Source organism: Streptomyces sp. NPDC021012 (assembly GCF_044333355.1).
In the GTDB taxonomy this organism is placed as follows: Bacteria; Actinomycetota; Actinomycetes; order Streptomycetales; family Streptomycetaceae; genus Streptomyces.
The window spans coordinates 1-229,364 of record NZ_JBIRQU010000009.1; the positions used below are offsets into that span (position 1 = coordinate 1).

General features: G+C 72.5%; 201 protein-coding genes, 1 tRNA gene and 1 pseudogene (1 of these 203 running past the window's edge). 126 read left to right on the plus strand and 77 right to left on the minus strand.

Annotated features, from left to right (window positions below; genetic code table 11):
• Positions 1-226: 226 nt before the first annotated feature.
• The 4 genes from ACH4TP_RS27130 to ACH4TP_RS27145 all read right to left on the minus strand — a co-directional run bounded on the left by ACH4TP_RS27130 (position 227) and on the right by ACH4TP_RS27145 (position 5,672).
• A complete protein-coding gene (locus ACH4TP_RS27130; protein ID WP_398439377.1) occupies positions 227-2,626 on the minus strand; it encodes a DUF3488 and DUF4129 domain-containing transglutaminase family protein in 2,400 nt (799 codons plus the stop codon).
• Positions 2,623-3,981 (minus strand): DUF58 domain-containing protein, encoded by a 1,359-nt coding sequence (locus tag ACH4TP_RS27135; protein WP_398439378.1) that lies wholly within the window; start codon positions 3,979-3,981, stop codon positions 2,623-2,625. The genes ACH4TP_RS27130 and ACH4TP_RS27135 overlap by 4 nt, the downstream gene beginning before the upstream one ends.
• The gene (locus ACH4TP_RS27140; RefSeq protein ID WP_389224062.1) at positions 3,981-5,009 is read right to left on the minus strand and encodes an AAA family ATPase; all 1,029 of its coding nucleotides are present in this window, start codon (positions 5,007-5,009) and stop codon (positions 3,981-3,983) included. Before ACH4TP_RS27140 ends, ACH4TP_RS27135 begins: the two co-directional genes overlap by 1 nt.
• A gap of 123 nt (positions 5,010-5,132) precedes the next feature.
• Entirely contained in the window at positions 5,133-5,672 is a 540-nt protein-coding gene (locus ACH4TP_RS27145) for a beta-class carbonic anhydrase (protein ID WP_398177652.1), read from the minus strand.
• 279 nt (positions 5,673-5,951) lie between these two features.
• Here ACH4TP_RS27145 and rsmH point away from each other — a divergent pair, with 279 nt between their 5' ends.
• From rsmH to ACH4TP_RS27225, 16 genes are all read left to right on the plus strand, one after another.
• Positions 5,952-6,908: a 16S rRNA (cytosine(1402)-N(4))-methyltransferase RsmH gene (gene rsmH, locus ACH4TP_RS27150; RefSeq protein ID WP_389224056.1), complete on the plus strand. Its 957-nt coding sequence runs from the start codon at positions 5,952-5,954 to the stop codon at positions 6,906-6,908.
• On the plus strand, positions 6,905-7,417 hold the full coding sequence (locus tag ACH4TP_RS27155) for a septum formation initiator family protein (RefSeq protein WP_389224053.1): 513 nt from the start codon (positions 6,905-6,907) through the stop codon (positions 7,415-7,417). The genes rsmH and ACH4TP_RS27155 overlap by 4 nt, the downstream gene beginning before the upstream one ends.
• 7 nt (positions 7,418-7,424) lie before the next feature.
• Entirely contained in the window at positions 7,425-9,419 is a 1,995-nt protein-coding gene (locus tag ACH4TP_RS27160) for a penicillin-binding transpeptidase domain-containing protein (protein ID WP_398439379.1), read from the plus strand.
• 16 nt (positions 9,420-9,435) lie between these two features.
• Positions 9,436-11,109, plus strand: coding sequence for a UDP-N-acetylmuramoyl-L-alanyl-D-glutamate--2,6-diaminopimelate ligase (locus tag ACH4TP_RS27165; protein WP_398439380.1), 1,674 nt, complete (start codon positions 9,436-9,438; stop codon positions 11,107-11,109).
• A gap of 4 nt (positions 11,110-11,113) precedes the next feature.
• The gene (gene murF / locus ACH4TP_RS27170) at positions 11,114-12,538 is read left to right on the plus strand and encodes a UDP-N-acetylmuramoyl-tripeptide--D-alanyl-D-alanine ligase (protein WP_398439381.1); all 1,425 of its coding nucleotides are present in this window, start codon (positions 11,114-11,116) and stop codon (positions 12,536-12,538) included.
• Positions 12,535-13,605 (plus strand): phospho-N-acetylmuramoyl-pentapeptide-transferase, encoded by a 1,071-nt coding sequence (gene mraY, locus ACH4TP_RS27175; RefSeq protein WP_389224042.1) that lies wholly within the window; start codon positions 12,535-12,537, stop codon positions 13,603-13,605. Before murF ends, mraY begins: the two co-directional genes overlap by 4 nt.
• Positions 13,587-15,026 carry a UDP-N-acetylmuramoyl-L-alanine--D-glutamate ligase gene (gene murD / locus ACH4TP_RS27180; protein WP_398439382.1) on the plus strand — a complete coding sequence of 480 codons (1,440 nt, stop codon included), beginning with the start codon at positions 13,587-13,589 and terminating at the stop codon, positions 15,024-15,026. Before mraY ends, murD begins: the two co-directional genes overlap by 19 nt.
• 55 nt (positions 15,027-15,081) lie before the next feature.
• Complete coding sequence (ftsW, locus tag ACH4TP_RS27185; RefSeq protein WP_389224036.1) at positions 15,082-16,422, plus strand: putative lipid II flippase FtsW; 1,341 nt, start codon at positions 15,082-15,084, stop codon at positions 16,420-16,422.
• 6 nt (positions 16,423-16,428) lie between these two features.
• Positions 16,429-17,514: an undecaprenyldiphospho-muramoylpentapeptide beta-N-acetylglucosaminyltransferase gene (gene murG / locus ACH4TP_RS27190; protein ID WP_041128780.1), complete on the plus strand. Its 1,086-nt coding sequence runs from the start codon at positions 16,429-16,431 to the stop codon at positions 17,512-17,514.
• A gap of 26 nt (positions 17,515-17,540) precedes the next feature.
• Positions 17,541-18,338, plus strand: coding sequence for a cell division protein FtsQ/DivIB (locus ACH4TP_RS27195; RefSeq protein ID WP_398439383.1), 798 nt, complete (start codon positions 17,541-17,543; stop codon positions 18,336-18,338).
• Positions 18,339-18,622: 284 nt separating this feature from the next.
• Complete coding sequence (gene ftsZ, locus ACH4TP_RS27200) at positions 18,623-19,837, plus strand: cell division protein FtsZ (RefSeq protein ID WP_389224030.1); 1,215 nt, start codon at positions 18,623-18,625, stop codon at positions 19,835-19,837.
• Complete coding sequence (gene pgeF / locus ACH4TP_RS27205) at positions 19,834-20,571, plus strand: peptidoglycan editing factor PgeF (RefSeq protein WP_389224028.1); 738 nt, start codon at positions 19,834-19,836, stop codon at positions 20,569-20,571. Before ftsZ ends, pgeF begins: the two co-directional genes overlap by 4 nt.
• Entirely contained in the window at positions 20,571-21,290 is a 720-nt protein-coding gene (locus ACH4TP_RS27210; protein WP_389224025.1) for a YggS family pyridoxal phosphate-dependent enzyme, read from the plus strand. Before pgeF ends, ACH4TP_RS27210 begins: the two co-directional genes overlap by 1 nt.
• 122 nt (positions 21,291-21,412) lie before the next feature.
• Positions 21,413-22,033: a cell division protein SepF gene (locus ACH4TP_RS27215; protein WP_030693462.1), complete on the plus strand. Its 621-nt coding sequence runs from the start codon at positions 21,413-21,415 to the stop codon at positions 22,031-22,033.
• 80 nt (positions 22,034-22,113) lie between these two features.
• Complete coding sequence (locus tag ACH4TP_RS27220) at positions 22,114-22,404, plus strand: YggT family protein (RefSeq protein ID WP_388853793.1); 291 nt, start codon at positions 22,114-22,116, stop codon at positions 22,402-22,404.
• A 67-nt stretch (positions 22,405-22,471) separates the two neighbouring features.
• The gene (locus tag ACH4TP_RS27225; RefSeq protein ID WP_388853790.1) at positions 22,472-23,581 is read left to right on the plus strand and encodes a DivIVA domain-containing protein; all 1,110 of its coding nucleotides are present in this window, start codon (positions 22,472-22,474) and stop codon (positions 23,579-23,581) included.
• 153 nt (positions 23,582-23,734) lie between these two features.
• Here the strand turns inward: ACH4TP_RS27225 and ileS are convergent, their stop codons facing one another.
• Positions 23,735-26,869 carry an isoleucine--tRNA ligase gene (gene ileS, locus ACH4TP_RS27230; protein ID WP_389224022.1) on the minus strand — a complete coding sequence of 1,045 codons (3,135 nt, stop codon included), beginning with the start codon at positions 26,867-26,869 and terminating at the stop codon, positions 23,735-23,737.
• Positions 26,870-27,413: 544 nt separating this feature from the next.
• Between ileS and ACH4TP_RS27235 the strand changes: the two genes are divergently transcribed.
• From ACH4TP_RS27235 to ACH4TP_RS27260, 6 genes are all read left to right on the plus strand, one after another.
• Complete coding sequence (locus ACH4TP_RS27235; RefSeq protein WP_398439384.1) at positions 27,414-28,322, plus strand: TraR/DksA C4-type zinc finger protein; 909 nt, start codon at positions 27,414-27,416, stop codon at positions 28,320-28,322.
• Between the two features lie 80 nt (positions 28,323-28,402).
• Positions 28,403-28,987 carry a signal peptidase II gene (gene lspA / locus ACH4TP_RS27240; RefSeq protein ID WP_398177627.1) on the plus strand — a complete coding sequence of 195 codons (585 nt, stop codon included), beginning with the start codon at positions 28,403-28,405 and terminating at the stop codon, positions 28,985-28,987.
• Between the two features lie 17 nt (positions 28,988-29,004).
• Entirely contained in the window at positions 29,005-29,946 is a 942-nt protein-coding gene (locus ACH4TP_RS27245) for an RluA family pseudouridine synthase (protein ID WP_389224013.1), read from the plus strand.
• The gene (locus ACH4TP_RS27250) at positions 29,943-30,410 is read left to right on the plus strand and encodes a GNAT family N-acetyltransferase (protein ID WP_398439385.1); all 468 of its coding nucleotides are present in this window, start codon (positions 29,943-29,945) and stop codon (positions 30,408-30,410) included. The genes ACH4TP_RS27245 and ACH4TP_RS27250 overlap by 4 nt, the downstream gene beginning before the upstream one ends.
• Positions 30,411-30,502: 92 nt before the next feature.
• Positions 30,503-32,089 carry a Na+/H+ antiporter gene (locus ACH4TP_RS27255; protein WP_398177622.1) on the plus strand — a complete coding sequence of 529 codons (1,587 nt, stop codon included), beginning with the start codon at positions 30,503-30,505 and terminating at the stop codon, positions 32,087-32,089.
• A 52-nt stretch (positions 32,090-32,141) separates the two neighbouring features.
• Positions 32,142-32,711, plus strand: coding sequence for a dienelactone hydrolase family protein (locus ACH4TP_RS27260; RefSeq protein ID WP_389224004.1), 570 nt, complete (start codon positions 32,142-32,144; stop codon positions 32,709-32,711).
• Between the two features lie 78 nt (positions 32,712-32,789).
• Here the strand turns inward: ACH4TP_RS27260 and ACH4TP_RS27265 are convergent, their stop codons facing one another.
• The 5 genes from ACH4TP_RS27265 to ACH4TP_RS27285 all read right to left on the minus strand — a co-directional run bounded on the left by ACH4TP_RS27265 (position 32,790) and on the right by ACH4TP_RS27285 (position 38,818).
• The gene (locus tag ACH4TP_RS27265; protein WP_389224001.1) at positions 32,790-33,749 is read right to left on the minus strand and encodes a zinc metalloprotease; all 960 of its coding nucleotides are present in this window, start codon (positions 33,747-33,749) and stop codon (positions 32,790-32,792) included.
• Between the two features lie 327 nt (positions 33,750-34,076).
• On the minus strand, positions 34,077-35,726 hold the full coding sequence (locus tag ACH4TP_RS27270; protein WP_398439386.1) for an alkaline phosphatase D family protein: 1,650 nt from the start codon (positions 35,724-35,726) through the stop codon (positions 34,077-34,079).
• Positions 35,727-35,869: 143 nt separating this feature from the next.
• Positions 35,870-36,685, minus strand: coding sequence for a DsbA family protein (locus ACH4TP_RS27275; protein ID WP_389223996.1), 816 nt, complete (start codon positions 36,683-36,685; stop codon positions 35,870-35,872).
• A gap of 51 nt (positions 36,686-36,736) precedes the next feature.
• On the minus strand, positions 36,737-37,423 hold the full coding sequence (locus ACH4TP_RS27280) for a hypothetical protein (protein WP_398439388.1): 687 nt from the start codon (positions 37,421-37,423) through the stop codon (positions 36,737-36,739).
• 60 nt (positions 37,424-37,483) lie between these two features.
• Positions 37,484-38,818 (minus strand): DUF2252 domain-containing protein, encoded by a 1,335-nt coding sequence (locus tag ACH4TP_RS27285; RefSeq protein WP_398439389.1) that lies wholly within the window; start codon positions 38,816-38,818, stop codon positions 37,484-37,486.
• Positions 38,819-39,007: 189 nt separating this feature from the next.
• On the opposite strand from ACH4TP_RS27285, the gene dnaE reads away from it, so the two are divergent.
• On the plus strand, positions 39,008-42,547 hold the full coding sequence (gene dnaE / locus ACH4TP_RS27290) for a DNA polymerase III subunit alpha (RefSeq protein ID WP_398177609.1): 3,540 nt from the start codon (positions 39,008-39,010) through the stop codon (positions 42,545-42,547).
• Between the two features lie 66 nt (positions 42,548-42,613).
• Here dnaE and ACH4TP_RS27295 read toward each other — a convergent pair whose 3' ends face one another.
• Entirely contained in the window at positions 42,614-42,787 is a 174-nt protein-coding gene (locus tag ACH4TP_RS27295) for a hypothetical protein (protein ID WP_389223984.1), read from the minus strand.
• A gap of 216 nt (positions 42,788-43,003) precedes the next feature.
• Here ACH4TP_RS27295 and ACH4TP_RS27300 point away from each other — a divergent pair, with 216 nt between their 5' ends.
• From ACH4TP_RS27300 to ACH4TP_RS27315, 4 genes are read left to right on the plus strand one after another with little or no spacing between them, the layout of a single operon-like run.
• A complete protein-coding gene (locus ACH4TP_RS27300; protein ID WP_389223981.1) occupies positions 43,004-44,335 on the plus strand; it encodes an NYN domain-containing protein in 1,332 nt (443 codons plus the stop codon).
• Between the two features lie 20 nt (positions 44,336-44,355).
• Entirely contained in the window at positions 44,356-45,327 is a 972-nt protein-coding gene (locus ACH4TP_RS27305) for an ABC transporter ATP-binding protein (protein WP_398439489.1), read from the plus strand.
• A 40-nt stretch (positions 45,328-45,367) separates the two neighbouring features.
• Positions 45,368-46,195, plus strand: coding sequence for an ABC transporter permease (locus tag ACH4TP_RS27310; protein WP_398177603.1), 828 nt, complete (start codon positions 45,368-45,370; stop codon positions 46,193-46,195).
• Between the two features lie 34 nt (positions 46,196-46,229).
• Positions 46,230-46,868, plus strand: coding sequence for a DUF2567 domain-containing protein (locus tag ACH4TP_RS27315; protein ID WP_389223976.1), 639 nt, complete (start codon positions 46,230-46,232; stop codon positions 46,866-46,868).
• 105 nt (positions 46,869-46,973) lie between these two features.
• Here ACH4TP_RS27315 and ybaK read toward each other — a convergent pair whose 3' ends face one another.
• The 4 genes from ybaK to ACH4TP_RS27335 form a co-directional block, all read right to left on the minus strand.
• Positions 46,974-47,471: a Cys-tRNA(Pro) deacylase gene (ybaK, locus tag ACH4TP_RS27320; RefSeq protein ID WP_383671253.1), complete on the minus strand. Its 498-nt coding sequence runs from the start codon at positions 47,469-47,471 to the stop codon at positions 46,974-46,976.
• A 47-nt stretch (positions 47,472-47,518) separates the two neighbouring features.
• On the minus strand, positions 47,519-48,256 hold the full coding sequence (locus tag ACH4TP_RS27325) for an LON peptidase substrate-binding domain-containing protein (protein ID WP_389223973.1): 738 nt from the start codon (positions 48,254-48,256) through the stop codon (positions 47,519-47,521).
• A gap of 11 nt (positions 48,257-48,267) precedes the next feature.
• Positions 48,268-49,308, minus strand: a complete 1,041-nt coding sequence (locus ACH4TP_RS27330; protein ID WP_398439390.1) for a hypothetical protein — start codon at positions 49,306-49,308, stop codon at positions 48,268-48,270.
• Positions 49,309-49,396: 88 nt separating this feature from the next.
• The gene (locus ACH4TP_RS27335; protein ID WP_389223967.1) at positions 49,397-51,004 is read right to left on the minus strand and encodes an oxidoreductase; all 1,608 of its coding nucleotides are present in this window, start codon (positions 51,002-51,004) and stop codon (positions 49,397-49,399) included.
• A gap of 215 nt (positions 51,005-51,219) precedes the next feature.
• On the opposite strand from ACH4TP_RS27335, the gene hisD reads away from it, so the two are divergent.
• From hisD to ACH4TP_RS27385, 10 genes are all read left to right on the plus strand, one after another.
• The gene (gene hisD / locus ACH4TP_RS27340; RefSeq protein ID WP_398177595.1) at positions 51,220-52,563 is read left to right on the plus strand and encodes a histidinol dehydrogenase; all 1,344 of its coding nucleotides are present in this window, start codon (positions 51,220-51,222) and stop codon (positions 52,561-52,563) included.
• Positions 52,560-53,666, plus strand: coding sequence for a histidinol-phosphate transaminase (locus tag ACH4TP_RS27345; protein WP_389223961.1), 1,107 nt, complete (start codon positions 52,560-52,562; stop codon positions 53,664-53,666). The genes hisD and ACH4TP_RS27345 overlap by 4 nt, the downstream gene beginning before the upstream one ends.
• Complete coding sequence (hisB, locus tag ACH4TP_RS27350) at positions 53,663-54,256, plus strand: imidazoleglycerol-phosphate dehydratase HisB (RefSeq protein WP_030492957.1); 594 nt, start codon at positions 53,663-53,665, stop codon at positions 54,254-54,256. Before ACH4TP_RS27345 ends, hisB begins: the two co-directional genes overlap by 4 nt.
• 2 nt (positions 54,257-54,258) lie before the next feature.
• The gene (locus tag ACH4TP_RS27355) at positions 54,259-54,423 is read left to right on the plus strand and encodes a hypothetical protein (RefSeq protein WP_389223958.1); all 165 of its coding nucleotides are present in this window, start codon (positions 54,259-54,261) and stop codon (positions 54,421-54,423) included.
• On the plus strand, positions 54,420-55,067 hold the full coding sequence (gene hisH / locus ACH4TP_RS27360; protein ID WP_389223956.1) for an imidazole glycerol phosphate synthase subunit HisH: 648 nt from the start codon (positions 54,420-54,422) through the stop codon (positions 55,065-55,067). The genes ACH4TP_RS27355 and hisH overlap by 4 nt, the downstream gene beginning before the upstream one ends.
• Positions 55,064-55,789 (plus strand): bifunctional 1-(5-phosphoribosyl)-5-((5-phosphoribosylamino)methylideneamino)imidazole-4-carboxamide isomerase/phosphoribosylanthranilate isomerase PriA, encoded by a 726-nt coding sequence (gene priA / locus ACH4TP_RS27365; RefSeq protein WP_398177588.1) that lies wholly within the window; start codon positions 55,064-55,066, stop codon positions 55,787-55,789. Before hisH ends, priA begins: the two co-directional genes overlap by 4 nt.
• Positions 55,786-56,184, plus strand: coding sequence for a RidA family protein (locus tag ACH4TP_RS27370; protein ID WP_398439391.1), 399 nt, complete (start codon positions 55,786-55,788; stop codon positions 56,182-56,184). The genes priA and ACH4TP_RS27370 overlap by 4 nt, the downstream gene beginning before the upstream one ends.
• Complete coding sequence (gene hisF / locus ACH4TP_RS27375) at positions 56,181-56,936, plus strand: imidazole glycerol phosphate synthase subunit HisF (RefSeq protein ID WP_398439392.1); 756 nt, start codon at positions 56,181-56,183, stop codon at positions 56,934-56,936. The genes ACH4TP_RS27370 and hisF overlap by 4 nt, the downstream gene beginning before the upstream one ends.
• Before the next feature lie 118 nt (positions 56,937-57,054).
• Positions 57,055-57,642: an ArsR/SmtB family transcription factor gene (locus ACH4TP_RS27380; RefSeq protein ID WP_398177581.1), complete on the plus strand. Its 588-nt coding sequence runs from the start codon at positions 57,055-57,057 to the stop codon at positions 57,640-57,642.
• A complete protein-coding gene (locus ACH4TP_RS27385) occupies positions 57,639-58,874 on the plus strand; it encodes an MFS transporter (RefSeq protein ID WP_398439393.1) in 1,236 nt (411 codons plus the stop codon). The genes ACH4TP_RS27380 and ACH4TP_RS27385 overlap by 4 nt, the downstream gene beginning before the upstream one ends.
• Position 58,875: 1 nt before the next feature.
• Here the strand turns inward: ACH4TP_RS27385 and ACH4TP_RS27390 are convergent, their stop codons facing one another.
• A complete protein-coding gene (locus tag ACH4TP_RS27390; RefSeq protein WP_389223938.1) occupies positions 58,876-59,511 on the minus strand; it encodes a TIGR03085 family metal-binding protein in 636 nt (211 codons plus the stop codon).
• Positions 59,512-59,595: 84 nt separating this feature from the next.
• Here ACH4TP_RS27390 and hisI point away from each other — a divergent pair, with 84 nt between their 5' ends.
• The 11 genes from hisI to lgt all read left to right on the plus strand — a co-directional run bounded on the left by hisI (position 59,596) and on the right by lgt (position 69,171).
• A complete protein-coding gene (gene hisI, locus ACH4TP_RS27395) occupies positions 59,596-59,964 on the plus strand; it encodes a phosphoribosyl-AMP cyclohydrolase (protein ID WP_389223935.1) in 369 nt (122 codons plus the stop codon).
• An 11-nt stretch (positions 59,965-59,975) separates the two neighbouring features.
• On the plus strand, positions 59,976-61,466 hold the full coding sequence (locus ACH4TP_RS27400; protein ID WP_398177571.1) for an anthranilate synthase component I: 1,491 nt from the start codon (positions 59,976-59,978) through the stop codon (positions 61,464-61,466).
• Positions 61,467-61,480: 14 nt separating this feature from the next.
• The gene (locus tag ACH4TP_RS27405; protein WP_389223928.1) at positions 61,481-62,131 is read left to right on the plus strand and encodes a TIGR02234 family membrane protein; all 651 of its coding nucleotides are present in this window, start codon (positions 61,481-61,483) and stop codon (positions 62,129-62,131) included.
• Between the two features lie 134 nt (positions 62,132-62,265).
• Positions 62,266-62,520 (plus strand): HGxxPAAW family protein, encoded by a 255-nt coding sequence (locus ACH4TP_RS27410; RefSeq protein ID WP_389223925.1) that lies wholly within the window; start codon positions 62,266-62,268, stop codon positions 62,518-62,520.
• 590 nt (positions 62,521-63,110) lie between these two features.
• A complete protein-coding gene (locus ACH4TP_RS27415) occupies positions 63,111-63,527 on the plus strand; it encodes a DUF2752 domain-containing protein (RefSeq protein ID WP_398177567.1) in 417 nt (138 codons plus the stop codon).
• A gap of 127 nt (positions 63,528-63,654) precedes the next feature.
• On the plus strand, positions 63,655-64,464 hold the full coding sequence (trpC, locus tag ACH4TP_RS27420) for an indole-3-glycerol phosphate synthase TrpC (protein ID WP_389223919.1): 810 nt from the start codon (positions 63,655-63,657) through the stop codon (positions 64,462-64,464).
• Positions 64,465-64,471: 7 nt separating this feature from the next.
• Positions 64,472-64,744, plus strand: a complete 273-nt coding sequence (gene trpM, locus ACH4TP_RS27425) for a tryptophan biosynthesis modulator TrpM (protein WP_398439394.1) — start codon at positions 64,472-64,474, stop codon at positions 64,742-64,744.
• Positions 64,745-65,125: 381 nt separating this feature from the next.
• On the plus strand, positions 65,126-66,409 hold the full coding sequence (gene trpB, locus ACH4TP_RS27430; protein ID WP_389223916.1) for a tryptophan synthase subunit beta: 1,284 nt from the start codon (positions 65,126-65,128) through the stop codon (positions 66,407-66,409).
• Positions 66,406-67,227, plus strand: a complete 822-nt coding sequence (gene trpA / locus ACH4TP_RS27435; RefSeq protein ID WP_398439395.1) for a tryptophan synthase subunit alpha — start codon at positions 66,406-66,408, stop codon at positions 67,225-67,227. Before trpB ends, trpA begins: the two co-directional genes overlap by 4 nt.
• Positions 67,228-67,291: 64 nt before the next feature.
• Entirely contained in the window at positions 67,292-68,116 is an 825-nt protein-coding gene (locus tag ACH4TP_RS27440; protein ID WP_389223911.1) for a DsbA family protein, read from the plus strand.
• Between the two features lie 77 nt (positions 68,117-68,193).
• Positions 68,194-69,171, plus strand: a complete 978-nt coding sequence (lgt, locus tag ACH4TP_RS27445) for a prolipoprotein diacylglyceryl transferase (protein WP_398177557.1) — start codon at positions 68,194-68,196, stop codon at positions 69,169-69,171.
• Between the two features lie 62 nt (positions 69,172-69,233).
• On the opposite strand, the gene ACH4TP_RS27450 is transcribed toward lgt, so the two are convergent.
• Genes ACH4TP_RS27450 through ACH4TP_RS27480 form a run of 7 tightly spaced genes read right to left on the minus strand, consistent with a single transcriptional unit; the run spans position 69,234 to position 77,335 of the window.
• Positions 69,234-70,094, minus strand: coding sequence for an HpcH/HpaI aldolase/citrate lyase family protein (locus ACH4TP_RS27450; RefSeq protein ID WP_389223905.1), 861 nt, complete (start codon positions 70,092-70,094; stop codon positions 69,234-69,236).
• Positions 70,091-71,293, minus strand: a complete 1,203-nt coding sequence (locus ACH4TP_RS27455) for a CaiB/BaiF CoA transferase family protein (RefSeq protein WP_389223902.1) — start codon at positions 71,291-71,293, stop codon at positions 70,091-70,093. Before ACH4TP_RS27455 ends, ACH4TP_RS27450 begins: the two co-directional genes overlap by 4 nt.
• On the minus strand, positions 71,290-72,210 hold the full coding sequence (gene rbsK / locus ACH4TP_RS27460) for a ribokinase (protein WP_398177553.1): 921 nt from the start codon (positions 72,208-72,210) through the stop codon (positions 71,290-71,292). Before rbsK ends, ACH4TP_RS27455 begins: the two co-directional genes overlap by 4 nt.
• Positions 72,207-73,811, minus strand: a complete 1,605-nt coding sequence (locus ACH4TP_RS27465) for an ADP-ribosylglycohydrolase family protein (protein ID WP_398439396.1) — start codon at positions 73,809-73,811, stop codon at positions 72,207-72,209. Before ACH4TP_RS27465 ends, rbsK begins: the two co-directional genes overlap by 4 nt.
• Positions 73,808-74,959 (minus strand): ADP-ribosylglycohydrolase family protein, encoded by a 1,152-nt coding sequence (locus ACH4TP_RS27470; RefSeq protein WP_398439397.1) that lies wholly within the window; start codon positions 74,957-74,959, stop codon positions 73,808-73,810. Before ACH4TP_RS27470 ends, ACH4TP_RS27465 begins: the two co-directional genes overlap by 4 nt.
• On the minus strand, positions 74,940-76,343 hold the full coding sequence (locus ACH4TP_RS27475) for an ADP-ribosylglycohydrolase family protein (protein WP_398439398.1): 1,404 nt from the start codon (positions 76,341-76,343) through the stop codon (positions 74,940-74,942). The genes ACH4TP_RS27470 and ACH4TP_RS27475 overlap by 20 nt, the downstream gene beginning before the upstream one ends.
• A complete protein-coding gene (locus tag ACH4TP_RS27480) occupies positions 76,340-77,335 on the minus strand; it encodes an ADP-ribosylglycohydrolase family protein (protein WP_398439399.1) in 996 nt (331 codons plus the stop codon). Before ACH4TP_RS27480 ends, ACH4TP_RS27475 begins: the two co-directional genes overlap by 4 nt.
• 253 nt (positions 77,336-77,588) lie before the next feature.
• Between ACH4TP_RS27480 and ACH4TP_RS27485 the strand changes: the two genes are divergently transcribed.
• The 3 genes from ACH4TP_RS27485 to ACH4TP_RS27495 all read left to right on the plus strand — a co-directional run bounded on the left by ACH4TP_RS27485 (position 77,589) and on the right by ACH4TP_RS27495 (position 84,844).
• Positions 77,589-78,317, plus strand: a complete 729-nt coding sequence (locus tag ACH4TP_RS27485) for a VIT1/CCC1 transporter family protein (RefSeq protein WP_389223886.1) — start codon at positions 77,589-77,591, stop codon at positions 78,315-78,317.
• A 511-nt stretch (positions 78,318-78,828) separates the two neighbouring features.
• Positions 78,829-83,391 carry a glutamate synthase large subunit gene (gene gltB, locus ACH4TP_RS27490; RefSeq protein WP_398439400.1) on the plus strand — a complete coding sequence of 1,521 codons (4,563 nt, stop codon included), beginning with the start codon at positions 78,829-78,831 and terminating at the stop codon, positions 83,389-83,391.
• Complete coding sequence (locus ACH4TP_RS27495; RefSeq protein ID WP_389223880.1) at positions 83,384-84,844, plus strand: glutamate synthase subunit beta; 1,461 nt, start codon at positions 83,384-83,386, stop codon at positions 84,842-84,844. The genes gltB and ACH4TP_RS27495 overlap by 8 nt, the downstream gene beginning before the upstream one ends.
• A gap of 107 nt (positions 84,845-84,951) precedes the next feature.
• Here ACH4TP_RS27495 and ACH4TP_RS27500 read toward each other — a convergent pair whose 3' ends face one another.
• The 4 genes from ACH4TP_RS27500 to ACH4TP_RS27515 all read right to left on the minus strand — a co-directional run bounded on the left by ACH4TP_RS27500 (position 84,952) and on the right by ACH4TP_RS27515 (position 92,075).
• Positions 84,952-85,410: a hypothetical protein gene (locus ACH4TP_RS27500; RefSeq protein WP_389223877.1), complete on the minus strand. Its 459-nt coding sequence runs from the start codon at positions 85,408-85,410 to the stop codon at positions 84,952-84,954.
• The gene (locus tag ACH4TP_RS27505; RefSeq protein WP_389223874.1) at positions 85,407-85,736 is read right to left on the minus strand and encodes a hypothetical protein; all 330 of its coding nucleotides are present in this window, start codon (positions 85,734-85,736) and stop codon (positions 85,407-85,409) included. The genes ACH4TP_RS27500 and ACH4TP_RS27505 overlap by 4 nt, the downstream gene beginning before the upstream one ends.
• Positions 85,733-90,877, minus strand: a complete 5,145-nt coding sequence (locus tag ACH4TP_RS27510; protein ID WP_398439401.1) for a caspase family protein — start codon at positions 90,875-90,877, stop codon at positions 85,733-85,735. The genes ACH4TP_RS27505 and ACH4TP_RS27510 overlap by 4 nt, the downstream gene beginning before the upstream one ends.
• Positions 90,878-90,947: 70 nt before the next feature.
• Positions 90,948-92,075 (minus strand): LLM class flavin-dependent oxidoreductase, encoded by a 1,128-nt coding sequence (locus ACH4TP_RS27515; RefSeq protein ID WP_398177533.1) that lies wholly within the window; start codon positions 92,073-92,075, stop codon positions 90,948-90,950.
• Between the two features lie 94 nt (positions 92,076-92,169).
• Between ACH4TP_RS27515 and ACH4TP_RS27520 the strand changes: the two genes are divergently transcribed.
• Together ACH4TP_RS27520 and ACH4TP_RS27525 are read left to right on the plus strand one after the other, a co-directional pair.
• On the plus strand, positions 92,170-92,820 hold the full coding sequence (locus tag ACH4TP_RS27520; RefSeq protein WP_398439402.1) for a PadR family transcriptional regulator: 651 nt from the start codon (positions 92,170-92,172) through the stop codon (positions 92,818-92,820).
• Positions 92,821-93,540: a vWA domain-containing protein gene (locus tag ACH4TP_RS27525; protein ID WP_398439403.1), complete on the plus strand. Its 720-nt coding sequence runs from the start codon at positions 92,821-92,823 to the stop codon at positions 93,538-93,540.
• Here the strand turns inward: ACH4TP_RS27525 and ACH4TP_RS27530 are convergent.
• Positions 93,535-94,431, minus strand: coding sequence for an aldo/keto reductase (locus ACH4TP_RS27530; protein ID WP_398177527.1), 897 nt, complete (start codon positions 94,429-94,431; stop codon positions 93,535-93,537). The two genes, ACH4TP_RS27525 and ACH4TP_RS27530, sit on opposite strands and share 6 nt — an antisense overlap.
• Before the next feature lie 69 nt (positions 94,432-94,500).
• Here ACH4TP_RS27530 and ACH4TP_RS27535 point away from each other — a divergent pair, with 69 nt between their 5' ends.
• From ACH4TP_RS27535 to ACH4TP_RS27550, 4 genes are all read left to right on the plus strand, one after another.
• Positions 94,501-94,854, plus strand: coding sequence for a MerR family transcriptional regulator (locus ACH4TP_RS27535; protein WP_398177524.1), 354 nt, complete (start codon positions 94,501-94,503; stop codon positions 94,852-94,854).
• Between the two features lie 54 nt (positions 94,855-94,908).
• Positions 94,909-95,289 (plus strand): VOC family protein, encoded by a 381-nt coding sequence (locus ACH4TP_RS27540; RefSeq protein WP_389223854.1) that lies wholly within the window; start codon positions 94,909-94,911, stop codon positions 95,287-95,289.
• A gap of 211 nt (positions 95,290-95,500) precedes the next feature.
• Entirely contained in the window at positions 95,501-96,166 is a 666-nt protein-coding gene (locus ACH4TP_RS27545) for a TetR/AcrR family transcriptional regulator (RefSeq protein WP_398439404.1), read from the plus strand.
• Between the two features lie 217 nt (positions 96,167-96,383).
• Complete coding sequence (locus ACH4TP_RS27550; RefSeq protein WP_398439405.1) at positions 96,384-98,123, plus strand: DEAD/DEAH box helicase; 1,740 nt, start codon at positions 96,384-96,386, stop codon at positions 98,121-98,123.
• On the opposite strand, the gene ACH4TP_RS27555 is transcribed toward ACH4TP_RS27550, so the two are convergent.
• Both ACH4TP_RS27555 and ACH4TP_RS27560 read right to left on the minus strand, forming a co-directional pair.
• The gene (locus ACH4TP_RS27555; protein WP_398439406.1) at positions 98,048-98,950 is read right to left on the minus strand and encodes a tyrosine-protein phosphatase; all 903 of its coding nucleotides are present in this window, start codon (positions 98,948-98,950) and stop codon (positions 98,048-98,050) included. The two genes, ACH4TP_RS27550 and ACH4TP_RS27555, sit on opposite strands and share 76 nt — an antisense overlap.
• A gap of 194 nt (positions 98,951-99,144) precedes the next feature.
• Positions 99,145-99,660 carry a MarR family winged helix-turn-helix transcriptional regulator gene (locus ACH4TP_RS27560; RefSeq protein WP_398177512.1) on the minus strand — a complete coding sequence of 172 codons (516 nt, stop codon included), beginning with the start codon at positions 99,658-99,660 and terminating at the stop codon, positions 99,145-99,147.
• A gap of 115 nt (positions 99,661-99,775) precedes the next feature.
• On the opposite strand from ACH4TP_RS27560, the gene ACH4TP_RS27565 reads away from it, so the two are divergent.
• Both ACH4TP_RS27565 and ACH4TP_RS27570 read left to right on the plus strand, forming a co-directional pair.
• Positions 99,776-101,146 carry an MFS transporter gene (locus ACH4TP_RS27565; RefSeq protein ID WP_398177509.1) on the plus strand — a complete coding sequence of 457 codons (1,371 nt, stop codon included), beginning with the start codon at positions 99,776-99,778 and terminating at the stop codon, positions 101,144-101,146.
• Positions 101,147-101,270: 124 nt separating this feature from the next.
• Positions 101,271-101,699, plus strand: coding sequence for a ribonuclease domain-containing protein (locus ACH4TP_RS27570; protein WP_398177506.1), 429 nt, complete (start codon positions 101,271-101,273; stop codon positions 101,697-101,699).
• An 11-nt stretch (positions 101,700-101,710) separates the two neighbouring features.
• Here the strand turns inward: ACH4TP_RS27570 and ACH4TP_RS27575 are convergent, their stop codons facing one another.
• Positions 101,711-103,180, minus strand: a complete 1,470-nt coding sequence (locus tag ACH4TP_RS27575; protein WP_398439407.1) for an ankyrin repeat domain-containing protein — start codon at positions 103,178-103,180, stop codon at positions 101,711-101,713.
• Between the two features lie 45 nt (positions 103,181-103,225).
• Positions 103,226-104,110 (minus strand): hypothetical protein, encoded by an 885-nt coding sequence (locus tag ACH4TP_RS27580; protein ID WP_398439408.1) that lies wholly within the window; start codon positions 104,108-104,110, stop codon positions 103,226-103,228.
• A gap of 201 nt (positions 104,111-104,311) precedes the next feature.
• On the opposite strand from ACH4TP_RS27580, the gene ACH4TP_RS27585 reads away from it, so the two are divergent.
• Complete coding sequence (locus ACH4TP_RS27585) at positions 104,312-105,082, plus strand: S1 family peptidase (RefSeq protein WP_389224252.1); 771 nt, start codon at positions 104,312-104,314, stop codon at positions 105,080-105,082.
• Between the two features lie 49 nt (positions 105,083-105,131).
• On the opposite strand, the gene ACH4TP_RS27590 is transcribed toward ACH4TP_RS27585, so the two are convergent.
• Positions 105,132-106,877 (minus strand): beta-galactosidase family protein, encoded by a 1,746-nt coding sequence (locus ACH4TP_RS27590; RefSeq protein ID WP_398439490.1) that lies wholly within the window; start codon positions 106,875-106,877, stop codon positions 105,132-105,134.
• A gap of 96 nt (positions 106,878-106,973) precedes the next feature.
• On the opposite strand from ACH4TP_RS27590, the gene ACH4TP_RS27595 reads away from it, so the two are divergent.
• The 4 genes from ACH4TP_RS27595 to pepN all read left to right on the plus strand — a co-directional run bounded on the left by ACH4TP_RS27595 (position 106,974) and on the right by pepN (position 111,748).
• A complete protein-coding gene (locus ACH4TP_RS27595; RefSeq protein ID WP_389223825.1) occupies positions 106,974-107,861 on the plus strand; it encodes an AraC family transcriptional regulator in 888 nt (295 codons plus the stop codon).
• An 11-nt stretch (positions 107,862-107,872) separates the two neighbouring features.
• Positions 107,873-108,196: a chorismate mutase gene (locus ACH4TP_RS27600; protein ID WP_389223822.1), complete on the plus strand. Its 324-nt coding sequence runs from the start codon at positions 107,873-107,875 to the stop codon at positions 108,194-108,196.
• A complete protein-coding gene (locus ACH4TP_RS27605; protein ID WP_389223819.1) occupies positions 108,196-109,182 on the plus strand; it encodes an asparaginase in 987 nt (328 codons plus the stop codon). The genes ACH4TP_RS27600 and ACH4TP_RS27605 overlap by 1 nt, the downstream gene beginning before the upstream one ends.
• 82 nt (positions 109,183-109,264) lie before the next feature.
• Complete coding sequence (gene pepN, locus ACH4TP_RS27610; protein WP_398439409.1) at positions 109,265-111,748, plus strand: aminopeptidase N; 2,484 nt, start codon at positions 109,265-109,267, stop codon at positions 111,746-111,748.
• A gap of 16 nt (positions 111,749-111,764) precedes the next feature.
• Here pepN and ACH4TP_RS27615 read toward each other — a convergent pair whose 3' ends face one another.
• A complete protein-coding gene (locus ACH4TP_RS27615) occupies positions 111,765-112,655 on the minus strand; it encodes a LysR family transcriptional regulator (protein WP_389223813.1) in 891 nt (296 codons plus the stop codon).
• Between the two features lie 105 nt (positions 112,656-112,760).
• On the opposite strand from ACH4TP_RS27615, the gene ACH4TP_RS27620 reads away from it, so the two are divergent.
• The 4 genes from ACH4TP_RS27620 to ACH4TP_RS27635 all read left to right on the plus strand — a co-directional run bounded on the left by ACH4TP_RS27620 (position 112,761) and on the right by ACH4TP_RS27635 (position 118,044).
• Complete coding sequence (locus ACH4TP_RS27620; RefSeq protein WP_389223810.1) at positions 112,761-113,144, plus strand: hypothetical protein; 384 nt, start codon at positions 112,761-112,763, stop codon at positions 113,142-113,144.
• Positions 113,137-114,753, plus strand: coding sequence for a multicopper oxidase family protein (locus ACH4TP_RS27625; protein ID WP_398439410.1), 1,617 nt, complete (start codon positions 113,137-113,139; stop codon positions 114,751-114,753). The genes ACH4TP_RS27620 and ACH4TP_RS27625 overlap by 8 nt, the downstream gene beginning before the upstream one ends.
• Positions 114,754-115,264: 511 nt before the next feature.
• A complete protein-coding gene (locus tag ACH4TP_RS27630) occupies positions 115,265-116,632 on the plus strand; it encodes a pyridoxal phosphate-dependent decarboxylase family protein (protein ID WP_398439411.1) in 1,368 nt (455 codons plus the stop codon).
• Entirely contained in the window at positions 116,629-118,044 is a 1,416-nt protein-coding gene (locus ACH4TP_RS27635) for a lysine N(6)-hydroxylase/L-ornithine N(5)-oxygenase family protein (protein ID WP_398439412.1), read from the plus strand. The genes ACH4TP_RS27630 and ACH4TP_RS27635 overlap by 4 nt, the downstream gene beginning before the upstream one ends.
• Positions 118,045-118,047: 3 nt before the next feature.
• On the opposite strand, the gene ACH4TP_RS27640 is transcribed toward ACH4TP_RS27635, so the two are convergent.
• The gene (locus ACH4TP_RS27640) at positions 118,048-119,844 is read right to left on the minus strand and encodes a bifunctional metallophosphatase/5'-nucleotidase (protein WP_389223798.1); all 1,797 of its coding nucleotides are present in this window, start codon (positions 119,842-119,844) and stop codon (positions 118,048-118,050) included.
• A gap of 114 nt (positions 119,845-119,958) precedes the next feature.
• On the opposite strand from ACH4TP_RS27640, the gene ACH4TP_RS27645 reads away from it, so the two are divergent.
• Positions 119,959-120,642: an SIMPL domain-containing protein gene (locus ACH4TP_RS27645; protein ID WP_389223795.1), complete on the plus strand. Its 684-nt coding sequence runs from the start codon at positions 119,959-119,961 to the stop codon at positions 120,640-120,642.
• Positions 120,643-120,788: 146 nt separating this feature from the next.
• Positions 120,789-122,216, plus strand: coding sequence for a pyruvate kinase (pyk, locus tag ACH4TP_RS27650; protein ID WP_398177479.1), 1,428 nt, complete (start codon positions 120,789-120,791; stop codon positions 122,214-122,216).
• Between the two features lie 36 nt (positions 122,217-122,252).
• On the opposite strand, the gene ACH4TP_RS27655 is transcribed toward pyk, so the two are convergent.
• Positions 122,253-122,325 (minus strand) — tRNA-Leu (locus tag ACH4TP_RS27655).
• Positions 122,326-122,440: 115 nt separating this feature from the next.
• Between ACH4TP_RS27655 and ACH4TP_RS27660 the strand changes: the two genes are divergently transcribed.
• Entirely contained in the window at positions 122,441-123,097 is a 657-nt protein-coding gene (locus ACH4TP_RS27660) for an ANTAR domain-containing response regulator (protein ID WP_389223789.1), read from the plus strand.
• Between the two features lie 73 nt (positions 123,098-123,170).
• On the opposite strand, the gene ACH4TP_RS27665 is transcribed toward ACH4TP_RS27660, so the two are convergent.
• The 9 genes from ACH4TP_RS27665 to ACH4TP_RS27705 all read right to left on the minus strand — a co-directional run bounded on the left by ACH4TP_RS27665 (position 123,171) and on the right by ACH4TP_RS27705 (position 134,051).
• Positions 123,171-123,887, minus strand: coding sequence for an ABC transporter ATP-binding protein (locus ACH4TP_RS27665; RefSeq protein WP_389223786.1), 717 nt, complete (start codon positions 123,885-123,887; stop codon positions 123,171-123,173).
• Positions 123,884-124,936 carry an ABC transporter ATP-binding protein gene (locus tag ACH4TP_RS27670; RefSeq protein WP_398439491.1) on the minus strand — a complete coding sequence of 351 codons (1,053 nt, stop codon included), beginning with the start codon at positions 124,934-124,936 and terminating at the stop codon, positions 123,884-123,886. The genes ACH4TP_RS27665 and ACH4TP_RS27670 overlap by 4 nt, the downstream gene beginning before the upstream one ends.
• A 5-nt stretch (positions 124,937-124,941) precedes the next feature.
• Positions 124,942-126,675, minus strand: a complete 1,734-nt coding sequence (locus ACH4TP_RS27675; protein WP_389224246.1) for a branched-chain amino acid ABC transporter permease — start codon at positions 126,673-126,675, stop codon at positions 124,942-124,944.
• A gap of 5 nt (positions 126,676-126,680) precedes the next feature.
• On the minus strand, positions 126,681-127,613 hold the full coding sequence (locus ACH4TP_RS27680) for a branched-chain amino acid ABC transporter permease (protein ID WP_389223783.1): 933 nt from the start codon (positions 127,611-127,613) through the stop codon (positions 126,681-126,683).
• Positions 127,614-127,741: 128 nt separating this feature from the next.
• Positions 127,742-128,980: a branched-chain amino acid ABC transporter substrate-binding protein gene (locus ACH4TP_RS27685; protein WP_389223780.1), complete on the minus strand. Its 1,239-nt coding sequence runs from the start codon at positions 128,978-128,980 to the stop codon at positions 127,742-127,744.
• 458 nt (positions 128,981-129,438) lie between these two features.
• The gene (locus ACH4TP_RS27690; RefSeq protein WP_398439414.1) at positions 129,439-129,873 is read right to left on the minus strand and encodes a hypothetical protein; all 435 of its coding nucleotides are present in this window, start codon (positions 129,871-129,873) and stop codon (positions 129,439-129,441) included.
• Positions 129,873-130,757, minus strand: coding sequence for a trypsin-like serine protease (locus tag ACH4TP_RS27695; protein ID WP_398439415.1), 885 nt, complete (start codon positions 130,755-130,757; stop codon positions 129,873-129,875). Before ACH4TP_RS27695 ends, ACH4TP_RS27690 begins: the two co-directional genes overlap by 1 nt.
• Positions 130,758-131,205: 448 nt before the next feature.
• On the minus strand, positions 131,206-131,706 hold the full coding sequence (locus ACH4TP_RS27700) for a PaaI family thioesterase (RefSeq protein WP_389223771.1): 501 nt from the start codon (positions 131,704-131,706) through the stop codon (positions 131,206-131,208).
• A gap of 62 nt (positions 131,707-131,768) precedes the next feature.
• On the minus strand, positions 131,769-134,051 hold the full coding sequence (locus tag ACH4TP_RS27705) for an FdhF/YdeP family oxidoreductase (protein WP_398439416.1): 2,283 nt from the start codon (positions 134,049-134,051) through the stop codon (positions 131,769-131,771).
• Positions 134,052-134,195: 144 nt separating this feature from the next.
• Here ACH4TP_RS27705 and polA point away from each other — a divergent pair, with 144 nt between their 5' ends.
• Together polA and ACH4TP_RS27715 are read left to right on the plus strand one after the other, a co-directional pair.
• Complete coding sequence (gene polA, locus ACH4TP_RS27710) at positions 134,196-136,907, plus strand: DNA polymerase I (RefSeq protein ID WP_389223765.1); 2,712 nt, start codon at positions 134,196-134,198, stop codon at positions 136,905-136,907.
• Between the two features lie 828 nt (positions 136,908-137,735).
• A pseudogene (locus ACH4TP_RS27715) lies at positions 137,736-138,065 on the plus strand (serine hydrolase); the annotation flags it as partial.
• Positions 138,066-138,312: 247 nt separating this feature from the next.
• Here ACH4TP_RS27715 and ACH4TP_RS27720 read toward each other — a convergent pair.
• A complete protein-coding gene (locus ACH4TP_RS27720; RefSeq protein ID WP_398439417.1) occupies positions 138,313-139,209 on the minus strand; it encodes a DUF4184 family protein in 897 nt (298 codons plus the stop codon).
• Between the two features lie 241 nt (positions 139,210-139,450).
• Here ACH4TP_RS27720 and ACH4TP_RS27725 point away from each other — a divergent pair, with 241 nt between their 5' ends.
• From ACH4TP_RS27725 to ACH4TP_RS27735, 3 genes are all read left to right on the plus strand, one after another.
• Complete coding sequence (locus tag ACH4TP_RS27725) at positions 139,451-141,271, plus strand: lytic transglycosylase domain-containing protein (protein WP_398439418.1); 1,821 nt, start codon at positions 139,451-139,453, stop codon at positions 141,269-141,271.
• A gap of 157 nt (positions 141,272-141,428) precedes the next feature.
• Complete coding sequence (locus ACH4TP_RS27730) at positions 141,429-141,569, plus strand: SPW_0924 family protein (protein ID WP_389223756.1); 141 nt, start codon at positions 141,429-141,431, stop codon at positions 141,567-141,569.
• Between the two features lie 9 nt (positions 141,570-141,578).
• Positions 141,579-142,574, plus strand: coding sequence for a DUF3068 domain-containing protein (locus ACH4TP_RS27735; protein WP_398177455.1), 996 nt, complete (start codon positions 141,579-141,581; stop codon positions 142,572-142,574).
• Here ACH4TP_RS27735 and hrpB read toward each other — a convergent pair.
• A complete protein-coding gene (gene hrpB, locus ACH4TP_RS27740; RefSeq protein ID WP_398439419.1) occupies positions 142,558-145,104 on the minus strand; it encodes an ATP-dependent helicase HrpB in 2,547 nt (848 codons plus the stop codon). The genes ACH4TP_RS27735 and hrpB overlap by 17 nt on opposite strands.
• A 90-nt stretch (positions 145,105-145,194) precedes the next feature.
• On the minus strand, positions 145,195-146,034 hold the full coding sequence (locus tag ACH4TP_RS27745; protein ID WP_398439420.1) for a class I SAM-dependent methyltransferase: 840 nt from the start codon (positions 146,032-146,034) through the stop codon (positions 145,195-145,197).
• 346 nt (positions 146,035-146,380) lie between these two features.
• Here ACH4TP_RS27745 and rpsA point away from each other — a divergent pair, with 346 nt between their 5' ends.
• The 4 genes from rpsA (at position 146,381) to ACH4TP_RS27765 (ending at position 150,095) form a co-directional block, all read left to right on the plus strand.
• Complete coding sequence (rpsA, locus tag ACH4TP_RS27750; RefSeq protein WP_388853528.1) at positions 146,381-147,886, plus strand: 30S ribosomal protein S1; 1,506 nt, start codon at positions 146,381-146,383, stop codon at positions 147,884-147,886.
• A 196-nt stretch (positions 147,887-148,082) separates the two neighbouring features.
• The gene (locus ACH4TP_RS27755; protein WP_389223744.1) at positions 148,083-149,021 is read left to right on the plus strand and encodes a PAC2 family protein; all 939 of its coding nucleotides are present in this window, start codon (positions 148,083-148,085) and stop codon (positions 149,019-149,021) included.
• 31 nt (positions 149,022-149,052) lie between these two features.
• Entirely contained in the window at positions 149,053-149,667 is a 615-nt protein-coding gene (gene coaE / locus ACH4TP_RS27760) for a dephospho-CoA kinase (RefSeq protein WP_398177445.1), read from the plus strand.
• 59 nt (positions 149,668-149,726) lie between these two features.
• A complete protein-coding gene (locus ACH4TP_RS27765; protein WP_389223738.1) occupies positions 149,727-150,095 on the plus strand; it encodes a tetratricopeptide repeat protein in 369 nt (122 codons plus the stop codon).
• 33 nt (positions 150,096-150,128) lie between these two features.
• Here the strand turns inward: ACH4TP_RS27765 and ACH4TP_RS27770 are convergent, their stop codons facing one another.
• Both ACH4TP_RS27770 and ACH4TP_RS27775 read right to left on the minus strand, forming a co-directional pair.
• Positions 150,129-150,398 (minus strand): DUF6343 family protein, encoded by a 270-nt coding sequence (locus ACH4TP_RS27770; protein ID WP_398177441.1) that lies wholly within the window; start codon positions 150,396-150,398, stop codon positions 150,129-150,131.
• 84 nt (positions 150,399-150,482) lie between these two features.
• Complete coding sequence (locus ACH4TP_RS27775) at positions 150,483-150,818, minus strand: hypothetical protein (protein WP_389223732.1); 336 nt, start codon at positions 150,816-150,818, stop codon at positions 150,483-150,485.
• A gap of 173 nt (positions 150,819-150,991) precedes the next feature.
• On the opposite strand from ACH4TP_RS27775, the gene ACH4TP_RS27780 reads away from it, so the two are divergent.
• The 3 genes from ACH4TP_RS27780 to ACH4TP_RS27790 all read left to right on the plus strand — a co-directional run bounded on the left by ACH4TP_RS27780 (position 150,992) and on the right by ACH4TP_RS27790 (position 156,034).
• Positions 150,992-153,835: an SNF2-related protein gene (locus ACH4TP_RS27780; RefSeq protein ID WP_398439421.1), complete on the plus strand. Its 2,844-nt coding sequence runs from the start codon at positions 150,992-150,994 to the stop codon at positions 153,833-153,835.
• Positions 153,832-155,103 (plus strand): SWIM zinc finger family protein, encoded by a 1,272-nt coding sequence (locus ACH4TP_RS27785; protein WP_398439422.1) that lies wholly within the window; start codon positions 153,832-153,834, stop codon positions 155,101-155,103. Before ACH4TP_RS27780 ends, ACH4TP_RS27785 begins: the two co-directional genes overlap by 4 nt.
• Before the next feature lie 127 nt (positions 155,104-155,230).
• Positions 155,231-156,034 (plus strand): chaplin, encoded by an 804-nt coding sequence (locus ACH4TP_RS27790; RefSeq protein ID WP_398439423.1) that lies wholly within the window; start codon positions 155,231-155,233, stop codon positions 156,032-156,034.
• Positions 156,035-156,081: 47 nt separating this feature from the next.
• Here the strand turns inward: ACH4TP_RS27790 and ACH4TP_RS27795 are convergent, their stop codons facing one another.
• From ACH4TP_RS27795 to ACH4TP_RS27805, 3 genes are all read right to left on the minus strand, one after another.
• Positions 156,082-156,768 (minus strand): DUF2293 domain-containing protein, encoded by a 687-nt coding sequence (locus ACH4TP_RS27795; protein WP_398439424.1) that lies wholly within the window; start codon positions 156,766-156,768, stop codon positions 156,082-156,084.
• Positions 156,769-156,781: 13 nt separating this feature from the next.
• Complete coding sequence (locus ACH4TP_RS27800; RefSeq protein WP_389223717.1) at positions 156,782-157,240, minus strand: hypothetical protein; 459 nt, start codon at positions 157,238-157,240, stop codon at positions 156,782-156,784.
• An 81-nt stretch (positions 157,241-157,321) separates the two neighbouring features.
• On the minus strand, positions 157,322-158,533 hold the full coding sequence (locus tag ACH4TP_RS27805) for a pyridoxal phosphate-dependent aminotransferase (protein ID WP_398439426.1): 1,212 nt from the start codon (positions 158,531-158,533) through the stop codon (positions 157,322-157,324).
• A gap of 90 nt (positions 158,534-158,623) precedes the next feature.
• Here ACH4TP_RS27805 and ACH4TP_RS27810 point away from each other — a divergent pair, with 90 nt between their 5' ends.
• Positions 158,624-159,253 carry a winged helix-turn-helix transcriptional regulator gene (locus ACH4TP_RS27810; RefSeq protein WP_398439427.1) on the plus strand — a complete coding sequence of 210 codons (630 nt, stop codon included), beginning with the start codon at positions 158,624-158,626 and terminating at the stop codon, positions 159,251-159,253.
• 113 nt (positions 159,254-159,366) lie between these two features.
• Here the strand turns inward: ACH4TP_RS27810 and ACH4TP_RS27815 are convergent, their stop codons facing one another.
• The 3 genes from ACH4TP_RS27815 to ACH4TP_RS27825 are packed head-to-tail and all read right to left on the minus strand — an operon-like array spanning position 159,367 to position 160,963.
• Entirely contained in the window at positions 159,367-159,714 is a 348-nt protein-coding gene (locus ACH4TP_RS27815; protein ID WP_398177423.1) for a MerR family transcriptional regulator, read from the minus strand.
• 26 nt (positions 159,715-159,740) lie between these two features.
• Positions 159,741-160,493, minus strand: coding sequence for an SDR family NAD(P)-dependent oxidoreductase (locus ACH4TP_RS27820; RefSeq protein WP_398439428.1), 753 nt, complete (start codon positions 160,491-160,493; stop codon positions 159,741-159,743).
• Between the two features lie 53 nt (positions 160,494-160,546).
• Positions 160,547-160,963 carry a glyoxalase gene (locus ACH4TP_RS27825; RefSeq protein ID WP_398439429.1) on the minus strand — a complete coding sequence of 139 codons (417 nt, stop codon included), beginning with the start codon at positions 160,961-160,963 and terminating at the stop codon, positions 160,547-160,549.
• Between the two features lie 114 nt (positions 160,964-161,077).
• Between ACH4TP_RS27825 and ACH4TP_RS27830 the strand changes: the two genes are divergently transcribed.
• Positions 161,078-161,713 (plus strand): uridine kinase, encoded by a 636-nt coding sequence (locus tag ACH4TP_RS27830; protein WP_398439430.1) that lies wholly within the window; start codon positions 161,078-161,080, stop codon positions 161,711-161,713.
• A 210-nt stretch (positions 161,714-161,923) separates the two neighbouring features.
• On the opposite strand, the gene ACH4TP_RS27835 is transcribed toward ACH4TP_RS27830, so the two are convergent.
• Both ACH4TP_RS27835 and ACH4TP_RS27840 read right to left on the minus strand, forming a co-directional pair.
• Positions 161,924-162,832: a carbohydrate kinase family protein gene (locus ACH4TP_RS27835; protein WP_398439431.1), complete on the minus strand. Its 909-nt coding sequence runs from the start codon at positions 162,830-162,832 to the stop codon at positions 161,924-161,926.
• Entirely contained in the window at positions 162,829-163,818 is a 990-nt protein-coding gene (locus tag ACH4TP_RS27840) for a pseudouridine-5'-phosphate glycosidase (protein WP_398177410.1), read from the minus strand. Before ACH4TP_RS27840 ends, ACH4TP_RS27835 begins: the two co-directional genes overlap by 4 nt.
• Before the next feature lie 275 nt (positions 163,819-164,093).
• Between ACH4TP_RS27840 and ACH4TP_RS27845 the strand changes: the two genes are divergently transcribed.
• Positions 164,094-164,450: a cupin domain-containing protein gene (locus ACH4TP_RS27845; protein ID WP_389223689.1), complete on the plus strand. Its 357-nt coding sequence runs from the start codon at positions 164,094-164,096 to the stop codon at positions 164,448-164,450.
• 59 nt (positions 164,451-164,509) lie between these two features.
• On the opposite strand, the gene ACH4TP_RS27850 is transcribed toward ACH4TP_RS27845, so the two are convergent.
• Both ACH4TP_RS27850 and ACH4TP_RS27855 read right to left on the minus strand, forming a co-directional pair.
• Positions 164,510-165,814: an MFS transporter gene (locus ACH4TP_RS27850; protein WP_389223686.1), complete on the minus strand. Its 1,305-nt coding sequence runs from the start codon at positions 165,812-165,814 to the stop codon at positions 164,510-164,512.
• Between the two features lie 67 nt (positions 165,815-165,881).
• The gene (locus ACH4TP_RS27855; protein WP_398177405.1) at positions 165,882-166,454 is read right to left on the minus strand and encodes a methylated-DNA--[protein]-cysteine S-methyltransferase; all 573 of its coding nucleotides are present in this window, start codon (positions 166,452-166,454) and stop codon (positions 165,882-165,884) included.
• A gap of 219 nt (positions 166,455-166,673) precedes the next feature.
• Here ACH4TP_RS27855 and ACH4TP_RS27860 point away from each other — a divergent pair, with 219 nt between their 5' ends.
• The 5 genes from ACH4TP_RS27860 (at position 166,674) to ACH4TP_RS27880 (ending at position 173,744) form a co-directional block, all read left to right on the plus strand.
• Positions 166,674-167,585: an MHYT domain-containing protein gene (locus tag ACH4TP_RS27860; protein WP_398177402.1), complete on the plus strand. Its 912-nt coding sequence runs from the start codon at positions 166,674-166,676 to the stop codon at positions 167,583-167,585.
• A gap of 71 nt (positions 167,586-167,656) precedes the next feature.
• Complete coding sequence (gene uvrB, locus ACH4TP_RS27865) at positions 167,657-169,795, plus strand: excinuclease ABC subunit UvrB (RefSeq protein ID WP_389223678.1); 2,139 nt, start codon at positions 167,657-167,659, stop codon at positions 169,793-169,795.
• A 153-nt stretch (positions 169,796-169,948) separates the two neighbouring features.
• Positions 169,949-170,527, plus strand: coding sequence for a TerD family protein (locus ACH4TP_RS27870; protein ID WP_030692674.1), 579 nt, complete (start codon positions 169,949-169,951; stop codon positions 170,525-170,527).
• Positions 170,528-170,625: 98 nt separating this feature from the next.
• Positions 170,626-172,515, plus strand: coding sequence for a TerD family protein (locus ACH4TP_RS27875; protein ID WP_398439432.1), 1,890 nt, complete (start codon positions 170,626-170,628; stop codon positions 172,513-172,515).
• Positions 172,516-172,745: 230 nt separating this feature from the next.
• Complete coding sequence (locus tag ACH4TP_RS27880; protein ID WP_398177394.1) at positions 172,746-173,744, plus strand: TerC/Alx family metal homeostasis membrane protein; 999 nt, start codon at positions 172,746-172,748, stop codon at positions 173,742-173,744.
• A gap of 85 nt (positions 173,745-173,829) precedes the next feature.
• Here the strand turns inward: ACH4TP_RS27880 and ACH4TP_RS27885 are convergent, their stop codons facing one another.
• The 3 genes from ACH4TP_RS27885 to ACH4TP_RS27895 form a co-directional block, all read right to left on the minus strand.
• On the minus strand, positions 173,830-175,116 hold the full coding sequence (locus ACH4TP_RS27885) for an MFS transporter (RefSeq protein WP_389223669.1): 1,287 nt from the start codon (positions 175,114-175,116) through the stop codon (positions 173,830-173,832).
• A gap of 129 nt (positions 175,117-175,245) precedes the next feature.
• On the minus strand, positions 175,246-175,902 hold the full coding sequence (locus tag ACH4TP_RS27890; RefSeq protein ID WP_398177391.1) for an MBL fold metallo-hydrolase: 657 nt from the start codon (positions 175,900-175,902) through the stop codon (positions 175,246-175,248).
• Positions 175,903-175,937: 35 nt separating this feature from the next.
• Entirely contained in the window at positions 175,938-176,627 is a 690-nt protein-coding gene (locus tag ACH4TP_RS27895) for a maleylpyruvate isomerase family mycothiol-dependent enzyme (protein WP_389223665.1), read from the minus strand.
• Between the two features lie 166 nt (positions 176,628-176,793).
• On the opposite strand from ACH4TP_RS27895, the gene uvrA reads away from it, so the two are divergent.
• Together uvrA and ACH4TP_RS27905 are read left to right on the plus strand one after the other, a co-directional pair.
• Entirely contained in the window at positions 176,794-179,808 is a 3,015-nt protein-coding gene (gene uvrA / locus ACH4TP_RS27900) for an excinuclease ABC subunit UvrA (protein WP_398439433.1), read from the plus strand.
• Positions 179,809-179,990: 182 nt separating this feature from the next.
• Positions 179,991-180,428 (plus strand): Rieske (2Fe-2S) protein, encoded by a 438-nt coding sequence (locus ACH4TP_RS27905; protein WP_389223659.1) that lies wholly within the window; start codon positions 179,991-179,993, stop codon positions 180,426-180,428.
• Positions 180,429-180,432: 4 nt separating this feature from the next.
• Here the strand turns inward: ACH4TP_RS27905 and ACH4TP_RS27910 are convergent, their stop codons facing one another.
• A complete protein-coding gene (locus ACH4TP_RS27910) occupies positions 180,433-181,362 on the minus strand; it encodes a hypothetical protein (RefSeq protein ID WP_398439434.1) in 930 nt (309 codons plus the stop codon).
• Positions 181,363-181,591: 229 nt separating this feature from the next.
• Here ACH4TP_RS27910 and ACH4TP_RS27915 point away from each other — a divergent pair, with 229 nt between their 5' ends.
• Together ACH4TP_RS27915 and ACH4TP_RS27920 are read left to right on the plus strand one after the other, a co-directional pair.
• Positions 181,592-182,203 (plus strand): papain-like cysteine protease family protein, encoded by a 612-nt coding sequence (locus ACH4TP_RS27915; RefSeq protein WP_398439435.1) that lies wholly within the window; start codon positions 181,592-181,594, stop codon positions 182,201-182,203.
• On the plus strand, positions 182,200-182,964 hold the full coding sequence (locus ACH4TP_RS27920) for a hypothetical protein (RefSeq protein ID WP_398439436.1): 765 nt from the start codon (positions 182,200-182,202) through the stop codon (positions 182,962-182,964). Before ACH4TP_RS27915 ends, ACH4TP_RS27920 begins: the two co-directional genes overlap by 4 nt.
• Positions 182,965-183,593: 629 nt before the next feature.
• Here ACH4TP_RS27920 and ACH4TP_RS27925 read toward each other — a convergent pair.
• Positions 183,594-184,406, minus strand: coding sequence for an SDR family NAD(P)-dependent oxidoreductase (locus tag ACH4TP_RS27925; protein WP_398439437.1), 813 nt, complete (start codon positions 184,404-184,406; stop codon positions 183,594-183,596).
• Here ACH4TP_RS27925 and uvrC point away from each other — a divergent pair.
• The 13 genes from uvrC to ACH4TP_RS27990 all read left to right on the plus strand — a co-directional run bounded on the left by uvrC (position 184,405) and on the right by ACH4TP_RS27990 (position 200,533).
• Positions 184,405-186,387: an excinuclease ABC subunit UvrC gene (gene uvrC / locus ACH4TP_RS27930; RefSeq protein WP_389223645.1), complete on the plus strand. Its 1,983-nt coding sequence runs from the start codon at positions 184,405-184,407 to the stop codon at positions 186,385-186,387. The two genes, ACH4TP_RS27925 and uvrC, sit on opposite strands and share 2 nt — an antisense overlap.
• Entirely contained in the window at positions 186,384-187,346 is a 963-nt protein-coding gene (gene rapZ, locus ACH4TP_RS27935) for an RNase adapter RapZ (protein WP_389223642.1), read from the plus strand. The genes uvrC and rapZ overlap by 4 nt, the downstream gene beginning before the upstream one ends.
• Positions 187,343-188,377: a uridine diphosphate-N-acetylglucosamine-binding protein YvcK gene (gene yvcK / locus ACH4TP_RS27940; protein WP_389223639.1), complete on the plus strand. Its 1,035-nt coding sequence runs from the start codon at positions 187,343-187,345 to the stop codon at positions 188,375-188,377. Before rapZ ends, yvcK begins: the two co-directional genes overlap by 4 nt.
• Complete coding sequence (gene whiA / locus ACH4TP_RS27945; protein ID WP_030205188.1) at positions 188,368-189,357, plus strand: DNA-binding protein WhiA; 990 nt, start codon at positions 188,368-188,370, stop codon at positions 189,355-189,357. The genes yvcK and whiA overlap by 10 nt, the downstream gene beginning before the upstream one ends.
• 293 nt (positions 189,358-189,650) lie before the next feature.
• Positions 189,651-192,602 carry a M14 family zinc carboxypeptidase gene (locus tag ACH4TP_RS27950; protein ID WP_398439438.1) on the plus strand — a complete coding sequence of 984 codons (2,952 nt, stop codon included), beginning with the start codon at positions 189,651-189,653 and terminating at the stop codon, positions 192,600-192,602.
• Between the two features lie 220 nt (positions 192,603-192,822).
• Positions 192,823-193,833 carry a type I glyceraldehyde-3-phosphate dehydrogenase gene (gene gap / locus ACH4TP_RS27955; protein WP_389223633.1) on the plus strand — a complete coding sequence of 337 codons (1,011 nt, stop codon included), beginning with the start codon at positions 192,823-192,825 and terminating at the stop codon, positions 193,831-193,833.
• Between the two features lie 112 nt (positions 193,834-193,945).
• Positions 193,946-195,157 (plus strand): phosphoglycerate kinase, encoded by a 1,212-nt coding sequence (locus ACH4TP_RS27960; RefSeq protein WP_389223630.1) that lies wholly within the window; start codon positions 193,946-193,948, stop codon positions 195,155-195,157.
• 7 nt (positions 195,158-195,164) lie between these two features.
• Positions 195,165-195,941, plus strand: a complete 777-nt coding sequence (tpiA, locus tag ACH4TP_RS27965; RefSeq protein ID WP_389223627.1) for a triose-phosphate isomerase — start codon at positions 195,165-195,167, stop codon at positions 195,939-195,941.
• Positions 195,942-196,038: 97 nt separating this feature from the next.
• Positions 196,039-196,269, plus strand: coding sequence for a preprotein translocase subunit SecG (gene secG / locus ACH4TP_RS27970; RefSeq protein ID WP_030692491.1), 231 nt, complete (start codon positions 196,039-196,041; stop codon positions 196,267-196,269).
• 77 nt (positions 196,270-196,346) lie between these two features.
• The gene (locus tag ACH4TP_RS27975) at positions 196,347-196,682 is read left to right on the plus strand and encodes an RNA polymerase-binding protein RbpA (RefSeq protein WP_078908267.1); all 336 of its coding nucleotides are present in this window, start codon (positions 196,347-196,349) and stop codon (positions 196,680-196,682) included.
• A 161-nt stretch (positions 196,683-196,843) separates the two neighbouring features.
• Positions 196,844-198,505 (plus strand): glucose-6-phosphate isomerase, encoded by a 1,662-nt coding sequence (gene pgi / locus ACH4TP_RS27980; protein WP_398439439.1) that lies wholly within the window; start codon positions 196,844-196,846, stop codon positions 198,503-198,505.
• Positions 198,506-198,509: 4 nt separating this feature from the next.
• Complete coding sequence (locus ACH4TP_RS27985) at positions 198,510-199,010, plus strand: PH domain-containing protein (RefSeq protein WP_398177363.1); 501 nt, start codon at positions 198,510-198,512, stop codon at positions 199,008-199,010.
• Positions 199,007-200,533, plus strand: coding sequence for a PH domain-containing protein (locus ACH4TP_RS27990; RefSeq protein WP_398439440.1), 1,527 nt, complete (start codon positions 199,007-199,009; stop codon positions 200,531-200,533). The genes ACH4TP_RS27985 and ACH4TP_RS27990 overlap by 4 nt, the downstream gene beginning before the upstream one ends.
• A gap of 22 nt (positions 200,534-200,555) precedes the next feature.
• On the opposite strand, the gene pgl is transcribed toward ACH4TP_RS27990, so the two are convergent.
• Genes pgl through tkt form a run of 5 tightly spaced genes read right to left on the minus strand, consistent with a single transcriptional unit; the run spans position 200,556 to position 207,182 of the window.
• The gene (pgl, locus tag ACH4TP_RS27995; RefSeq protein ID WP_398177357.1) at positions 200,556-201,338 is read right to left on the minus strand and encodes a 6-phosphogluconolactonase; all 783 of its coding nucleotides are present in this window, start codon (positions 201,336-201,338) and stop codon (positions 200,556-200,558) included.
• Positions 201,335-202,405, minus strand: coding sequence for a glucose-6-phosphate dehydrogenase assembly protein OpcA (gene opcA / locus ACH4TP_RS28000; RefSeq protein ID WP_389223610.1), 1,071 nt, complete (start codon positions 202,403-202,405; stop codon positions 201,335-201,337). The genes pgl and opcA overlap by 4 nt, the downstream gene beginning before the upstream one ends.
• A complete protein-coding gene (zwf, locus tag ACH4TP_RS28005) occupies positions 202,402-203,934 on the minus strand; it encodes a glucose-6-phosphate dehydrogenase (protein WP_389223607.1) in 1,533 nt (510 codons plus the stop codon). The genes opcA and zwf overlap by 4 nt, the downstream gene beginning before the upstream one ends.
• Before the next feature lie 5 nt (positions 203,935-203,939).
• Complete coding sequence (tal, locus tag ACH4TP_RS28010; protein ID WP_389223604.1) at positions 203,940-205,058, minus strand: transaldolase; 1,119 nt, start codon at positions 205,056-205,058, stop codon at positions 203,940-203,942.
• A gap of 36 nt (positions 205,059-205,094) precedes the next feature.
• Complete coding sequence (gene tkt / locus ACH4TP_RS28015) at positions 205,095-207,182, minus strand: transketolase (RefSeq protein WP_398439441.1); 2,088 nt, start codon at positions 207,180-207,182, stop codon at positions 205,095-205,097.
• A gap of 348 nt (positions 207,183-207,530) precedes the next feature.
• On the opposite strand from tkt, the gene ACH4TP_RS28020 reads away from it, so the two are divergent.
• The 3 genes from ACH4TP_RS28020 to ACH4TP_RS28030 all read left to right on the plus strand — a co-directional run bounded on the left by ACH4TP_RS28020 (position 207,531) and on the right by ACH4TP_RS28030 (position 210,121).
• On the plus strand, positions 207,531-208,478 hold the full coding sequence (locus ACH4TP_RS28020) for a heme o synthase (RefSeq protein ID WP_389223598.1): 948 nt from the start codon (positions 207,531-207,533) through the stop codon (positions 208,476-208,478).
• A 135-nt stretch (positions 208,479-208,613) separates the two neighbouring features.
• Complete coding sequence (locus tag ACH4TP_RS28025; protein WP_389223595.1) at positions 208,614-208,934, plus strand: hypothetical protein; 321 nt, start codon at positions 208,614-208,616, stop codon at positions 208,932-208,934.
• An 80-nt stretch (positions 208,935-209,014) separates the two neighbouring features.
• On the plus strand, positions 209,015-210,121 hold the full coding sequence (locus tag ACH4TP_RS28030; protein WP_398439442.1) for an amidohydrolase: 1,107 nt from the start codon (positions 209,015-209,017) through the stop codon (positions 210,119-210,121).
• Between the two features lie 83 nt (positions 210,122-210,204).
• Here ACH4TP_RS28030 and ACH4TP_RS28035 read toward each other — a convergent pair whose 3' ends face one another.
• The 3 genes from ACH4TP_RS28035 to ACH4TP_RS28045 all read right to left on the minus strand — a co-directional run bounded on the left by ACH4TP_RS28035 (position 210,205) and on the right by ACH4TP_RS28045 (position 212,949).
• Positions 210,205-211,173 carry a heme A synthase gene (locus ACH4TP_RS28035; protein ID WP_398178830.1) on the minus strand — a complete coding sequence of 323 codons (969 nt, stop codon included), beginning with the start codon at positions 211,171-211,173 and terminating at the stop codon, positions 210,205-210,207.
• A 64-nt stretch (positions 211,174-211,237) separates the two neighbouring features.
• A complete protein-coding gene (locus ACH4TP_RS28040) occupies positions 211,238-212,002 on the minus strand; it encodes an ABC transporter permease (RefSeq protein WP_398439443.1) in 765 nt (254 codons plus the stop codon).
• On the minus strand, positions 211,999-212,949 hold the full coding sequence (locus ACH4TP_RS28045) for an ABC transporter ATP-binding protein (RefSeq protein ID WP_398439444.1): 951 nt from the start codon (positions 212,947-212,949) through the stop codon (positions 211,999-212,001). The genes ACH4TP_RS28040 and ACH4TP_RS28045 overlap by 4 nt, the downstream gene beginning before the upstream one ends.
• Before the next feature lie 115 nt (positions 212,950-213,064).
• Between ACH4TP_RS28045 and ACH4TP_RS28050 the strand changes: the two genes are divergently transcribed.
• From ACH4TP_RS28050 to ACH4TP_RS28090, 9 genes are all read left to right on the plus strand, one after another.
• Positions 213,065-213,874 (plus strand): DUF72 domain-containing protein, encoded by an 810-nt coding sequence (locus ACH4TP_RS28050; protein WP_398439445.1) that lies wholly within the window; start codon positions 213,065-213,067, stop codon positions 213,872-213,874.
• 103 nt (positions 213,875-213,977) lie between these two features.
• The gene (locus tag ACH4TP_RS28055) at positions 213,978-214,703 is read left to right on the plus strand and encodes a helix-turn-helix transcriptional regulator (protein ID WP_389223580.1); all 726 of its coding nucleotides are present in this window, start codon (positions 213,978-213,980) and stop codon (positions 214,701-214,703) included.
• Entirely contained in the window at positions 214,700-216,115 is a 1,416-nt protein-coding gene (gene sufB, locus ACH4TP_RS28060) for a Fe-S cluster assembly protein SufB (protein ID WP_041128639.1), read from the plus strand. The genes ACH4TP_RS28055 and sufB overlap by 4 nt, the downstream gene beginning before the upstream one ends.
• Before the next feature lie 66 nt (positions 216,116-216,181).
• Positions 216,182-217,363, plus strand: coding sequence for a Fe-S cluster assembly protein SufD (gene sufD / locus ACH4TP_RS28065; RefSeq protein WP_389223577.1), 1,182 nt, complete (start codon positions 216,182-216,184; stop codon positions 217,361-217,363).
• Positions 217,363-217,680: a bifunctional 3-phenylpropionate/cinnamic acid dioxygenase ferredoxin subunit gene (locus ACH4TP_RS28070; RefSeq protein ID WP_030322524.1), complete on the plus strand. Its 318-nt coding sequence runs from the start codon at positions 217,363-217,365 to the stop codon at positions 217,678-217,680. The genes sufD and ACH4TP_RS28070 overlap by 1 nt, the downstream gene beginning before the upstream one ends.
• Before the next feature lie 7 nt (positions 217,681-217,687).
• Positions 217,688-218,452 (plus strand): Fe-S cluster assembly ATPase SufC, encoded by a 765-nt coding sequence (gene sufC / locus ACH4TP_RS28075; protein WP_041128637.1) that lies wholly within the window; start codon positions 217,688-217,690, stop codon positions 218,450-218,452.
• Positions 218,449-219,717, plus strand: a complete 1,269-nt coding sequence (locus tag ACH4TP_RS28080; RefSeq protein ID WP_389223574.1) for a cysteine desulfurase — start codon at positions 218,449-218,451, stop codon at positions 219,715-219,717. The genes sufC and ACH4TP_RS28080 overlap by 4 nt, the downstream gene beginning before the upstream one ends.
• A gap of 11 nt (positions 219,718-219,728) precedes the next feature.
• Positions 219,729-220,190 (plus strand): Fe-S cluster assembly sulfur transfer protein SufU, encoded by a 462-nt coding sequence (gene sufU, locus ACH4TP_RS28085; protein WP_389223571.1) that lies wholly within the window; start codon positions 219,729-219,731, stop codon positions 220,188-220,190.
• On the plus strand, positions 220,187-220,525 hold the full coding sequence (locus ACH4TP_RS28090) for a metal-sulfur cluster assembly factor (protein WP_398439446.1): 339 nt from the start codon (positions 220,187-220,189) through the stop codon (positions 220,523-220,525). The genes sufU and ACH4TP_RS28090 overlap by 4 nt, the downstream gene beginning before the upstream one ends.
• 55 nt (positions 220,526-220,580) lie before the next feature.
• Here the strand turns inward: ACH4TP_RS28090 and ACH4TP_RS28095 are convergent, their stop codons facing one another.
• Positions 220,581-221,714, minus strand: a complete 1,134-nt coding sequence (locus ACH4TP_RS28095; RefSeq protein ID WP_398439447.1) for a hypothetical protein — start codon at positions 221,712-221,714, stop codon at positions 220,581-220,583.
• 125 nt (positions 221,715-221,839) lie between these two features.
• On the opposite strand from ACH4TP_RS28095, the gene ACH4TP_RS28100 reads away from it, so the two are divergent.
• The 3 genes from ACH4TP_RS28100 to dapD are packed head-to-tail and all read left to right on the plus strand — an operon-like array spanning position 221,840 to position 223,790.
• The gene (locus ACH4TP_RS28100) at positions 221,840-222,160 is read left to right on the plus strand and encodes a DMT family transporter (protein WP_389223565.1); all 321 of its coding nucleotides are present in this window, start codon (positions 221,840-221,842) and stop codon (positions 222,158-222,160) included.
• Positions 222,160-222,762, plus strand: a complete 603-nt coding sequence (locus tag ACH4TP_RS28105; protein ID WP_389223562.1) for a TetR/AcrR family transcriptional regulator — start codon at positions 222,160-222,162, stop codon at positions 222,760-222,762. Before ACH4TP_RS28100 ends, ACH4TP_RS28105 begins: the two co-directional genes overlap by 1 nt.
• Positions 222,763-222,806: 44 nt before the next feature.
• Positions 222,807-223,790, plus strand: a complete 984-nt coding sequence (gene dapD, locus ACH4TP_RS28110) for a 2,3,4,5-tetrahydropyridine-2,6-dicarboxylate N-succinyltransferase (RefSeq protein ID WP_389223559.1) — start codon at positions 222,807-222,809, stop codon at positions 223,788-223,790.
• On the opposite strand, the gene dapA is transcribed toward dapD, so the two are convergent.
• Entirely contained in the window at positions 223,791-224,663 is an 873-nt protein-coding gene (gene dapA / locus ACH4TP_RS28115) for a 4-hydroxy-tetrahydrodipicolinate synthase (protein WP_398439448.1), read from the minus strand.
• Between the two features lie 134 nt (positions 224,664-224,797).
• On the opposite strand from dapA, the gene ACH4TP_RS28120 reads away from it, so the two are divergent.
• A complete protein-coding gene (locus ACH4TP_RS28120; RefSeq protein WP_398177319.1) occupies positions 224,798-225,535 on the plus strand; it encodes an SDR family NAD(P)-dependent oxidoreductase in 738 nt (245 codons plus the stop codon).
• Here the strand turns inward: ACH4TP_RS28120 and ACH4TP_RS28125 are convergent.
• Positions 225,532-225,975: a GNAT family N-acetyltransferase gene (locus tag ACH4TP_RS28125; protein ID WP_398177315.1), complete on the minus strand. Its 444-nt coding sequence runs from the start codon at positions 225,973-225,975 to the stop codon at positions 225,532-225,534. The genes ACH4TP_RS28120 and ACH4TP_RS28125 overlap by 4 nt on opposite strands.
• A gap of 94 nt (positions 225,976-226,069) precedes the next feature.
• Between ACH4TP_RS28125 and ACH4TP_RS28130 the strand changes: the two genes are divergently transcribed.
• The gene (locus ACH4TP_RS28130) at positions 226,070-226,780 is read left to right on the plus strand and encodes an antibiotic biosynthesis monooxygenase (RefSeq protein WP_398439449.1); all 711 of its coding nucleotides are present in this window, start codon (positions 226,070-226,072) and stop codon (positions 226,778-226,780) included.
• Positions 226,781-226,793: 13 nt separating this feature from the next.
• On the opposite strand, the gene ACH4TP_RS28135 is transcribed toward ACH4TP_RS28130, so the two are convergent.
• The gene (locus ACH4TP_RS28135; protein WP_398439450.1) at positions 226,794-228,632 is read right to left on the minus strand and encodes an endonuclease/exonuclease/phosphatase family protein; all 1,839 of its coding nucleotides are present in this window, start codon (positions 228,630-228,632) and stop codon (positions 226,794-226,796) included.
• A gap of 207 nt (positions 228,633-228,839) precedes the next feature.
• On the opposite strand from ACH4TP_RS28135, the gene ACH4TP_RS28140 reads away from it, so the two are divergent.
• Positions 228,840-229,364, plus strand: the 5' portion of a protein-coding gene (locus ACH4TP_RS28140) for a hypothetical protein (RefSeq protein WP_398439451.1). The gene runs 936 nt beyond the window's last position; 525 of the gene's 1,461 nt are visible here — the first part of the coding sequence; it begins with the start codon at positions 228,840-228,842; its stop codon lies beyond the right edge, outside the window.

Here is a 229,364-nt window from a genome sequence, read left to right on the forward strand (position 1 = left end):
GCTCGGAAGCCTCTGGCGCCGGCAGGGCGCGGGTCCGTTGTGCCCACCCGTTCCGCCCCGGCGGAACGATTGCCCACAACGGGGGCCGTTGAGGGTGGGCACCGCCCCAGCGGAACGATTGCCCACAACGGCGGCGCAGCCCGCACCGCCCCAGCGGGACGATTGCCCACAACGGGGGCGGCGGCGGGGGCACCGCCCTAGCGGGATCAGCGCCCACAACGGGGGGTCAGTTTGCCTCGTGGGAGGAGCGGCGGAAGAGGGTTGTGGTGCGGGTGGTGGCGGTGTGGCGGAGGGTGGACCAGCGGGTGGTGGTGGAGGACCAGCGGGCGGAGGCGGCCCAGCGGAGGCGGGCCGCCGAGCGGGGGGCGAGGAGGGCGCGGAGGCGGGCGCGGGGAGCGGCGGCCGCGTGGAAGCCCGCACGGACCCGCGCGGCCTCGGAGGCCAGGTCCGCGACGGGCCGCGGCCGGGGCGCGTACAGCACCTCCTCCACCGCCCGCGCCACCCGGTGCACCGCGTCGGCGGACTCGCCGCGCAGCTCGCCGAGGCGGACGATCCGCGCCGCGGACTTCCTCGGGGTGAGGGAGTCGTCCGGCTCGACCCCGTAGTCCCAGGCCGTGTCGTTGATCTCCTGCCAGACCGAGAGCGCGGCGCCGTCCGGGCCGAGCCGCCGGGCCCGTACCCGCCTGCGCCAGAGCAGGGGGAGGAAGGGGAGGGAGAGGAGCAGTACGGCCGCCAGGGACAGCAGGAGGACCGTCCGGAGGTCCGGGCCCGAGTCGTCCGAGGACGCGCCCGCCGTCGCCGCGTCCGGCCCGCAGTCGCCGAGCTTCTTCATCTGCGGGGTGCAGCTCTCCGGGGCGGTCGGCGCGGCGGACGGCTGCGCCGAGGCGCTCGGCTGCGGCTGCGCGGGCCCGGTGGCCGTGCCCGAGGGCGTGGTCTCCCGGGTGTACGAGGGGGTGGAGCCCCGCGAGGGGGTCGGCTCGAACCGCGTCCACCCGGCGCCTTCGAAGTACAGCTCGGGCCAGGCGTGCGCGTCCCGGATGCCGACGGAGACCGATCCGTCGGTCTGCGTGGTGCCTGGCATGAAGCCCACGGCCACCCGCGCCGGGATGCCGAGCGAGCGGGCCATCGCCGCCATGGAGAAGGAGAAGTGGACGCAGAAGCCCTCCTTGTCCTTCAGGAAGCGGGAGATCGCCTGCACCCCGGTGCCGGACTCCACGTCGACGTCGTAGCGGAAGCCGCCGTCCCGGGCGAACCAGTCCTGGAGCTTCACCGCCTTCTCGTAGTCGTTCCGCGCGCCCTTGGTGACGGTCAGGGCCGTCGCCCGCACGTCGGCCGGCAGCGACGCGGGCACCTTGGTGTACTCGCGGCGCAGCTTCTCCGGGGCGGGCTGGGCGCCGGCCAGCTGCTCGGCCGTCGGCTGCACGTCCAGGCTGGCGACCTGGTAGCGGGCGCCCCGGGTGGTCTGCTTGTCGTCGCCGACGAGCATCCGGCCGGCCGGCTCGTACCGCCAGCGTCCGCCGATGTCGACCCGGCCGGCCGGGTACGGCATGGGCAGCCACTTCTGCTCGTACGCGTCGGAGGCGACGAAGTTGCTGGTCACCTCGGTGGTCCGGACGCTCTGGGAGAGGCCGTCCGGCCAGGGCAGCCGCGGGGGGACGTCCTCGATCGGGCGGACCGAGGACTTCCACGAGGTGCCGTCGAACTGGTCGAGCGCGACGAGCCGCAGGTACATGCCGCTGGTGTCCCGGGCGTTGGTCCGGTAGCGCAGGACCTCCCGGTCCTCCGGCTGGCGCAGGTTGTTCTGGAGGGAGACCAGCGGGTTCACCGCGGAGATCGTGCCGCCCTTGCCGGCGCCCCCGCCGCCCTCTCCGCCGCCGCCGAAGACCCCGCCGGAGAAGCCGGGCAGCGCGAACGGCACGACCAGCGCGACGCCCATGGCGACGGCGCCGATCCGGCGGCCGGTGCGGGCCGGGGCGAAGGCGGTGCCGCCGCCCGCGGCGACGGCGGAGCCGGGTCGGCCGGAGCGCTGGGCGCCGCCGAAGACCCGCCCCCACTGGGAGAGCCGGTCGCGGCCCTCGGCGAGGAGCAGCAGCAGGTAGCCGGAGGCCGCGAGGAGGAACCAGAGCCAGCCGGCGCCGCCGCCGGAGAGGCCGGCGGCCACGGAGTACAGGGCGAGCAGCGGCAGGCCGGCCGGGGCCGCCTTGCGGAAGGTGACCGCGAGGCCGTCCACCAGGAGTCCGATCGCGACGACGCCGCCGACCAGCATGAGCCGGATGCCCTCGGTGTCGGGCGCGGGGATCGCGTACCGGCCGACGTCCTCGGCGCCCGCCCGGAACAGCTCGGCGGCGTGGACGAAGACCGACGGACCCGGCACGAGCCAGAGGAGGGCCTGCTCGCGGGCGAAGAGCACGGTCAGCGCGAGCAGCGCGGTGACGGTCTGGGCGAGCAGCGTCAGCGGCCGGGCCAGCGGCACCCGGCGGGCCAGCATGCCCACCCCGCTGACCAGGGCGAGGACGAAGGCCGCCGAGAAGATCCAGGTCGCCGGCTTCACCAGGGGGAGCAGCGCCCCGGCCGCCATCAGGGTGGCGCCCCAGGAAGCGAGCGTCAGCCGTGTGCGGCCGCTCATGACCATCCTCCGTAGGTGTCGGCGGCGGCGGTCTCCGGACGGAGCCCGGCCGCCTGCTGCCACAGGTCGGCGAGGGAGGCGCCGGGCGGTACGGCCAGGGCCGTCCAGCCCGCCTCCCGCAGCTGCCGCACCCGGTCCTCGACCGCTCCGGCGACCGCGCCGCCGGTGAGCCAGGTGCCGGAGTCCAGGACGAAGGCGACGGCCGCGCCGGACCGCCCGCGCATCCGGGCGGCGAGGGCCGCCTGCTCCTCGTCGAGGTCGCCGAGGAAGGCGATGAGGAGTCCGTCGCCGCCGCCGCGCAGCACGTCGGAGGCGCGGGAGAGCCCGCCCCCCTCGGAGTGGTCGACGACCGCGAGGGTGTCCATCATCAGACCGGCCGCCTCGGCCGAGTCCTGGGCCGAGCCGGCGAAGCCCTCGGCGCCCTCGCCGGGGATCGCGCTGCCGGTGTCGGTGAGCAGCCGGACCGCGTAGCCGCGCTCCAGCATGTGGACGAGGGCGGAGGCGGTGCCGGAGACCGCCCATTCGAAGGCGGAGTCGGGGCCCGCGCCCTGGAAGGCGATCCGGCGGGTGTCGAGGAGGACGGTGCAGCGGGCCCGCTGGGGCAGTTCCTCGCGGCGGACCATCAGCTCGCCGTAGCGGGCGGTGGAGCGCCAGTGGACCCGGCGCAGGTCGTCGCCGTGCCGGTAGGTGCGGGGGATGACGTCGTCGTCGTCGCCGGCCAGCGCGAGGGAGCGGGACTGCCCGTCCCCGTACCCCGAGGCCTCGCCGAAGAGCTTGACCGGCGGGAGGGCCTCGGTGCGGGGCACGACGGTGAGGGTGTCGTACGCGCTGAAGGAGCGGGTCAGCTCGCACATCCCGAAGGGGTCGTTGAGCCGGAGCTGGAGCGGGCCCAGCGGGAAGCGGCCGCGCAGGTCGGAGCGGACCCGGTAGGACACCTCGCGCCGCCCGCCGGCCTCGACCCGGTCGAGGACGAAGCGGGGGCGGGGTCCCAGCATGTACGGCACGTGGTCCTGGAGCATCAGGAGGCCGGTGGGGAGCTTGGAGACGTTCTCCATCCGCAGCTGGACCCGGGCCTCGGTGCCGGTCTCCACCCGCTGGGGGGTGAGGCGGCGGGAGGCGGCGACCCGGTAGCGGGTCCGGTGCAGCACGAGGACGCAGATCAGCGGGAGGGCGGCGAGCAGCAGCCCGACGCGCAGCAGGTCGGCCTGGCCGAGGACGTACGCGCAGGCGGCGGCGGCCACCCCCGCGGCGAGGAAGGAGCGGCCGCGGGTGGTCAGACCGCCGAGGGCGGCCCGCAGCCCGCCCCGGTCGTCCTCGTCGCCCCGCTGTCCGTCCGGAACGGCGGCGCCATCCATCACAGCCGCCGGGCGCCGGGCTGCTGGCCGTAGAGCGGTCCGGCGGACGGTCCGGCGGACGGTCCCGAGGCCGGGACGGGGGTGCGCTGGAGGATCTCCTGGACGACCTGCTCGGCGGTGCGCCGGTTCAGCTGGGCCTGTGCCGTCGGCAGCAGCCGGTGGGCGAGGACGGGTGCGGCGAGGGCCTGGAGGTCGTCCGGCAGGACGTACTCGCGGCCGCTGAGCGCCGCGGAGGCCTTGGCGGCCCGCACGAGGTGGAGCGTGGCCCGGGGGGAGGCGCCGAGCCGCAGGTCGGGGTGGGTGCGGGTGGCGGCGACGAGGTCGACCGCGTACCGGCGCACCGCGTCGGCGACGTGGACCGTGCGCACGGCGTCGATCAGCTTGAGGACGTCGTGGGCGTGCGCGACCGGCTGGAGGTCGTCGAGCGGGGAGACCGAGCCGTGCACGTCGAGCATCTGGAGCTCGGCCTCGGCGCTGGGGTAGCCCATGGAGACGCGGGCCATGAAGCGGTCGCGCTGGGCCTCGGGCAGCGGGTAGGTGCCCTCCATCTCGACCGGGTTCTGGGTGGCGACGACCATGAACGGGCTGGGCAGCTCGTACGTCTGGCCGTCGACCGTGACCTGGCGCTCCTCCATGGACTCCAGGAGCGCGGACTGGGTCTTCGGCGAGGCGCGGTTGATCTCGTCGCCGATCACGATCTGGGCGAAGATCGCGCCCGGCTTGAACTCGAAGTCCCGGCGCTGCTGGTCGAAGATCGACACGCCGGTGACGTCCGAGGGCAGCAGGTCGGGGGTGAACTGGATCCGGCGCACCGAGCAGTCGATGGACCGGGCCAGCGTCTTGGCCAGCATGGTCTTGCCGACGCCGGGGACGTCCTCGATGAGGAGGTGCCCCTCGGCGAGCAGCACGGTCAGCGAAAGCCGTACGACCTCGGGCTTGCCCTCGATCACGCTCTCCACCGACCTGCGGACCCGCTCCGCAGTGGTGGTCAGATCAGCGAGGCTCGCTCGATCGTCATAGGTCGTCACCCCGGCCCTCCTCGGCCTTTCGGAACTGTCGTCCGAGCATTGTTGTTGCCGTGGCCGGGCCTGTCACTTGCAAGCGGACAAGTGAAGGGGAAATGCCAGAGTTTGACGGTTTAAGTTGCCGCTTCAGGCAGGGTCGATCTCGCGCAGCAGGCCCGTCGTCACGTCGAAGACGAAGCCCCGCACGTCGTCGGCGTGCAGCAGGAAGGGGGAGGTCCGGACCCGCTGCATCGACTGCCGGACGTCCTGGTCGACGTCGCGGAAGGCCTCGACCGCCCAGGCCGGGCGCTGGCCGACCTCGTCCTCCAGCTCGTGCCGGAAGTCCTCGGTGAGGGATTCGAGACCGCAGTTCGTGTGGTGCACCAGCATCACGCTGCGGGTGCCCAGGGCGCGCTGGCTGATGGTGAGCGACCGGATCACGTCGTCGGTGACCACGCCGCCGGCGTTGCGGATGGTGTGGCAGTCGCCCAGTTCGAGGCCGAGGGCCGCGTGCAGGTCGAGACGGGCGTCCATGCAGGCGACGACGGCGACGCGCAGCACGGGCCGCGCGTCCATTCCGGGGTCGGTGAAGTCGGCGGCGTAACGTGCGTTGGCCTCGACGAGACGGTCGGTGACCGTCGGGCCGGTGCGTATGGCGTCGGCGGAGGGGTGCGCGGAGGTCGACATGGTTCCGACGGTAATGGCCACCCCCCTTTCCGGCCCGCTGTGAGATGGGGACAAAGAACGTCATTGAGTCTTGTTGTGAGCTAATCCACAGGTGGCGCTCCCCGGGCCGCGCGGCGCGCCAGTCGGTTGATTGACCGGCGCGTCCCGTGGACTAAAGTGACGCGGAGTTCACGGAGACAACGAGCGGTATCCGCGGTTTCTCCCCCCGTGTGTGCGGCGGTACCTACGGCTCGGCCTCTCCCGCGGTACGTGCCTCCGCGCCGGCTCTGAGAGGGCGCATTGAGCAACGACCGACACGTCCCGGTGATGCTCCAGCGGTGCCTGGACATGTTGGCCCCCGCCCTGGAGCACCCCGGAGCGGTCGTCGTCGACTGCACCCTGGGCCTCGGCGGCCACAGCGAGGCCCTGCTCGAACGGTTCCCCGAGGTGCGGCTCGTCGCCCTCGACCGCGACAAGGAGGCCCTGCGGCTCTCCGGCGAGCGGCTCGCCCCGTACGGGGACCGGGCCACCCTCGTCCACGCCGTGTACGACGAGCTGCCCGAGGTCCTCGACCGGCTCGGCATCCCCGAGGTGGACGGCGTCCTCTTCGACCTGGGCGTCTCCTCCATGCAGCTGGACGAGGCCGACCGCGGCTTCGCCTACGCCCAGGACGCCCCGCTCGACATGCGCATGGACCAGACGACCGGCATCAGCGCGGCCGAGGTCCTCAACACCTACCCGGCGGGCGAGCTGGTCCGGATCCTGCGCGCCTACGGCGAGGAGAAGCAGGCCAAGCGGATCGTCTCCGCGATCGTGCGCGAGCGCGAGAAGGAGCCGTTCACCAACAGCGCCCGGCTCGTCGAGCTCATCCGCGACTCCCTGCCCCAGGCCGCCAAGCGCACCGGCGGCAACCCGGCCAAGCGGACCTTCCAGGCCCTGCGCATCGAGGTCAACCGCGAGCTCGAAGCCGTCGAGAACGCGATCCCGGCGGCCGTGAAGGCCCTCGCCGTCGGCGGACGGGTCGTCGTCCTCTCGTACCAGTCCCTGGAGGACCGGATCGTCAAGGCCGTCTTCGCGGCCGGCGCGGCGACCACCGCCCCGCCCGGGCTGCCGGTCGTCCCCGAGAAGTACCAGCCCCGGCTGAAGCTGCTCACCCGGGGCGCGGAGCTGCCCACCGAGGAGGAGGTCGCCGAGAACCGGCGCGCCGCCCCCGCCCGGCTCCGAGGCGTCGAGCGCATCCGGAAAGACGTCCCGTGAGCGCGGCGAAGGGGCCCCTCAAAGGGCGGGCCGCGCGGCTCGGACGGCTCATGCCGTCGGGGCCCAGCTCGGCCGCCCGCACCCCCTTCGTCCTGCTCGTCGTCGTCCTGCTCGGCGGCGGGCTGATCAGCCTGCTCCTGCTGAACTCGGCCCTCAACCAGGGCTCCTTCCAGCTGAACGAGCTCAAGAACAAGACCACCGAGCTCACCGACGAGGAGCAGGCGCTCCAGCGGGACGTCGACGACTACGCGGCCCCCGACGCCCTGGAGCGCCGGGCCCGCCAGCTCGGCATGGTCCCGGGCGGCAGCCCCGCCTTCCTCGGCCCCGACGGCAAGGTCCTGGGCGAACCCTCGGTCGCGGTCGCCCCCAAGCCGACCCCGAAGCCCAGGCCGAAGCCCCCGAAGCCGTCGGCGAGCGCCGCCACGTCCACGAACACCGGCACTGCTCCCACCGGTACCGGGCAGGCGCCGTCGGCGCCCGCGACCACTCCGACTACCTCCGGCAGGTGACCGAGCAGTGCCCTCCCAGGAGCCCCCGCGCCGTCGCGTCCCCGGTCCCGCCGGGCCCGCACGTCCCCGGCCCGCCTCCGCCGGAGCCCGCACGCCCGGAGCCCGCCCGTCCCGCCCCGCGCCGCGCCCGGCGGCTAAGCGGACCGCGCCGAGGCCCCCGGCCCGGCAGCCCCGCACGATCCGGCTCGGCAAGCCGCGGCCCCGGCTGCGCCTGATCGCCCTCGGGCTGACGCTCGTCATGCTGGTCTTCGTGGTCCGGCTGCTCCAGGTCCAGGCCGTCGACGCCGGCGCGTACGCCGCGAAGGCCGACAAGTACCGCTTCCAGGAGTACACGCTCTCCGCCGAGCGGGGCGAGATCACCGACCGCAACGGCATCGCGCTCGCCGACAGCGTCGACGCGTACGACATCACCGCCGACCCCAAGCTCTTCACCCCCGAGGAGGCGAAGGTCCCCGACGCCCCCGAGCAGGCGGCCGCCCTCCTCGCCCCGATCCTCGGCAAGGAGCCCGCCGAGCTCGCGAAGAAGCTCCGTACCCCCAAGTCCCGCTACACCCTGCTCGCCCGCAAGCGGACCCCGCAGGTCTGGAACCAGATCAAGGACCTCAAGAAGGTCTACGGGCAGAAGGCCCAGGCCGTCGGCGGCAACGGGGTCAACCTGCTCGGCGGCATCCTCAGCGAGCCCAGCACCAAGCGCGTGTACCCGAACGGCGGGCTGGCCGCCGGGATACTGGGGTACGTCAACGCCGAGGGCCGCGGCGCCGGCGGCCTGGAGGCCATGCTCGACGCGGAGCTCGCCGGCAAGGACGGCAAGATCCGCTTCACCCAGTCCGGCGGCCGCCAGGTGCCGACCGCGGGCTCCCAGGGCACCCCCGCCGTCCCCGGCTCCGACATCGAGCTGACCATCGACCGGGACATCCAGTGGGCCGCCCAGCAGGCCATCACCGAGCAGGTGCGGAAGTCGAAGGCCGACCGGGGCTACGTCGTCGTGCAGAACACGAGGACCGGCGAGGTCCTGGCCATGGCCAACGCCCCCGGCTTCGACCCCAACGACCTCTCGGCCGCCAACGCGGCCGCCATGGGCAACGCCGCCCTCCAGGACGCCTACGAGCCCGGCTCCACCGCCAAGGTCATGTCCATGGCCGCCGTCCTGGAGGAGGGCAAGGCGGCCCCCGACACCCACGTCACCGTCCCCAACCGGCTCCACCGCGGCGACCGGCTCTTCAAGGACGACGTCGACCACATCACCTGGTACCTGACGCTCAACGGCGTCCTCGCCAAGTCCAGCAACATCGGCACCATCCTCGCCACCGGCCAGCTCGGCAAGGACCAGGCCGAGGTCAACCGGGTCCTCCACTTCTACCTGCGCAAGTTCGGCATCGGCAGCCCCACCGGCCTGAACTTCCCCGGCGAGACCCCCGGCATCCTCGCCAAGCCCCAGGACTGGTCCACCTCGCAGCAGTACACGATCCCCTTCGGGCAGGGCCTCTCCGTCAGCGCCATGCAGGCCGCCTCCGTGTACTCGACCATCGCCAACGGAGGCGTACGGATCGAACCCACCCTCGTGCGCGGCACCAAGGGCCCCGACGGGCGCTTCACGGCGGCCCCCGCGCCCAAGGAGTCCCGGGTCGTCAGCGAGAAGACCGCCAAGGCCCTCTCCCGGATGCTGGAGTCCGTCGTCAAGGACCGGGAGGGCACCGGCACCAAGGCCGCCATCCCCGGCTACCGCGTCGCGGGCAAGACCGGCACCGCCAACCGCGTCGACCCCGAGCTCGGCTACTACAAGGGGTACACCGCCTCCTTCGCCGGCTTCGCCCCCGCCGACGACCCGGAGATCACCGTCTACTGCGCCATCCAGAACCCCACCAAGGGCAGCTACTTCGGCGGCCAGATCTGCGGGCCCATCTACAAGAAGGTCATGGAGTTCGCCCTCAAGACCCTCCACGTCGCCCCCACGGGCACCGCCCCCGCCCGACTGCCGGTCGACTTCGAACCCACCCCGTGACACTCCGGGAGCACCAGTGACAACGATCACCCCACATTCCGGGAACCGGAAATCGAACTCCGGCGAGGCCCCGGGCTCTTTTGGCCCCGCACAGGGTGCGCCCGGTACGCTCACCGCCGTGCCACACGCTGATCAGTACCGAAACGCCCCACCCCGGCCGGAGCAGGCCCGCCCGACACCCCTGGGCGACCTGGCCGCACAGCTCGGGGCCGACGTCTCCGAGACCGCCGAGATCTCGGGCATCACGCACGACTCGCGGGCCGTGCGCCCCGGGGACCTGTACGCGGCCCTGCCCGGCGCCCGCCTCCACGGCGCCGACTTCGTCGCCCAGGCCGCCGGACTCGGCGCCGCCGCGATCCTCACCGACCCGACGGGCGCCGAGCGCGCCGCCGCGACCGGTCTCCCGGTCCTCGTCGTGGAGGACCCGCGCGGCCGGATGGGCGAACTCGCCGCCCGGATCTACGGGCGCCCCGGCGAGGACCTCCTGCAGATCGGCATCACCGGCACCTCCGGCAAGACCACCACCGCCTACCTCGTAGAGGGGGGCCTGCGCGGCTCCGGGCGGAAGACCGGCCTCGTCGGCACGGTCGAGATGCGGATCGGCGACGAGCGCATCAAGTCCGAGCGCACCACCCCCGAGGCCACCGACCTCCAGGCGCTCTTCGCCGTCATGCGCGAGCGGGGCGTCGAGGCCGTCGCGATGGAGGTCTCCAGCCACGCCCTCGTGCTCGGCCGGGTCGACGGCTGCGTCTTCGACGTCGCCGTCTTCAACAACCTCAGCCCGGAGCACATGGAGTTCCACTCCGACATGGAGGACTACTTCCGGGCCAAGGCCGCGCTCTTCACGCCCGAGCGCAGCCGCCTGGGCGTGGTCAACGCCGACGACGCGTACGGCCGCAGGCTCGCGAAGGAGGCGACCGTCCCGGTCGTCACCTTCTCCGCCGAGGGCCGCGCGGACGCCGACTGGCGCGCCGAGGACCTCGTCCTCGGCTCCCACGACTCGACGTTCACCGCCGTCGGCCCCGAGGGCGAGCGGATCTCCGCCACCGCCCCGCTGCCCGGCCCGTTCAACGTCGCCAACACCCTCGCCGCGATCGCCACCCTCGCCGCCGCAGGCCTGGACCCGAAGGCCGCCGCCGAGGGCGTCGCGGCCGTCCCCGGCGTCCCGGGCCGCCTGGAGCGGGTCGAGGCGGGTCAGCCGTACCTCGCGGTCGTCGACTACGCGCACAAGACGGACGCCGTCGAATCGGTCCTGCGCTCCCTGCGCGAGGTCACCGAGGGCCGGCTGCACGTGGTCATCGGCTGCGGCGGCGACCGGGACACCACCAAGCGCGGCCCGATGGGCGCCGCCGCCGCCCGGCTCGCCGACACCGCCGTCCTGACCTCCGACAACCCCCGCTCCGAGGACCCCCTCGCGATCCTCACCGCCATGCTCGCGGGCGCCGCCGAGGTGCCCGCGGGGGAGCGCGGCGCCGTCCTGGTCGAACCCGACCGGGCCGCCGCCATCGCCGCCGCCGTCGCCCGCGCGCGGCCCGGCGACACCGTCCTGGTCGCCGGCAAGGGCCACGAGCAGGGCCAGGAGATCGCCGGGGTCGTACGCCCCTTCGACGACCGCCAGGTCCTGCGCGAGGCGATTCTCAGCCAGCAGAGCCAGCAGGACGCACACCGTCACGAGAACAGTCAGGGATGAAGCAGTGATCGCCCTCTCCCTCGCCGAGATCGCCGAAATCGTCGGCGGGCAGGCGCACGACATACCGGATCCGGCCGCCCGGATCACCGGGCCCGTCGTCATCGACTCCCGCGAGGTGCGGGCCGGCAGCCTCTTCGCGGCCTTCGCCGGTGAGCACGTCGACGGCCACGACTACGCGGAGCGCGCCGTCGAGGCGGGAGCGGTGGCCGTGCTCGCCGCCCGCCCCGTCGGCGTCCCCGCCATCGTCGTCGACGACGTCCAGACCGCGCTGGGGGCCCTCGCCCGCGCGGTCGTGGAACGGCTCGGCACCGATGTCGTCGCCCTCACCGGCTCGGCCGGCAAGACCTCCACCAAGGACCTGATCGCCCAGGTCCTCGACCGGCACGCGCCCACCGTGTGGACGCCCGGCTCGCTCAACAACGAGATCGGCCTGCCGCTCACCGCGCTCCGCGCGAGCGACGAGACCCGGCACCTGGTCCTGGAGATGGGCGCCCGCGGCATCGGGCACATCCGCTACCTCGCCGGCCTCACCCCGCCCCGCATCGGCCTCGTCCTCAACGTGGGCACCGCCCACATCGGCGAGTTCGGCGGCCGGGAGCAGATCGCCGAGGCGAAGGGCGAGCTCGTCGAGTCCCTGCCGCCCGCCGAGGAGGGCGGGATCGCGGTCCTCAACGCCGACGATCCGCTCGTCCGCGCCATGGCGAGCCGCACCAAGGCCCGCGTGACCCTGTTCGGAGAAGCGGACGAAGCGGCCGTACGGGCCGAGAACGTCCGCCTCACAGAGACCGGACAGCCTTCTTTCAGGCTTCACACACCCACCGGGTGCAGTGACGTGACCTTGCGCCTGTACGGTGAGCACCACGTGTCGAACGCGCTCGCAGCGGCCGCCGTCGCGCACGAGCTGGGCATGCCAGTCGAAGAGATCGCCACCGCGCTCTCCGAGGCGGGCTCCCTGTCGCGCTGGCGCATGGAGGTCACCGAGCGTCCGGACGGCGTGACGATCGTCAACGACGCCTACAACGCGAACCCCGAGTCCATGCGAGCCGCCCTGCGCGCGCTCGCGGCCATGGGCAGGGCCGCACAGGCCCGAGGGGCTCGTACGTGGGCGGTGCTCGGCAAGATGGCCGAGCTCGGTGACGCATCGCTCGTCGAGCACGACGCGGTCGGACGGCTCGCCGTCCGGCTCAACGTCAGCAAGCTCGTCGCGGTCGGGGACAGGGAAGCGTCCTGGCTGCAACTGGGCGCATATAACGAGGGTTCGTGGGGTGAGGAGTCGGTGCACGTGTCCGACGCGCAGGCGGCTGTCGACCTGTTGCGCAGGGAGCTGCGTCCGGGGGACGTCGTCCTTGTGAAGGCTTCCAGGTCGGTCGGTCTCGAACAGGTCGCGCTGGCGCTCCTCGACACCGAGGGCGAGGTCACCGGCCGATGAGGCAGATCCTCTTCGCGGGGGCCATCGGGCTCTTCCTGACCCTGATCGGCACGCCGCTGCTGATCAAGCTCCTTGCCCGCAAGGGGTACGGGCAGTTCATCCGTGACGACGGCCCGCGCGGTCACGCCGGGAAGAAGGGCACGCCCACCATGGGCGGCATCTCCTTCATCCTGGCCACGCTCATCGCGTACGCGCTGGCCAAGGTCATCACCGGTGAGGACCCGACGTACTCGGGCGTCCTGGTGCTGTTCCTCATGGCCGGCATGGGCCTGGTCGGCTTCCTCGACGACTACATCAAGATCGTCAAGCAGCGTTCGCTCGGCCTGCGCGCCAAGGCGAAGATGGCCGGACAGCTGATCGTGGGCATCGCCTTCGCGGTGCTCGCGCTCCAGTTCTCCGACTCGCGCGGACTCACCCCGGCCTCCGAGAAGCTCTCCTTCATCACGGACTTCGGCTGGACCATCGGCCCGGTGCTCTTCGTGGTCTGGGCGCTCTTCATGATCCTGGCCATGTCCAACGGCGTGAACCTGACGGACGGCCTGGACGGCCTGGCCACCGGCGCCTCCGTGATGGTCTTCGGCGCGTACACCTTCATCGGGCTCTGGCAGTTCCAGGAGTCCTGCGCCAACGCGGTGACGCTGACCAACCCCAACGCCTGCTTCGAGGTCCGTGATCCGCTCGACCTCGCGGTCGTGGCCTCCGCGCTGATGGGCGCCTGCTTCGGCTTCCTCTGGTGGAACACCTCACCTGCCAAGATCTTCATGGGTGACACCGGCTCGCTCGCCCTCGGCGGCGCCCTCGCCGGTCTCGCCATCTGCTCCCGTACGGAGCTCCTCATCGCGCTGCTCGGCGGCCTGTTCGTGCTGATCACCATGTCCGTGGTCATCCAGGTCGGCTCGTTCAAGCTCACCGGCAAGCGCGTCTTCCGGATGGCCCCCCTCCAGCACCACTTCGAACTCAAGGGGTGGTCCGAGGTCCTGGTCGTCGTCCGGTTCTGGATCATCCAGGGCATGTGCGTGATCGTGGGCCTGGGCCTCTTCTACGCGGGATGGGCAGCGGACAAGTGACAGAACAGCTCGACTGGAACGGCAAGAAGGTCACCGTCGCGGGGCTCGGGGTCTCCGGGATCCCGGCCGCCCGCGTCCTGCACGCCCGCGGCGCGCTCGTGACGGTCGTCAACGACGGCGACGACGAGCGCTCCCGGGCCCAGGCCGCCGAGCTGGAGGCGGAGGGCATCACCGTCCGCCTCGGCGACGGGGCGACCCTGCCGGCCGGCACCGAGCTGATCGTCACCGCCCCCGGCTGGCGGCCCGACAAGCCCCTCTTCGCGGCCGCCGCCGAGGCGGGCGTGGAGGTCTGGGGAGACGTCGAGCTGGCCTGGCGGCTCCGGGGCCCCGACGCGGCCCCCTGGCTCGCGGTCACCGGCACCAACGGCAAGACCACGACCGTGCGGATGCTCGCCTCCATCCTGGAGGCGGCCGGCCTGCGGACCGCCGCCGTCGGGAACATCGGCGTCTCGCTCCTCGACGCCGTCCTCGGCGAGCAGGAGTACGACGTGCTCGCCGTCGAGCTCTCCAGCTACCAGCTGCACTGGGCGCCCTCCGTCCGCGCCCACTCGGCCGCCGTGCTCAACCTGGCGCCCGACCACCTCGACTGGCACGGCACCATGGAGGCGTACGCCGCCGACAAGGGCCGCGTCTACGAGGGCAACAAGATCGCCTGCGTCTACAACGTCGCCGACCAGGTGACGGAGGACCTGGTGCGCGAGGCCGACGTCGAGGAGGGCTGCCGCGCCATCGGCTTCACCCTCGGCACCCCCGGCCCCTCCCAGCTCGGCGTCGTCGAGGGCATCCTCGTCGACCGGGCCTTCGTCGAGAACCGGCAGAAGAACGCCCAGGAGCTCGCCGAGGTCGCCGACGTCCAGCCGCCGGCCCCGCACAACATCGCCAACGCCCTCGCCGCCGCCGCCCTCGCGCGCGCCTTCGGCGTCGAGGCGAAGGCCGTACGGGACGGCCTCAAGGCCTTCCGGCCCGACCCGCACCGCATCGAACTGGTCGAGGAGGTCCAGGGAGTCACGTACGTCGACGACTCCAAGGCCACCAACACCCACGCCGCGGAAGCCTCGTTGGCCGCCTACGACCCGATCGTCTGGATCGCCGGCGGCCTCGCCAAGGGCGCGACCTTCGACGAGCTCGTCCAGAAGTCGGCCAAGCGCCTGCGCGGAGCCGTCCTGATCGGCGCCGACCGCGCCCTGATCCGCGAAGCCCTGGCGCGACACGCCCCGGAGGTCCCGGTGGTGGACCTCGACCGGACCGACACTGGGGCGATGTCCGAGGCGGTCCGCGAAGCGGCCCGGCTCGCCGCCCCGGGGGACACGGTCCTGCTCGCCCCGGCCTGCGCCTCGATGGACATGTTCACGAACTACAACAAGCGGGGCGAGGCCTTCGCGGACGCCGTCCGCGCCCTCGCCGCCACCGGGGACGCCTGACCCGACCAGCAGGAGGGTCCGGCCGGACCGGGCACGACTGGAGGGGACAGCGACCATGCCGAGCAAGATCGCCGGGACACGCCGGCCCTCCGCCGCACGCGGCGGGGGGCGGGCCCCCGCGACCCCGCGGCGGGCGCGCGGCGGAGGCGTACGGGGGCTGTACAGACGGGCGCAGAAGGCCTGGGACAGGCCTCTCACGGCCTACTACGTGATCATCGGCGCCGCACTGCTCATCACCGCGCTCGGCCTCGTGATGGTCTACTCCGCCTCGATGATCACGGCACTCCGCTACGAGCTGGTGCCCTCCTACTTCTTCCGCAAGCAGTTCTTCGCCGCGCTCCTCGGCACCGGACTGCTCCTGGCCGCCTCACGGATGCCCGTGAAGCTGCACCGGGCCCTCGCCTACCCGATCCTGGTCGGCGCGGTCTTCCTGATGGTGCTCGTCCAGGTCCCCGGGATAGGGCGCAACGTCGGCGGCAACCAGAACTGGATCTCGCTGGGCGGCCCGTTCATGCTCCAGCCCAGCGAGTTCGGCAAGCTCGCGCTGATCCTGTGGGGAGCCGATCTGCTCGCCCGCAAACAGGACATGAAGCTGCTCACCCAGTGGAAGCACATGCTGGTGCCGCTGGTCCCCGGCACCTTCATGCTGCTCGGGCTCATCATGCTCGGCGGCGACATGGGCACCGCGATCATCCTCACCGCGATCCTCTTCGGCCTCCTGTGGACCGCCGGAGCGCCCACCCGGCTCTTCGTCGGGGTGCTCGCGGTGGCCGGCGCGATCGGGACGCTGCTCATCAAGACGAGCCCGCACCGGATGGACCGCTTCCAGTGCATCATGGCGTCCGACCCCGGCGGCGAGGGAGCCCCCTGTCTGCAGGCCGCGCACGGAATCTATGCTCTGGCCTCGGGCGGATGGTTCGGTTCCGGACTCGGTGCGAGCGTCGAGAAATGGGGCCAACTCCCTGAGGCCCACACCGACTTCATCTTCGCGGTCACCGGTGAGGAACTGGGTCTCGCGGGGACGCTGTCGGTACTCGCCCTGTTCGCGGCTCTAGGCTATGCGGGTATCCGCGTGGCCGGAGGCACGGAGGACCCCTTCGTGAGGTTCGCCGCGGGAGGTGTGACCACCTGGATCACGGCCCAGGCCGTGGTCAACATCGGTGCGGTGCTCGGCCTGCTGCCGATCGCCGGTGTCCCGCTCCCGCTGTTCTCCTACGGAGGGTCGGCCCTGCTGCCGACCATGTTCGCCGTCGGGCTCCTCATCGCCTTCGCGCGACAGGAACCCGCCGCGAAAGCGGCCCTGGCCATGCGCCGCCCCGGCTGGGGCAAGCGGGCCGGGAAGAGATGGAAGTCGATGCGACGGCGCGTCAAGAAGCGCCCGTCCGGAGAGCGGTGAATTTCGGTGCATGTCGTACTCGCCGGCGGGGGGACCGCCGGCCACATCGAGCCCGCGCTCGCCCTCGCGGACGCCCTGCGCAGGCAGGACCCGAGTGTGGGGATCACGGCGCTCGGCACGGAGAAGGGCCTGGAGACCCGGCTCGTGCCCGAGCGGGGCTACGAGTTGGCGCTCATCCCCGCCGTACCGCTGCCCCGCAAGCCCACCCCCGAGCTGATCACCGTCCCCGGGCGGCTGCGCGGCACGATCAAGGCGGCCGAGCAGGTCCTGGAGCGCACCAAGGCGGACTGCGTGGTCGGCTTCGGCGGCTACGTGGCCCTGCCCGGCTATCTGGCGGCCAAGCGCCTCGGGGTGCCCATCGTGGTCCACGAGGCCAACGCCCGGCCCGGCCTGGCCAACAAGATCGGTTCGCGGTACGCGGCCGGGGTCGCCGTCGCCACCCCGGACTCCAAGCTCCGCAACGCCCGTTACATCGGCATCCCGCTGCGGCACACCATCGCGACCCTCGACCGGGCGCGGGTGCGGCCCGAGGCGCGCGCCGCCTTCGGCCTCGACCCGAACCTGCCGACGCTGCTCGTCTCCGGCGGCTCCCAGGGCGCCCGGCGGCTCAACGAGGTGATCCAGCAGATCGCCCCGGTGCTCCAGCGCTCCGGCATCCAGATCCTGCATGCGGTCGGCCCGAAGAACGAGATGCCGCGCGTCGACAACATGCCCGGGATGCCGCCGTACGTGCCGGTACCGTACGTGGACCGGATGGATCTCGCGTACGCCGCGGCCGACATGATGCTCTGCCGCGCGGGCGCGATGACCGTCGCCGAGCTCTCCGCCGTCGGGCTGCCCGCCGCGTACGTACCGCTGCCCATCGGCAACGGCGAACAGCGGCTCAACGCCCAGCCGGTGGTCAAGGCCGGCGGTGGACTCCTCGTCGACGACGCGGAGCTGACGCCGCAGTGGGTGCAGGGCAACGTCCTGCCCGTTCTGGCCGATCCGCACCGGTTGTACGAGATGTCCCGCGCCGCCGCCGAGTTCGGCCGCCGGGACGCCGACGACCTGCTCGTCGGCATGGTGTACGAGGCGATCGCCGCCCGCTGACGGGCGGCCGAGGCAGGAGGCACCGGGTGGCAGCCGGACCGACGACCGCGGAGAAGAGCGGGACGAGGAAGTCGAAGGGGCCGTCGGAGCGGAAGTCCGGCACGGGCAACCGGAATCGTCGATTCCGCTTGCCCGCCCCCCGGGTGCTCCTCGTGGTGCTCGCTCTCGTCGCGGTCGTGGTCGGCGGGGTCTGGGCGCTCTACGGATCGACCTGGTTCCGTGTAGAACGTGTGAAGACTTCCGGCACCGGGGTGCTGATCCCGGCCGAGGTCGAGGCGGTCGCCGCGGTCCCGATGGGCGCCCCGCTCGTCACCGTCGACACCGACGCGATCGAGGCCCGGCTCCGGCAGCGGCTGCCGCGGATCGAGTCGATCGACGTCGTGCGGTCATGGCCGCACGGAATCGGGCTGAAAGTGACGGAACGGCAGCCCGTTCTCCTGGTTGAAAAGGGCGGAAAGTTCACCGAAGTGGACTCGACGGGCATGCGGTTCGCCACGGTCGACACCGCCCCCCGCGGCGTACCCCGGCTCGTCCTCGACAGCGCCTCCTCGCCGAGTCTCCGCCGTTTCGGCGCGGACCGGTTGCTCCAGGAGGCGGTCCGCGTCCGGGGTGAACTCCCGGCGGAAATCGCCCGGGACACTCGTGTCGTGCGCATCACCTCGTACGACTCCGTCACTCTGGAGCTGACCAGGGGGCGAACGGTCTTCTGGGGCAGTGGTGAGCACGGGCCCGTCAAGGCGCGGGTGCTGACCGCCCTCATGAAGGCCACTCCCAAAGCGGGGCACTTCGACGTAAGTGCCCCCACAGCGCCCGCCTCGTCCTGAAGTTGACGGGCATCTCCGCTGGCCAGCACCCTGGTTGGCCAGCGCTACGGGTGATCACATAGGGTGAAAAGAAAAACGGGAGGTTCGGCGTGTTCGTTGAACGTGCGCCACTTGTCGACTTAGTGTCCTGTTCGGAAGAGTCCAACGAACAGCGACACTGGTAACCCTAAACTTCAACGTTAGGGTTCGGGTCGGCTATTCGGACCGTCCCAATCGGCATCCGTCGGAGCGGCGCGACCAACCGCGCAGCGACGACACGTAACTCGAGGCGAGAGGCCTTCGACGTGGCAGCACCGCAGAACTACCTCGCAGTCATCAAGGTCATCGGTGTCGGCGGCGGTGGTGTCAATGCCATCAACCGAATGATCGAGGTCGGCCTCAAGGGCGTCGAGTTCATCGCGATCAACACCGACGCGCAGGCGCTGTTGATGAGCGACGCCGACGTCAAGCTCGACGTCGGTCGTGAACTGACCCGCGGCCTCGGGGCCGGGGCCAACCCGGCCGTCGGTCGCAAGGCGGCAGAGGACCACCGTGAGGAGATCGAGGAGGTCCTCAAGGGGGCCGACATGGTCTTCGTCACCGCAGGCGAAGGCGGCGGCACCGGCACCGGCGGCGCGCCCGTCGTCGCCAACATCGCGCGCTCGCTCGGCGCCCTGACGATCGGCGTGGTCACCCGCCCGTTCACCTTCGAGGGCCGCCGTCGCGCCAACCAGGCGGAGGACGGCATCGCCGAGCTCCGCGAAGAGGTCGACACCCTCATCGTCATCCCGAACGACCGACTGCTGTCGATCTCGGACCGCCAGGTCTCCGTGCTCGACGCCTTCAAGTCGGCCGACCAGGTCCTCCTGAGCGGTGTCCAGGGCATCACCGACCTCATCACCACCCCGGGTCTGATCAACCTCGACTTCGCCGACGTCAAGTCGGTCATGTCCGAGGCCGGTTCGGCACTCATGGGCATCGGCTCCGCCCGCGGCGACGACCGCGCGGTGGCGGCGGCCGAGATGGCGATCTCCTCGCCGCTCCTGGAGGCCTCCATCGACGGCGCCCGCGGCGTGCTGCTCTCCATCTCCGGCGGCAGCGACCTCGGTCTCTTCGAGATCAACGAGGCCGCGCAGCTGGTCAGCGAGGCGGCCCACCCCGAGGCCAACATCATCTTCGGCGCCGTCATCGACGACGCCCTCGGCGACGAGGTCCGGGTCACCGTCATCGCGGCCGGCTTCGACGGCGGCCAGCCGCCGGCCCGCCGGGACAACATCATCGGCTCGGTCTCGGCCAAGCGCGAGGAGCCGGCCCCGGCGCCCCGCATCACCGAGACCCCCCGCCCGCTGGGCGGCCTCGGCACGCTCGCCCCGCGCGAGGAGCCGGCCCCGGTCCCGGTCGAGCCCGCCCCGGTCGTCAACGAGACCCCGCTGACGCCGGCCCCGCCGGTCGTCCCGCCGGCCCGTCCGTACGCGGACAGCCAGGCCGAGGAGCTGGACGTCCCGGACTTCCTGAAGTGATAGGGCAGCGCTTCGACGCGAACGGCGCCCACTTCGCCTTCACCGACCGGTGGGGCGGGGTGAGCGCCGTTCCGTACGAGGAGCTCAACCTCGGCGGGGCGGTCGGGGACGACCCGGAGGCCGTCCTCGCCAACCGGGGGACCGCCGCCCGCTCGCTCGGGCTCGACCCGGCGCGGGTGGTCTGGATGAACCAGGTCCACGGCGCCGACGTCGCCGAGGTCGACGGACCGTGGGGGGACGGGGAGATCCCGTCCGTCGACGCGATCGTCACCGCCCGGCCCGGACTCGGCCTCGCCGTCCTCACCGCGGACTGCGTCCCGGTTCTGCTGGCCGACCCCGTCGCCGGAGTCGTCTCGGCCGCCCACGCGGGACGGCCCGGGATGGTCGCCGGAGTCGTCCCCGCCGCCGTCGCGGCGATGGTGGGGCTCGGCGCCGACCCCGCCCGGATCGTCGCCCGCACCGGACCCGCCGTCTGCGGCCGGTGCTACGAAGTGCCGGAGGCGATGCGCGCCGAGGTCGCCGCCGTCGAACCGGCCGCGTACGCCGAGACCTCCTGGGGCACCCCCGCCGTCGACGTCGCCGCCGGAGTGCGCGCGCAGCTGGAGCGGCTCGGGGTCCGGGACGTCGCGGACGCCGGGGTCTGCACCCTGGAATCGCGCGACCACTACTCGTACCGCCGCGACCGCACCACCGGGCGACTCGCGGGATATGTCTGGTTGGCAGGAAAGAGCTGATGACGGACCGCAAGTCGGAACTCGCCGCGAACCTGGCCCGGGTGGAGGAGCGCATCGCCGCCGCGTGCGCCGCCGCCGGGCGCGCGCGGGAGGAGGTGACCCTGATCGTGGTCACCAAGACCTACCCCGCGAGCGACGTCAGACTCCTGCACGAGCTCGGCGTCCGGCACGTCGCCGAGAACCGGGACCAGGACGCCGCCCCCAAGGCGGCCGCCTGTGCCGATCTCGACCTGACCTGGCACTTCGTGGGCCAGTTGCAGACCAACAAGGTCAGATCCGTGGTGGGTTATGCCGATGTGGTGCAGTCCGTCGACCGTTTGAAGCTCGTTTCCTCCCTCTCCGCGGCCGCGGAGAAGGAGGGCCGCGAGATCGGCTGCCTCCTCCAGGTCGCGCTCGACGCCGGGTCCGGCGAGCGGGGCGACCGCGGCGGCATCGCGCCGGACGGGATCGAGGAGTTGGCCGCGGCCGTGGACGCCGCGCCCGGACTGCGGCTCGACGGACTGATGACCGTCGCCCCGCTCGCCGGGGAGTACGCCGGCCGGCAACGCGCGGCCTTCGACCGGCTGATGGATTTGTCGACTGTCCTGCGCGCGACCCGTCCGGCTGCGAACATGGTGTCAGCAGGGATGAGCGCGGACCTCGAGGAGGCCGTCGCTGCCGGGGCGACACACGTACGCGTCGGTACGGCGGTACTCGGCGTCCGCCCGAAGCTCGGGTAACGTCGCGAAGCAAGTCGGACCACAGCAGAAAATATGGTCATTCCGCAGAACGGCGGGATGGCCCGTGGATCGCCGGCACTTGGTGACAAGGCCGATCCACCACAGAGCGGAGGACTCAGAGAATGGCCGGCGCGATGCGCAAGATGGCGGTCTACCTCGGCCTCGTGGAGGACGATGGGTACGACGGCCGGGGCTTCGACCCCGACGACGACTTCGAACCCGAGCTGGAGCCGGAGCCCGAGCGCGACCGGCGCCACACCCCCCCGCGCCAGGTGGAGCGCGAGGAGCCGGTGCGAGTGGTGCAGCCTCCGGCCCCCCGGGAGCCGATTGCCCATTCTGTCCCGGTGCTCGCCGAAAGCGGACGTCCGGCCCGAATTGCCCCCGTGGCATCCATCACACCCGAACGCCCGAGCCTGGAGAAGAACGCACCGGTGATCATGCCCAAGGTCGTGTCCGAGCGGGAGCCGTACCGCATCACCACGCTGCACCCGCGGACCTACAACGAGGCCCGTACCATCGGGGAACACTTCCGTGAGGGCACCCCCGTGATCATGAACCTCACGGAGATGGACGACACGGACGCGAAGCGACTTGTCGACTTTGCCGCCGGACTCGTCTTCGGGCTCCATGGCAGCATTGAGCGCGTGACGCAGAAGGTGTTCCTGTTGTCGCCTGCTAACGTCGATGTCACGGCGGAGGACAAGGCCCGGATCGCAGAGGGCGGATTCTTCAACCAGAGCTGAGAACACGAGAACCGGACGGACCGGTCGCGAAGCGGCCGGACAAGCGAGAGCACGGAAGCCAGGGGAGAGGGAAACGCGGGATGGGCGTCGCACTACAGGTGGTCTACATCGTGCTGATGTGCTTCCTCGTCCTCCTGATCGTCCGGCTTGTCATGGACTACGTCTTCCAGTTCGCCCGTTCATGGCAACCCGGTAAGGCGATGGTGGTCGTCCTTGAGGCCACCTACACTGTCACCGATCCACCGCTCAAGCTTCTGCGGCGACTGATCCCGCCGTTGCGTCTCGGGGGCGTGGCACTCGACCTGTCCTTCTTCGTTCTGATGATCATCGTCTACATCCTGATCTCCATCGTGAGCCGCTTCGCGGGGTGATGGTGGAGGAACAAGTGGACGATACGGTCTTGCCGACTGCCGACGACTACGTAGAGGTGAAGAAGAGATGCCGCTGACCCCCGAGGACGTGCGGAACAAGCAGTTCACGACCGTCCGCCTTCGAGAAGGCTATGACGAGGACGAGGTCGATGCCTTCCTCGACGAGGTCGAAGCCGAACTGACCCGCCTGCTCCGCGAGAACGAGGACCTGCGCGCCAAGCTGGCCGCCGCGACGCGTGCCGCCGCGCAGAACCAGCAGCAGGGCATGCGCAAGCCCCCGGAGCCGCAGGATCGTCCCGTCGGTCCCGGCGCGCCGGTGCCCGCCGCCATATCCGGACCGCCGGCCCAGCAGCAGCAGCCGCAGATGGGTCCGCCGCAGCTGCCGTCCGGTGCCCCCGCGCTTCCCCCCGGCCCCATGCAGGGCGGCCCCATGGGCCCCGGCCCGATGCAGGGCGGCCCCATGCAGGGCGGTCCGATGGGTCCCGGTCCGATGCAGGGCGGCCCCATGGGTCACCCGCAGCAGCAGATGCAGCAGCAGATGCCGCCGCAGATGCAGCAGCCGCAGCCGCAGCAGGGCCCCGGTGGCGACAGTGCCGCGCGTGTCCTCTCGCTCGCCCAGCAGACCGCCGACCAGGCGATCGCCGAGGCGCGCTCCGAGGCCAACAAGATCGTCGGCGAGGCGCGCTCGCGCGCCGAGGGCCTGGAGCGGGACGCCCGCGCCAAGGCGGACGCTCTTGAGCGGGACGCGCAGGAGAAGCACCGCGTCGCGATGGGCTCCCTGGAGTCCGCCCGCGCCACGCTGGAGCGCAAGGTCGAGGACCTGCGCGGCTTCGAGCGCGAGTACCGCACGCGTCTGAAGTCCTACCTGGAGTCCCAGCTGCGTCAGCTGGAGACCCAGGCGGACGACTCGCTGGCTCCGCCGCGCACCCCGGCCACGGCCTCCCTGCCGCCGGCCCCGTCGATGGCCTCGGCGGGCGCGAGCGCGCCGTCCTACGGCGGCAACGGCGCGATGGGCGGTGCCCCGTCCATGGGCGGTGCCCCGTCCTACGGCGGCCAGCAGCAGATGTCCCCGGCGATGACCCAGCCGATGGCTCCGGTCCGTCCGCAGGCACCCCAGCCGATGCAGCAGGCGCCGGCGCCGATGCGGGGCTTCCTGATCGACGAGGACGACAACTGACGCGGCGGGTTCACGCGTGCTGAGCGCGTAGCCGTCGGCAGTCTTGAAGGGCCGGTTCCCCCAGGGGAACCGGCCCTTCGGCGTACCCCGCCCGGCGGGTGCGGGGTACGCCGAAGGGCCCGGCACCGAGCGGTGCCGGGCCCTTCGGGGGTGTCAGGCCTTGCGGAGGCGGAAGGCGAGGGCCAGGCCCTCGTCCTCGAAGGCGGGACCGTAGGTGTCGTCGGCCTCGCCGGAGGCGTAGTCCGTCGCGAGCACCTCGTCCGCGATCAGCTCGGCGTGGGCCGTGAGGGCCTCGGCCGTCTCCGGGGAGGCGGAGGTCCAGCGCAGCGCGATGCGGTCCGCGACGTCGAGGCCGCTGTTCTTGCGGGCCTCCTGGATGAGGCGGATCGCGTCACGGGCGAGGCCCGCGCGGCGGAGCTCGGGGGTGATCTCCAGGTCGAGGGCGACCGTCGCGCCGGAGTCGGAGGCGACGGACCAGCCCTCGCGGGGGGTCTCCGTGATGATGATCTCCTCGGGGGTGACGGTGATCTCCTCGCCGTTCACCACGAGGGCCGCCTCGCCGGAGCGCAGCGCCAGCGAGAGGGCCGCCGCGTCGGCCGCCGCGACCGCCTTCGCCACGTCCTGGACGCCCTTGCCGAAGCGCTTGCCGAGCGCGCGGAAGTTCGCCTTGGCCGTCGTGTCGACGAGCGAACCGCCGACCTCCGAAAGGGAGGCCAGGGAGGAGACGTTCAGCTCCTCCGTGATCTGGGCCTGGAGCTCCGGCGACAGGGCCGAGAAGCCCGTCGCCGCGACCAGCGCGCGGGACAGCGGCTGGCGGGTCTTCACGCCCGACTCCGCCCGCGTCGCCCGGCCCAGCTCGACCAGGCGGCGGACCAGGAGCATCTGCTCCGAGAGCGTGCCGTCGATCAGGGCGGCGTCCGCCTCGGGCCAGGTCGCCAGGTGGACCGACTCCGGGGCGTCCGGCGTGACCGGCACCACCAGGTCCTGCCAGACCCGCTCGGTGATGAACGGGGTCAGCGGGGCCATCAGGCGGGTGACCGTCTCGATGACGTCGTGGAGCGTGCGGAGCGCGGAGGCGTCGCCCTGCCAGAAGCGGCGGCGCGAGCGGCGCACGTACCAGTTGGAGAGGTCGTCGACGAAGGCCGAGATGAGCTTGCCGGTGCGCTGGGTGTCGTACGACTCCATCGCCTCGGTCGTCTCGGCGACCAGCGTGTTCAGCTCGGAGAGCAGCCAGCGGTCGAGGACCGTGCGCTCGGCCGGCGCCGGGTCCGCCGCGCTCGGCGCCCAGCCGGACGTCCGGGCGTACAGCGCCTGGAAGGCGACCGTGTTCCAGTACGTGAGGAGGGTCTTGCGCACGACCTCCTGGATCGTGCCGTGGCCGACGCGGCGCGCCGCCCACGGGGAGCCGCCGGCCGCCATGAACCAGCGGACGGCGTCGGCGCCGTGCTGGTCCATCAGCGGGATCGGCTGGAGGATGTTGCCCAGGTGCTTGGACATCTTCCGGCCGTCCTCGGCGAGGATGTGGCCGAGGCAGACCACGTTCTCGTAGGACGACTTGTCGAAGACCAGGGTGCCGACCGCCATCAGCGTGTAGAACCAGCCGCGGGTCTGGTCGATGGCCTCGGAGATGAACTGCGCCGGGTAGCGGGACTCGAAGAGTTCCTTGTTCTTGTACGGGTAGCCGTACTGCGCGAACGGCATGGAGCCCGAGTCGTACCAGGCGTCGATGACCTCCGGCACGCGGGTGGCGGTCTTCGAGCAGGTGGGGCACGGGAAGGTGACCGCGTCGATGAACGGGCGGTGCGGGTCGAGCTCCGACTGGTCGGTGCCCGTCAGCTCGGTGAGCTCCGCGCGCGAGCCCACGCAGGTCAGGTGGTCGTCCTCGCAGCGCCAGATCGGCAGCGGGGTGCCCCAGTAGCGGTTGCGGGAGAGCGCCCAGTCGACGTTGTTCGTCAGCCAGTCGCCGAAGCGGCCGTGCTTGACCGACTCCGGGAACCAGTTCGTCCGCTCGTTCTCCGCCAGCATCCGGTCCTTGACCGCGGTCGTGCGGATGTACCAGGACGGCTGCGCGTAGTACAGCAGCGCCGTGTGGCAGCGCCAGCAGTGCGGGTAGCTGTGCTCGTACGCGATGTGCTTGAAGAGCAGGCCGCGCGCGTCCAGGTCGGCGGTGAGGGCCTCGTCGGCCTTCTTGAAGAAGACGCCGCCGACCAGCGGCACGTCCTCCTCGAAGGTGCCGTCGGGGCGGACCGGGTTGACGACCGGCAGGCCGTACGCCTTGCAGACCTTGAGGTCGTCCTCACCGAAGGCGGGGGACTGGTGGACCAGACCCGTGCCGTCCTCGGTCGTCACGTACTCGGCGTTGACGACGTAGTGCGCCTCGGCCGGGAACTCGACGAGCTCGAAGGGGCGCTGGTAGGTCCAGCGCTCCATCTCCGCGCCCGTGAAGGACTCGCCCGTGGTGACCCAGCCCTCGCCGAGGGCCTTCTCGACCAGCGGCTGGGCGACGACGACGCGCTCGTCGCCGTCGGTGGCGACCACGTAGGTCACCTCGGGGTGCGCGGCGACCGCCGTGTTGGACACCAGGGTCCACGGGGTCGTCGTCCAGACGAGGAGCGCCGCCTTGCCGGCGAGCGGGCCGGAGGTGAGCGGGAAGCGCACGTACACGGAGGGGTCGACGACCGTCTCGTAGCCCTGCGCCAGCTCGTGGTCGGAGAGGCCGGTGCCGCAGCGGGGGCACCAGGGGGCGACGCGGTGGTCCTGGACCAGCAGGTCCTTCTCGAAGATCTGCTTGAGCGACCACCAGACCGACTCGATGTACGAGGGGTCCATGGTCCGGTACGCGTCGTCGAGGTCGACCCAGTAGCCCATGCGGGTCGTGAGCTCGGCGAAGGCGTCGGTGTGCCGGGTCACGGACTCGCGGCACTTCTCGTTGAACTCGGCGATGCCGTACGCCTCGATGTCCTTCTTGCCGGAGAAGCCGAGCTCCTTCTCGACGGCGAGCTCGACCGGCAGGCCGTGGCAGTCCCAGCCGGCCTTGCGGGCCACGTGGTAGCCGCGCATGGTCCGGAAGCGGGGGAACACGTCCTTGAAGACGCGGGCCTCGATGTGGTGGGCACCGGGCATGCCGTTGGCGGTGGGCGGGCCCTCGTAGAACACCCACTCGGGGCGTCCCTCGGACTGCTCCAGGGTCTTGGCGAAGACCTTGTTGTCGCGCCAGAAGTCGAGCACGGCGTGCTCGAGGGCGGACAGGTCTACCTGGGCGGGTACCTGGCGGTACTGCGAAGACATCGATCTTCCTCCGGCGGATGTGCCACGTTTCCGTCCGGAGGGACGAGAGCACTGCTCCCGCGGTACCACCCTCCTTGGCCCCGGGCGCGGACGCCCTGAGCCCCCTCATTGGGGTCGCGACGCCGGGTCTAGTCACCGCGCTGTCGCGCGGCTTTCTTCCGACGGCTCCGGGGTGATGCTTCACATCGGGCTCGCCCCCGGGCTCTCACCGTCCCCGGGTCGCTCATGGCTGCTTGCGACGCTACTCGTCCCCATCCAAGCCTTTCGCTGGAGCCAGTGTACGGGGCCCGGGGAGAGGCGGCAGACCGGTTTTCCCGTGACCCGAATGGCCATACGGGCCGTGCCGGACTTCGCGTGCGCCCATGTGGGGGAGGGGCGGGACGGATAACCGGGCGGGGAGCTGGGCACAACGGAGGCAGGCCCGCCCCGCGGGGAGCGGGGGCGGGTGGGAACGGCGGCGTGCCCCGTTGCCGCGGGCCTTGGGCCGATTTATCGTCCCAGCACGATTCGCGAGCAAGATCACAAAATGTGAAGGGGCCGCGACATGGTGGCGAAGAAGACCGCCGCGAAGAAGACCTCGGTCGCCGGTTCCGCCGGCGCGGCCGGGGTCGCCGAGGACGTGTCCGTCAAGGACGTGGCCGGCAAGAAGTCGACGGTCGACGGGAAGCGGGTCGCGAAGAAGACGCAGGCCCGCAAGACGGTCGCGAAGAAGGCACCCGCCAGGAAACCCGCGGCCCGCAAGACGACCTCCGAGGCCACGGCCCCGAAGAAGGCCGCGGCGACGGACCCCGCCGACGAGGCCCCGGCTTCGAAGAAGGCCGCTGCGGCAGACCCCGTCGGCGAGGCCCCGGCCTCGAAGAAGGCCGCTGCGGTGGATTCCGCCGACGAGGTCTCGGCCCCGAAGACGCCGGCCAGGAAGGCCGGGGCGAAGAAGGCGGTCGCGCGGAAGGCGACCGCCGCGAAGAAGCAGACAGGAGCCAGGACGGTGGCAGCGAAGAAGACCACGGGTGGCGTCACGACCGTCGGGGACGGGGCGGCGGTGCCCCCGGCGCGGGCCGGTGAGCTCGCGGTGCGTCCCGGCGAGGACCCGTGGACGCCGGCGGAGGTCGCCGAGGCCCGCGACGTCCTCCAGTCGGAGGTGCTGCGGCTGCGCAGCGAGCTCGTCCATTCCCAGGAGGAGCTGACCGGCCTGATGCGGGACTCCGGCGACGGCGCCGGGGACGACCAGGCCGACACCGGCACCAAGAACATCACGCGCGAGCACGAGCTGGCCCTCGCGGCGAACGCCCGGGAGATGCTGGAGCAGACCGAGCACGCCCTGGAGCGGCTCGACGCGGGCACGTACGGCCTCTGCGAGGTGTGCGGGAAGCCGATCGGCAAGGCGCGGATGCAGGCCTTCCCGCGGGCCACGCTCTGCGTCGAGGACAAACAGCGGCAGGAGCGGCGCGGCTGACGATCTCGGCTGCCGGTCTCGTACGCCTGTGCCGTACCCTCGGGGCACGGTCAGGCATCGAGGTCGAGGGACTCACTCACGTGGCAGAGGCGGAGCGCATCATCGGTACGCCGGATTCAGCAGGGGCCGACGAGACGGCCGCTCCCGAGGGCACGGCCGCTCCCGAGGAGCGGCCCAGGGGCAGGCGCAGGATCGTCGCCCTCTTCGTCGTGGCCGTCCTCGCCTACCTGCTCGACCTCGGCAGCAAGATGCTGGTGGTCGCCAAGCTGGAGGGCCACGAGCCGATCGAGCTGGTCGGCGACCTGCTGCGGCTCGACGCCATCCGGAACCCGGGCGCCGCCTTCGGCATGGGCGAGGCCTTCACGATCATCTTCACCTGCATCGCGGCCACCGTGATCGTCGTGATCATCCGGCTGGCGCGGAAGCTCTACAGCCTGCCCTGGGCGATCGCGCTGGGCCTGCTGCTCGGCGGGGCGCTCGGCAACCTCACGGACCGGATCTTCCGCTCGCCGGGGGTCTTCGAGGGCGCGGTCGTGGACTTCATCGCCCCCGCGCACTTCGCCGTCTTCAACCTCGCCGACTCGGCGATCGTCTGCGGCGGCATCCTGATCGTCATCCTGTCGTTCCGGGGTCTGGACCCGGACGGCACCGTCCACAAGGACTGACAAGGCATACTCGACGGGTGAGCACGAGTCCCGAGATCCGCACGCTGCCCGTTCCCGATGGCCTGGAGGGCGAGCGCGTCGACGCCGCCATCGCCCGTATGTTCGGGTTCTCCCGTACGAAGGCGGCCGAGCTGGCCGCCGCAGGGAAGGTCCAGGTCGACGGCTCCGTCGTCGGCAAGTCCGAGCGGGTCAGCGGCGGCGCGTGGCTCGAGGTCGAGATGCCGGGCGCGGCCGCGCCCGTGCAGGTCGTGGCCGAGCCCGTCGAGGGCATGGAGATCATCCACGACGACGACGACATCGTCGTGATCATGAAGCCGGTCGGCGTCGCCGCGCACCCCAGCCCCGGCTGGACCGGCACCACGGTCATCGGCGGCCTCGCCGCCGCCGGGTACCGGATCTCCACCTCCGGCGCCGCCGAGCGCCAGGGCATCGTGCACCGCCTCGACGTCGGCACCTCCGGTCTGATGGTGGTCGCCAAGTCGGAGTACGCGTACACCTCGCTCAAGCGCCAGTTCAAGGAGCGCGTGGTCGACAAGCGCTACAACGCGCTGGTCCAGGGCCACCCGGACCCGATGAGCGGCACCATCGACGCGCCGATCGGCCGGCACCCGAACCACGACTACAAGTGGGCGGTCACCGCCGACGGCAAGCCCTCGGTCACGCACTACGACCTCATCGAGGCGTACCGCTCGGCCTCGCTGCTCGACATCAAGCTGGAGACGGGCCGCACCCACCAGATCCGGGTGCACATGTCCGCCCACCGCCACCCCTGCGTCGGCGACCTCACCTACGGCGCCGACCCGACGCTCGCCAAGCGCCTCGGCCTGACCCGGCAGTGGCTGCACGCCGTCCGCCTCGGCTTCGAGCACCCGGCCGACGGGTCCTGGGTCGAGTTCTCCAGCACCTACCCGGCGGACCTGCAGAAGGCCCTCGACCGGATCGCCTCGGAGAGCCGGTGAGCGACGCCTACACCGTCCGCGAGGCGGTCGGCGAAGGGGACAGGGAGGCCTGCTTCGCGGTGCGCCGCGAGGTCTTCGTCGAGGAGCAGGGCGTCCCGCGGGAGCTGGAGTACGACACGTACGACGCCACCGCGGTGCACGTCCTCGCGGTGCGCGCGGACGGACTGTCGCTGGGCACCGGACGCCTGCTGTACGGGGCGGACGCGGTCGGCAAGACCGGCGGCGACGCCTCGGTGGGCTCCCTCGGCCGACTCGCCGTCGCCAAGGCCGCGCGCGGCCTCGGGGTCGGCGCGGCGCTCGTGCGGGCCGTCGAGGACGCGGCGCGGGAGCGCGGTCTGAGCGCCGTCGACCTGCATGCGCAGACCCACGCGCTGGGCTTCTACGAGCGGCTCGGCTACGAGGTGTACGGCCCGGAGTTCCCGGACGCGGGCATCCCGCACCGGGCCATGAGGCGCGCGCTGTAGAACGTCCGGCGGGAGAGGTCGCCCCGCGCGCCGTCAAACGTTCAGCAGGGGGCGATTGCCTTCAAAACGGACGTACGTGACAGGGTGGGGCCGTGGATCAATTGGCCCTGCTCTTCCTGCTGCTCCTCGGCGCCCTGCTCACCGTGCCGCTCGGCGAACGGCTCGGGCTGCCCGCGCCCGTCCTGATGACCCTCGTCGGGATCGTGCTGGCCTTCCTGCCGTTCGTGCCGAACGTCGACGTCCCGCCGGAGTTCATCCTCCCGCTGGTCCTGCCGCCGCTCCTGTACGCCTCCGTGCAGCGGACCTCCTGGCGGCAGTTCGCGGCCAACAGACGGCCCATCTTCCTGCTCGCCGTCGCCCTGGTCTTCGTCACCACGGCCGCCGTCGGCGCGGTCGCGCACTCGCTGGTGCCCGGCCTTCCGCTGGCGGCCGCGCTGGCGCTCGGCGCGCTCGTGGCGCCGCCGGACCCGGTGGCCGCCACCGCCGTGGCCGGTTCGCTGGGGCTGCCCCGCCGGCTCGTGTCGATCCTGGAGGGCGAGGGCCTCTTCAACGACGTCACCGCGATCGTGCTCTACCACGTGGCGATCGCCGCCACCGTCAGCGGCTCCTTCTCCTGGCCCGAGGCGCTGGGCGAGTTCGTGCTGTCCGCCGTGGTCGCCGTCGTCATCGGCCTGGCGCTCGGCTGGCTCTCCAACAAGCTCATCGGATTCCTCGGCGACGTCACCCTGCAGACCGGCCTCACCCTCCTCGTCCCCTTCGTGAGCTACGTGATCGCCGAGGAGCTGCACGGCTCCGGCGTCCTCGCCGTCCTGGTCACCGCCCTCTTCCTGGCCGAGCACGCGGCCGACGCCGACGACGTCATGGGCCGGCTCGCCGGACAGACCTTCTGGCAGATCGTCGACACCCTCGTCACCGGCATCGCCTTCGGCCTCATCGGCCTGGAGCTCGTCCACGTCTTCGGGGTCGCGGAGGGGCGCGGCTGGGAGATGCTCGGCTGGGGCGCCGCCGTGGTCGGCGTGGTCGTCGGCGTCCGGCTCCTGTGGCTGCTTCCCGCCACCTGGCTGGCGAAGCGGCTGCACACGCTGCGGGACGTCGACGAGGAGATCCCGATGAGCTGGCGGGAGACCGTCGTCATGTGGTGGGCGGGGATGCGCGGGGTGGCCTCGGTGGCGCTCGCCCTCGCCATCCCGTTCACCACCGACGACGGCTCGCCCTTCCCCGGCCGCGACGAGATCGTCTTCATCGCCTTCTGCGTGATCATCGCCACTCTCGTCCTCCAGGGCCTCACCCTGCCCTGGCTGGTCAAGCGGCTCGGGGTGCGGGCCGACACGGAGACCGAACGCGCCCTGGAGCGGGAGCTCGCGATCCGCGCGGCGAAGGCGGCCAAGCGCAGGCTCAAGGAGATCGAGGAGGTCGAGGAGCTGCCCGAGGAGGTCCAGGAGCGGCTGCTGCGCGGGGCGTACGACATCGGGGCGAGGATCAGCCCCGACATGGTGGACGACGAGCGGCGGGCCGCGTTCCTGGAGCGGAGCAAGCGGTTCAAGGCGGTGCAGCGGATCCAGCGGGAGCTGATGTCGGCCGCCCGGCACGAGGTCCTCTCGGCCCGCAGCGAGCCGGGCGCCGACCCCGAGGTGGTGGACCGGGTGCTGCGCCACCTGGACGTGCGCAGCATGCGCTGACGCCTCCGGGGCCTGCCCGGTGCCGTCGGCGCCGGGTGGCAGGATGGGACGCATGGACATCATGCTCTTCCACTCGGCCTACGGGCTGACCCCTTCCGTCGAGGCGGCCGCCGAGCGGCTCCGGGCCGCCGGGCACCAGGTCTGGACCCCGGACCTCTACGACGGCCGGACGGTCGGGACCGTCGAGGAGGGCGTGGCGCTCCGGGACGAGATCGGCAAGGACGAGCTGCTGAAGCGGGCGGTCCTGGCCGCCGCGCCGTACTCCGAGCGGGGCCTGGTCTACATGGGCCTCTCGCTCGGGGCCTCGATCGCGCAGACCCTGGCGCTCGGTGACGAGAGGGCGCGCGGGCTGCTGCTGTTCCACGGCACCTCGGACCTCGCGGAGTCCGCCTCGGTGGACGAGCTGCCGGTCCAGCTGCACGTGGCCGAGCCGGACCCCTTCGAGACGGACGACTGGCTGTCCTCCTGGTACCTCCAGATGCGCAAGGCCGGGGCGGACGTGGAGATCTACCGCTACCGGGGCGCGGGGCACATCTACACGGACCCGGAGCTGCCGGACTACGACGCGGAGGCGGCGGAGCGGACCTGGGCGGTCGCGCTGTCCTTCATCGACAGCCTGTAGGGCGCAGGAGAGTGCGGAAAAGGGGTGTGGCCCCGGGGAACTCCCCGGGGCCACACCCCTTTTCGCGCGGACGGTCCGTCAGGCGCGGTACGCGACCCAGGCGTCGTTCATGCGGGCCACCTGGCCGGCGGTGAACTGGTACATGCAGGAGTCGTACGTGTAGTCCATGAAGTTGTGGATCGGGTCCACACCGGGCTTGGAGGTGCAGGTGTCACGGCCGGTCGGGCACTCGAAGGCGGCGCTCTTCTCGGCCGGGGTGTCGGAGACGTAGTCGCCGTTGCCGGTGCAGCCGCCCTGGAAGGTGTGGTACAGGCCCATCCAGTGGCCGACCTCGTGGGTGGCGGTGTCGCCCTCGTTGTAGTTGGCGGCGGAGCCGCCCGGGAGCGAGGCGTCGAGGATGACGACGCCGTCCATGTTCGGGGCGGACTTGTACGAGGACGGGAAGGTCGCCCAGCCGAGGAGGCCGCCGCCGAGGTTGGCGGTGTAGATGTTCAGGGCGTTCGCGCCGCCCTTGCGCAGGGCGGTCTTCATGTCCTTCTCGGCCTGGGTGCCGTCGGTGATGTTGTACCAGGTGGCGTTGTCCGTGTAGTCGGTGCCGGCCAGGGAGAACTGGAAGCCCGAGTTGACGTTGCCGGTGCCCTGGCCCGAGTAGGCGGCGTTGAGGACGGCCATCTGGTTGTTGATGGCGGTGGCGCTGAGCTTGCCCGTCGTGCCGCTGTGGATCACGTGGAAGTAGACGGGGATCGTGGCGCCGGCGGCGAGGGAGGAGGCGCTGAGGCGGCCGGAGTTCCGGGCGGCGGCGACCTTCTTCTTCAGGTCGTCGTCCATGGCCTTGGCCTGGGCGGCGCTGACGGCGTTGGGCTCGGCCTCGGTGGAGTTGCCCTTCGCCTTGCGGGCGCCGGACAGGGCGGTGGCGCCGTCCGCGCACTTCTCGGCCGAGGCCAGCGTGGTGGTCGACGGGGTGGCCGCCGGGGCGGACAGCGGGGCCAGGGCCAGGGTTCCGGCCATCACGGCGGTGCCGAGCACACGACGGGACATGCGCGGCGATATACGGACAAGAGCACGCACGGGTGACTCCTCGCGGGGGGTGGTTGCGAGGAACTTCCTCGCCACGCCGGGGAGGTTACGCGTCCATGTCAGGGGTCGCCGAGGAGCGATCAAGCCCAATCATTCGTGGGGCAATTCGGGTCATCGGGAAGAAAAACTTCCGTCGCTCCCAGGGTTTGAGACGGGGACGTAACGAACGAAGTGACAGAGGCGGGTGGTGTGTCCGGATTCGATCTCCGGAACCCACCACCCGCCGTAGCCATGTGATCCCCCGTTAACAAAAGGGATCATGGCTGAAAATCGCCGTTAAGGCATCGCTCAGAGCACCGGCTGGTACACCCGCTCGACACGCTGCGTTCCGCTCAGCGTCCGGTACGAGCGCGCCCAGGACGCCGTCGCGGCCGGGTCCGTCTTGTCGGAGACCGTGTAGTAGTCCATCTGCGAGCGCGCGGCCGTCACGTCGAGCACGCCGTAGCCGTGGTGGTCCATGTCCACCCACTTCACATGGCGGTTGGCGGTCTTCACGGCGCCCGCGGCCACCACCGAGAGCGTCCCCGGGGCCACGTGCAGCAGGTCGTCGAGGTTGTCCGAGGTCACCGAGGTGACCACGAACTCGGTCGCCGCCGAGGCCGAGAGCGGGTACGTCGCGGCCTTCACCGGCACGTCGTTGGCCCAGGCCATGTGGATGTCGCCGGTCAGGAAGACCGTGTTCCGGATCGCCCGCTCGGTCAGGTGCGCCAGCAGCTCCTTGCGGTCGTCGGTGTAGCCGTCCCACTGGTCGACGTTGACCGCGATCCCCTCCTTCGGCAGGCCGAGGAGCCCGGCGAGCGGCTCCAGGAGGTACGCCGGCAGGGAGCCGAAGGCGACCGGCGAGATCATCACCGAGGTGCCGACCAGCTGCCAGGTCGCGTCCGAACCGGCCAGACCGGCCTTCAGCCAGTCCAGCTGTGCGCGGCCGGTGATGGACCGCTCCGGGTCGTCCACCGTGCCGCTGCCCGTCTTCGCCGGCGCGGAGCGGAACGAGCGCAGGTCCAGCAGGTGCAGATCGGCCAGCTTGCCGAAGCGCAGGCGCCGGAAGACCGTGCCCTCCGTGGAGGTGCGGACCGGCATCCACTCGAAGTACGCCTGCTTCGCGGCGGCCACCCGGGCCGCCCAGTCGCCCTCGGCGCCGGGGGTGTGGTTCTCGGCCCCGCCCGACCAGGCGTCGTTGGCGAACTCGTGGTCGTCCCAGATGGCGACGATCGGGTGCGCCGCGTGCATCGCCTGGAGGTCGGCGTCCGTCTTGTACTTCCCGTGCCGGGTGCGGTAGTCGGCCAGCGTGAGGATCTCGTGGCGCGGCTCGTGCTGCCGGACGACGTACTTCGCCTCGGGGTAGGCGCCGGTGGCGTACTCGTAGATGTAGTCGCCGAGGTGGAGGACCGCGTCCAGGTCGGAGCGGGCCGCGAGGTGGCGGTAGGCGGAGAAGTAGCCGGACTCCCAGTTCGAGCAGGAGACCACGCCGAAGCGGACGCCGGGCCCGGCGGAGTCGGCGGCCGGCGCGGTGCGGGTGCGGGCGGTCGGGGAGACGGCGCCGTCCGCGGTGAAGCGGAACCAGTAGGCGGTGGCCGGGCGCAGGCCCCGGACGTCGGCCTTCACCGTGTGGTCGGAGGCGGCGCTCGCCGTGGTCGTGCCGGAGGCGACGACCCGGGCGAAGGAGCGGTCCTCGGCGAGCTCCCAGCCGACCTGGACGTCGGGGCCGAGACCGGATCCCGGCACGGCCTCGGGGGTGGGGGTGACGCGCGTCCAGAGCAGGACGCCGTCGGGCAGCGGGTCGCCCGAGGCGACGCCGTGGAGGAAGGCGGGCGCCCCGGAGTCCGCGAGCGCCGGGGAGGCCGCGCCCAGCAGGGCGGGCGTGGCGACGGCGGTGACGGCGGCGGCCTTGACGACGGCGCGCCGCGTGGGGGCGGAGGATATGAAGCGACTGGTCACGGGCAGTCAGATTACTGACGAGTACGCCCGAGGGGCAGCCCCCAGCCGGAAGTTCGCCCACTCGTCGCCCCCCGGACGCCTGAGCCGGGTACGCCTCGGCCCCGGACCGAACCGGTCCGGGGCCGAGGCGGAGCGAGGGGGCGTCAGGCCTTGAGGGCCGCGTCGATCGCCGTGTTGAACTCGGCCACCGTCATCGGCGGGTTGGTCGTGCCCGGCGTCGTGACCGCCTTGCCGTTCATCTTCAGCGTCGGGGTGCCCTGCACCCCGCTGGCGTCGAAGGCCTTCGACATCTTCATCGCCCACGCGTCGAAGGTGCCGTCCTCGACGTTCTTCTTGAACGCGGCGTTGCCCTTGAGGGCCGGGACCGTGTCCGCCACCTCCAGGAGGTAGGAGTCCTTGGCGAACTTGTCCTGCTTCTCGTCCGGGTGGAACTTCGCGGAGTAGAGGGCGTACTTGTACTTCAGGAAGGCCTCCGGGCTCACGTCCAGCGCGGCGCCGAGCGCCGAGAGGGCGTTCTTCGAGCCCTCGCCCGGGATGCCGTTGTCGATGAAGGTGGCGCCCACGTACCTGATCTTGTACTTGCCGGCCTCGACGTCCTTCTCGACCGTGGAGCCCACGGTCTGCTCGAAGGTCGCGCAGACCGGGCAGCGCGAGTCCTCGTACAGCTCCAGCGTCTTCTTCGCGGAGTCCTTGCCGATGACGACGGTCGTGCCGTCCGTGCCCGTGGTGTTCTTCGGGGCCGTCACGTTCTTCGCGTCGGCCACCGACTCCCAGTGGGAGGGCTTGTTCGACTGGACGACCGCGTAGCCGATGCCGCCGGCGGCCGCCAGGACGGCCACGGCCGAGACGCCGACGATCACCTGCCGGCGCGCCCGGTCCTTCTTCGCCTGGCGCTCGCGCTCCTCGCGCAGTCGCTCGCGGGCGGCGGCCTTGTTGGCGTGGCTGTTGCGTGCACTCATGATTCTGATCTCCGTGAAAGGGGGAAGGGCAGGGGGACGCGCGGGACCCGCTCAGACGAGAGCGAGCACCTGACGCGGCGGCCCCCGCCGCCCGACGGAGTGCACGAGGAGCCGGGTACGGGAGGACCGGGGCCGGTCGGCGGGCCGACCGGCCCGCAGCGGCGCCGGACCGGCGGCCCGGAAGAAGGCCGCCACGAGCAGCAGCGGCCGGAACGCGAAGCCCTCCACCGCACGGAGCAGCCGGGCCAGGGCCCGCTCCCCGCCGCGCAGCCAGCACGCGGCCGAGAGCCCCACGCCCACATGGGCCAGGAGCAGCAGCCAGGGCAGCGCCGGGTCGGGGGAGTCGAGCAGCGCGGCCGCGCTCCCGCCCTCCGGGCTCACCACCCCAGGCAGCGGCGTGCCCACGGCGCCGCCGCAGAACACGTCCACGCCCACCGAGCGCAGCGAACCGGCGACCGGGCCGCCGGCGGGGCCGTAACAGACCGCCTGACCGCTGGTGAAGAGCGTGTCGGCGGCCAGCTCCAGGGGGACGAGGACCCCGGCGATCGGGCCGAGACCGCGCTCGCGGCCGGCCAGCGCGTACGCCACGGCGAAGACGCCGACCGCGACCGGGACGACCGTCCCCAGCGGCAGCGGCACGCGGGAGAGCAGCACGTGGGACGCCACGGACAGCGTCACGACCAGTGCCGTGAAGAACGCCGCCCGCAGCGCCCTCAGCTGCGTCCCTGCCATGTCCATCGTCGTGGAGTGTCCCACGACCGCCCGTAAGGGGTCCTTAAGGACAAGCTGTGCGTTCCCCTACAGGCCCGGGATCCGGCCGTTGCGGAAGAGGTCCACGAAGATCTGGTGGTCCGCCCGCGCCCGCGCCCCGTAGGAGTGCGCGAAGTCGACCAGGAGCGCGGCGAAGCCCTCCTCGTCGGCGGCTATCGCCGCGTCGATGGCCCGCTCCGTCGAGAACGGCACCAGCGAGTGGCCGCTGGAGTCGTCCGCCGCCGCGTGCATCGTGGCCGTCGCCCGGCCCAGGTCCGCGACGGTGGTCGCGATCTCCTGCGGGTCGTCGATGTCCGACCAGTCCAGGTCCACCGCGTACGGCGACACCTCGGCGACCAGCTGGCCCGCCCCGTCCAGCTCCGTCCAGCCCAGCCACGGGTCGGCGTGCGCCTGGAGCGCCCGCTGCGAGATCACGGTGCGGTGGCCCTCGTGCTGGAAGTACCCCCGTACCGCCGGGTCCGTGACGTGCCGCGAGACCGCCGGGGTCTGCGCCTGCTTCATGTAGATCACGACGTCGTTCTCCAGGGCGTCGCTGTTGCCCTCCAGGAGGATGTTGTACGAGGGGAGGCCGGCCGAGCCGATGCCGATCCCGCGCCGCCCGACGACGTCCTTCACCCGGTACGAGTCGGGGCGGGCCAGGGAGGACTCCGGCAGGGTCTCCAGGTAGCCGTCGAAGGCCGCCAGGACCTTGTACCGGGTGGCCGCGTCCAGCTCGATCGTGCCCGCGCCCGCCGAGAAGCGGCGCTCGAAGTCGCGGATCTCGGTCATCGAGTCGAGCAGCTCGAAGCGGGTCAGCGCCCGGGCCTCGCGCAGCGCGCCGAGGAGCGCCCCGTCGGCGGTCTCCAGGGTGAAGGAGGGGACCTCCGACGAATAGCTGCCCTTGGCGCCGGTGGCGAGGGCGTGGATCCGCTCCCGGTACGCGCCCGCGTAGATCCGGACGAGCTCGGTGATCTGCTCGTCGCTGAGCGCCTTGGCGTAGCCGATCAGGGCGAGCGAGGCGGAGAGCCGCTTGAGGTCCCAGGTGAAGGGGCCGACGTACGCCTCGTCGAAGTCGTTGACGTTGAAGACGAGCCGCCCGTTGGCGTCCATGTACGTGCCGAAGTTCTCGGCGTGGAGGTCGCCGTGGATCCAGACCCGGCCGGTCTGCTCGTCCAGGTACGGGCCCGCGTGCACCTCCTGCTCCAGGTCCGCGTAGAAGAGGCAGGCCGTGCCCCGGTAGAAGGCGAAGGCGGAGCCGGCCATCTTCCGGAACTTGACGCGGAAGGCCGCCGGGTCGGCGGCGAGGAGCTCGCCGAAGGCGGTGTCGAAGACGGCGAGGATGTGCTCACCGCGCTCGGCGGCGGTGGGCTGGGGGACCGACATCGAGGGTGCCTCCTGGTGCGGGGTGGTGCAAGAATGTCCACGACAATACGGACAGGTGTTCCGTGTCTCTCAACGCGCGACCCTAGCTCCGAGTGCCCGCCGACTGTCAGCCCGGAGACGTAGACTTCCACGCTGTCCCCCCAGACTGTCCGCAGCCTGTCGCCCAGCGTTTTCCGGAGGCCTCCCGCCGTGACCAAGCCGCCCTTCACGCACCTCCACGTCCACACCCAGTACTCGCTGCTGGACGGTGCCGCGCGGCTGAAGGACATGTTCAACGCGTGCAACGAGATGGGCATGACGCACATCGCCATGTCCGACCACGGCAACCTGCACGGGGCCTATGACTTCTTCCACAGCGCGAAGAAGGCCGGCGTGACGCCGATCATCGGCATCGAGGCGTACGTGGCGCCCGAGTCCCGGCGCAACAAGCGGAAGATCCAGTGGGGCCAGCCGCACCAGAAGCGGGACGACGTCTCCGGTTCCGGCGGTTACACCCACAAGACGATCTGGGCGGCGAACGCCACCGGCCTCCACAACCTCTTCAAGCTCTCCTCCGACGCCTACGCCGAGGGCTGGCTGCAGAAGTGGCCCCGGATGGACAAGGAGACCATCTCCCAGTGGTCCGAGGGCCTGATCGCCTCCACCGGCTGCCCCTCCGGCGAGCTGCAGACCCGCCTCCGCCTCGGCCAGTTCGACGAGGCCCTCAAGGCCGCCTCCGAGTACCAGGACATCTTCGGCAAGGACCGGTACTTCCTGGAGCTGATGGACCACGGCATCGAGATCGAGCACCGGGTCCGCGACGGGCTCCTGGAGATCGGCAAGAAGCTCGGCATCCCGCCGCTGGTCACCAACGACTCGCACTACACCTACGCGCACGAGGCCACCGCCCACGACGCCCTGCTGTGCATCCAGACCGGCAAGAACCTCTCGGACCCGGACCGCTTCAAGTTCGACGGCACCGGCTACTACCTGAAGTCCACGGACGAGATGTACGCCGTCGACTCCTCGGACGCCTGGCAGGAGGGCTGCCGCAACACCCTCCTCGTCGCGGAGCAGATCGACACCACCGGCATGTTCGAGGCCAAGAACCTCATGCCGAAGTTCGACATCCCCGAGGGCTACACCGAGGTCTCCTGGTTCCGCGAGGAGACCATGCGGGGCATGCACCGCCGTTTCCCGAACGGCATCCCCGAGGACCGTCTCAAGCAGGTCGAGTACGAGATGGACACCATCATCTCGATGGGCTTCCCCGGCTACTTCCTCGTCGTCGCCGACTTCATCATGTGGGCGAAGAAGCAGGGCATCGCCGTCGGTCCCGGCCGAGGCTCCGCGGCCGGCTCGATCGTCGCGTACGCCATGGGCATCACCGACCTCGACCCCATCCCGCACGGCCTGATCTTCGAGCGCTTCCTCAACCCCGAGCGCATCTCGATGCCCGATGTCGACATCGACTTCGACGAGCGCCGGCGCGTCGAGGTGATCCGGTACGTGACCGAGAAGTACGGCGCCGACAAGGTCGCCATGATCGGCACGTACGGAAAGATCAAGGCGAAGAACGCCATCAAGGACTCCGCGCGCGTCCTCGGCTACCCGTACGCCATGGGCGACCGGCTCACCAAGGCCATGCCCGCCGACGTCCTCGGCAAGGGCATCGACCTCGACGGCATCACCAACCCGAGCCACCCGCGCTACAGCGAGGCCGGCGAGATCCGGGCGATGTACGAGAACGAGCCGGACGTGAAGAAGGTCATCGACACCGCCAAGGGCGTCGAGGGCCTGGTCCGGCAGATGGGCGTGCACGCCGCCGGCGTGATCATGTCCAGCGAGCCGATCGTCGACCACGCCCCGATCTGGGTGCGGCACACGGACGGCGTGACCATCACGCAGTGGGACTACCCGCAGTGCGAGTCGCTCGGCCTGCTGAAGATGGACTTCCTCGGCCTGCGCAACCTCACCATCATGGACGACGCCGTCAAGATGGTGAAGGCGAACAAGGGCATCGACCTGGACCTCCTCGCCCTGCCGCTGGACGACCCCAAGACCTTCGAACTGCTCCAGCGCGGTGACACCCTCGGCGTCTTCCAGTTCGACGGCGGGCCCATGCGCTCGCTGCTGCGGCTGATGAAGCCCGACAACTTCGAAGACATCTCCGCCGTGTCCGCCCTGTACCGGCCGGGCCCGATGGGCATGAACTCGCACACGAACTACGCCCTGCGCAAGAACGGCCAGCAGGAGATCACCCCGATCCACCCCGAGCTGGAGAAGCCGCTCGAAGAGGTGCTCGCGGTCACCTACGGCCTCATCGTGTACCAGGAGCAGGTGCAGAAGGCCGCCCAGATCATCGCCGGCTACTCGCTCGGCGAGGCCGACATCCTCCGCCGCGTCATGGGCAAGAAGAAGCCCGAGGAGCTGGCGAAGAACTTCACCATCTTCCAGGCCGGAGCCAAGAAGAACGGCTACAGCGACGAGGCCATCCAGGCCCTCTGGGACGTCCTGGTCCCCTTCGCCGGCTACGCCTTCAACAAGGCGCACTCCGCCGCGTACGGCCTGGTCTCCTACTGGACCGCCTACCTCAAGGCCAACCACCCCGCCGAGTACATGGCGGGACTGCTCACCTCGGTCAAGGACGACAAGGACAAGTCCGCCGTCTACCTCAACGAGTGCCGCCGCATGGGCATCAAGGTGCTCCCGCCGAACGTCAACGAGTCCGAGGCGAACTTCGCCGCGCAGGGCGACGACGTGATCCTCTTCGGCCTCACCGCCGTCCGGAACGTCGGCGCCAACGTCGTCGAGTCGATCATCAAGACGCGCAAGGCCAAGGGGAAGTACTCCTCCTTCCCCGACTTCCTGGACAAGGTCGAGGCCGTCGTCTGCAACAAGCGGACGGTCGAATCGCTGATCAAGGCCGGCGCCTTCGACGAGATGGGCCACACCCGCAAGGGCCTGGTCGCCCACCACGAACCCATGATCGACAACGTGGTGGCGGTCAAGCGCAAGGAGGCCGAGGGGCAGTTCGACCTGTTCGGCGGGATGGGTGACGAGGCGAACGACGAGCCCGGCTTCGGCCTCGACGTCGAGTTCTCCGACGTCGAGTGGGAGAAGTCGTACCTGCTCGCCCAGGAGCGCGAGATGCTCGGCCTGTACGTCTCCGACCACCCGCTCTTCGGCATCGAGCACGTCCTGTCCGACAAGACGGACGCGGCGATCTCCCAGCTGACCGGCGGTGAGCACGCCGACGGCGCGGTCGTCACCATCGGCGGCATCATCTCCGGCCTCCAGCGCAAGATGACCAAGCAGGGCAACGCCTGGGCCATCGCCACCGTCGAGGACCTGGCCGGCTCCATCGAGTGCATGTTCTTCCCGGCCACGTACCAGCTGGTCTCCACCCAGCTCGTCGAGGACACGGTCGTCTTCGTCAAGGGACGCCTCGACAAGCGCGAGGACGTGCCCCGCCTCGTCGCCATGGAGCTGATGGTCCCCGACCTGTCGAACGCCGGGACCAACGCGCCGGTGGTCCTCACCATCCCGACCGTGAAGGTGACCCCGCCGATGGTCAGCAGGCTCGGCGAGATCCTCAAGCACCACAAGGGCAACACCGAGGTGCGGATCAAGCTCCAGGGCCCCCGCACCACCACCGTGCTCCGGCTCGACCGGCACCGGGTGACGGCCGACCCGGCGCTCTTCGGCGACCTGAAGGTGCTGCTCGGCCCGTCCTGCCTGGCCGGCTGACCCCGTCCCGTCCACGCGCAAGGGGCGCGCCCGTTCCCACGGGCGCGCCCCTTTGCCGTCCGAGCGTCAGTTGTGGCCGAAGCGCTTCTGACGGCCCTTGCGGGCCATGTCACCGGGCGTGACCTGGCTCGCGCGCGACTCGGCCTGCGATTCCATCGCCGACTGCTGCGCCTGCTGCTGACCGCGTTCGGCCTGCGACTGCTGCTTCTGACTGCGGTTCTGGTTGCGGTTCTTGGCCATGGGGATGCCTCCTCAAAGGGACCTAGGGGCCAGGGCCGCTGTCAGACTCACACACGGTACGAACCGCCGCATGTTGGATCATTACGGAGCGTAGGCGGCGCGTGGAGGTGATACTCGCCACGCCGATGATCCAGTTCCGGACGTCAACCACCTGGCGGTCGGGCAGACTCGAAGGAACCCGAAGCACCCTTTCGATCCCGAGGCTCCCGAAAGAGGGTGGAACACGTGGACCGCTGCGTCGTCCTGGTGGACGCCGGCTACCTGCTGGGCGCCGCCGCCAGTCTCCTCGCCGGGGAACCGGCCCGCTCCAGGATCACCGTCGACCACGCCGGTCTCATCCAGCAGCTGCGGCAGCGCGCCGAGGCCGAGACCGCGCTGCCCCTCCTGCGGATCTACTGGTTCGACGGCGCGCCGGACCGGGTGCCCCAGCCCGAGCACCGCAGACTCCGCGTGATGCCCCGGGTCACCGTCCGGCTCGGCGCCCTGACCAGGAGCGACGGGCGCTGGGCGCAGAAGGGCGTCGACGCGGCCATGCACACCGAGCTGACCGAGCTCGCCAGGAACAGGGCCTGCTCCGACATCGTGCTCGTCACGGGCGACGGCGACCTGCTGCCCGGCCTCATGTCGGCCAAGGAGCACGGCGTCGCCGTCCACCTCTGGGCCGTCCAGGCCGCCGACGGCGACTACAACCAGTCCGAGGACCTCGTCGCCGAGGCCGACGAGCGGCGGGTCCTCGACCGGGCCTGGATCACCCGCGCGGTCCGCGCCAGGGACCTCACCGGCATCTGCGCGCCGCCGCCCGCCCCGCGCCCGGAGATCGCCGCCATCCTCTCCGCGCCGCTGCCGGAGGCGGCGCTCGCCGCCTCCGCCTCCGCCTCCGCCGAACGGGCCGCCGCCGCGGCCCCCGCCGAAGCGAACGGCGAGGGCGGCCACGACCGCCTGCACGCCAACGGTCACCTCCACGCCAACGGCCACGTCCGCGAGGACGAGCACGTCCACGGCGCCGGCGTCCCCTCCCCGGCGACGGGCAAGGGCGTCCCCACCCCCAAGGACCTCGCGGGACTGCGCGGCCCCGGCGCCCAGGCCGCCCCGGTGCCGCAGGGCGCGAGCGCGCTCCGCTGGTCCTCCGACCGGGGCTGGATCGAGCGCCCGGCCCCCTCCTTCGGCGAGCCCGCCGAGACCGCCAGCCTGCCCACCCTCGCCACGCTCACCAGCGCGGAGCAGCGCTGGGCCGACCGCGAGGAGGACATCACCACCGTCGGCGGCGACCCCTTCGAGGTCGGACAGGTGTTCGCCCGCCGGTGGATGGAACGGCTCCCCGAGCAGAGCCACGTCCAGAAGCTCTCCACCCTCTACCCGCGGATCCCGCACCGCATCGACGGCGAACTCCTCCGCTACGCCGCCCGTTTCGGACTGCTCGCCCACAAGGACGACCAGATCGACGAGCACGACCGGTACGCGATCCGGGCCGGTTTCTGGCGCGAGATCGACGTCCGGGCCGCCGCCGAACACGCCCCCGCGCCCGGAGCGGGCCCGGCGACCCCTTAGGCTCTTACCCCGTGAGTACGGTGTGCGTGGTGCGGGATCTGGTCAAGACGTACCCCGCCACGCGCGGCAGGCGCGGCGCGCCCGCGACCCCGGAGGTGCGGGCCACCGACGGGATCAGCCTCGACGTGCGCGGCGGCGAGATCTTCGGCCTGCTCGGACCCAACGGCGCCGGCAAGTCCACCCTCGTCCGCCAGCTCACCGGGCTCATGCGCCCCGACTCCGGCACCGTCGAGCTCCTCGGCCACGACCTCGTGCGCCACCCCGAGCGGGCGTCCCGGCTCCTCGCCTACCTCGGCCAGGAGTCCACCGCCCTCGACGAGCTGACCGTCTCCCTCGCCGCCGAGACCACCGGACGGCTCCGCGGCCTCTCCGCCCACGACGCCCGCGCCGAGCGCGACGCCGTCCTGGACGAGCTCGGGCTCGGCGAGATCGTCGGCCGCCCCCTCAAGAAGCTCTCCGGCGGACAGCGGCGGCTCGCCTGCTTCGCCGCCGCGCTCGTCGGCCGCCGGCCCGTCCTCGTCCTCGACGAACCCACCACCGGCATGGACCCGGTCGCCCGGCGCGCCGTCTGGGCCGCCGTCGACCGGCGCCGCGCCGAGCACGGTGCCACCGTGCTGCTCGTCACCCACAACGTCATCGAGGCCGAGACCGTCCTCGACCGGGTCGCCGTCATCGACCGCGGCCGGGTCATCGCCTGCGACACCCCCGCCGGACTCAAGGAGCGGGTCGCCGGCGAGGTCCGTGTCGAGCTGGTGTGGCGCGAGGCGCCCCCGCTCCACCTGCCCGAGGTCGCCGCCCTGCGCGGCCTCGCCCAGGAGACCGGACGCCGCTGGCACCTCCGGCTCGCCCCCGACGCCGCCCGCGAGGCCGTCGCCGCCGTCACCGGCGGGGCCGCGTTCGCCGCGCTCGACGACTTCACCCTGGCCACGCCCAGCCTGGAGGACGTGTACCTCGCCCTGGGCGGCGCGACCGAGGGACTGGTGAAGGCGTGACCCCGGACCGACCGCACGTGACCTTCAGGAGCCGTACGCAGTGAGCACCCTGCCCGCCGAGGTCCTGCCGACCGGCGCGCTCCCCGCCACCGGCCGGGACGAGGACGGGGCCGCCGCGCCCCTCGCCCCGCGCGCCCGGCTCCTGCCGGCCCTGGCCGCCGTCTACCGGGCGCAGCTCTCCCGGGCCCGCGTCGCCCGCATCCCGCTGCTGTTCGTCGCCACCTTCCAGTCGATCGGGATCATGGTCCTGATGCGCGGGGTCGTCGACGGCGGCTCCGAGGCGCGCGCGGTCGTGGCCGGCTCCACCGTCCTCGTCGTCGCCTTCGTCGCGCTCAACCTGCTCGCCCAGTACTTCGGGCAGCTGCGGGCCGGCGGCGGCCTCGACCACTACGCCACCCTGCCCGTGCCGCCCGCCTCCGTCGTCCTCGGCGCGGCCGGGGCGTACGCCTCCTTCACCGTGCCCGGGACCGTCGTCACCGCCGTCGCCGGCTCCCTGCTCTTCGGGCTGCCCCTCGGCCAGCTGTGGATCCTCGCCGCCGTCGTCCCGCTCGCCGGGGCGGCGCTCGCCGGACTCGGCGCGGCCCTCGGGCTGCTCGCGCCCCGCCAGGAGCTGGCCACCCTCCTCGGCCAGCTCGGCATGTCGGCGGCCCTGCTCCTCGGGGTCCTCCCGGCCGAGCGGCTGCCCGGACCGATCGGCTGGGCGCGGGACCTGCTGCCGTCGACGTACGGCGTGGAGGCCCTGGCCCGCACCTTCGAGCCGCACCCCGACTGGGCGGCCGTCGCCGCCGACCTCGCCGTCTGCGGGGTGGTCGGCCTCGTCTCGCTCACCGTCGCCACCTGGGCCTACCGGCGGGCCGCCGTCCGCTGAGGCGGGCCACAGGGACACCTGGCACGATGGCGGGGTGACCGCACCTCTGACTCCGCCTCACCAGCCGCCGCACGATCCCGACCGGCCCCCGCCGCCCCCGCCGCCGCTCGGTCCGGCCGGGGACCCGATCACGGGCGCCGAGGTCGTGCAGGGCGTGCTGGTGACCCTCGCCTCCGCGGTCGCGGGGGCGCTGCTCGGGGTGCTGTGGCTGAACCTGGCCCCGCGGGTCCTGCTCATCTCGGACGGCAAGGGCGTCTACCTCCGGAACTCGGAGGGGGAGCAGGCGATCGGCGCCGACGGAACGTTCGTGCTCCTCGCGCTGGCCTTCGGCGCGGTCGCCGCGCTCGTCGTCTTCCTGCTGCGCCGCAAGGGCGGCGTCCCGCTCGTCCTCGGCCTGGCGCTCGGCGGCGGCCTGGGCTCGCTGCTCGCCTGGTGGATCGGGACGAGCTTCGGCCCCACCGGCGACGTGGTCGCCCACGCGAAGGCGGTCGGCCCGAACGTCCCCTTCGAGGCGCCGCTCGAACTGAACCTCGGGGCCGCCGCGATGCTGGCCTGGCCGCTCGCCGCGATGATCGTGCACCTCGCGCTGACGGCCGTCTTCGGGCCCCGCGACCCGGAACCGGAGCCCTGGGATCAGCCCAAGGCGTACACGCAGGGCCCGGGCACGCACTGAGCCCTCGCTCGTACGGAGCCCCCGTGCTTACGGCGTAAGCACCCTGCGGGGCGCGACTGAGCCCCCGCTCGTACGGAGCCCCCCCCCGTGAGGCCGCGCCCGACGTCAGGCGCGGCCGATCGGGGCCACGACCGCCGAGGTGAGGGCGGCCAGATCGGCGGGGGAGAGCTCCACCTCCAGGCCGCGGCGGCCCGCGGAGACGCACACGGTCGCGTGGTCCGAGGCCGAGGAGTCGAGGACCGTACGGAGCCGCTTGCGCTGGCCCAGCGGGGAGATGCCGCCCCGCACGTACCCCGTCGTGCGCTCCGCCGCCGCCGGGTCGGCCATCGCGGCGCGCTTCCCGCCGACCGCCGAGGCCAGCGCCTTCAGGTCCAGCTGGCCCGCCACCGGGACCACCGCGACCGTCAGCTCGCCGTCGACGTCCGCGACCAGCGTCTTGAACACCCGGTCCGGGGAGACGCCGAGCGCCTCCGCCGCCTCCTCCCCGTACGAGGGGGAGGCCGGGTCGTGCTCGTACGCGTGCAGGGTGAAGGGGGTGCCGGCCTCCGTCAGGGCCACCGTCGCCGGGGTGCCCCCGCTGTTCTTCTTCTGCTTCTTCGCCACGCGCTCTTCCTCGACTCGGTCGGCTCGGTCGGCCCGGCGGGGCCGGATCAGTTCGGGTAGGTCGGGGCCTGCGTCAGGTCCACCACCGGCAGCGAGGGCAGATGCCGCAGCACCGCGGTCTCCGCCCGCAGCAGCGTCAGCTCCTCCCGCAGCCGGGTCGCCGTGTCCGGCGCCTGGAGCAGCCGCTGCTTCGACGGGACGTCGAGCACCGCCGCCGCCGCGACCAGGTACGACACCACGGAGGGCTCGTCGGGCAGCTCACTCGCCGTCAGCGAGCGCTCCCGGGCCCCCGCGAGACGCTTCTGGTAGTTCCGGAAGGCCCGCAGCACGCCCTCGGCGAGCGCGGACGCCTCCTCGCCCTGCTCCTCGGGGATCTCCTCGACCTCGGCCGTCAGGAACGGCCCGCTCGCGTCCACCGACAGCAGCTTGACCCGGGTCGTACCGGTGGTCATCACCTCGAAGCTGCCGTCGGCGCGCTCCCGGATCGACGCCGCGTCGGCGATGCAGCCGACCCGGTGGAAGGACTGGATGGGATCGGAGCCGAAGCCCGCGGCCGGGCCCTTCTCCGGCAGCGCCGTCTGGTCCGGCAGGCCGGGAGCCGTCGGCGCGACCTCGCGGCCGTCACGGATGGCGACGACGGCGAAGCGGCGCGGCTCCGCGTCGTCGATCGTGAGCAGTTCGCGCATCATGGCGCGATAACGCTCCTCGAAGACGTTCAGCGGCAGCACGAGGCCGGGGAACAGCACCGCGTTGAGCGGGAAGAGAGGCAGGCGAGCGGTGGTCACAGCCGCCAAGCCTAATGGCCGCCGGGCCCGCCCCGTCCGGTCCTTCCGGTACCCGTGCCGTGGAGGGGGGTCCGGCGGGCCAGTTCGCCCCGCGCCCGGTCCCGCGCGGCCAGGAACAGGAGGAGGGGGTCCTCCCGTACGGAACCCCGCGCGGCACCCCAGGGGAAGGAGGTCGCGTACGGGCCGATCCGCCCGAACTCCTCCCAGGCCTCCGGCCAGCGCGCCCGCTCCACCAGCACGTACGCCAGCAGGTTGCGGACCTCGGCGGGCCACGGGTCGCCCGCCGGGAACTCCGCGGACAGGGCGAGGGCGCGGAGCACCGCCCGGTCGACCCGGGCGGCCGGCACGGCCCCGTCGGGACCCGGCGCCACCCGGAGCCCGTCGTAGGCCGCGCGGATGGGCAGCGCCCCGACGAGCGAGCCCGGGGTGGCGTCGTCCGCGGCCTGCTCGGCGAAGTCGAAGGCGGCCCGGTGCGAGCCGTACCACTGCGCGGAGAGGTACTTCAGGGCGGCGACGTGGCAGCCGTAGTGGTGCGGGGAGCGGCGCACGGCCTGCTCCCACAGCGACTCGAAGACCGCGTGCCCGGCGTGCGCCCCGCGCGCGTGGTCGAGCGCCAGCCGCCACGGCACCGGATCGTGCGGGGCCTGCCCGGCGATCTCCCGCACCAGCGGAGCGAGCTCGCGCAGCCGCTCGGCCCGCGCCGGGGACTCCCAGGCCCTGCGGACGGCGAGCTGCGCCGTGACGAGGAGGGCGTCGGGATCGCCGGGCGCGGCGGCGAGCCACCGGGTGAGCCAGTCGCCCCTGCTGTACGCGAAGGTGGCGAGCCGGGTGACGTAACGGTCGCGGTCCTCCCACTCCCCGGCGTCCCGGGTGGTCGCGAGCAGCTTCGCCGCGGGCTCCGGGTCGCCGAGGGCCGCGGCGACCAGGGCGGGGGAGAGCCGCTCGTCCGGGGCGTCGAGCAGCACGGCGTCGTCCGGCACGACCGCCGCGGCGAGCCGCGGGGCGTGCCGGGCCGAGCGGGCGGTGCCGACCAGGGCGCGGAGAAAGCACATGATGTCTGCATTCTCCCCCGGCCGTGCCCGCCGCGGCAGCGACATCACCAGGTCGCGACAGCACCCTCACCCCGTGGTGACAGCGTCCTCACCCCCTCCTCAGCAGGCGGGTCGCGCCCGCCGCCACCGTCGTCGCGAGGATCCAGCCGAGGCAGACGAGCGCCGCCGCCGCCCACTGCCAGAGGCCCTCCAGGCGCCAGGCGCCGTCCTGGCCGAGGTTGATCACGGGCACCAGCAGGTCGAGCGCGTACAGCGTGGCGTTCCACTCGGGCGCCTCGTCCGCCTTCAGCGGTATCGGGCGGTAGTGGGCGAAGGCCACCGTGCCCGCCGCCCACAGCACGGCCATCCACAGCGCCGCCCGGCCCGGCCGGTAGCCGTACGCCACGGTCCAGTCCTGGAGGTACCCCCACAGCTTGCCCGCGATCGGCAGGGTCTCCCGTCTGCGCCGCTGCTTGGCGAGCAGCACCTCGCGGGCGTCGGCGTCCTCCCCGCTGTTGCGCAGGACCGCCGCGAGCCGCTCGTACGGCTCGGGGGCGTACTCCGGGGTCGCCGCCGCCACCCACTCCAGGCGCCGGGCCAGCGGGAAGTGCCCGTACGGCACGAGGTTCTCGTAGACGAAGCCGCCCATCGCGAGCCCGCCGGGCCCCGGCCAGCTCGTCGACAGGTCGATCAGGGTGACGACCTTGGCGCCGTTGAGCACCACCCGTCCCTCCTCCGGCCGCTCGCCGTTGAACCGCAGCTCCGGGGTGACGATCCGGCGCAGCGAGACCTCCTCCCGCCGGGCGCCGTTCAGCAGGAAGCGGGCGAAGTGCAGGTCCACCGCGTCACCGAACCGGCCGTCGTCGAGCCGCACCCCGCCGTGGCACTCCACCGGTTTGCGCCGGGTGCCCTGGGCGGGCGTCACCCCGTACGGCGGAGTGGCCGTGGTGCTCCCCGTCCGGCCGGAGGCCTCCTCGTACACCCAGGCCGCGTTCAGATAGAGCGAGCGCTCCACCGTCAGCTGCGGGGCGTTCAGCGCGCGGCGGCCCTGCGCCCCGCGCAGCACGCTGCCCCGCAGGCTGAGCGAGACGCCCACCTTCGCCCCGCGCAGGCTCAGCTCCCCGTGGGTCTCGATCAGCTCGGCCTGGAGGTCCTGGGCGACCACCATCCCGTCCGCCGTGATCGCCCGCCCGCGCCGGTCCGGCCACACCTGGACCTGGTTGATCAGCAGGTCCGTGCCGATCTGGGCGTCCGTCAGCCGGATGCCCCGCCGCACCCGGCAGCGCGGCAGGTGCAGATCGCCCTCCGTGTGCAGCCGGGCCGCCTCCAGGCGCGGCAGCGCGCACTCGACCATCCGCAGGGTGCCGAACCGGGCCTCGGGCAGCACCACCTCGCCGTCGAACCGGCAGCCGTGCAGCTCCACGTACGGCCCTATCGTCCCGCCCGCCAGGTTCAGCACGCCGGTGATCCTGACCCCGCGCAGCTTCAGCGCGGCCACCCGCCCGGACCGGGCCGGCGGCCCGGCGAGCAGCAGCAGCGCCACCACGTCGGCGCGGACGCTCCGCTCCTCCCCCCACTCCCGTCCCCCGAAGGGGTCGTCCCGCTCCGCGATCCCCTCCGTCAGATCGCAGGTCCTGCCGATCCGGAACGCCCGCCACACGGCCCGCTCCGGGCCCGTGAGACCTTCCGGCATTCCGTCCTCGTGCGGCTCGGTCACTGCCGCCCCCTCGCTCTCCCCGATGCGCTCCCACGATTCCGCCGACCGGGACTCGTGGATTCGTACAGTCGTTCTTCCCTCGCTGTGACGGGCTGAACGCTAACGGTCAGGAGTGGCGAGGAGACGCCACCGTGGCGCGTATCAGCCAGTGAGGAGCATGTATCAGCTGCTGATACGGGCGACCGGCGTTGTAGGCCGTCTGCGAGAATTGACCCGTGATCTCTCGAATCGATCTGCGCGGCGAGACCCTCCCCGAGGGTTCCGCCCTGCGCGACCTGCTGCCCCGTGCCGAGTTCGACGTGGAAGCCGCCCTGGAGAAGGTGCGGCCCATCTGCGAGGACGTCCGGCATCATGGCGCGGCCGCGGTGATCGACTACGGGGAGAAATTCGACGGCGTCCGCGTCCCGGGCCTGCGCGTCCCGGCCGAGGCGATCTCCCGCGCCCTCGACGAGCTCGACCCGGCCGTCCGCGCCGCCCTCGAAGAGTCCATCCGGCGCGCCCGGCTCGTCCACCGTGAGCAGCGCCGCACCACCCACACCACCCAGGTCGTGCCCGGCGGCACGGTCACCGAGAAGTGGATCCCCGTCGAGCGCGTCGGCCTGTACGTGCCGGGCGGCCGCTCCGTCTACCCGTCCTCCGTCGTGATGAACGTCGTCCCCGCCCAGGAGGCCGGAGTCGAGGGGGTGGCCGTCTCCTCCCCGCCGCAGAAGGAGTTCGGCGGCCTTCCGCACCCGACGATCCTCGCCGCCTGCGCCCTCCTCGGCGTCGACGAGGTGTACGCCGCCGGCGGCGCCCAGGCCATCGCCATGTTCGCCTACGGCACGGAGGGCACCGCCGACGAGCCCGGCTGCGCCCCCGTCAACCTGGTCACCGGCCCCGGCAACATCTACGTGGCCGCCGCCAAGCGCCTCCTCAAGGGCCGCATCGGCATCGACGCCGAGGCCGGCCCGACGGAGATCGCGGTCCTCGCGGACTCCACCGCCGACCCGGTGCACGTCGCCGCCGACCTCATCAGCCAGGCCGAGCACGACCCGATGGCCGCCTCCGTCCTCGTCACAGACTCGGACGAGCTGGCCGCCGCCACCGAGGCCGAGCTGAAGACCCAGGTCGCCGCCTCCAAGCACGTCGACGACCGGATCGTCCCGGCCCTGGCCGGCCGCCAGTCCGCGATCGTCCTGGTCCGCGACCTCGCCGACGGCCTCAAGGTCGTCGACGCGTACGGCGCCGAGCACCTGGAGATCCAGACCGCCGACGCCGCCGCCGTCGCCGACCGCGTCCGCAACGCGGGCGCGATCTTCGTCGGCCCCTGGGCGCCGGTCTCGCTCGGCGACTACTGCGCCGGCTCCAACCACGTCCTGCCCACCGGCGGCTGCGCCTGCCACTCCTCGGGCCTCTCCGTGCAGTCCTTCCTGCGCGGCGTGCACATCGTGGACTACACGCGCGACGCCCTCGCCGACGTCGCCCACCACGTGGTGACCCTCGCCGAGGCCGAGGACCTCCCGGCCCACGGCGCCGCGATCAAGGCCAGGTTCGGATGGAAGGTGCCGGAGACCAAGTGACCGGAATCGACGACCTGCCCGTCCGGGACGAGCTGCGCGGCAAGTCCCCCTACGGCGCGCCCCAGCTCGACGTCCCCGTCCAGCTGAACACCAACGAGAACCCCTACCCGCTGCCCGAGCCCCTGGTGGCCCGGATCGCGGAGCGGGTCGCCGAGGCCGCCCGAGGCCTCAACCGCTACCCCGACCGGGACGCGATCGAGCTCCGCACCGAGCTCGCCGCCTACCTCACCCGCACCGGCGGACACCGCGTCGGCGTCGAGAACGTGTGGGCGGCCAACGGCTCCAACGAGGTCCTCCAGCAGCTGCTGCAGACCTTCGGCGGCCCCGGCCGCACCGCGATCGGCTTCGAGCCCTCGTACTCGATGCACGCCCTGATCGCCCGCGGCACCGGCACCGGCTGGATCTCGGGCCCGCGCAACGAGGACTTCACGATCGACGTCGAGGCGGCCGTCCAGGCCATCGCCGAGAACGCGCCGGACGTCGTCTTCATCACCTCGCCCAACAACCCCACCGGCACCGCCGTGAGCGCGGGCACCGTCCTCGCCCTCTACGAGGCGGCGCAGGCGGCCAAGCCCTCCATGGTCGTCGTGGACGAGGCGTACGTGGAGTTCAGCCACCGCGACTCGCTGCTGCCCCTCATCGAGGGCCGCCCGAACCTGGTGGTCTCCCGGACCATGTCCAAGGCCTTCGGCGCCGCCGGGCTCCGCCTCGGCTACCTCGCCGCCCACCCGGCCGTCGTCGACGCCGTGCAGCTGGTCCGCCTGCCGTACCACCTCTCGGCCGTCACCCAGGCCACCGCGCTCGCCGCCCTGGAGCACACCGACACCCTCCTCGGGTACGTCGAGCAGCTCAAGGCCGAGCGCGACCGCCTCGTCACCGAGCTGCGCGCCCTCGGCTACGAGGTCACCGACTCCGACGCCAACTTCGTGCAGTTCGGGAAGTTCCCCGACGCGCACGCGGCCTGGCAGAAGATCCTCGACCGGGGCGTCCTGGTCCGGGACAACGGCGTACCGGGATGGCTGCGGGTCACCGCGGGCACCCCCGAAGAGAACGACGCGTTCCTCGACGCGGTCCGTGAACTGATGAAGGAGCAGGAACGATGAGCCGCGTAGGCCGCGTTGAGCGCACCACCAAGGAGACCTCGGTCGTCGTCGAGATCGACCTCGACGGCACCGGCAAGGTCGACGTGTCGACCGGGGTCGGCTTCTACGACCACATGCTCGACCAGCTCGGTCGGCACGGGCTCTTCGACCTGACCGTCAAGACCGACGGCGACCTGCACATCGACTCGCACCACACCATCGAGGACACCGCCCTCGCCCTCGGCGCCGCCTTCAAGCAGGCCCTCGGCGACAAGGTCGGCATCTACCGCTTCGGCAACTGCACCGTCCCGCTGGACGAGTCCCTCGCCCAGGTCACCGTCGACCTCTCCGGCCGCCCGTACCTCGTGCACACCGAGCCCGAGAACATGGCGCCGATGATCGGCTCGTACGACACGACGATGACCCGGCACATCCTGGAGTCCTTCGTCGCCCAGGCCCAGATCGCGCTGCACGTCCACGTGCCCTACGGCCGCAACGCGCACCACATCGTGGAGTGCCAGTTCAAGGCCCTCGCCCGCGCGCTGCGCTACGCCTCCGAGCGCGACCCGCGCGCCGCCGGCATCCTCCCCTCCACGAAGGGCGCGCTGTAACCGTGACCGGCCTCTCCAGCATCCTCATCCTCGTCGGGCTCTTCCTGCTCGGCGGCATCTACTCCTTCGTCAAGCAGCAGATGCCCAAGAGCCTCATCGTGCTGCTCTCCATCGGCGCCGCGATGTGTCTCTCCGCCGGCGTGCTGCGTCTGGACGTGTGGTCATGAGCACGATCTCCCCGAAGAAGGTCGTCGTCTTCGACTACGGCTTCGGCAACGTGCGCTCCGCCGAGCGCGCCCTCGCCCGCGTCGGCGCCGAGGTCGAGATCACCCGCGACTACGACAAGGCCATGAACGCCGACGGGCTCCTCGTCCCCGGCGTCGGCGCCTTCTCCGCCTGCATGAAGGGCCTCAGGGAGGCCCGCGGCGACTGGATCATCGGCCGCCGGCTCTCCGGCGGACGCCCGGTCATGGGCATCTGCGTCGGCATGCAGATCCTCTTCTCCCAGGGCATCGAGCACGGCGTGGAGACCGAGGGCCTCGACGAGTGGCCCGGCACGGTCGAGCCGCTGAAGGCCCCCGTCGTCCCCCACATGGGCTGGAACACGGTCGACGCGCCCGCCGACACCCAGCTCTTCGCGGGGCTCGACGCCGACGCCCGGTACTACTTCGTGCACTCCTACGCGGTGCGCGAGTGGAGCCTGGAGATCGGCAACCCCAACATCCGCGCCCCCAAGGTCAGCTGGGCCACCCACGGCGAGCCCTTCGTCGCCGCCGTCGAGAACGGCGCCCTGTGGGCCACCCAGTTCCACCCCGAGAAGTCCGGCGACGCCGGCGCCCAGCTCCTCACCAACTGGATCGGAACCCTGTGAGCACTCTCGAACTCCTCCCCGCCGTCGACGTCCGCGACGGCCAGGCCGTCCGGCTCGTCCACGGCGAGTCCGGCAGCGAGACCTCCTACGGCTCCCCGCTGGAGGCCGCCCTCGCCTGGCAGCGCGCCGGCGCCGAGTGGCTCCACCTCGTCGACCTGGACGCCGCCTTCGGCACCGGCGACAACCGCGACCTGGTCCGCGAGGTCACCGAGGCCATGGACATCAAGGTCGAGCTCTCCGGCGGCATCCGCGACGACGCCACGCTCGCCGCCGCCCTCGCCACCGGCTGCACCCGCGTCAACCTCGGCACAGCCGCCCTGGAGACCCCCGAGTGGGTCGCCAAGGTCATCGCCGAGCACGGCGACAAGATCGCCGTCGGCCTCGACGTGCGCGGCACGACCCTGCGCGGCCGCGGCTGGACCCGCGACGGCGGAGACCTGTACGAGACGCTGGCCCGCCTCGACTCCGAGGGCTGCTCCCGGTACGTCGTCACCGACATCGCCAAGGACGGCACCCTCCAGGGCCCCAACCTGGAGCTCCTGAGGAACGTCTGCGCGGCCACCGACAAGCCCGTCGTCGCCTCCGGCGGCGTGTCCTCCCTGGACGACCTGCGGGCCCTGTCCGGCCTGGTCCCGCTGGGCGTCGAGGGCGCGATCGTCGGCAAGGCGCTGTACGCCAAGGCCTTCACCCTCGAAGAGGCGCTCGCGGCGGTGGCGTCGTGACCGCCGAGGTCCGCAAGGTCGTCACCGGTGCTCCCTGGGAGGAGCAGTTCGGCTACTCCCGCGCGGTCGAGCTGCCCAACGGGACCGTCCTGGTCTCCGGCTGCACCTCCGTGATCGGCGGAGCGGTCGCCGACGGCGGCCCGTACGAGCAGGCCATCAACTCCTTCAACGTGGCCTTCGACGCCCTGAAGCAGCTGGACCTCGGCCCCGAGGACGTCGTCCGCACCCGGATGTACATCACCCACGCCCGGGACGTGGACGAGGTCGGCCGCGCCCACAAGGAGCTGTTCGACGCCGTCCGCCCCGCCGCCTCCATGATCATCGTCTCCGGCTTCGTCGACCCGCGTCTCGTGGTCGAGGTCGAGGTCGAGGCATTCCGGAGTGATGCCGCATGAGCCTCGCCGTACGCGTGATCCCCTGCCTGGACGTGGACAACGGCCGGGTCGTCAAGGGCGTCAACTTCCAGAACCTGCGGGACGCGGGCGACCCCGTCGAGATGGCCAAGCTGTACGACGCCGAGGGCGCCGACGAGCTGACCTTCCTCGACATCACCGCCTCCTCCGGCAACCGGGAGACCACCTACGACGTGGTGCGCCGCACCGCCGAGCAGGTCTTCATCCCCCTCACGGTCGGCGGCGGCGTCCGCTCGGCCGAGGACGTCGACAAGCTGCTGCGGGCGGGCGCCGACAAGGTGGGCGTCAACACCGCAGCCATCGAGCGACCCGAGCTGATCCGGGAGATCGCCGAGCGCTTCGGCCGGCAGGTCCTCGTCCTGTCGGTCGACGCCCGCCGCACCTCCACCGGCTTCTTCGAGGTGACGACGCACGGCGGCCGCAAGGGCACCGGCATCGACGCCGTCGAGTGGGCGCACCGGGCCGCCGAGCTCGGCGCGGGGGAGATCCTGCTCAACTCGATGGACGCCGACGGCACGAAGGACGGCTACGACACCGAGATGATCGCCGCCGTGCGCAAGCACGTGACGGTCCCGGTGATCGCCTCCGGCGGCGCCGGCAAGCTCGCCGACTTCCCGCCGGCCGTCGCGGCGGGCGCGGACGCGGTGCTCGCGGCCTCCGTCTTCCACTTCGGCGACCTGCGGATCTCGCAGGTCAAGGAGACGCTGCGGGAAGCCGGTCACCCGGTCCGCTGAGTCGTCGTTCCGCTTGAGGGAAGGGCCCCTTCGGGGGCCCTTCTTCGTGCCCAGATGTGCAGGATCAGTTGCGCAATTTTTATTGCGCAAGTTTTCTTTCGCATCTAGGGTCGGTGTCATGACCTCGTCGGAGAACCGCCGGATCACCGATCTCGGCACCCTCAAAGCCATCTCGCACCCGCTGCGGATGCGCCTCTACCGCGCCCTCTTCGTGGCCCGCACCGCCACCGCCTCCCAGCTCGCCGAGCAGGTCGACGAGGCCGTCTCCCTCGTCAGCTACCACCTGCGCAAGCTCGCCGAGCACGGCCTCATCGAGGAGGCCGAGAACCGGTCGACGGACGGCCGCGAGCGCTGGTGGCAGCCGAGCTCGTACGGCTTCAGCGTCCAGGAGGAGGACCTCCGCGACGCCCCCGAGCTGCTCGCCGCGAGCGCCGCCTTCGGCCGCACCGTCAACCAGCAGCGCGCCGAACTGCACAGCCGCTTCCTCGACGAGCGGCTCACCTGGTCCAGCGAGTGGCGCGCCGCCTCCGTCAGCTCCGAATGGCTGCCCCGGCTCACCGCCGCCGAACTCACCGCCCTCGGCGAGGAGCTCGAAGCCGTCCTCCAGAAGCACGACCAGCGGGCCCGCGCCGCCGAGGCGGCCGGCGACACCGAGGGCCGCGAGAACGTCGCCGTCCACCTCCACGCCTTCCCCTACCACTCGTGACGGCCACCGTCGTCGCGCCGACGACCCGCCCCGCCCACCGCGACCCCCGGGTCCTGCGCTGGCTCGGCGCCTACACCGCCTCCACGCTCGGCGACAGCGTCTACCACCTCGCCCTCTCCTGGACCGCCGTCAGCAGCGGCACCCCCGCCCAGGCCGGACTCGTCATGGCCGTCTCCGCCGTGCCCCGGGCGCTGCTCATGCTCGGCGGGGGAGTCATCGCCGACCGCCTCGGCCCGCGCCGGGTCGTCATCGCCTCCGACACCGTCCGCGCCCTGGTCGTCCTGGGCCTGGCCGCGACCCTGCTCCTCGCCTCGCCCGGCCTGGGGGCGCTCGCCGCCGTCGCCCTCGTCTTCGGCGTCGTCGACGCCCTCTTCCTGCCCGCCGTCGGCGCCCTGCCGCCCCGGATCGCCGAGCGCGACCAGCTCGCCCGCGTCCAGGGGATGCGCGGCCTCTCGTACCGCCTCGGCGCCGTCCTCGGCGGCCCGCTCGGCGGCCTCGCCGTCGCCCTCGGCGGCACGGCCACCGCCTTCGGCGCCGCCGGAGTGCTCTTCGCCCTCTCGATACCCCTGCTGAGCACCCTCCGCCTCCGGTCGCTGCCCGCCGAGGGCGGGGCCCGCGACGGCACCGCCCTGCGCGACCTCGCCGACGGACTGCGCTACCTGCGCGGACACCGCGTCCTGGGACCGCTGATGGTCGTCGTGCTCCTCAGCGACCTCGGCTTCGCCGGCCCCTTCAACGTCGGCCTCGCCCTCCTCGCCGACCAGCGCGGCTGGGGCGCCTCCGGCATCGGCTGGATCCTCGCCGGCTTCGGCACGGGCGCCGGAGCCGCCTCGCTGATCCTGAGCGTCCGGGGACGCGTCCCGCGCGCCGGGGCGGTCAGCGGCTGGACGATGACGGCGGGCGCCGTCTGCATCGGCGCCCTCGCCGTCACCTCGTACCTGCCCGTCGCGGTCGCCGTCGCCCTGTCCGTCGGCCTGCTCGCCGGACTGTCCGGAGCACTGTGCAACGCCCTCGTCCAGACCGAGTGCGACCCTGCCTACCTCGGCCGCGTCAGCGCCGTCTCCAGCCTGCTCTCGCTCGGCATCGCACCGCTCAGCTTCCCCCTCACGGGCGTGGCGACCGAGCTGTGGGGCCTCGGACCGGTGTACGCCGTGAGCGCGGCCGTCTGCGGCCTCGCGGGCGTCTACAGCCTCCTGGTCACCGCGGTGCGCCGCGCCGAACTGCCCCGCTAGCTCAGATCCCCAGCTGCTTCGTCTCCCGCAGCCGCTCGATCGCCTCCGGCTCGCCCTCCAGCGCCACCTTCGCCGCGTCCTGGCGGCCGTACAGGTACATCATCAGCTCGCCCGGCTCCCCGGAGGCCGTCACCACCGGGGTGCCGCGGTGGGCGACCGCCGTCTGGCCGTTCGGACGGCGCAGCACCAGGCCCACCGGGGCCTTGCGGCCCAGGAGCCGGGCCATCCGCTCCAGCCGGGACCAGAGGGCGTCCGCGAAGACCGGGTCCAGCTCGCGCGCCGACCAGTCGGGCTGGGCCCGCCGGACGTCCTCCGCGTGGACGTAGAACTCGACGACGTTCGCCCCCTCGTCCACCTGCTTGATGGTGAACGGCGAGAACTTCGGCGGGCCCGTACGGATGAGCTGGATCAGCTCCTCGTACGGCTTGTCGGCGAACTCCGCCGTCACCCGGTCCATCCGCTCCTTGAGCGCCGGTACGACCGCACCCGCCGCCGCGTCCGGACGCCGCTCCCGCACCACCACATGGGCCGCCAGGTCCCGGGTCCGCCAGCCCTCGCAGAGCGTCGGCGCGTCGGGACCCGCCGCCTCCAACAGATCGGCGAGCAGAAGCCGTTCACGTTTCGCATGGGTCGACATGCCAGCCAGCGTACGGTGGACGCCATCGGTCCGCCCAGTGGACGCCCCGCCGGACACCGTCCCGGATCGCGGCACAATGGCGCCATGACCAGCACGCCCCGGACCTCCAGCGACCTCGACCCGGCCATCGCCGCCCGCCTCAAGCGCAGCGCCGACGGGCTCGTCCCCGCCATCGCCCAGCAGTACGACACCGGCGAGGTGCTGATGCTCGGCTGGATGGACGACGAGGCCCTCCACCGCACCCTCACCACCGGCCGCTGCACCTACTGGTCCCGCAGTCGGGGCGAGTACTGGGTCAAGGGCGACACCTCCGGGCACGTCCAGCACGTCAAGTCCGTCGCCCTCGACTGCGACGCCGACACCCTCCTCGTCAAGGTCGATCAGGTCGGCGCCGCCTGCCACACCGGCACCCGCACCTGCTTCGACACCGACGTGCTCCCCGTCTCCCAGTAAGGTCTGGCGCCATGGATCTCGAGACCTTCCGCAAGCTGGCGGCCGACCGCCGCGTCATCCCCGTCAGCCGCAGGCTCCTCGCGGACGGCGACACCCCGGTCGGGCTCTACCGCAAGCTCGCCGCCGAACGCCCCGGCACCTTCCTCCTCGAATCCGCGGAGAACGGCCGCAGCTGGTCCCGCTACTCCTTCATCGGCGTCCGCAGCGACGCCACCCTGACGGTGCAGGACGGACAGGCGCACTGGCTGGGCACCCCGCCCGTCGGCGTCCCCGTCGACGGCGACCCCCTCGACGCCCTGCGCGCCACCGTCGAGACCCTCCACACCCCCCGCGACCTCGCGTCCGGGATGCCCCCGTTCACCGGCGGCATGGTCGGCTACCTCGGCTACGACATCGTCCGCCGCCTGGAGAAGATCGGCGACTCCACCCGCGACGACCTGGAGCTCCCCGAGCTCACCATGCTCCTCACCAGCGACCTCGCGGTCCTGGACCACTGGGACGGCTCGGTCCTGCTGATCGCCAACGCGATCAACCACAACGACCTGGAGACCGGCGTCGACGAGGCGTACGCGCACGCCGTCGCCCGCCTCGACGCCATGGAGGCCGACCTGGCCCGCCCGGTCGCCACCGTCCCCGCCGCCCTGCCGCCCTCCGAGCTCCCCGGCTTCACGGCCCTCTGGGGCGGAGAGGCCTACCAGGACGCCGTCGAGGACATCAAGGAGCGCATCCGCGCCGGCGAGGCCTTCCAGGTCGTGCCCTCGCAGCGCTTCGAGACCCCCTGCACCGCCTCCGCGCTCGACGTGTACCGGGTCCTGCGGGCCACCAACCCGTCCCCGTACATGTACCTCTTCCGCTTCGAGAACGGCTTCGACGTCGTCGGCTCCTCGCCCGAGGCCCTCGTCAAGGTCGAGGACGGGCAGGCGATGCTCCACCCCATCGCCGGCACCCGGCACCGCGGCGCCACCCCTCAGGAGGACCACGACCTGGGCGAGGAGCTCCTCGCCGACCCCAAGGAGCGCGCCGAGCACCTCATGCTCGTCGACCTCGGCCGCAACGACCTCGGCCGGGTCTGCGCGCCGGGCTCGGTGGAGGTCGTCGACTTCATGTCGATCGAGCGCTACTCGCACGTCATGCACATCGTCTCCACCGTCACCGGCAAGGTCGCCGAGGGCCGCACCGCCTTCGACGTCCTCACCGCCTGCTTCCCCGCCGGCACGCTCTCCGGCGCGCCCAAGCCCCGCGCCATGCAGATCATCGAGGAGCTCGAACCCTCCCGGCGCGGCCTCTACGGCGGATGTGTCGGTTATCTCGATTTCGCCGGTGACGCGGACACCGCCATCGCCATCCGCACCGCGCTGCTCCGGGACGGAACGGCGTACGTGCAGGCCGGAGCGGGTGTCGTCGCCGACTCCGACCCGGTCGCCGAGGACAACGAGTGCCGCAACAAGGCCGCGGCCGTCCTCCGCGCCGTACACACCGCCAACCGGATGAACGGCAGCTGAGCACGTAGGGGATAGTGGGGTACGTGAGTGCCGTACCCGTACCCCAGCCCCGGGCCGCCCGCGCGGCCGCCCCCACCGGTGGCCGCCGCAGCCTGGCGACGGCCCTCCTCCTCGGCGCCCTCGGCGCCACCGTCGTCCTCCTCTCCGCCGGCCAGATCTGGGCCGAGGGCACCGCGTCCGTCGGCGGCGGCACCATCCCCGTCGAGGCCGACGGCAGTGCCGTCACCGGCGTGCCGACCGCCCTCGCGATCGTCGGCCTCGCCGCGCTCTTCGCCGTCTTCGCCGTCCGCCGCACCGGCCGCACCCTCGTCGCCGCGCTCCTCGCGCTCAGCGGCGCGGGCGCCGCGCTCGCCGCGGTCCTCGGCGCCTCCGACAGCGCCGCCCTGGACTCCGAGGCCGCCCGGATCAGCGGCGACACCGCCGCCGCCGTCGCCGGCCTCACCCACACCGTCTGGCCGTACGTGACCGCCGCGGGCGCCGTCCTCATCCTGCTCGCCGGCCTCTGCGCCCTCCGCTTCGGCAAGAACTGGCCGGCGATGGGCGGCCGCTACGAACGCTCCGGCACCCCGCGCACCGCCCGCAAGGCCCCGGCGGCCGACCCGGACCGGCCCGAGGACCTGTGGAAGGCCCTGGACCGCGGCGAGGACCCGACCCAGGGCGGATGACCGGTCCCGTGCGCGACGCGTGATCGTCCGGGCACCCCCGATTCATCCTCGCGCGCCCGCGTGCGGGACAATGAGCGCCGAGTGTCCGCGCACGCGAGACCTCACCATCGAGCAACTGCAACGAGGAGCAACTCATGGCGGGCAGCGCCCACGGACACACCCCGGCCGCCTGGACCGGTGTCATCATCTCCTTCATCGGCTTCTGCATCGCCGGCGTCTTCATGGTGGCCGCCAACCTGCCCGGTTTCTGGGCCGGCGTGGGCGTCATCTTCCTCGGCGGCATCGTCGGCGGCGCGATGAAGGCGGCGGGCCTCGGCATGCCGAAGGAATCGGCCGACGTCGTCGCCGCCCGCGAGGCCGCGACCGCGACCGCCAAGGCCCGCGTCTGACACGGCCCGACGCACCCGAGGGCGCAGCCCGGCCGTGCCGGGCTGCGCCCTCGCGCGTCAGGGGCGAGAATCACCGGATGGACGCGCAGCCGACGGCCGGAGCCGTGACCGACGATCTCCCCACCCAACCGGGTGAACCCACCCACCCGAACACCCCGGCGACCGCGCAGACACCGGGCGAGCCAGCCCCGGCCGACACCGCCGCACAGCCGGCCTCCGGCACGTCGGAGGCAGGGGCCGCGCCTCCGGCCCCCGGTACGTCGGAGGCAGGGGCCGCGCCTCCGGCCCCCGGTACGTCGGAGGCAGGGGCCGCGCCTCCGGCCCCCGGTACGTCGCAGGCAGGGGCCGCGCCTCCGGCCCCCGGTACGTCGCAGGCAGGGGCCGTGCCCTCGCCTTCCGGTGCCTCGCCGGGCGCACCGCTGACACAGCCGGGGCCTGCGCCGTGGCCGGGCGGGGCCGTACTGACGGGGGAGTCCGTGCCGCCGGGCTCCGCTCCGTGGCCGGGCGGGCCCGTGCCGCCGGGCGGGCCCGTGCCGCCGGGTGGGGGCGTGCCGTCCGGGCCGGGCTTCCGGCCGGGTGCGTACGCTGCGGTGGCGCCGCCCGTGCCGAGGTCGCTCGTGCGGCGGCTGGCCGCGCCGGTGGGCGTCCTCGCGGGGGTCGTCGCCGCGTTCGCGTACGTCGGGGCCGTCGACCCCAACGAACCCGGGCACTACCCCGTCTGCCCGCTCCTCCGCTTCACCGGCATCTACTGCCCCGGCTGCGGCGGGCTCCGCAGCGCCCACGCCGTCGCCCACGGCGACCTCCAGGCCGCTCTCGGGGCCAACGCCCTCGCGGTCGTCGGCTACGGGATCTTCGCCGTCGTCATGGCCGTATGGCTGGTTCGCGCCGTCCGCGGACTGCCCATGCGCGTCACGGTCTCCCCGGTCTGGTGGTGGGGGATCGGGGCCGTCCTCGGCCTCTTCACCCTGGTCCGGAACCTTCCCTTCGGCTCCGCGCTGGCCCCCTGAGGGCCGGTCGGGAGTCCCAGCAGATGGGACGCGACTCCGGCCGATGCGAATCCGGGGCCGTCCTGCGGATAGGATCGAAGTGGCTGAACCTGGTTCATCATCACCGTCCCGGAAGGGGGCCCCTCGCGTGAGTGTGCTCGACGAGATCATCGAAGGCGTGCGCGCCGACCTCGCAGAGCGGCAGGCGCGGGTCACCCTCGACGAGCTCAAGGAGCGCGCCGCCAAGGCGCCGCAGGCCAAGGACGGCGTCGCCGCACTGCGCGGGGACGGCGTCAAGGTGATCTGCGAGGTCAAGCGCTCCAGCCCGTCCAAGGGCGCGCTCGCCGCGATCGCCGACCCGGCCGGTCTCGCCGCGGACTACGAGGCGGGCGGCGCCGCCGTCATCTCCGTCCTCACCGAGCAGCGCCGCTTCGGCGGCTCGCTCGCCGACCTGGAGGCCGTCCGCGCCCGGGTCGACATCCCGGTGCTGCGCAAGGACTTCATCGTCACCGCGTACCAGCTCTGGGAGGCGCGGGCGTACGGAGCGGATCTCGCGCTCCTCATCGTCGCCGCCCTGGAGCAGGAGGCGCTGGTCTCCCTCATCGAGCGTGCCGAGTCCATCGGTCTCACCCCGCTGGTCGAGGTCCACGACGAGGAGGAGGTCGAGCGCGCCCTCGACGCCGGCGCCCGCATCATCGGCGTCAACGCGCGCAACCTCAAGACCCTCAAGGTCGACCGCTCCACCTTCGAGCGCGTCGCCCCCGAGATCCCCGCGCACATCGTCAAGGTCGCCGAGTCCGGCGTCCGCGGCCCGCACGACCTCATCGCCTACGCCAACGCGGGCGCCGACGCCGTCCTCGTCGGCGAGTCCCTCGTCACCGGCCGCGACCCGAAGGCCGCCGTCGCCGACCTCGTCGCCGCCGGCGCCCACCCGGCCCTGCGTCACGGCCGGAGCTGACCGAGCCATGACCCCCGTCCGCGCCACGCCGACCGCCCTGGGCTCCGCCCCGGGCGGCCCGGCCGTGTCCGCGGACGCCTCGGGCCGCCGTGGCCGACTCCGTACCGCCGCCGCCCCCGTCTCCAAGCACGCCCCCCTGGCCCGGGGCTGCCGTCCGCGTGGCTGCCGCGCACCCGCCCGCCGTGTCCACGGCCGCCGGGTCCGCTACGTCATCGGCTCCGAGCCGGGCCAGGTCAACGGGATGCGATGGCGCCGGCGCCTCGCGCGCACTTTCACGTAGAGCAACGCCGCCTGAGGCCGTCGGGCCCGCGCCCCGTCCCGTTGTGGGCAATCGTTCCTCCCCCAGACTCCGTCCGGGAGGTGCCCCCTGGGCGGAACGGGTGGGCACAACGGAACGGCGCCCTTGGCGGCGCCTCGCCCCCTTGTGCCTTGACCCGCACCACCAGTGCAGGTGCCAAGGGTGCGGGTCCAAGCGCGGAAGCCTAGGCCCGGCACGGGGCGCCGTCCCGTGTGCCCACCCGTCCCGCCCAGCGGGACGATTGCCCACACGGCAACAGGGCGGGGCGCGGCGTTGGCGCATACGTGACGGATCGCGCGCATAACGTGACCACCAACCCCACGTATCCCGGGGCGGCACCCGCCCCGCGAGGAGCGCATTCGCATGTCCAGCGAGTTCTTCATCCCGGACCTGGAAGGCCAGGTCCCCAACGCCGAGGGCTACTTCGGCGCGTACGGCGGCAAGTTCATCCCGGAGGCGCTCGTCGCCGCCGTCGACGAGGTCGCCGTCGAGTACGAGAAGGCGAAGGCGGACCCCGAGTTCGCCCGTGAGCTCAACGACCTGATGGTCAACTACACCGGTCGGCCGAGCGCCCTCACCGAGGTCCCGAGGTTCGCCGAGCACGCCGGCGGGGCCCGGATCTTCCTCAAGCGCGAGGACCTGAACCACACCGGCTCGCACAAGATCAACAACGTGCTCGGGCAGGCGCTCCTGACCAAGCGCATGGGCAAGACACGGGTCATCGCGGAGACCGGCGCCGGCCAGCACGGCGTGGCCACCGCCACCGCCTGCGCCCTGTTCGGCCTCGACTGCACCATCTACATGGGCGAGGTCGACACCCAGCGCCAGGCCCTCAACGTGGCCCGGATGCGGATGCTCGGCGCCGAGGTCGTGGCCGTGAAGTCCGGCAGCCGCACCCTCAAGGACGCCATCAACGAGGCGTTCCGCGACTGGGTCGCCAACGTGGACCGGACGCACTACCTGTTCGGCACCGTCGCCGGCCCGCACCCCTTCCCCGCCATGGTCCGCGACTTCCACCGGGTCATCGGCGTCGAGGCCCGCCGCCAGCTCCTGGAGCGTGCCGGACGCCTGCCCGACGCGGCCATCGCCTGCGTCGGTGGCGGCTCCAACGCCATCGGCCTCTTCCACGCCTTCGTCCCGGACGCGGGCGTGCGCCTGATCGGCTGCGAGCCGGCCGGCCACGGCGTCGAGACCGGCGAGCACGCGGCCACCCTCACCGCCGGCGAGCCCGGCATCCTGCACGGCTCCCGCTCCTACGTCCTCCAGGACGAGGAGGGCCAGATCACCGAGCCGTACTCGATCTCCGCCGGACTCGACTACCCCGGCATCGGCCCCGAGCACGCGTACCTCAAGGACAGCGGGCGCGGCGAGTACCGGGCCGTCACCGACGACGCCGCCATGCAGGCGCTGCGGCTGCTCTCCCGTACGGAGGGCATCATCCCGGCCATCGAGTCGGCGCACGCCCTCGCCGGGGCCCTGGAGGTCGGCAAGGAGCTCGGCAAGGACGCCCTGCTCCTCGTGAACCTCTCCGGGCGCGGCGACAAGGACATGGACACCGCCGCTCGCTATTTCGGACTGTACGAAGCCGACGCCGAGGTGGCCGCGAACGCCGCCGACATCGCAGAGATCGAGGGGGACGCCAAGTGACCACCAGAAACATCCAGCTGCTCAGCGACACCCTCGCCAAGGCCAAGGCCGAGAACCGGGCCGCGCTCATCGCGTACCTGCCGGCCGGCTTCCCGACCGTCGACGGCGGCATCGCCGCGATCAAGGCCGCCTTCGACGGCGGCGCCGACGTCGTCGAGGTCGGGCTCCCGCACAGCGACCCGGTCCTCGACGGCCCGGTCATCCAGACCGCCGACGACATCGCCCTGCGCGGCGGCGTGAAGATCGCCGACGTCATGCGGACGGTCAGGGAGGCCCACGAGGCCACCGGCAAGCCGGTCCTCGTCATGACGTACTGGAACCCGATCGACCGGTACGGCATCGAGCGCTTCACCGAGGAGCTCGCCGAGGCCGGCGGCGCGGGCTGCATCCTGCCCGACCTGCCCGTCCAGGAGTCCGCCGTCTGGCGCGAGCACGCCGACAAGCACGGTCTCGCGACCGTCTTCGTCGTCGCGCCCAGCAGCAAGGACGAGCGCCTCGCCACCATCACCGCGGCCGGCTCCGGCTTCGTCTACGCCGCCTCGCTCATGGGGGTCACCGGCACCCGCGAGTCGGTCGGCGAGTCCGCCGCCGACCTGGTCCGCCGCACCCGCGCCACCTCCGAACTCCCGGTCTGCGTCGGCCTCGGCGTCTCCAACGCCACGCAGGCGCGTGAGGTCGCGGCCTTCGCCGACGGCGTCATCGTCGGCTCCGCGTTCGTGAAGCGGATCCTCGACGCCGACGGCGACGAGGCGGCCGGGCTCACCGCCGTAAGGGAACTGGCGGCCGAACTCGCCGAGGGCGTCCGCCGCGTTTCGTAGCCCGTATGGGTGGATCTGGGACCGGGGAGGCGCGGATGTGCCTCCCCGGTTCGTTGCCTGGGGCGTGAGCGAGAAGAACAGCGGTGACGGTAACCGGAGCGCGCGGGAGCGCCTCCAGCAGCAGCGCGAGCGCGACAAGGCCCGCGAGAAGCAGCGGCGCGTCCTGATCGTGTCGGCGGCGGTGGTCGGCGTCCTCGGCCTGGCCGCGGTCGTCGGCGTGATCGCCGCCGGCGGCGACAAGAACAGCGGATCCGACAAGGCGGGACCGGTGGTCGCGCCGACCGGAGCGACCGACGAGGACGCCAAGCCCGCCATCCCCACGGGCAAGGCGGACGCCCCGTCGACGCTCGCCGTCTGGGAGGACTTCCGCTGCCCGGCCTGCGCCCAGTTCGAGAACGTCATGCGGGACTCGATCCACGAGCTGCAGGCCTCCGGCGCCCTCAAGGTCGACTACCACCTCGCCACCCTCATCGACGGGAACATGGGCGGCAGCGGCTCGCTGCGCGCGGCGAACGCGGCCGCGTGCGCCCAGGACGCGGGGAAGTTCACCGCGTACCACGACACGCTCTACATCAACCAGCCGCCCGAGACGGACGACGCCTACGGGAAGAACGCCAAGCTGATCGAGCTGGCCGCGAAGGTGCCCGGGCTCGACACGCCGGCCTTCCGCGGCTGTGTGAACGACGGCACGCACGACAGCTGGGTGAAGAAGTCGAACGAGGCCTTCCAGAACGGCGGCTTCCGCGGCACCCCGTCCGTCCTCCTCAACGGAGAATCGATCTTCCCGACCAAGGGGAACGAGCAGATCTCCCCGGAGAACCTGAAGAAGTGGGTCGCCGAGGCCAACAAGGGCAAGAAGGCGGGCACCGCCTCCCCGTCGGCGGGTTAGCCGGGGGACGGGTTTACCCATAAGTTGCCGGGTGGGCTGCCGTTTCGCCCGCCCGGCAGGGTAGCGTCGGTCCTGTCATGGACCTTGCCTACATTCCCAGCCCGTCGACCGGCGTGATCCACCTCGGACCGATCCCGCTGCGCGGCTATGCCTTCTGCATCATCATCGGTGTCTTCGTCGCCGTCTGGCTCGGCAACAAGCGCTGGATCGCCCGGGGCGGCACCGCCGGCACCGTGGCCGACATCGCCGTCTGGGCGGTGCCCTTCGGCCTCGTCGGCGGACGCCTCTACCACGTGATCACCGACTACCAGCTGTACTTCAGCGAGGGTGAGAACTGGGTCGACGCCTTCAAGATCTGGGAGGGCGGTCTCGGCATCTGGGGCGCCATCGCGCTCGGCGCGGTGGGCGCCTGGATCGGCTGCCGTCGGCGCGGGATCTCCCTGCCCGTGTACGCGGACGTCATCGCCCCCGGCATCGCCTTCGCCCAGGCCATCGGCCGCTGGGGCAACTGGTTCAACCAGGAGCTCTACGGCAAGCCGACCGACGTGCCGTGGGCGCTGAAGATCACCGAGGGCCCCAACCGCGAGGCGGGCCTGTACCACCCGACCTTCCTGTACGAGTCCCTGTGGAACGTCGCCGTCGGCTTCCTGGTCATCTGGGCCGACCGCCGCTTCAAGCTCGGCCACGGGCGCGCCTTCGCGCTGTACGTCGCCGCGTACTGCTCGGGCCGCGTCTGGACGGAGGCGCTGCGCGTCGACGAGGCGCACCACATCCTCGGACTGAGGCTCAACGTGTGGACCGCGATCATCGTCGGCCTGCTCGCGGTGCTCTACTTCGTGATCTCCGCGAAGGTGCGCCCGGGCCGCGAGGAGATCGTCGAGCCGAGGGCCGAGAAGGCCGCCGAGAAGACGGACGCCGTCGAGGGCGCCGAGGCCACCGGTGAGGCCGACGCGACCGAGGCCGTCGAGGACGGGGCCGACGGGCCCGAGGACGAGGACAGGGAAACCGACGACAACGGCGCCGACCACAGCGCCGGGTCGGCCGCGAAGGGCTGACCGGACCGTACGTCGCGGAGGGCCGCCGGGCCGCAGGGGTTCCGGCGGCCCTTCGTCGTGTCTCAGACCGTGCGGGCCGCGAGGGCGAGGACCCGGTGGGCGCCCTCCACCACCGCCGCGTCCACGAAACGGCCGTCCGGGAGGGCGAGGGCGCCCCGCTCGGCCGAGGCCGCCTCGACGACCTCGCGGGCCGCGTCGATCTCCGCAGGGGTGGGGAGGTAGGCGCGCTCGATGACCGGGAGCTGGCGGGGGTGGATGGCCGCCCGGCCGAAGAAGCCCATGGCCCGGCCCCGGGAGCAGCCGGCGGCCAGCGCGTCCAGGTCGCGGATGTCCGGATGGACGGACTGGGCCGGTGGGGGGAGGGCGGCCGCGCGGGCCGCGACCACCACCCGCCCGCGCGGCCAGTCGAGGCCGGTGTCCTGCCGTACCCCCAGGTCGGCGCGGAGATCGGCCTCGCCGAGGGAGATGCCGCGGACGGCGGGGTGGGCGGAGGCGATGGCGTAGGCGTGCTCGACGGCGAGGGCGCTCTCCAGGAGCGGATAGAGCGCGAGGCCGGGGGCGAGCCCGGCGATCCGGTGGATGTCAGTGGCGTGTGCCACCTTGGGGAGACGGAGACCGCAGAGGCCGGGGAGGGGGGCCAGGGTGGGGATGTCGCGCGGGGTGTGGATGCGGACGTGCACCGGGACGGGGTGGGCGTCGGCGAGGAGATCGGCCGTGGCGTCGAGGGCGTACGCCTTGCGGTGCGGGGCGACCGCGTCCTCCAGATCGACGATCACGACGTCGGCGCCCGAGGCCAGCGCCTTGCGCACCACCTCGGGGCGGTCGCCGGGGGCGTACAGCCAGGTGAGGGGTGCGACGGGGTGTGCGGTGGCGTTCCCTGTGTGCCCGGCGGCCGGGCCGGCGGGGCCGCTGAGAGGGCTCATACCGCTCCTTGCTCGCGGAGGGCGTCGATCTCGGCGGGGCTGAGGCCGAGTTCGGAGAGGACGGCGGTGGTGTCGGCGCCGTGCGGCCGGCCGGACCAGCGGATGGAGCCGGGGGTCTCGGAGAGGCGGAAGAGGACGTTCTGCATCTTGATCGGGCCGAGTTCGGGGTCCTGCACCTCGGTCACGGTGCGGAGCGCCTGGTACTGGGGATCGGCGACGACGTCCCGGATGTCGTAGACGGGGGCGATGGCCGCCTCCGCCTTCTCGAAGGCCGCCATCGCCTCGTCGCGGGTGTGGCGGGCGATCCACGAGCCGACCGCCTCGTCCAGGACGTCCGCATGCCCGGCCCGGCCCGTGCCGTCGGCGAACCACGGCTCGTCGATCAGCTCCGGGCGGCCGACGAGCCGCAGGACCCGCTCGGCGATCGACTGGGCGGAGGTGGAGACGGCGACCCAGGAGCCGTCGGCGGTCCGGTAGGTGTTGCGCGGGGCGTTGTTGCGGGAGCGGTTGCCGGTCCGGGGCTGGACGTAACCGAGCTGGTCGTACCAGAGGGGGTGGGGTCCGATGACGGAGAGCATCGGTTCGATGATCGCCATGTCGACGACCTGGCCGCGGCCGGTCGCCGTCCTGGCGGTGAGCGCGGTCATCACGGCGTACGCGGTGGCGAGGGCCGCGATCGAGTCGGCGAGGCCGAAGGGAGGCAGGGTCGGGGGGCCGTCCGGCTCGCCGGTGATGGCGGCGAAACCGCTCATCGCCTCGGCGAGGGTGCCGAAGCCGGGGCGGTGGGCGTACGGGCCGAACTGGCCGAAGCCGGTGACCCGGGCCAGGACCAGACGCGGGTTGACGGTGGACAGCTCCTCCCAGCCCAGACCCCAGCGTTCCAGGGTGCCGGGGCGGAAGTTCTCCACGACGACGTCCGCGTCGGCGGCGAGCGCGAGCAGGGTGTCGCGGCCGCCCGGCGAGGACAGGTCGAGGGTGATCGTCCGCTTGTTCCGGCCGAGGACCTTCCACCACAGGCCGACGCCGTCCTTGGCGGGGCCGTGGCCACGGGACGGATCCGGCTTGCGGGGGTGCTCGACCTTGACGACGTCGGCGCCGAAGTCGCCCAGCATCATGGCCGCGAGCGGCCCGGCGAAGAGGGTCGCCAGATCCAGCACGCGCAGCCCGTGCAGGGGCGCCGTGGACTTCTCAGTGGTCATACGGCGTCGGCCTCCAGGGTGTGGGGGGAGAGGAACGCGGTCTCGATGTCGACGCGGTACGGCATCGAGGGCGACGCGCCCTCGCGCCGGACGGAGAGCGCGGCGGCCGTCTGCGCCCAGGCGAGCGCCTCCGGGGCGGGGCGGCCCTCGCCGAGGGCGACCGCGAGGGCGCCGACGAAGGTGTCGCCCGCTCCCGTGGTGTCCACGGCCCTGACCCGGGGCGCGGGCACGGCGAGCGGTTCGGCGCCGCGGGCGGCGTACAGGCTGCCGGCCGCGCCCAGGGTGACGACCACCTCGGGGACGTCCCGCAGCAGGGCCCGCGCGGCCGCGCGCGGGTCGGTGAGGCCGGTGAGCGCGGCGGCCTCGTGCTCGTTGGGCACCAACAGGTCGGTGGCGGCGAGGAGTTCCGGCGGCAGGGGCTGCGCGGGGGCGGGGGTGAGGATCGTGCGGACGCCGAGCCGGCGGGCGGTGGCGGCGCCCTCGACGACGACGGAGAGGGGGAGTTCGAGCTGGAGGAGCAGGGCGTCGGCGGTGCCGATGAGGGCCTCGTCGCCGTGGGTGAGGGAGGTGACGGTGCCGTTGGCGCCGGGGACGACGACGATCGCGTTGCCGCCCTCGTCGTCGACGACGATGTGGGCGGTGCCGGAGGAGCCCTCGACGGTGCGCAGGAGATCCGTGTCCACCGAGCAGTGCTCCAGGGTGGAGCGGAGCAGGGCCCCGAAGTCGTCCGTGCCGACCGCGCCGATCATCGCCACCTCCCCGCCCGCGCGGGCGGCGGCGACGGCCTGGTTGGCGCCCTTGCCGCCGGGGATCGTGCGGAAGGAGCGGCCGGTGACCGTCTCCCCGAGGGCGGGGGCCCGCGCCACGTAGGTGACGAGGTCCATGTTCGTGCTGCCGAGTACGACGATGCCGGTCATGGGCGTACTGCCTCCAGATGTGTCAGTTCGGCCAGGGTGTCGAAGCCGGTGCCGTCGAAGGACGGCACCGAGGTCGCCAGACGGTTCTTGAGGGGGGAGGTCCAGCGCTCGGGCAGCCGGTCCGGGTGCCCGGCGAGCAGCCCGGCGACCGAACCCGCCGTGGCGCCGTTGGAATCGGTGTCCCAGCCGCCCGAGACCGCCGCGCAGACGGAGCGCGAGAAGTCGCCGTCGGCGTGGGTGAGGGCGGCGGCGAGCAGGGCGGCGTTGGGCACGGCATGCACCCAGTGGTACCCGCCGAGTTCGGCGTGCAGACGGTCGACGACGGCGTCGAAGTCGGGCTCCGTGGTGGCGTACGCGATGCCCCGCCGAACGGCCTCCGCGAGGCGCGAGCGCGGCGGGACCACGCCGAGACCGGCGGCGAGCGCCTGATGGACGTCCGCCGTCCCGGTCGCGGCGGCGGCGAGGACGGCGGCGACGAACATGGCGCCGTAGACGCCGTTGGCGGTGTGCGTGAGCACCGCGTCCCGGTGCGCCTGCGCGGCGGCGGCCACCGGGTCGCCCGGGTGGGTCCAGCCGTGGACGTCGGCCCGGATCTGGGCGCCGATCCACTCCCGGAAGGGGTTGCGGCGGACGGCGGTCAGCGGGGGTTCGACGCCGTCGAGGAGGTTGCGGTAGGCGACGCGCTCGGCCGTGAACGTGCGGCCGGCGGGCAGCTCGTCGAGCCAGAGGCGGGCGACGTCGGCGGTGGTGAAGTCGCGGCCGTACCGCTGGAGCAGCAGCAGGTTCAGGAGGGGGTAGTTGAGGTCGTCGTCCTCGGGCATGCCGTCGATGTTCTCGGCGAGCGAGGTGGCGGCGGAACGCCGGTTCCAGGGGTGGGCGGCGAGCAGCTCCGGCGGGACGCCGCGTTCCGTGAACCAGCTCGTGAGGGGCCAGTTGCCGGCGGCTCGGGCGAGGGCGCGGAGGGCGGGGAGGGGGAGCTTCTCGACGGGCTTGCCGAGCAGGCACCCGACGGCCCTTCCCAGCCAGGCGGCGTGGAGGCGGTCGCGGAGGCCCGTTGTGGGCAGGCGTTCCGCTGGGGCGGTGCCCACCCCCCATGGTCCCGCGTCCCGCCCCGTTGTGGGCAGGCGTTCCGCAAGGGGCGGAACGGGTGGGCACAACGGAACGGCGCCCTTGCCGGCGCCAGAGGCTTCCGCGCCCGGACCCGCACCCCGTGCACGGCGCACTGGTGGTGCGGGCTCAGGCTCGGAACGCGGAGGCGCCGCTGGGGGCGCCGTCCCGTGTGCCCACCCGTCCCGCCCTGCGGGACGCCTGCCCACACGGGTGGGGGGCGCCGTCAGGGCCTGGATCGAGGGGAGGTCGGTCGGCTCATGGGCTGACAGGGGGGAGGGGAGGGACGTCAGGGTGTCCAGGAGCTCCTCCGCCAGGGGCCGGAGGTCCGGGCGGGGGACCGGGGACGCGCCGGCCGTCTCCGGGGACGGCGGGCCGCCCGCTGCCGTCCAGCGGGCCGCCAAGGCCCTCGCGTCGCGGCCGTCCTCCGACGCCTGGCGGAGTTCGTGGCCCACGAGGTCCTCCGGTTGGACCCAGGTCAGGCGGAGGGTCATCGGGCCGCGCTCGTCAGCGTCGCGAAGGCCGATTCGTGGGATCGGCGGGTCTCCACGTCCTTGGCGAAGATCTCGCGGGCCACTGCGGTCAGTGCCCTCGCGGGGGCGTGGAGGTCCAGGCGGCTGGCCTCCGCCACCTGCTTCGCCCAGTCGGACGGGACGGCGGACTCGCCGTGCAGCGCGCCCGTGATCGCGCCCGCCATCGTGGCGATCGAGTCGCAGTCGCGGCCGTAGTTGACCGCGCCCAGGACCGTACGACGGTAATCGCCCTCGCCGACGAGGAGCATGCCGAGGGCGACCGGGAGTTCCTCGATCGCGTGGAGGCGGGAGGGGCGGCGGGCGCCGAGGGAGGGGGAGCGGTAGTCGGGGCCGACCGTGTCGAAGGGGGCCACCGCCCGGCGGAGGGGAACGAGGGCGGACTCGAAGTCCCGGTGCGCGGCCGCCACTTCGGTGACCGCCTCGATCGCCGCGCGCGTGCCGTCCTTCGCCAGGGACAGGGCCGCCTCCACCACCGACGCCGGTGTCGCGCCCGGCGCGCAGGCCGCCGCGACCGCCGCCGCGAAGACGCCCGCCGCCTCCCGGCCGTACGAGGACTGGTGTGCGCCCGTCAGGTCGATCGCCTCGGCGTAGGCGGCCGCCGGGTGGGCGGCGTTGACCAGGCCGACCGGCGCCATGTACATCGCGGCGCCGCAGTTGACGATGTTCCCGGTGCCCGCTTCCCGGGGGTCCACATGGCCGTAATGCAGTCGCGTCACGATCCACTTCTCGGCCAGGAAGACCCGCTGGAGGGGGAGTGCCTCCGACTCCAGCTCCGGGATCCAGACGGTACGGCCCATGAGTTCGGGCACGAGGTGGTCCGCGACCGCGTACGCGTCGAGGTGGCCGCGGACCCTCTCGTACACCCGGATCAGGGCGTGGGTCATCAAGGTGTCGTCGGTGACGTGCCCGTCGCCCTTGTGGTACGGCGCGATGGGGCGGGCGGTGCGCCAGTCGCCGCCGTTCCAGGGGCCGACGATCCCGGTGACGCGGCCGCCGTGGCGTTCCACGATCTGCTCGGGGGTGTAGCCCTCGACGGGGCCGCCGAGCGCGTCGCCGACGGCGGCCCCGAGGAGACTTCCGGTGATCCGGTCATCCAGTGTGGGTGTCATGTCGGAATTGTCTACCTGGGGTGGCCGGTTCCGTGGCTCCGAGCAGCCCGGCGAGTTCCACCAGGTCCGTACCCGCGAGCCGGGGCAGCGCGCAGCCCGCGAGCGTCCTGCACGCCTCGCGCCAGCTCGCCGGGACCGAACGGGCGCCGCCCAGCGCGCCGGTGAGCGCGCCCGCCAGCGCCGGGGCCGAGTCGGCGACCCGGGAGAGGCAGGCGGCGGCCGGTACCGCGGCCGTCATCTCGCCCCGGGCGGCGGTGGCGAGGGCCAGGGCGACCGGGACGGTCTCGGCGGCGGCGACGCCGTAGCTGTACACGTGGTCCACGATCTGGTGCTCCAGGAGCGGGACGAGCTCGAAGGCCGAATCGGCGGCCTGGGCGAGCTTCACGGCGTACCGGGCGTTGCGGCCGATCTCGGTGACGGGCGGGAGTTCGGCGAGCGCCGCCTCGACGGCCTCGTCGACCGTCGCCCCGCCGAGGGCCGCGGCGACGGCCGCCGCCGTCGCGCGGGCGCCGTGCACGCCGTCGCCGTCCTGGGTGTACCGGGCGTCGAACTCGGCGAGTTCGGCGGCCGCGCGGGGGTCGCCGGGGTGGACGACGGCGAGGACGGCGGCCCGGACGCAGGCCGCGTCGTCGAAGTAGTGCGGGTTGTCGTGGCCCGTCGCGGGCGGGCGCAGGCCGGTGGCGAGATTGCCGAGGCCCGCGCGGACCGAGATCCGGGCGCGGAGCGGCAGTACGGCCGACTCGACCTCGGGGGCGCGGTCGGCGGCGGCCGCGACCTGGCCCGCGAGGGCGTTCCAGGCGAGGTCGACGGCGGTGCGGAGGCGGCGGTCCGGGGGGAGGCCGGTGAAGACCCCGCTGTCGGCGGCGAGGATCGCCTCGGCGGTGAAGACCGCCCACTCGGCGTCGTCGGAGGGACCCAGGCGGAGGGGCTCGGGGGGCTGGTTGAGGGCGATGGGTACGGGGAGGGTGGTCGTCGCGTTCTGCTCGGCGAAGGTGTCGAGTTCGCGGGTGAGGCGGCGGGTCCATTCGGGCATGCGGGCGGCGCGGTGCCTTGCGGCGGGCCAGCCGGACGCGTCGCCTGCGGCGAGCCCCAGGAGGAGGCCCTCGACCGCGTCGCGCCCGGCCCTGCGAGGGGCGTCGGGCTGCGGGGCCTCTTGGGGCTCGCCCCACGTGCCGGTGACCCGTACCGGGGTGGGGTCCTGCGGGTCGCCGAGCAGGGGGCCGGAACCCGGCGCCGGGGGCTGTGCCCACCCTCCCCCGGGCTCTCGGCTTCGCTCGACCAAGGGGGACCCCCCTCGCCCTGCGGAACGATCGCCCGCAGCGGGGGCAGCGGTACCCACAGCGGGGGCGGCGGCGTCAGCCGTCTTCGTCACGTCCGCGCTCATGCCGCCTCCTCCGGGGTCAGGAGGTCCGCGATGTCCAGGACGTGGTGGCCGCGCATCGACGGGAGGCAGCTGCCGGTGACCGGGGCGATGGCCTTGGCCCAGTCGGGCGGGATCGCGTCCACGCCGCCCGCCGCGCCCGCCAGGGCGCCCGCGACCGCTGCCGTGGTGTCGGCGTCGCGGCCCATGTTGACGGCGGTGAGGACCGCCGTACGGAAGTCTCCGCGGGCGGCGGCGAAGGCGCCGAAGGCCAGGCCGACGGCCTCCGGGGCCAGGTCCGTCCAGGGGTAGCCGCCGATGACGACCGCCGAGCGGACCTGGCGTTCGCGGGTGAGGGGGTCGGGCTGGAGGCGCTGGGCGGCGACGACCGCGCGGCGCAGGGAGCGGGCCGTCCAGGAGTCCATGGGGACGACGGAGAGGGCGGCGGCGATGACCGAGGTGACCGTCGCTCCCGTCATCGCCGCCGCCACGCCCGCCGCGACCGCCTGGCCGCCGTAGATGCCCTCGCCCTCGTGGCTGACGCTGCCGTCGATCGCCACCAGGCGGGCCGCTTCCGCCGGGCGGCCGGCCGCGAAGACCCCGAAGGGGGCCGCGCGCATGGCCAGGCCGTCCGACCAGGCGTGGCGGTGCTGGGCCGAGATCGGCGCCGCCAGGCCCCGGCGGAGGTTCTCCAGGGTGCCGCGTTCAGAGAACCCCGCCCCGCGGAACGGGCCTTCGTCGAGGTCGGCGATCCAGTGGTGCCAGGCCCGCTCGACGTGGTGGACGGTGAGGGCGGAGCCGTGCCGGGCGAGGAGGAGCGCGGAGAAGATCGCGTACTCCGTGTCGTCGGTGCCCGCCGGACGGTCCGTCACGAAGCCCTCGATGCGGCCCCAGCGGCGGCGGATCTCGGAGGGCCGCAGGTTCTCGGCGGGGGCACCGAGCGCGTCGCCGACGGCGAGGCCGAGGAGCGCCCCTCTCGCCCGTTCACGCATGCCGCATGTCGTGCTGCTGACCATCTCGCGCCCCTTCCGTCGCGGGGGCGCCGACGGCGGCGCCCCGTTGCCTGGATCTGTGCCACCGCGGGCCGCGAACTCGCCGAAGAAACGTCTCTGTCACCCGGCTGACGCCTCGGCAGGTTGGGGTGCCCTCACTGAGGCGGGCCTTAGTAAGTACGGCCTGGCTTGCTGGCGCGACCCTTACATCGGGCGTACTTTCGAGGGCGTTGGGGGCGGCGGGTGCATCCCGGCCCGCCGGAACGAGGGGAGAACCATGTCCATCATCGAAGCTCAGGCGCCACTGCACGAGGCCCACCGCGACAACCACACGCACCGCGACGTGAACGGCGGTTGGCTGCGCCCGGCGGTGTTCGGCGCGATGGACGGTCTCGTCTCGAACCTCGCCCTGATGACCGGTGTCGCCGGCGGCCAGGTCTCCACGCAGACCGTCGTCGTCACCGGCCTCGCGGGCCTCGCCGCCGGCGCCTTCTCCATGGCGGCCGGCGAGTACACCTCCGTCGCCTCGCAGCGCGAGCTCGTCCAGGCGGAACTGGACGTCGAGCGCCGCCAGTTGCGCAAGCACCCCGTCGACGAGATGGAGGAGCTCGCCGCACTCTACGTCTCCCGGGGCGTCGAGCCCGCGCTCGCCCGCGAGGTCGCGATGCAGCTGTCGAAGGACCCCGAGCAGGCCCTGGAGATCCACGCCCGCGAGGAGCTGGGCATCGACCCGGACGACCTGCCGTCGCCGATGGTCGCCGCCGTCTCGTCCTTCGGCTCCTTCGCGCTCGGCGCGCTCCTTCCCCTCCTGCCGTACCTGCTCGGGGCGACCGCGCTCTGGCCGGCCGTGCTGCTCGCGCTCCTCGGGCTCTTCGCCTGCGGCGCCCTGGTGGCCCGGGTGACCGCCCGCGGCTGGCTCTTCAGCGGTGTGCGCCAGCTCGTCCTGGGCGGTGCCGCCGCGGCCGTCACGTACGGGCTCGGAATGCTCCTCGGGGCCACCCTGTAGCCGCCTCGTGGCCCCCGTGGGGCCGGGTGCGGATTCCGTACCACTACAGAAGACCGAGAGGCTCCCGAAAGGGGCCTCTCGGTCTTTTCGTGGCGCCTTTTCGGGGCAAAGCAGGCGAAGCGGCTGTGACGTATATCCCTGGTCCGATCCGCCGCGGCGATGAGACACTATGCATGACGCCACATATGTAGCCGGTTACCCGGCGGTTTCGAACCCGTGACCAACGGGAAAGAGGCCTGAGCGCCATTCGGGCAACGAAGCCCACTCCCAGCGACGGGTCGCCGGAGACCCGAAGATCCTCCGGACCCCGATCCGTCCCCGCGGGACAGTCCCTGTCGCCGCACCCCACAGGTGAACCCACACCACCGCTGCGTATCGGCGGTGTCCGCATGTTGGAACGAGCTTTCCGCCAGGCGAGAAGCCAGTCATCATGTAACCTGCACGAAATTTCGCGGAGGGCCAACGTCGTCCCTCGGCATCTGCATATGCCACGACGACGACGGGAGAGCCGATGCGTTCCGACGCCTGGTCGCCCATGGACGGTCGCCCTGCCCCGCAGGGAATGTACGACCCCCGTAACGAACACGACGCCTGCGGTGTCGGGTTCGTGGCCACCCTCACCGGTGTAGCCAGCCACGCGCTGGTCGAGCAGGCGCTGACCGTACTGCGCAACCTCGAACACCGCGGCGCCACCGGCTCCGAGCCCGACTCCGGTGACGGCGCCGGCATCCTGCTCCAGGTCCCGGACGCCTTCCTCCGCGAGGTCGCCGGATTCGCCCTCCCCGAGGCCGGCGCGTACGCCGTCGGCATCGCCTTCCTCCCCGAGGACGGCACCGACGAGACCGCTGCGAAGATCGAGACGATCGCCTCCGAAGAGGGCCTCACCGTCCTCGGCTGGCGCGAGGTCCCCGTCGCCCCCGAGCTGCTCGGTGCCTCCGCCCGCGCCACCATGCCGGTCTTCCGCCAGCTCTTCGTCGCCGACGGCGAGCACACGGGCATCGCGCTCGACCGCAAGGCCTTCGTGCTGCGCAAGCGCGCCGAGCGCGAGGCCGCGACGTACTTCCCGTCGCTCTCCGCCCGCACCATCGTCTACAAGGGCATGCTGACCACCGGCCAGCTGGAGCCCTTCTTCCCGGACCTGTCGGACCGCCGCTGCGCCACCGCCGTGGCCCTGGTCCACTCCCGGTTCTCCACCAACACCTTCCCGAGCTGGCCGCTGGCCCACCCGTACCGCTTCGTCGCCCACAACGGTGAGATCAACACCGTCAAGGGCAACCGGAACTGGATGACCGCCCGCGAGGCGCAGCTCGACTCCACCGTCTTCGGCGAGGGCTCCCTGGAGCGGATCTTCCCGATCTGCACCCCGGACGCCTCCGACTCGGCCTCCTTCGACGAGGTCCTGGAGCTCCTCCACCTCGGCGGCCGCTCCCTGCCGCACGCGGTCCTGATGATGGTCCCGGAGGCGTGGGAGAACCACGAGACCATGGACCCGGCCCGCCGCGCCTTCTACCAGTACCACTCCACGATGATGGAGCCCTGGGACGGCCCGGCCTGCGTCACCTTCACCGACGGCGTCCAGGTCGGCGCGGTCCTCGACCGCAACGGTCTGCGCCCCGGCCGCTACTGGGTCACCGACGAGGGCCTCGTCGTCCTCTCCTCCGAGGTCGGCGTCCTCGACATCGACCCCGCCAAGGTCGTCCGCAAGGGCCGCCTCCAGCCCGGCAAGATGTTCCTCGTCGACACCGCCGAGCACCGCATCGTCGAGGACGACGAGATCAAGGCCGCCCTCGCCGCCGAGCACCCCTACCAGGAGTGGCTGGAGACCGGCGAGATCGAGCTCTCCGACCTCCCCGAGCGCGAGCACATCGTGCACACCCACGCCTCGGTCACCCGCCGCCAGCAGACCTTCGGCTACACCGAGGAAGAGCTCCGCGTCATCCTCGCGCCGATGGCCCGCACCGGCGGCGAGCCGCTCGGCTCCATGGGCACGGACTCGCCGATCGCGGCCCTGTCCGCCCGCCCGCGGCTGCTCTTCGACTACTTCACGCAGCTCTTCGCGCAGGTCACGAACCCGCCGCTGGACGCCATCCGCGAGGAGCTCGTCACCTCGCTGCGGTCCTCCCTCGGCCCGCAGGGCAACCTGCTCGAACCGACCGCCGTGTCGTGTCGCAGCGTCACCCTGCCCTTCCCGGTGATCGACAACGACGAGCTGGCCAAGCTCATCCACATCAACGCCGACGGCGACATGCCCGGCATGAAGGCCGCGACCCTCTCCGGCCTCTACCGGGTCTCCGGCGGCGGCGACGCCCTCGCCGCCCGCATCGAGGAGATCTGCGCCGAGGCCGACACCGCCATCGAGGGCGGCGCCCGCCTCATCGTGCTCTCCGACCGGCACTCCGACGCCGAGCACGCGCCGATCCCCTCGCTGCTGCTCACCGCGGCCGTCCACCACCACCTCATCCGCACCAAGCAGCGCACCAAGGTGGGCCTGCTGGTCGAGGCCGGCGACGTCCGCGAGGTCCACCACGTCGCCCTGCTCATCGGCTACGGCGCCGCGGCGGTCAACCCGTACCTGGCGATGGAGTCCGTCGAGGACCTGGTCCGCGCCGGCACCTTCATCGAGGGCCTGGAGCCCGAGCAGGCCATCCGGAACCTGATCCACGCCCTCGGCAAGGGCGTCCTCAAGGTCATGTCCAAGATGGGCATCTCCACCGTCGCCTCCTACCGCGGCGCCCAGGTCTTCGAGGCCGTCGGCCTCGACGAGACCTTCGTCGCCACGTACTTCAACGGCACGGCCACCAAGATCGGCGGTGCCGGTCTCGACGTCGTCGCCAAGGAGGTCGCCGCCCGCCACGCCAAGGCGTACCCCGTCTCCGGCGTCCCCTCGGCGCACCGCGCCCTGGAGATCGGCGGCGAGTACCAGTGGCGCCGCGAGGGCGAGCCGCACCTGTTCGACCCGGAGACCGTCTTCCGCCTGCAGCACGCCACGCGCACCAAGCGGTACGACATCTTCAAGAAGTACACGGACCGGGTCAACGAGCAGTCCGAGCGCCTCATGACGCTCCGCGGCCTCTTCGGCTTCGCCACCGAGGGCCGCACCCCGATCTCCATCGACGAGGTCGAGCCGGTCTCCGAGATCGTCAAGCGCTTCTCCACCGGCGCCATGTCGTACGGCTCCATCTCCCGCGAGGCGCACGAGACGCTCGCCGTCGCCATGAACCAGCTGGGCGCCAAGTCCAACACCGGTGAGGGCGGCGAGGACCCGGAGCGCCTGTACGACCCGGTGCGCCGCTCCGCGATCAAGCAGGTCGCCTCCGGCCGCTTCGGCGTCACCAGCGAGTACCTGGTCAACGCCGACGACATCCAGATCAAGATGGCCCAGGGCGCCAAGCCTGGCGAGGGCGGCCAGCTGCCCGGCCACAAGGTCTACCCGTGGGTCGCCAAGACGCGTCACTCGACGCCCGGCGTCGGCCTCATCTCGCCGCCGCCGCACCACGACATCTACTCCATCGAGGATCTCGCCCAGCTGATCCACGACCTCAAGAACGCCAACCCGGTCGCCCGCATCCACGTGAAGCTGGTCTCCGAGGTCGGCGTCGGCACGGTCGCCGCCGGTGTCTCCAAGGCCCACGCGGACGTCGTCCTCATCTCCGGCCACGACGGCGGAACGGGCGCCTCCCCGCTGACCTCCCTGAAGCACGCGGGCGGCCCCTGGGAGCTCGGCCTCGCCGAGACCCAGCAGACCCTGCTGCTCAACGGCCTGCGCGACCGGATCGTCGTCCAGACCGACGGCCAGCTCAAGACCGGCCGCGACGTCGTCATCGCCGCGCTGCTCGGCGCCGAGGAGTTCGGTTTCGCGACCGCGCCGCTCGTCGTCTCCGGCTGCGTCATGATGCGCGTCTGCCACCTGGACACCTGCCCGGTCGGCATCGCCACCCAGAACCCGGTCCTGCGCGACCGCTTCTCCGGCAAGCCCGAGTTCGTCGTCAACTTCTTCGAGTTCATCGCCGAGGAGGTCCGCGAGCTCCTCGCCGAGCTGGGCTTCCGCACCCTCGAAGAGGCCGTCGGCCACGCCGAGCTCCTCGACACCAGCCGCGCGGTCACGCACTGGAAGGCGCAGGGCCTCGACCTGGAGCCGCTCTTCTACGTGCCCGAGCTGCCCGAGGGCGCGGTCCGCCACGCCCGGATCGAGCAGGACCACGGCCTGGAGAAGGCCCTCGACAACGAGCTGATCGAGCTCGCCGCCGAGGCCCTGAACGCGGCCTCCGCCGAGGAGGCCCAGCCGGTCCGCGCCCAGGTCGCGATCCGCAACATCAACCGCACGGTCGGCACCATGCTCGGCCACCAGGTGACGAAGAAGTTCGGCGGCGCCGGCCTCCCGGCCGACACCATCGACATCACCTTCACCGGCTCCGCCGGCCAGTCCTTCGGCGCCTTCCTGCCGGCCGGTGTCACCCTCCGCCTGGAGGGCGACGCCAACGACTACGTCGGCAAGGGCCTCTCCGGCGGCCGCGTGATCGTCCGCCCCGACCGGGGCGCCGACCACCTGGCCGAGTACTCCACCATCGCGGGCAACACCATCGGCTACGGCGCCACCGGCGGCGAGCTGTTCCTCCGCGGCCGCACCGGCGAGCGCTTCTGCGTCCGCAACTCCGGCGCCCTGGTCGTCTCGGAGGGCGTGGGCGACCACGGCTGCGAGTACATGACCGGTGGCACGGCGGTCGTCCTCGGCGAGACCGGCCGCAACTTCGCGGCCGGCATGTCGGGCGGTGTCGCCTACGTGATCGACCTCGACCGGGACAACGTCAACTCCGGCAACCTGGAGGCGATCGAGGCCCTGTCGGACACCGACCGGACCTGGCTGCACGACGTCGTGCGCCGCCACTTCGAGGAGACCGGCTCCACGGTCGCCGAGAAGCTCCTCGCCGACTGGGACGCCGCCGCGGCCCGGTTCAGCAAGATCATCCCCACCACGTACAAGGCAGTGCTCGCCGCCAAGGACGCCGCTGAGCTCGCCGGTCTCTCCGAGACCGAGACCACCGAGAAGATGATGGAGGCTGCGTCCCATGGCTGACCCCAAGGGCTTCCTGACCACCGGGCGCGAAGTCGCCCAGACCCGGCCGGTGGGCGAGCGCGTCAGGGACTGGAACGAGGTCTACGTCCCCGGCTCCCTGCTCCCCATCATCAGCAAGCAGGCCGGCCGCTGCATGGACTGCGGCATCCCGTTCTGCCACAACGGCTGTCCCCTCGGGAACCTGATCCCCGAGTGGAACGACTACGCCTACCGCGAGGACTGGTCGGCGGCGCAGGAGCGCCTGCACGCCACCAACAACTTCCCGGAGTTCACCGGCCGCCTCTGCCCGGCTCCCTGCGAGTCGGCGTGCGTCCTCGGCATCAACCAGCCGGCCGTCACCATCAAGAACGTCGAAGTCTCCATCATCGACAAGGCCTGGGACGCCAATGACGTCAAGCCGCAGGCGCCCGACCGCCTCTCCGGCAAGACCGTCGCCGTCATCGGCTCCGGCCCGGCCGGTCTGGCCGCCGCCCAGCAGCTGACCCGGGCCGGCCACACGGTCGCCGTGTACGAGCGCGCGGACCGCATCGGAGGCCTCCTCCGCTACGGCATCCCCGAGTTCAAGATGGAGAAGCGGCACATCAACCGCCGCATCGAGCAGATGCGCGCGGAGGGCACCAAGTTCCGCACGGGCGTCGAGATCGGCCGCGACATGCCGGCGACGGCCCTGCGCAACCGGTACGACGCGGTCGTCATCGCCGCCGGCGCCACCACCGCCCGCGACCTGCCCGTCCCGGGCCGGGAGCTGAACGGCATCCACCAGGCGATGGAGTACCTGCCGCTCGCCAACAAGGTCGTCGAGGGCGACTTCGTGGCCCCGCCGATCACCGCCGAGGGCAAGCACGTCGTCGTCATCGGCGGCGGCGACACCGGCGCCGACTGCGTCGGCACGGCGCACCGCCAGGGCGCGGCCTCGGTCACGCAGCTGGAGATCATGCCGAAGCCGGGCGACGAGCGGAACGCCGGCCAGCCCTGGCCGACCTTCCCCATGCTCTACAAGGTCACCTCGGCGCACGAGGAGGGCGGCGAGCGGGTCTACTCCGTCTCCACCACCCACTTCGAGGGCGACGAGGACGGCAACGTCCAGTTCCTCCACCTCGTCGAGGTCGAGTTCGTCGACGGCAAGCTGACCCAGAAGCCGGGCACGGAGCGCAAGATCCCCGCCCAGCTGGTCACCCTCGCCATGGGCTTCACCGGCACGGACGTGGAGAACGGCCTGGTCGCCCAGTTCGGCCTGGACCTGGACGAGCGGGGCAACATCGCCCGCGACGCGGACTTCGCCACCAACGTCGACGGCGTCTTCGTCGCCGGTGACGCCGGCCGCGGCCAGTCCCTCATCGTCTGGGCCATCGCCGAGGGCCGCTCCGCCGCCCGCGGCGTCGACCGCTACCTCACCGGCGCCAGCTCCCTGCCGGCCCCGATCCGCCCGACGGACCGTGCCCTGACGGTCTGACCGGCGGGATCACTCCCGAGAACGTCCCGTACAACGACGTGCGGAACTGAGCGCAGCGCCCCCTGAATGTCCCCGACCGGACGCCTTGGGGGCGCTGCGGCGCGTTCTCAGCTCTCGCCGGGGAAGATCCAGGTGACCAGGGAGGCCACGGACACCGCGACGACGCCGAACAGCCCCATCCAGCGGGCCCAACCGGTCATACGGCGGACGGTTCCCGCGCGGGTCCGCTCGTACACGAGGAGCAGCTTGGCATCGGACACCTGCATGCGGCCCGGCTTCTCGTGGACGGCCGAGACCATCATCCAGGACGCCACCAGGAGCAGCAGGAACCCGCCCGCGAGGAGGCCGATCACCCACCAGCGGGGGCCGGTGGGCATCTTGCTCAGGTTCTCCTGGCCCTTCAGCACGAAGACGACGGTGAGCAGCCCGGTGATCGAGGCCAGGAAGTTCCGGTACCCCTCCGCCTGCTGCCGGGCGATCCTCAGCTGCTCCGGCGGCGTCGCCATCGCCAGCACCCGGTCGTACGCGTCGTCCAGCTCGTCCTCGGTGAAGTCGCGAGCGCTCACAGCGGCAGCCCCTGTGGCGGCAGCGCGAGGTAGAACTGGGCGCCGCAGCCGTTCCGGACGTGGGCGGGCCGGTCCACGTGCCAGCTCGTGCAGTGGCAGCGCACGCGCTTGGGCTCCCCGTTGTTGAAATCCTTCCACGCGTCTGAGGCCGGCCCCTTGGACACGGGCTGGTACTCCTCCCACACGCGGGTGGTCACACACCGGCACTCGGGGCACTCACCCGTGGCCACGACCTCCGTCGGTTCGTGCGAGACCTCCCAGAGGAAGGTGGTCAGCGGCTGGTCCAGCGGGCGTCTCGTCACGGTGTAGGGGATGGCGGGGCTCATGGGCGCGTTCCTCCGGATACGGGAAGGTCGAGCTCGAACAGGCGGGCGTAGGGCCGCAGCAGATCCAGGACGTCCTCTTCGGACCGCTCCGTCTCCTCGGCACAGAGAACGACGTGCTCGGCGGTGACGGTTCCCGCGATGGCCGGTGAACGCCCGGTCAACTGCTCGGTGAGCACGATGACATCGGCCCAGCCGGGCACGATCTCCCGCTCCGCGCCGACGGGTTCGGGCGTCGTCACCCGGAGCCCCAGCTCGGCGAAGGGCGCGTACCGGTCGTACGTCTCCCCCAGCGTCCACCCGAAGCGCCCCGCGACCAGGACCAGTTCGAGCGGGCCGAGCACCCCCGGCCCGAGGAGCCCGTCGTCGAAGGCGGCCAGGTCGAAGTCGGTGGGTTCCAGCGCGGCGAGGGCCCCGGTGACGGTCCCGGAACCGGGAAGGGCGGGGGCGCCGAGGCAGCGGTAGGCGTCGAGGGCGGCGGCGGCTTCGCCGAGGGTGGAGAGGCGTGCGTCGGCGACCAGGAGGATGTCCTGCGGGGTCAGCCGGGACTTGAAGACGAGGCCCGTGTCCTCGGCGGACCGGGTCAGCCGGGCGACCTCTGTCCGGCGGGGTGCCAGGGCTGCTGCCTGATCGGGGAGGATCTCCGGAAGCCGGAGGGGAAGGCGGATGTCCGCCTGGGCCAACCGGTCGACGGTCTCGGCGAGTGTGATCTTCCGGTCCGCCGCGAAGCTGAGGAGCAGAGGAATGCCGACGGCTCCCTCTTCGAGTTCTCTTCTGTGCGCGTCCGCCGACCATGGGGCGGACATGAACCCCAGAAATTCTCTGAGCAGAGGGGAAAGGCTGTGGTACTGCTCTTCGAGCAGGTCCACGGGGGCCGACAGGCAGCCGCATGCTTCCAGGAAGGTGAGTTCCCGCCGGAATTCCTCCGGAGGAGGAGGAGTCTCCTGATCGCTCGCGTTGTGGAGAAGACGCCAGCTCGGGAAGGTGCCGTCGTTCGAGACGACCCACGGCGCGGGAATCCACGCCATGCAGGACACCGGGACGTCGGGCGCGGTCACCCCGGTGACGGGAGCGAGGCCGTCGATCACGTTCGCCACCTCGCCGAGGGGGCGTCCCAAGATGGCGGCGCGCCGGATGAGCTGCCCCATCGTCAGGCGGCCGCTGGGCAGCCACGGAAACCTGCCGTCGAGGTCGATCGACAGCAGGCGCTGTTCGAAGAGGTCGAGGGGCGGGTGATCGAACGTCTCCTCGGACACCGCTTCGCTGTGAGAGAAGCCGAAGGGGGTCAGAATGTCCAGTTTGTCGAACAGCTGACGGCGCTGTGAGGGCAGGGGCGTGCGCATGAGGAGATCGACGGGGTGTATTTCACCGTCGTGCCATTCCCGCATGTTTCCGGCGGGCGTCGCGAGGAGGGCGACCTCGGAGAAGAGAGGTTTCCTGTTCAGATTTGTTGAGGTCAGGCCTTCGATGTCCGGGAGTGCGACTCCGAGGCGCATCAGGGCGCGCAGCTCGGGCAGGAGCCGGGACGGCGCCACGTCATGGAGGGCTGCCACGGCAAGGAGTGGGGCGTGGGAGGCCGGACGGCGGTCTTCCTCGGATGTGGCCGCGGCCTGCTTGTAGGCACGGTGGAGGTCCAGCATTGTCCGGTTTGGCGTCCCCATGTTCCGTAGCTCGGCGATGTCCTTCACCACGGGGACGCGAGCGCCAGTGATGGCGTACCTGCGCAGCGCCCGCAAGCTTTGCGCCAGAGGGATCTCCGCCATCGCCGCCGCCCGGAGCGCGGCGTCCCAGCCGCCTTCGTATGAGTCCGGGGAGAAGAGCAGGGCGTCGACCCCGGCGGCTTCGGGGTAGCCGACGGGCGCGAACGACTGCCTTTTACGCGATGCGACCCCCAGCATGGTCCAACGCCACTGCTGGAGCACCACCCCCTCTGCCCACCCTCCGGTCAGCCAGGGTTCCACGGTTTGGCCGTACCGTAGCTGGTCACTGTCCACGATGAGGACGCCGGTTCGACGCAGGGGCAAGGACGCGGTGGACAGCGTGTACTCGCGCGACGTGGCGGCCAGGAATCCCGTCGCGTCGTGCGGCAGGTGGTCGAAGAGGTGGACAGTGAGCCGCGGCTCCTCCTCCGCCAGCTTCCACAGCCACCGCATGGACACCTCCTTGAGGGTGCCTGCCGCCTCGGGGACGGCGCGGAGGAGCTCTTCCTGCACGCCCTTCGCGTCGTATTCGAGCAGCGAGTTGCGGCTGACGCTCGGCACCGGACGGTGTCTCGCCCGCAGGTTGAAGACGTACCCGTGGATGGTGGGTGCCTCCTCCACGACGATGCCGTCGAGGAGGAGTTGCCCCTTCCCCTGCACGATCCAGCTTCCCGTCCCCCGCCCGGTGCTCACCGGCTCCCGGTGCCATTCTCTGGCCCGGTCCTCGGCGGCCTGGAGAACTCCCGGGTTCCACTCCGCCCAGCCGATGCGCTTCCCGTCGCGCCCGCGCTCCTCCGCCGTGACCCGGAAGTCGCTCACCCAGAGCAGCCGCCGCAGCGTCTCCACCACCGACGGCGGGTTCTCCTCGTCGTCCTCCGCGCTCAGGTAGAGCCGCACGACCGTTCCTCCGTAGGGAGAACCCCCGTGGGTCTCGAGGATCTGGAGGAGGCCGGAGCCCGACTGGACCGTGGCCTCCAAAGGGGGGATTCCGTGGTCGCGGTTGCCGTGCTGGTCGATCGCGGCCGTGCTGACCTTGACCTCCTCGGCCAGCATGAAGTAACTGAAGACGCCGATGCCGAAACGGCTGTTGAAGGGGATCGGGTCCATCTCCACCCGTCGCCAGTTGCGACGCTCCTGAACGAAGTCGGGGTCCTGCTCGTACCGCTTGCCGGCCCGCGCGAACATCGACGTGAGCTTCTCGCGGCTCATCCCGGCGCCGTTGTCCCTGCACTCGATGTACAGGCGGTCACCGTCGTACGCCTGGAGGAAGCTGATCTCGGGCTCGCCGTCGGGGCCGTGGTATCGCTCCCGCTTCCGGCCGTACGTGACGCGCAGCTGCCGGTAGCGGCACGCGTCGAGCGCGTTCTGGTACAGCTCGCGGACCGCGAGCATCCGGTCGCCGTACAGCTGGGTTCCCATGAGCAGCGGGCGGATCTCGTCCTCGGCGAGGCGGAAGCGTTCGAGGGGCTTGGTGTACGTGCGGGCGACCGGATTCAGGAACTGGGTGGTCACCCGGCGGGGCAGGCCCCTCAGGAGGTCGGGAGCGGAGCGCCCGACCTCCTGCCACTTGCGGTGGCGGGCCCGCACGGAGCCGTCCGCCGTCGCCACCAGCTCTTCGAGGGCGGAGTGCAGCGCCGGGTGCGGGCAGGCGAGACGGAGCGCGTACGCCTTCGTGCCGTCCGGAGACATCTCGTCCCAGCCGAGACCGCCGAGCGCGTCGACCACGGCCTGGGGCGTGAGCGGCCAGTGCGCGCCCAGGTGGTCGACGAGCACGCTGGACATCCGGCGCGGGTCGGCGGCGAGCAGCGCCGCCAGCCACAGGAGGGTGGCCAGCTCCTCGTCGCGCCAGAAGTTGCCGGGTACGGGGCGGCCGTTCCGGCTCCACGTGGGGTCGTCGGAGTCGTCGATGCGGGGGCTGGAGCCGGGCTCGACCGTCAGGTGGGGCAGGACGCGGCGGACCGCCTGGTCGACGTCGGAGTCCCGTGGCGCGGCGCCCTCCGCCCCGGCCGAGACGGCCTTGACCACCTTGCGGAGCAGCGCGCCGACGGCCGGGTAGCCGTCCTTGGGGTCCCAGAGCCGGTCCCAGTCGGCGATGAAACGGTGCCGCAGCCAGTGGTCGGCGGCGGTGATGGCATCGGTCAGACCGCGACGCCGCAAGGCCTCGACCGCCAGGTTCACGCGCGAGTGGGCGCGGCAGACGTCCGCGGCGTCGTCGCACACCTTCCGGTCCTCGTCGCGCGCGGGGTCCTTGCCGCGCGTCTCGTCCCACTGGTCGAGCCGGTCCGGGCGGAGCCGCTCCAGCTCGCTCAGGGTGATGGCGACGACGCCCTCGTGCAGCAGCGGCGCGGCGAGCAGGGTGGCCGTCTCGGCGGGGGAGAGGAGTTCGTCCGGCGCGAGGCGGGCCTCCTCGACGAGCCGGCCGAGCAGGTGGACGACCCGCTCGGGGTAGTCGGTGTCGTGCCAGGGGGTGGAGACCGGTGCTTCCCTGTCGGCGCGGCTCCGTGCGACCTCGGCGGCGAGTTCGCCGAGGCTCTCCTGGACACGGTGGTGGGCGGCCCCGGTTCCGGACGTGTGCTTCCACAGGGCGGCGTTCCTGACGAGCTCCGTCCAGCGGAGGGTCTCCTGCGAACCCCGGCACAGGGGCAGTTCCCGTGCCCAGGGCTCGCGCCCCGCCGAGGCGAAGAGTTCGACGGTCGGCTGGTCGGCGAGCCGCTCCGTGAGCCAGGCGACGCGGCCCTGGACGGAGGAGTAGACCTCGCCCAGGGTCTGCGGCGGTCGGGACGGCGACAGGGCCATGGCCAGGGCGAGGCCGAAGTAGCTGCCTCGCTCGGGGTCGGCGAAGGCCGACTGGTTCCGGCTGGCGGCACGGAGCCAGACGATGTTCTCGTACTCGTCACCCACCATCGGCCTGGCGAGCCTGGGCGCCGTGCCGGGGACGTCCGTACGGCACGTGTCCAGGCAGACCACGACGGTCACGCCCTGCGGGAGCCCGTAGAGGAGCACGGGGGCGCTCATCTCGATCAGCATCCGTGAGTTGAGGGTGCCGTCGGGGTGGTGGGTGGCGTTCGAGGGGAGGAGGTAGTCGTGGCCGTCGATCACGACGCCGTGCCCGGACACGTAGATGAGGGCGGTGTCGCCCGGGGCGCACGTGCGCAGGAAGTCCTCGACGGTCTGCCCGATCACCTCTTTGGTCGTCGTGCGGCGCGCCTCGTCCGGGTGGCCCGGGCGGAGGGTGCTCACCTCGTACTCCGAGGCCAGCAGCTCCTCCTCGATGCGCCGCACGTCCCCGTCGACGCACTCCAGGGGCGGGTAGAGCGCGGCGAGGCGCGGGTCACGGGCCAGGTGGTCGATGTCCCGGATGCCGATGAGGAGGGCCCGGCGCCTGCCGGTCGGCTCCTCCACGGTGTCCCGGGACGTTTCCGTCGCTCCCGTCGTCGAGCTCACCCGTACCCCCAACTCCCTTGTCCTGCGCCCCGGGAGAGTCATGATTCCAGACATCCCGGGGCACCGGACCTCACCCGGACGCCGAGGGCCCGCGGAAGTACGGGATCACGTGCTCCCCCCACTGCCGGATCGTCTCCAGGCAGACCTCCTGCGGCACCGTGCCCATCTGGATCAGGCACATCACCTCGTCGACGCCGATCTCCCGGAGCCGCTCGACGTAGGCGATCGCGGTGGCGGCGTCCCCGTAGGCGTGGTCGGTGTTGTAGGTGCCGGTGTCGACGGGGCGGGCGGGGATGTTCGCCTCGTGGAGGCGGGCGACCAGCTTCCGGCGCTGTGCGTCGAGTGCGCCGGTGTGGTCCTCGTCCTCGGCGTAGCCCGTGGGGGCGGGGGCGCCGCCGTACCAGTGGGCGATCGACTCGGCGAAGAAGCGCTGGCCGCGGGTGCCGAGGCGGAGGGCGCGGGCGGCGTCGTCGAGGACGATCGTGGGGCAGAGGGCGGAGAAGTGGTCGTTGACCTCCGAGGAGACGAACCGGGAGCCGTCCCGGGCGGCGATGGCCTCGTCGTACACCGCGCGCATCGCCCGGACGTCCCCGGCGCCCGCGAAGCCCATGACCAGGGCGCCGATGCCGAGTTCGGCGGCCTGTCGGAGGGAGTCGTGCCGGGAGCAGGCCATGAAGAGCGGCGGGTGCGGGGTCTGCACGGGGCGGGGGAGGACCGTGCCGGGGCCGATGTCGAGGGTGCCGTGCCATTCGAACTCCGGCTCCCGCCAGGCGGAGGCGAAGATCCGCAGGGCCTCCTCGGTCTGCGGTCGGGTGTCCTCCGGGCGCACCCCGAACATCCGGGTCTCCTGGCGGGTCGCGCCCCGGCCGGCGCCCACGTCGACCCGGCCGCCGGAGAGCACGTCGAGCATGGCGGCGCGCTCGGCGACCCGGACCGGGTGCTGGTAGCCGAAGGGCATCGTGACCACGCCGTGGCCGACGCGGATGGTCCGGGTGCGGGCGGCGACCCAGGTCAGGAAGACCTCGGAGGCGCTCATGTGGGCGTACTGGGTGAGGGAGTGGTGCTCGACCGCCCAGATCCGGTCGAAGCCCATCTCCTCGGCGAGGACGGCCTGTTCGACGCAGTCGTGGATGACCTGGCGTTCGCGGTCGGGGGTCGGGTCGACGAGCTGTGCTTCGAAGATCATGGAGAACTTCACGGGACGCTCCTCCCGGGTAGGCCGAGCACTATGCCTAATCGAAATACTTCTAGCAGGCATAGAGGGAGGGGGGAAGGGCCGTAGACTGCCGTCCGTGGTGGACCGAGAGAGCGTGCCGGGGCTTCCCGCGACCAGCTGGGCGGTGCTCGGACTGCTCTCCCACGGGCGGGAGTTGTCCGGCTACGACGTCAAGAAGTGGGCCGACCGGTCGTTGGGACTCTTCTACTGGAGTCCTTCCTTCAGCCAGATCTACGGCGAGCTCAAGCGCCTGGAGACCAGCGGCTACGCCACCTCGCGGCTCGTCGCCCCCGAGACCGGCACCCGCGACAAGCGCGTCTACCGGATCACCGGCGAGGGCCTCGACGCCGTCCGCACCTGGGCCCGCACCGCCCCGCTCGACCCGCCCGTCCTCAAACACGGGCCGATGCTGCGGCTCTGGCTCGGACACCTCCTCGAACCCGAGCGGATGCGGGAGATCCTCGCCGCGCACCGGGAGTACGCCGAGGACATGCGGCGGCGCGCCGAGGCGGACGTGGCGGACGCGGGCGCGGACGAGGCCTGGGCGTACCCCCGGCTCACCCTCACCTGGGCCGAGCGGTACTACGCGGCGGAACGCGACCTGGCCGACGCCATGCTCGCGGACATCGAGGAGCTGGAGACCGAGGAGCCGGAGACCGAGGAGCTGGAGATCGAGGAGCCGGAGACCGAGAAGCCGGGGATCGGGAAGTCGGAGGGGGAGCTGTAAATGGCACTGAGCCTGCGGAAGGTCGAGGAGGCCGCGCCCGCGCTCGTGAGCCCCTACAAGGAGGCCGGGGCCTCGCTGGAGCGGCACGGGGTCAGCGGTCAGCGGGTCGCCGTCTACCTCGTCGTCGACTACTCGGGCTCCATGAAGCCGTACTACGACAACGGCACCGTCCAGGCCCTCGCCGACCGGGTCCTCGGGCTCGCCGCGCACCTCGACGACGACGGGCGGGTGCCGGTGGTCTTCTTCTCCACCGACATCGACGCGGAGACCGACATCCGGCTCGACGACCACGTCGGCAGGATCGACCGGATCGTCGCCGGGCTCGGCCACATGGGGAAGACGAGCTACCACCTCGCCATGGACGCCGTCATCGACCACTACCTCGACGGCGGCTCCACCGCGCCCGCGCTCGTCGTCTTCCAGACCGACGGCGGGCCGATCAACAAGCTCGCCGCCGAGCGGTACGTCTGCAAGGCGGCCCGGCTGCCGATCTTCTGGCAGTTCATCGGCTTCGGCGATCCCGGCAGCCGCCAGTTCGAGTTCCTGCGCCGGCTCGACGAGCTGGCCGTGCCGGCGAAGCGGCCCCTCGACAACGCCGGCTTCTTCCACGCGGGCCAGGACCCGAGCCGGGTCCCGGACGCCGAGCTGTACGACCGGCTCGTCTCCGAGTTCCCCGCCTGGCTCGCCGCCGCCCGGGCCCAGGGCGTCGTCCGGTCATGAGGCCGCCGCGCCGAGGCGGGCGTACTGCTCCTCGGTGAGCGTGACGTCGAGCGCGCCCAGGTTCTCCACGAGGTGGGCCGCCGAGGACGTGCCCGGGATCGGGAGGACGTGCGGGGCCCGGCGCAGGAGCCAGGCGAGCGCCGCCTGGGACGGGGTCGCGCCGACCTCGCGGGCGACCCGGGCCACCGGCCCGTCCGGGCCCGCGTGCCCGCCCATGGCGACAGGGAAGAAGGGGACGAAGGCGATCCCGCGCCCGGCGGTGTGCTCGACGACGGCCTCGTGGCCGCGGTCCGCCAGGTTGTAGAGGTTCTGCACGGCCGCGACCGGGGCCACCGCCTCGGCCTCCTCCAGCTGCGCGACCGTCACCTCGGAGAGCCCGATGTGCCGGACCTTGCCCTCCTCCTGCAGCCGCTTCAGGGCGCCGACCTGCTCGGCGACGGGGAAGGCCTCGTCGAGCCGGTGCAGGTAGAGGAGGTCGATCCGCTCCGTACGCAGCCGGCGCAGGCTCAGTTCGGCCTGCTGGCGCAGATAGGCGGGGTGGCCGAGCGGCACCCACTCGGTGGGGGAGGGCCGGACCACGCCGACCTTGGTGGCCACCGCGACCCCGTCGCCGTACGGGTGCAGCGCCTCGGCGAGCAGCTCCTCGCCGGCCCCCAGGGCGTACGCGTCGGCCGTGTCGAAGAGGGTGACGCCCGCCTCGGCGGCCGTACGGAGGAGGTTCACCGCCGCCGCCCGGTCGGCCGGCGCCGTCCAGATGCGGGCCTCCGGGCCGGTCGGGTCGCCGGGACCGTCGGCGAGCCGCATCGTGCCGTACCCGATGCGCCGGACCGGGAGGTCGCCGCCGAGCTGGAATATCGTCGTATCGGTAAGGGAGTTCGCGTTGTTCGTCATGCTCCGGACCGTAGGAGCTCACACAGGTGTGAGGTTCAAGCACGGACGGGTGGATGTGAGGGGGGTCACATGAAGATCGGTGAGCTGGCGCGCGAGACCGGGGTCAGCGTCCGGCTGCTCCGCTACTACGAGGAGCAGGGCCTCCTCGACGCGGAGCGCACCTCGGGCGGGCAGCGGGTGTACGGCCCCGACGCCCCCGCCGTCGTACGCCGCATCCGCGCCCTCCTCGGCGCCGGACTGCCGACCCGGGTCATCGCCGAGGTCCTCGACTGCGTCTGCGGCAGCGAGGCGGAGATCGAGCCCTGCCTCAGCCCGATGCTCGTCGCCCAGCTCGACGCCATCGACGAGAAGATCCAGGACCTGCAGGGCACCCGCACCTCGCTCGCCGCGCTCGTGGCCGTCACCGAGGGCCGGCAGCTCTGAACGAGGCCGGGAATCCGGTGGTTTCCGGCCGCGCCGCGGGCGATCATGGCGTCCATGAGTTCTCTCGTACGCCACGTGACCATCGACTGCGCCGACGCCTACGCCCTGGCGAGCTTCTGGGCCACCGCCCTCGACGGGAAGCTCGCCGACGACGACTTCCCCGGTGACCCCGGGGCCACGGTCGAGTCGGCCGGTGCCAACCTCCTCTTCATCCAGGTCCCCGACGTGAAGTCGGTGAAGAACCGCGTCCATCTCGACCTCCAGCCGCAGGACCGCACCCGGGACGAGGAGGTCGAGCGGCTGCTCGGCCTCGGCGCCACGCTGGTCGACGACCGCCGGAACCCGGACGGCACCGGCTGGGCGACGATGACGGACCCCGAGGGCAACGAGTTCTGCGTGGAGCGCAGCGCGGCGGAGCGCGCGGCGACCTCCTGAACCCGGGAGACGGGGCGATCCGGACGGCAGATGCCGGGTATCCGGTGTCTGACGTCCGGATCTCCGGGCGGGCGGTCGAGGTCACCGACCCCGGGACGCTGGACCGGTACGCGCCCGACGCGGACGCCCCGGCGCGGCAACGACGGCAGCCCGCCCCGCGAGGACGCCCGACCCCGGGGTGCGCGGCCGCGCGGGGGACCAGAATGGGCCTGTGCCGAACACTGCAAGCAAGAAGAAGACCCAGGTGAACGGCGGGCCCGAGCGGCGCCGTGAACTCCTCGACACGGCGGCCGAGGTGTTCGCCGCCCAGGGGTACAACGCCACCACCGTCCGCAAGATCGCGGACGCCGCCGGGATGCTCGCCGGCAGCCTCTACTACCACTTCGACTCCAAGGAGTCGATGCTCGACGAGATCCTCTCCACCTTCCTGAACGAGCTGTGGGAGGGGTACGACGCGGTCCTCGACGCCGACCTCGGCCCCCGCGAGACCATCGAGGCCCTCGTCACCGAGTCCTTCCGCGAGATCGACCGGCACCGCGCCGCCGTCGCCATCTACCAGAAGGAGTCCCTCCACCTGGTCGACCTGCCCCGCTTCGGCTACCTGACCGACTCGCAGCGCAGGTTCGAGAAGGCCTGGCTGGGGACCCTGGAGCGCGGGGTGGCGGCCGGGGTCTTCCGCGCCGACCTCGACGTCCGGCTGACGTACCGCTTCGTCCGCGACACCGTGTGGGTCGCGGCCTCCTGGTACCGGCCGGGCGGGCAGCACAGCCCCGAGGAGATCGCCCGCCAGTACCTGTCGATGGTCCTGGACGGGATCGCCGTACGCGCCCCCGAGCCGTCCGGGGGGGCCCGGGGAGCCGTCCGGGGGGCCCGGTGAGCGGGGGGTCGGGGCGGGAAGGTCCTGAGGCGCACTATTGTTCCGGTAGACATCCGGGACCTGTATCGCGAGTCCCGGGAGAGACAGCCGGGGCCCGCATCAGGTGTTCCGGGAGAGACAGCCGGAGCCCGTATCTCGTGTTCCGGGTAGAACAGCCGGGGCCCGCATCGCGCAGGTGCGGGCCCCGGCTGTGCCGCGCACCGGCAGGAAGGCACGAATGACCCGCTCCGAACGCCCCCAGAAGCGCGGCCCCCGCACCGCCCAGGCGAAGTCCACGTCCCAGCCGAAGGGCTCCCGCGGCGGCCGTCGTCCCGCCGCGCCCCCGCCGCCGCAGGAGTTCACTCCGCCGGAGACGGTGACGCCCGCGCTGCCGCCCGTGGCCTCCTTCGAGGACCTGGACATGCCGGCCGCGCTGCTGCGGACGCTCACCGAGCAGGGTGTGACGGAGCCGTTCCCGATCCAGGCCGCGACCCTGCCGAACTCGATCGCCGGGCGCGACGTCCTCGGCCGGGGCCGCACCGGCTCCGGCAAGACGCTCGCCTTCGGGCTCGCGCTCCTGGCCCGCACCGCGGGCCGCCGCGCCGAGCCGACCGCGCCCCTCGCGCTGGTCCTGGTGCCGACCCGCGAGCTCGCCCAGCAGGTGACCGACGCCCTCACGCCGTACGCCGGCGCGCTGCGGCTGCGGATCACCACGGTCGTCGGCGGCATGTCGATCACCCGGCAGTCCTCGTCCCTGCGGCGCGGCGCCGAGGTCCTCATCGCCACGCCGGGCCGGCTGCACGACCTCATCGAGCGGGGCGACTGCCGCCTCGACCAGGTCGCCGTCACGGTCCTCGACGAGGCCGACCAGATGGCCGACATGGGCTTCCTGCCGCAGGTCACGAAGCTGCTCAAGCAGGTCGAGCCGGGCGGGCAGCGGCTGCTGTTCTCCGCGACGCTCGACCGGAACATCGACAAGCTCGTCAAGATGTTCCTGGACGACCCGGTCGTGCACTCGGTCGACCCGTCGGCCGGTGCGGTGACCACGATGGAGCACCACCTGCTCTACGTGCTCGACGAGACCGACAAGAAGGCCGTCACGCTGCGGATCGCGGCCCGCGAAGGCCGGACGATCCTCTTCATGGACACCAAGCGGTCCGTGGACCGGCTGGTCAAGCGGCTCCTCGCCAACGGCGTCCGGGCCTCCGGGCTGCACGGCGGGCGCTCGCAGCCGCAGCGCAACCGGACCCTGGACCAGTTCAAGACCGGCCAGGTCACCACGCTCGTCGCGACGAACGTGGCGGCCCGCGGCATCCACGTCGACGACCTCGACATGGTCGTCAACGTCGACCCGCCGATGGACCACAAGGACTACCTGCACCGCGGCGGCCGCACCGCCCGCGCCGGCGAGTCCGGCAGCGTCTTCACGCTGGTCCTGCCCGAGCAGAAGCGGGACATGGGCCGGCTGATGTCGAACGCGGGCATCAGCCCCCGCACGGCGCAGATCAGGTCCAGCGACGAGGAGCTCGCCGAGCTCACCGGCGCCCGGGAGCCCTCGGGAGTCCCCGTGGTCATCGAGGTCCCGCAGCCCACCCCGGCGCGCAAGCCGGCGGGCACCGGCGGCACCGGCACGGGCGGCGGCCGCCGTCGCCGCCGTCCGTCCGGTTCCGGAGCCGGAAACGGCGGTACGGGCACGGCCGCACCGGCCTCGGGCCGCACCTCCGGCACCTCCACGGGCCGCGGCTCCGCCACCCCCACCGGAAACCGCGCCTCCGGCCCCGCGACGGGCTCGGGCCGGGCCTCCGCCACCACGGGCGGCTCCGGACGGGGAGCGGGCGGCGCGGGGCGCGGCTCCGGCGCGGGCCGGGGCTCCGGTTCCGGCGCGGGCGGCGGGCGCGGGCGTCAGGCCCCGGCCACCAGCCGTTCGCGGAGCGCCGCGAGCTCGCGCAGCTCCAGGCCGAGGCCGACCGACACGTAACGGAAGAGGCTTCCGTACGAGGCGCGTACCTGGTCGAGGGCGGTGTCCAGGTACGCGTCCCGCACCTCCTGGAGCGGGACGATCAGCTCCGGGTCCTGCATGAGCCCGGCCTGCTTGAGGCCCTCCCGCACCCGGGCGTCGTTCGCGGCGCGGAAGGCGTTGGAGGCCAGGTAGTCCGCGCGGGCGGAGCTCTCGGGTACCCCGAGCAGGGTGAGCAGGAGCCAGCTCGTCCAGCCGGTGCGGTCCTTGCCGGAGGTGCAGTGGAAGAGCAGCGGCCCCCGGCGGGGATCGGCCAGGTCCCGCAGGGTGGCCGCGAAGGCGGCCCGGTTCGCGGCGTCGGTGACGAAGGTGCGGTACACCTCGCACATGAAGGCGGCGGCCCGCCCGCCGCCGAGCATCTCCTCCTGCCGCACCGGGTCGCGGGAGCCGATGGCGGCCATCAGCTGCCCGAACAGGCCGTTGTCGGTGACGGGCCGGGCGACCGGGACCGGGCCCGCGGGCAGCCGGTCGGCGCCGTCGTACCCCACCTCCGCCGGGATCCGCAGGTCGACCACCGTGCCGAGGCCGAGCCCGGCGAGGGCGGTGAGGTCGGCCTCGGTGAGCTTGGCGAGGTGGTCGCTCCGGTAGGCGCGGCCGTACCGGAGCCGGCCGCCGTCGTAGGTGACGTATCCGCCGAGGTCGCGGACGTTGACCGCGCCCTGGAGCGGGATCTGCCGGATCGCCTCCGCCGAGCGGGGGCGGGGGTGGGCGCTCGCCTCCGTCGGCAGGACCGGGAACAGGGCGGCGGCGCCGGTGGCGGCGAGCAGCGCGCGACGGGACAGGGGCATGGCTGGACTCCCTTGCGGACTGACGGACGTACGGCGGACGGCCGTACGGCTGACGGACTCGGGTGGGACAGCCGTGGGCGGACGGGCCCGCGGGGCCACTTCTCCACCTAACGTTAGTTAGGCGGCGTGCTGGCGAGGAACGTAGCAGCCGGACGGGCCGAAAGGGAGGGGTGTGCGGCGGGCGGCCGCGACGACTACTCCGTGAGGCGCTTGGTGGCGGCGCGCTGGCGTGCGGTCGCGCCCGTCAGGAAGCGGGTGATCGTCGCCAGTTCCGCGGTCGTGAACTCCTCGTAGAGCTCGTTCACCTCGCGCGCCCAGTCGTCGAAGAGCGGGGCGAGCTCGGCCAGCTTCTCGGGGCGGGGCTCGACGAGCACCCGGCGCTTGTCCGTCGGGTGCTTCACCCTGCGCACGAAGCCCTTGCGCTCCAGGCGGTCGACCAGTCCCGTGACGGAGGCGGGGGCCAGGCCCGAGTGCTCGGCCAGCTCCTTGGCGGTGAGGGGTCCGTGCCGTTCGAGCAGGTCGAGCGTCTTGGTCTCGGTGGCGCCCAGGTCCTGCTGGGCCGCGATCGCCGAGTGGAAGGCGACGGAGGCCGCGCTGGAGTCCCGGCCGGCGGCGGTGAGGGCGGCGATGACCGCGCTCCGCTCCCGGTCCTGTCCGCCGTCCCGCTCGCCGCCCTGTCCGCCGTCCTGCCCGCTGCCCCGCTCGCTCATGGCGGCAGCCTAGCAAAATTCATTTCGTTCGCCCGAACGAAAGACTTGTGATCAAGGGTCGGTGCGTGCCATTTTTATTTCGTTCGCTCGAACGAAATAAATCGAGGAGGACCCCGTGTCACCCATCCCGCACCGCTGGGCCGCCGCCGTCGTCATGATGGTCGCCGCCCTCATGGACCTGGTCGACGTCACCATCGTCAACGTCGCCCTGCCCTCCCTCGGGCACGGCCTCGGAGCCTCCGAGAGCGCCCTCCAGTGGACCGTCTCGGCCTATCTGCTCGGCTTCGCCGCGACCCTCGTCGTCGCCGGACGGCTCGGCGACCGCTACGGCCGCAAGGCGCTCTTCCTCGCCGGCACCGCCGGATTCGGCCTCGCGAGCCTCGCCTGCGGCCTCGCCCGGACCCCCGGCCAGCTGATCGCGGCACGCGCCGTCCAGGGCGTCGCGGCCGCGGTCCTCATGCCGCAGGTGCTCGGCTCCTTCCACAGCCTCTTCAAGGGCGAGGAGCGCGGCAAGGTCTTCGGCCTGTACGGGGCGGTGGCCGGCTTCGCCTCCGCGATCGGGCTGCTGCTCGGCGGGGTCCTCACCGACGCGGACCTCTTCGGGCTCGGCTGGCGGAGCGTCTTCCTCGTCAACGTCCCCGTCTCGCTCCTCACCCTGATCGCGGCCGTCGTCCTCGTCCCCGCCACCCGCGAGCGGGCCGCCGCCCGGCCCCCGGTCCCCGGCAGCCTCGTCCTCGCCGCCGGTCTCGTCGCCGTCGTGCTCCCGCTGGTGCAGGGCCGCGGCTGGGGCTGGCCGCCGTGGGGCTGGGGCCTGCTCGCCGCGGGCGTGCTCGCCGTGGCGGGCGTGGCGGCGCGCGGCTCGGTGTTCCCGGCCGGCACGTTCCGGGTGCCCGCCTTCTCGTACGGCCTCGCCGTCCAGCTGCTCTTCGCCCTCGGCATGCAGGGCTTCTTCCTCGTCCTCGCGATCTGGCTCCAGGGCGGCCAGGGCTACACCCCCACCCAGGCGGGCGTGCTCATGGCCGCCTTCTCGGCCGGCGGCTTCCTGACCGCGCCCGCCGCCGAACCGCTCGCGGTCCGGCTCGGCCGGTACGTCCCGACGGCCGGCGCGGTCCTCATGGCCGCCGGGTACGGCTGGGTCTGGTACGCGATGGAGGGCGCCGCCCCCGCCCACACCGGCGCCTGGCCCCTGGTCCCCGGCCTCGTGATCGCGGGCGCCGGACTCGGCCTCCTCGTCGTGCCGCTCGTGAACATCGTCCTGTCGTCCGCCCCGGCCGAACTCGCGGGCGGCGCCTCCGGGGTCTTCTCGACGGCCCAGCAGTTCGGCGGCGCCCTCGGCGCGGCGGTCATCGGCACCGCGTACTTCGCCGACCTCTCCCTCGCGGCCGCGATGCCCTGGGTGCTCGGCGCCTACCTCCTCACCGCCCTGCTGAGCCTGCGCCTCCCGGCCTCGGCGACCTCGTCGACCGCGGCCGCGGCGGCGGTCTGACGGACGCTCACGGTGCGGCCGAGTGGTGGAGCGCTGCGAACGCCGGGTGAGGGGCGGTGAACGTCCGGCGAATTGAAGGTGGTTGGGCTTCCGGACCCGGGTCTACGCGCGTCAGCATCTCCTCATGCGAATCCCCCCTCGAATCACCCTCGCCGGTGGCGTCGCCGCCGCCCTCCTCTCCTCCCTCCTCCTCGGTGCCCCGGCCACCGCCGCGCCGGCCCCGGCGCCCGTCGCCGCCGTGTCCTCCGTCGCGGCGACCGCGTCGTCCGTCGGGGACATCTGCTACTCGGCCCTGCCCACCCAGGCCTACGACACCCTGCGCCTGATAGACGCGGGCGGCCCCTTCCCGTACAGCCAGGACGGGGTCGTCTTCCAGAACCGCGAGGGCGTCCTGCCCGCCCACACCTACGGCTACTACCACGAGTACACGGTGAAGACCCCGGGCGTCTCCACCCGCGGCGCCCGCCGGATCGTGACCGGGAACGCGGTCGACGAGGACTACTACACCTCCGACCACTACGCCACGTTCGACCTCATCGACTACGCCTGCTGACGCTCCACCGGTCAGCCCCGGCGCGGGGTCGTCCACTCCAGGCGGGTCCTGACCCGGGGGTCGTGGACGTGCTCCAGGGCGGCGAGCGCGGTCTCGCGGGCCGCGCCGTCGGCCTCCCCGTCCGCCAGGATCGAGGCCAGCGCGTCGACGGCACGGGGGTCCTGGCGGATCGCCAGGCCCCGCGCCGCCTCCGCCGCCGTCTCCGGGTCCGTGTCGCCGAGCCGCTCCGCGAGCCCCTCCCGGACGAGCGGGGTGTCGTCGGGGAGCTCGGCGAGCGCGAGGGTCGCCCAGTCCCGGACCCGGGCGTCGCCGTCCCGGCTCAGCGCGAGCACCACCCCGAGCGCCTCGACGTGACCGGCCGGCACGATCCCGGCGAGGGCCGACGCGACGGCCCGGCGGACCACCGCGTCGGGATGCCCGGCCGCCGCGAGGAGTTCGGGCACGGCGGACGGGTCCGCGCACTCCCCGAGCGCGGTCACCGCCGAGAGCAGCGGCTCCCGCGCCGGTGGCACCGCCTCCGCCGTCAGCCGCCGCAGCACCGGGACCGCGCCCGGGCCGAAGCCGGGCAGGGCGCCGAGCACCCGCGCGCCCAGCGCCCGGCGCAGCGGATCCCGGTCGGCGCACCAGCCGGCCGCCGCCACGAAGGTCTCCTCGTCGGCCCGGCCCGCCAGCTCGGCCACCGCCGTCGTCCAGTCGTCGAGCTCCGGGTCGCCGCAGCGCAGCGCCCGCGCCGCGAGCTCCCCGTGCGGGGTGCGCAGGCCGAGCGCGGCCTCCAGGAGCGTGGCGATCGCCGCGTGGCCGGTCCCCCGGTCGTCGCCGCGCCCCGGCGCGCCGTCCTCCCGCAGCAGCTCGACGACGACCGTGATCCCGCCGTCCTCCCGGACCCGCCGGACGACCGCCTCGTACGTCTGCCCGCCCTCGTGCCCGGCGACCAGCCCGCGCCGCAGCTCGGCCGCGATGTCGGCGCCGATCCACCGCCGGGCCTCCCGCAGCGCGTCCTCCCGGAACCCCGCGCCGTGGTCGAGGAGCGCCCGCACGCACGCGGCGGAGCCGCGCCGGGCGGCGGCGACGAGCGGCCGGAGCCCGTCCGGTCCGGGCCGGTCCGGGTCCGCGCCGTGCTCCAGGAGGACCCGTGCCGTGCCGGCGTGGCCGAGCCGGAGGGCCCAGGCGAGGGCGGTGAACCCGAACTCCTCCTCCTGGTCGGCCGCCGCGCCCGCCGCGAGCAGCGCCCGCACCACCTCGGTGTGCCCGCCGCAGGCCGCCCCGCACAGCGGCAGGTCGCCGCCTTCCGGCCCGCTGGCCCGGCCCGGATCGGCCCCGGCGGCGAGCAGCACCCGCACGATCCCGGCCTCGTCACCGACGGCCGCCCGGTACAGGGCGCTCTCCCCGTCGTCCAGGTCCTCGGGTCCGGCTCCGCTCCGCAGGGCCCGTACGACCCCGTCCTCGTCCCCGGCCAGGATCGCGTCGAACAACGTGCTCATGCGCCGACCCTGACGCCCCGTCCGGTCCCGGCGCAAGTCGGTTCCTCAGGCCGCGCACTCCAGGACCGAGCCGCACACCCCGCACCGGGCCCGCAGCGTCCGCCCCGCCGGGATCCGCAGGCGCTGCCCGCAGACCGGGCAGGGGAAGGAGACGCCGGTCGCCGGGGCCCCGCCGTCGAAGGCGTACGGCGCGCCCTCGCCGGCCCGGCCCCGGCGCCGCTCCCAGGCGTACCGGCGGCGCTCGGCCCAGCCCGCCCCGGCGAGCGGCGGCACGGTCCGCTCCCGCGCGGCCTCCGCCCGGCCCCGTAGCCACGCCTCGTACGCCACCGCGCTGGTGAACCAGGGGGAGGGGTCCTCGCCGAAGACCTCGGCCCGCTTGGCGAGGACCCAGCCGAACTCCTCCGGGGTCAGATAGCCGAGCCGCTGGCTCTCGACGCCGTCCCGCCGGTACGCGTCGAGCAGCGGCCAGCCGGCGCCCAGGTAGGCGGTGACCACGTCCGTGAGGATCTCGTTCTCGGCGGTGCCGGGGAAGCCGAGGCCGAGCCGGTGCAGCAGGACGTGGGTGATCTCGTGGGCGAGGGCCGCGCCGACGTCCCTGCGGCGGGTCCGGAAGCGGTCGTTGAGCTCCACGAAGTACTCGGGTCCCGCCGTGAGCTCGACGGCCGCCGCGTACGCCATGGGGCGGAAGCTCACCACGATGCGCGCCTCGGGCAGCCTCAGGTGCCGGACGAGGGTCCTGGCCACCCGCTGGGCGCCCAGATGGAGGTCCTCCTCGTCGCCGAAGGCCACGTCGGCGGCGGTCACGGAGGCCGGGTAGCGGTGCACGCCGTCGGGGGAGAGGCGGCGGTAGAGCGCGGTCAGCGAGGCCCGCACGGCGGCGCGGTGCGGAAAGCCGTGGATGACACGGTCGGCCTCATGTCGGTTCGGCATGCCGGATCCCCCCTCCCGTCCACTGTACGGTCCCCCCAACGGATCTGGCCGAAAAGGCTTTCTTGTGGCGGTAGTTGGGCGCTGTCCATAATCCGGACATGCCTTGACGGGCGCATGTCACCGCTTGCGGCCCGCCCGCGTGCCGCCACCCGCCGAGGCAGACCCCCCACGAGAGAAGGAAGACACGTGAAGCAGAACCGCATGGTCCGTGCCCTCCAGAAGCTGGCAGCCGCCGGCGCCGTCGTCCTGGCGGCCGTCAGCCTCCAGCCCACCACCACCGCCTCCGCCGCCCCCGCGCCCGTCGTCGGCGGCACCCGCGCCGCCCAGGGAGAGTTCCCCTGGATGGTCAGGCTCTCCATGGGCTGCGGCGGCTCCCTGATCACCCCGCAGATCGTCCTCACCGCCGCCCACTGCGTGAGCGGCTCCGGCAACAACACCGGCATCACCGCCACCGCCGGGGTCGTGGACCTCCAGTCGAGCAGCGCCATCAAGGTCAAGTCGACCAAGGTCCTCCAGGCCCCCGGCTACACCGGCCAGGGCAAGGACTGGGCGCTGATCAAGCTCGCCAGCCCGATCACCTCGCTGCCCAACCTGAAGATCGCCGACACCACCGCCTACAACAACGGCACCTTCACCGTGGCGGGCTGGGGCGCCGCCCGCGAGGGCGGGGCGCAGCAGCGCTACCTGCTCAAGGCGAACGTCCCGTTCGTCTCCGACGCCTCCTGCCAGGCCTCGTACGGCAGCGACCTCGTCCCCTCCGACGAGATCTGCGCCGGCTACAGCCAGGGCGGGGTCGACACCTGCCAGGGCGACTCCGGCGGCCCCATGTTCCGCAAGGACGACAACGGCGCCTGGATCCAGGTCGGCATCGTGAGCTGGGGCGAGGGCTGCGCGCGGCCCGGCTTCCCCGGTGTCTACACGGAGGTCTCGACCTTCGCCGCCGCCATCACCTCCGCCGCGGCCACGCTGTAGCGGACGGCTCGTGAACGGGTGCCCCGGAGCGGCCGGCTCCGGGGCACCTTCACGCCGGATCCAGTACCGGACCCGCCCCCGGAGCGCCCTCCAGCTCAAGCACCCACACCTCGTTCGCACCCTCCCGCAGCACCGGCCCCGGTACGAACAGCGCCTCCTGCGGGCCCGCCGCCCAGTAGCGGCCCAGGCAGAAACCGTTCACCCACACGAAGCCCCGGGTCGAGCCCGGCAGCCGCAGCCACGCGTCGCCCGCGCCCACCACGTCGAGCGCCGCCCGGCAGAGGCCCGGACCGGCGGAGACCGGCCCGAAGGGCACCTTGCCGACCGCCGCCGGCTCGAAGGCGTCCAGGCGCAGGCCCCGGGCCCGTACCCCGTGCAGATACTGCCGCTCGTGCCGTACGCCCCCGGTGATCCCCTTCGGCTCCGCGAGGAGCGGCCCGTAGTTGACCCGACCGAGGGACTCCACCCACAGGTCCACGAGCGCGGGACCCGCCACCGGCTCCGGCAGCACCGCCTCCGTCTCCGTGAGCACCCCCGCCGCCGCCCCGTCCACGTACACGACCGCCCGGTCCCGCAGCCCCGTCACGCCCAGCGGGTACGGCTGCCGGGGACCCGGCACCGCCACCCGGTAGCGGACCAGGCCCCGGTCCACGCCGAGCTCCTCGAAGGTCGGCGGCATCGGCGTCACCGTCTCCTCGCCGCCGAGCACCTCCAGGACCGCGTCCAGCGGCGCCCAGCCGTCGAACGCGCCCGACACCGGCGCCGCGAGCCGGGCCGGGGGCTCCGGCAGCTCCGGCAGCGGCCCCTCCGCGTACTCCGCGAGCACCTCGCGGAAGGCCCGGAACTTCTCCGTCGGCCGCCCCGCCTCGTCCACCGGCGCGTCGTAGTCGTACGAGGTCACCGTCGGCCGCAGCGGGCCGTCGTGCAGCGCACCGTCCCGGTTCGCCCCCGCCCAGCCGCCGAAGTTCGACCCGCCGTGCGCCATGTACACATTGACCGAGGCCCCGCACTCCAGGACCTCCCGGAGCGCCGCCGCCGCGTCCGCCGCGTCCCGCACGGAGTGCTCCGTGCCCCAGTGGTCGAACCAGCCGCACCAGAACTCCATGCACATCAGCGGCCCCGACGGCTGGTGGCGCCGCAGCGTCGCGAAGCCCTCCCGCGCCCCCGAGCCGAAGTTCGCCGTCGCGAGCACCCCCGGCACCGAACCGCCCGTCAGCATGTGGTCCTCGGGCCCGTCCGAGGTGAACAGCGGCACGCTCACCCCGCACTCCCGCAGCAGCCCCGCCAGCCACTCCAGATAGCCGCGGTCGCTCCCGTAACTCCCGTACTCGTTCTCCACCTGCACCAGGACCACCGGCCCGCCCCGGTCCACCTGCCGCTCCACCACCTGCGGGAGCAGCCGCCGGAACCAGGACTCCACCGGCGCCAGGAACTCCGGGTCGAGGCTCCGCACCCGCCGCCCCAGCGGACCGGTCAGCCAGTGCGGAAGCCCGCCGTTCTCCCACTCGGCGCAGATGTACGGCCCCGGGCGCACGATCGCCCGCATCCCGGCCCGCCCCACCGCGTCCAGGAACCTGCCGAGCGCCTCCGGGTCCGCGTACCGGCCGGGCTCCGGCTCGTGCAGGTTCCACGGGACGTACGTCTCGACGCAGTCGAGGCCCATCGCGCGCAGCATCCCGAGCCGGTGCTCCCAGTGCCCCTCGTGCACCCGGAAGTAGTGCAGCGCCCCCGAGAGCAGCCGCACCGGCCGCCCGTCGAGCAGAAAGTCCTCGTCACCGACAGCGAAGTCACCCACAGCGAACGTGCTCATGGCCTCACCCTGACCCCCTGGCGGCGGCACGGTCCATGGACAAAGATCGTCGCAGTTTGGACGTTAAGGAAAGGCCGGCGGATGTACCACACCTGGATGCGCTACTTCACGCCCAGCCCCGTCCACCACCGCCTCGGCCTCGTCTGCCTCGGCGTCGGACTCCAGCACGGCACCCTGCCCACCGTCGGCCCGCGCACCCTCGACCACCACGTCGCCGTCGTCGTCTCCGCCGGCGGCGGCTGGTACCGGGGCGCCGACGGGCGCCGCACCACCGTCACCGCCCCCGCCCTCCTCTGGCTCACCCCCGGCACCCCCCACCACTACGCCGCCGACCCCGACACCGGCTGGGACGAGGCCTTCGTCGACTTCACCGGACCCGCCACCGCCACCTACACCGAGCTCGGCTACATCGAGCCCGACCGGCCCGTCGTCCCCCTCTCCGACGCCGCCCCCGCCCGCGCCGCCATCGGCCGGATCGCCCGCGCCGCCCGCCCCGGCAACCCCCTCCTGGAGGTCGAGACCGGCGCCGCCGTCCACGAACTCCTCGTCGCCCTGCGCCGGGCCCGCGCCGACACCAACGCCGACGGGGACCCCGTCCTCGCCGCCCTCGCCCGCGACGCCTTCCAGCCGCTCTCCGTCGCCGACCACGCCACCCGGCACGGCATGACCCCCGCCGAGCTGCGCACCGCCGTCCGCCGCGCCGCCGGATGCAGCCCCAAGGACTACCTGCTCACCGTCCGCCTCGGCCGCGCCAAGGAGCTCCTCGCCGCCACCGAGCTGCCCGTCGCCGCCGTCGCCCGCCGCGTCGGCTACGACGACCCCGCCTACTTCTCCCGGCTCTTCACCCGCCGCGTCGGCACCGCGCCCATCCGTTTCCGCGAGCAGCAGGGGCGGTCCGTGCACGGGGGCTGGAGCACCAGCGTTCCGGATCCCGAACACCCGCCCACGATCCTCCCCAGATCCGTCTAAGCTCGCAGATCATGAGCGACACCAGCGGCACCAGTGCCATCGACCCGACCGTCATCGCCGAGCTGACCCGGCTGCGCGAAAGCATCGACAACATCGACGCCGCGGTCGTGCACATGCTCGCCGAGCGCTTCAAGTGCACCCAGCAGGTCGGCGTCCTCAAGGCCGAGCACCAGCTCCCGCCCGCCGACCCCGCCCGCGAGGCCCGCCAGATCGCCCGGCTGCGAGAACTCGCCGAGAGCGCGAAACTGGACCCGGCCTTCGCGGAGAAACTCCTCAACTTCATCATCGCCGAGGTCATCCGGCACCACGAGACGATTGCGGACGGAGCACGCTGATGGGCCGCGTCACGGTCTTCACCCTCGGAGGGACCATCTCCGCGCGAGGCGGTGACGCGGCCCGCATGACCGGCCAGGAGGTCCTCGCCGAGCTCGGCGCCCCCGAGGACGTCGTCCTGCGGGACTTCCGCCGCGTCCCCAGCTCCACCCTCTCCTTCGAGGACCTCGCGGCCCTCGCCGACGAGATCCGGGGGACCGTCGCCGACGGCTCCGGCGTGGTCGTCGTCCAGGGCACCGACACCCTGGAGGAGACCGCCTTCCTCCTCGACCTGCTCTGCACCACCGAGCAGCCGATCGCCGTCACCGGTGCCATGCGCCGCCCCGACCTGCCCGGCGCCGACGGCCCCGCCAACCTCGCCGCCGCGCTCGCCGTCGCCGCCGACCCCGCCTGCCGGAACCTCGGCGTCCTCGTCGTCCTCGCCGACGAGATCCACGCCGCCCGCCTCGCCCGCAAGACCCACACCACCTCGATCGCCACCTTCGCCTCACCCGGCGCCGGACCGATCGGCACCGTCGTCGAGGGCGAACCCCGCATCCTGCTCCGCCCCGCCGCCCCCACCGCGCTCTGCGCGCTGAAGTTCGACCCCTCCGTGCGCGTCGCCCTGGTGACCCTCTCCCTCGGCGACCGCGGCGAACTCCTCGACGCCGTCGACGACCGCTTCCAAGGTCTCGTCGTCGCCGCCTTCGGCGCCGGACACGCCCCCGCCCCGCTCGTCGAACCCCTCGCCGAGATCGCCCGACGCATCCCCGTCGTCCTGGCCTCCCGCACGGGCGGCGGCGCGACCCTCTCCCACACCTACCGCAGCCCCGGCTCCGAGTACGACCTGCTGCACCACGGACTGATCCCGGCCGGCCCGCTCGACCCCGCCAAGGCCCGGATCCTGCTCCACACCCTGATCTCCAGCGGTGCCGCCGGACCGGCCGGCTACGACCGCCCCCGCATCGCCGCCGCCTTCGCCCACCTGAACGGCTCCGGACTCGCGTAAGAGGCCCGCGGGAGGCCGGTGAGAGGCCCCTTGACGGACATCCCCGTACCGCTGGGGAAATCCATCAGGCAGCATGGCCCCCATGTCCGTACTGACGCGCGACGAAGCGCAGACCCGTGCCCAGCTCCTCGACGTCCACCACTACCGCGTGGACCTCGACCTCACCACCGGCGACGAGACCTTCGGGTCACAGACCCTCATCCGCTTCACGGCCCGCGCCGCGGGGGACACCTTCGTCGAGCTCAAGCCCGAGACCCTGCACTCCGCCCTCCTCGACGACGAGCCCCTCGACGTCACCGCCCTCGACGGCAACCGGCTCCCGCTGACCCTCACCGAGGGCGAGCACACCCTCCGCGTCGGCACCACCATGCGGTACTCCCGCACCGGTGAGGGCATGCACCGCTTCACGGACCCCACCGACGGCGAGTCGTACGCCTACACCCAGCTCTTCATGGAGGACGTCCAGCGCGTCTTCGCCGCCTTCGACCAGCCCGACCTCAAGGCCGTCTTCGAGGTGGGCGTCCGGGCCCCCGAGGGCTGGACCGTCCTCTCCAACGGCATCACCGAGCAGCAGGAGGACGGCCGCTGGCAGGCCGCCCCCACCCCGCTGCTCTCCACCTACCTCGTCTGCGTCGCCGCCGGCCCCTGGCACAGCATCCGCACCGAGCACGCCGGCCTGCCCTTCGGCATCCACTGCCGCCGCTCCCTCGCCCCCCACCTGGACGCCGACGCCGACGAGATCCTCGCCGTCACCAAGGCCTGCTACGACCGCTACCACGAGAAGTTCGACGAGCCGTACCCCTTCGACTCGTACGACCAGGCCTTCGTCCCCGAGTTCAACGCCGGCGCCATGGAGAACCCCGGACTCGTCACCTTCCGCGACGAGTTCGTCTTCCGCTCCGCCGTCACCGCCACCGAGCGGATGTCCCGCGCCATGGTCATCGCCCACGAGATGGCCCACATGTGGTTCGGCGACCTCGTCACCCTCCGCTGGTGGGACGACATCTGGCTGAACGAGTCCTTCGCCGAGTACATGGGCTTCCAGACCACCAACGAGGCCTGCTCCGACCTCTTCGCCGACACCTGGATCGACTTCGGCGTCACCCGCAAGGCCTGGGGGTACGAGGCGGACCAGCGCCCCTCCACCCACCCCGTCGCCCCCGACCCGGAAGCCGTCCCCGACACCGCCTCCGCGCTCCTCAACTTCGACGGCATCTCCTACGCCAAGGGCGCCTCCGCCCTGCGCCAGCTCGTCGCCTGGCTCGGCGAGAAGGACTTCCTCGCCGGCATCAACATCCACTTCAAGCGCCACAAGTTCGGCAACGCCACCCTCGCCGACTTCATCGACAACCTCGCCGCCGCCACCGACCGCGACGTCCACGCCTGGGCCGAGCAGTGGCTCCGCACCACCGGCGTCGACACCCTCACCCCCCGCCTCGAAGGCGAGGGCACCCACTGGCGGCTCCACGTCGACCGGGACGGCAGCCGCCCGCACCGGATCGCCGTCGGCGTGTACGACCGGCAGCCCGACGGCGAGCTCACCCTCCGCGAGCGCCACGAGCTCGACGTCCCGCAGGAGGCGCCCGTCGAGCTGACCGGCCCGCGCCCCACCCTCGTCGTCCTCAACGAAGGCGACCTCACCTACACCAAGCTCCGCTTCGACGAGGTCTCCCTGGAGACCGTCCTGCGCGGCCTCTCCCGCGTCCCCGACGCCCTCACCCGGGCCGTCGTCTGGAACGCGCTGCGCGACATGGTCCGCGACGGCGACCTCGCCCCGGCCGACTACCTGGAGACCGCCCTCGCCCACCTGCCCGAGGAGGACGAACTCGCCCTCGTCCAGGGCGTCCTCGGCTTCGCCCGCACCCAGATCGCCGACCGGTACGTCTCCGAGGACGAGCGCCCCGCCGCCCTCGCCACCATCGGCGAGATCGCCCGCGCCCTGCTCCGCCGCACCGAGGACGGCGAGGCCCCCGGACTGCGCCTCACCGCCGTCCGCGCCTGCATCGACAGCGCCACCACCCCCGACAAGATCGCCTCCTGGCTCGACGAGGGAACCGTCCACGGCGGCCCCGAGCTCGACCCCGAACTGCGCTGGCGGATCCTCGCCCGGCTCGCCGTCCTCGGCGCCACCGACGAGACCGTGATCGCCGCCGAACTGGAGCGGGACCCGAGCGCCAGCGGCCAGGAGGGCGCGGCCCGCTGCCGCGCCGCCCTCCCGGACCCGGAGGCGAAGGCCGCGGCCTGGGCGGCGCTCTTCGACTCCGACGACCTCTCCAACTACCTCTTCACCGCCACCGCCCAGGGCTTCTGGCAGCCCGAGCAGGCCGAGCTCGTACGGGAGTACGTGCCGCGCTTCTACGAGGCGGCCGTCGCGCTCGGCGACCGCCGGGGCCCCGCCATGGCCGCGGCCGCCGGCCGCTACGCCTTCCCCGCGTACGCGGTCGACGCCGACTCCCTGGACCTGGGCGACCGCCACCTCGCGGACGACCGGATGATCCCGGCCCTCCACCGCAAGCTCGTCGACCAGCTGGACGACCTGCGCCGCGCCCTGCGCGTCCGCGGCTGAGGCGTACCCGGGCCGTCTAGACCGGTCCTCCCGACCAGTCCCAGCCGGTGAGCGCCGCGTGCATCAGGCGCGCGGCGCCCGTGGGAGGACTGTCGGCGTGCCGGAGCAGGGTGAGGACGCGCCGGCAGTCCGGGCTGTCGACGGGTATCCACGCCACGGGGGCGCGGGTGGCGCTGCGCCGGGCCATGTCCGGGATGAGGCCGATGCCGAGCCCGGCGGCGACCAGGATCGCGGTCGCGCTGGGCTCGTCGCCCTCGCAGACGATCCGCGGGGGAGCGAGGCCGTCCCCCGCGAAGAGCCGGTCGAGGAGCCGGCGCTGCCAGTGCCCCCGGCGGGTGGTGACGAAGGACTCGTCGGCGAGCTCGCCGACGGTCACCGAGGCGCGGCCCGCCAGCGGGTGGCCGAGCGGCGCGACCACCCACACCTCCTCGTCGAGCAGCCGGACCGTCTCCAGGCCCTCGGGCGGGTACGGCTGCGAGGCCACACAGAGGTCCACCTCCTGGGTGCGCAGGCCGCGGGCCATCTCCTCGGCGCCCATCTGGTGCAGCTCGACCTCGACCGAGGGGTGGGCCCGCTTGAACGCCCCGAGCGGGCCGGTCAGGGTGAGGAAGGTCTCCGAGGCCAGCCGTACCGTGCCGGACTCCCCGTCCGTGAGGGCGGCGACGGCCCGCCGTCCCGCGTCGAGCTCCCCGAGGGAGCGCTCGACGTACCGGAGGAAGACCTTCCCGGCCTCGTTCAGCCGGAGCCTGCCGACCCGGTCGAACAGCGGCGTGCCGAGCTCGCTCTCCAGCCTGGCTATGGTGCGGCTCAAGGACGGCTGGGCAACGTGGAGTTCCTCGGCCGCCCGGCTGAGGTGCTCAAGGCGGGCCACGACGACGAATTGCCCGAGCGCGTGGAGATCCATCATGCCCCCAGGGGCATGGCCCCATAGCGATATCGATCTTGGACAGATTATCGCCGGGGACATAGCGTCATGAGCGTTCCGCGCCGACAACCAGGGGGAGAACGCGCCATGTTGAGAGGTGTGTGGCGAGCCGTCGTCACCGTGCACGTGCTGGCGGTCCTCGGCCAGCCGGTCTTCGCCGGCGTCTATCTGAGCGGCGACTTCGACGGTCTGGGCATGCATGCGGCGGGGGCCAACGCCGTCGCCACGCTCGCCCTCGTCCAGCTCGTCGTCGCGATCGTGGTCTGGGTACGGCTGCGCCGCTCCTGGCCGTTCTATGTCAGCTTGGCGCTCGTGGCCGCCGAGATGACGCAGTACACCGCGGGACTGGCCGGACTGCTGTGGCTGCACATCCCCCTGGGCGTGTTCACCATCGCCTCCGTCGTCCTGCTGTTCGCCGCCACCTGGCTGCGGCCGCTGGAGCGCAAGGAGAAGGAGCTCGTCGATGCCTGACCTGACGAGGCGCCGGGTCCTCGGCATCGGCGGCGCGCTGGGAGCGATGGCGGCCACCGGCCTCACCGTCGGCGCCGTGCTCTCCCGCAGCCCCGCCGCCACCGGAGCCGAACTCCGCAGCGCCGTACCGCTGCCGCCGCCGTTCAAGGTGCCGCTGCCGATCCCCGCCGTCCTGAAGCCGGTCTCCACGTCCGGCCGCGCGGACCGCTACGAGATCGTCCAGCGCGAGGCGACCGCCGAGATCCTGCCCGGCGTCAGGACACGGCTGTGGACGTACGGGGGCACCTTCCCCGGCCCCACGATCGAATCGCGCCGCGGCCGCCCGGTCACCGTCTCCCACCGCAACGAACTTCCCGTGCCGACCGTCGTGCACCTCCACGGCGGGCGCACCCCGGCGGCCTCGGACGGCTACCCGACGGACCTGGTGCTGCCCGCGGGCTGGGGCGGCCAGGAGGGCGGGCACGGCGGCGGCCATGGCGGCGGCCACGGGTCCGGTCACGGCGGCATGCACGACCCCCAGGCGGTGACGACCGACCTGAGCAGGGACTACACCTTCCCGCTCGAACAGCGGCCGACGCTGCTCTGGTACCACGACCACCGCATGGACTTCACCGCCCCGGCGATCTGGCGGGGCCTCGCCGGCATGCACATCGTGCGCGACGACGCCGAGGAGGCCCTCGGCCTGCCCTCCGGTCCGCGCGAACTGCCCCTCATGATCACGGACCGCGCCTTCGCCGCCGACGGCAGCCTCGACTACCCCTCCCTCGACCCCACCCTGCGCGAGCGCCCCGGCGTCCAGGAGCCCTACCTCGCCGGCGTCCTCGGCGACGTCATCCTCGTCAACGGCGCCCCCTGGCCCGTCCACGAGGTCGACGCGGCCCGCTACCGGCTGCGCCTCCTGAACGCGTCGAACGCCCGGCACTACGAGCTGGCCTTCGTCGACGAAGGCGACGGGCGCACGATCGAGTTCACCCAGATCGGCGCCGACCAGGGCCTGCTCGCGGCACCGGTCAAGCACTCCGCCCTGCCCGTCGCCCCGGCCGAACGCTACGACCTCGTCGTCGACTTCTCCCGCTTCCCCGTCGGCACCCTCGTCAAGCTCGTCAACCGCATGGGCTCCGGGCGCACGAGCGAGGTGATGGCCTTCCGCGTCGTGCGCAAGGCCGCCGACGACAGCCGCGTCCCCACCCGCCTCTCGACCGACCTCCCGACCTGGCGGCGCTCCGACGCCGTCCGCGTCCGCGACTTCTCCTTCCGCGCCGGCCGCATGGGCGAGGACAGTACGCACGGCTGGCTCATCGGCGGAAAGCCCTTCGACCCCGCCCGCTCCGACGTCACGGTCCGCCTCGGCGACGTCGAGATCTGGCGCCTCGTCGCCGACGTCCACCACCCCGTCCACCTCCACCTCACCGGCTTCCGCATCCTCTCCCGCGGCACCAAGGACCCCCTCCCGCACGACGGCGGCCTCAAAGACACCATCTCCCTCCGCCCCGGCGAATCCGCCGAACTCATCACCCGCTGGGAGGGCTACCGCGGCCGCTACCTCTTCCACTGCCACAACGCCGAACACGAGGACATGGGCATGATGGCCAACCTCCAGGTGACGTAACGCCACCCCTCCCGTTGCGGGCCGCGCCCCGCCCGTTGTGGGCAATCGTTCCGCTGGGGCGGAACGGGTGGGCACAACGGAACGGCGCCCTTGCCGGCGCCAGAGGCTTCCGAGCCTGGACCCGCACCCCATGGGCGCTGTGCATGGGGTGCGGGTTCAGGCGCGGAACGCGGAGGCGCCGCTAGAGGGCGCCGTCCCGTGTGCCCACCCGTCCCGCCCAGCGGGACGATTGCCCACACGGCGGGGGGCGGGTGCGGGCCCCAGACGGGCGCGGGCCCACACGGGCGGCGTGGGCGAAGCCCCGGGCGGGCGCGGCCCCGCACGGGGCGGGGGCGAAGCCCCAGGCGAAGCGCACCGCCCCGCACGGGCGCGGGCCCACACGGGCGCGGGGCGGAGCCCCGGGCGGGTGCGGGCCCCGCACAGGGCCCGGAAGCGCGGCCGCGTCCCCCGTTCGGGTCACGTCCCCGGACTCCCCGGACAACGCCCCGCAGAGCCCGGCACCCTGTCGTCCATGCGTGCCTCACCCCCACCCCTCGCCGCCGACCCCACCGCCCTGAGCCGTCTGCTCGGCATCACCCTGGACGCGCTCCGGGAAGGAGCGCAGGCCAGGGGCGGGCCGCTGCCGGCGGGAGGGCCGGAGGCGGTGGCACGCCGGATCGGGGCGCTCGGGGACGTACTGCCGGAGACCGGTACCGGGCCGGACGAGGCGTTGAGGGCGCTCGTGAGGGCCCTCGCGGAGGGGGCGGCGGACCCGGCCCACCCCCGGTGCGCCGCCCATCTCCACACCCCGCCCCTCGCGCTCGCCGCGGCCGCCGATCTGGCCGCCTCCGCGCTGAACCCGTCGATGGACTCGTGGGACCAGGCGCCGGCGGCCTCCGCCCTGGAGGCCGAGGTGACGGCGGCCCTCGCCGCCGAGGTCTTCCCCGGCACCGGAGGACCCGACGCGCTCGTCACCACCGGCGGCACCGAGTCCAACCAGCTCGCGCTGCTCCTGGCCCGGGAGCGCCACCGGGACGTGAAGACCGTCGTCGGCGCCAACGCCCACCACTCCTTCCGCCGCGCCGCCTGGCTCCTGGGCCTGCCCGAGCCGGTCACCGTGCCCACCCCGCGGGGGACGCTGGACCCGGCGGCCCTCGCCGAGGCCCTGGACCGGGAGACCGGGCCCGTCCTCGTCGCCGCCACCGCCGGCACCACCGACGAGGGCCTGATCGACCCGCTGCCCGCGCTCGCGGACGTCTGCGCGGCCCGGGGCGCGGAGCTGCACGTGGACGCCGCGTACGGCGGTCCCGTCCTCTTCAGCCGGACCCACCGGCACCTCCTGGACGGCCTCGACCGGGCCCGTACCGTCACCGTCGACCTGCACAAACTCGGCTGGCAGCCGGCCGCCGCGGGACTCCTCGCGGTGCGCGACGCCGCCGACCTCGCCGTCCTCGGGCACACCGCCGACTACCTGAACGCCGACGACGACACCGAGGCCGGCCTCCCCGACCTGCTCGGCCGCTCCCTGCGCACCACCCGCCGCCCCGACGTCCTCAAGACCGCCGTCACCCTCCGGGCCCTGGGCCGCACCGGCCTCGGCGCGCTCGTCGACCGGTGCATGGAGCTCGCGCAGGAGCTCGCCGACCTGGTGCAGAAGGCCCCGGGGTTCGACCTCCGCACCCGCCCCACCCTCACCACCGTCCTCTTCCGCCCCACCGGCGCAGACGACGGGACCGTCGCGGCGATCCGCCGCACCCTCCTCGCCGAGGGCCGCGCCGTCCTCGGCCGGGCGAAGGCCGACGGCCGCCTCTGGCTCAAGGCCACCCTGCTCAACCCCCACACCACCCCCGGCGATCTCGCAGGGATCCTCACCCTCGTGGAAGGCAGCGCGCACCGATGACCGGCAGCACCCCCCAGCAGGACCTCGAACAGCCCCACGACCTGGTGGGCGTCGGCATCGGCCCCTTCAACCTGTCGCTGGCCGCCCTCGCGCACGGCGTTCCCGGCGGCCTCGCCGCCACCTTCTACGAGCAGCGGCCGGCCTTCCGCTGGCACCCGGGGCTGCTCATCGAGGGCGCCACCCTCCAGGTCCCCTTCCTCGCCGACCTGGTGACCCTCGCCGACCCGGCCAGCCCCTGGACCTTCCTCAACTACCTGAAGAGCCGCGAGCGCCTCTTCCCCTTCTACTTCGCCGAGAAGTTCCACATCCAGCGCGCCGAGTACGACGCCTACTGCCGCTGGGTCAGCGAGCGGCTCCCCGGACTCCGCTTCGGCCACCAGGTCGACTCGGTCCGCTGGAACCCCGAGCGGCGCCTCTTCGAGGTGGACTTCACCCAGATCGACCCGGAGGGCGAGGCCGAGGCCCTGGGCCGCGCCTACACCCGGAACGTCGTCCTGGGCGTCGGCACCGAGCCGTACGTCCCCGAGCCGCTCCGCCCGCTCGCCGACGCCCCCGGCGTCCCGGTGATCCACTCCGCCGACTACCTGGCCCACCGCGAGACGCTCCTGCGCGCCGGCCACGTCACCGTCATCGGCTCCGGCCAGTCCGGCGCCGAGGTCTTCCTCGACCTGCTGCGGGCCCGCCCCGCCGGGGCCGAGAGGATCCACTGGCTGGCCCGCACCGAGGCCTTCGCCCCCATGGAGTACTCCAAGCTCGGCCTGGAGCACTTCACCCCCGACTACACCCGCTACTTCCACGCCCTGCCCGAGCCCGTGCGCGGCGAACTCATGCCCCGCCAGTGGCAGTTGCACAAGGGCATCGACGCGGAGACCATCGCCGCGATCCACGACGAGCTCTACCGCCGCACCCTGCACGGCGGCTGGCCCGACGCCGTCCTCACCCCCGGCGTCCGGGTCCGCACGGCCGGCCGGGTCGCCACCACCCAGGTCGAACTGCACCTGGAGCACGTGCAGGAGGGCAGCCGCTCCCGGCTCACCACCGACGCCGTCGTCCTGGCGACCGGCTACCGGGAGCGCCCGGTGGACCGGATGCTCGCCGGACTCGACCCGTACCTGCGCCACGACTCCGCCGGGCGGCCCCGGATCGACGAGCGGTACCGCCTGGTCCTCGACCCCTCCGTCACCGGCTCCGTGTACGTCCAGAACGCCGAGCGCCACACCCACGGCGTCGGCGCCCCCGACCTGGGCCTCGCGGCCTGGCGCAGCGCGGTCATCCTCAACGCGGTCACCGGCAAGGAGTCGTACCCGCTGCCGCGCCGCACCGCCTTCACCAGCTTCGGCCTGGAGACGCGAGGGGCGCCGAGCATCCCGGCCCAGGACCGGAAGCTGACGCCCCTCACGCAGAACGTGTGACGGCTAGAAGACCGGCACGCCGTCCCGGGTCAGCTTCCAGTCCACCGACGCGAAGACGCCCGGGTCGATCGTCCCCTTGGCCTTCACCCACTGGATGATGGTGTTGCGGATCTCGTCCGAGTTCGCCCACAGCTGCTGGGCCTTGGCCACGTGCGGGAACGCGCCGCCGCCGTTGGCCCGGTAGTTGTTCACCGCGAGGACGAACTGCGCGGCCGGGTCGAGCGGCTTGCCCTGGAATGACAGGCCGGTGATCCGCTGCCCGACCGGCTTGGCGATGTCGATGTCGTACGTCAGACCCGACACGGCGTCGTAGTTGTAGTCCGGGGTGGCGTCCGCGTTCGTGAGCTTCGCGGTGTCGACGGGCGCGCCCGCCGGCGTCTGGACGTAGTACTTCGCCGAGTACTCCAGGTAGTCCTTCAGCTGGGCACCCGTCATCAGACGGGCCTCCAGGGTGTTCTCGAAGGGGTAAAGACCGGCGGCGTCCTTGATGCTGATCCGGCCGGCCGGGATCCGGGCCGTGCGGGAGAAGCAGGAGGCCTGGGAGAGCACCGGCAGACCGGCGTACGCGCCGCCCGCGAGGGCCGCCTTCACCGTCTCGGCCTGGACGACGTTGATCAGGTCGATGATCGGCTCGTCCTTCCACGGCGCGTCGGCCGTGGTCATGGCCGCCGTGGAGGTGCCGATGACCTGGTTGACGTACGCGACGACCTTCTTGTGCTCGTCCGCGAGCAGCCCGGTGATCTCCGGGTCCTCGGCGACCGTGTTGGAGTTGAGGACCTGGGCGCCGGACTTCTCGACCACCCAGCGGCCCTTCTCCCACACCAGGTCGAAGGAGAAGAGGGTGAGGCGCTGGCCCCACTTCAGCGGCTCGGAGAGCACGACCTCCTTGCCGGTCTCCTTGTTGGCGATCCGGTACTCGGGGATCTCGGTGTGCGCGTGGCCGACGAGGATCGCGTCGATGCCCGGCACCTGCTCGGCGACGAGCCCGGCGGCGTTCTCGATGTACGGGAGCTGGTCGCCGTACGAGGAGGTGCCGGAGGAACCGGAGTGCGCCGAGACGATCACGACGTCGGCGCCCATGGAGCGCAGCTTCGGCACCCACTTCGCGGCCTGCTCCTCCAGGCCGGGGAAGACCATCTTGCCGGTGACGTTGGCCTTGTCCCAGATGGCGATGCCCGGGTTGGTCAGGCCCAGGACCGCGACCTTGACGTCCCGGCCGTGCGGGGTGCGCAGGCAGTGGAGGCTGTACGGGGCGAAGGCCGGGCGCAGGGTCTTGGCGTCGAGCGCGTTGGCGCCGAGCAGCGGGAAGTCGCACTGCTCCTCGAACTTGCGGAGCACCGGGATGCCGTAGTTGAACTCGTGGTTGCCGAGCGCGGCGGCGTCGTAGCCGATGGCGTTCATGGCCTGGGCCATGGGGTGGACCGGGCCGCCGGTCTGGGTGATCGGGTCGACCTTGGCGTAGTAGTAGGACAGCTGGGTGCCCTGGATGGTGTCGCCGGCGTCGATGAGGAGGGTGTTCTCCTCGCCCTTCTCGGCGCGGACCTGGTTGACCAGGGTGGAGATCTTGGCGAGGCCGACGTCGTTGTGGGCCTTGTCGTCGAACTCCTTGTCCGTGAAGTAGTCCCAGTTGAAGACGTTGCCGTGCAGGTCGGTCGTGCCCATCACGGTGAACGAGTACCGCTTGGCCGGCCGGGGGCGGGCTTCGTGGGCCTCGGCGGGGGCGGCGACGCCGGCGGTGAGGGCGGCTCCGGCTCCGACGGCGGCGGAGGCCTCCAAGAAGGCACGGCGGTTCAGCGGCATGTGGTTCTCCCCATTGATTCGGCGCCTGCCATGGCGCACAACGCGCGTAGATTCTGGCCTGGAACGCACTGTCGCAACAGACCTTTCGGGTTACGGAGTGGGAAAGTGTTCGGTATGACACACCCACAGCCCACCCCCGAGGCACCCCAGGTGACGGTCCGTGGCGAAGGCCGCCTGGAGGTCGAGCCGGAGCTCGCCCGGATCTGGGTGACCGTCTCGGCGCGCGGCACGGACCGCGCGGAGACGCTCGCGGACCTCACCCGCCGCAACGCGCGGGTGCTCGAACTGGTCAAGGCGCACGGCGACGCGGTCGAGAAGCTGGAGACGGGCAGTCTCTCCCTCTCCCCGGAGCTGACCCGGAAGGGGCGCGGGGAGAAGGTGCACGCCTATACGGGACGGGTGCGGGTGACGGCCGAGCTGACCGACTTCACCGCGCTCGGCGAGCTGGTGACCCGGCTCGCCGACCTGGAGATGACGAGCGTCGACGGCCCGTGGTGGGAACTGCGGCCCGCCTCCCCGGCGTACGCGGAGGCGCGCCGGCTCGCGGTCGAGGAGGCCGTGCAGCGGGCGCGCGCCTACGCGGAGGCGCTGGGCACCTCGCTCGTCTCACTCCTCGAACTGTCGGACGCGGGGCTCGCCGAGCCGCCGATGCCGAGGCGCCCCGGCTTCGGGGCGAGGACGGTGGCCTACGCGGCGGAGGCGGCCGGCGAGGCCCCGCCGCTGGACCTCGAACCGCAGCGGCAGACGGTGACGGCCGAGGTTGTGGCGCGGTTCACGATGCGGCCGCCCGCACTCTGAGACAGGCGCCCGAGGGGCGCGAAAATCGCTCATCGGAGCGAGCCGGCGCACAGATTCAAGACTTGTCAACAGCCTTTCACGTAAAGGTCGTTGGACAGTCATGCCGAGCCAGCTTTCTACTGGTGGGTAAGGCCTAGGCTCGCCTCATGCGCCGAGCGAAAATCGTTTGTACCCTTGGGCCCGCCACCGAAACATACGACCAGATCAAGGCGCTGGTCGAAGCCGGAATGGACGTGGCCCGCCTCAACCTCAGCCACGGCGGCTACGTCGAGCACGAGGAGCGCTACCAGCGCGTCCGCAAAGCCGCCGACGAGACCGGCCGCAGCGTCGGCGTCCTCGTCGACCTTCAAGGCCCGAAGATCCGCCTCGGCCGCTTCCGCGAGGGGCCCGTACTCCTTGAACGCGGCGACGAGTTCACCATCACCGTCGAGCCGGTGGAGGGCGACCGCCACGGCTGCGGCACGACCTACTCCGGCCTCGCCGGGGACGTGACCCCGGGCGAGCGCGTCCTCGTCGACGACGGCCGCGTCACCCTGGAGGTCGCCTCCGTCGACGGCCCGCGCGTGCGCACCCGCGTGATCGAGGGCGGCATGGTCTCCGACCACAAGGGCCTCAACCTGCCCGGTGTCGCCGTCTCCGTCCCGGCCCTCTCCGAGAAGGACATCGAGGACCTGCGCTGGGCGCTGCGCATCGGCGCCGACGTCATCGCCCTCTCCTTCGTCCGCAGCGCCCGGGACATCGAGGACGTCCACCGGATCATGGACGAGGAGGGCCGCCGGCTCCCCGTCATCGCCAAGATCGAGAAGCCGCAGGCCGTCGAGAACATCGAGGAGATCGTCGCCGCCTTCGACGGCATCATGGTCGCCCGCGGCGACCTGGGCGTCGAGATGCCCCTGGAGCAGGTGCCGATCGTCCAGAAGCGCGCGGTGAAGCTGGCCAAGCGCAACGCCAAGCCGGTCATCGTCGCCACCCAGATGCTCGACTCGATGATCGACAACTCCCGCCCCACGCGCGCCGAGGCGAGCGACGTGGCGAACGCGGTCATCGACGGCACCGACGCCGTGATGCTCTCCGGCGAGACCAGCGTCGGCCGCCACCCGATCGAGACGGTCCGCACCATGAGCCGGATCGTCGAGGCCGCGGAGGAGGACGTCCTCGCCAAGGGCCTCCCGCCCCTGACCGAGCGGAACAAGCCCCGCACGCAGGGCGGTGCCGTGGCCCGCGCGGCCGCCGAGATGGGCGACTTCCTCGGCGCCAAGTTCCTCGTGGCCTTCACCCAGTCCGGCGACACGGTCCGGCGGCTCTCCCGCTACCGCTCCCCGATCCCGCTGCTCGCCTTCACCCCGGACCCGGCGACCCGCTCCCAGCTCAACCTGACCTGGGGCGTCGAGACCTTCCTCGGCCCGCACGTCGACTCCACGGACGCGATGGTCGCCCAGGTCGACGAGGAGCTGCTCAGGATCGGCCGCTGCCGGCCGGGCGACATCGTGGTCATCACGGCGGGCTCCCCGCCGGGGGTCGCGGGCTCGACGAACCTGGTCCGCGTCCATCACATCGGCGAACCACTCGCCTAGGGGCCACGGTCTTAAAGCTTGGAATCGAAGGTAAAGTGCCCCGGGTGGGATTCGAACCCACGCTGTATGGTGTTTGAGACCACTGCCTCTTCCGCTGGGCTACCGGGGCATCCTTCGAAACGAAGGTCGGTGATCACCCGCCGTGCCCCTACCTTACAGGAGGTAGGTAGGCTCATGGGGAGCTGTATCCGCCTCGGAACGAGGCCATGGAACGAGGAGCCCGCGTGACCGCCCCCGAGTCGCCCCAGCCCGCCGACGCCGAGGCGTCGTCGCACGTGCCGCCGCTGACGACCCGCGTCGTCATCGCCGAGGACGAGGCCCTCATCCGCCTCGACCTCAAAGAGATGCTGGAAGAAGAGGGCTACACGGTCGTCGGCGAGGCCGGGGACGGCCAGAAGGCCGTCGAGCTCGCCCGCGAGCACCGCCCCGACCTCGTCATCCTCGATGTGAAGATGCCCGTCCTCGACGGCATCTCGGCCGCCGAGAAGATCGCCGGCGAGTCCATCGCCCCGGTCCTCATGCTGACCGCCTTCTCCCAGCGCGAGCTCGTCGAGCGGGCCCGGGACGCCGGCGCCATGGCGTACCTGGTGAAGCCGTTCAGCAAGAGCGACGTGGTGCCGGCCATCGAGATGGCCGTCTCCCGCTTCGCCGAGCTCCGCGCCCTGGAGAAGGAGGTCGCCGACCTCTCCCAGCGCCTGGAGACCCGCAAGCTCGTCGACCGCGCCAAGTCGATCCTGCAGACCCAGTACGGGCTGACGGAGCCGGCGGCCTTCCGCTGGATCCAGAAGACCTCGATGGACCGCCGCATGTCGATGCAGCAGGTCGCCGAGGCCGTCATCGAGGACGCCGAGGAGAAGAAGGCGGCCAAGGGGCAGCAGTAGTCACACGCACAGAGGAGAAGGCCCGCCCCACGTCACTGTGGGGCGGGCCTTCTCGCTCTGGGGGGGGGAGGTGCTACTCCTCGCCGAGGTACGTCTTGCGGACGTCGTCGTTCACGAGCAGGTCCTGGCCGGTGCCGGACAGCTTGATCGTGCCGACCTCCAGGACGTATCCGTAGTCCGCGAGGGAGAGCGCGGCCTGCGCGTTCTGCTCGATGAGCAGGATCGTCATGCCCTCGGCCTTGAGCGCCGCGATGGTCTCCATGATCTTTTGCATCATGATCGGGGAGAGACCCATCGAGGGCTCGTCCAGCATCAGCAGCTTCGGCTGGGACATCAGGGCACGGCCCATCGCCAGCATCTGCTGCTCACCGCCGGACAGCGTGCCCGCGGCCTGCTTGCGACGCTCGCCCAGGATCGGGAAGAGGTCGTAGGCCTTCTGGATGTCCTTCTCGATGCCGTCCTTGTCCTTGCGGAGGAAGGCGCCGAGCTGGAGGTTCTCCTCGATGGTGAGCCGCGGGAAGATGTGCCGGCCCTCGGGGGAGTGCGCGAGGCCCAGCGACACCACCTTGTGGGCCGGGATGTTGGCGAGCGGCTGTCCGTCGAAGGTGATCTTTCCGGCGGTGGGCTTGAGCAGGCCGGAGAGGGTCCGCAGGGTCGTGGTCTTGCCGGCGCCGTTGGTGCCGATCAGGGCGACGACCTGGCCCGCCTCGACGGAGAAGGAGATGCCCTTGACGGCCTCGATCTTGCCGTAGGCGACCCTGAGGTCCTCGACCTCCAGAAGTGCGGTCACTTGGAGTCTCCTTCGGTGGTGCTGTCCGCGTCGGCGGCCGGAGCCTCGTCGGCGGGGGTGTCGTCGGCCTCGGGGGCCTCGGGGGCCCCGGGGGCCTCGTCGGCTTCGGCTGCCTCGGCCTCGGGGGCCTCGTCGCCGGAAGTCTCGTCGGCGGCCTCTTCCGTGGCCTCGGCCTCGGCGGCAGCCGCGTCCGCGGCCTGCTCGGCGGCCTCGACCTCGGCCGCCTCCTCCGCGCCGGGCGCCTCCTCGTACGGCGTGCCGAGGTACGCGGCGACGACGCGCTCGTCGCCCTGGACGACCTCGGACGTGCCCTCGACGAGCTTCTCGCCCTGGACGAGGACGGCGACCCGGTCGCACAGCTTGAAGATGAACTTCATGTCGTGCTCGATGACCAGGACCGCGATGCCGCGGTCGCGGATCGCGAAGACGAGCTCCTCGGTGGTCCGGGTCTCGGCCTGGTTCATGCCGGCGGTCGGCTCGTCGAGCAACAGCAGACCGGGGTCGCTGGCGAGCGCGCGGGCGATCTCCAGCTTGCGCTGCTCGCCGTACGGCAGGTTGCGCGCCAGGTGCTCCGCCTTGTGCGCGAGACCCACGAACTCCAGGAGTTCCATGGCCCGTTCGCGGGAGGCGGCCTCCGCCCGCTTGAAGCCGGGGCCGCGCAGGAGCGCGGACCAGAGGCCCTCCTTGGTCCGGGTGTGGCGTCCGACGAGGACGTTCTCCAGGACCGTCATGTTGGAGAAGAGGCGGATGTTCTGGAAGGTACGGGCGATGCCGGCCTGGGTCACCAGGTGCGGCTTCGGGGGCAGGACCGTTCCCTTGTAGCTGACCTGACCCTCGGTCGGGACGTACAGGCCGGTGAGACAGTTGAAGAAGGTGGTCTTGCCGGCGCCGTTGGGGCCGATCAGGCCGACGATCTCGCCCTCGCGGACGGTCAGGTCGACCCCGCGGACGGCGGTCAGGCCGCCGAAGCGCATCGTGACCCCGCTGGCCTCCAGGACGGGGGCGGCGGTGATGGTGCCGGTGGTGGTTTCCGTGGTGGTGGTCGTCATGGCGTTCACGCCCCAGCCTTCGCCGTACCGACGCCGGACTCGGCGGACACCCGCTGTTCCGGTACGTCGGGCTGCTCGTCGTTCTCGTGGAATTCAAGCCGCGCCCGCTTGTTGGCGATGAGGCCCTCGGGGCGGAAGCGCATCAGCAGGATCAGGGCGATGCCGAAGCCGAGCAGCTGGTAGTCCTGGAGGAAGGACAGCTTGGCCGGGATCAGGAAGAGCAGCGCGGAGCCGACGATGGGACCGGTGATGGTGCCCATGCCGCCGAGGATGACGGCCGCGAGGAGGAACGCGGAGTTCGGCGGGACGGGGCCGGCGAACACGTAGTTCTCGGGGACGACCGTGGTGTTGACGTGCGCCTGCACCGTACCGGCGAGGCCGGCGAGGGACGCGCCGAGGGCGAAGGCGACCAGCTTGACCCGGAAGCCGTTGATGCCCATCGCGGTGGCGGCGGTCTCGTCCTCGCGGATGGCGACCCAGGCGCGGCCGATGCGGCTGTTGCCGGCGCGGGAGAAGACGACCACGACCAGCGCCATGATGAGGATCATGAGCAGGTAGTAGTTGGCGTAGGCGCCGAGCTCGATGCCGAGCACGGTGTGCGGCTCGCCGAAGTTGTACCCGAAGAACTCCAGCTGCGGGATGTTCGGGATGCCGTTCGGGCCGTTGGTGATCTGCGGGCCGGAGGTGCCGTCGAGGTTGCCCATGGCGATGCGGAAGATCTCACCGAAGCCGAGGGTCACGATGGCGAGGTAGTCGCCGCGCAGCCGCAGGGTCGGCGCGCCGATGACGACACCGAAGACCAGCGAGGCCGCCATGCCGGTGAGCGCCGCCGCCCAGAAGGGGAACTGCACGTGGAAGGCGGAGGAGGTGGCACCCGAGACGAGGGCCGCCGTGTACGCGCCGACACCGAGGAACGCGACGTAACCGAGGTCGAGCAGACCGGCGAGGCCGACGACGATGTTCAGGCCGAGGGCGACGGTCGCGAAGATCAGGATGTTGACCGCGATCAGGGTGTACGTGTCGCCGCTCTGCTGGATGAACGGGAAGGCGATCGCCATGACGATGGCGGCCGTGATGGTCACCTGGCGGTTGCGCGCGGTGATCGCGGAGAGCCGCTGGGTCAGCCCGGACTTGACCAGCGCGGTGGCGGAGAAGCCGACCAGGATCAGGTAGGCGACGAAGAGCTGCGGCTCGGAGTCGTCGGTGTCGATGCCGAAGGTGATGACGTACAGGCCGAGGGCGAAGACCGCGACGACGATCAGGATCTCGGCCCAGGAGGGCAGCTGCTTGGCGGGGGCGGCCTTGCGGCTGTCGTCGGGCAGCTTGTACGCGGCGGCCGCGGGCACGGCCGAGGCGAGGACGGCGACACCGGCGCCGGGCTCGAGGTCCACCAGGGCACCCAGCTCCACGATGATCGAGATCGCGGTGAAGAGGGTGGTGGCGAAGGTGCCGAGGGCCAGGATCCACACGGCCTTGCGGGAGCCGGCGGGGGTGAGCCAGCCGAGGCCCTTCACGCCGAGCGCGGAGAGCGCGTGAGCGGCGGTGAGGACGGCGCCGATCAGGGTGAGGAGCTGGAGCGGGGCGGGGTTGCCGTAGATCGTGAGGTTGCCGGGGAAGGCGGGGGTCCACGTCCAGGCGAGGAAGGCGCTGACGACGGTGGCGATGCTGCCGCCGACGACGGTCCAGAGGAGCGCGGCCGGCTTGGGCGCGCTGGAGGTCTTGCTCTGGTTCTCGGTCATGGTGCTCACGCCCTGTCCGCGACGCGCTCGCCGAGCAGGCCCTGGGGCCGCACGAGAAGTACGAGGATGAGGAGGACGAACGCCCACACGTTGGACCAGGCACCGCCGCCGAGCTGCTGCATGCCGGGGATGTCCTGGATGTAGGCGATCGAGAGGGCCTCGGCGAGGCCGAGGACCACGCCACCGACCATGGCGCCGTAGATGTTGCCGATGCCGCCGAGGACGGCCGCGGTGAAGGCCTTGAGGCCGAGGATGAAGCCCATCTCGAAGTTGATCTGGCCCTTGTCGAGGCCGTACGCGACGGCGGCGACGGCGGCGAACGCGGCACCGATGGCGAAGGCCATGACGATGATGCGGTCCGTGTTGATGCCCATCAACTTCGCGGTGTCCGGGTCCTGCGCGGTGGCCTGCATGGCGCGGCCGCTGCGGCTCTTGGAGACGAAGAGGCCGAGGGCCAGCATGCACAGGGGGGCGAGGACGAGGATGAAGGCGTCGGCGCGCTGGATCGAGAGGCTGTCCGTGATCTGGAACGCCTCGCCCTTGAACTCGGGGAAGCTCACGGCCTTCTTGGCGTCCGGGTAGAACTGCCAGACCAGCTGCTGGAGGGCGATGGACAGACCGATCGCGGTGATGAGCGGGGCCAGTCGCGGCGCGCTGCGCAGCGGGCGGTAGGCGAACCGCTCGGCGGCGGTGGCGACGGCCACGGAGGCTATCGCGCCACCGACGATCATGAGCGGTATCGCCACCAGCAGGGACGTTCCGCTCGGGAGAGCGGTGTAGGTGGTGAGGGCGCCGAAGCCCCCGATCATGAAGATCTCGCCGTGGGCGAAGTTGATGAGCTGGACGATGCCGTAGACCATGGTGTACCCGATGGCGATGAGGCCATAGAGGGCACCGAGGGCCAGGCCGTTGGCCAGCTGTTGCGGCAGTTCGTGCACCGCAGGCCTCCGATGAGCTTGTCGGATATGACTCCGCGCGAGGGCGCTGTTTGCGCCCTCGCGCGGCTTGGTTCAGGTGGTGCGGGGTGCCCGGTGCCGGGGCTCTCGGCGCGGCACCGGGCCGGGGACTACTGGTTGAAGGTGTCGCTCTTGACGTCGACCCACTTGCCGCCCTCGACCTTGTAGACCGTGAGCTGCTTGTTGGTGGTGTCGCCGTACTCGTCGAAGGAGACCTTGCCGGTCACGCCGTCGAAGGAGACCTTGCCCAGGGCCTCGGTGACCTTGGCGCGGGCGTCGGACGGCAGCTTGCCGTTGTTGGCCTGGACGACGGCCTTGACGGCCTGGATGAGCGCCCAGCCGGCGTCGTAGGAGTAGCCGCCGTAGGCCGCGTACGGGTCCTTGTAGCCGGCCGCCTTGTAGTCCGCGATGAACTTCTTGGCGGTGTCGAGCTTCTCGACCGGGTAGCCGATCGAGGTGGCCAGGTCACCGTCGTTGGCCTCGGCGGAGGCGCTGATGAAGGCCGGGTCGTAGATGCCGTCGCCACCCATGACGGGGATCTTGGCGCCGGTCTTCTTGATCTGGTCGGAGAGCAGACCGCCCTCGGGGTACTGGCCGCCGAAGTAGACGGAGTCGGCGCCGGAGGCCTTGACCTTGTCGGCGGTGGAGGAGAAGTCGGTCTCCTTCACGGTGACGTGGTCGGTGTCGACGACCTGGCCGCCGAGGCGCTTGAACTCGTCGGAGAAGATCGTCGCGAGGCCGGCGCCGTAGGTCTGCTTGTCGTCGACGACGAAGACCTTCTTCTTGCCGGCGTCCTTGAAGAGGTACTGGGCGGCGAACTTGCCCTGGACCACGTCGGTGGCGGCGGTACGGAAGTAGGTCTTGAAGGGACGCTTGAACTCGCCCTTGCCCCAGTTGTCGCCCTGGCTGAGCGCCGGGTTGGTGTTGGCCGGGGAGACCTGCGCCAGGTTGGCGGCGGCGAAGACGCCCTGCATCTGCTGGGAGACGCCGGAGTTCAGCGGGCCGACGACGCCGAGGACGTCCTTGTTGCCGACGAGCTTGGTGGCGTTGGCCTGGCCGGAGGCCGGGACGGCCTGGTCGTCGAGACCCTCGATCTTGAAGGTGACGCCGGGGACTTCCTTGGTCTTGTTGGCGGTCTGGACCGCCAGGTCCACGGAGTTCTTGATGCCCTGGCCGAGCGCCGAGAGGGAGCCGGTCAGCGGAGCGTCGACGCCGATGACGACGGTGACGTTGCCGCCGTCCGCGTTGTTGTCGCTGCCACCCTTGTCGTCACGCGAACCGCAGGCGGTGAGAGTGAGCGCTCCCGTGGTGAGCACGGTGGTGAGGATGAGCATAGGACGGTGTCGCACGAAGAATCCTTTCCCTGGCGCGGCCCCCTCAAGCTGAGGCGGTGCCGTAAAGCTGTGAAGCTAGAGGTGCCGTTTTCGATGCCGGGCCGTACTGGGTCGAGCTGGGCCGTGCAGTGGAAGCGCCCGGCGGCGCGGTGACTGGCCGTGACTCTAGGCGCAGGTGGGGAACGGCGGGGAGCGCCCAGGTCAGGATGTGACTGTCTTGTTATGCCGACGGGCAGATGCCGTGTGCGACGGGTGGGCAAACCCGGGCACAGCGGTCGGTAGTGCGGTGTTCACATCGTGAGAACACGCAGTTCCGCTAAGGGGCTTGAGTGGATCACGCTCCTGACGCCCCTCGTGTGAGGGCGTCCGGATATCGGACAGTGCTGCAAGCGCCAGCGGACGAGGAGCCGGTCGCGGACCGAGCTCGTCTTCCGGCCGCCGGATGGCGCGAATGTCACGTAGCGTTACAGCGGTCATGGCCGAGATCGGCCCTTCGAGGGCGAGGGGTAAGCGCTCTGCTCGTCGGGCGGACGCCAGTTCTCCGAGCTTCCGGTCGCCCCCTTCGCCGCCTCGCAGCGCCGCCGCGACTCCCGGTCGGCGAGTGCGAGTGCCGCCTCGCGGCCCGCGCGCCGCTCCTCCGTCCGCGCCGCCGAGAGCACCTCGTCGTGGATCTCGTACTGCTCGTTGGAGAGGCCCTTCTGCTCCCAGTCGAGCCCGGCCCACCGGCTGCCCTTGAGGGCCTCCTTCACCCAGTACGACACCAGACTGGTGCAGACGTCCGCGGGGGTACTGGCGCGGGGCGCGGGCGCCGGTGCGGGGGCTCGGTCGCAGCCCGTGGCGAGACTCAGGACGCACCCGGTCAGGGCCGCGGCGAGCACGGCCCCGACCGGGCGAAAACGCCTGGACATCACGGGAGTTGGACGTACGGCTTCAGGAAGCCACGGGCACCGGCGGTGTCCAGGCGGTACGAGACGTTCGTGGCGTAGCAGGGGGTGTCGCCCGTGATCGTGGTGGCGACCAGGGTCGGCTTCCCGTCCAGCGTGGCGAAGTTGGGGCCGCCCGAATCGCCGTAGCAGGCACCGCCGTTGCCCTGGGGCGCGGTCATGGCGAGCCGGACCCAGGCGTCGTTGAGCGCGTTGAACGAGACCGGCGCCTTCATGCGGACGCCGCCGCCCGGGTGCGTCTGACCGCCCGGCCCCCGCTCCGCCTCCTGGGTGCCGTAACCGGCGACGAGGAACGAGGTGGAGTTCAGGCCCTGCGGACCGAGGGCGGCCAGGGAGCCCGCCTTCGGGAGTGTCGCCGGGGTGAAGGACCAGCGGGCCTTCACGGCCTTCGCCGACAGCTCGACGACCGAGATGTCATGGCTGTCGGAGGCCGGGCCGGGGTAGGCGGGGTGGCTGATCGCGGTGCCCTCGACGGCCACGCTCCGTGCGACGGCCGCGGGGTCGCCCGGGTGCTCGGCGGCGGCCCGGTCCAGACCGGCCTGGACGTCCTGGTCGAGCGAGACGTAGAAGCGGACGTTCGCCGGCCAGTCGGTGGTGCAGTGCGCGGCCGTCAGGAAGGTGTCCGCGTCGATCATGGTGCCGGAGCAGACCCAGTCGACGCGGTCGGGCGTCGCCGGGTCGTCGTCGTTGTCCCAGGTCGCGACGAGCGCACCGACCTCGGTGCGCTCGGGGGCCGGGGTCGCGTTGTACGAGTTGATCGCGGACGACGGGATCGCGGTGGCGAGCACGGCGGCGCAGGCGGCGGCGGTGACGATGGTCATCGCATAGGTGGTGCGACTGGCGGTCACGAAGAACCCCTCGGTGTGTGAGTGGATCGGGTGTTCTCCTGCGGGGAGATCCGCCAGTGAAGCGGCTGCGGCCGCGCGGGGCAAGAGGTTCTGGAGACAAGGGAGTTGACGCGCGAACGGCGCGACGCGGGACGGCCGTCCGTCCTGCGCCGCGCCGTCGGTGCCGACTCGGCCGATGCGACTCGCCAGGAGGCGGCCGCGCGGGCCAGGCCGTCGGCGCCGACCCGGACACCGGCCGCACCGGCAAGGCCGGTGCGGACCGGCCACCGTCGGCGGGGGTCTCGGTGCGGCTGCTCCGCCGGGGCCGCCGTGCAGGCTGGTCCGCGCCAGGGCCTCCGCGTGGGCGGCTCCGGTCGGCGTCCGCGCGGCCCGCGCCGTGAGCTCCGCGCCGCGTGGGCGGGGTCCGGCTCGGGTCTCCGTGCCGCCCGCACCGCGTGGGCGGCTTCGCTCAGGCCTCCGTGGGGCCCGCCTCCGGCAGGTTGCCCGCGTCCTTGGCGGTGACCTCCCGCAGCAGGCAGGTCAGCCGCGCCGAGCACACCCGCTTGCCCTGCTCGTCGCTGATCACGATCTCGTACGTGGCGGTGGTCCGCCCGCGGTGCACCGGGGTCGCCACGCCGGTCACCAGACCGCTGCGCACCCCGCGGTGGTGGGTGCAGTTGAGGTCGACGCCGACGGCGATCTTCGAGACCCCGCCGTGCAGCATCGAGCCGACGGAGCCCAGCGTCTCGGCGAGCACCGCCGAGGCGCCACCGTGCAGCAGCCCGTACGGCTGGGTGTTGCCCTCCACCGGCATCGTGCCGACGACCCGCTCGGCCGAGGCCTCCACGATCTGCACGCCCATCCGGTTCCCGAGGTGCCCGGCCGAGAAGAGCGCCGGGAGGTCGACGCCGAGCGCCGCGTACTCGTCGATGACCTCCTGCGGGAACTTCACGTGCTGCTGCTCACCCATGGGCCCGGCTCCGTTCGTCTTCGTACGGCTGCTTGTCGCATCGTGGTCGCCTGAGCAAACGCTTAGGCGGACTGTGATTGTTCCAGACGCACGATCACGGACTTGCTGGCGGGGGTGTTGCTGATGTCCGCCGTCGACTCCAGCGGCACCAGCACGTTCGTCTCCGGGTAGTAGGCCGCCGCGCACCCCCGGGACGTCGGGTAGTGCACCACCCGGAAGCCGGGTGCCCGCCGCTCGGTGCCGTCCGTCCACTCGCTCACCAGATCCGCGTACGCCCCGTCCGCGAGGCCGAACGCCGCCGCGTCCTCCGGGTGCACGAGCACCACCCGACGGCCGCCCCTGATCCCCCGGTAGCGGTCGTCGAGACCGTAGATCGTGGTGTTGTACTGGTCGTGCGAGCGCAGCGTCTGCAGCAGCAGCCGGCCCTCCGGCACCCTCGGGTACTCGACGGGGGCGGCCGTGAAGTTCGCCTTGCCGGTCTTCGTGGGGAAGCGCCGCTCGTCACGCGGGCCGTGCGGCAGCGCGAAGCCGCCCGGGCTCGCCGCGAGACGGGCGTTGAAGTCCTGGAAACCGGGCACCACGCGCGCGATGCGGTCCCGGATCCGGGCGTAGTCCGCCTCGAACTCCTCCCAGGGCGTGGCCGATCCGTCGCCGAGGACGGCACGGGCCATCCGCGCCACGATCGCCGGCTCGGACAGCAGGTGCGGGCTCGCCGGCGGCAGGTTGCCCCGGGAGGCATGCACCAGGCTCATCGAGTCCTCGACCGTCACGAACTGCTTGCCGCTCTTCTGCACGTCCTTGTCGGTGCGGCCCAGCGTCGGCAGGATCAGCGCGCGCGTGCCCGTCACCGCGTGCGAGCGGTTCAGCTTCGTCGACACGTGCACGGTCAGGCGCGCGTTCCGCATCGCCGCCTCCGTCACCTCCGTGTCGGGCGTCGCCCCCACGAAGTTGCCGCCCATCGCGAAGAACACCTTCGCCTCGCCGTCGCGCAGCGCCTGGATCGAGCGCACCACGTCGAAGCCGTGGTGGCGCGGCGAGACGATCCCGAACTCCTTGTCCAGGGCGTCGAGGAAGGCCGGCGCGGGGCGCTCGAAGATGCCCATCGTGCGGTCGCCCTGCACGTTCGAATGGCCGCGCACCGGGCACACGCCCGCGCCCGGACGGCCGATGTTCCCGCGAAGGAGCAGGAAGTTGACCACCTCGCGGATGGTCGGCACGGAGTGCTTGTGCTGGGTGAGGCCCATCGCCCAGCAGACGATCGTCCGCTCCGAGGCGAGCACCATCTCCAGGGCCCGCTCGATCTCGGACCGGTCGAGACCGGTCGCGGCGAGCGTCTCGTCCCAGTCGGCCGCCTTCGCCGCCGCCGCGAACTCCTCGTACCCGTGGGTGTGCTCGCGTACGAACTCCTCGTCGACCGCCCCGGCCGTCTCCAGGACCAGCTTGTTCAGCAGCCGGAAGAGGGCCTGGTCGCCGCCGATCCGGATCTGGAGGAAGAGGTCCGTGAGCGCCGCGCCCTTGAGCATCCCCTGCGGGGTCTGCGGGTTCTTGAAGCGCTCCAGACCCGCCTCCGGCAGCGGGTTCACCGAGATGATCCGCGCGCCGGCCGCCTTCGCCTTCTCCAGGGCCGACAACATGCGCGGATGGTTCGTGCCCGGGTTCTGCCCGGCCACGATGATCAGGTCCGCCCGGTGCAGGTCCTCCAGGGAGACGCTGCCCTTGCCGATGCCGATCGTCTCCGTCAGCGCCGAGCCCGAGGACTCGTGGCACATGTTGGAGCAGTCCGGCAGGTTGTTCGTGCCGAACTCGCGGGCGAAGAGCTGGAGCAGGAACGCCGCCTCGTTGCTCGTCCGCCCCGAGGTGTAGAAGAGCGCCTCGTCGGGGGAGGCCAGGGCCCGCAGCTCCTCCGCGATGATCCCGAAGGCCCGCTCCCAGCTCACCGGCTCGTACCGCTCGCCGCCCTCCGGCAGCAGCATCGGCTGCGTGATCCGGCCCTGCTGGCCCAGCCAGTACCCGCTGCGGGTCGCCAGGTCCGCCACCGGGTGCGCGGCGAAGAACTCCGGCGTCACCCGGCGCAGCGTCGCCTCCTCGGCGACCGCCTTCGCGCCGTTCTCGCAGAACTCCGCCACATGCCGCTTGTCACCCTCCGGCCAGGCGCAGCCGGGACAGTCGAAGCCGTCCTTCTGATTGACCTTGAGCAGGGTCCGCGCGGTGCGCGCGAGCCCCATCTGCTCCTGCGCGATCCGCAGGGTGTGCCCGATGGCGGGCAGGCCGGCTGCGGCATGCTGCGGCGGCGTGACCTGCGGTGCGTCCTGGACCGGGTCACCGGCCGGCGGCTTGCTGACCATCGCGCTCTCCCTTGAGCGGTAGACCTGTGGCGTACGTCTCCGATCCTGTCACGCGGCACCGACAACCCGGCACCCGGCCGCTGTCGACGGGAGCGCCCGGCCGGTGTGGACGGGATTGTCAGTGGACCGTGGCAGGATCGTCCTGTGGCCGAGACAGCATCGAAGAACCCCGCAGACACCCGCCCCCGCCTGCTCCTCATGGACGGGCACTCGCTCGCGTACCGGGCGTTCTTCGCGCTCCCCGTGGAGAACTTCACCACCGCGACCGGACAGCCGACGAACGCGATCTACGGATTCGCCTCGATGCTGGCGAACACGCTGCGCGACGAGGCCCCCACCCACTTCGCGGTCGCCTTCGACGTGTCCCGCAAGACCTGGCGGTCCGAGGAGTTCCCGGAGTACAAGGCGAACCGCTCGAAGACCCCCGACGAGTTCAAGGGGCAGGTCGAGCTGATCGGCGAGCTCCTCGACGCGATGCACGCGCCGCGCTTCGCCGTCGACGGCTTCGAGGCCGACGACGTCATCGCCACCCTCGCCACCCAGGCCGAGGCCGAGGGCTTCGAGGTCCTCATCGTCACCGGCGACCGGGACTCCTTCCAGCTCGTCACCGACCACACCACCGTGCTCTACCCCACCAAGGGCGTCTCCGAGCTCACCCGCTTCACCCCGGAGAAGGTCCAGGAGAAGTACGGCCTGAGCCCCTCGCAGTACCCCGACTTCGCGGCCCTGCGCGGCGACCCGTCCGACAACCTGCCGGGCATCCCCGGCGTCGGCGAGAAGACCGCCGCCAAGTGGATCAACCAGTTCGGCTCCTTCGCCGAGCTCGTCGAGCGCGCCGAGGAGGTCAAGGGCAAGGCCGGCCAGAACTTCCGCGACCACCTGGAGGCGGTCAAGCTCAACCGCCGCCTGACCGAGATGGTCCGGGACGTCGAGCTGCCGAAGACCGTGACGGACCTCGCCCGCGAGCCGTACGACCGTGCGGCCGTCGCCCTCGTCCTCGACACCCTGGAGATCCGCAACCCCTCGCTCCGCGAGCGGCTCCTCGCCGTCGACCCCGGCTCCGCCGAGGAGGCCGCGCCCGCCCCCGCCGCGGGCGTCGAGCTCGACTTCACCGTCCTCGGCACCGGCGAGCTCGCCCCCTGGCTCGCCGAGCACGGCACCGAGCCCCTCGGCATCGCCACCGTCGACAGCTGGGCCCTCGGCACCGGGAACGTCGCCGAGGTAGCCCTCGCCGCCGCCGACGGAGCCGCCGCCTGGTTCGACCCCAGCACCCTCGACGAGGCCGACGAGCAGGCCTGGGCCGCGTGGATCTCCGACCCCGACCGGCCGAAGACCATGCACAACGCCAAGGGCGCCATGCGGGTCTTCCCCGAGCACGGCTGGTCCGTCGCGGGCGTCACCATGGACACCGCCCTCGCCGCCTACCTGGTCAAGCCGGGCCGGCGCTCCTTCGCCCTCGACGCCCTCACCCTCGAATACCTCGGCCGCGAGCTCGCCCCGGCGGCCGCCGCCGACGGCCAGCTCGCCTTCGGCGCCGACGACACCGCCGAGGCCGAGGCCCTCATGAGCCAGGCGCGGGCCGTCCTCGACCTCGGCGTGGCCTTCGAGGAGCGGCTCGGCGAGGTCGGCGCCCGCGAGCTCCTCCACGAGGTCGAGCTCCCCACCTCCGCCCTCCTCGCCCGCCTGGAGCGGCACGGCATCGCCGCCGACCGCGACCACCTGGAGGCCATGGAGCAGCAGTTCGCCGGTGCCGTGCAGCAGGCCGTGAAGGAGGCCCACGCCTCCGTCGGCCACGAGTTCAACCTCGGCTCGCCCAAGCAGCTCCAGGAGGTCTTCTTCGGTGAGCTGAACCTGCCGAAGACCAAGAAGACCAAGACCGGATACACGACGGACGCCGACGCGCTCGCCTGGCTGGCCGGCCAGACCGAGCACGAACTGCCCGTGATCATGCTCCGCCACCGCGAGCAGGCCCGCCTGCGCTCCACGGTCGAGGGCCTCATCAAGACCGTCGCCGCGGACGGCCGCATCCACACCACCTTCAGCCAGACGGTCGCCGCGACCGGCCGCCTCTCCTCCACCGACCCCAACCTGCAGAACGTGCCGGTGCGGACGGACGAGGGCCGCGCCATCCGGCACGGCTTCGTCGTCGGCGAGGGCTTCGAGGCCCTCATGACCGCCGACTACAGCCAGATCGAGCTGCGCGTCATGGCCCACCTCTCCGAGGACGAGGGCCTCATCGAGGCCTTCACCTCCGGCGAGGACCTGCACACCACCGTCGCCTCCCAGGTCTTCGGCGTCGAGCGGTCCGCCGTCGACGCGGAGATGCGCCGCAAGATCAAGGCCATGTCGTACGGCCTGGCCTACGGCCTCTCGGCCTTCGGCCTCGCGCAGCAGCTCAACATCGACCCGGGCGAGGCCCGCGGCCTGATGGACACCTACTTCGAGCGCTTCGGCGGGGTACGGGACTACCTGCGGCGCGTCGTCGACGAGGCCCGCGCCACCGGGTACACCGAGACGATGCTGGGCCGCCGCCGCTACCTCCCCGACCTCAACAGCGACAACCGCCAGCGCCGCGAGGCCGCCGAACGCATGGCGCTCAACGCCCCCATCCAGGGCACGGCCGCCGACATCGTCAAGGTCGCCATGCTGAACGTCGACCGCGCGCTGACCGAGGCGGGCCTCGCCTCCCGGATGCTCCTCCAGGTCCACGACGAAATCGTCCTCGAACTCGCCCCCGGCGAGCGCGAGCAGGTCGAAGCCCTCGTCCGCACCCACATGTCCGCCGCCGCCGACCTCCGCGCCCCCCTCGACGTCTCCGTCGGCCTCGGCCCCAACTGGGACTCAGCCGCCCACTGACCCCTCGTTGCGGGCGCGCGCCCGCCCCCGTTGTGGGCAATCGTTCCGCAGGGCGGAACGGGTGGGCACAACGGAACGGCGCCCTTGCCGGCGCCAGAGGCTTCCGAGCCTGGACCCGCACCCCATGGGCGCTGTGCACCGGGTGGGGGTTCAGGCGCGGAACGCGGAGGCGCCGCTATAGGGCGCCGTCCCGTGTGCCCACCCGTCCCGCCCCAGCGGGACGATTGCCCACACGGCGGGTGGGAGGGGGCACCGCCCCGCCGGGCGCGCGGCCCACACGGGCAGCGGGTGCGGGGCCCCACACGGGGCGGGGGCGAAGCCCCGGGTGAAGCGCACCGTCCATCGAGGGCGCGGCCCCACACGGGCAGCGGGGCGCGCCCCGCACGGGCACGGTGTGCGCCAGGTGGACCAGTAAGGGGGCGCCCCACCACCCCCGCTCCGGAAACTGAGGGCATGATCCGCCGCCCCCACCTCCGCGCCTGGGCCCTCCTCGGCGCCCTACTCGGCGCGTCGGTCACCGCCTGGCCCGACTCCGCCGACGCGCACCCCGCCGACGCACACCCCACCCCCGCACTCTGCACCTCGCCCCGCGAGCCGGCCCTGGCCACCCAGCTGTCCCAGGACATCGCGACGGCGCTCAAGGGCCGCGAGAGCACCGTCTCCCTCGCGGTGCACGACCCCGGGCGGGGCCTGCGGTGCCGGCTCACCGACACCCTCGCGTACGACTCCGCCAGCATCGCCAAGGTGCTGATCATGCAGGCCGTCCTCGGACGGGCGGAGGAACTGGGTCGCGCGCCCACCTCACTGGAGGCACGGCGACTGAAGGCGATGATCACCCGCTCCGACAACAAGGCCGCCACCGAGCTGTGGGAGGGACTGTCCAAGGCCCGGCTGAACAGGGTCCTGAGGGAGGCGGGGGCCAAGGACACCGTCCTCGGGCACGGCAGCTACTGGGGCCTCACCCGTACCACCGCACGCGACCAACTCGCCCTCCTCGCCGCGGTGTCGCGCCGCACCGAGGCCCTGTCCCTGATGGGGCAGGTCGTCCGTGCCCAGGCCTGGGGCGTCACGGCAGGAGCACCCCGCACGGTCAAGGTCCACCTCAAGAACGGCTGGCTGCCCCGGGCGACCCACGCCTGGCGCGTCCACAGCATCGGCATCGTGCGCCCGGCGACGACGCCGGACACGGGCACGACCCCCGAAAGGAGCACCAACCCCGACACGGACACGGGCACGAACACCACCCCCGCAGGACCTCCTCCCATCGACTACCGAATCGTCCTCCTGAGCCACGACAACCCCACCATGCGCTACGGCGTCCGCACCCTGGAGAGCGTCGCCCTCGCCGTGCACCGCAGACTCTCCGGCAGCTCGGCGGCGCGCGAGTTCACCCCGCCGGAGCGGATCAGCGAGATCCCTGACGGGAGCGTTCCGGCCGGGGCGCCGGATCAGGGAGGTCCCGGGGGACCGGCCTCGCCGGGGTCGTCAGGGCCCGCCGTGACCAGAGGAGCCGCGCCCCCGTCCCGTACAGCACGAGCCCGACGGCGAGCCCCGCGCCGGCGCCGAAGCAGGCCGTCGGAATGACGTCGAGGGGCGTCTCGATCCGGCCCCAGCCCCAGTACGCCGCCCAGCGCAGCACCCGGTGGGCGGCACCGGCGAGGACGCAGCCGCCGATCAGCCCGGCGGCGAGGAGCCGCCCGCGCCGGCCCGGGACCCGGGCGGGGGCCGGCGGCTCCGCCCCGGGGACGGAGCCGCGCAGCGACCGTGCCGCGCACCAGCCGAGCAGCCCGAGGGCCAGCGCCGAACTCCCGTACTGCGCGTAGAGATAGCCGGAGAGCCCGGCCACGATCTCACCGAGGAAGGGGACCGCGAGGGTGCCCCAGCGGTCGTGGTGGGTGAAGGAGTCCCACACCACGTGGGTCGTGGCGCCGAGCACCGCCGAGAGGAAGAACCATCCGGCGAGCGCGGCCGGGTGCCGCTCCCGCCAGGGGCGGCCGCGGACGAGCCCGTACACCCGGCCGCGCCACCGGGCGGGCAGCAGCACGACGAGCGGCTCGCGCACGGTCAGCCACAGGGCCACGAGCGCGGCGGTGATCAGCACGTCCGCCGTGACGATCCCGAGGGCGGAGTGGGTGACGTCCCCGAAGACCATCGCCCCGGGGAACGCGGTCGCGGCGAAGTAGGTCATGTCGGGCGAGAAGGACCCGGCGACGAGCGCGGACGCGACCAGCGGTCCGCGCGCGGTCCCGTTCCGCCGCAGCGCGGGCAGCACCGCGGCGGCGTGGCTCAGCGTGAACGGCAACGGGAGTTCCCCCAGGGGTGCGAGTGGCGACGACGGCCGGAGCGCGTGACCGGCCGGAGTGCAAGAGGCTCGGGCGCTCCGGTCGGTTCCCGGACTCACCTGGTCGGCAGGCGGCCAAGAGGTGACGAAACCGTGAAACACGGTCAGGGCCCGGTACCCGGTGGTCCGGAGTTGGCATAGGGTCGCCAGAGGTTTCGCGCGGGGAGCGTGGGACGGCGTCGACGGGGAGGGGACGACGGACATGGCAGCGCACATGGGCCACCGGCTGCGCAGGGGAGCCACCACCAGTGTGGTGATGGCCGCGGCGGTCGCCGCGCTCGCCGCCTCGCAGGCGCCGGAGATGGTGCAGCCGCCCGTGGACAACGCCGGCGGCGACCACGCCGTCGGCGCCGGCGACACGACGCCGGCGTCCGGAGACGGTTCCGCGACGGGCAATTCCCCGTACTACACGGAACTGCCGGCGCTGAACTCGCCCAACAAGCCCGGGGCGACCGCCAATCTGCCGGTGATCGCCGGCCCCGCCGAGGCCGGTATACCCGCGTCCGTCTACTCCGCCTACAAGCGGGCCGAGCTGTCCATACGTTCCACCGACCCCGGCTGCAACCTGCCGTGGCAGCTCCTCGCCGGCATCGGCAAGGTCGAGTCCGGGCAGGCGGGCGGCGGCGCGGTCGACGCCAACGGCACGGCCTCGCCGCCGATCATCGGCCCCGCCCTCAACGGCGTCGGCTTCGCCAAGATCACCGACACCGACGGCGGCGCCTACGACGGCGACAAGGTCCACGACCGGGCCGTCGGCCCGATGCAGTTCATCCCGTCCACCTGGGCCACCTGGGGCCAGGACGCCAACAGCGACGGGAAGAAGGACCCGAACAACATCTACGACGCGGCCCAGGCCGCCGGCCTCTACCTCTGCGCCAACGACCGGAACCTCGCGCTCAAGGCCGACCTCGACCAGGCGATCCTCAGCTACAACCACTCGCAGGAGTACCTGAACACGGTCCTGTCCTGGGTCGCCTTCTACGAGCGCGGCACCCACCAGGTCCCGGACGGCACGGGCGTGCTGCCGGTCCACCGCAGCGACAACGGCAACCGGAACACCGGCTCCCACCCCACCACGCCGCCCCCGGCCGTCCCCACCGTTCCGGCGCCGAAGCCGGGCGACCCGACACCGAAGCCGTCGGAGACCCACCCCGGGACGGTCAAGCCGCCGACCGTCCCGACCAAGCCCCCGGTCACCCCGCCGGTGACGCCGCCCGCCCTCCCGGCGGCCGCCAAGGTCTCCCGGCTCGCGATCGTGGCCAACGAGAAGCTGACCACGACCACCGGCAGCGCCTTCACGGGAGCCCCCCGGGTCGCGGCGCTCGACGCCGCGGGCAAGCCGGTCGCCGGCGTGAGCATCCTCTTCGAGATCGTCGGCACCACCGACACCCGCTTCGCCGCCGGCGGCACCACCGCCACCGTCACCACCGGCTCGACCGGCCTCGCCACCTCTCCCGCCCTCCGGGCCGGCGAGAAGACGGGCTCGTTCACCGTCCGGGCCACCGTCGTGCGCCGGACCCTCGCCCCGGCCGACTTCGCCGCCACCGTCATGGAGCGCCAGGCGGACACCCTCACCCGGGTCGCCGGCGACCCCCTGTCGGCCACGACCGGAAGCCCCTTCGCCCAGCAGCTCCAGGTGAAGGCCACCGACAAGGGCGCCCTCGCCCCCGGCGTGCTCGTCACCGCGGTGATCGTCTCCTCGAAGACGGACTCCAAGGAGAGCACCGAGGGCCCGACCTTCAAGAGCGCGGACGGCACCCCGGTCCGCACGGTCACGCTCAAGACCGGTACGAACGGACTGCTCACCTTCGCGTCCGGCGACCTCCTCGCGGGCGACAAGGCGGGCACCTTCTACCTCCAGCTGACCGCACCGGGCGGCGGCACCACCTTCGTCGACCTCACGGTCACCGCAGCCGCGACCCCGGAGCCGACCCCGGACCCGGAGCCGACCCCGGCCCCGACGCCCTCCGGCAGCGGCACCCCCGAGGCCACCCCCTCGGCCGGAGCCTCCCCTTCGGCCTGACCACCCGCCCCTCCGCACCGCGCCGTTCCTCCGTCCGCACCGGGCGAAGGGACGGCGCTTCGCGTTGCCCGGGTGCAACGTGTTCTCATCTCGCGGCCGCGTTGCTACGGTGCCCCCGCCCTGACGCCCTATCAGATCGCATCCCGGGAGGCCGACCATGCGCGCCCTCGTCGCCGCCGCCATCGGACTCGCCCCAGTCCTCCTCTTCGTCCTGCTCCTCTCCGTGGTCGATCTGCCGCCCGACGGCCCCACCTCGCCCAAGCCCCTGCTGACCGCCGACCCCGGCCCCAGGAAGTAGGGGGCGACCGTGCGCCGCCGAGCCAGCCTCGTCCTCCTCGCCCTCGCCGTCTTCTGCGCCGCGATGGCCCCGACCCTGCGCTGGTACGCCTTCCCCCGCCTGGCGAAGATCCCGGCGAACCAGTACCAGGAGACCGTCCTGGAGGCGCGGCCCGCGACCCTCCTCGACTACTCCACCCTCAAGGCCGAGAAGGTCGACAAGATCACGATCATCCAGACCCTCAAGGGCAACGTGGAGGAGTCTCGGCGCATCGAACGCGACGCCGGACGCGACGTCGTCGTCTGGGACGCCCTCGCCTACGTCACCGGGCCCGACGGCAAGATGGTCTCCCAGGTCCCGGAGCGGTACGTCTTCGACGCCCACACCCAGGACCCCGTCCACGCCACCGGTGAATCCGTCGACGGAGACCCGGTCCGGCGCGAGGGCATCGAGTTCAAGTTCCCCTTCCTCACCGAGAAGCGCGACTACCAGTACTTCGACGCCCAGACCCGCACCGCGGCCCCCATCCACTACAAGGGCACCCGCACCTTCCGCGGCATGGAGGTCTACTACTTCGAGCAGACCATCCCCTGGACGAAGGTCCCCATGCCCAAGACCATGCCGGTCAAGGGCATCACTCCCAAGATCCTCGCCGACTCGGGCCTCACCCGCTGGTACACGACCAAGCGCATGTTCTGGATCGAGCCGGTCACCGGAGCACCCGTCAACGGCGAGGAGATCCACAAGGAAGAGCTCCGCAACGCCAGGAAGCTGATGGGGCAGGACACCCTCACCGTCTTCGCGGGACACGTGAGGATGCGCGAGGACTACCTCGAAAGCGTCGGCGCGATGGTCTCCTCCAACCGCCTCATGGTCCTCATGCTCGTCTCCTACGTCCCCTGGAGCCTCACCTTCCTCGCCCTCGCCCTCCTCGCCCTCTCCCTCTGGCTGGAGGCCCGCTCCCGCCGCCCCGAGCCGGAACCGCCCACCGCCCCCACGCCGGTTCCGGTCAGCGCTCCGCTCTGAGCCGCGCGCTGGTGTGCCGGGTCGGCACCGCCGCGGACGGATCCTCGGGCCAGGGGTGCTTCGGGTAACGCCCCCGCAACTCCGCCCGCACCGCGCGGTAGCCGTCCCGCCAGAAGGACGCCAGGTCGGCCGTGACCGCCGCGGGCCGGCCGGCGGGGGAGAGGAGGTGGACGAGCACCGGGACCCCGGCCACCCGGGGCGTCTCGGCCAGCCCGAACATCTCCTGGAGCTTCACCGCGAGCACCGGCCGCTCACCCCCGTACTCGACCCGTATCCGCGAACCGCTCGGCACCTCGATCCGCTCCGGCGCCAGCTCGTCGAGCCGCACCGCCTCGCCCGACGCCCAGGGCAGCAGCCGCCGCAGCGCCTCCCCGGCGTCGATCCGCCCCAGATCGGCCCGCCGCGACGCCCGCGACAGCTCCGGCTCCAGCCACTCCCCGGCCCGGTCGACCAGCGCCCCGTCCGACACGTCGGGCCACGGCCCGCCCAGCTCCCGGTGGAGGAAGGCCAGCCGCTCGCGCAGCTCCCCGGCCTCCCGACGCCACCGCAGCAGCCCGAGCCCCTCGCGCCGCAGACCGTCGAGCAGCGCCTCCCGCACGAGAGCGGGCTCGGCCCCGGCGCCCAGGGGACGGACCGTCAGCTCGACCGCGCCGAGCCGGTCCACCGACCGCGCCACCACGTCCCCGTCCTCCCAGCGGACCTCCTCACCGGTGCTCCGCAGATGCCCCGCCGCCCGGCACGCCATGGCCTCGTCCACCACGGCCGCGAGCCGCACCCGCGCCGTGGCGTCCCGCGCCGTGCGGTCCGCCACCGCCACGGCCAGCCACCGGCCGGTCCCCAGTCGGGACCCCTCGGCCAGCCGCGCCCCGCTCCCCGACACCATCAGATAGCCACCCTGCTCCCGGGCCCTGGCCACCCGCTCCGGAAACGCCAACGCCGTCACCAGCCCGGCCACGGAGTCCTCGCCCTCCCGCTCGGCAGCGGCGGCGCCCCCGCCCACCACCTCGCCGGCCGACCGCTCCAGCCGCCGGGCCTCCGCCCGCCACCGCGCGCCGTACCCGTCGGAGCCCTGACGGGCCGTCCGCCAGGCCGCCGCCAGATCGTCCCCGTACTCGCGCGGCGGCTCCTCGCTGAGCAGCGCCACCACCTCCGCCGCCCGCCGGACCCCGACCTCGGGAGCCCCGTCGAGCAGCGCGCGCCCCAGCCGGGGGTGCAGCCCGAGCCGGGACATCCGTACGCCCCGCTCCGTGGCCCGGCCGTCCCCGTCCACCGCCCCGATCGACCCGAGGACCGCGCGGGCCGCCGCCATCGCCCCGGCCGGCGGCGGGTCGAGCAGCGCGAGCCCCTCCGCCGTCGGGTCGCCCCAGCAGGCGGCCCGCAGGGCGAAGTCCGCCAGGTCGGCGATCCTGATCTCGGGCGAGGGGAACCGCGCCCGACCGCCGTCCTCCGCCTCCGCCCAGCAGCGGTAGACCACCCCGGACGCCTCACGGCCCGAGCGCCCGGCCCGCTGGGTCGCCGCCGCGGTCGACACCGGCACCGTCGCGAGGGACCCGAGACCCCGGGCGTGGTCCGTCCGGGGCTCCCGCGCGAGCCCCGAGTCCACGACGATCCGCACCCCCGGCACCGTCAGGCTCGACTCCGCGACCGACGTCGAGAGCACCACCCGCCGCCGCCCGTCCGGCCCGGCACCCCGCAGCACCGCGTCCTGCACGGCGGCGGGAGCCCGCCCGTGCAGCTGGAGCACCTCCGCGTCCACCCCGTCGAGCAGTCCCGCCGTCCGCGCGATCTCGCCCGTGCCCGGGAGGAAGCACAGGACGTCGCCCTCGTGCCGCTCCAGCGCCAGCCGGACCGTCGCCGCCACGTGACGCAGCAGGGCCGGATCCACCCAGGTGCCGTGCGCGGGCCTGATCCCGGCCGGCGGCGCGGCGAACTTCACCGCGTACCCGTGGCCCTCGCCCTGGCTCCGCACGATCGGCGCGGGTCCGCTGCCGTCCAGGACCGTGAGCAGCTCCGCCCAGGCCTCGGCGTCGCTCGTCGCGGAGGCCGCGACCAGCTTCAGCTCCGGCCGCAGCGCCGCCCGCACGTCCACCAGGAAGGCCATGGCCGTGTCCGCGTCGAGATGCCGCTCGTGGCACTCGTCGAGCAGCACCACGTCCACCCCCGCCAGCTCCGGATCGCGCTGGAGCCGCTGGAGCAGGATGCCCGTGGTCACCACCTCGACCCGGGTGCCGGGGCCGGTCCGCCGCTCGCCGCGGACCGAGAAGCCGACCGCGCCGCCGACCTCCTCGCCGAGCAGCCAGGCCATCCGCCGGGCCGCCGCCCGCACCGCCATCCTCCGCGGCTCGGCCACCAGTACCCGGCGCACCGGTCCGTCCCCTATCAGCCCCGCGAGCGCCAGCGGCACCAGCGTCGTCTTGCCGGTGCCGGGCGGAGCGGACAGCACCGCCGTGCCGCGCTCCGCGAGTGCGGCGAGCAGCTCGGGGACGGCATGGCGGACGGGGAGACGGTCGAGTACGTCGTTTCGGATCACGCACTCAGTCTCGTACGTGAGAAGAAAAGGGAGGGCCCCGTCATCCACAGGGCCCTCCATAAGTAGGACTAACGAGTCGAGCGGGACCTGCTAGTCGTCCCGCTCGCAGACGAAGATCGCCGTCCCAGGGATCAGGTTCCCCCGCAGCGGGGACCAGCCGCCCCACTCCTGGCTGTTCCAGGCCGGCCACTCCGGCTCCACCAGGTCCACCAGCCGGAAGCCGCCGGCCACCACGTCCCGCACCCGGTCCCCGAGGGTCCGGTGGTGCTCCACGTACACGGCCCGCCCCTGCTCGTCCTGCTCGACGTACGGCGTGCGGTCGAAGTACGAGGCGGCGACCGAGAGGCCCTCCGGCCCCGGCTCGTCCGGGAACGCCCAGCGGATCGGGTGCGTCACCGAGAACACCCAGCGGCCACCCGGCCGCAGCACCCGCCGCACCTCGCGGAAGACCCGCACCGGGTCCGCGACGAACGGCACCGCGCCGTACGCCGAGCACGCCAGGTCGAAGGAGCCGCCGCGGAAGGGCAGCGCCCCCGCGTCCGCCTCCACCAGCGGCACCTCCCCGCCGATCCGCAGCGCGTGCTGGAGCTGCCGGTGCGAGAGGTCGAGGGCCACCGGCCGCGCCCCCTGCGCCGCCAGCCAGCGCGAGCACTGCGCCGCGCCCGCGCCGATCTCCAGGACGTCGAGGCCCTTCAGCGACGCGGCCGGCCCGAGGAGCCCGGCCTCGGCCTCGTCGAGCCCCTCGGGACCCCACACGAACCGGTCGTCGCCCAGGAAGGAGCCGTGCTCGCTCTGGTACTCGTCCGCGTTCCGGTCCCACCAGCCGCGGCTGGCCCGGCTGCTCTCCGCGTCCCCCGCGTCACGCCGGGTCGCCTCGGCCCCGTCGTCCTCCCCGTCGACCGCGTCTTCGTGTCCGTACTCTTGGTTCATCTCGCCCGCCGATGTAGTTTGCGCTCAGTGCCGCGGAGCGGCGGACCCCCGCCGTGGCGGCGCAAGGGCCATGAGTCGCGCCGGAATTGAGGGGATCTGCCCCGGGTGTGCGCTTCGCGCATTGACCCTGTCCGGCCGCCCCCGTATGCTAAAGGTTGCGCTGCGGGCCTGCGCGCCTCAGACGGAGCAGGCCGTGCTCGCACCTGTTGTATGTCCCCTCGGTTTTCGAGGTTCCCTCCCGTTCGCGGAAGGGTGCTTCATTGGCTGTCCGGCTTCCTGGTGCGATACGGGCTCTCGGCGTAGCAGTACCTACGACTTTCTGTCCGTAACCGGAGCCCTTTCCCACATGACGAGCAGCACCGAGACCACCGCCACCACCCCGCAGGTTGCGGTCAACGACATCGGTAACGAGGAAGCCTTCCTCGCCGCGATCGACGAGACGATCAAGTACTTCAACGACGGCGACATCGTCGACGGCGTCATCGTGAAGGTCGACCGGGACGAGGTCCTGCTCGACATCGGTTACAAGACCGAAGGTGTCATCCCGAGCCGCGAGCTCTCGATCAAGCACGACGTCGACCCGAACGAGGTCGTCAAGGTCGGCGACGAGATCGAGGCCCTGGTTCTCCAGAAGGAGGACAAGGAAGGCCGCCTGATCCTCTCGAAGAAGCGCGCCCAGTACGAGCGCGCCTGGGGCACCATCGAGAAGATCAAGGAAGAGGACGGCATCGTCACCGGTACCGTCATCGAGGTCGTCAAGGGTGGTCTCATCCTCGACATCGGCCTCCGTGGCTTCCTGCCGGCCTCCCTCGTCGAGATGCGTCGTGTCCGCGACCTCCAGCCCTACGTGGGCAAGGAGCTCGAGGCCAAGATCATCGAGCTGGACAAGAACCGCAACAACGTGGTCCTGTCCCGCCGCGCCTGGCTCGAGCAGACCCAGTCCGAGGTTCGCCAGACCTTCCTCACGACCCTCCAGAAGGGTCAGGTCCGCTCCGGCGTCGTGTCCTCGATCGTCAACTTCGGTGCCTTCGTGGACCTGGGTGGCGTCGACGGTCTCGTGCACGTCTCCGAGCTGTCCTGGAAGCACATCGACCACCCGTCCGAGGTCGTCGAGGTCGGCCAGGAGGTCACCGTCGAGGTTCTCGACGTGGACATGGACCGCGAGCGCGTCTCCCTGTCGCTGAAGGCGACGCAGGAGGACCCGTGGCAGCAGTTCGCCCGGACCCACCAGATCGGCCAGGTCGTCCCGGGTAAGGTCACCAAGCTGGTTCCGTTCGGTGCGTTCGTCCGCGTGGACGAGGGCATCGAGGGTCTGGTCCACATCTCCGAGCTGGCCGAGCGCCACGTGGAGATCCCGGAGCAGGTCGTCCAGGTCAACGACGAGATCTTCGTCAAGGTCATCGACATCGACCTCGAGCGTCGTCGCATCAGCCTCTCGCTGAAGCAGGCCAACGAGTCCTTCGGTGCCGACCCGGCCTCGGTCGAGTTCGACCCGACCCTGTACGGCATGGCCGCGTCCTACGACGACCAGGGCAACTACATCTACCCCGAGGGCTTCGACCCCGAGACCAACGACTGGCTCGAGGGCTACGAGGCTCAGCGCGAGGCCTGGGAGACCCAGTACGCCGAGGCGCAGGCTCGCTTCGAGCAGCACCAGGCCCAGGTCATCAAGTCCCGCGAGGCCGACGAGGCCGCCGCTGCCGAGGGCGCTGCCGCCCCGGCCGCCGGCAACGCCGGTGCGGGCATCTCGGGCGGTTCGTACTCCTCGGAGTCGGACGACAACGCCGGCGCCCTGGCGTCGGACGAGGCGCTCGCCGCCCTCCGCGAGAAGCTCGCCGGCGGCCAGAGCTGAACAGGCTCTCCGCTGAGCGCTAGCCGATAGCGCATCGAGGCCCGCTCCCCTTCAGGGGAGCGGGCCTCGGTCGTTCCCGCGAGTCCCACCGGAGTCCCGCCGGAGCCGCCAAGTCCTCCACCGGAAGATCGCGCGACCGGGAATGGCCGTGCCGCGCCCGGCGTTTCCAGAGAGAACACGAGGAGGAGCGGTAATCGTGCTTGATCCCCAGGATTTGTACGAATGGGACCCGAAGGGCGTGGCCGTCGTCGACCTGGCCCTGGCGCAGGAGTCGGCCGGGCTGGTCATGCTGTACCACTTCGAGGGCTACATCGACGCGGGCGAGACCGGTGAGCAGATCATCGACGGGCTGCTCGACACCCTTCCGCACCAGCTGGTGGCCCGCTTCGACCACGACCGGCTCGTGGACTACCGCGCCCGCCGCCCGCTGCTGACCTTCCGGCGCGACCGCTGGACCGCGTACGAGACGCCGTCCATCGAGGTCCGCCTCGTGCAGGACGCCACCGGCGCGCCCTTCCTCGTCCTCTCCGGCCCCGAGCCGGACGTGGAGTGGGAGCGGTTCGCCGTCGCCGTCCGGCAGATCGTCGAGCGTCTCGGCGTGCGCCTCTCCGTCAACTTCCACGGCATCCCCATGGGCGTGCCGCACACCCGCCCGGTCGGCCTCACCCCGCACGGCAGCCGCACCGACCTCATGCCCGGCCACCGCAGCCCCTTCGACGAGGCCCAGGTCCCCGGCAGTGCCGAGTCCCTCATCGAGTACCGGCTCACCGAGGCCGGCCACGACACCCTCGGCGTCGCCGCCCACGTCCCGCACTACGTGGCCCGCTCCCCGTACCCGGACGCGGCCCTGACCGCCCTGGAGGCCGTCACCGCCGCCACCGGTCTCGTCCTCCCGGGCGTCGCCCACTCCCTGCGGACCGAGGCCCGCCGCACCCAGACCGAGATCGACCGCCAGATCGGCGAGGGCGACGAGGAGCTGGTCGCGCTCGTGCAGGGCCTCGAGCACCAGTACGACGCGGTGGCCGGCGCCGAGACGCGCGGCAGCCTGGTCGCCGAGCCGGTCGACCTGCCGTCCGCCGACGAGCTGGGCCGCGAGTTCGAGCGCTTCCTCGCGGAGCGGGAGGGCGACTCCTAGGCCCGCCGGGGCAGGCCCTAAGCTGCCGCTCATGCTGAAGGTGGGCCTGACCGGCGGGATCGGCGCCGGCAAGAGCGAAGTGTCACGGCTGCTCGTCTCGTACGGAGCCGTACTGATCGACGCGGACCGGATCGCGCGCGAGGTCGTCGAGCCCGGGACCCCGGGGCTCGCGGCCGTCGTGGCGGCCTTCGGGGACGGCGTCCTCACCGCGGAGGGGACGCTCGACCGGCCGAAGCTCGGCTCCATCGTGTTCGCCGACCCCGACCGCCTGGCCACGCTCAACGCCATCGTCCACCCGCTGGTCGGGGCCCGGTCGGCGGAGCTGGAGAGTCGCGCGGGCGCCGGGGACGTCGTCGTCCACGACGTACCCCTGCTGACCGAGAACGGGCTCGCGCCGCTGTACGACCTGGTCGTGGTGGTGGACGCCTCCCCGGCGACCCAGCTCGACCGCCTGGTACGGCTCCGCGGCATGGCCGCGTCCGAGGCCGAGGCCAGGATGGCCGCCCAGGCCACGCGGGCGCAGCGGCTGGCCGTCGCCGACCTCGTGATCGACAACGACGGGCCGCTCGACGCTCTCGAGCCCCAGGTGCGGAAGGTCTGGGAGGAGCTGGAGCGCCGCGCCGGGGCCCCCGCGGAGGGGGCCTAGCCGGAATGCGGCCGCCGGGCCCGGTGTTCAACCACCCGATCGAGGGGAAGGATGCCATCGTGGCCGACAGGAACCCGGAAACGCACGTCATCGACTTCCGCGCCGCCGAGCACCTGCTGGCCGCGCGGGACCCTCGTGGGGCCGTGAAGCTGCTGGACTCGGTGATCGCCGCCCACCCCGAGAACACGGCGGCACGCCTGCTGCGCGCCCGGGCGTTCTTCGCCGCCGCGCAGCTGCGCCCGGCGCAGCTGGAGTTCGAGCTGGTCCTGGAGCGCGAGCCGGACAACGCCTTCGCGCATTTCGCGCTGGGCCGCACCTTCGAGCGCTCCGGGCTGACCGCCCAGGCCACGCGGCACTTCCGCCTCGCGGCCGCGCTCGACCCGAAGCCGGAGTACCTCCGGGCGGCGGGGTTCGACACCCGGAACTGAGCGGGCCCGGACCGAGCGGGTCCGGGCGGGGCGTCAGCGGCGCCTGTTGCCGTGATCGGGTTCGTACGGGGGGATGCCCCGGCCCGGCTGCCAGTGCGGGCCCTGGTGGATGTGGTGCAGCACCACCGCCAGGTCGACCGTGACGACCAGGAACAGCACTCCGCAGGCCGCCGCCCAGCCGGGGCGTCCAAGCAGGGAGAACACGGTCGTGCCGAAGACCGCCCAGAGCAGCCCCCACACGCTCAGCCAGAACCGCAGGCGCAGTGCGCTGCGCGCGTTCGCCGGCTCGTTCCCGGTACGCATGACGGTCGCATCTCCCCTCGGAGCCCCGAGGTCACTTCCAGCATCTACCCCGGGTGGGGGAAAGGGAACGCCCGTCGGCAGGTCCTAGTGGACGACGCTGTAGCTGCGCCAGGGCAGGGTGTCCGGGGCGATCCTGTTCCCGGTTTTGGTGGCCACGTAGATCGAGTTCCCGCCCGTACAGTCGCGGGTCCGGTACATCACGATGTCGGTCAGGGAGTTGTTCTCGACCTTGGTGACGCCCGAGGGCGCCAGGCGGTGGCAGCCCTTCACGGAGGGGCTGGTCACGGTCACCAGGAGGTCGCGCTGCGTCTCGTACGTGATCGTGCCCACGGCGCTGCGGCCGAGGCCCGAGCAGCCGGCGACGGCGAGGGTGAGGAGCACGGCCCCGGTGGCGGTCGTGAGACGCCGGCGAACGGACATGGCGGAATCCTCTTCTGTCGTGTCGTCTCAGGCCACCATGCGCGCCCGCGGGGACCGCTGTCATCCGCTGTTGGGCCGCTCGGGGGAACCGCCCGGCGTCCGTTGTCAGACCCCACCCGTAAGGTCGGAGGTCCGGTCGGGATGCCGACACAGAGGGGGAGGAGAGCGGAGCCGTGGCACACACCTGGACGACCTGCGCCGCCGTCTTCCTGCCGGCCGCCCTTCCCCGGGACGGCCGGGTCGCCTTCTGGGCCCCCGACGGCGGTGAGCTGCCGGAGGCGAGCGGGGCGGAGCGGGCCGAGCTGACCGTGGCCCGGCGGCACGGCAGCGGGGCCCGGGGGCGGTCCGTGCCCGCCGTGGTCCTGCCCGTCGAGACCGCCCTGCCGCATCTCGTCGCCGCCCGCCACCACCCGGCCGCCCACCCCGCCACCGCCGGCTGGGGCGCCGCCGCCCTGCACGCCCTGCACCTGGCCGCGCGCGGGCGGCTGCTGCCCGGGCTGACCGCCGACGACCTGGACGCCTGGCGGGCCGGCCCCCTGGACGCCGAGGACATCGCCCATCTGCGGGCCGTCGCCGCCGCCCTGCCGTACGAGGGGTACGCCGTGCCGGTGCCGGGGCGCGGTCCGCTGCGGCTGCCCGAGCCCGAGGCCCTCGTGCGGGCGTTCCTCGACGCGGTCGCCGACCTGCTGCCCCGCACCCCGGCCGCCGCCCACGCGGTCGGCGCGCCGTTCGCGGCGCGCGCCCCGCAGCACCTGCCCCGCGCGCATGCCTGGGCCGCCGAGGCGGCGGCCGGAATGGACGCGGGGGTGCGGGTCTCGCTCCGCCTCGACCTGTCGCCGTACGAACTCTTCGACACCACGGCCGGCGCGGGCACGGGCGAGGACGGCGGGGACCGTCACGCCGCCGCCGCGCTCCTCCAGATCCACAGCCTCGCCGACCCGACCCTCGTCATCGACGCCACGGACCTGTGGGCGGGCGAGGGCGACCACTTCGGGCCCCGCGCCCGGATCGACGCGGTCCTCGCCCTGCGCCGGGCGGCCCGCGTCTGGCCTCCGCTCGCCCGGCTCCTGGAGCGGGACGTGCCCGACGTCCTCGCCGTCACCGAGGACGAGCTGTACGAACTGCTCGGCCCGGCCGCCGCCCGGCTCGCCGACGCGGGGATCGCCCTCCACTGGCCGCGCGAACTCGCCCGCTCGCTCAGCGCCTCCGCCGTCGTCCGCCCCGCCCGCACCGCGCCCGGCTCCGCCACCGACGGCACCTCCTTCTTCGACAGCGAGGAGCTGCTGCGGTTCGACTGGCAGCTGGCCCTCGACGGCGATCCGCTCACCGAGCGCGAGATGGACCTCCTCGCCGAGGCCCACCGGCCGATCGTCCGCCTCCGCGACCAGTGGGTCGTCGTCGACCCCGCCCTCGTCCGCAAGGCGCGCAAGCGCGAACTCGGCCTGCTCGAACCGGTCGACGCCCTCGCCGCCGCGCTCACCGGCACCGCCGAGGTGGACGGCGAGTCCGTCCCCGCCGTCCCCGTCGGGGCACTCGCCGCCCTCCGCGACCGACTCCTGGCCGGCCCCGAGGACGTGCAGGCCCCGCCCGGACTCACCGCCACCCTGCGCGACTACCAGCTGCGCGGCCTCGCCTGGCTGGACCTGATGACCTCGCTCGGCCTCGGCGGCTGCCTCGCCGACGACATGGGCCTCGGCAAGACCGTCACCCTCATCGCCCTCCACCTGCGCCGAGCCCGCCGCGCCCCCACCCTCGTCGTCTGCCCGGCCTCCCTCCTCGGCAACTGGCAGCGGGAGGTGGAGAAGTTCGCTCCCGACGTGCCCGTACGGCGCTTCCACGGCGTCGACCGGGACCTCGGCGGCACCGAGGGCGGCTTCGTCCTCACCACCTACGGCACCCTCCGCACCAGCGCCGCCCGGCTGGCCGCGCGGGAGTGGGGGATGGTCGTCGCCGACGAGGCGCAGCACGTCAAGAACCCGTTCTCGGCGACCGCCAAGGCGCTGCGCGAGATCCCCGCACCCGCCAGGGTCGCCCTCACCGGCACCCCCGTGGAGAACAACCTCTCCGAACTCTGGGCGCTCCTCGACTGGACCACCCCCGGCCTCCTCGGCCCGCTCAAGGCCTTCCGCTCCCGTCACGCCCGGGCCGTGGAGAACAACGAGGAGATCGAGCACGCGGAGGCCGTCGAGCGGCTCGCCCGGCTCGTACGGCCCTTCCTGCTGCGCCGCCGCAAGTCCGACCCCGGCATCGTCCCCGAACTGCCGCCGAAGACGGAGTCCGACCATCCCGTCGCCCTCACCCGGGAGCAGGCCTCGCTCTACGAGGCGGTCGTCCGCGAGACCATGGCCCGCATCGAGGAGGCCGAGGGCATCGCCCGCCGGGGCCTCGTCATGAGCCTGCTGACCTCCCTCAAGCAGATCTGCAACCACCCCGCGCAGTACCTCAAGGAGCAGGCCCCGCGCGGCCCCGGCAGCGGGCGGCTCGCCGGCCGCTCCGGAAAGCTCGCCCTGCTCGACGAGCTCCTCGACACGATCCTCGCCGAGGACGGGTCCGTGCTCGTCTTCACCCAGTACGTGTCGATGGCGCGGCTCCTCGCCGACCACCTGGCCGCGCGCGGCATCCCGGCCCAACTCCTGCACGGCGGCACCCCGGTGCCCGAGCGGGAGCGGATGGTCGACCGCTTCCAGGCCGGCGAGGTCCCCGTCTTCCTGCTCTCCCTGAAGGCCGCCGGCACCGGCCTCAACCTCACCCGGGCCGGCCATGTCGTGCACTACGACCGCTGGTGGAACCCGGCCGTCGAGGAGCAGGCCACCGACCGGGCCTACCGCATCGGGCAGACCCAGCCGGTGCAGGTCCACCGGCTCGTCGCCGAGGGGACCGTCGAGGACCGCATCGCCGAGCTGCTCCGCGCCAAACGGGCCCTGGCCGACGCCGTCCTCGGCTCCGGCGAGGCCGCCTTCACCGAACTCACCGACCGGGAGCTCGCCGACCTGGTGTCCCTGAGGAGGCCCTCGTGAACCACGCCCGGGGCGCGCGGGGCGCCGCCCTCCGCCACGACGACCGCCGCCGCAGCTTCCCGCAGCTCGCGCCGCGCTCGGCCCCCGACGGACGGTTCGCCGCCACCTGGTGGGGGAACGCCTGGGTCGCGGCCCTGGAGGCCGCCGCCCTCGATCCGGCCCGGCTCGCGCGCGGCAAGGCGTACGCGGGGCGCGGCCACGTCGACGCGATCACGGTCACCCCCGGCCGGGTCGTCGCCTACGTGCACGGCACCCGGCCCCGCCCGTACCGCACCGAGATCAGGATGCGGACCCTCGGCGACGACGGCTGGGAGAGGTTCCTCGACGAGGCCGCCGCCCGCCCCGACCACATCGCCGCGCTCCTCGACAAGGACGTGCCGCACGCCCTGGAGGCGGTCACCGGGCTGCTGCCCGCGCCGGGCGACCTCGTCCCCGACTGCTCCTGCCCGGACGACGGCTACCCCTGCAAGCACGCCGCCGCCCTCTGCTACCAGGCTGCCCGGCTCCTCGACGAGGACCCGTTCGTCCTCTTCCTGATGCGCGGCCGCGGCGAGCAGGAGCTCCTCGCCGAACTCACCCGGCGCAACGCCGCCCGGGGCGCCGCCGAGACGGGTGCCGCCGCCCCGCAGATGCCCACGGTCCCCGCCCGCGTCGCGCTCGACGCGGCCACCGGGGCAGGGCTCCCGCCGCTGCCCCCCGAGCTGCCGGTCCCGGACCGGCCCGGCCGGCCGGCCGTCTTCCCGCCGGACCCGCACGCCCCCGATCCGCTCGCCCTCGACCTCCTCGCCACCGAGGCCGCCGCCCGCGCCCACGCCTTCCTCGCCACCGGCCACGACCCGGTCGCCGCCCTCACCCCCTGGCAGGACGCGGTCCGGCTGGCCGCCGCGCAGCCCGGTTCCGGACTCACCGCCTCCTCCCGGGCGCTCTACCGCGACCTGGCGGGCGCCCTCGACCGCACCCCCACGGACCTCGCCCGTGCCGTCGCCGCATGGCGCCAGGGCGGCGCGGCGGGCCTCTCCGTCCTCGAAGAGCCCTGGGACCCGCCGGCCGGGCCGTTCGACCGGGCCAGACCCGCGCTGCTCGCCGCCGACTTCCCGATGTTCCGCCCCTGGCGCAACCGGCTCTCCGGGGAGTCCCTCCAGCTCAGGCTCGGCCGGGACGGCCTCTGGTACGGGTACGAATCGGACACCGGCCGTGAGGACTGGTGGCCGCGCGGCGCCCCCGACCCGGACCCGGTCGGCGCCCTCACCGAGCTCCTGGGGCGATGACCGGACATCCGCACGAGTCCCACTCGATGGGGTGAAACCCGTCAACGGCCGGATCCGGCACGCACGTTTGTCGCGTTGATTCCGGTACGGGCACTTGCCCGTGCACACCTCCGGAAGGCAGGAAGCCATGAGGCAGATTCGCCGAAGTGGTCTGGCCACACTGTTGGTCACGGGTGGAGCGCTCGCCCTCTCGGCGGGCGCCGCGCACGCAGACGCCGGCGCCCAGGGCGCCGCGGTCGGTTCGCCGGGAGTCGGCTCCGGCAACACGCTTCAACTGCCGGTGCACGTGCCGGTCAACGTCTGCGGCAACACGGTCAGCGTCGTCGGACTGCTCAACCCGGCCGCGGGCAACAGCTGTGCCAACCGCTCCGCCGAGCGCGAGACCGGGGGCTACGGGGACGAGAGCGGCGTCGGCCGCGCCCACAAGGACCAGCCCGGCACCCCGCGCGGCGGGGAGCAGGCCGGCGGCTCCCAGGCGGGTGGCTCCCACGGGGGCGGCACCTCCAACGGCGGCGGGTCCACCGCCGAGAGCCACGCCCAGGGATCCCCCGGCGTGCTCTCCGGGAACGGCCTCCAGCTGCCCGTCGACCTCCCCGTGAACATCAGCGGGAACTCGGTCAACGTCGTCGGACTGCTCAACCCGGCCCTCGGCAACACCGCCGTGAACGGCCCGGCCAAGCCCGAGCAGCCGATCGAGACGCCGACCCCGCGCCCGCAGACCCCCGTGCGGAACGTGCCGGTGCCGCAGGCCGAGACCGTGACCCCCGCCGTCCCGGCCCCCGCCCCGGCCCCGCAGGGCGAGACGAGCAAGGCCTCGCTGGCCTCCACGGGTTCGGACGCCATGGGCTACGCCGGCTCCGCGAGCGCCGCGCTGCTCCTCGGCGGCGCCCTGCTGTACCGCCGTGGTCGCCGCACCGGCGACCAGGTCTGAGGGTCCGCCCCTCGCGGCCCGGCCGACGCGGGCTGACGCCCGAGCCGTCAGCCGTGTTCCCGGCCGCCCGCGGCCCCGCTTTCTCGCCAGGTCCGGAGCACCGCCTCGACGGCGGGCGCGATCCTCGTCCGGGCCTGGTGTCGGGGAACCCCCTGCATCAGCAAGGAGTCGTACGGCGTGTCGACATGCCGTACGGAGGCTCGTACCGCGGCGGTGACCGCGCCGCGGTCGAGCGAGCGGCCCGCGGCCGTGCGCCCCACCCGTCCGCTGCCCTTCGCCGAGGCGTGGACGGCGATCTCCGTGGCCCGGTCCGCCGGGATGGCGGGGAAGAGCCGGAGGATCTCCGCCCGGAGGACCTCGGTGATCTCGACGTCGAGGGCCGCGCGCCGCACCGCGTCCCGGGCCCGCCGCGCGGCCCGCGCCTCGGCGTCCGCCAGGCAGGCCCGTTCCGCCGCGGCGAGGGCGGCCTCCTCGACGAGCAGGCCCTGCCGCTCGTACCGGGTGCGGCGCCGGTTGTGCCGTACGACCACGGCCCACAGCGTGCTGGCCTCGCGGGCGCGGCGGGTGAGCGCCGTGTCGCCCCGGCGCAGGAAGACCAGATGGCCGAGATCGGCGCAGTCCAGGCAGACCGGCGCGTTGAACTCGACGATCATCCGCTCCAGCGGCCCCCGGTGGCATTCCGAGCAGCGGCGGCGCTTGAGCGGTTCGACGACGACGGGCGCGACGAGGTCCACGGCGGCTCCCCGGTCAGCGGACGCCGGGCGCGGCGGCGGCGATGAACACGGCGAGCGCCTCCTTGGCCTGCTCGGAGCGGCGGGCGCGGTCCGCCTCGTCGACCGCCTCGTGCATGCAGTGGGAGTCCACGAAGGCCGCCTCGGCGAGCCGTCGTACCTCCGGGTCGTCGCACACCAGCTGGACGCGGAAGAGGGCCTGCCGGGCGGCGGTGCGCTGCCGGTAGGAGGCGTGCCGGGACTCCTCCGCCTCCTCCGAGCCTGGCTGCTGGCGCGCCCGGAACCAGCGGTCGTTCTGGCTGTGCCGGTAGTCGACGACGGCGCCGGCGAAGGCGCTGTAGGTCGAGATCCGTTCCTGCCGGAGCTGTTCGGTGCGGGCGAGCGCGGCCGTGCGCTCGGTGGCCCGCCCCTGGAACCAGTGGGTGAAGACGACGCCCAACAGGGTTCCCGCCACGGCTATCAGCGCCGCATCCATGACCGGTCCCGCCCTCCCGTTTCCCCTCGGCCGTCAGAGGCCCTCGGACCCGTAGATCATGACAGCAGAGGGGCCTGGACGTCACTGCCGGTAGCCGCTCAGGAAGCGCCCGATGCGGCTGATGGCGGCGTCGAGGTCGTCGGCGTACGGCAGGGTCAGGATGCGGAAGTGGTCCGGGCGCGGCCAGTTGAAGCCGGTGCCCTGTACGACCTGGATCTTCTCCCGCAGGAGCAGGTCGAGGACGAACTTCTCGTCGTCGTGGATCCTGTGCACGGCGGGGTCGAGGCGCGGGAAGGCGTACAGGGCGCCCTTCGGCTTCACGCAGGAGACGCCCGGGATCTCGTTGAGCTTCTCCCAGGCCCGGTCGCGCTGTTCGCGCAGCCTGCCGCCCGGCGCGGTCAGTTCGTGGATCGACTGCCGGCCGCCGAGCGCGGCCTGGATGGCGTACTGGGCGGGAGCGTTGGGGCAGAGTCGCATGGAGGCCAGCATGGTGAGGCCCTCCAGGTAGTTCTTCGCGTGCTGCTTGGGGCCGGTGACGACCAGCCAGCCGGAGCGGAAGCCCGCGACCCGGTAGGTCTTGGAGAGCCCGCCGAAGGTGAGGACGACCAGGTCGGGGGCGAGGGAGGCGGCCGGGTGGTGGACGACCTCGTCGTAGACGATCTGGTCGTAGATCTCGTCGGCGAAGACCATCAGGCCGTGGCGGCGGGCGAGTTCGAAGATGCCCTCCAGGACCTCCTTCGGGTAGACGGCGCCCGTGGGGTTGTTCGGGTTGATGACGACGATGGCCTTGGTGCGGTCGGTGATCCTCGACGCCATGTCGTCGAGGTCCGGGTACCAGTCGGCGGCCTCGTCGCACAGGTAGTGCACCGGCCTGCCGCCCGCCAGTGTGACCACCGCGGTCCACAGCGGGTAGTCCGGGGCGGGGACGAGGACCTCGTCGCCGTCCTCCAGGAGGGCCTGGACGGCCATCGAGATCAGCTCGGACACGCCGTTCCCGAGGAAGACGTCGTCGACGTCCACGTCCGGCACGCCCATGGACTGGTAGCGCTGGGCGACCGCGCGCCGGGCGGAGAGGATGCCGCGCGAGTCGGTGTAGCCGTGGGCCTTGGGGAGCATCCGGATCATGTCCTGGACGATCTCCTCGGGCGCCTCGAAGCCGAAGAGCGCCGGATTGCCGGTGTTGAGGCGCAGGACGCTGTGGCCCGCCTCCTCCAGCGCGTTGGCGTGCTCGATGACCGGGCCGCGGATCTCGTAGCAGACCTCGTTCAGCTTGCTCGACTGCCGGAACTCCATGCCCGACCTCCCAGGTCCCCGGAATCAGTGTTGCTTGGTTTTACCAAGTTCGAGCTTGGAAAGTCCAACAACATGTCTAGACTGCGTCGCATGCCACGTCAGCCACGCCGCCGCAGCTACGACCAGCACTGCGCCGCCGCGCGCGCCCTCGACCTCGTCGGCGACCGCTGGACCCTGCTCGTCGTCCGCGAACTCCTCGCCGGGCCGCGCCGCTACACCGACCTCCACGCCGACCTCCCCGGCGTCAGCACCGACATGCTCGCCGGGCGCCTCAAGGACATGGAGGGCGCCGAGCTCGTCACCCGGCGCCGACTGCCCCCGCCCGCCTCGGCGTACGTGTACGAACTCACCCCGCGCGGCCGCGACCTGCTGCCCGTCCTGCGCACCCTCGCCGCCTGGGGCGCGCCCGACCTCGGAGAGCCGCGGCCCACCGACGCCGTCCGCGCCCACTGGTACGCGATCCCGCTCCTCGGGGTGCTGGCGGAGCTCGGCGCGGGGGTCTTCCAAGTGACCCTCGACGAGGGCGAGTTCCACGTACGAATCGGGGCGGACGGGGCCGTTGCCTACGGGGACGGAGGGGTGGACGCCCCCGACGCCCGGCTGCGGACCGACACGGCGACCTGCCGGGCCCTCGCCGCGGGGGAGCTGACGCTGGGCGAGGCGGTCGAGTCGGGCCGCGCGCTGCTGGAACGGCCCGCGCCGGCCGTCGTGCCGGCCTGAGTTCGTCGGCCTGAGTTCGTCGGCCTGAGTTCGTCGGCCTGGGTTCGTCGGCCTGGGTTCGTCGGCCCGGGTCCGTCGGCCCGGGGTCAGGGCCGCGCGGTGCGGGTCGGGCCTCAGGACTGCGCGGCCAGGGCCTTCGCCAGGCGGTCACGGGCCGCCGTCTGCGCCGCGATGCGCGCGTCGATCACGGCGAGGCGCTCGCGGGCGATCTCCAGGGCGCGGGCGGACGGCGGGGCCGCGGAGACGTCCCCGTCCAGGCAGGTCCGGAACGCGGCCACGTCGTCCAGGGTGAACCCCGCGTCCAGCAGGTACCGGATGTTCGACACCCGCGTGACGGCGATCTCCTCGTACGTCCGGTACCCGTTGGCCGCGCGGACCGACGTGATCAGCCCCGCCTGCTCGTAGTGCCGCAGGGCGCGGGCCGACACCCCGGTCCGCCGGGCCAGTTCACCGATGCGCAAGGACGCCACCTCCTCGCGCAGTCGTATCACGCGACCAGCGCGCCCCCGTCGACGGGCAGGACCGTGCCGGTCAGGAAGGCGGCGTCCGGAGCGGCGAGCGAGGTGATCGCCCAGGCGACCTCCTCCGGCCTGCCGACCCGGCCCAGGGGGGTGTGCGCGAGCTGCCACGCCCGTACGGCCTCGCGCTGCTCGGGGGAGAGGCCCATGTGGTCCGCGATCGGGGTCTCGATCGCGCCGGGCGCGACCGCCACGACCCGGACGCCGGCCGGCGCGAGCTCCACGGCCCAGCAGCGGGTCAGGGTCTCCAGGGCGCTCTTGGTCGCCGGATAGAAGGAGTTGGCGGGCCAGCCGCGCTGACCGATCGTCGTCGTCACGTTCACCACGACGCCCCGGGACTCCCGGAGCGCGGGGACGGCCGCCTGGGTGAGCAGGACCGGGGCGACGAGGTTCGTCTCCAGGAGCGGGGCGATCACGGAACGGTCGAGGGTGCCGAGCGGGCCGCCAGCGGCGATCCCGGCGTTGTTGACGAGGACGTCGAGCCGGCCGTGGTCCGCGAGGGTGGTGCGGACGATCTCCTCGGCCGCGCCCTCCGCCGTGACGTCGGCGGCGAACGGACGGATGCCCGGGTGCCCCTCGGCGGTCTCCCGCAGCGGCTCCGCCCTGCGGCCGACGGCGACGACCGTCGCCCCCTGCCCGGCGAAGGAGCGCGCGGTGGCCCGGCCGATGCCGGTGCCCGCGCCGGTGACGACGACGACCCTGGTGGGTGTGGTGGTGTCCATGGACCGAGGGTCGGACCCTGACGCCAGTGACAAGGTCAAGCCGGGAGGGGGGGTCAGCTCTTCGGGCAGAGGAATTCGAGCCGGTTCCCGTGGCAGTCGGCGGTGTAGAAGCGCCGGTGGCCCGGGAAGTCGTCGTCCCAGGTCACCTCGGTCCCCCGACCGGTCAGCCGCTCCGCCAGGCCGTCGATGTCGGCGACCAGGATGCCCGGGTGGCCCTTGCGGGACGGCCGGAAGTCCTCCTCGACGCCCAGGTGGATCTCCAGCGCGTCCGAGCGCACCCACAGGCCGCCGCGGGCCGCGAGCACCGGGGGCTTCTGGATCTCGGTCATGCCGAGGACGTCCACGTAGAAGCCGCGGCACACCTCCTCCTCGCCCGGCGGCAGGGCGAGCTGCACGTGGTGCAGTCCGAGTCCGAAGGGCGTCGTGGCCCCGGTGGTCTCGTAGGGCAGGGCTTCCTGACGCGGGCTCATGGGGTACGAGTCCTCTCCTCCGTGGGCTCCGCGCGGTGGCGCGGCAAGATCACCGTAATGCCGGGGCGTCGACCGGTACACGTCAGGGGCCGGGCGGCAGGCAGGATGGGCCACATGCGATACGAGGCGATCACCTGGGACCGGCTGGCGGAGACGCTCGCCGGACACCTCGACGCGTCCCCCGCCGGGGCGGGCGACGCATGGCTCAAGGTGGGCATCGACGGGCCGCCCGCCGCGCCCGGGGGCGAGCTCGCCGGGCTCCTCGCCGAGGCGCTGCGCACGCGCGGGCGGGCGGTCCACGTCGTGAGCACCGGTGACTTCCTGCGGCCCGCCTCCCTCCGGTACGAGTACGGGAAGCAGGACCCCGACGCGTACTACAGCGGCTGGACCGACACCGGGGCCCTGTGGCGGGAGGTCTTCGGACCGCTGGACCCCGGCGGCACCGGGCGCGTGCTGCCCGACCTGTGGGACCCGGTCACGGACCGCGCGACCCGCAGCCCCTACGTCACGCTGCCGCCGCGCGGGGTGCTCGTGCTGTACGGGCCCTTCCTGCTCGGCCACTGGTTCCCCTTCGACCTCACCGTGCACCTGCGCCTCTCGCCCGCCGCCCTCGCCCGGCGCACGCAGGAGCCCTGGACCCTGCCCGCCTTCGCCCGGTACGAGACGGAGGTCGACCCCACCGGGACGGCGGACGCCGTCGTCCGCGCCGACGACCCGCGCCATCCGGCCTGGACGGGGCTGCGGGCGTGACACCCGCGCCATCCGACCCGGACGGGGCTGCGGGCGTGACACCCGCGCCATCCGACCCGGACGGGGCTGCGGGCGTGACACCCGCGCCACCCGACCCGGACGGGGCTGCGGGCGTGACACCCGCGCCACCCCGCCCGGACGGGGCTGCGGGCGTGACACCCGCGCCACCCCGCCCGGACGGGGCTGCGGGCGCAGGGGGTTTCCCGCCGGTCAGGCCGGGCCGTCCGGAGGTCTGCCGCCCACGGTGGTGACCGCCGCCGCGCCCGCGCGGCAGCCCGCCTCGGCGGCCCGCGCCGGGGCCTCGCCCGCGAGCAGCGCGGCCAGGAACGCCCCGGTGAAGGCGTCGCCCGCGCCCGTCGAGTCCACCGGCCGCGCCGGGGGCGCCGTCACCCGGGCGGTGACCGCGCCGCCCTCGGCGACCAGCGCGCCCGCGGCCCCGAGCGTGACCACGACCAGCGGGAAGCGCCGGCTCAACTCCGCGGCCGCCGCCTCCGGTTCGTCGCTGCCGGTGAGCGACCGGGCCTCGTCGGCGTTGGGCAGCAGCGTCTCCGCGCCCTCCGCCGCCACGAGGAAGCGGTCCGCCCCCAGCTCCGCCAGGAACCCCGCCGAGGCCGGGTCCACGCTCACCGGGATGCCCGCCTCCCGCGCGTCCCACAGCGCCCGGCGGGCCGTCTCGCGGCTCGGCGCGGCGAAGAACAGGTACCCCGAGAGGTGCAGCCGGGCCACGCCGTCCAGCAGCCCGGGCGACCAGTCGGCGGGGGAGAGGCGCAGCGCGGCGCCGCTGTCCGTCAGGAAGGTGCGCTCCGCCGAGCCGTCCACGAGCGCGATCACGGTGGCCGTCGCCGCGTCCGGGTCCTGGACGAGCAGCGGTCGCACGCCCGCCCCGCGCAGCGCCCGCTCGTGCCAGCCGGCCGCGTCCGTCCCCACCCGGCCGAGCAGCCGCACCTCGGCGAGGCCGGAACGCGCCGCCCAGCACGCCGCGTTGGCCCCGGCGCCGCCCGGGAGGGTCCGGATCTCCGCCGCCGTGTCCGTGGCCGGGGCGAGCGGGGTCCGGTGCCGGGCGACGACGTCCGTGACCACGTCCCCGACGACGAGCAGCGCGCCCCCGGCCCGGGTCACCGGCCGCCGGCGCCGGGCGCCGACGCCCCGTGCGTCCCGGCGCCGGGTATGCCCGGAGTCGCCGCACCGCCGGGCCCCGTGCCCGACGCGTACGCTCCCGCGATGCTCGCCGCGAGCCGCACATTGCCCCGTACCGCCGCGAGGTTGGCCTCCAGGGACGCCCCTTCCGTGTGCACCATCAGGTATTCGAGGAGGAACGGCGTCACCGCCTGCCCGGTGATCCCCTTCTCCTTCGCCGCCGCGAGGCCCCGCGCGAGCACCCGGTCGTGCAGCGCGGGATCGAGCTGCTCGGTCACCGGCACCGGGTTGGCCACGACGAGCGCGGCCCGGGGGCCGCCGAGACCGTCCTGCGCCCGTATCACCCCCGCCACCTCCTCGGGGGTCCGCAGGGTCCAGTCGACGGGCTCGCCCGAGGAGGAGAGGTAGAAGCCGGGGAAGTGCTCCGTGCCGTAGCCGACGACCGTCACCCCGAGGGTCTCCAGTCGCTGGAGCGTCGCGGGCACGTCCAGGATCGACTTGACCCCGGCGCACACCACGGTGATCCCGACCCGGGCGAGCAGCCGCAGGTCGGCGGACTCGTCCTGCGTCTCGCTCCACTCGCGGTGCACGCCGCCGAGCCCGCCCGTCGCGAACACCCGTATGCCGGCCGCGTCCGCGAGCCAGGCCGTCGCCGAGACCGTCGTCGCCCCGGTGGCCCCGGTCGCCAGGGCGGGGGCGAGGTCGCGGTGGCCCAGCTTCCGCACCGACGGGTCCTCGGCGATCCGGGTCAGGGCCTTCTGGTCGAGGCCGATCCTGGCCGTGCCGTCGACGACCGCGATCGTGGCGGGGACGGCGCCCCCGGCCCGTACCGACTCCTCCAGCTCCGCCGCCACGGCGAGGTTGCGCGGGCGCGGCAGGCCGTGGGCGATGAGCGTCGATTCCAGCGCGACGACGGGCCGGCCCTCGTGGAGCGCCTCCCGTACCTCTTCGGACACCTGTGTGGACATGTCCCATTCCTTGGCGCGCTCACCGGCCCCGCAAACCTCGTTGGCGACCTCCTGCCGCTCCTCGGGGACCGTCTGCGGAATCCGTGACGGGCCGCCGCGCGGAGGAGGCGGGGACGGCCGCGGCACCCTTGGGGCGCCGTGCCGGAGGGCCGGTGCGGATTTCGTCGCCGAAGCGGGTTGCCGGCATCACGCCTGGTGGGGGCCGAAACGGAGGCTGTTCTTCCAGCCCCTCCCGGCCTCGGAGCACCCTCGGACCCCGGCTACAGTCACCGCCCATGACCACTCATGACGCGCCCTCCTTCGCCGTGCACATCCCCGACGCGGAGCTCGAAGTCGAGCCCCTCGACCCCGGCCAGATCGTCTCCGGCACGCCCGAGGTGACGGGCAAGGTGCTGTGGGAGTCGGCCGACGGCAAGCAGCTGCGCGGCATCTGGCAGATCACGCCCGGCGTCGTCACCGACACCGAGGCCAACGAGCTCTTCGTGGTGGTCTCCGGGCGTGCGACCGTCGCCGTCGAGGGCGGCGAGACCCTGGAGATCGGCCCCGGCGACGCATGCGTGCTGCGGGAGGGCGACCGGACGACCTGGACCGTGCACGAGACCCTGCGCAAGGCGTACCACATCAGCCTCTGAGCGCCTTCCGCATCCGCCACCCGGCCGGCACCGCCGGAGCCGCCGGGTGGCCGTCCCGGTCAGGCCTTCCTGAGGGCGCCCCGCAGGGCGAGCGCCGCCATCGGCAGCAGCAGGCACGCGGCGATCGCGTTCAGCGGTCCGTAGCCCGCCTGCGAGACGATCAGGCCCGCCATGAGGCCGCCGAGCCCGGCGGCGGTGTTCATGACGAAGTCGGAGAGCCCCTGCACGGCGGCCCGCGCGGCCTGCGGCACCGAGTCGGTGAGCAGCGCCGAACCGGACACGAGCCCCGCCGACCAGCCCAGACCGAGCAGGACGAGCCCCAGGGCGGTCCGGCCGTGGGACGGTCCCGCCGTGCCCGCGACGAGCGCCGCCGCACCGATCAGCCCGACCGCGAGCCCGATCACCGACAGCCGGCCGAGCCGGTCGGACAGCCAGCCCATCAGCGGCGAGAAGGCGTACATCCCCGCGATGTGGCCGCTGATCACCAGGCCGATCAGCTGGATGTCCGCGCCGTGACGGGTGAGCGCCACCGGCGTCATCGACATGATCGACACCATGGCGGTGTGCGAGCCGGCGATGGTGACCAGGGCGAGCCGGGCCCGCGGGGACTTCCGCACCGCGTCCATCCCGGCCCGCAGCGAGCGGCCCTCCGCCGCCCCGCCAGGCCCGGTGCCCGCCAGCGCGCGGGCGGTGAGCAGCGGGTCCGGGCGCAGCAGTACGGCCACGACGACCGCCGAGACCACGAAGACGCCGGCGGCCCAGACGAAGGGACCGGCCGTGGCCGGGATCCCCAGGTCCGAGACGCTCTTCCCGGCGGGCGCCGCGACGTTCGGGCCGAGCACCGCGCCGATCGTGGTCGCCCACACCACCGTGGAGATGGCCCGGGCCCTGCGGTCCGGCTCGGCGAGGTCGGCGGCGGCGAAGCGGGCCGTCAGGTTCGCCGAGGAGCCGGCGCCGAAGCCGACGAGCCCGACGAGCAGCAGCGGGAAGCTGTCGACGACCGCCCCCAGCACCACCACACCGGCGCCGAGCGCCCCGAGCAGGTACCCGAGGACGAGCCCCGCCCGGCGGCCGCGCGAGGCCATCAGCGCGGCCAGCGGCATGGCGAGCAGGGCGGGACCGGCCACCGTCGCCGTCGACGCCAGACCGGACAGCGCCTCGGTGCCGCTCACGTCCCTGGCCAGGACGGCGGCGAGGGCGACGCCGATGGCGATGCCGAGGCCTCCCAGGATCTGGGTGGCGATCAGCACGGCCTGAATACGCCGGCGGAGGGCTGGCAGCTCGGCGGGGGTGACGGGGGCGGACGGGGCGTCGGGTATGCCGTCGGGCAGGGTGGCGTCAGGGGCGCCGGGGGTCTGGGTCACTTACGTGAGTGTGCCAGCCGTCCCATCCGATGGGAACGCCGCCTCCTTCCGCGACGGTCGCCGCGGCTCAGAACAGCGGCTCCGGCAGTACGCCCTCCAGGGCCAGCAGCCGTCGCTTCGTCTCCAGACCGCCCCCGAAGCCGCCGAGCCCGCCGTCGCTCTCCACCACCCGGTGGCACGGCACGACCACCGGCAGCGGATTGGCGCCCATCGCCGCTCCGACCGCCTGCGCCGCACCCGGCTGCCCCACGCGCCTCGCCAGCTCCCCGTACCCCACGACCGTGCCGTACGGAACGCTCGCCGCCAGCTCGCGCAGCACCTGCCGGTTGAAGCCGGTCGCGAGGCTCCAGTCCAGCGGCAGGTCGAAGTCGCGGGCCTCGCCCGCGAAGTACCGGTCGAGGCGGCGTATCGCCTCCGCGAGCAGGCCCGAGGCGCACTCCACCGGCTCGGCGCCGAGCTGTCCCGCCAGCCGGTCGAGCATCCGCTCCCGCCGTGCCGCGTCGGCGTGGAACTCGACCCGCACGAGCCCCCGCCCGGTCGCGGCGAGGAAGAGCGGCCCGATGGCGCTCTCCACGACCGTCCACTCCACCGGGACGGCCCGCTCCCCGCCGGCCGGCCCCGCCCCCGCAACGATGTCCATGCGCCCACGGTACGGCCCGCCACCGACAATCCGGTCACGACCGGGTCCACGGCCCCCACGGAGATCACGGACCGGTCTCGCTCCGGTCCAGTGATCGGAAATTCCCCGGTCACATGGTCGCCGGGGCCCCGGCGCGCCATAATCTCGCCCCGGTAGTACTACCCAGCGGTACCGACTGTTTTCGGACGACGTCGCACCAGGGGTGGAGGACGCACGCTCATGCAGGGCACGGTCAACGGATTCAGCTACGGGCTCGTCACGCCGGTGGCCGCCTTTCTCATGGCCTGCCTCGGCGGCGCCCTCGGCCTGAGGTGCACCACCAGATCGCTCCGCCACCACGACAGCTTCAAGGCGGGCTGGCTGGCCCTCGGCGCCACCTCGATCGGCAGCGGCATCTGGACGATGCACTTCATCGCCATGATGGGCTTCTCCGTCGAGCGGGCGCCGATCACCTACGACCGGCCCATCACCTTCGCCAGCCTGGGCGTCGCCGTCCTCATGGTCGGCATCGGCATCTTCATCGTCGGCTACCGCGGGGCGACCCCCCTCACCCTGGTCACCGGCGGCACGATCACCGGCCTCGGCGTCGCCACCATGCACTACCTCGGCATGGCCGGCATGCGCCTCCAGGGCCGGATCGAGTACGACACCCTCACCGTCGCCCTCTCCGTGGTCATCGCCGTCGTGGCCGCCACCGCTGCTCTCTGGGCGGCCGTCTCCGTCCATGGATTTCTGGCCAGTCTCGGCGCGAGCCTGGTGATGGGCGGAGCCGTGAGTGGTATGCACTACACCGCCATGGCCGCCGTCAGCGTCCACCTGCACGGCACCGAGGCGCCGAGCGGAACGGGCGACAACGCCACCTCGCTCCTCCTGCCCCTGCTGATCGGCCCCGCGGTCTTCCTGATCCTGGCCGCCGTCGTCGTCATGTTCGACCCGCTGCTCGTGATGGGCGACCCGGACTGGCAGCGGCCCGCCGCCAGGACCCCGCACCGCCCCGGCGTGCCCGCCCCGCGCCACGTCCCGTCCTACGGCGAGCCCGCCAACTGGTCCGCCCGCCCCGCCGGCCGGACCGCCGGACGGGGCGCCCGCCGGAGCGTCGCGCGCGGCGCGCACCGCTCCCAGGACTGGTGACGGACGAGCGGACGAGCGGGCGGCGAACCGATCACCGCCCGAGTGTCAGTGCCGGGTCGTACGGTGGTTGCATGCGGCCCGTTTCCAAGATCGAACGTTCGGTGGCGCCCTTCGAGGTCGTCAGCGAGTACAAGCCCAGCGGCGACCAGCCGACCGCCATCGCCGACCTCGAGCGGCGCATCCGCGCGGGCGAGAAGGACGTCGTGCTCCTCGGCGCCACCGGCACCGGCAAGTCCGCGACCACCGCGTGGATGATCGAGAAGCTCCAGCGCCCCACCCTGGTGATGGCGCCGAACAAGACGCTGGCCGCCCAGCTGGCGAACGAGTTCCGCGAGCTCCTGCCGAACAACGCGGTGGAGTACTTCGTCTCGTACTACGACTACTACCAGCCCGAGGCGTACGTCCCGCAGTCGGACACCTACATCGAGAAGGACTCCTCCATCAACGAGGAAGTGGAGCGGCTGCGCCACTCCGCGACGAACTCCCTGCTCACCCGCCGGGACGTCGTCGTGGTCGCCTCCGTCTCCTGCATCTACGGCCTCGGCACGCCCCAGGAGTACGTGGACCGGATGGTCCCGCTCAAGGTCGGCGAGGAGATCGACCGCGACCAGCTGCTCCGCCGCTTCGTCGACATCCAGTACACCCGGAACGACCTGGCGTTCACCCGCGGCACCTTCCGGGTGCGCGGCGACACCATCGAGATCTTCCCGGTGTACGAGGAGCTCGCCGTCCGCATCGAGATGTTCGGCGACGAGATCGAGGCCCTCTCCACCCTCCACCCGCTCACCGGCGAGGTCATCAGCGAGGACCGCGAGCTGTACGTCTTCCCCGCCAGCCACTACGTCGCGGGCCCCGAGCGCATGGAGCGGGCCGTCAACGACATCGAGCGGGAGCTGGAGGGCCGCCTCGCCGAGCTCGACAAGCAGGGCAAGCACCTGGAGTCCCAGCGGCTGCGCATGCGCACCACGTACGACATCGAGATGATGCGGCAGATCGGCTCCTGCTCCGGCATCGAGAACTACTCGATGCACTTCGACGGCCGCGAGCCCGGCTCCGCGCCCAACACCCTCCTCGACTACTTCCCCGAGGACTTCCTCCTCGTCATCGACGAGTCGCACGTCACCGTGCCGCAGATCGGCGCCATGTACGAGGGCGACGCCTCCCGCAAGCGGACCCTGGTCGACCACGGCTTCCGGCTCCCGTCCGCCCTCGACAACCGCCCGCTGAAGTGGGAGGAGTTCCAGGAGCGGATCGGCCAGACCGTCTACCTCTCCGCGACCCCCGGGACGTACGAACTCTCGCGCGGCGACGGCTTCGTCGAGCAGATCATCCGCCCCACCGGGCTCGTCGACCCCGAGGTCGTCGTCAAGCCCACCGAGGGCCAGATCGACGACCTGGTCCACGAGATCCGGCTGCGCGCCGAGCGCGACGAGCGGGTCCTCGTCACCACCCTCACCAAGAAGATGGCCGAGGACCTCACCGACTACTTCCTGGAGCTCGGCATCCAGGTGCGCTACCTGCACAGCGACGTCGACACCCTGCGCCGCATCGAGCTGCTCCGCGAGCTGCGCGCCGGCGAGTACGACGTCCTCGTCGGCATCAACCTCCTGAGGGAGGGCCTCGACCTGCCCGAGGTGTCCCTCGTCGCCATCCTCGACGCCGACAAGCAGGGCTTCCTGCGCTCCGGGACCTCCCTCATCCAGACGATCGGCCGCGCCGCGCGCAACGTGTCGGGCCAGGTCCACATGTACGCGGACCGGATCACCCCGGCGATGGAGCAGGCCATCGACGAGACCAACCGGCGCCGCGAGAAGCAGATCGCGTACAACACGGAGCACGGCATCGACCCGCAGCCGCTCCGCAAGAAGATCAACGACATCGTCGCGACCATCGCGCGCGAGGAGCTCGACACCGAGGAACTGCTCGGCAGCGGCTACCGGCAGCCGAAGGAGGGCAAGGGCGCGAAGGCCCCCGTGCCCTCGCTCGCCGCGCACGGCCCCACGGCCCGGGGCAAGGGCGGCAAGGCGGGCTCGACCGTGGATCTCGGCGACCGGCCCGCCACCGAACTGGCCGCGATCATCGAGGAGATGACCGAGCGGATGCGTGCCGCGGCGGCCGAGCTGCAGTTCGAGGTGGCGGCCCGGCTCCGTGACGAAGTGGGGGAGCTGAAGAAGGAGTTGCGCCAGATGAAGGAGGCGGGACTCGCCTGATCCGGCGGGGGCGGAGGGGCGGTCCGGTGTGTTGCAAGACCGACACAAAACCGGACCGTGCCTCCGCGGTGTCGGTGCCGCTGCGTAGGGTGCTCGACAACCGCACGCACCGGAACAGCGGTCGCGGGGAACGCCAACGAGAGGGGCAGACGCGTGTCGGTCAACATGACCAAGGGTCAGGCCATCAGCCTGGAGAAGAGGGGCGGGGGCAGCCTCACCCAGGTGCGCATGGGCCTCGGCTGGCAGGCCGCGCCGCGCCGCGGCCTCTTCGGCTCGCGCACCCGGGAGATCGACCTGGACGCCTCGGCCGTCCTCTTCGCCGAGAAGCAGCCGGTCGACGTGGTCTTCTTCCGGCACCTGGTCAGCGACGACGGCTCGGTCAAGCACACCGGCGACAACCTGGTGGGCGGCGCGGGCCAGGGCGGCGACGACGAGGCGATCCTCGTGGACCTGGAGCGGGTGCCGGTCCACATCGACCAGATCGTCTTCACGGTGAACTCCTTCACCGGCCAGACCTTCCAGGAGGTGCAGAACGCCTTCTGCCGGATCGTCGACGAGACGAACGGGCAGGAGCTCGCGCGCTACACCCTCGACGGCGGCGGCAACTACACCGCGCAGATCATGGCGAAGGTGCACCGGGTCGGCTCCGGCTGGCAGATGACGGCCCTGGGCAACCCGGCCAACGGCCGCACCTTCCAGGACCTGATGCCCGCGATCCTGCCGCACCTGTAAGGGCCCGGCAGGGCACATCCACAGCTCCCGGAGGCACCAGGCCACCGGGAGCTGTCCGCATGACCGGGAAACACCGAAGCACCGAGGGGACAGAGACGATGACGGCCGAGCTGGTCCGGGGGCAGAACCACCCCCTGCCCGAGACCCGACTGGAGATCCGGGTGTCGGCCGGTCACCCCGTCCTCGCCGGAGCCACCCTCGGTGACGAACAGGGCCGGGTCGCGGGCGCGGAGTGGATCGCCCACCCCGGCGCGCCCTCCCTGCCCGGTGTCGCCGTGCCCGGAGGGCCCGCCGCCGACCACCGGCTCGCCGTCGACCTGGACGCGGTCCCCGCCGCCGTCCACCGCGTCTCGGTCCTCCTCGCGCTGACCGGCGCGACCGCCCGCTTCGGGGCCCTCGCCGCCCCGTTCGTCGCCGTCACCGGCCCCGACGGCGCCGAGATCGCCAGCTACACCATCACCGGCCTCGACCGGGAATCCGCCCTCGTCGCCCTGGAGCTGTACCGCCGCCAGGGCGCCTGGAAGGTCCGCGCCATGGGCCAGGGGTACGAGGGCGGGCTCGCGGCCCTGCTCGGCGACCAGGGCCTGGAGCGCGCCGCGGACCTCGCCGCGTCGATCCTGGCGGCGGTGGCCCCCGAGCGGGACCGGCCGGCCGAGGCCCCGGCGGCCCGCGTCCCCCGGGCGGAGCACGTCCGACAGGCGGCGGCACCCGCCGCGGACCTGACACCCGCGCCCGCACCGGATGCGACGACCGCGCCCGTACCGGATCCGTCGCCCGCGCCCGTCGCCGGCGGTCCCATCGACTACTCCCACCCCCGGCGCCGACAGGCCCCCGCACCCGAGCCCCGGCAGGCGCCGCCCGTCCCGGTCGCCGGGGACGCCTCGGGCTGGTCGATGGACGAGCGGCTCTACAACCAGGTGTGGGGCATGTTCGAGGACCTGGCCCGTACCGCCGCCGCCTACCGCAGCGCCCGCGACTTCGCGGAGTCCCGGCTCGACCGGGAGCTCGACGAGGCGCTCACCGACTACCGCGCCCGGGCCGGTGGCGCGAACGACGCCGCGCGGGCCGCCGCCCGGGCCCGGCACGACGAGCTCGTGGAGCGGGCCCGCGAGGTCCTGGACCGGGACCTGGCCCAGCTCGTCGCCGAGTCCGAGGTCGTCGAGCCGGCGCTGCCCGTCGCCTACGCCCGCTGGGACAACCCCGTCTGGCATGCCTACCGCGTCCCGGCCGAGGAGCCGATGGCCGTCCGTCTCGGCGACCTCCACCTGCCCGAGCGCACCGACCTGCGGATCCCCATGCTCGTCCGGCTGCCGCTGGAGCGGGGCCTGTGGGTGGACTCCGGCCGCGGCCACTCCGAGGCGGCCGGACTCCTGGACGAGGCCGAGCTGCGGCGGCTCGCCCTGGACTGCGCGGTGGCGCACGCGGCGCGGCTGCTCGCGGCGCATCCGGCGGGCGGGTTCACCGTCCACCTCGTCGATCCGGCGGGCACGGGCGCCGCGGCCCTGGCCCCCCTCGTGGAGACGGGGGCGGCCGCCCCGCCGGCCCGGGGCGCGGCCGGGGTCTCGGCGGTCCTGGAACAGCTCACGGAGCGGGTCGACCTGCTCCAGATGGCTCTGCGGGGCGGGGCGGCCGACGCGCTGCCGCCCGGTCTGGACACGGCCCGGCAGCTGCTGCTGGTGCACGACTTCCCGCACGGCTTCGACGAGCGGGCGGTCACCCGGCTGCGCTATCTCGCCGACGAGGGGCCCTCGGTCGGCGTCCATCTGCTGATGGTCGCGGCCCGGGAGGACGCGGCCGCGTACGGACCGCTGCTCGACCCCCTGTGGCGCTCGCTGCTGCGGCTCACCCCGGTGTCCGACGACCACCTGGCCGATCCCTGGGTCGGCCACGCCTGGTCGTACGAGCCGCCGCTCCTTCCGCCGGGCAGCGCGATCCTCCGTCAGGTCCTGACGCAGGTGGCGGCAGCTCGCCATGGGAAGCAGTCCTGACCTGGCCTCTTGGTGATCCTTTACCTTCCCCTTTACCTTCTCTTGGGTTTTCGGGTAGTCTTCTTGGCGCGGAGGGGAGTACTCCCCATGCGCGGCGTACCCGTCAATACGGACGGATCATCATCGATCCGATCCCGGGGCGTCGGCCCGGCGGCCCGTCCGCCGCCGGGTGGAAGAGACCTCCGGCAGCGACGACGCTGATCGAGTTGCCGTACGACGCCGGAGGCGCAATGGACGTTTCGATGACCCTGTGGGTCCTGACCATCCTCGGTCTGGGTGCCCTGATCGGTGCCGACTTCTTCATCGGGCGCAAGCCCCATGACGTGTCGGTGAAGGAAGCCGGAATCTGGACGATCGTCTGGATCGTGCTCGCCGCGCTCTTCGGCCTCGGCCTGCTGGTGTTCGGCAACAGCCAGGCGTCCGGCGAGTTCTTCGCGGGCTACATCACCGAGAAGTCGCTCAGCGTCGACAACCTCTTCGTCTTCGTCCTGATCATGGCGAAGTTCTCGGTCCCCTCCCACCTCCAGCAGCGGGTGCTGCTCGTGGGCGTGCTGATAGCCCTGGTGCTCCGCGCGATCTTCATCGCCGCCGGCGCCGCGATCATCGCGAGCTTCTCGTGGGTCTTCTACCTCTTCGGCGCCTTCCTGATCTACACCGCCTGGAAGCTCATCCAGGAGGCGCGCTCCGACGAGGAGGAGGACGACTGGGAGGAGAACCGTCTCCTCAAGACCGTCGAGAAGAAGTTCGGCGTCGCCGACCGGTACCACGGCACCAAGCTCTTCATCCGGAACAACGGCAAGCGGGTGCTGACCCCGCTGATGATCGTGATGCTCGCCATCGGCACCACGGACATCCTCTTCGCCCTCGACTCCATCCCGGCGATCTTCGGCCTCACCCAGGACCCGTACATCGTCTTCACCGCCAACGCCTTCGCCCTCATGGGTCTGCGGCAGCTGTACTTCCTGATCGGCGGCCTGCTCAAGAAGCTGGTCCACCTCAGCTACGGCCTGTCGGTGATCCTCGGCTTCATCGGCGTGAAGCTCGTGCTGCACGCGCTGCACGAGTCCGGGGTGCACGTCCCCGAGATCTCCATCCCGTTCTCGCTGGCGGTCATCGGCGGTGTCCTGGCCGTCACGACCGTCACCAGCCTGATCGCCTCCAGGAAGCAGGAGCGGAGCGAGGCGGCCGGAGTGACCGACGCGGCCGAGAAGGACAGCGTCGAGGCCTGACGCTCCCGCACAGCTCCCACACACGAACGACGGCCGGCCGGGTCCACCCCGGTCGGCCGTCGTCCGTCTCGTACGCCGCTCCCGCTCAGGCGGCCGCCGGCTCGGGCGCCGGCCGTCCGGTGCGGCCCGGGAAGGTCTCCGGGAGCAGGGCGAAGCAGCCGAGGCTCAGGAGGGCGATCAGCGTGAGGTAGGCCGCGACACCCCAGGGCGGGCCCGAGCCGCCCTCGGAGAGGGTGGTGGCGACGAGGGGCGTCAGCGCGCCGCCCAGGACGCCCGCCAGGTTGTAGCCGACGGCCGCGCCCGTACAGCGGACACGGGGCTCGTACAGCTCCGGGAGGTACGCGGAGACCACCGCGAACATGGTGATGAAGGCCAGCAGCGCGCCCAGGAACCCGAGGAACATCAGCAGCGGCCGCGCCGTGTGCAGCAGGGCCACCATCGGGAACATCCAGAGCGCGGAGGCCGCGCACCCCGCCAGGCAGAGCGGCCGGCGGCCCCAGCGGTCGGCGAGGAGCGCCACGAGCGGGGTGACCGCGCCCTGGACCGCCACCGCCGCCATGACGCAGCTCAGCATCACCGTGCTGCTCACCCCGAGCCGCTCGGTGCCGTAGGCCAGCGCCCAGGTGGAGACCGCGTAGAAGACGGCGTACCCGACCGCGAGGGCCCCGGCCGTCAGCAGCACGAGACGCCAGTGGTCGCGGAGGACCTCGGTCAGCGGGGCGCCCGCGCGCCGCCCGGACGAGGACAGCTCCTCGAACTGCGGGGTCTCCGCGAGCGAGGAGCGCAGCAGCAGCCCGGCCAGCGCGAGCAGCCCCGCCGCCCAGAACGGCACCCGCCAGCCCCAGGCGCGGAACTCCGCCTCGCTCAGCCCGGTGGTGAGCGCCAGCATCACCCCGTTCGCCAGGAGGAAGCCGACCGGCGGGCCGATCTGCGGGAAGCTCGCCCACAGCGCGCGCCGGCGCTCGGGGGCGTGCTCGGCGGTGAGCAGGACCGCCCCGCCCCACTCACCGCCCAGGCCGAGCCCCTGGAGGAAACGGAGGGTGAGCAGCAGGACGGGGGCGGCGATGCCGAGCGTCGCGTACGTGGGGACGCAGCCGACCGCGACCGTGGCGCAGCCCGTCAGGAGCAGCGAGGCGAAGAGGACCGGCCGCCGCCCGTACCGGTCGCCGACGTGCCCGAAGAGGACCGAGCCGAGGGGGCGGGCGAGGAACCCGGCGGCGAAGGTGCCGAAGGCGGCCAGGGTCCCGGCCAGCGGCGAGAAGGTGGGGAAGAAGAGCGGCCCCAGGACGAGGGCGGCGGCGGTCCCGTAGACGAAGAAGTCGAAGAACTCGATGGCGGTGCCGACGAGCGAGGCGGCGGCGAGCCGCCCCATCGAGGGGGCCGCAGGCGTCGAGGACGGCGACGGAGGGTGACTTTGGCGCATGTCGCGCCAACTACCCCGCCGCCGTCCGGGTTACGGGGGCGTGCGGAGGTGCGCAGCTCGAAGGCCGCGCGCCCGGTGTCACCAGCCGCGCTCGCGCCACTCCGCGAGGTGCGGGCGCTCGTCACCGAGCGTGGTGTCCCTGCCATGGCCGGGATAGATCCAGGACTCGTCGGGCAGGGCCGCGAAGAGCTTGGTCTCCACGTCGTGGAGGAGGCTCGCGAAGGCCTCCGGGTCCTTCCAGGTGTTGCCCACGCCGCCGGGGAAGAGGCAGTCGCCGGTGAAGACGTGGGGGTGGCCGTGCGGGTCGTCGTAGATCAGGGCGATCGAGCCCGGCGTGTGCCCGACGAGGCGGCGGGCGGTCAGCTCGACCCGGCCCACCCGGATCGTGTCGCCGTCCTCCACCAGCTCGTCGGTCCCGACCGGGATGCCCTCCGCGTCGTACGCGCCCGCGTAGGTCCGGGCGCCGGTCGCGGCGACGACCTCCGCCAGGGCCTGCCAGTGGTCGCCGTGCCGATGGGTGGTGACGACGGCGGAGATGCCGTCGTCACCGATCAGCGTGAGGAGCGTGCCCGCCTCGTTGGCCGCGTCGATCAGCAGCTGCTCACCGGTCGCCCGGCAGCGCAGCAGATACGCGTTGTTGTCCATCGGGCCGACCGCGACCTTCGAGATCATCAGGTCCGTCAGCTCGTGCACGTCCGCCGGGCCGCCGACCTTCACCACTCCGCTGTACGTCATGGCCTCAGCCTAGACCCGGGGGGTGACAGGGGCGGCTACAGCGGGGGGAGCTCCGGCAGCGGGCCGCCCTCGGTCTTCAGGGCGGAGCCGTCGCGGCGGCCGGAGAGCCAGCCGAGGAGCTCGGCGGCGGGGCCGCTCACGGTCACCTCGGAGCCCTCCGCGGAACCGGTGGTCCAGCTGCCCGGGCCGTCCGTGGCCAGGACCCGGGTCGGCGGCACGTCCGCGTTGCCCGTGAACCGCTCCGTGAGGAAGACGATCTCCCGCTGGACGAACTCCTCCGGCAGGTCCTCCAGCTCGTGGCCGACGCCCAGGTCGACGTGGTGCAGGGCCACCTCCGCCCAGCGCCGGAAGGGGAGCCGGGAGGCGCTGTCGACGACCCCGTTGCGGAGCTCGACGGTGCGGCTCCAGTCGGCGGGCTCGGCGGCGGCCTCCTGGAAGCGCTCGCCGGTCGCCCGCAGGTCGGCGAGCTGGACGTCGAGGGGACGGTCCGCGTCGCGCTCGATGTCGGCGTCGCGGGCACCGGCGCTCGCGTACATCGGCAGGCCCCGGAGAACGTTCACCAGGGCGTCGGCGTTGCGGGAGAGGTGGGCGAGGACGTGGCCGCGGGTCCAGCCGGGAAGCCGTGACGGCTCGGCGACGGCCGCGTTGTCCCAGGAGGCGGCGTCGTTCAGCAGCCGCTCGGTCGCTTCTCGTACGGAAGCGAGGTCGCGCTCGTGATCGATCATGCCCCGCACAGTAGCGCCGCCACTCATTCGGGTGAAGCGGTCTCGGGACGGTCGGAAATCGAATATGCGTGCTATAGGCTCGATGGAAGCATCCGGCATCCTTGGTTGTTGGGTATTCAGGCACATCCCAGGCATATCCGCTCTCTCAAGAAAGGTGCGGACCGGCGTGGCCGACCGTCTCATCGTCCGTGGCGCTCGCGAGCACAACCTCAAGAACGTCTCGCTCGACCTCCCGCGTGACTCCCTCATCGTCTTCACCGGGCTCTCGGGGTCGGGCAAGTCCTCCCTCGCGTTCGACACGATCTTCGCCGAGGGGCAGCGCCGGTACGTCGAGTCGCTCTCCTCGTACGCCCGGCAGTTCCTCGGCCAGATGGACAAGCCGGACGTCGACTTCATCGAAGGTCTGTCGCCCGCCGTCTCCATCGACCAGAAGTCGACCTCGCGCAACCCGCGCTCGACGGTCGGCACCATCACGGAGGTCTACGACTACCTCCGCCTGCTCTTCGCGCGCATCGGCAAGCCGCACTGTCCCGAGTGCCGCCGCCCCATCTCCCGCCAGTCGCCGCAGGCCATCGTCGACAAGGTCCTGGAGCTCCCCGAGGGCAGCCGCTTCCAGGTGCTCTCCCCGCTGGTGCGCGAGCGGAAGGGCGAGTTCGTCGACCTCTTCGCCGACCTCCAGACCAAGGGCTACAGCCGCGCCCGCGTCGACGGGCAGACCATCCAGCTCAGCGAGCCGCCGACGCTGAAGAAGCAGGAGAAGCACACGATCGAGGTGGTCGTCGACCGCCTCACCGTGAAGGACAGCGCCAAGCGCCGGCTCACCGACTCCGTCGAGACCGCCCTCGGACTCTCCGGCGGCATGGTCGTGCTCGACTTCGTCGACCTCGCCGAGGACGACCCCGAGCGCGAGAAGATGTACTCGGAGCACCTCTACTGCCCGTACGACGACCTGTCCTTCGAGGAGCTGGAGCCGCGCTCCTTCTCCTTCAACTCGCCCTTCGGCGCCTGCCCCGACTGCACCGGCATCGGCACCCGCATGGAGGTCGACCCGGAGCTGGTCGTCCCCGACGAGGAGAAGTCCCTCGACGAGGGCGCCATCCACCCCTGGTCGCACGGCCACACCAAGGAGTACTTCGGCCGGCTCATCGGCGGACTCTCCCAGGCCCTCGGCTTCCGCACGGACATCCCGTACGCGGGTCTTCCGCAGCGCGCCAAGAAGGCCCTGATGTACGGCCACAAGACCCAGGTCGAGGTCCGCTACCGGAACCGGTACGGCCGCGAGCGGGCGTACACCACCCCGGCCTTCGAGGGCGCCGTCTCCTTCGTGAAGCGGCGGCACAGCGAGGCCGAGAGCGACTCCAGCCGCGAGCGCTTCGAGGGCTACATGCGCGAGGTGCCCTGCCCGACCTGCGAGGGCACCCGCCTCAAGCCGATCGTCCTCGCGGTCACGGTCATGGAGAAGTCCATCGCCGAGGTCTCCGCGATGTCGATCAGCGACTGCGCCGAGTTCCTCTCCCGCCTCACGCTCAACGCCCGCGACAAGAAGATCGCCGAGCGGGTCCTCAAGGAGGTCAACGAGCGGCTCCGCTTCCTCGTCGACGTCGGCCTCGACTACCTCTCGCTCAACCGGGCGGCGGGCACGCTCTCCGGCGGCGAGGCCCAGCGCATCCGGCTCGCCACCCAGATCGGCTCCGGCCTGGTCGGCGTGCTCTACGTGCTCGACGAGCCGTCCATCGGCCTCCACCAGCGCGACAACCACCGGCTCATCGAGACCCTGGTCCGGCTCCGGGACATGGGCAACACGCTCATCGTCGTCGAGCACGACGAGGACACCATCAAGGTCGCCGACTGGGTCGTCGACATCGGCCCCGGCGCCGGCGAGCACGGCGGCAAGGTCGTCCACTCCGGCTCCCTGGAGGAGCTCCTCGCCAACGAGGAGTCGATGACCGGGCAGTACCTGTCCGGCCGCCGCTCGATCGCCACCCCGGACCTCCGCCGCCCGGTGGACCCCGGACGCCGGCTCACCGTGCACGGGGCCCGCGAGAACAACCTGCGGGACATCGACGTCTCCTTCCCGCTGGGCGTCCTCACCGCCGTCACCGGCGTCTCCGGCTCCGGCAAGTCGACCCTGGTCAACGACATCCTCTACACCCACCTGGCGCGCGAGCTGAACGGCGCCAAGTCGGTGCCCGGGCGGCACACGCGCGTGGACGGCGACGAGCTCGTCGACAAGGTCGTGCACGTCGACCAGTCCCCGATCGGCCGCACCCCCCGGTCGAACCCGGCGACGTACACCGGCGTCTTCGACCACGTCCGCAAGCTCTTCGCCGAGACGATGGAGGCCAAGGTCCGGGGCTACCTGCCCGGCCGCTTCTCCTTCAACGTCAAGGGCGGCCGCTGCGAGAACTGCTCCGGCGACGGCACGATCAAGATCGAGATGAACTTCCTCCCGGACGTCTACGTCCCGTGCGAGGTCTGCCACGGCGACCGGTACAACCGGGAGACCCTGGAGGTCCACTACAAGGGCAAGTCCATCGCCGAGGTCCTGGACATGCCGATCGAGGAGGCCCTCGACTTCTTCGAGGCCGTCCCGACCATCGCCCGGCACCTGCGCACGCTCAACGAGGTCGGCCTCGGCTACGTCCGCCTCGGCCAGTCCGCGCCGACGCTCTCCGGCGGCGAGGCGCAGCGCGTCAAGCTCGCCTCCGAGCTCCAGAAGCGCTCGACGGGCCGCACGGTCTACGTCCTGGACGAGCCGACCACCGGTCTCCACTTCGAGGACATCTCGAAGCTGATCAAGGTCCTGTCCAACCTGGTCGACAAGGGCAACTCGGTGATCGTCATCGAGCACAACCTCGATGTCATCAAGACCGCCGACTGGGTCATCGACATGGGCCCCGAGGGCGGCAGCGGTGGCGGTCTGGTGATCGCCGAGGGCACGCCGGAGGAGGTCGCCTCCGTCCCGGAGAGCCACACCGGCAAGTTCCTCCGCGAGATCCTCGACGCCGACCGGATCAGCGACGCGGCGACGATCCCGGCGGCGCGCGGGGCGAAGAAGGCGGCGGCGAAGAAGGCCCCCGCCAAGAAGGCCGCCAAGGCCGCTGCCACCAAGGCCGCGGCCCCCGCGAAGAAGACGGCCACGGCCAAGAAGGCGACGGCCGCCAGGACCCGCAAGGCGTGAAGCCGGGTAGGGCCCCCGGCCGGGGCCCTACCCGACCCGGGGCCGCGGGGCGTGACGGTCGGCGGTACCCCGGGGCCCTGCCCGCGCCCCGGGCCCGGCTGACAGGACGGAGGACGGCGCCGGTATCGTCGGTTCGGTCAGTCCTGGGGGGTCTTGTCCCCGATCGCAACCGTGGAGCGCTCATGTCCGGCCAGTCCAGCCGCCGCACCGTACTGAAAGGCGCGGCCCTCGCCGGAGCCGCCGGGCTGGGCGTCGCCGCCTGCTCCACCGACTCCAAGCTCGGCCACGCCCAGACCCCGACCCCGACCGCCCCGGTCCCGCTCGGCGCCCCGGACGAGGTGCCGGTCGGCGGTTCCAAGCTCTACCGCGAGCAGCGGCTCGTGGTGAGCTGCCCCGCCAAGGGCCAGTACAAGGCCTTCAGCGCCCAGTGCACCCACGCCGGCTGCGTCCTCGACAAGGTCGAGGACAACGAGGGCAACTGCCCCTGCCACGGCAGCCGCTTCGACGTGACGACCGGCAAGGCGATCCAGGGCCCCGCCACCGTCCCGCTCCCCGAGGTCCCCATCCGCGTCGAGGACGGCAGGCTGGTGGCCGGCCCCGAGGCCGCCCCCAAGGCCTGAGGCCTCAGGTCCAGTCCCAGTCGATCCCCAGGATCCCCGGGCGCACCCCCTGCTCCACGAGGTGCACCGTGCGGTGCCGGCCGCTCAGGGTCAGCTCCGCACGGCCGCCGCGCGGCGCCCCCGCCGAGGCCTGCGCGAACCTCCGGCACCGCACCGGAAGCGCCGCCTCGTCGAAGCGGACCTGGAGCACGTACTGCCCGCCCGCGAAGCTGAACCCGCGCACGTACTCCCCGCTCGGACCCGCCGTACCGTCCTCGAAGCCGTACGAGAACAGGTACGTGTCCCCGGCCCGCAGCCGCGCGTCGAAGAGCAGCTCCACGACCAGCACGCCCGTCGCGGCATGCCACCGCACCCGCCCGGTCCGGCAGTTCTCCACCGCCCGCACCACCACCCGGGACGGGTCGCAGCCGGGGTCCCCGTGGTGGATGGCGAGATAGCGGTCCACGCCGTCCCGGTGCGCCCGCACCACCTGCTGCGACTCGCGCCCCAGCAGCTCCCGCCCCGCCCCGATCCGTACCCGCTCGTGGTGCCCCACCGTGTGCAGCCCGCCGTCCACCGGGGACTCGAGGTCCGCGAGCAGCTCCTCGACCGAGCCCGAGGCCTCCACCAGCGAGCGGTACGAGCGGGCCGCCGGGCGCTCCACCTCGGAGCGGGCCGCCGCGTCCTCCGCCAGGAGGCGCAGCAGCGAGTTCCCGGGCAGCCGGAGCACCTCCTCCAGGGCCCGGACGGCCTTCAGCGACTCCGGCCGCTGCGGACGGCGGGCGCCCTGCTGCCAGTAGCTCAGACTCGTCACCCCGACCTTCACGCCCCGGTGCGCGAGATGGTGCTGGACCCGCTGGAGCGGCAGCCCGCGCACGGCGAACGCGGTGCGCAGCGCCAGATGGAAGGGGCCGGTGTGCAGCAGCTGCATCAGATCGGCCTCGGTGTGGCTCACGAGGACTCCTCCGTGAACGTTCACGACAGGGGCACGGACCGTCGCGCCGCGAGGGGTGGGCGGGCAGGTGGGCCATGGGCGTCCGTTCACACCCGGGCCGCGCCGTTCACAGTCCGATGTCACCCCGCATTGAAGCGTGTTGACCCGGACCGGACAACGGCAGATGCTCCTGACCAGCGTCCGGACGCGCTCCTCCACTCCCCACATCCCCGCATACGGGAGGAACGCGATGCGCAGAAGACAGATCGACCTCGCGGCACTCGCCGCAGCCGCCCTCTTCCTCGTCCCCACGACCGCGACCACGGCCTCCGCCGCGCCCGCCGACTCCGGGGCAGCCGGTGTCCCCGGTGTTTCCGCCCTCGCCTCCAAGCGGCTGAACATCACCATGCAGGCCCAGCAGAAGACCAACTGGTGCTGGGCGGCCGGCGGCAACACCATCGCCACCTGGTACGGCCGGAACTACAGCCAGAACCAGTTCTGCAACGCCGCCTTCAACCGCCAGCAGGGCTACGACTGCCCCAACTGGCAGGCCGACCTGGGCAACGTCCAGAACGGGCTCAGCTGGGCGGGCATCAACCCCGGCTCGTACGTGACCGGCTGGCTGCGGTACTCGACCGTCCAGACCGAGATCAACGCCGACCGGCCCGTCGAGACCCGCATCCAGTGGTCCAGCGGCGGCGGCCACATGCACGTGGTCTACGGCTACGACGACGCGAACAGCTGGGTCTACTGGGGCGACCCCTGGCCCTCCAGCGACCGCTACAACTGGGCCTCGCACGCCTGGTACGTCGACAACGGCTCCTTCTCCTGGACCCACTCGCTCTACCGGATCGGGGCGTGACGACGATGAGGACACGTGCCGCTGGTCTCCTTGCCGCCGCCCTCACCGGCCTCGTCGCCCTCGGGGCGTTCCCGGCGGCCGCCGCCGGGGGCCTCCCGCCCGCGCCCACCCCCGAACAGGCCGCCTCCGCGCCGGGGACCCTGGACACCCTGTCCCGGTTCTTCGCCCGTGACGGGGCCCTCGCCCGCACGGCGGCCGCGCCGCGCGTCGACGGCGCCTCCGTCCCCGTCCGGTTCCTCTCCCCGGACTTTGTCGCCGGGAAGCCCGGGGCACCCGTCGCCCGCGTCGAGTTCCGCGCCAGTCGTGCCGTGGCCCCGGACGGGCAGAAGGCCTCGCTGTGGACGGTGAAGCAGCCCGGCGGCTGGCAGGTGGTGAACATCGCCACCGGTGACGACGAGATCCGCTACGCGGAGCTGGGCCACGGCGGCCTCGTCTTCCGCGAGCCGCAGATCGACGCGTGGTACGTCCTTCGGGGCACGAAGGTGCTGCCGCTGGACGAGGACGCGGTGCGGGCCGTGGGGCGCGGGGGCACGAGCCTCGCGGCCTACCAGAAGCGGGTCGCCCACGCCTACGGCGACAAGCTGCCGGGCTCTTCCTACGCGCGGAGGGGCGAGGCGGGTGGGTACGACGCTCCGCAGGCCCGGGCGGCTGGGGGGCCGGGGGTCACTGCCGGGGCCGCCGTCGCGGGGGCGGGGGTGCTGCTGGTCGTGGGGCTGACGGGCACGACCCTCGCCCGCCGCCGCACCCACCACGAGCCCTGAGCCCCTGCCTCGCCGGGCCCGCGCCGAGCTTTTCCAGCCCCGCGCGGGGCCCGCACCCGGCTGGGCGGCGCCCCCTCCCGGGGCTTCGCCCCCGCCCCCGGGCGGGCCCGCGCCCGCCTGGGGCTTCGCCCCCCCCGCCCGTGTGGGGCCGCGCTCGCGCGGGGTGGTGCGCTCCGCCTGGGGCTTCGCCCACGCCCCCCGTGTGGGGCCGCACCCGCCTGGGGCTTCGCCCCCCGCCCGTGTGGGGCCGCGCCCGCGCGGGGTGGTGCGCTCCGCCTGGGGCTTCGCCCACGCCCCCCGTGTGGGGCCGCACCCGCCTGGGGCTTCGCCCCCGCCCCGTGTGGGCAATCGTCCCGCTGGGCGGGACGGGTGGGCACACGGGACGGCGCCCTTTAGCGGCGCCTCCGCGTTCCGGGCCTGGACCCGCACCACGTTGTGCGCCGTGCACGGGGTGCGGGTCCGGGCTCGGAAGCCTCTGGCGCCGGCAGGGCGCGGGTCCGTTGTGCCCACCCGTTCCGCCCCGGCGGAACGATTGCCCACAACGGGGGCCGTTGAGGGCGGGCGCCGCCCCAGCGGGACGATTGCCCACAACGGCGGCGGGCGCGCGCCCGCAACGGGGGCGGTGGGGGTCAGTGGGCCAGGTAGCCGCCGTCGACGGGGAGGATGGCGCCGGTGATGAAGGAGGCGTCGTCGGAGGCGAGGAAGAGGATCGCGGCGGCGACCTCGTCAGGGGTGCCGAAGCGGCCCATGGGGTGGGCGCGGACGACCTCGGTGAGGTACTCGGGGCCGCCGGGCTCGACGCGGGCGGCGGCGACGCGTTCGGTCTCGATGGTGCCGGGGGCGACCGCGTTGACGCGGATCCCGTGCTCCGCCCACTCCACGGCCAGGTGCTTCGTCAGCCCCGAGGCCACGAACTTCGCCGGGCCGTAGACCGCCTGCCTCGCCTGCCCGGCCACGCCGGAGATCGAGGAGGTGCACACGATGGCCCCGCCGCCCGAGACGAGCATGGCCTCGATGGCGTACTTGCAGGTCAGGAACATGCCGCGGCCGTCGACGGCCATCACCCGGTCGAAGTCCGAGGGCTCGGCCTCGGTGACGGAGAGCAGCGGGATGACGCCCGCGTTCGCCACCAGGACGTCCAGCCATCCGAAGCGCTCCACCGCCGTGTCGATCATCCGCCGGGCGTCCTCCTCGCGGGAGACGTCGCCGACCACGGGGATCACGCCGTCGAGGGTCGCGAGCCGCTCCGCGTCGACGTCGGTGGCGATCACGTGCGCCCCTTCGCGGAGGAAGCGCTCCGCCGTCGCACGCCCGATTCCGCTCGCGGCGCCCGTGATCACGCACACCCGGTCCGCCAGCCGTCCTGAAGTCTCCTGAGCCATGTAAGGCCAACGAGCGTGCCCGCCCTGAGTGTCGGTGCCCGCCAGTAGGGTGGGGAGCATGGCAGACCCCTCCAGCTACCGCCCCAAGCCGGGTCAGATCCCCGACTCCCCGGGGGTCTACAAGTTCCGCGACGAGCACCGCCGGGTGATCTACGTGGGGAAGGCGAAGTCCCTGCGCCAGCGGCTGGCGAACTACTTCCAGCCGCTCGCGAGCCTGCACCCGCGCACGGCCACCATGGTGACGACGGCCGCGTCCGTGGAGTGGACCGTCGTGTCGACCGAGGTCGAGGCGCTGCAGCTGGAGTACTCCTGGATCAAGGAGTTCGATCCCCGGTTCAACGTGAAGTACCGGGACGACAAGAGTTATCCGTACCTCGCCGTCACCATGAACGAGGAGTTTCCGCGCGTCCAGGTCATGCGGGGGCAGAAGAAGAAGGGCGTGCGGTACTTCGGGCCGTACGCGCATGCGTGGGCGATCCGCGAGACCGTCGACCTGATGCTGCGGGTGTTCCCCGTGCGGACGTGCTCCGCGGGCGTCTTCCGGAACGCGGCCTCGGCCGGACGGCCCTGCCTCCTCGGCTACATCGGCAAGTGCTCGGCGCCCTGCGTCGGCCGGGTCACGCCCGAGGAGCACCGCGAACTGGCCGAGGACTTCAGCGACTTCATGGCCGGCCGCACCGGCACGTACATCCGCCGCCTCGAGAAGCAGATGATGGTCGCGGCCGAGGACATGGAGTACGAGAGGGCCGCCCGCCTCCGCGACGACATCGAGGCCCTGCGCAAGGCCATGGAGAAGAGCGCGGTCGTCCTCGCCGACGCCACCGACGCCGACCTGATCGCCCTCGCCGAGGACGAGCTGGAGGCCGCCGTCCAGATCTTCCACGTGCGCGGCGGACGCGTCCGGGGCCAGCGCGGCTGGGTCACGGACAAGGTCGAGGCCGTCGACACGGCGGGGCTCGTGGAGCACGCGCTCCAGCAGCTGTACGGCGAGGAGAGCGGCGAGACGGTCCCCAAGGAGGTCCTCGTCCCCGCGCTGCCCGAGGACCCCGAGGCCGTCACCGCCTGGCTGTCCGGGCGCCGCGGGTCCAACGTCTCGCTGCGGATCCCGCAGCGCGGCGACAAGAGGGACCTGATGGAGACGGTCGCGCGCAACGCGCAGCAGGCGCTCGTGCTGCACAAGACCAAGCGCGCCAGCGACCTCACCACCCGCTCCCGGGCCCTGGAGGAGATCGCCGAGGCCCTGGACCTGGACTCGGCGCCGCTGCGGATCGAGTGCTTCGACATCTCGCACCTCCAGGGCGAGGACGTCGTCGCCTCGATGGTCGTCTTCGAGGACGGGCTGCCCCGCAAGGGCGAGTACCGCCGCTTCCAGATCAAGGGCTTCGAGGGGCAGGACGACGTCCGGTCCATGCACGAGGTGATCAGCCGCCGCTTCAGGCGCTACCTCGCCGAGAAGGACCGCACGGGGGAGTGGGCCGGCGGAGAGGTCCCCGAGGAGGAGGCCCCGGACGAGGACGGCCGCCCCAAGCGCTTCGCGTACCCGCCGCAGCTCGTCGTCGTCGACGGCGGGCAGCCGCAGGTGGCCGCGGCCCGCCGGGCCCTCGACGAGCTCGGCATCGACGACGTCGCGGTCTGCGGCCTCGCCAAGCGCCTGGAGGAGGTCTGGCTGCCCGGCGAGGACGACCCGGTGGTGCTGCCCCGCTCCAGCGAGGGCCTCTATCTGCTCCAGCGGGTGCGTGACACGGCTCACGACTTCGCGATCCGCTACCAGCGGTCCAAGCGGACCAAACGCCTCCGGACCAGCCCGCTCGACGCGGTCCCCGGCCTCGGGGAGGCGCGCAAGCAGGCCTTGATCAAGCATTTCGGCTCGGTGAAGCGGCTGAAGCAGGCGACAATCGAGCAGATCTGTGAGGTCCCCGGCTTCGGCCGGAAGACCGCGGAGGCGGTCGCCGTGGCCCTGGCCCAGGCGGCCCCCGCCGCACCCGCCGTGAACACGGCCACAGGAGAGATCATGGAAGACGACGGGGGCACCACCGCATGACCGAGCGCCACACGCACCACGAGCACGACCGAGAAGACGGAGCAGGACACGTGAGTACGGGCACGAAGGAGACCGCCGGCGACAACGGCGCCGAGGCGGCCATCCCCGAGCTGGTGATCATCTCCGGCATGTCCGGAGCCGGCCGGTCCACCGCGGCGAAGTGTCTGGAGGACCTCGGCTGGTTCGTCGTGGACAACCTGCCGCCCGCGCTGATCCCCACCATGGTGGAGCTCGGCGCCCGCTCCCAGGGCAATGTCGCCCGGATCGCCGTCGTCGTGGACGTCCGCGGCCGGCAGTTCTTCGACAACCTCAGGGAGTCCCTCGCCGACCTGGACGCCAAGCAGGTCACCCGCCGGATCGTCTTCCTGGAGTCCTCCGACGAGGCCCTCGTCCGGCGCTTCGAGTCGGTCCGCAGGCCGCACCCGCTCCAGGGCGACGGCCGCATCACCGACGGCATCGCCGCCGAGCGCGACCTGCTGCGCGAGCTGCGCGGCGACGCCGACCTGGTGATCGACACCTCCAGCCTCAACGTCCACGAGCTGCGCGCCAAGATGGACGCCCAGTTCGCCGGCGACGAGGAGCCCGAGCTCCGGGCCACCGTGATGTCCTTCGGCTTCAAGTACGGCCTGCCGGTCGACGCCGACCTCGTCGTCGACATGCGCTTCCTGCCGAACCCGCACTGGGTCCCCGAGCTGCGCCCCTTCACCGGCCTCAACGAGGAGGTGTCGAACTACGTCTACAACCAGCCCGGCGCCAAGGAGTTCCTCGACCGCTACACCGAGCTGCTCCAGCTGATCGCCGCGGGCTACCGCCGCGAGGGCAAGCGGTACGTGACCATCGCCGTGGGCTGCACGGGCGGCAAGCACCGCTCCGTCGCCACCGCCGAGCGCCTCGCCGCCCGCCTCGCCTCCGAAGGGGTCGAGACCGTCGTCGTGCACCGGGACATGGGGCGCGAGTGAAGCCGTACCGTCGGCGTACCTCCACCCTCGCGGTGCGGCGTACGCTCCGCAGGCGCGGCACCCAGCCCAAGGTGGTCGCGCTGGGTGGCGGCATGGGCCTGTCGGCCTCCCTCGCCGCGCTCCGCCGGATCACCGGCGACCTCACCGCCGTCGTCACCGTCGCCGACGACGGGGGCTCCAGCGGCCGGCTCCGGGAGGAGCTCGGCGTGCTCCCCCCGGGCGACCTGCGCAAGGCGCTCGCCGCGCTCTGCGGCGACGACGACTGGGGCCAGACCTGGGCCCGGGTCATCCAGCACCGCTTCCAGTCCAAGGGCGAGATGGGCGGCCACGCCGTCGGCAACCTGCTGATCGTCGCCCTCTGGGAACAGCTCGGCGACCCCGTCCAGGCCCTCGACCTGGTCGGCCGGCTGCTCGGCGCCCAGGGCCGGGTGCTGCCCATGTCCGCCGTGCCCCTGGAGCTCCAGGCCCTGGTCAGGGGCCACGACCCGGAGCGGCCGGACGACGTGGACACCGTCCGCGGCCAGGCGACCGTGGCGCTCACCCCCGGCGAGGTGCAGTCCGTGCACCTCGTGCCGCACGACCCGCCGGCCGTGCCCGAGGCGGTCGCCGCGGTCCTGGACGCGGACTGGGTGGTACTGGGGCCGGGCTCCTGGTTCTCCTCGGTGATCCCGCACCTCCTGGTCCCCGAACTCCTCGACGCCCTGGCCGAGACGAAGGCCCGGAAGGTGCTCTCGCTGAACCTCGCGCCGCAGCCGGGAGAAACCGAGGGCTTCTCCCCGCAGCGTCATTTGGAGGTTTTGGGACGACACGCCCCTAAACTCGCCCTGGACGTGGTGCTGGCCGACGAGGCCGCCGTGCCCGACGTGTCAGCCCGGGAGCCTCTCGCCGACGCCGCCAAGCGGCTCGGCGCCGCGGTCGAGCTGGCGCCGGTGGCCAGGCCCGACGGCTCCGCGAAGCATGACCCGGAGCTGTTGGCCGCCGCGTACGACCGTATTTTTCGGATGCATGGAAGGATCGGCCCATGGCGATGACGGCAGCGGTGAAGGACGAGATCTCCCGGCTTCCCGTCACCCGGACCTGCTGCAGGAAGGCAGAGGTCTCGTCGATCCTGCGGTTCGCGGGCGGGCTGCACCTGGTGAGCGGCCGCATCGTGATCGAGGCGGAGCTGGACACCGCGATGGCGGCCCGCCGCCTCAAGCGGGACATCCTGGAGATCTTCGGGCACAGCTCGGAGCTGATCGTGATGGCCCCCGGCGGGCTGCGGCGCGGCTCGCGCTTCGTGGTGCGGGTGGTGGCGGGCGGCGACCAGCTGGCCCGGCAGACGGGCCTCGTGGACGGCCGCGGCCGCCCCATCCGGGGTCTTCCCCCGCAGGTGGTCTCCGGCGCGACCTGTGACGCCGAGGCCGCCTGGCGCGGAGCCTTCCTCGCGCACGGCTCGCTGACCGAGCCCGGCCGCTCCTCCTCCCTGGAGGTGACCTGCCCGGGTCCGGAGGCGGCCCTCGCCCTGGTCGGCGCGGCCCGCCGGCTCTCCATCGCGGCGAAGGCCCGCGAGGTGCGGGGGGTGGACCGGGTCGTCGTCCGCGACGGCGACGCGATCGGCGCCCTGCTCACCCGGCTCGGCGCGCACGAGTCGGTGCTCGCCTGGGAGGAGCGGCGGATGCGCCGCGAGGTCCGCGCCACCGCCAACCGCCTGGCCAACTTCGACGACGCCAACCTGCGCCGCTCGGCCCGCGCCGCGGTCGCCGCCGGGGCCCGGGTGCAGCGCGCCCTGGAGATCCTCGGCGAGGAGGTGCCCGAGCACCTCGCGGCCGCCGGCCGGCTCCGCATGGAGCACAAGCAGGCCTCCCTGGAGGAGCTGGGCGCGCTCGCCGACCCGCCGCTGACCAAGGACGCGGTGGCCGGCCGGATCCGCCGGCTCCTCGCGATGGCCGACAAGCGGGCGCAGGACCTGGGCATCCCCGGGACCGAGTCCAACCTGACGGAGGAGCTGGACGACAGCCTGGTCGGCTGAGCCGTACGCCCCGGACCGTACGAGCCGGGCTGTACGAGCCGGGCTGTACGAGCCGGGCTGTACGAGCTGAGCCGTATGGGCTGAGCCGCACGGGCCGGGCCGTACCACCCGGAGCCGTACGGGCGACCCCGTACGGGAGACCCGTACGGAACGGTGAACTCCGCGCTGCCGGTGCCTTTCTGAGGCACCGGCAGCTTTTTCGTACACCCCGCGAGGCACCCTTGACAGTCCCAGGGGCGCCCAAGAGCCTGGCGTCTGTTCACCTTCGTGACTGACAACAGCAAGGGGGGCTCATGAGACGCAGAGCGAGATCGATCCTCGCGGCTGCTTCACTGCTGATCGCCGGAGTGGCGGCGGCACCCGTCGCCGGAGCGCAGCCGAACGACAGGGACGGCGGCGACGCCCTCTCCGTCTGGCGCGCCGTGGTCACCAAGGCGCAGGTTCCGCTGCTCCTCGACGCCGGTGCCGACGCCCATGAACTCACCGAGCAGGTCCCGGCGAAGGGCTCCGCGACGGTCGAGCTCTTCCTCACCGGCCGGCAGGCCGGGCAGCTGCGCGGCCAGGGCGTCGAGATCGCCGAGCACCGCCTCAGCCCCCAGGCCGAGAAGCGGGTCGCCGCGGCGGGCGACGGCGTCTTCCGCCCGTACGGAGGCCCGAACGGCCTCAAGCAGGAGATCCTGGACACCGCGCGGGCCAACCCCGGCCTCACCAAGGTCGTCTCCATCGGCAGGACCCTCAAGGGGCAGGACATCCTCGCCCTCAAGCTGACCAAGGGCGCCCGGCGCGCCAAGGACGGCTCGAAGCCCGCCACGCTGTACATGTCCAACCAGCACGCGCGCGAGTGGATCACCCCGGAGATGACCCGGCGGCTGATGCACCACTACCTCGACAACTACGGCAAGGACGAGCGGATCACCCGCATCGTCGACTCCACCGAGCTGTGGTTCGTGCTCTCCGCCAACCCGGACGGCTACGACTACACGCATGCCGACCCCGCCAACCGGCAGTGGCGCAAGAACCTCCGCGACAACGACGGCGACGGGAAGATCGGCCCCGGCGACGGCGTCGACCTCAACCGCAACTTCGCCTACAAGTGGGGCTACGACAACGAGGGCTCGTCCCCCGATCCGACCGACGAGACCTTCCGCGGCAAGGGCCCCATGTCGGAGCCCGAGACCAAGGCCCTCGACGCCTTCGAGAAGCGCATCGGCTTCGCGTACGGCGTCAACTACCACTCGGCCGCCCAGCTCCTGCTGTACGGCGTGGGCTGGCAGGTCGCCACCGACACCCCCGACGACGTGGCCCTCAAGGCCCTCGCCGGCACCCCGCAGAACTCCGCCGTGCCCGGCTACCGCCCGCAGGTCTCCTCGGAGCTGTACATCACCAACGGCGAGGCGGACGGACACGCCGCCAACGTCAACGGGATGCAGATGTTCACCCCGGAGATGTCGACCTGCGCCACCGCCTCCCGCGTCGACCCGAACGACGCCTGGAACCCGGCCGACTGCGCCTCCGTCTTCACCTTCCCGGACGACGAGAAGCTGATCCAGGCCGAGTTCGCCAAGAACATCCCCTTCGCGCTCGCCGTCGCCGAGACCGCCGCCCACCCGGACCGGCCCGTCTCCCCGGTCGGCATCGACGCCCCCGACCTCACCCCGAAGGCCTTCACCACCTCCTACGCCCGCGGCCAGGAGCAGGAGGTCGCCGTCACCGCCCGCAAGTCGCTGCGCGCCAAGACCCTGAAGTACCGGATCAACGGCGGCCGCACCCACAGCGAGAAGCTGAAGGCCTGGAAGGGCGGCGAGACCTACGGCGGCGGGGACAACCTCTACTTCGACGAGTACCGCGCCGGGGTCGAGGGCGCCCGCCCCGGCGACTCCGTCGAGGTCTGGTTCACCGCCCGCACCCGCGAGGGCCGGGCCACCGCCTCCGCCCCCTTCACGTACAAGGTGGCCGAGCGCCCCCGCGGCGACGTGCTCGTCCTCGCCGACGAGGGCGGCACCACCGCCGCGAAGCACACCGCGGAATACGTGAAGGCGCTCGCCGACAACAAGCGCGCGGCCGCCGTCTGGGACGTCGCCACCCAGGGCGCCCCCGACGCCCTCGGCGTGCTCTCCCACTTCCGTACCGTCGTCTGGTACACCGGCGCCGAACGCCCCACCGGGGCCGCCCAGCTCGCCGTCCGCGCCTACCTCAACGAGGGCGGCAAGCTGATCGACGCCGGTGAGAAGTCCGGCGGGCTCACCCAGATCGGCCGGGCCGAGTCCAACGACTTCGCCCAGTACTACCTGGGGGCCTACCACCGCGCGGGCCTCAAGAACCCGCCCGGCTTCGCCGGCACGGGCGCCTTCGCCGGAGTCGGCGCGACGCTCGGCGCCGCCGCCGACAACCTGCTGGACAACGCGGGCGCGTACACCGTCACCTCGGACACCCTGAAGCCGGAGGAGTTCCCGCAGTTCGCGAGCAGCGCCTCCGCCGGTGACTACCCGGGCATCCGCACCCCCTTCGAGCCCGCCGAGGGCTCGACCTTCGCGGCCGTCAAGCACGCCGACGACGACTGGTCCCGGCTCGCCAGGACCGTCGACCTCACCGGGGTCGTCGCCGGGACGAAGCCGCGCCTGGACTTCCAGGTCAGCTACGACACCGAGCCCGGCTACGACAACCTCGTCGTCGAGGCCCACACCGTCGGCCAGGACGACTGGACCACCCTGCCCGACCTCAACGGCGGCACCTCCACGGAGCCCCCGGCCGACTGCGGCGAGGGCTACTACGTCCGCGCCCACCCCTTCCTCGCCCACTACCTCACCGTCGGCGGGGACGGCTGCGCGCCCACCGGCACCACCGGCTCCTGGAACGCCTTCACCGGCCCCTCCAACGGCTGGCGGCAGGCCTCCGTCGACCTGAGCGCCTGGGCCGGCAAGAAGGTCGAGCTCGCGATCTCGTACGTCTCCGACCCCGGTACGGGCGAGATGGGCGCCTTCGTCGACGACACCCGGCTCGTCACCGGGACCACCACCGAGGCGGAGGGCTTCGAGACCTCCCTCGGCGCCTGGACCGTGCCGGGCGCCCCCGCCGGCAGCCCCGGCAACGCCTCCGACTGGACGCGCTCCGCGGCGCTCTTCCACTCCCAGGCGGCGGTCACCACCCGTGACACCGTCCTCCTCGGCTTCGGCCTGGAGCACGTGCCCGGCACGGCGGAGCGGGCGCGGCTCATCGGCCGGGCCCTCGGAGCGCTCCGGCGCTGACGGAGAGTAGTCGGGACAAAGGTCCCAAGACGGCCCGTACCCGTTGACAAGTACGGGCCGTCGACCGTTTTCCGCCACTTTCCGGGCGCGTACGGCTGTGCACGATGTCACTCACCGGCGGCCGGGAGGGTAGGGTCGTAAGCGGTCGGGGACATCCCAAACAATCAAAAATCTCGCCGGCGTCGAGCACTCCGGCGTTAGCTGACGAGGAGATCGGTTCGTGACGATCCGCGTAGGCATCAACGGCTTTGGCCGCATCGGCCGGAACTACTTCCGAGCGCTCCTTGAGCAGGGTGCCGACATCGAGATCGTGGCTGTCAACGACCTGGGTGACACCGCGACCACCGCCCACCTGCTCAAGTACGACACCATCCTGGGCCGCCTCAAGGCCGAGGTGACCCACACTGCCGACACCATCACCGTCGACGGCCACACCATCAAGGTGCTGTCCGAGCGCGACCCGGCGGACATCCCCTGGGGCGACCTGGGCGTCGACATCGTCATCGAGTCGACGGGCATCTTCACCAAGAAGGCCGACGCCGCGAAGCACCTCGCCGGCGGCGCCAAGAAGGTCCTCATCTCGGCTCCGGCCACCGACGAGGACATCACCATCGTCATGGGCGTCAACCAGGACAAGTACGACCCGGCGAAGCACGACGTCATCTCGAACGCGTCCTGCACCACCAACTGCGTCGCGCCGATGGCCAAGGTCCTCGACGAGAACTTCGGCATCGTCAAGGGCCTGATGACCACGGTCCACGCCTACACCAACGACCAGCGCATCCTGGACTTCCCGCACAAGGACCTGCGCCGCGCCCGCGCCGCCGCGGAGAACATCATCCCGACCACGACGGGCGCCGCCAAGGCCACCGCCCTGGTCCTCCCGCAGCTCAAGGGCAAGCTCGACGGCATCGCCATGCGCGTCCCGGTCCCGACCGGCTCCGCCACCGACCTGGTCGTCACCCTCGACCGCGAGGTCACCAAGGACGAGGTCAACGCCGCGTTCAAGAAGGCCGCCGACGACGGCGACCTCAAGGGGATCCTGTTCTACACCGAGGACCCGATCGTCTCCTCGGACATCGTCAGCGACCCGGCGTCCTGCACCTTCGACGCTTCCCTGACAATGGTCCAGGAAGGCAGCACGGTCAAGATCCTCGGTTGGTACGACAACGAGTGGGGTTACTCCAACCGTCTCGTCGACCTCACCGTCTTCGTCGGCGGCCAGCTCTAAGCTCTAGGGTTCAGGGCAGGCTTTCGATGTGAGCAGGGCTCGGGCAGCGCAATGCCGCGCTGTGCGAGCCCTGTTTGTGTGCTCCACCGCGTACCAAGGAGTCTGTTAACAGATGAAGACGATCGACGAGCTTCTCGAAGAGGGCGTCGAAGGAAAGCGCGTGTTCGTCCGCGCCGACCTCAACGTGCCGCTCGACGGCACCACCATCACCGACGACGGCCGCATCCGCGCCGTCGTCCCCACGGTCAAGGCGCTCGCCGACGCCGGCGCCCGCGTCGTGGTCGCCTCGCACCTGGGCCGCCCCAAGGGCGCCCCGGACCCGGCCTTCTCGCTCGCGCCGGCCGCCGCCCGCCTCGGCGAGCTGCTCGGCGCCGAGGTGGCCTTCGCGACCGACACGGTCGGCGAGTCCGCCACCGCCACGGTCGCCGGCCTCGGCGACGGCCAGGTGGCCGTCATCGAGAACCTCCGCTTCAACGCCGGCGAGACCTCGAAGGACGACGCCGAGCGCGGCGCCTTCGCCGACCAGCTCGCCGCCCTCGCCGACCTCTACGTCGGCGACGGCTTCGGCGCCGTGCACCGCAAGCACGCCTCGGTCTTCGACCTCCCGGCCCGGCTGCCGCACTACGCCGGCCACCTCATCGCCACCGAGGTCGGCGTCCTCAAGAAGCTCACCGAGGACGTCCAGCGGCCGTACGCCGTCGTGCTCGGCGGTTCCAAGGTCTCCGACAAGCTCGGCGTGATCGACCACCTCCTGGAGAAGGCCGACCGCATCCTCGTCGGCGGCGGCATGGTCTTCACCTTCCTCAAGGCCCAGGGCCACGAGGTCGGCAGCTCGCTGCTCCAGGAGGACCAGATCCCGGTGGTCCAGGAGTACCTGAAGCGGGCCGAGGCGTCCGGCGTGGAGTTCGTGCTCCCCGTCGACGTCGTGGTCGCGCCCGGGTTCCCCGACATGAAGACCAAGGCCCCGACCCACCCGGAGACGGTCGCCGCGGACGCCATGCCGGCCGGCCAGATGGGCCTGGACATCGGCCCCGCGACCTCCGAGCTCTACGCCTCGAAGCTCGCCGACGCCGCCACCGTCTTCTGGAACGGGCCGATGGGCGTCTTCGAGCACCCCGACTACGCCGAGGGCACCAGGGCCGTCGCCCAGGCGCTCGTCGACTCCCCGGCCTTCACGGTCGTCGGCGGTGGCGACTCCGCCGCGGCCGTCCGCACCCTGGGCTTCGACGAGAACGCGTTCGGCCACATTTCTACCGGTGGCGGCGCCTCCCTCGAATACCTCGAGGGCAAGACGCTCCCCGGCCTCGCCGCACTGGAGGACTGACCCACTCATGACCACCCGCACCCCGCTGATGGCGGGCAACTGGAAGATGAACCTCAACCACCTCGAGGCCATCGCCCACGTCCAGAAGCTCGCCTTCGCCCTGACCGACAAGGACTACGACGCCTGTGAGGTCGCCGTCCTCGTCCCCTTCACCGACCTGCGGTCCGTCCAGACCCTGGTCGACGGCGACAAGCTGAAGATCAAGTACGGCGCCCAGGACATCTCGGAGCACGACTCCGGTGCCTACACCGGCGAGATCTCGGGCCTGATGCTGTCCAAGCTGAAGTGCGCCTACGTCGCCGTCGGCCACTCCGAGCGCCGCCAGTACCACGCCGAGAACGACGAGGTCTGCAACGCCAAGGTGAAGGCCGCCTTCAAGCACGGCGTGACCCCGATCCTCTGCGTCGGCGAGGGCCTGGACGTCCGCAAGGCGGGCAACCAGGTCGAGTACACCCTCGCGCAGATCGACGGCGGCCTGAAGGACGTCCCGGCCGAGCAGGCCGAGACCATCGTGATCGCGTACGAGCCGGTGTGGGCCATCGGCACCGGCGAGGTCGCCACGCCCGAGGACGCCCAGGAGGTCTGCGGGGCGATCCGCGGCCGCCTCGCCGAGCTGTACTCGCAGGAGCTGGCCGACAAGGTCCGCATCCAGTACGGCGGCTCCGTCAAGGCCGGGAACGTCGCCGCGATCATGGCCCAGCCGGACGTCGATGGCGCCCTGGTGGGCGGCGCGGCGCTGGACGCCGACGAGTTCGTCAAGATCGTGCGCTTCCGCGACCAGTGAGTATGCGGTAGCGGAGTTACGTCGTACCCTTGCGGGGGTCGGGCAGGTGCCCGGCCCCCGTCCGTATAAGTCCGAGGAAGTTGGTCCAGCCGTGGTTATGGGGTTCTCGATCGCCCTGATCGTCTTCAGCGCGCTGCTGATGCTGCTCGTGCTGATGCACAAGGGGAAGGGCGGCGGCCTCTCCGACATGTTCGGAGGCGGCATGCAGTCCTCCGTCGGCGGCTCCTCGGTCGCCGAGCGGAACCTGGACCGGATCACGGTCGTGGTCGGTCTGTGCTGGTTCGCGTGCATTGTGGTACTCGGTCTGCTGATGAAGCTGGACGGGTAACTCCAACCACTGGACGCGCGTTGGGCCTTACGTAGACTGGGGCATCTTCGAGCACCATCACGCAGGGAGTTACGACCGTGGCAAGTGGCAACGCGATCCGGGGAAGCCGGGTCGGAGCGGGGCCGATGGGGGAGGCCGAGCGGGGCGAGTCGGCACCGCGCCTCCGCATCTCCTTCTGGTGCTCGAACGGGCACGAGACGCAGCCGAGCTTCGCCAGCGACGCGGCGGTCCCGGACACCTGGGACTGCCCGCGCTGCGGCTTCCCGGCGGGCCAGGACCGGGACAACCCGCCGGACCCGCCGCGCACGGAGCCGTACAAGACCCACCTCGCCTATGTGCGTGAGCGCCGCAGCGACGCGGACGGCGAGGCGATCCTCGCCGAGGCGCTCGCCAAGCTGCGCGGCGAGATCTGAGACCTGGTGTGACGGTGTGACGAACGGGCCCTGCCCGCGAACTCGGTTCGCGGGCAGGGCCCGTTCGGCGTTCACGGCCTCCTTCCCGTCACCCGCTCCCCTGATCAATTAGGTTGGGGGGTGCAGCGGGGCAGACAAGCAGTACCGAGAAGGAATGGGCGATGTCCGAGATGACCAGCGAAGGCCGAATCAGGCTCAACCGGCTGCCCGAGTGGGCGGCCCTCGGCAAGCACCGTGAGCAGCTGGGCGAGACCCATCTGCGCGAACTGTTCGCCGCCGACCCGGAGCGGGGCACCCGCAACACCCTGCGCGTCGGCGACCTCTATCTGGACTACTCCAAGCACCTCGTCACCGACGAGACGCTGACCCTGCTGCGCGAACTCGCTGCCGCCACCGGCGTCGCCGAGCTCCGCGACGCCATGTTCCGCGGCGAGAAGATCAACACCACCGAGGACCGCGCCGTCCTCCACACCGCGCTGCGCGCCCCCCGCGGAGCCGTGATCGAGGTCGACGGGGAGAACGTGGTCCCCGGCGTCCACGCCGTCCTCGACAGGATGGGCGCCTTCGCCGACAAGGTCCGCGCCGGCGAGTGGACCGGCCACACCGGCAAGCCGATCAAGAACATCGTGAACATCGGCATCGGCGGCTCCGACCTCGGTCCCGCCATGGCCTACGAGGTCCTGCGCTCCTTCACCCAGCGGGACCTGACGTTCCGTTTCGTCTCCAACGTCGACGGCGCCGACCTCCACGAGGCCGTCCGCGACCTCGACCCCGCCGAGACGCTCTTCATCGTCGCCTCGAAGACCTTCACCACCATCGAGACGATCACCAACGCCACCTCCGCCCGCAACTGGCTCCTCACCGGGCTGCGCGCCGGCCAGGAGGCCGTCGCCAAGCACTTCGTGGCCCTCTCGACCAACGCCGAGAAGGTCGAGGAGTTCGGCATCGACACCACGAACATGTTCGAGTTCTGGGACTGGGTCGGCGGCCGCTACTCCTACGACTCCGCCATCGGCCTCTCCCTGATGATCGCCATCGGCCCGGAGCGCTTCCGCGAGATGCTCGACGGCTTCCACCTCGTCGACGAGCACTTCCGCACCGCCCCGCCCGAGGAGAACGCGCCGCTGCTCCTCGGCCTCCTCGGCGTCTGGTACGGCGCCTTCTTCGACGCCCAGTCGCACGCCGTCCTGCCGTACTCCCACTACCTGTCCAAGTTCACCGCCTACCTCCAGCAGCTCGACATGGAGTCCAACGGCAAGTCGGTGGACCGCGAGGGCAACCGGGTCGACTGGCAGACCGGCCCCGTCGTCTGGGGCACCCCCGGCACCAACGGGCAGCACGCCTACTACCAGCTGATCCACCAGGGCACCAAGGTCATCCCGGCCGACTTCATCGGCTTCGCCCGTCCCGTCGACGACCTGCTGCCCGGGCTCGTCGCCCAGCACGACCTGCTCATGGCCAACTTCTTCGCCCAGACCCAGGCGCTCGCCTTCGGCAAGACGCCCGAGGAGGTACGGGCCGAGGGCGTCGCCGAGGAGCTCGTCCCGCACAAGACCTTCCAGGGCAACCACCCGACCACCACGATCCTCGCCGACGCGCTCACCCCCTCCGTACTCGGCCAGCTGATCGCGCTCTACGAGCACAAGGTCTTCGTCCAGGGCGCCGTCTGGAACATCGACTCCTTCGACCAGTGGGGCGTCGAGCTCGGCAAGGTCCTCGCCAAGAAGATCGAACCGGTCCTGACGGAGGGCGAGGGCGGCGAGCGGCTCGACAGCTCCACCGCCGGACTCGTCTCGGCCTACCGCTCGCTGCGCGGACGGTAACCGCGTGACGGGGGAGGACGCGGTGCGGCTGCGGCCGCCCAGGAACGCCGTCGACGAGCGGGCCGTCACCTGGTGGAGGGGGCGGCTGCTCGTGACCACGGCCGTCCCGGTGGCGGTCCTGGCCGTGCTCGCCACGCTGATCGGGCCCGCCCGGTCATGGCTGCTGCTCGCGGCCGGAACCGTGGCGGCCCTGGGCCTGGCCTGCACCGCGTTCTTCCCCGCCTGGTGGTTCCGGGTGCACCGCTGGGAGGTCACCGACGAGGCCGTCTACGTGCGCACCGGGGCCCTCTGGCAGGAGTGGCGGATCGCCCCGATGTCCCGGATCCAGACGGTCGACACCGTACGCGGCCCCCTTGAGCAGGCCCTCCGGCTCGCCACCGTCACCGTCACCACCGCCTCCTCCAAGGGCGCGATCCGCATCGAGGGCCTCGACCACGAGCTCGCCGCCGAGCTCGCCGAACGGCTCACCGCGCTCACCCGGGCCGCCCCCGGGGACGCCACATGAGCGAGGAGCAGTGGCGGCGGCTCGACCCGCGGACCCTGCTCGCCGGGGCCGCCGTCCTCTGCGGGGTGGCCGGCGGCGCGGCCCTCCCGGCCGTGGCCGCCCTCTCGGGAGGCCGGCCCCTGTGGCAGGCCGTCGCCTGGGTCCTCGCCGGCGCCGCCCTGCTCGTCCTCACCGGCACCGCCGCCGACTGGATCCGGCTGCGCCGCACCCGCTACCGGATCGGCCCCGCCAAGGTCGACCTGCACACCGGGCTGCTGCTGCTCAAGCGCCGCTCCCTGGCCCGGGAGCGGATCCGCAGCGTCGACCTCACCGCCAACCCCCTCCAGCGCGTCCTCGGCCTCGTCAAGGTCCGCATCGGCACCGGCGAGCACACCGGCGGCGAGTCCACCCTCGAACTCGACCTGGTCACCCGTGCCGAGGGCGAGCGGCTCCGGCAGGAGCTCCTCGTCGGCACCGCCGCCCCCGGGGAGCCCGGCCAGGACGGCGCCCTGGCCACCCTCGACCCGCGCTGGATCCGCTACGCCCCCGTCTCCTTCCTCGCCCCCGCCCTCGGCGGCGCGGTGATCGGTGCCGTCCTGCAGGTCAGCGACTGGTTCGGCGTCCAGGGGAAGGTCATCGACTGGACAGAGGACCGCTTCCGGGACACCTCCCTCGTCTGGACGATCGTCGACCTGGTCCTGCTCGCCACCGTCACCGGAGCCGTCGGCGCCCTCGGCCTCTGGGTCGAGATGTGGTGGAACTACCGCCTGGAGCGCGAGCCCGGCGGCACCCTCCGCGTCCGCCGCGGCCTGTTCACCGCCCGCTCGGTCACCCTGGAGGAGCGCCGGCTGCGCGGGATCGAGCTCGTCGAGCCGCTCGGGGTGCGGCTGTTCGGGGCCGCCCGCGTCGACGCCGTCGCCACCGGCCTCGCCCAGGACGACGACGACAAGCACGGCGACCTGAAGAACCTGCTGCCGGCCGTCCCCCGGGAGCGCGCCGAGCGGGTCGCCGCCCTCGTGCTGCGCGAGCCCGAACCGCCCACCGCGGCGCCCCTCGCCGCCCACCCCCGGGCCGCCCGTACCCGACGGCTGCACTGGGCCCTGTGGAGCGCCCTCGGACCCGCCGCGCTCCTCGCCGTCCTCGGCCTGTTCCTGACGCCGGTCCTGCTGTACGCGGCGGCCGGCTGCGCCCTCGTCCTCACCCCGATCGCCCTGCTCTTCGCCCGCGACGCCCACCGCTCCCTCGGACACGGCGTCAGCGGCGGCTATCTGGTGACCCGTTCGGGTGCGGTCCGGCGGGTCACGGTCGCCCTCCAGCGCTCCGGCGTCATCGGCTGGACCGTCAAGCAGTCGTACTTCCAGCGGCGCGCCGGGATCCTGACCCTCACCGCCACGACGGCGGCGGGCGAGGGCGCGTACGAGATCCTCGACGCGGGCGAGAGCCAGGGCCTGGCCTTCGCCGCCGAGGCCGTACCGGGACTCCTCGCGCCCTTCCTGGAAACGCCCGACCCGGAAACGCCGAAGGCCCGGCCCACCGAGAGGTGAACCGGGCCTCCGTACAGCCGGATCAGGCGGAAGCCGGCGGATACAGGCTCCGCGGCAGCTCCGACGCGGCGGCCGTGTCGAGCAGCCACAGCGTCCGCGAGCGGCCGTGGGCACCGGCCGCCGGGGCCTGCACCTCGCCCGCGCCCGACAGCGCGATCGCCGCGGCCTTCGCCTTGTCCTCGCCGGCCGCGAGCAGCCAGACCTCCTTCGCCGCCCGGATCGCCGGGAGCGTCAGCGAGACGCGGACCGGCGGCGGCTTCGGCGCGCCGCGCACCCCGACCACCGTCCGCTCGGTCTCGCGGACCGCCGGCAGTTCCGGGAAGAGCGAGGCGACATGGGTGTCCGGGCCGACGCCCAGCATCAGCACGTCGAAGGTCGGCACCCCGCCGTGGTCGCCGGGACCGGCGGCCGCCGCGAGCTCGGCCGCGTAGGCCTCGGCCGCCGCGTCGACGTCGCCGCCGTACGGACCGTCCGAGGCCGGCATGGCGTGCACCCGGGCCGGGTCGAGCGGCACCCGGTCGAGCAGCGCCTCCCGGGCCTGGGTGACGTTCCGCTCGGGGTCTCCCTCGGGCAGGAACCGCTCGTCGCCCCACCACAGGTCGAGCCGCGACCAGTCGACCGCGTCCCGCGCGGGCGCCGAACCGAGCGCCGCGAGCAGGCCGTTGCCGTTGCGGCCGCCGGTCAGCACGACCGAGGCGGAGCCGCGGGCGGCCTGGGCGTCCACGATCCTGGTGATCAGCCGGGCCGCGGCGGCCTCGGCCATCAGCTCCTTGTCGCGGTGGACGACCAGCTGAGGGGTGCTCACTTGGCCGCCGCCTTCTTGGCCGGGGTCTTCTTCGCGGCGGGCCTGGGGGCGGGGGCCTTCTCCTCGACGGCCTCCGCCACCTCCTCCACCACCGTCTCCACGACCGTGTCGACGACGGTTTCGGGCGCGGTCGTCGCCGCCTCCTCGTCCAGCCGCTCCAGACCGAACTTGAGCGCCGTCGCGTAGGTGTCGTCCGGGTCGAGGCGGCGCAGCTCCTCCGCGATCAGCTCGGACGTCTCGCGGCGCTTGAGCGCCACGGCACGGTCCGGCTGGCCCTGTATCGACAGCGTGGCGAGCGAGCCGTCCGGCCGGTCGAGCACGATCGGGCCGGCGTTGGTCTGCATCCGTACGGAGGTGAGACCGGGGCCCGCCGACTTCGAGCGCCGCACGGGCACCTTCAGCCGGTCGGCCAGCCACATGGCCAGCAGCTCGACGCTCGGGTTGAACTCCTCGCCCTCCACCTCGGCCGAGGTGACCTCGCACACGACCTGGTCGAGCGCGGCGGCGAGCATCGAACGCCACGGGGTGATCCGGGTCCACGAGAGGTCCGTGTCGCCCGGGGTGTACGCGTCCGCGCGCGCGGTCAGCTCCTGGATGGGCTGCTCGGCGGAGTACGTGTCGGTCACCCGGCGCTGGGCGAGGGCGCCCAGCGGGTCGTTCGCCGGGTCGGACGGCGCGTTCACCGGCCACCAGACGACGACGGGGGCGTCCGGGAGGAGCAGCGGCAGCACCACCGACTGGGCGTGGTCGACGACCTCGCCGTACAGCCGGAGCACCACCGTCTCGCCGGTGCTGGCGTCGGCGCCGAGGCGGACCTCGGCGTCGAGCCGCGCCGTGGCGCGGTCCCGCGGGGAGCGCGAGACCCGCTTGATGACGACGAGGGTCCGCGAGGGGTGCTCGCGGGACGCCTCGTTGGCCGCCTTGAGCGCGTCGTAGGCGTTCTCCTCGTCGGTGACGATCACGAGGGTGAGCACCATGCCGACGGCCGGCGTGCCGATCGCCCGCCGCCCGAGCACCAGCGCCTTGTTGATCTTGGAGGACGTGGTGTCCGTCAGGTCGGTCTTCATGGCCGGCGCCAGCTCCTGCCGTCTCGTGCGAGCATCTCGTCCGCCTCGACCGGGCCCCAGGTCCCGGACTCGTACTGGGCGGGCTTGCCGTGCGTGTCCCAGAACTGCTCGATCGGGTCGAGGATCTTCCAGGACAGCTCGACCTCCTCGACACGCGGGAAGAGGTTGGAGTCGCCGAGCAGGACGTCGAGGATGAGCCGCTCGTACGCCTCGGGGCTGGACTCGGTGAAGGACTCCCCGTAGGCGAAGTCCATCGACACGTCCCGGATCTCCATCTGGGTGCCGGGCACCTTGGAGCCGAACCGCACCGTCACGCCCTCGTCCGGCTGGACGCGGATCACGATGGCGTTGCGGCCGAGCTCCTCGGTCGCGGTGTGGTCGAAGGGGGAGTGCGGGGCGCGCTGGAAGACGACCGCGATCTCGGTGACGCGGCGGCCCAGGCGCTTGCCGGTCCGCAGGTAGAACGGGACGCCCGCCCAGCGGCGGTTGTCGATCTCCACCTTGATGGCCGCGTAGGTGTCGGTCTTCGACTGCGGGTCGATGCCGTCTTCCTGGAGGTAGCCGACGGCCTTCGCGCCGCCCTGCCACCCGGCCGCGTACTGGCCGCGGACCGTGGACTTGCCCAGGTCCTTGGGCAGCTTGACCGCGCCGAGGACCTTGGTCTTCTCGGCGGCCAGCGCGTCGGCGTCGAAGGAGGCGGGCTCCTCCATCGCGGTCAGCGCGAGCAGCTGGAGCAGGTGGTTCTGGATGACGTCGCGGGCGGCGCCGATGCCGTCGTAGTAGCCGGCGCGGCCGCCGATGCCGATGTCCTCGGCCATGGTGATCTGCACGTGGTCGACGTACGACCGGTTCCAGATCGGCTCGAAGAGGGTGTTGGCGAAGCGGAGCGCCAGGATGTTCTGGACGGTCTCCTTGCCGAGGTAGTGGTCGATCCGGAAGACCGCCTCGGGCGGGAAGACCTCGTGGACGACCTCGTTGAGCTCCTTGGCGGAGACCAGGTCGTGGCCGAAGGGCTTCTCGATGACGGCACGGCGCCACGAGCCGTTCTTCTGGTCCGCCAGACCGTGCTTCTTGAGCTGCTGCACGACCAGGGGGAAGAACTTCGGCGGCACGGACAGGTAGAAGGCGAAGTTGCCTCCGGTGCCCTGGGCCTTGTCGAGCTCCTCGATGGTGTTCTTCAGCTGCTCGAAGGCGTTGTCGTCGTCGAAGTCGCCCTGGACGAAGCGCATCCCCTGGATGAGCTGCTGCCACACCTCCTCGCGGAACGGGGTGCGGGCGTGCTGCTCGACCGCGTCGTGGACCTCCTGTGCGAAGTCCTCGTTCGCCCACTCCCGCCGGGCGAAGCCGACGAGCGAGAAGCCCGGCGGCAGCAGGCCGCGGTTGGCCAGGTCGTAGACGGCGGGCATCAGCTTCTTACGGGACAAATCGCCCGTGACGCCGAAGATCACCAGACCCGACGGCCCCGCGATGCGCGGGAGCCGTCGGTCTGCGGCGTCACGGAGCGGGTTGACTCCGTGGACTGCGCTCAAAGTGCTTACGCCTCCGAAGATCCGCGGCGCGCGAGCTCCGCCTCGGTGGACTTGAGCAGGTCGTTCCAGGACGCCTCGAACTTCTCGACGCCCTCGTCCTCCAGGAGCTGGACGACGTCGTCGTAGCTGATGCCCAGCTTCTCGACGGCGGCCAGCTCGGCCCGCGACTGCTCGTAGGTGCCGCGGATGGTGTCGCCGGTGACCTCGCCGTGGTCGGCGGTGGCCTCCAGGGTGGCCTCCGGCATGGTGTTCACCGTGCCGGGGGCGACCAGGTCGACGACGTACAGCGTGTCCTTGTACGCCGGGTCCTTGACGCCGGTCGAGGCCCACAGCGGACGCTGCTTGTTGGCCTGCGCCTTGTCGAGGGCGGCCCAGCGGTCCGAGGAGAAGACCTCCTCGTACGCCTCGTAGGCCAGACGGGCGTTGGCCAGGGCGGCCTTGCCCTTGAGCGCCTTGGCCTCGTCGGTGCCGATGCCGTCGAGGCGCTTGTCGATCTCCGTGTCCACGCGGGACACGAAGAAGGAGGCCACCGAGTGGATCTTGGAGAGGTCGAGGCCGCGCTCGCGGGCCTTCTCCAGACCCGCCAGGTAGGCGTCCATGACCGCGCGGTAGCGCTCCAGCGAGAAGATCAGCGTCACGTTGACGCTGATGCCGAGGCCGATGACCTCGGTGATCGCCGGCAGACCCGCCTTGGTGGCCGGGATCTTGATCAGGGTGTTGGGGCGGTCCACCAGCCAGGCCAGCTGCTTGGCCTCGGCGATGGTGGCGGCCGTCTCGTGGGCGAGACGGGGGTCGACCTCGATGGAGACCCGGCCGTCCTGGCCGTCGGTCGCGTCGAAGACCGGCCGCAGGATGTCGGCGGCGTCACGGACGTCCGCCGTCGTGATCATGCGGATGGCCTCGTCGACGGTCACCTTGCGGGCGGCGAGGTCCACGAGCTGCTGCTCGTAGCCGTCACCCGACGTGATGGCCTTCTGGAAGATCGACGGGTTCGTGGTCACACCGACCACGTGGCTCTGGTCGATGAGCTCGGCCAGGTTGCCGGACGTGATCCGCTTGCGCGAGAGGTCGTCCAGCCAGATCGCGACGCCTTCGTCGGAGAGGCGCTTGAGAGCGTCTGTCATGAGAATTGCATCTCCATTAAGTCGTACGTATTCGCGTCAGCGCGCGGTGGCGTCGAGAGATTCCCGTGCGGCGGCGACGATCGCCTCCGGCGTGAAACCGAACTCGCGGAACAGGACCTTCGCGTCCGCCGAGGCACCGAAGTGCTCCAGGGAGACGATCCGGCCGGCGTCACCGACGTACTTGTGCCAGGTGAGACCGATGCCGGCCTCGACCGCGACCCGGGCCTTCACCGACGGCGGCAGGACCGAGTCCTTGTACGCCTGGTCCTGCTCCTCGAACCACTCCACGGACGGCATCGAGACCACACGGGTCGGGACGCCGGCGGCCTGGAGCTGCTCACGGGCCTCGACGGCCAGGTGCACCTCGGAGCCCGTGCCGATCAGCACGACCTCCGGCTCGCCGCCTTCGGCCTCGAACAGCACGTAGCCGCCCTTGACCGTGTCCTCGTTCGGCGCGTACGTCGGCACGCCCTGGCGGGTCAGCGCCAGACCGTGCGGGGCGCCCTTGCCGAAGACCTTGGTGTGGCGCTGCATGATCTCGCGCCAGGCGATCGCCGTCTCGTTGGCGTCGGCCGGACGGACCACGTTCAGACCCGGGATCGCGCGCAGCGAGGCCAGGTGCTCCACCGGCTGGTGCGTCGGGCCGTCCTCGCCCAGACCGATCGAGTCGTGCGTCCAGACGTACGTCACGGGCAGGTGCATCAGCGCGGACAGGCGCACCGCGTTGCGCATGTAGTCGGAGAACACCAGGAAGGTGCCGCCGTAGATGCGCGTGTTGCCGTGCAGCGCGATGCCGTTCATCTCCGCGGCCATGGAGTGCTCGCGGATGCCGAAGTGGATCGTGCGGCCGTACTTGTCGGCCTCCGGCAGCGGGTTGCCCTCGGGCAGGAACGACGAGTCCTTGTCGATCGTCGTGTTGTTCGAGCCGGCGAGGTCGGCCGAGCCGCCCCACAGCTCCGGGATGACCGCGCCGAGCGCCTTGAGGACCTGGCCCGAGGCGGCACGGGTGGCGACACCCTTGCCCGGCTCGAAGACCGGGAGCTTCTCGGCCCAGCCGGCGGGCAGCTCGTTCGCCTGGATGCGGTCGAACTCGGCGGCGCGCTCCGGGTTGGCCGTACGCCACTCGGCGAGCTGCTTGTCCCAGGCGGCGCGGGCCTCGCGGCCGCGGTCGCCGAGCGCGCGGGTGTGCGCGATGACCTCGTCCGAGACCTCGAAGGTCTGCTCCGGGTCGAAGCCCAGGACCCGCTTGGTGGCCGCGATCTCCTCGTCGCCGAGCGCCGAGCCGTGCGCGGCCTCGGTGTTCTGCGCGTTCGGCGCGGGCCAGGCGATGATCGAGCGCATCGCGATGAACGACGGACGCTCGGTCTCGGCCTCGGCGGCCTTGATCGCCGCGTACAGCGCGGCCGGGTCCAGGTCGCCGTTCGCCTGCGGCTCGACGCGCTGGACGTGCCAGCCGTACGCCTCGTACCGCTTCATCGTGTCCTCGGACACGGCCGTCTCGGTGTCGCCCTCGATCGAGATGTGGTTGTCGTCCCACAGCAGGATCAGGTTGCCCAGCTTCTGGTGGCCGGCGAGCGAGGACGCCTCCGCGGAGATGCCCTCCTGGAGGCAGCCGTCACCGGCGATCACGTAGACCCGGTGGTCGAACGGCGACGCGCCGGTGGCGGCCTCCGGGTCGAACAGACCGCGCTCGAAGCGGGCGGCCATCGCCATGCCCACCGCGTTGGCGACACCCTGGCCCAGCGGGCCCGTGGTCGTCTCGACGCCGGCGGTGTGGCCGTACTCCGGGTGACCGGGGGTCTTCGAGCCCCAGGTGCGGAAGGACTTCAGGTCGTCCAGTTCGAGACCGAAGCCACCCAGGTACAGCTGGGTGTAGAGGGTCAGGGACGAGTGTCCCGCGGAGAGCACGAACCGGTCGCGCCCGACCCACTCGGGGTCGGCCGGGTCGTGTCGCATCACCTTCTGGAAGAGGGTGTACGCGGCGGGCGCCAGGCTCATCGCCGTACCGGGATGGCCGTTGCCGACCTTCTGTACGGCGTCCGCGGCCAGGATGCGGGCGGTGTCGACGGCCCGCTGGTCCAACTCGGTCCACTCGAGGTCTGTGGTGGTCGGCTTAGTGCTCACCCTGGGTCAGGGCTCCTCTCCACATGTCTTGAGCCGGTGACTGAGGGTGTACCGGCGTTGTCGAGCCTACCCCCGCGGAACGCCCCGCTTTCCGTGTCCATGCCCCTCAAATGAGCGGCGAAATGAACGGACACAGCAAGACTGCCGGTGGTCGGGGTGGTTCGCCTCCCGAGGCGCGCCCGGACTCACCCGAGAACCGCGTCCACCCCTTGGGACGTACCGCGCCAACACGACCCCACCCCCGCGAAGATCGGCGTCTGGGCAACGTCTACAGTGGCGTGGTACGCGCAAGCTTTACCCCGTCTTCACTCGGGGAGCTTGCTGGGAATTTCTCTGTCAGGGGTGTGCGTGACGGCCGTCGAGTCCCGACCCGCAGGGGTCGTCTTGACTCCCAGCCCGGGGGGCCATCGGCCGTTCGGGGCCCGCGTCAAGGCATTCGTGGCGCTGACCAAGCCGCGGATCATCGAACTGCTGCTCATCACGACCGTTCCGGTGATGTTCCTCGCCGAGCAGGGCGTGCCCGACCTGTGGCTGGTGCTCGCCACCTGCTTCGGCGGCTACCTCTCCGCGGGCGGCGCCAACGCGCTGAACATGTACATCGACCGGGACATCGACGCCCTGATGGACCGCACGTCCCAGCGCCCGCTGGTCACCGGCGTGCTCACCCCGCGCGAGGGCCTGGTCTTCGGACTCACCCTCGCCGTGGTCTCCACGCTCTGGTTCGGCCTGCTCGTCAACTGGCTGTCCGCGGCCCTCTCGCTCGGGGCGCTCCTCTTCTACGTCGTGATCTACACGATGATCCTGAAGCGGCGCACCGCCCAGAACATCGTCTGGGGCGGCATCGCGGGCTGTCTGCCGGTGCTCATCGGCTGGTCGGCCGTGACGAACTCGATGTCGTGGGCCGCGGTCATCCTCTTCCTCGTTATCTTCTTCTGGACGCCGCCGCACTACTGGCCGCTGTCGATGAAGGTGAAGGACGACTACGCACGCGCGGGCGTGCCCATGCTGCCGGTGCTCGCCTCCAACAAGGTCGTCGCCAAGCAGATCGTGGTCTACAGCTGGGTCATGGTCGCCGTCTCCCTGCTGCTCACCCCGCTGGGCTACACCGGCTGGTTCTACACCGCGGTGGCGCTGCTCACCGGCGGCTGGTGGCTCTGGGAGGCGCATGCGCTCCTCAACCGCGCCAAGGCGGAGGTGACGGGCGCCAAGCTCAAGGAGATGCGCCTCTTCCACTGGTCCATCACCTATGTCTCGCTGCTCTTCGTGGCGGTGGCGGTGGATCCCTTCCTCCGCTGAGAGCAGCCGTGGGCGCGCTCATCTGAAAACCGCGCTCATCCGAAAAAATTTGTTCGGCCGACGGCCGGGTCACGTGGGACAGCCCACACGGCCCGGCCGTCGCCACTTGATCTACCCCTCGGTAGCATCCGTGTCATGGCAGAAACGAAGCAGGAAGAGCGCAGGGCGGCCCGGCTCGCCAAGGAGATCCAGGCCTTCTCCAAGGCGCACGGCGGCGCCGAGGGACACCTCGCGCACATCGGCCAGGCGGGCACCCGGATCGTCCTGGTCGGCACCGACGGCGGCTGGGGCGACCTCGTCGCGAAGTCGTACGCGATCGCGCAGCAGGCCGCCGAGAAGGCCGGTCTGACCCTCCACGAGGAGTTCGACGGCGAGTTCGCCGCCAAGGTCACCACCGGCCCGTACGAGTGGACCCGGATGGCCGGCATCCAGGTCGGCGGCCCGGCCAACAGCTGACGCCGACCGAGGCAACAACCTCGCGCGGGGCTCACCCGTTAGGACGTGTGGAGACACGTCCACACAGGGAGCCCCCCGAGATGATCGACACGCCGAACCTGGTGGACCAGCACTGCCACGGGGTGCTCCGTACGGAGCTCGGCCTCGGCACCTTCGAGGCCCAGCTCGGCGCCCATCTGGGCGGCCACCCGGGCGGGCCCGCCGCACGGCCCGCCCCGGGCACCACCTTCTTCGACACCCAGACCGGCTTCGCGGTGCGCCGCTGGTGCCCGCCGCTCCTCGGCCTGGAACCGCACTGCCCGCCCGCCCGCTACCTCGCCCGCCGCCGGGAACTCGGCGCCGCCGAGGCGGGCCGCCGGCTCCTCCGCGCCTCCGGGATCTCCACCTATCTGGTCGACACGGGGCTCCCCGGCGACCTCACCCGCCCCGCCGAGCTCGGCGCCGCGGGCGCCGCCGAGGCCCACGAGATCGTCCGCCTCGAACCCCTCGCCGCACGGGTCGCCGACACCTCCGGCACCGTCGAGGCCTTCCTCGCCGAGCTCGCCGAGGCCGTCCACGGGGCCGCCGCCGACGCCGTCGCGTTCAGCTCGACCTCCGGGGTGCGGGGCGGGCCCGCGGCCCTGCCCGTGCCGCCGGGCCCCGGAGAGGTGCGCGGGGCCGCCGGGCGCTGGCTCGCCTCCCGCGCGGCCGGCGGCCGGCTCACCGACCCCGTCCTGCTGCGCCATCTGCTGTGGATCGCGGTGACCACCGGGCGCCCCCTCCAGCTGCACACGGAGGATCCGGCCGCCCTGGACGGCTTCGCCGCCGCCACCGCGGGCCTCGGCGCCGACCTGGTGCTGCTGCACCGCTACCCGCACCACCGCGCGGCCGCCCACCTGACCGGGCTCCACCCGCACGTGTACGCCGACCTCGGCCCGGTCCTCGCCCACACCGGGGCCCGGGCGGCGGCCGTCCTCGCCGAGGTCCTGGAGCGCGCGCCGTTCGGCAAGCTGCTGTTCTCCAGCGGCGCCCAGGGGCTCCCCGAGCTCCACGTGGTCGCGGCCGGCACGTTCCGCTCGGCGCTCACCCGGGTGCTCGGCGAGTGGGTCATGGACGGCGCCTGGTCCCGTACGGACGCGCAGCGGGTGGCGGCGATGATCGCGACGGACAACGCGAAACGGGTCTACGGGCTCGGGGGGAGCCGGTAGACCCGTCGGGATCCTGGATCCAAAATCCTGGATTCGGATTCTGGATCCAAAATTCGAATCCAGGATTTTGGATCCAGAGGCTGTCAGGCCTTCGCCAGTTCCGGGTCCGCCTGGGCCGGGATCCCGGGCATGTCGAGCGGGCGCTCGCGCAGGCTCAGGGCGAGGCGCAGGACCGCGATCCACATCAGCGAGGAGCCGAGCATGTGGGCGGCGACCAGGAGCTCGGGGACCCCGGTGAAGTACTGGACGTAACCGATCGCGCCCTGGCCGAGCAGCACGATCAGCAGGTCGCGGGCGCGGGCGCGGGTGTCGTCCGGGGCGTCCACGACGCGCAGGACCAGCCACATGGCGACGGCGAGGGCGCAGACGATCCAGGCGGCGATGGCGTGGACGTGGGCGGCGTTCGTCCAGTCCCAGGGCATGCGCGGGACGTCGCTGCTGTCACCGGCGTGCTTGCCGGCGCCGGTGACCGTCGTGCCGAGCATGATCAGCAGGGCGGAGACGACGGTGATCGCCCAGGACAGCTTGCGGACCGGGCGCGGTACGCGGGGCCGGGGGGCGGTGTCGCCCTCGCCGGTGCGGTGCCAGGTGATGACGGTGACCGTGAGCAGGGAGTTCGCGGCGAGGAAGTGGCCGGCGACCGTCCACGGGTTGAGGCCCATCCAGACCGTGATGCCGCCGATGACGGCGTTGCTCATCACGATCCAGAACTGCGCCCAGGCCCAGCGGGTCAGACCGCGGCGCCACGGCTTGGTGGACCGGGCCGCGATGATCGCCCAGCCGACGGCGGCCGACAGGACGTAGGTCAGCATCCGGTTGCCGAACTCGATGTAGCCGTGGAAGCCCTGCTCGGCGGTGACGATCAGGCTGTCGTCCGTGCACTTCGGCCAGGTGTCGCAGCCGAGGCCGGATCCGGTCAGCCGGACCGCGCCGCCGGTCACGATGATCAGCACGCTCATCACGACGGCGGAGAGCGCGGCGCGCCGGAGCGTCCGGGGGGACGGGGTCCAGCGCTGGGCGATGAAGGCGAGGGGGGTCTGCACGGCCCTTATCGTAGGGCGGCGCTTGTGCGCGCTTTCACGAGGGGGGCGTATATGGCGGAACGGAACCTTACGGTTACTCCCAGCGGAAGAACCGCGCCGCCGCCCCGAGCCCCAGGACCGCCCAGACGGCCAGGATCCCCGCGTCGCCCCACGGCATCGCGGCCCCGTCCCGGAGCACGTCCCGCAGGCCGTCGGAGAGCGCCGAGATCGGCAGCAGCGCGAGCACGTCGCCCGCCGCGCCGAACTTCTCCATGGGGACGATGACCCCGCCGCCGACCAGGAGCAGCAGGAAGACCAGGTTCGCGGCGGCGAGGGTGGCCTCGGCCTTCAGCGTGCCCGCCATCAGCAGGCCGAGCCCGGAGAAGGCGGCCGTGCCGAGGACCAGGAGCAGCAGGACCGAGAGGGGGTTGCCGTGCGGCGACCAGCCGAGCGCGAGGGCGATCGCCGTCAGGAGCACGACCTGGAGGACCTCGGTGACCAGGACGGAGAGCGTCTTGGCGGTCATGAGCGCCCAGCGGGGGAGCGGTGAGGCGCCGAGGCGCTTGAGCACCCCGTACCGCCGCTCGAAGCCGGTCGCGATGGCCTGCCCGGTGAAGGCGGTGGACATCACGGCGAGCGCGAGGACGCCGGGGGCGAGGAAGTCGACGGCCTTGTCGGTGCCGGTGTCGATGATGTCGACGGTCGAGAAGAGCACCAGGAGCAGCGAGGGGATGATCACCGTCAGGAGCAGCTGCTCGCCGTTGCGCAGCAGCATCCTGGTCTCCAGGGCGGTCTGCGCGGCGATCATCCGCCCGACGGGGGCGGCCCCCGGCTTCGGGGAGTAGGTACCGGTGCTCACGACCGCAGCTCCTTGCCGGTCAGTTCCAGAAAGACGTCTTCGAGGGTGTGGCGTTCGACGGAGATGCCGTCGGGCATGACGCCGTGCTGGGCGCACCAGGTGGTGACCGTGGCGAGCAGCTGGGGGTCGACGGTGCCGGTGATGCGGTACGTGCCGGGGAGCGTCTCCGCGGCGGCCGAGCCGTCCGGCAGCGCCTTGAGGAGGGAACCCAGGTCGAGTCCGGGGCGGCCGGTGAAGCGCAGGGTGTTCTCGGCGCCGCCCCGGCACAGCTCGTCGGGGCTGCCCTGGGCGGCGACCCGGCCGGCGTCGACGATGGCGACGTCGTCGGCGAGCTCCTCGGCCTCCTGCATGAAGTGGGTGGTGAGGACCACGGTGACGCCGTCGGCGCGCAGCTCGCGGACGAGGTCCCAGGTGGCGCGGCGGGCCTGCGGGTCGAGCCCGGCGGTGGGCTCGTCGAGGAAGACGAGCTCGGGGCGGCCGACGACGGCCATGGCGAGCGCGAGGCGCTGCTGCTGACCGCCGGAGAGGCGCCGGTAGGCGGTGCGGCCGCAGGAGCCGAGGCCGAGCCGTTCGATGAGGGCGTCCACGTCCAGCGGGTGGGCGTGGAGTTTCGCCATGTGGCGGAGCATCTCGTCGGCGCGGGCGCCGGAGTAGACGCCGCCGGACTGGAGCATCACGCCGATCCTGGGGCGCAGGGCGGCGGCGTCGGCGACCGGGTCGAGGCCGAGGACGCGGACGGTGCCGGCGTCGGGCCTGCGGTATCCCTCGCAGGTCTCGACGGTGGTGGTCTTGCCGGCCCCGTTGGGGCCGAGGACGGCGGTGACGGTGCCCGCGCGGACGTCGAGGTCGAGGCCGTCGACGGCGGTCTTGTTCCCGTACCGCTTGACCAGGCCGCGGACGCGGACGGCGGTGTCGGCCGATTCACTCGGCGAGGGCTTCCCGTGCATGTCGGGAAGTCTAAGGACCCGCCGGTACGGGACGGGCCGCGCCCCCGGCGGGGGGTGGCCGGGGCGCAACCGGGCGGCGCCGGATGAGCGGCCGCGGACGGGGCAGGGGCTCCGCATGACGGTCTTCGTGGGCACTTCGGGTTGGCAGTACAAGGACTGGCGGGGGACGTTCTACCCCCAGGGCGTGCCGCAGCGGCTCTGGCTGGAGGAGTACGCGCGCCGGTTCGCCACCGTGGAGAACAACAGCGCCTTCTACGGGCTGCCCGAGCGCGACACCTTCGCCGGCTGGCGGAAGCGGACGCCCGAGGGCTTCGTGATGGCGGTCAAGGCGAACCGCCGGCTGACCCACGTCGAGCGGCTGCGGGAGCCGGAGGGGATGGTGGCGCAGCTGCTGGAGCGGGCGGAGGGGCTCGGGGACCGGCTCGGGCCGGTCCTGCTCCAGTTCCCGCCGTCGCTGCGGGCCGACCCAGGGCTGCTCGACGCGGTCCTCGCCTGCTTCCCGGCGGGGGTGCGGGTGGCCGTCGAGCCCCGGCACGCCTCGTGGTGGACGGACCGGACCGAGGCGGTGCTGGTGGGGCGGGGCGCCGCGCTCTGCTGGGCGGACCGGCGGTCGAGGCCGGTGACGCCGCTCTGGCGGACGGCGGACTGGTGCTATCTGCGGCTGCACGAGGGCCGGGCCGCGCCCTGGCCCGCGTACGGCCGCCAAGCGCTGGAGGGGTGGGCCGGGCGGATCGTCGGGGGCTGGTCGGAGGGGGCCGACGCGTACGTCTATTTCAACAACGACCCGGGCGTGGAGGCGGTCCGCGACGCGGCCTCCTTCCGGCGTCTGATGAGCGAGGCGGGCCGGACGGTGGCCGTGCCGGCCGAGCCGGCCGAGGGCTGGGAAACCGCTGGTCGGGGCGGTCGCGATTCATCCCACGAATGATCGTTTCCGCAGGTCAGGTAAGCCTTACCTGAGTGATGCACGCCATCGTCACCGGTCAGGGCGCCGCTTGTCACTCCCCGATTAATTACGCAACAATGGCGTTGTGAAAAACGTTGGCGCGGCTCCGGTGGAGGAACTCGCGACCCGAGAGCGTTCCACGCGCAACCGGGTCGCGCGGTCGATCCTGGACCACGGGCCGTCGACCGTCGCCGACCTGGCCGAACGGCTCCGCCTCACCCAGGCCGCCGTCCGCCGCCACCTCGACTCGCTGGTCGCCGAGAACGTCGTCGAAGCCCGCGAGAAGCGCGTCTACGGGACCCGGTCCCGCGGGCGCCCCGCGAAGGTCTTCGCGCTCACCGACTGCGGCCGGGACGCCTTCGACCAGTCGTACGACTCCCTCGCCGTCGAGGCGCTCCGCTGGATCGAGCGCAACGCCGGGGGAGAGGCGGCCGTCGCCGCCTTCGCCCGCGACCGGATCGAGGCCCAGGCCGGGGCGTACCGTGAGGCCGTCGAGTCGGCCGAGCCCGCCCAGCGGACCGAGGCCCTGGCCAAGGCCCTCACGGCGGACGGGTACGCTGCCACTGCGCGGAACGCGCCGGTCGGCGAGCAGCTCTGCCAGCACCACTGCCCGGTCGCCCACGTCGCCGAGCAGTACCCCCAGCTGTGCGAGGCGGAGACGGAATTCTTCTCCCGCCTCCTGGGAACGCACGTCCAGCGTCTGGCCACCATCGCGCATGGTGACGGCGTCTGCACCACGTTCATCCCGCACAGCGCCCCACAGACCACCGAATCAGCATCCGCAAGCACGGCCGGGAGGAACCCCGCATGACCACCGAGATCAGCCACCCCGAGCTCGAGGGCCTGGGTCGGTACGAGTACGGCTGGGCCGACTCCGACGCGGCCGGCGCCGCGGCCAAGCGCGGACTGAACGAGGACGTCGTCCGCGACATCTCCGCGAAGAAGAACGAGCCCGAGTGGATGCTGAAGCTGCGTCTCAAGGGTCTGCGCCTCTTCGACAAGAAGCCCATGCCGACCTGGGGCTCCGACCTCTCCGGCATCGACTTCGACAACATCAAGTACTTCGTGCGGTCCACCGAGAAGCAGGCCGAGTCCTGGGAGGACCTGCCGGAGGACATCAAGAACACGTACGACAAGCTCGGCATCCCGGAGGCGGAGAAGCAGCGCCTCGTCGCCGGTGTCGCCGCCCAGTACGAGTCCGAGGTCGTCTACCACCAGATCCGCGAGGACCTGGAGGAGCAGGGCGTCATCTTCGTCGACACCGACACCGCGCTGAAGGAGCACGAGGAGCTCTTCAAGGAGTACTTCGGCACCGTCATCCCGGTCGGCGACAACAAGTTCGCCTCCCTGAACACGGCCGTGTGGTCCGGCGGCTCGTTCATCTACGTGCCGAAGGGCGTGCACGTCGAGATCCCGCTCCAGGCCTACTTCCGCATCAACACGGAGAACATGGGCCAGTTCGAGCGGACGCTGATCATCGTCGACGAGGACGCCTACGTCCACTACGTCGAGGGCTGCACCGCCCCGATCTACTCCTCGGACTCCCTGCACTCCGCGGTCGTCGAGATCATCGTGAAGAAGGGCGGCCGCTGCCGCTACACGACCATCCAGAACTGGTCGAACAACGTCTACAACCTGGTGACCAAGCGCGCCGTCGCCTACGAGGGCGCCACCATGGAGTGGGTCGACGGCAACATCGGCTCCAAGGTCACCATGAAGTACCCGGCCGTCTACCTCATGGGCGAGCACGCCAAGGGCGAGACCCTGTCCATCGCCTTCGCGGGCGAGGGCCAGCACCAGGACGCCGGCGCCAAGATGGTCCACATGGCCCCGAACACCTCCTCCAACATCGTCTCCAAGTCGGTGGCGCGAGGCGGCGGCCGCACCTCCTACCGCGGTCTCATCGAGATCGGCGAGGGTGCCCCGGGCGCCAAGTCCAACGTCCTCTGCGACGCGCTGCTCGTCGACACGATCTCCCGCTCCGACACGTACCCCTACGTGGACGTGCGCGAGGACGACGTCTCCATGGGCCACGAGGCCACCGTCTCCAAGGTCTCCGAGGACCAGCTCTTCTACCTGATGAGCCGCGGCCTCACCGAGTTCGAGGCCATGGCGATGATCGTCCGCGGCTTCGTCGAGCCCATCGCCAAGGAGCTCCCCATGGAGTACGCCCTGGAGCTCAACCGGCTGATCGAGCTGCAGATGGAAGGCGCGGTCGGCTAAGGCCGGCCCCGCCCCGCAGCGACCGACTTTTCTTTACGTACGCAGGAAGAGAGCAACACGACAGCCATGGCTGAGGCTCAGAACATCCCGGCGGGTTCCACCACCGCCGGCTCGATCGCGGTGGCCGCCGAGTCCACCGTCGCCACGCGCATGAGCGCGCCCCCGTCCTTCGACGTCGCGGACTTCCCCGTCCCGCACGGCCGCGAGGAGGAGTGGCGGTTCACCCCGCTGGCGCGACTGCGCGGACTCCACGACGGCACCGCCGTCGCCTCCGGCGAGGGCGTCAAGGTCGAGGTCGAGGCCCCCGAGGGCGTCACCGTGGAGACCGTCGGCCGCGACGACGAGCGCCTCGGCAAGGCCGGCACGCCCGTCGACCGCGTCGCCGCCCAGGCGTACTCCTCCTTCGAGAAGGCCTCGGTCGTCACCGTCGCCAAGGAGGCGGTGCTCACCGAGCCGATCCGCATCTCCGTGCACGGCCAGGGCGGCGTCGCCTTCGGCCACCAGGTCATCGAGCTCGGCGCCTTCGCCGAGGCCGTCGTGGTCATCGACCACACCGGTGACGCGGTGCTCGCCGCCAACGTGGACTACGTCCTCGGCGACGGCGCCAAGCTGACCGTCGTCTCCGTCCAGGACTGGGACGAGAAGGCCGTCCACGTCGCCCAGCACAACGCGCTGGTCGGCCGCGACGCCTCCTTCAAGTCGGTCGTCGTCACCTTCGGCGGCGACGTCGTCCGCATCCACCCGCGCGTGCGGTACGCGGGCCCCGGCGGCGAGGCCGAGCTCTTCGGTCTGTACTTCACCGACGCCGGCCAGCACCAGGAGCACCGCCTCCTGGTCGACCACAACACCCCGCACTGCAAGTCCAACGTGGCCTACAAGGGCGCGCTGCAGGGCCAGGACGCGCACGCGGTGTGGATCGGTGACGTGCTCATCCAGGCCAAGGCCGAGGGCACCGACACGTACGAGCTCAACCGGAACCTGGTCCTCACGGACGGCGCCCGGGTCGACTCCGTGCCGAACCTGGAGATCGAGACCGGCGAGATCGCCGGCGCCGGTCACGCCTCGGCCACCGGCCGCTTCGACGACGAGCAGCTCTTCTACCTGATGGCCCGCGGCATCCCGGAGGCCGAGGCCCGCCGCCTCGTCGTCCGCGGCTTCTTCGCGGAGCTCGTCCAGCAGATCGGTCTGCCGGACGTCCAGGAGCGACTCCTCGCCAAGATCGAGGCCGAGCTGGAGGCCTCCGTCTGATGGCCTTCGTACGAGTCTGCGCGCTGAGCGAGCTGGAGGCCGACACCCCGAAGCGGGTCGAGGTCGACGGCACGCCGGTGTCGGTCGTGCACACCGAGGGCGAGGTGTTCGCGATCAACGACATCTGCTCGCACGCGAACGTCTCCCTCTCGGAGGGCGAGGTCGAGGACTGCGCGATCGAGTGCTGGCTGCACGGCTCCAGCTTCGACCTGCGCACCGGCAAGCCCTCCGGCCTTCCCGCGACGCGCCCCGTCCCCGTATACCCCGTAAAGATCGAAGGGGACGATGTGCTCGTCTCCGTCACCCAGGAGTCCTGAGTCACCCATGGCTACGCTTGAAATCCACGACCTGCACGTCTCCGTCGAGGCGGAGAACGGCCCCCGCGAGATCCTCAAGGGCGTCGACCTGACCATCAAGCAGGGCGAGACCCACGCCGTCATGGGCCCCAACGGCTCCGGCAAGTCGACCCTGGCGTACTCCCTCGCGGGTCACCCGAAGTACACGGTCACCGGCGGCACCGTCACCCTCGACGGCGAGGACGTCCTGGAGATGTCGGTCGACGAGCGCGCCCGCGCCGGCGTCTTCCTGGCCATGCAGTACCCGGTCGAGGTCCCCGGCGTCTCGGTCTCCAACTTCCTGCGCACCTCCGCCACCGCCGTCCGCGGCGAGGCGCCCAAGCTGCGCACCTGGGTGAAGGAGGTCAAGTCCGCCATGGAGCAGCTCCAGATGGACCCGGCCTTCGCCGAGCGCAACGTCAACGAGGGCTTCTCCGGCGGTGAGAAGAAGCGCCACGAGATCCTCCAGCTGGAGCTCCTCAAGCCGAAGATCGCGATCCTCGACGAGACCGACTCCGGCCTCGACGTCGACGCCCTGCGCATCGTCTCCGAGGGCGTCAACCGCGTCCGCGAGACCGGTGAGGTCGGCACCCTGCTGATCACCCACTACACGCGCATCCTGCGCTACATCAAGCCCGACTTCGTCCACGTGTTCGCGAACGGCCGCATCGTCGAGTCCGGCGGCGCCGAGCTCGCCGACCAGCTGGAGAACGAGGGCTACGACAAGTACGTGAAGGGTGGCGCATCCGCGTGACTTCCGCCCATCAGGGGCTGACCGGCCTCCTCGACACCGAGGCGATCCGCAAGGACTTCCCGCTCCTGGATCGCGTGGTCCACGACGGCAAGAAGATCGTGTACCTCGACTCCGCGGCGACCTCGCAGAAGCCGCGGCAGGTCCTCGACGCGCTCAACGCGTACTACGAGCGTCACAACGCCAACGTCCACCGCGGCGTCTACACGGTCGCCGAGGAGGCGACGGCGCTCTACGAAGGCGCCCGTGACAAGATCGCGGCCTTCATCAACGCGCCGAGCCGCGACGAGGTGATCTTCACCAAGAACGCCTCGGAGTCGCTGAACCTCGTGGCCAACATGCTGGGCTGGGCCGACGAGCCCTACCGCGTGGACCACGAGACCGAGATCGCCATCACGGAGATGGAGCACCACTCCAACATCGTGCCGTGGCAGCTGCTCTCGCAGCGCACGGGCGCGAAGCTGAAGTGGTTCGGCCTCACCGACGACGGCCGCCTCGACCTCTCGAACATCGAGGAGGTCATCACCGAGAAGACCAAGATCGTCTCGTTCACGCTGGTCTCGAACCTGCTGGGCACGATCAACCCGGTGGAGACGATCATCCGCCGCGCCCAGGAGGTCGGTGCCCTCGTCTGCATCGATGCCTCCCAGGCGGCCCCGCACATGGTCCTGGACGTGCAGGCGCTCCAGGCCGACTTCGTGGCCTTCACCGGCCACAAGATGTGCGGCCCGACCGGCATCGGCGTGCTGTGGGGACGGCAGGAGCTCCTGGAGGACCTCCCGCCCTTCCTCGGCGGCGGCGAGATGATCGAGACCGTCTCGATGCACTCCTCGACGTACGCGCCGGCCCCGCACAAGTTCGAGGCGGGTACGCCCCCGATCGCCCAGGCCGTCGGCCTCGGCGCGGCCGTGGACTACCTGTCGGCGATCGGCATGGAGAACATCGCGCGCCACGAGCACGCGATCACCGAGTACGCCGTCCGGCGCCTCCAGGAGGTTCCGGACCTGCGGATCATCGGCCCCACCACGGCCGAGGACCGCGGCGCGGCGATCTCCTTCACGCTGGGCGACATCCACCCGCACGACGTGGGCCAGGTCCTCGACGAGCAGGGCATCGCGGTCCGGGTCGGCCACCACTGCGCGCGGCCGGTCTGCCTGCGGTACGGAATTCCCGCGACCACGCGAGCGTCGTTCTATCTGTACTCCACTCCGGCCGAGGTCGACGCCCTGGTCGAGGGGCTGGAGCACGTCCGTAACTTCTTCGGCTAGGGGAACGGCTCGTGAAGCTGGATTCGATGTACCAGGACGTCATCCTGGACCACTACAAGCACCCGCACGGGCGCGGTCTTCGGGACGGCGACGCCGAGGTGCACCACGTCAACCCGACGTGCGGCGACGAGATCACGCTCCGCGTGAAGTACGACGGCTCGCGCATCGAGGACGTCTCGTACGAGGGCCAGGGCTGCTCCATCAGCCAGGCCTCGGCCTCCGTCCTCAACGAGCTGCTCGTCGGCAAGGAGCTGGCCGAGGCGCAGAGGATCCAGGGCACCTTCCTGGAGCTGATGCAGTCCAAGGGCCAGATCGAGCCGGACGACGCGATGGAGGAGGTCCTGGAGGACGCGGTCGCGTTCGCCGGGGTCTCCAAGTACCCGGCCCGTGTGAAGTGCGCGCTGCTCAGCTGGATGGCGTGGAAGGACGCGACCGCCCAGGCGCTGGGTGACGCGGAGAGGAAGTCGGCATGACCGAGAACGTCGAGGCCACGATGAAGCCGGCCTCCGAGGAAGAAGTCCGTGAGGCGCTGTACGACGTCGTCGACCCCGAGCTGGGCATCGACGTCGTCAACCTGGGCCTGATCTACGGCATCCACATCGACGACTCGAACGTCGCGACGCTGGACATGACCCTGACGTCGGCGGCCTGTCCGCTGACCGATGTGATCGAGGACCAGGCGAAGTCCGCGACGGACGGCATCGTCAGCGAGCTGAAGATCAACTGGGTCTGGATGCCCCCGTGGGGTCCGGACAAGATCACGGACGACGGCCGCGAGCAGCTGCGCGCGCTCGGCTTCAACGTCTGATCGCAGAGGTACGTGGGAACGGCCGCGCCCTTCGGGGCGCGGCCGTTCCCGTTTCTCAGAGCAGACCCGCCGCCCGGGCCAGGTCCGGGGCGAGGTCCTCCTTGCGGATGCGCTGGTCGACGTAGAGCAGGCCGTTGACCAGGGGAGGGAAGGTGCTCTGGATCAGGTAGCCGATCAGCTGGCCCACCATGGTGATCACGATGTAGACCGAGAAGACCGACAGGAGGTCCGAGAGGCCCGGGTGCGCGCCGAGGTCCGCGGCGGCCGCCATGGCGGGGAACAGGCCGATCATGCTGAGCACCTGCTGGATCACCCCGGCCGTGACCGCGGCGATCAGGCCGGCCAGCAGCGAGATGCCGAGGACCGGCCACCAGCGCCCGCGCACGAGCTGCGAGGAGCGCCGCATCGCCCGGATCGGGCCCTGCTTCTCGAAGACCGCGGCCGCGGGGGCCAGACTGAACTTCACCCAGAGCCAGACCACCGGGACGAAGGCCAGCAGGAAGCCCAGGACACCGAAGCCGATGTAGGCGCCGACGGCCTCGTCGCTGTCGCCGGCTCCGGAGGCCGACGCGCCGATCGCGCCGATCGAGAAGAGGATCATCGCCGGCAGGACCGGGACCATGGCGATCAGCCCGGTGAGCAGGCTCGTGCCGATGAGGGCGGGCACCCGGGGGAGCGTCCGGCGCCACACGGAGCCGAAGGTCGCGGGGCGGCCCAGGACCGCGTCCTGGAGGACGGTGAGCATGGCCGCCTGGACGGTCGCGACGGCGAGCACGTAGCCGATCAGGGCGACGGCCACGACGATGACGAAGGCGATGATGAGGGGCCGGATCTCGTGCCACGCCGGTTCCTGGGTGCCGGGCCGGTCGGCCAGGTCCATCAGCTCGCCGAGCTCGTCGGTGACCCCGGACAGGGCGACGACGAAGGCGATGCCGATGAGCAGCGTGTACGCCCCGAAGACCGTCGCGGCCAGACCCATGACGGGCCCCTTGTACCGCCCGATCGTCGACATCGCCCCGCCGAGGATCTCGCCGAGGGTGAGCGGCTTCAGCGGGATCACCCCCGGCTGCGGCGGTGGCGGCGCCCAGCCGCCCCAGCCCGGCATGCCCGGCCCCCCGGGACCGGCCGGACCTCCCGCCGCGCCGCCGTACGCGTCTCCGTAAGGCCCCCACCCCGCGCTGTGCGCCATGCCCCGCTCCCTGTGTCCCGTTCCTGCCCCCGACTGGTGACCGGAACACGGTATAGGGACGGGACATGCCAAGGACACGGGCCCGCAGTGTACGGTCGTACGCATCGCTGTGTACGCTCGTACGCATGGGTTACGGACTGCTCGCGGGCGCCATAGCGGCGGAGATACTCGCCACCACCTCGATGAAGTACAGCGAGGGGTTCAGCAGGCTCTGGCCCTCCGTCGTCACCGGCGCGGGCTACCTCCTCGCCTTCGCGCTCCTCGCCCGGGCGCTCAAGACGCTCCAGGTCGGCACCGCCTACGCCATCTGGTCCGGGGTCGGCACCGCCGCCGTCGCCCTCATCGGCTTCCTCTTCCTCGGCGAGAGCCTGGGGCCCGCCAAGATCGCCGGAATCGTCCTCATCATCGCCGGGGTCGCCGTCCTCAACCTCGGCGGCGCGCACTGATGGCGCGGACCCGGCGGTACGACCCCGCACGGCGCGAGCGGATCGTCGACGCGGCCCTCGCCGTCGTCGGGCGCGCCGGGATCGGCGGTCTCAGCCACCGCACGGTGGCCGCCGAGGCCGATGTGCCGCTCGGCTCCACCACGTACCACTTCGCCTCCCTCGACGAACTGCTCGTCGCGGCGCTCCGCAAGGCCAACGAGGGCTTCGGGCGGCTGCTCCGCGAGCACCCCGCCCTCACCGACCCGGACACCGGTCTCGCCGCCGCGCTCGCCCGGCTCCTGGGGGAGTGGCTGGGCGGCGAACGCGCGCGCGTGGAGCTGGAGTACGAGCTCTACCTCGCCGCCCTGCGCCGCCCCGCCCTGCGCCCGGTCGCCGCCGAGTGGACCGATTCCGTCGTCGCCGTCCTGGCCCACCGCACCGACCCCGTGAGCGCCCGCGCCCTGGTCGCCGTCATGGACGGCATCTGCCTCCAGGTCCTGCTCACCGAAGTCCCCTACGACGAGGACTACGCGCGTGTGATCCTCGCGCGCGTCCTGAACGAAGGACCGAATCCGCCGCTCACGGCCTCGTCGGAACCTCCCGCGGACCCGACCGACACCTGAGACCGGTTGGCCCGGGCGGGGGCCCGCCGGTTAGGTTTTCCGTCATGACCACTGCTCCTCGCACCACCGGCGCCGTCGCCGCCGGCCTCGCCACCATCGCCGGCGACGGCACCGTTCTCGACACCTGGTTCCCCGCCCCCGAGCTGACCGACGCGGCCGGCCCCGCCGGCACCGAGCGCCTCACCCCCGACGAGGCCGTCAACGCCCTCGGCGAGGGCGCCGCCAAGGCCCTCGGCGTGGACGCCCGCCGGGGCGTCGAGGTGGTCGCCGTCCGCACCGTCATCGCCTCGCTCGACGAGAAGCCGATCGACGCCCACGACGCCTACCTGCGCCTCCACCTGCTGAGCCACCGGCTGGTCAAGCCGCACGGCCAGAGCCTGGACGGCGTCTTCGGCCTGCTCGCCAACGTCGCCTGGACCTCGCTCGGCCCGGTCGCCGTCGACGACATCGAGAAGGTCCGGCTCAACGCCCGCGCCGAGGGCCTGCACCTCCAGGTGACCTCGATCGACAAGTTCCCGCGCATGACCGACTACGTCGTGCCCGCCGGGGTCCGCATCGCCGACGCCGACCGCGTCCGCCTCGGCGCCCACCTCGCCGCCGGCACCACCGTCATGCACGAGGGCTTCGTCAACTTCAACGCCGGCACCCTCGGCACCTCCATGGTCGAGGGCCGCATCTCCGCCGGCGTCGTCGTCGGCAACGGCTCCGACATCGGTGGCGGCGCCTCCACCATGGGCACGCTCTCCGGCGGCGGCAACGTCGTCATCTCGATCGGCGAGCGCTGCCTCATCGGCGCCGAGGCGGGCGTCGGCATCGCGCTGGGCGACGAGGTCGTCGTCGAGGCCGGTCTGTACGTCACCGCCGGCACCCGGGTCACCATGCCCGACGGCCAGGTCGTGAAGGCCCGCGAGCTCTCCGGCGCCTCGAACATCCTCTTCCGCCGCAACTCGGTCACCGGCGCCGTCGAGGCCCGCCCGAACAACGCGGTCTGGGGCGGCCTCAACGACATCCTGCACAGCCACAACTGATCAGGCGTCCACCAGCGCCCCGTGCGCTGCCCGCAGCCCGTCGGCCGTCTCCCGGTCGGCGGGCTGCAGCGGTTCGCGCACCGGGCCGCCCAGGAGCGCCTTCGCGGTCACCGTGCCCGGCAGGCCCGAGGCCATCATCAGCTCGACCAGCGGCAGGAGCTCGGCGTTGAGGCGGGCCGCGCCCGCGGTGTCGCCCGCGTCGAAGGCGTCCAGGACCGCGCGCAGCCGGCGCGGCGCCACGTTCGCCACCGTACTGACGTAGCCGGCGCCGCCCACCGCGTACAGCGGGAGGTTCAGCTCCTCGGAGCCCGAGTAGTACGCGAGCCCCGTCTCCGCGATCAGCCGGGCCGAGCCGAGCAGGTCGTTCGCGCAGTCCTTCACCGCCACGATCCGCGGGTGCCGGGCGAGCCGCCGCATCGTCGCGGGCTCGACCCGGGTGCCGGTGCGGCCGGGGATGTCGTAGACCATCACCGGCAGTCCGGTCGCGTCGGCGACCTTCAGGAAGTGCGCCTCGACGGCCGCCTGCGGGGGACGGCTGTAGTACGGGGTGACGACGAGCAGCCCGTCCGCCCCCGCCTCCTCGGCCTGCCGGGCGAGCTCCGCCGTGTGCCGGGTGTCGGCGGTGCCGACGCCCGAGAGGACCGAGGGGCCGGGGCCGACCGCTTCCCGCACCGCGCGGACCAGCGCGGCCTTCTCCGCGTCCGTCGTCGTCGGGGACTCGCCCGTCGTGCCGTTGAGGACCAGGCCGTCGCAGCCCTCCGCGACGAGGCGGGCGGCGAGCCCGCGCGCCGCGTCCAGGTCGAGGCCGCCGGCGGCGTCGAACGGGGTGACCATCGCGCAGAGGGCGCGCCCGAAAGGGCGTTCAGTGTTCATTCGAGAAGTCTGTGTGCGAGTGACCGTGAAGGTCCACTTAGATCTTCTTGGTTCGAGGATTCAGTTTCTGTGAACGATGAGGTCTGGCATGATTCCGGCCGGGTGCGACAGGGGGACATGGAGAGCAGCACAGCATGAGCGAACAGCGCGTCGCACTCGTCACCGGTTCGTCCTCCGGCATCGGAGCCGCCGTCGCCCGACGGCTCGCCGACGCCGGCTACCGGGTCGTCGTCAACTCCGGGCGGTCGGTCGAGGCGGGCAGGGCCCTCGCCGCCGAACTGCCGGACGCCGTCTACGTCCAGGCCGACGTCTCCGACGAGGCGCAGGCCACGGGGCTCGTCGCGGCGGCCGTGGAGGCGTACGGACGGCTCGACCTGCTCGTCAACTGCGCGGGCACCACCCGGTTCATCCCGCACGACGACCTCGAAGCCGCCTCGCCCGAGGTCTGGCGCCACCTCTACGACGTCAACGTCATCGGCGTCTGGCAGACCGTCACCGCCGCCGTCCCGCACCTGCGTAAGACCCGCGGCGCCATCGTGAACATCTCCTCCCAGGCCGGAGTCCGGCCGGGCGGCAGCTCCATCCCGTACGCCGTCTCCAAGGCGGCCGTCAACCACATGACGAAGCTCCTCGCCAAGACCCTCGGCCCCGACATCCGCGTCAACGCGGTCGCGCCCGGCCTCGTCGACACCCCCTGGTTCGACGGGGTGGAGGGCGCCGAGGCCGCCAAGGAGCACGTGGCCGGGGTCGTCCCGCTGCGTCGGGTCGGCCGTCCCGAGGACATCGCCGGGGCCGTCCTCGACGTGGCCCACTCCTCGTACGTCACCGGCGAGGTGCTCCTCGTCGACGGAGGGGGCCACCTGCTGGGCTAAAGGGGCAGCTTGAAGCCGTCGTGGCTGCGGGCGAAGCCCAGGGAGGCGTAGAAGCGGTGGGCGTCCGTCCGCTGCTTGTTGCTGGTCAGTTGGACGAGGGCGCAGCCGCGCTCCCTCGCCCGCGCCACGGCCCGCTCCATCAGCTCCCGGCCGAGCCCGCCGCCCCGACGGTCGGCCCTGATCCGGACCGCCTCGATCAGAGCCCGCTCGGCGCCGCCCTTGCCGAGCCCCGGGACGTACGTGGCCTGGAGGCAGCCCAGGACGAGGTCCCCGTCCACCAGGACGAGCATCTCGTTGCGCGGATCGGCCTCGATGGCGGCGAAGGCCCGCTCGTACGCCTCGGTGACCACGACCGACGCGGGGTCCACGACCCTGTCCTCGTCGGCGAGCAGGGCGAGGACGGAGGGCAGTTCGGCGCGGGTGGCGGGGCGAAGGATCATGGCGCGAAGTCTCCCACGGCGAAGCCCCTTGACCTCAAGCATGGTTGAGGGAGGACGGTGGAGCCACGGACCCCCGAGGAACAGGAGCCCCTCCGTGAACGCCGTCGCCCGCCCCGGCCACCGCCCCGACCTCCACCGCCCCGGCCTCGGCGCCGTCCTGGCCAGCACCTGGCGGGTCGCCACCCCCGAGCGCCAGCGCGCCGCCGTCGACGCCATCCGCAAGGCCTGGGAGAGCCGGGAATGGCCCGACCTGGGGCTGCTCTCGTACAGCGTCTACCTCGGCACGGACGGGGACACGCTCCTCCACTACTCGCAGTGGACCGAGCAGCAGGCCTACGACGACTTCGTCCGCACCTACCGCGACGACCGGAACGCCGAGATCGACGCGGCCGTCCCCGGCATCGAGCGGGTGGTGCTGCACCGCTACGCGCCGCCGCACCGCAGCGCCGTCCTCGGCGCGGAGAGCGCCGGAGCGGTGCCCGGGGCGATCGCGGTCGTCGAGGCCGACTTCGACGGGCCGGACGCCGGGCGGCAGGAGGCCTGGGTGGAGGCCGTGCTCGCCGCGCTGGAGGACGACCAGGGGAAGCGCCCGGCGCGCGGCGGGATCGGCGCGCACTTCCACCGGTCCGTGGACGGCACCCGCGTCCTGAACCTCGCCGAGTGGGAGAGCGAGCAGGCCCACGCCGCATGGCAGGCCGAGGTCCCGCTCGGCGAGGCCTGGCGGCGGGTGCGGGCGTACCCGGGGCTCGTCGGCAGCCGGGTACGGCGGTACACGCCCGCTCTGAGCCTCGAAGCGGGCGTGTGACCGTCCTCGCGTCCTACGGGCGGAAGCGCAGCACCTGCGGGTCGTGGTCGCTGTTCTGGTCCGCGAACTCCGCGTTGATGTGCACGGAGTCGTACTCGAAGTGGTGCACGCCGGGGCTGGTCAGGATCTGGTCGAGGACCTGGCTGTTGCCCTGGTACACGTACGAGTAGCGCTCGCTCTCCGGCAGCGACAGCATGGCCGGGTACAGCGTGCCGCCGTCGGTCATCGCCCGCGTCGTCCCGGAGAACTCGAAGTCGTTCATGTCACCGACCACGAGCACGTCCGCCTGCTTGTCGACGGCCTCGATCTGCTTGACGAAGGTGTTGACGGCCTGCGCCTGGAGCAGCCGCTTGACCTCGGAGGAACGGTTCGGCGGCTGGTGGTGCGAGACGATCGACTCGTCGCCGCCCTTCGAGGTGAGGTGGTTGGCGATCACGAAGACCGTGCGGCCGCGGAAGACGAACTCGCCCGCGAGCGGCTTGCGGCTGGACTCCCAGGCGGTGTTCGCCGGGTCGATGCGGCCGGGGGAGAGGGTCAGCGCGGCGCGGCCCTTGGTGCCCGTCACGGCGGTGGCGGTGGTCGCGTCGCCGCCCGCGCGGTCCGTGAAGGAGACCCGCTCGGGGTTGAAGAGGAAGACCTGACGGATGTTGCCGCCGGGCTCGCCGCCGTCCTTGCCGTTCTGCGGGTCGATCGAGCGCCAGTCGTACGCCGGTCCGCCGGCCGCCACGATCGCGTCGGTGAACTTCTTCACCGTCACGTCGGCGGCGACCGTGCCGTCGTTCTTGGCGCCGTTGTTGTCCTGGATCTCCTCCAGGGCGACGATGTCGGGCGAGGAGAGGTTCTCGACGACCGCCTTCGCGAGCGCGTCGAACTTCTCCTGCGGGTCGGTCGGGTCGAGGTTCTCGACGTTGTACGTCGCCACGGCCAGCTCGTTCTTGTGCTGCTTGTCCGTGACCTCGCGCTCCAGGCCGCCCTCCTCCAGGGTGCCGAGGGTGCGCGCGGTCAGCGTGTAGCCGCCGAACTGGTTGAAGTCGAGCGGGCCCTCGGTGGTGCCGGTCAGCCGGTCGCCGACGTTCGCCTTGGGGAAGGGCTGCTGGGCCAGCGGGGTCAGCGACTGGATCTGGAGCCGGCCGGTGTTCTGGGACTCGTACGAGCCGTAGACCGTGCCGCCGCGCTCGTTGTCGTTCTCCCAGGGCTTCACCGTCACCCAGAGCTCCGCGTACGGGTCGGTGGCGCCGACCACCCGCGAGGAGTCGATCCGGACGTTCATGCCCTCCAGGGACTCGTAGTAGTCCAGGGCGTACGTCTCGGGGTCGAGCTCCAGGCCGTTGATCGAGCCGCCGGCGGCCGGGTCGCCCTCGGGGGCGTACGCGTCGGGGACGGACCAGCCGGAGATCGTCACCGGGGCCGGGACGGCGTTGCCCTTCGAGACGACGGTGACGACGGGCTTGGAGATCTGGGTGAGGGACTGGTTGCCCGAGTTCAGGCCGCCGGGGACGTACTCGGTGACGGTGCCCTTCACGCTGACCGCGTCGCCGACGGAGACGGTCGGGACGGAGCTGGTGAAGACGAAGATGCCCTCGCTGGTGGCCTGGTTGTCATCGGCGTCCGGATCCTGGATCCAGAATCCACGCGAGCCGTACGTACGGACGCCGGTGACGATGCCCGTCACGCCGGTGACCTGCTTGCCGACGAGGGGGGAGACGCGCGTCGTGCCCTGGATGTCGTGGACGCGGACGCCGGCGGCGGCGTCCTCCGCGGCGGCGCTCGCCGGACCCGCGAGCAGACCGGCGGCGAGGGCGGAGGCGACGACGGCGGAGACCGCGGCGAATCTCGGTATGGAGGAAGACATCAGAGGCTCCGAGGGTGCTTGGAGGAACGGCAGATGGATCTACGCGCGTCAATCTCTTGTGAGAGCGGTGCACTTGTCAAGAGTCGACGGGTGTACGAAGGCTGACGGCGCCGTGAACCGACGGACGGGGTCCCGGATGCGTCTACCCTGAGGACCGCTCTCCGAGCCCCTTCCACCTTCACCCCACGCGCCGAGGAGACCCCCCAGATGTCGGAGCACCCCACCCTTCCCCCCGTTCGGCTGCGTGCGGACGCGGAGCTGGCGCGGGACGCCCTGGCCGCCCCCCTCCTCGCCCAGGCGGTGAGGCTCGCCCGCTGGGCCGGGCCCGACACCCGGGTCGACGCGGGCGGCGAACTCGTCGACGAGCAGCTCCCCGAGGCCGCCGAGGTCCTCGGCCTCGGCGACGACGAGGACGGCGAGACCTGGGCCGGCGACGCCTGGCGGCTCGCCGTCGACACCGGACTCGTCGCCGTCGAGGACGGCACGGAGGACGAGGAGGGCGAGACCCCCGGGCGCGCCGCGCCCGGCGAGAACCTCGCGCTGGTCACGGGCGGTTCGCCGCAGGACGTCCTCGGGCTCTGGCTGGACGGCTTCGACGCCGTCTTCGCCGACGCCGTCGCCCCCGTCCTCGACGACCTGGACGCCCTCGTCGGCGAGGACGGCGAGATCGACTTCGACGCCCTCGACTGGGACCCCGAGGCCGAGGCCGAGTTCCTGGAGGCCGTCCTCGGC

Excerpts from the sequence above, each read along its gene's own strand:
- ACH4TP_RS27540 (WP_389223854.1), top strand. The coding sequence starts at position 94,909 with ATGAGTTCTCTCGTACGCCACGTGACCATCGACTGCGCCGACGCCTAC.
- ACH4TP_RS27635 (WP_398439412.1), top strand. The coding sequence starts at position 116,629 with ATGACCGGCAGCACCCCCCAGCAGGACCTCGAACAGCCCCACGACCTG.
- ACH4TP_RS27455 (WP_389223902.1), bottom strand. The coding sequence starts at position 71,293 with ATGACCACTGAGAAGTCCACGGCGCCCCTGCACGGGCTGCGCGTGCTG.
- rpsA (WP_388853528.1), top strand. The coding sequence starts at position 146,381 with ATGACGAGCAGCACCGAGACCACCGCCACCACCCCGCAGGTTGCGGTC.
- trpM (WP_398439394.1), top strand. The coding sequence starts at position 64,472 with ATGACCCCCGTCCGCGCCACGCCGACCGCCCTGGGCTCCGCCCCGGGC.
- trpB (WP_389223916.1), top strand. The coding sequence starts at position 65,126 with ATGTCCAGCGAGTTCTTCATCCCGGACCTGGAAGGCCAGGTCCCCAAC.
- ACH4TP_RS27885 (WP_389223669.1), bottom strand. The coding sequence starts at position 175,116 with ATGGGGCGGCTCGCCGCCGCCTCGCTCGTCGGCACCGCCATCGAGTTC.
- ACH4TP_RS27285 (WP_398439389.1), bottom strand. The coding sequence starts at position 38,818 with ATGTCGGTCCCCCAGCCCACCGCCGCCGAGCGCGGTGAGCACATCCTC.
- ACH4TP_RS28100 (WP_389223565.1), top strand. The coding sequence starts at position 221,840 with ATGGGTTACGGACTGCTCGCGGGCGCCATAGCGGCGGAGATACTCGCC.
- ACH4TP_RS27475 (WP_398439398.1), bottom strand. The coding sequence starts at position 76,343 with ATGAGCGCGGACGTGACGAAGACGGCTGACGCCGCCGCCCCCGCTGTG.
- ACH4TP_RS27525 (WP_398439403.1), top strand. The coding sequence starts at position 92,821 with ATGGCACTGAGCCTGCGGAAGGTCGAGGAGGCCGCGCCCGCGCTCGTG.
- ACH4TP_RS28030 (WP_398439442.1), top strand. The coding sequence starts at position 209,015 with ATGATCGACACGCCGAACCTGGTGGACCAGCACTGCCACGGGGTGCTC.
- murD (WP_398439382.1), top strand. The coding sequence starts at position 13,587 with ATGGGCAGCGGACAAGTGACAGAACAGCTCGACTGGAACGGCAAGAAG.
- ACH4TP_RS28045 (WP_398439444.1), bottom strand. The coding sequence starts at position 212,949 with ATGCACGGGAAGCCCTCGCCGAGTGAATCGGCCGACACCGCCGTCCGC.
- ACH4TP_RS27840 (WP_398177410.1), bottom strand. The coding sequence starts at position 163,818 with ATGTCCACACAGGTGTCCGAAGAGGTACGGGAGGCGCTCCACGAGGGC.
- ACH4TP_RS27725 (WP_398439418.1), top strand. The coding sequence starts at position 139,451 with ATGGCAGCGCACATGGGCCACCGGCTGCGCAGGGGAGCCACCACCAGT.
- ACH4TP_RS27675 (WP_389224246.1), bottom strand. The coding sequence starts at position 126,675 with ATGACCGAGAACCAGAGCAAGACCTCCAGCGCGCCCAAGCCGGCCGCG.
- ACH4TP_RS27400 (WP_398177571.1), top strand. The coding sequence starts at position 59,976 with ATGGATCTCGAGACCTTCCGCAAGCTGGCGGCCGACCGCCGCGTCATC.
- ACH4TP_RS27805 (WP_398439426.1), bottom strand. The coding sequence starts at position 158,533 with ATGGAGTTCCGGCAGTCGAGCAAGCTGAACGAGGTCTGCTACGAGATC.
- ACH4TP_RS27220 (WP_388853793.1), top strand. The coding sequence starts at position 22,114 with ATGGGCGTCGCACTACAGGTGGTCTACATCGTGCTGATGTGCTTCCTC.
- ACH4TP_RS27465 (WP_398439396.1), bottom strand. The coding sequence starts at position 73,811 with ATGACCCTCCGCCTGACCTGGGTCCAACCGGAGGACCTCGTGGGCCAC.
- ACH4TP_RS27690 (WP_398439414.1), bottom strand. The coding sequence starts at position 129,873 with ATGTCCAGGCGTTTTCGCCCGGTCGGGGCCGTGCTCGCCGCGGCCCTG.
- pepN (WP_398439409.1), top strand. The coding sequence starts at position 109,265 with ATGTCCGTACTGACGCGCGACGAAGCGCAGACCCGTGCCCAGCTCCTC.
- ACH4TP_RS27585 (WP_389224252.1), top strand. The coding sequence starts at position 104,312 with ATGGTCCGTGCCCTCCAGAAGCTGGCAGCCGCCGGCGCCGTCGTCCTG.
- whiA (WP_030205188.1), top strand. The coding sequence starts at position 188,368 with ATGGCGATGACGGCAGCGGTGAAGGACGAGATCTCCCGGCTTCCCGTC.
- ACH4TP_RS27830 (WP_398439430.1), top strand. The coding sequence starts at position 161,078 with ATGCGATACGAGGCGATCACCTGGGACCGGCTGGCGGAGACGCTCGCC.
- ACH4TP_RS28105 (WP_389223562.1), top strand. The coding sequence starts at position 222,160 with ATGGCGCGGACCCGGCGGTACGACCCCGCACGGCGCGAGCGGATCGTC.
- ACH4TP_RS27330 (WP_398439390.1), bottom strand. The coding sequence starts at position 49,308 with ATGTGCTTTCTCCGCGCCCTGGTCGGCACCGCCCGCTCGGCCCGGCAC.
- ACH4TP_RS27535 (WP_398177524.1), top strand. The coding sequence starts at position 94,501 with ATGAAGATCGGTGAGCTGGCGCGCGAGACCGGGGTCAGCGTCCGGCTG.
- ACH4TP_RS27730 (WP_389223756.1), top strand. The coding sequence starts at position 141,429 with ATGCGCGCCCTCGTCGCCGCCGCCATCGGACTCGCCCCAGTCCTCCTC.
- ACH4TP_RS27895 (WP_389223665.1), bottom strand. The coding sequence starts at position 176,627 with ATGATCGATCACGAGCGCGACCTCGCTTCCGTACGAGAAGCGACCGAG.
- ACH4TP_RS27210 (WP_389224025.1), top strand. The coding sequence starts at position 20,571 with ATGACGGACCGCAAGTCGGAACTCGCCGCGAACCTGGCCCGGGTGGAG.
- tal (WP_389223604.1), bottom strand. The coding sequence starts at position 205,058 with ATGACAGACGCTCTCAAGCGCCTCTCCGACGAAGGCGTCGCGATCTGG.
- pyk (WP_398177479.1), top strand. The coding sequence starts at position 120,789 with ATGCGCCGAGCGAAAATCGTTTGTACCCTTGGGCCCGCCACCGAAACA.
- sufD (WP_389223577.1), top strand. The coding sequence starts at position 216,182 with ATGGCTGAGGCTCAGAACATCCCGGCGGGTTCCACCACCGCCGGCTCG.
- ACH4TP_RS27595 (WP_389223825.1), top strand. The coding sequence starts at position 106,974 with ATGTACCACACCTGGATGCGCTACTTCACGCCCAGCCCCGTCCACCAC.
- ACH4TP_RS27820 (WP_398439428.1), bottom strand. The coding sequence starts at position 160,493 with ATGGACACCACCACACCCACCAGGGTCGTCGTCGTCACCGGCGCGGGC.
- ACH4TP_RS28090 (WP_398439446.1), top strand. The coding sequence starts at position 220,187 with ATGACCGAGAACGTCGAGGCCACGATGAAGCCGGCCTCCGAGGAAGAA.
- ACH4TP_RS27225 (WP_388853790.1), top strand. The coding sequence starts at position 22,472 with ATGCCGCTGACCCCCGAGGACGTGCGGAACAAGCAGTTCACGACCGTC.
- ACH4TP_RS27790 (WP_398439423.1), top strand. The coding sequence starts at position 155,231 with ATGAGGCAGATTCGCCGAAGTGGTCTGGCCACACTGTTGGTCACGGGT.
- sufC (WP_041128637.1), top strand. The coding sequence starts at position 217,688 with ATGGCTACGCTTGAAATCCACGACCTGCACGTCTCCGTCGAGGCGGAG.
- ACH4TP_RS27880 (WP_398177394.1), top strand. The coding sequence starts at position 172,746 with ATGGACGTTTCGATGACCCTGTGGGTCCTGACCATCCTCGGTCTGGGT.
- ACH4TP_RS27390 (WP_389223938.1), bottom strand. The coding sequence starts at position 59,511 with ATGTCGACCCATGCGAAACGTGAACGGCTTCTGCTCGCCGATCTGTTG.
- ACH4TP_RS28025 (WP_389223595.1), top strand. The coding sequence starts at position 208,614 with ATGGCAGAAACGAAGCAGGAAGAGCGCAGGGCGGCCCGGCTCGCCAAG.
- ACH4TP_RS27800 (WP_389223717.1), bottom strand. The coding sequence starts at position 157,240 with ATGGATGCGGCGCTGATAGCCGTGGCGGGAACCCTGTTGGGCGTCGTC.
- ACH4TP_RS27600 (WP_389223822.1), top strand. The coding sequence starts at position 107,873 with ATGAGCGACACCAGCGGCACCAGTGCCATCGACCCGACCGTCATCGCC.
- ACH4TP_RS27530 (WP_398177527.1), bottom strand. The coding sequence starts at position 94,431 with ATGACGAACAACGCGAACTCCCTTACCGATACGACGATATTCCAGCTC.
- secG (WP_030692491.1), top strand. The coding sequence starts at position 196,039 with ATGGGGTTCTCGATCGCCCTGATCGTCTTCAGCGCGCTGCTGATGCTG.
- ACH4TP_RS27295 (WP_389223984.1), bottom strand. The coding sequence starts at position 42,787 with ATGGCCAAGAACCGCAACCAGAACCGCAGTCAGAAGCAGCAGTCGCAG.
- ACH4TP_RS27960 (WP_389223630.1), top strand. The coding sequence starts at position 193,946 with ATGAAGACGATCGACGAGCTTCTCGAAGAGGGCGTCGAAGGAAAGCGC.
- lgt (WP_398177557.1), top strand. The coding sequence starts at position 68,194 with ATGGACCTTGCCTACATTCCCAGCCCGTCGACCGGCGTGATCCACCTC.
- ACH4TP_RS27135 (WP_398439378.1), bottom strand. The coding sequence starts at position 3,981 with ATGGATGGCGCCGCCGTTCCGGACGGACAGCGGGGCGACGAGGACGAC.
- ACH4TP_RS27570 (WP_398177506.1), top strand. The coding sequence starts at position 101,271 with ATGCGAATCCCCCCTCGAATCACCCTCGCCGGTGGCGTCGCCGCCGCC.
- hisH (WP_389223956.1), top strand. The coding sequence starts at position 54,420 with ATGAGCACGATCTCCCCGAAGAAGGTCGTCGTCTTCGACTACGGCTTC.
- ACH4TP_RS27470 (WP_398439397.1), bottom strand. The coding sequence starts at position 74,959 with ATGACACCCACACTGGATGACCGGATCACCGGAAGTCTCCTCGGGGCC.
- tpiA (WP_389223627.1), top strand. The coding sequence starts at position 195,165 with ATGACCACCCGCACCCCGCTGATGGCGGGCAACTGGAAGATGAACCTC.
- ACH4TP_RS27700 (WP_389223771.1), bottom strand. The coding sequence starts at position 131,706 with ATGGGTGAGCAGCAGCACGTGAAGTTCCCGCAGGAGGTCATCGACGAG.
- ACH4TP_RS27810 (WP_398439427.1), top strand. The coding sequence starts at position 158,624 with ATGCCACGTCAGCCACGCCGCCGCAGCTACGACCAGCACTGCGCCGCC.
- ACH4TP_RS27410 (WP_389223925.1), top strand. The coding sequence starts at position 62,266 with ATGGCGGGCAGCGCCCACGGACACACCCCGGCCGCCTGGACCGGTGTC.
- ACH4TP_RS27380 (WP_398177581.1), top strand. The coding sequence starts at position 57,055 with ATGACCTCGTCGGAGAACCGCCGGATCACCGATCTCGGCACCCTCAAA.
- rbsK (WP_398177553.1), bottom strand. The coding sequence starts at position 72,210 with ATGACCGGCATCGTCGTACTCGGCAGCACGAACATGGACCTCGTCACC.
- ACH4TP_RS27925 (WP_398439437.1), bottom strand. The coding sequence starts at position 184,406 with ATGCTCCCCACCCTACTGGCGGGCACCGACACTCAGGGCGGGCACGCT.
- ACH4TP_RS27915 (WP_398439435.1), top strand. The coding sequence starts at position 181,592 with ATGCGCAGAAGACAGATCGACCTCGCGGCACTCGCCGCAGCCGCCCTC.
- ACH4TP_RS27645 (WP_389223795.1), top strand. The coding sequence starts at position 119,959 with ATGACACACCCACAGCCCACCCCCGAGGCACCCCAGGTGACGGTCCGT.
- ileS (WP_389224022.1), bottom strand. The coding sequence starts at position 26,869 with ATGTCTTCGCAGTACCGCCAGGTACCCGCCCAGGTAGACCTGTCCGCC.
- dapD (WP_389223559.1), top strand. The coding sequence starts at position 222,807 with ATGACCACTGCTCCTCGCACCACCGGCGCCGTCGCCGCCGGCCTCGCC.
- hisF (WP_398439392.1), top strand. The coding sequence starts at position 56,181 with ATGAGCCTCGCCGTACGCGTGATCCCCTGCCTGGACGTGGACAACGGC.
- ACH4TP_RS27605 (WP_389223819.1), top strand. The coding sequence starts at position 108,196 with ATGGGCCGCGTCACGGTCTTCACCCTCGGAGGGACCATCTCCGCGCGA.
- ACH4TP_RS27990 (WP_398439440.1), top strand. The coding sequence starts at position 199,007 with ATGAGCGAGGAGCAGTGGCGGCGGCTCGACCCGCGGACCCTGCTCGCC.
- ACH4TP_RS27495 (WP_389223880.1), top strand. The coding sequence starts at position 83,384 with ATGGCTGACCCCAAGGGCTTCCTGACCACCGGGCGCGAAGTCGCCCAG.
- ACH4TP_RS27260 (WP_389224004.1), top strand. The coding sequence starts at position 32,142 with ATGGACATCATGCTCTTCCACTCGGCCTACGGGCTGACCCCTTCCGTC.
- ACH4TP_RS27215 (WP_030693462.1), top strand. The coding sequence starts at position 21,413 with ATGGCCGGCGCGATGCGCAAGATGGCGGTCTACCTCGGCCTCGTGGAG.
- coaE (WP_398177445.1), top strand. The coding sequence starts at position 149,053 with ATGCTGAAGGTGGGCCTGACCGGCGGGATCGGCGCCGGCAAGAGCGAA.
- ACH4TP_RS27505 (WP_389223874.1), bottom strand. The coding sequence starts at position 85,736 with ATGAGCCCCGCCATCCCCTACACCGTGACGAGACGCCCGCTGGACCAG.
- ACH4TP_RS27905 (WP_389223659.1), top strand. The coding sequence starts at position 179,991 with ATGTCCGGCCAGTCCAGCCGCCGCACCGTACTGAAAGGCGCGGCCCTC.
- ACH4TP_RS27640 (WP_389223798.1), bottom strand. The coding sequence starts at position 119,844 with ATGCCGCTGAACCGCCGTGCCTTCTTGGAGGCCTCCGCCGCCGTCGGA.
- ACH4TP_RS28095 (WP_398439447.1), bottom strand. The coding sequence starts at position 221,714 with ATGGCGCACAGCGCGGGGTGGGGGCCTTACGGAGACGCGTACGGCGGC.
- ACH4TP_RS27280 (WP_398439388.1), bottom strand. The coding sequence starts at position 37,423 with ATGGACATGGCAGGGACGCAGCTGAGGGCGCTGCGGGCGGCGTTCTTC.
- ACH4TP_RS28120 (WP_398177319.1), top strand. The coding sequence starts at position 224,798 with ATGAGCGAACAGCGCGTCGCACTCGTCACCGGTTCGTCCTCCGGCATC.
- ACH4TP_RS27575 (WP_398439407.1), bottom strand. The coding sequence starts at position 103,180 with ATGAGCACGTTGTTCGACGCGATCCTGGCCGGGGACGAGGACGGGGTC.
- ACH4TP_RS27560 (WP_398177512.1), bottom strand. The coding sequence starts at position 99,660 with ATGAGCGAGCGGGGCAGCGGGCAGGACGGCGGACAGGGCGGCGAGCGG.
- ACH4TP_RS27620 (WP_389223810.1), top strand. The coding sequence starts at position 112,761 with ATGTTGAGAGGTGTGTGGCGAGCCGTCGTCACCGTGCACGTGCTGGCG.
- ACH4TP_RS27450 (WP_389223905.1), bottom strand. The coding sequence starts at position 70,094 with ATGAGCCCTCTCAGCGGCCCCGCCGGCCCGGCCGCCGGGCACACAGGG.
- ACH4TP_RS27615 (WP_389223813.1), bottom strand. The coding sequence starts at position 112,655 with ATGATGGATCTCCACGCGCTCGGGCAATTCGTCGTCGTGGCCCGCCTT.
- ACH4TP_RS27745 (WP_398439420.1), bottom strand. The coding sequence starts at position 146,034 with ATGAACCAAGAGTACGGACACGAAGACGCGGTCGACGGGGAGGACGAC.
- ACH4TP_RS28135 (WP_398439450.1), bottom strand. The coding sequence starts at position 228,632 with ATGTCTTCCTCCATACCGAGATTCGCCGCGGTCTCCGCCGTCGTCGCC.
- dapA (WP_398439448.1), bottom strand. The coding sequence starts at position 224,663 with ATGAACACTGAACGCCCTTTCGGGCGCGCCCTCTGCGCGATGGTCACC.
- ACH4TP_RS27875 (WP_398439432.1), top strand. The coding sequence starts at position 170,626 with ATGACGGCCGAGCTGGTCCGGGGGCAGAACCACCCCCTGCCCGAGACC.
- ACH4TP_RS27625 (WP_398439410.1), top strand. The coding sequence starts at position 113,137 with ATGCCTGACCTGACGAGGCGCCGGGTCCTCGGCATCGGCGGCGCGCTG.
- hisI (WP_389223935.1), top strand. The coding sequence starts at position 59,596 with ATGACCAGCACGCCCCGGACCTCCAGCGACCTCGACCCGGCCATCGCC.
- ACH4TP_RS27705 (WP_398439416.1), bottom strand. The coding sequence starts at position 134,051 with ATGGTCAGCAAGCCGCCGGCCGGTGACCCGGTCCAGGACGCACCGCAG.
- rapZ (WP_389223642.1), top strand. The coding sequence starts at position 186,384 with ATGACCGAGCGCCACACGCACCACGAGCACGACCGAGAAGACGGAGCA.
- sufB (WP_041128639.1), top strand. The coding sequence starts at position 214,700 with ATGACCACCGAGATCAGCCACCCCGAGCTCGAGGGCCTGGGTCGGTAC.
- ACH4TP_RS27550 (WP_398439405.1), top strand. The coding sequence starts at position 96,384 with ATGACCCGCTCCGAACGCCCCCAGAAGCGCGGCCCCCGCACCGCCCAG.
- ACH4TP_RS27480 (WP_398439399.1), bottom strand. The coding sequence starts at position 77,335 with ATGGTCAGCAGCACGACATGCGGCATGCGTGAACGGGCGAGAGGGGCG.
- ACH4TP_RS27130 (WP_398439377.1), bottom strand. The coding sequence starts at position 2,626 with ATGAGCGGCCGCACACGGCTGACGCTCGCTTCCTGGGGCGCCACCCTG.
- ftsW (WP_389224036.1), top strand. The coding sequence starts at position 15,082 with ATGCCGAGCAAGATCGCCGGGACACGCCGGCCCTCCGCCGCACGCGGC.
- ACH4TP_RS27235 (WP_398439384.1), top strand. The coding sequence starts at position 27,414 with ATGGTGGCGAAGAAGACCGCCGCGAAGAAGACCTCGGTCGCCGGTTCC.
- ACH4TP_RS27145 (WP_398177652.1), bottom strand. The coding sequence starts at position 5,672 with ATGTCGACCTCCGCGCACCCCTCCGCCGACGCCATACGCACCGGCCCG.
- ACH4TP_RS27770 (WP_398177441.1), bottom strand. The coding sequence starts at position 150,398 with ATGCGTACCGGGAACGAGCCGGCGAACGCGCGCAGCGCACTGCGCCTG.
- pgi (WP_398439439.1), top strand. The coding sequence starts at position 196,844 with ATGTCCGAGATGACCAGCGAAGGCCGAATCAGGCTCAACCGGCTGCCC.
- ACH4TP_RS27485 (WP_389223886.1), top strand. The coding sequence starts at position 77,589 with ATGTCCATCATCGAAGCTCAGGCGCCACTGCACGAGGCCCACCGCGAC.
- ACH4TP_RS27775 (WP_389223732.1), bottom strand. The coding sequence starts at position 150,818 with ATGTCCGTTCGCCGGCGTCTCACGACCGCCACCGGGGCCGTGCTCCTC.
- uvrB (WP_389223678.1), top strand. The coding sequence starts at position 167,657 with ATGCGGCCCGTTTCCAAGATCGAACGTTCGGTGGCGCCCTTCGAGGTC.
- opcA (WP_389223610.1), bottom strand. The coding sequence starts at position 202,405 with ATGAAGACCGACCTGACGGACACCACGTCCTCCAAGATCAACAAGGCG.
- ACH4TP_RS27825 (WP_398439429.1), bottom strand. The coding sequence starts at position 160,963 with ATGAGCCCGCGTCAGGAAGCCCTGCCCTACGAGACCACCGGGGCCACG.
- ACH4TP_RS27860 (WP_398177402.1), top strand. The coding sequence starts at position 166,674 with ATGCAGGGCACGGTCAACGGATTCAGCTACGGGCTCGTCACGCCGGTG.
- ACH4TP_RS28125 (WP_398177315.1), bottom strand. The coding sequence starts at position 225,975 with ATGATCCTTCGCCCCGCCACCCGCGCCGAACTGCCCTCCGTCCTCGCC.
- mraY (WP_389224042.1), top strand. The coding sequence starts at position 12,535 with ATGAGGCAGATCCTCTTCGCGGGGGCCATCGGGCTCTTCCTGACCCTG.
- ACH4TP_RS27275 (WP_389223996.1), bottom strand. The coding sequence starts at position 36,685 with ATGAGTGCACGCAACAGCCACGCCAACAAGGCCGCCGCCCGCGAGCGA.
- ACH4TP_RS27845 (WP_389223689.1), top strand. The coding sequence starts at position 164,094 with ATGACCACTCATGACGCGCCCTCCTTCGCCGTGCACATCCCCGACGCG.
- hisB (WP_030492957.1), top strand. The coding sequence starts at position 53,663 with ATGAGCCGCGTAGGCCGCGTTGAGCGCACCACCAAGGAGACCTCGGTC.
- ACH4TP_RS27855 (WP_398177405.1), bottom strand. The coding sequence starts at position 166,454 with ATGGACATCGTTGCGGGGGCGGGGCCGGCCGGCGGGGAGCGGGCCGTC.
- ACH4TP_RS27950 (WP_398439438.1), top strand. The coding sequence starts at position 189,651 with ATGAGACGCAGAGCGAGATCGATCCTCGCGGCTGCTTCACTGCTGATC.
- ACH4TP_RS28050 (WP_398439445.1), top strand. The coding sequence starts at position 213,065 with ATGACGGTCTTCGTGGGCACTTCGGGTTGGCAGTACAAGGACTGGCGG.
- ACH4TP_RS27265 (WP_389224001.1), bottom strand. The coding sequence starts at position 33,749 with ATGTCCCGTCGTGTGCTCGGCACCGCCGTGATGGCCGGAACCCTGGCC.
- ACH4TP_RS27670 (WP_398439491.1), bottom strand. The coding sequence starts at position 124,936 with ATGACGACCACCACCACGGAAACCACCACCGGCACCATCACCGCCGCC.
- ACH4TP_RS27580 (WP_398439408.1), bottom strand. The coding sequence starts at position 104,110 with ATGCCGAACCGACATGAGGCCGACCGTGTCATCCACGGCTTTCCGCAC.
- ACH4TP_RS27555 (WP_398439406.1), bottom strand. The coding sequence starts at position 98,950 with ATGCCCCTGTCCCGTCGCGCGCTGCTCGCCGCCACCGGCGCCGCCGCC.
- uvrC (WP_389223645.1), top strand. The coding sequence starts at position 184,405 with ATGGCAGACCCCTCCAGCTACCGCCCCAAGCCGGGTCAGATCCCCGAC.
- ACH4TP_RS28070 (WP_030322524.1), top strand. The coding sequence starts at position 217,363 with ATGGCCTTCGTACGAGTCTGCGCGCTGAGCGAGCTGGAGGCCGACACC.
- ACH4TP_RS27890 (WP_398177391.1), bottom strand. The coding sequence starts at position 175,902 with ATGACGTACAGCGGAGTGGTGAAGGTCGGCGGCCCGGCGGACGTGCAC.
- ACH4TP_RS27630 (WP_398439411.1), top strand. The coding sequence starts at position 115,265 with ATGCGTGCCTCACCCCCACCCCTCGCCGCCGACCCCACCGCCCTGAGC.
- gltB (WP_398439400.1), top strand. The coding sequence starts at position 78,829 with ATGCGTTCCGACGCCTGGTCGCCCATGGACGGTCGCCCTGCCCCGCAG.